We start from the raw sequence: 228,684 nt of genomic DNA, 5'->3' as shown, positions 1-228,684 counted from the left end.
GCAGGTATAAAAAAAGCCCTGAGTATTCACTCAGGGCTTCGAAGGAGAAGCCTGACGGTGTGCTACTCTCACATGGGAAACCCCACACTACCATCGCCGCTATTGTGTTTCACTTCTGAGTTCGAAATGGATCAGGTGGTTCCACAATGCTATCGCCGTCAGGCATAAACTGGTCACAATCTTGATTGTAGTTTTAAATTTGTTCGCTTTATTCTGTTTTTCGCTTTCGCTTCGAGTTTAACCCAATAAACATTTGGCGTTGTATGGTTAAGCCGCACGGGCAATTAGTATTGGTTAGCTCAATGCCTCACAGCACTTACACACCCAACCTATCAACCTTGTAGTCTACAAGGGCCCTACAGGACCTCTAGGGTCTGTGAAAACTCATCTTGGGGCTCGCTTCCCGCTTAGATGCTTTCAGCGGTTATCGATTCCGAACTTAGCTACCCGGCAATGCTCTTGGCAGAACAACCGGAACACCAGAGGTTCGTCCACTCCGGTCCTCTCGTACTAGGAGAAGCCCCCCTCAATTCTCAAACGCCCACGGCAGATAGGGACCGAACTGTCTCACGACGTTCTAAACCCAGCTCGCGTACCACTTTAAATGGCGAACAGCCATACCCTTGGGACCGACTTCAGCCCCAGGATGTGATGAGCCGACATCGAGGTGCCAAACACCGCCGTCGATATGAACTCTTGGGCGGTATCAGCCTGTTATCCCCGGAGTACCTTTTATCCGTTGAGCGATGGCCCTTCCATTCAGAACCACCGGATCACTATGACCTGCTTTCGCACCTGCTCGACGTGTCTGTCTCGCAGTTAAGCTGGCTTATGCCATTGCACTAACCGTACGATGTCCGACCGTACTTAGCCAACCTTCGTGCTCCTCCGTTACTATTTGGGAGGAGACCGCCCCAGTCAAACTACCCACCAGGCAGTGTCCCTGACCCAGATGATGGGCCGAGGTTAGAACATCAAACATACAAGGGTGGTATTTCAAGGATGGCTCCACAACATCTAGCGACGCTGATTCATAGCCTCCCACCTATCCTACACATGTAGGTTCAATGTTCACTGCCAAGCTGTAGTAAAGGTTCACGGGGTCTTTCCGTCTAGCCGCGGGTACACTGCATCTTCACAGCAAGTTCAATTTCACTGAGTCCCGGGTGGAGACAGCGTGGCCATGATTACACCATTCGTGCAGGTCGGAACTTACCCGACAAGGAATTTCGCTACCTTAGGACCGTTATAGTTACGGCCGCCGTTTACCGGGGCTTCGATCAAGAGCTTCTCCATATGGATAACCCCATCAATTAACCTTCCGGCACCGGGCAGGTGTCACACCCTATACGTCTTCTTTCGAATTAGCAGAGTGCTGTGTTTTTAATAAACAGTTCCAGCCACCTGGTTACTTCGACCACCTCTCGCTCCAGACGTTAAGCCTTTCACAATAACGTGGCGTACCTTCTCCCGAAGTTACGGTACTATTTTGCCTAGTTCCTTCACCCGGGTTCTCTCAAGCGCCTTAGTATTCTCTACCTGACCACCTGTGTCGGTTTGGGGTACGGTTTTTATTGACCTGAAGCTTAGAAGATTTTCCTGGAAGCCGGGCATCAACTGCTTCGTATCCGTAGATACTCGTCTCAGTTCTCAGTCTTAAGGGCCCGGATTTGCCTAAGCCCTCAACCTACAACTTTTCACTTGGACAACCATCGCCAAGCCAGTTTAGCCTTCTCCGTCTCTCCATCGCAGTCAATAAAAGTACGGGAATATTAACCCGTTTCCCATCGATTACGGCTTTCGCCCTCACCTTAGGGGCCGACTTACCCTGCCCTGATTAGCATGGGACAGGAAACCTTGGTCTTTCGGCGAGCGGGTTTTTCACCCGCTTTATCGTTACTCATGTCAGCATTCGCACTTCTGATATGTCCAGCATGCTTTACAACACACCTTCATCCACTTACAGAACGCTCCCCTACCACTTAATCTAAGATTAAATCCGCAGCTTCGGTTACCAATTTAGCCCCGTTACATCTTCCGCGCAGGCCGACTCGACTAGTGAGCTATTACGCTTTCTTTAAAGGGTGGCTGCTTCTAAGCCAACCTCCTAGCTGTCTAAGCCTTCCCACATCGTTTCCCACTTAATTGGTATTTGGGACCTTAGCTGGCGGTCTGGGTTGTTGCCCTCTTCACGACGGACGTTAGCACCCGCCGTGTGTCTCCCGGATAGTACTCACTGGTATTCGGAGTTTGCAAAGGGTTGGTAAGTCGGGATGACCCCCTAGCCTTAACAGTGCTCTACCCCCAGTGGTATTCGTCCGAGGCGCTACCTAAATAGCTTTCGGGGAGAACCAGCTATCTCCCGGCTTGATTAGCCTTTCACTCCGACCCACAAGTCATCTCCTAACTTTTCAACGTTAGTGAGTTCGGTCCTCCAGTTGATGTTACTCAACCTTCAACCTGCCCATGGGTAGATCGCCGGGTTTCGGGTCTATACCTTGCAACTAAGCGCCCAGTTAAGACTCGCTTTCGCTACGGCTTCCCTATTCGGTTAACCTCGCTACAAAATATAAGTCGCTGACCCATTATACAAAAGGTACGCAGTCACTCCGAAGAGCTCCCACTGCTTGTACGTACACGGTTTCAGGTTCTATTTCACTCCCCTCACAGGGGTTCTTTTCGCCTTTCCCTCACGGTACTGGTTCACTATCGGTCAATTGGGAGTATTTAGCCTTGGAGGATGGTCCCCCCATCTTCAGTCAGGATATCACGTGTCCCGACCTACTTAATATGTAAGCTTAAGTCTTTCGCATACAGGGCTGTCACCTGCTATGGCCAAACTTTCCAGAATGTTCTGCTGGACTTAATCTTATCGGCTGCACCGATTTCGCTCGCCGCTACTTTCGGTATCTCGGTTGATTTCTTTTCCTCGGGGTACTTAGATGTTTCAGTTCTCCCGGTTCGCTTCTTAATGCTATATATTCACATTAAGATACCCTAAAAGGGTGGGTTGCCCCATTCGGAAATCTATAACTCATGCGTCTTTTATCGACTCGTCATAGCTTATCGCAGATTAACACGTCCTTCATCGCCTCCAATTGCCAAGGCATCCACCGTGCACGCTTAGTCACTTAACCATACAACCCGAATGTTTATCAGGTTATACAATAAGCACCATCGTTTATTGAATACTTGGTCTTGCTTGATCAAACTCGTTTCAGTTTTAAATTGAACAAATTTAATTCTCTATTAGAGATATTTACTACAATCCAGATTGTTAAAGAGCAAAGGTTTTTATCTTTAGCGATAAAAAAACCAAACTGAACGCTTCTATCTAACAACTATAAAAGTTTTCGGTTTGGTTTTTTTGTAACTTCATGGATGTTTGCCAACATCTTCAGTTTATTCAAATAAAGTGGTGGAGCTAAGCAGGATCGAACTGCTGACCTCCTGCGTGCAAGGCAGGCGCTCTCCCAGCTGAGCTATAGCCCCACTTTGGAAACTGTGTCATTTTTTGGTAGGTCTGGGCAGACTTGAAATAACCAAGCCGACTCACCGCTCTTTTTTATCTGAGGGGTGCACTCTAACCAGAGCAAACCTTATGATTTGGTAGGTCTGGGCAGACTTGAACTGCCGACCTCACCCTTATCAGGGGTGCGCTCTAACCAGCTGAGCTACAGACCTATACTTCATGGTCTAATTGCATACACTAAGTCGGCATTCCAACCTCACCTCTAATTTAGAGATGCGGGGTGCTAACCAGTAAAGCGACAGACCTAAAATAACTAAAATGACTTTAGAAGTCTTAACCTTCAATTGGTAACCTTTTTATTTATCTGTGTGAACACTCAGCACTTTAAATAGCATCGTTAAGGAGGTGATCCAGCCCCAGGTTCCCCTAGGGCTACCTTGTTACGACTTCACCCCAGTCATGAACCACAAAGTGGTAAGCGCCCAATGTTAAGCTACCTACTTCTTTTGCAGCCCACTCCCATGGTGTGACGGGCGGTGTGTACAAGGCCCGGGAACGTATTCACCGCAGCATTCTGATCTGCGATTACTAGCGATTCCGACTTCATGGAGTCGAGTTGCAGACTCCAATCCGGACTACGAACAGCTTTAAGGGATCCGCTTACTCTCGCAAGTTCGCTTCCCTCTGTACTGTCCATTGTAGCACGTGTGTAGCCCATCCCGTAAGGGCCATGATGACTTGACGTCGTCCCCACCTTCCTCCGGTTTATCACCGGCAGTCTCCTTAGAGTCCCCAACTAAATGCTGGCAACTAAGGATAAGGGTTGCGCTCGTTGCGGGACTTAACCCAACATTTCACAACACGAGCTGACGACAGCCATGCAGCACCTGTCTCACAGTTCCCGAAGGCACAAGCATATCTCTACGCTCTCCTGTGGATGTCAAGGGATGGTAAGGTTCTTCGCGTTGCATCGAATTAAACCACATGCTCCACCGCTTGTGCGGGCCCCCGTCAATTCATTTGAGTTTTAACCTTGCGGCCGTACTCCCCAGGCGGTCTACTTATCGCGTTAGCTGCGCTACGCACGTCTTAAAGACACACACAGCAAGTAGACATCGTTTACGGCGTGGACTACCAGGGTATCTAATCCTGTTCGCTACCCACGCTTTCGCACCTCAGTGTCAGTAATGGGCCAGGGGGCCGCCTTCGCCACCGGTATTCCTTCAGATCTCTACGCATTTCACCGCTACACCTGAAATTCTACCCCCCTCTCCCTTACTCTAGACAGACAGTTCTGGATGCACGGCCGGAGTTGAGCTCCGGTTTTTCACAACCAGCTTATCTATCCACCTACGTGCGCTTTACGCCCAGTAATTCCGATTAACGCTCGCACCCTCCGTATTACCGCGGCTGCTGGCACGGAGTTAGCCGGTGCTTCTTCTGCAGTTAACGTCACAGATGATGGGTATTAACCAACACCCTTTCCTCACTGCTGAAAGTGCTTTACAACCCGAAGGCCTTCTTCACACACGCGGCATGGCTGCATCAGGCTTGCGCCCATTGTGCAATATTCCCCACTGCTGCCTCCCGTAGGAGTCTGGACCGTGTCTCAGTTCCAGTGTGGCTGATCATCCTCTCAAACCAGCTAGAGATCGTCGCCTTGGTGAGCCATTACCTCACCAACTAGCTAATCTCACTTGGGTTCATCTCGTCGCAAGAGCCTAAGCCCTCTTTAACCCGTAGGTATTATGCGGTATTAGCCATCGTTTCCAATGGTTATCCCCCACAACGAGGCAGATCCCCAAGCATTACTCACCCGTCCGCCGCTCGACGCCGAATAGCAAGCTATTCTCGTTTCCGCTCGACTTGCATGTGTTAGGCCTGCCGCCAGCGTTCAATCTGAGCCATGATCAAACTCTTCAAAAAAAGTTTTAATCTTTGCTTCAATCGTACTGAATTGACTGTTTAGTCACTCAATCAACTGAATAATTTTTTGTCTATTCAAATGATGCGAGTGCCCACACAGATAAATAAGGTTACCAAATTTTTAAAGAACATTTTGCTTGAGCGTTTGTTTTAAACTGCTCAAGTGAGGCGCGCATTTTACGCTTCTCAAGTTGCTTGTCAAGCCTTTATTTTCAATCGTTTAAAACTTTTTAGTTTGAGCCGATTGGGCTTAACTTGCGTCGCTTTGCTTCTCGGCGTTTGTTGCCGTGTCGCTGCGTTGTGGGGGCGCATTATAGAGAGATATTAAGTGCCGTCAATGCTTTTTTGTAGAAAAATTTCATTTTTATTGCGTTCGTGTAATTTTCCTACAAATTGCGCAAAAATACGGCTAGATCCGCTATATTTTAGCCATTACAATAAACTTTAATCGCAATTGCTATCATTAGGACACACACATGAGCATTAGATCCTTTAATAGAGTCAATCCAACCATAGCTAATACGGCATATATAGACGAGTCTTCTGTTTTAGTTGGCGATATTGTTATTGATCAGGATTCAAGTATTTGGCCGCTCGTTGCTGCCCGAGGGGATGTTAACTATATTAAAATAGGTCAGCGCTCGAATGTGCAAGACGGTTCAGTTTTACATGTGACTCGTCAGAGCCCAACTAATCCCGATGGTTTCCCTCTAATTATTGGAGATGATGTGACTGTTGGACATAAAGCTATGCTTCACGGTTGTTATATTGGCAACCGAGTTTTAGTTGGCATGGGCGCTATTATTCTGGATGGCGCTATTATTGCCGATGATGTCATGATTGCCGCGGGCGCTCTGGTCCCGCCTGGTAAAAAATTAGCTTCTGGTTATTTATATGTGGGTAGCCCAGCAAAACAGGCTAGAACTTTAACAGAGGCTGAAATAAAATTTTTAAAGCAATCTGCCGACAATTATGTTCAACTAAAAGATGAGTATATTAAACAAATGGCTCGCAGCGGCGAGCCGCTTAACCACGTAACATCTGAATCACTGGATTAATATCTGGCATTACACCATGCCAAACTTTATAGCTTTCGGCTGCTTGGCCAACCAACATACCCAAGCCGTCGAGCGCTTTAGCGGCACCTTGTTCAAGCGCCCATAGGTTAAATGATGTGGTCTCATCTTTATAGACCATATCATAAGCCAAACAACCCGGTTTAAAAACGCAGGCCGAAACTGCGGGCAACTCACCAGTTAGACTTGTTGAACTCGAGTTGACCACTATATCAAATTTAGTATTCAATTCAGCCATTGGTTTTGCAATAATATTTCCATACGCTGTAAAGTGTTCTGCTAGTTGCTGCGCTTTTGTGAACGTTCTGTTCACAATAACCAATTCAGCCGGGTTTTGGTCTAATATCGATTTAATAACCCCTCTAGCCGCACCACCAGAGCCTATTAATAAAACCTGTTTGTTTTTAAGCTGGGCACCATTAATTAGCAAATCATTAATCAACCCAGCACCATCGGTATTATCGCCGTACACTTTGCCGTCTTTAAAGGTTAAGGTATTTACTGCCTCAGCTAACTGCGCACGCAAACTTAACTCATCCGATAACTGGTAAGCATCTAATTTAAACGGCATAGTGACATTACAGCCTTTACCACCGGCTGCCTTAAAGTCAGCGATACTGGCGGCAAAACTTCCCACCGGCGCCAACAAAGCGGTATACTCTAAATTCAATCCTGTTTGCTGCGCAAAAGCCTGGTGAATAATAGGTGACTTGCTTTGTATAATTGGATTGCCAAATACCGCGTATTTATTCATGAAAAACCTTCAGAGTATTGTTAGTGTTTAATTTAAAAAATTTATTAAAAAAGAATCCAGAAAAACCCACCCCACCGCCGACGCCTTATCAGCAGATCGGTGGCGAGCAACAAGTCAGACGCCTAGCGGATCTTTTTTATGATTATATGGAAAATGACGCACACGTAAAACCGTTATTGGCGATTCATCCTAAACCAATGGATAGTATTCGTGAGCGTTTTTTTGAGTTTTTATCTGGATGGTTAGGGGGACCGCCTTTATTTGAAAAAAAATATGGGCACCCCAGGCTCAGAGCACGCCACTTACCTTATAAAATAGATAGTAAGCAGCGAGACATGTGGATGCTTTGCATGAATCAGGCATTAGATGATGTAGTTACCGACAAATTGCTAAAAAAACAATTGCAAGCCAGCTTTTATCAACTGGCCACCCATATGATTAATACTGATTAAGCCAATCTTGCGGCTTTAAATACTTCTGGTATAAAGCCGCTTCGGCGCTACCTGGCTCGGGTTGGTAATTATACTGCCAACGAGCCAACGGCGGCATCGACATTAAAATCGACTCGGTTCGGCCGCCACTTTGCAAACCAAACAAGGTGCCTCTGTCATAAACCAAATTAAATTCAACATAACGGCCACGGCGATATAATTGGAAGGTACGCTCGCGCTCACCATATTCAATGTTTTTACGTTTATTTACGATAGGCACATAGGCTTTAACATACCCTTCACCAACCGCCTTGATGTACTCAAAACATTGTTCAAAAGGCCATTCATTTAAATCATCAAAAAATAGCCCGCCCACTCCACGAGTTTCATCTCGGTGTTTTAGATAAAAATATTCATCACACCATTTTTTATGATCGGCATAAACCTGGTCACCAAAAGGCGCGCACAAATCGGCCGCAGTTTGGTGCCAATGTTTTATATCGTCATCAAATGGGTAAAACGGGGTTAAATCAAAACCACCGCCAAACCACCAAACTGGCGGCTCGCCTTCTTTTTCGGCAATAAAAAAGCGCACATTGGCATGTGAAGTTGGCGCATAAGGATTTTTTGGATGAATAACTAATGAAACACCACAAGCTTGCCAACTGCGGCCTTTCAGTTCTGGTCTGTGTGCTGTGGCCGAAACCGGCATAGACGCGCCACTCACATATGAAAAGTTCACTCCGCCCTGTTCAAACACAGCGCCATTTTCTAATACCCGAGTACGGCCGCCGCCGCCTTCTTCTCGTTGCCACGCATCTTCAACAAATTGAGCTTGACCATCGACCTGCTCCAAAGCTTGGCAGATCTGATCTTGTAACCGCTTTAAATATTCTATGACTTGCTGTATATCGGGCTGCTTCACGATCTAAATACCTCACCGGTTAATGGATTTAAAATTTTACTCGGTTTTGTTCGCTGCCCTATGGGTTGATCTAAAACATAATCGACTTGCTCAGCAAAAATATTTTTCACTTCCTGTGCACTAACCGCAGAAGGCTGTCCCGCTAGGTTTGCGCTGGTAGAAACCAATGCAGTATCGGCTTGCCGGCAAAGCTCGCGCGCAACCGGATGATTAGTCACTCGAACGGCTATGGTATCAAAATCACCTTTTAAATACCTTGCCGTATTTGGTTTAGCCGGCAGCAACAAGGTTACTGGGCCTGGCCAGTGAGAAAACACTTGGAAGCGTTTATCTTGGCTGATCGCACCGTCATCAACAAAGGGCAATAGCTGCGAATAATCATGCGCTATTAATATCAAACCTTTGCTGATATTTCTTTGTTTTAGCTCAAGGATTTTTAACACTGCGGCTTGATTATTCGGATCACAACCTAAACCAAAACAAGATTCTGTTGGATAAGCAACTACCCCGCCTTGCTCAATCGCCGCAATCGCAGGTGAATATAGAGAAGTTTCTGTCATTGTCTTGCTCGCACTACAAAAAGCAGCATTATAACTTTTGTTGTTTATGCTGACACTTTTTTTGCGGGCATTGCAAATATAGACCCGTTTTCGAATTACGTTCAACCATCACAGGCCACTGGCAGAGCTCACAAGTCACTGCCAGTGGTGGGTTGTTAACGGCATACTTACAACCTGGGTATCGTTCACATGGATAAAAATACTTTCCAAAACGATTTTGTTTGCGTTGCAGTTTACCTTTTTTACATTGGGGGCACTGCACCTCGGTCGTTGCTTCTTCCACTTGCTCTTTTTGTTCAGTGTAATGACAGATAGGAAACTGACTACAACCAATAAAGATACCAAACCGACCATGTTTAACAGATAAAGGTGCACTGCACTGCGGGCATTCAGAGCCATCAATAACTTTATCTAAACTGGAATCATGTTCAGCATGCAAGGGTTTGATATAACGACATTCCGGATAACCACTACAGCCTAAAAATGGTCCTGCTTTACCATTCCTGAACACCAACAGGCGTTGGCATTCAGGGCATTTAGGTTTTTCCTCAATAGAGTCAAATAGCTGTGCATCACTAGACATCAATGCAACAAACCGTCAGGCTCTTCAAATACCAGCCCTTCCATTTGGTTATAGGCGTTTTCATGACCAGGCACATTAAAGAGAACCATTAAAACGACCCATTTTAAGTCATCTAGGATAAACTCCGGTGTGTCTAATGCCATTACTCTGTCGATAACCATTTCCCGGGTTTCGCTATCGAGAACATTAATTTGTTCCAAAAACAGAATAAATCCCCGACATTCTAGATCCAGCCGCATCACTTCTTCTTCGGTATATATACGAACACTTTCAACCGAAGTTGATTTAGTTAAATAAGGAATGCTATCTGCATTTTGCAGATCGGCAAGCTTTTCTAGCCAATTAAGCGCTTTATAAATCTCATCCAGTTCAAAACCTGCTTTTAGCAATTCATCGGTTAGCTGGTCGTGATCAACCATTACCTCTGTTTCGCTATGAATATAGTTTTCGAACAGATACATGAGGATATCAAACATAATTTATTCCCTCCTCAATCGGATATAACCACCCGGAGCTGGTGCTACCAAACCCTGCAATTCAAGATCAAGTAACTGTGAAAGGACCTTATCAATAGGTTGCTCAGTCAGCGCAACCAATTCATCAACTGATACGACCTCATTTCCTAAGTTAACCAACAATTCTTGACTTGTGAAGTTTTCAACGTCATTTTTTTCATCTTTTTTATCATCAAAGGGAAAAAATGTCTGTTTTGGCTCTATTTGCAATTCATCAAGAATGTCTTTGGTCGTTTCAACTAACTTAGCGCCTTGTTTAATTAAACCATGGCACCCTTTACTACGAACTTCGTGAATACTGCCAGGGATCGCAAAGACCTCTCGGTTTTGTTCAGCGGCATAACGAGCTGTGATCAGGGAGCCACTTTTAGGCACCCCTTCTACCACAAGCACACCTTTACTTAAACCTGAGATAATTCGATTACGACGCGGAAAAAAGTATGACCTAACTTGAGTACCAGGTTCAAACTCAGACAATAATAGCCCTTCGTTTTTTATTGTATCGTATAAAGATTTATTACGCGGGGGGTAAACCCTATCAACGCCGGTACCCAACACAGCAATTGTGCTTGCAGCGCCAGCTAACGCGCCTCTATGCGCTGCGGCGTCTATTCCTATTGCCAGGCCACTGGTGACAGTAAGACCATTGTTTGACAAGTCCTGAGCAAAATTAAATGCGTTATCTAAACCATACCTTGACGCATTGCGACTGCCAACAATCCCCACTTGGGGCTGGTGCACCAAAGACCAATCACCACAACCATACAATACCAAGGGCGGATTAGATATTTGTTTTAATAATTCAGGATAGTCTGGGTCGTCAAAGCCAACCAAGTGATGAAGCGAGGATTTTTCCAGCCAGCTAAATTGTGAATCTAACCAGCGCTCATCTGGATTTAATAATTGAGTGCTTTGGGTTTTATCAAATCCAAGTTGAGCAAGTCTCTCTGGTGAACTTTCTAATAACAAATGAAGTGGCTCAAGCGCCAAGCGTTGCAACCATTCACTTACTTTAACACCGCTGAGCTGGCTTATAATAAGCCAACTGCGTATATTTTCCATCTTGTCACCCCATTAAAATATTAATGAGGCAGAGTTATTTCATCTCCTACTTTCAGATCGGTACTCGCATCTACAATCAAGGCATAACTCAGCCCCTGATAAACTTTAAATACCACCATAGAACCAATTTGCTCATATGGCATATCAAATTCCCGCACCAAGTCGAACTGATTAAAATATCGACTAAACCGCCCTGCATCTTCTGAAAACTGCGGTGTGTCTTCATCCATAACCACTTCAGGACTTTGTCTCTGCACTGCGAGCACATGCCCAGGTTGCAAACCATCTTGCTGGCCCGCATCGATTATCACTACTTCTAGTTTACTAAAATGCGAAACATTGCTTGATGCCGCTAAAATATTCGCATTGATTTTATTTTCTGGCTTGCGTAACGAAAACCGCGCCGGCAGTGACTTATCATCTGTCAAAGGGATCAACTTATCACCTAGACGAATTTCACGGCGACTAGACAGTACCGTTAGTTTAGCGGGATATTCAGGATCATTATCTGATCGTTTTATCACTCGTGCTGTGCCCACCAAAATCAACTCATGAGCTGTCCGGCCTGTTAATAACCCACCCATTTCGTACACTTTTTGCGGCCGATAAATACCATACATCTGCAATGTTTCTAGTGCACCCGAGCCATAAATGAGATCGCCCTGAACCTTATTTTTGGTATTAGTTTCACCGCCCATGACCATAGGCGCATCCCGATAATCCGCTTCATATAAAATAATTTCATGGCTTAAATAGGGCGCAATTAAGTGCAGCGGTAACGTATTGATGGCTTCGTAGTTTTTATATTCGATACGTTTACCGGGAGACAATTTGACTATTTTTTTGCCTTGCTCTTCTTCTCCAGTTGCGCCTAATGTTTGCCCACTACGTAATAACCTTGGCTGCCCATCGGGGCCATATTCTAGTTTTAAAACATCACCGGGATAAATAAGATGTGGATTTTCAATTTGCTCATTCATACCCCAAAGTTCAGGCCACTTCCAAGGCGACTGCAAATAAACCGACGAAATATCCCATAGAGTGTCGCCTTTTTTGACTACATAACGTTCGGGCGCATCATTTTTTAAACGCAACGTATCTGCGCTTACACTTGGTATCGCACAGATCACCATGTATAAAAAACCGCACAAATATTTATGCATAAGGTGTCCTTGTTGACTAATTATTATGAATCTTGGCCTGAAAAGGCTAAAATACAAATTAAATTGACAGAAATAAGTTACGAGCTTAATTCATTATAGTGAAAAATACATAAGATTATGGCAGTTTATCAAGTTTTAAAATACCCAGACGAAAGATTACGAAAAAACGCTCAACCTGTGGCAGAGGTTACCGATGAGGTAAAAGAGATCTGCAACAACATGTTAGAAACCATGTATCAAGCACAGGGCGTTGGTTTAGCATCCACACAAGTAGATGTTGCAGAGCGCATTTTTGTTGCTGATTGCAGCGAAAATCAAGACGAGCCACTGGTATTTATCAATCCAGAAATTGTTGCCGAGACAGGCCACAGAATTCACGAAGAAGGCTGTCTGTCATTTCCGGGCGTTTATGCCAAAGTAGAGCGTGCTGACGAAGTGACTGTAAAAGCGCTAAATATTGACGGTGAAAGTTTTACCTTAACCGCTGACGGTTTATTGGCTATATGCATTCAACACGAACTTGACCACCTAAACGGTAAATTATTTGTGGACTACCTGTCGCCGTTAAAACGCCAGATGATCCGCAAAAAATTAGAAAAAGAAGCCCGCTTAGCCAATCGCTAAACCAAGGAGTTAAATGCTTTGCCATTAAAAATTATCTTTGCTGGCACCCCAGAATTTGCCGCTGACCACCTAAGTGCGCTACTGGACTCTCAGCACCAGGTAGTCGCTGTATATACTCAGCCGGACCGCCCAGCCGGCCGTGGTAAAAAGTTACAGGCTTCAGCGGTTAAACAAACCGCATTGGCTGCAAACATTCCGGTTTATCAACCTGAAACATTAAAAACAGAAGTAGCACAAGCCGAATTAGCGGCGATTGACGCCGATATTATGGTCGTGGTTGCTTACGGTTTATTATTACCGCCGGCAGTTCTTAACACACCTAGATTAGGTTGTATTAATGTGCATGGCTCATTGCTGCCAAGATGGCGCGGTGCCGCGCCAATTCAGCGCGCTATCTGGGCGGGCGATAACACCACCGGCATTACTATTATGCAAATGGATCAAGGCTTAGACACAGGCGATATGCTACTTAAACACAGTGTCGATATCGAACCGACGGATACCTCAGCAAGCTTATATCAAAAACTTGCATCAGCAGGTCCGCAAGCTTTATTAACTTGCTTAAGTCAGATTGAAAACGGCAGCGCAGTTGCGGTTAAACAAAACGAAGCTGAAGCCAACTATGCTAAAAAGTTAACTAAAGCAGAAGCCTTAATCGATTGGAGCTTGAGCGCCGAGCAGCTTTCCCGCAACGTGCGAGCATTCAATCCATGGCCGATTGCATTTTTTACCATCAACGAGCACAAAATAAAATTACTGGCTGCAGTCGCTGAACCCAATCCCAAAAATCCTGCATCGGCAGGAACTATATTAGCAGCCGATAAAACTGGTATTCAGGTGCAAACAGGTGACGGTGTACTCAGGTTGCTCACATTACAACCAGCCGGAAAAAAGCCTCAGCAGGCTGCGGATATATTAAATGGCCGTGCTGAGTGGTTTGCCGAAGGAACACAATTATAATGAAAAACACCCGAGCCGTTGCGGCGCTGGCCATTCAAGCAGTGATCGATGACAAACAATCTCTTAGCCAAGCATTACCCCGACTGGCCGAAAATCTAGATGAGTCGGGTAAAGGTCAATGCCAAGATTTTATTTATGCCGTATTGCGGGCTTTCCCTAAATACAATTATTTTATCAACCAGTTAAGCCACACTAAACTCAAACCAGAATTAAATCTTATTCGCTATTTGATTGCTGTTGGCATGTATCAACTCGATAGTAAGAGAGTGGCCGAACATGCCGCCATTGCAGAAACAGTGGAAGCCAGTCGAGTGCTCAATAAAGATGGGTTAAGCGCCTTAGTCAATGCTCTATTACGCAACTACCAACGCGAAGCCAGTGCATTAAATCAGTACTTAACGGCTAACCCAAATACCATCCGCCAAACCTTGCCGGACTGGCTGCAAAAAATGTTGAAAGATGCCTATCCTAAAGGCGTAAAAAAAATTGCCAAAGCCAGTTTGCAAAAGCCACCAATGTGGCTCAGAATCAACCCCAGAGCCAATACAGCAGACGAATTTTGTCAGCAATTATCGCAAGCCGAGATCGCCTTTAAACAAGACCCTAAGCAGCGCGAATGTGTGCAAATTGATCCCCCCTGCAATGTTGATAAACTGCCTGGCTTTTTTGCCGGTAGCAGCTCAGTTCAAGACAAAGCAGCTCAGCAAGCTGCACGTTTATTGGAACTAAAAGACGGACAAACTATTTTAGATGCCTGTGCTGCACCGGGTGGCAAAACGGCTCATATTTTAGAGCTCAGTGAGGTGGCTAAGTTAGATGCGTTAGACATAGACGAGCAGAGACTAGCTCGTACCGAAAAAACACTAACACGACTAAAGCTAAAAGCTCGCTTAATTTCTGGTGATGCCAGCCAAACAACATGGTGGGATGGCACCCAGTATGATCGCATTTTATTAGATGCGCCCTGCTCCGCTACGGGCGTTATTCGCCGCCATCCAGATATTATGTATTTACGCCGAGCTGAAGATATTGCGCAACTGGTCGCACTGCAAAAACAGATCTTGCATAATCTCTGGGCCATGTTAAAACCAGGTGGTATTTTATTGTACGCTACTTGCTCTATTTTACCGCAAGAAAACAAGCAGCAGATTAGTGCGTTTTTACAGCGACAGGACAACGCCAGCTTGCTGCCGATATTTGCCACTGAAAGTCTCCAAGATCCAGGCTGGCAGATACTCCCGGGCAACCAAAATATGGATGGTTTTTATTATGCTCGTTTAATAAAAGCGTCCGACTAACAAAGAGCAAACAGGGTATGAAAATTATAATATTAGGTGCTGGTCAGGTTGGCGCTACTTTAGCCGAAAATCTGGTTGGCGAAAATAAAAATAAAAACGATATTACACTGGTCGACAATAACTCTATTCGGCTACGCGAACTACAGGACAAGCTGGATATCCAAGTGATTAACGGCCATGCCAGTCACCCAGATGTACTCAAACGCGCCGGGGCTGAAGATGCTGATTTATTGGTTGCTGTGACCAACAGCGACGAAACCAATATGGTGGCGTGCCAAGTTGCTTATACCCTGTTTCATACCCCAAATAAAATTGCCCGTATCCGTTCTCACCAGTACACCAAATACCGAACTCAGCTGTTTCATAACCATGATATGCCGGTCGATAATATTATTTCACCTGAGCAGCTAGTCACTAAGTACATAAAACGGCTCATTGACTACCCAGGCGCATTACAAGTAATGGGGTTCGCCGGCGGCAAAGCCAGCTTAGTCGCGGTTAAAGCTTATTATGGCGGTATGTTAGTGGGTCATGCGCTGTCTGCGCTACGTGAACATATGCCAAACGTAGATACCCGGGTGGCGGCTATTTATCGACGTGGCCGGCCCATTAAACCACTCGGAACGACAGTCATCGAAGCCGATGACGAAGTATTTTTTATTGCCGCCACTAAACATATACGCGCTGTCATGAGCGAGCTGCAAAAGTTAGAAGCCTCTTATAAACGCATTATGATTGCTGGAGGTGGTAACATAGGTGAAGGTTTAGCCCGACAATTAGAAACGACCCACAGAGTTAAACTTATTGAGCGCAACCCTGAACGTGCCGCCTATCTCTCCGAACATTTAGAAAACACCATAGTATTTTGCGGCGATGCCTCAGATCCTGAGCTGTTAAATGAAGAACATATAGAGCAAGTCGATGTTTTTATCGCCGTAACCAACGACGATGAAGCCAATATCATGGCCGCTATGTTAGCTAAACGACTAGGTGCACAAAAAACTATGGTTCTGATTCAACATTCCGCTTATGTTGATTTAGTTCAGGGCGGTGAAATAGATATAGCAATCTCGCCACAACAAGCCACCATTTCGGCGCTTTTAACCTATGTTCGTAAAGGCGACATTGTGAATGTTTACTCGTTACGACGCGGTGCCGCTGAAGCCATTGAAGCCATTGCCCACGGCGACAAAGAAACGTCTAAAGTAGTCGGCCGACAGATAAAAGATATTAGATTACCACCAGGCACTACAATTGGTGCAATTGTGCGCAAAGATGAAGTGATTATCGCCCACAACAATACTGTTATTGAATCAAATGACCATGTGGTTTTATTTTTAGTCGAAAAAAATCACATTAGCGACGTTGAAAAACTCTTCCAACCTTCGGCGATCTTCTTTTAAGAGCGCCAGAAAGTTGGTGTGAACAATACTAATAACGTAAATACCTCTAAGCGGCCAAACAACATTGCAATCACTAAAGTCAATTTGGCTGAAGACGGAATATCGGCATAATTACTAGCGACCTCGCCCAACCCTGGGCCTAAGTTATTTAAACAAGCTGCTGTTGCTGAAAACGCCGTGAGATCATCTAGACCACAGGCAATACAGGTGATCATTATCACTACAAAAACCAGCGCATAAGCTGAGAAAAATCCCCAAACTGCATCAACCACCCGATCAGGCAACGCGCGTCGTCCTAACTTAATTGAAAAAACGGCTTTAGGATGAACCAAACGGTTTAGTTCTCGTAGTCCTTGCAAATAAAGCAAAACAACCCGCACAACTTTTAAACCACCGCCAGTTGAGCCAGCGCAGCCGCCAATAAAACTAGAAAAGATTAATAAAATAGGTAAAAACAGCGGCCATGCAGAAGCATCTTCAGTCGCAAACCCGGCTGTAGATGCGTAAGAAACCGCCTGAAATGCGGCTTCGTTAAAGGCTTTTTCAGGGGTTGAATAAACACTTTGAGACCACAAAATAACAAAACAGATTAATAACACTAAACCCTGAATAGCCAAAAAAGCTTTAAACTCAGTATCTTTAAAATAATTTAAGATATTACGGCTTTTGATAACCCCGTAGTGCAGCGCAAAGTTAACACTCGAAATAATTAAAAATACGATGCAAATCCAACTGATCACCGGGTTATCAAAATACCCCATACTGGCATCATGGGTCGAAAACCCACCTATCGCAATGGTTGAAAATGCATGGCAAATGGCATCAAAAAAACTCATGCCCGCAGCCCAATAGGCTAAGGTACAGAGTACAGTGATAGATAAATAAATAAACCACAAATGTTTAGCTGTATCAGCAATACGAGGTGTCATTTTTGAATCTTTTACTGGGCCTGGAATTTCGGCTCTATACAACTGCAAACCACCAACGCCTAACATAGGCAAAATGGCCACCGCCAATACAATGATCCCCATACCACCGAACCACTGTAATTGCTGGCGATAAAAAAGTACCGCTTTAGGGTAAAAATCTAAACCGGTTAAAACGGTAGCCCCTGTAGTGGTTAAACCAGAAAAACTCTCAAATATTGCATCGGGTGTACTAATACTCGGCGAATCTAAAAATGCAAAAGGCAAAGCCCCGGCTAAGCCCAGCACGACCCAAAACAGCACCACAATTAAAAATCCTTCTCGTGCTTTTAATTCACTAACCTGTTTGCGGTTGGGATACCATAAAAACAAACCACAAATTAAACTCACGATAAAAGCCAAAATAAAAGCTAAACCACCGCCATCTTTATAAATTAACGACACTAAAGCGGGTGGCAGCATAGTAAAGCTGAATATACCCACCAAAATGCCTAATATTCTTATTATTGCGCGATATTTCATAAAAAGTTTAAGCGTCCGATGCCTGCAGCTGCAACTGCAGATCATTGAGTTTGTTTTGTAAATGATCATAACTAGCTTCACTTAACGCTAGCTTAATCACAAGTTTATCTGAGTACTCAGTATCTAAAATATGACCATCAAGTTCATTTAGCCAATATTCGATGCGATCTAAATGATGATACCCGCAAACCAGACGATAGTCATGCATAGGAACCATTTGCTCAGTTTTTAACTCAAGTAGACCCTTTTTTACACCACCGGCATATGCCTTAACCAAACCACCAGTACCCAGTTTAATGCCGCCAAAATAACGAATAGATATGGCCAGTACATGCCCCAGCCCTGCCCCTTGCAAAACAGCGAACATGGGTTTACCTGCCGTCCCGCCCGGCTCACCATCGTCTGAAAAACCGTATTGCGCTGAGTCACTTGGCGGGCCGGCGACAAACGCACTGCATACATGGCGCGCATCGGCATAAGTTTCTTTTTGTTGAGCGATGATCTGGCGAGCATGTTCTGCATCTGTCACCTTAAAGATTTGAGTAATAAAACGACTATTTTTAATTGTCTCTTCAACCTCGCAAAACTTTGCAGGTACTAAAAATGCTTGGCTAATATGCGCCCCCTTGTCATGACAATGTCATTAAACTTTTATTGTAACCCATGTCCAGATCATCGAAACTAGTATGGTTTTTTAATCACTAGAATACCTAAGATGAATCAAAAAAGCACAGCCAAAACTTTTAAACCAAACGGGACAGGCTTTTCGCGCGTTATAAATGCAGCCACTTGCTCATTTAAAGGCTTAAAAGCCGCTTTTAAACACGAAGCAGCATTCCGGCAAGAACTTATTTTGGTTTTAGTGTTAATACCACTGGCATTTTTTACCAGTGACTCACTGACTCGATTTGTTGCGCTTGTTTCGGTTTTAATTTTAGTTTTAATTGTGGAGTTACTAAATTCAGCCATTGAGGCGACGGTCGATCGCATTAGTTTAGAGCATCATAAACTCGCTGGTCGTGCCAAAGATATGGCATCTGCCGCTGTAGCATTAAGTTTATTAACGGCGATGATCGTCTGGGGTGGTCACCTTTATTTGCTGATCTTTATGGAATAAAGTTTGTTTTAGGTCAAATCCTGCTCGGATGTGCTTTCACCCGCACGTTAATTGTGTAAAATAGGGCAATATTTTATCTATAATAATTAGATAGCCTTTACAACAGATTTAAATAACACAAACGAGAATCACAGCCATGAAGAAAAGTGCAATTGCTTTAGCCATGTTTGTTGGCCTAAGTGCGACAAGCCAGGCCTCAACAATTGACGGAGACGCGCAGGCCGGAAAAACCAAATCAGTTACCTGTGCCGCTTGTCATAATGCCGACGGCAACAGCGTTATTCCTGCCAACCCTAAACTGGCGGGTCAAAGCCCTGAGTATCTTTACAAACAATTAAAAAACTTTAAAGCCGGCGCGACCGCTGAAGATGGACGCCCAAATGCGATTATGGCCGGTATGGTCGCTGGTTTAAATGACCAAGATATGAAAGACTTAGCTGTTTATTTTTCTGAGCAAAAAGGAACGCCAGGTTCGACACCAGAAGAATATGTTGCAGCAGGCCAAAAACTTTATCGCGCGGGTGATGCCAAACGCGGTTTGCCTGGATGTACTGCCTGTCATGGTCCTAATGGCCAAGGCATGGGCTTAGCCGGTTTCCCGAAATTATCTGGCCAACACCCAGACTATATTGCGAACCAATTAAAAGCCTTTAGAAGTGGTGAGCGCTACAATGACTTAAACGGCATGATGCGCGACATTGCGAGCAAGATGTCAGATAAAGATATTGAAGTGCTGTCACATTATATTAGCGGATTACACTAAAAAACTTGCAGAAACTTTATCTCAGGTATAAAGTTTCTGACACATTTGTTTAATACAAGTGTCAAACTAACTGTCTAGTATACTCGGCGTCAGGAAGATAAAGCCTAGGAAATCAATTTATTGGACAAATTGAAGTCATGGATGGACGAGTTAATAAGAATAATAAAAAATTACAACAATAATAAATATAACAAGGAAGAATCAACAAAAATAGGAACTCGGCTAGGGCAGCCACACTTCACAAGGATCGGGAATCAGCTATTATACTCTTTCAAAAAGCGGCATTCGCCGCTTATTTTCTTTTGCATCTATCGCTTACTGTTACCCAAGCGTGTTAAAATTCATTTTTTAATTATTGCCAGAGCTCTAATCACATGACGCGAATGAAAAAAAGCCGTAAACCCGGTGCAATCGGAGTTGCCAAATCAGATAAAGGCAAACCGTTAGATAAACAAGCCAAAAAAAGCCAACAACGCAAAGGCCAAAAATCAGGCTCACGCCATTCGGTCACACAAAATACAAATGCACAGGCAACTTCTGACAATAAAAAGGATCCTAGAGTTGGCAGTAAAAAACCTGTCCCTTTAACTGTACCTGTGGCTAAACCTGAACCAGAAAAAACTGAAGCACCTAAACCTCAGGCAAGTGTAAAAAAAGCCTCTAAAAAAGAGGACAAAAGCACTCAGTATTGGCAAGAGCTAGAGCAGATCGAAGCAGATCCCCGTTTACAAAGTATTCTAGATAAATTAGATAACGAAGAACAGCTTGATGCCCAAGCGCTAGCTTACTTTAATAAACAGCAGGATAGACATGCTTGGTTAACCGAAAAACTAGGTATTAGCGACGAAACATTAGACGAGGATGAAGCCCTATTAGACGCCTTTGAAAATAGTTACCCTAAGGAGTAAAGCATGTCGAGCACGCTTATTTTGTTAATTATTGCAGCCATTCTTATTTTAGCTGGATTAGCTTTTTACGCGGGTAAATTGTTGTTTCAATTAAAACAACAAAAACAAGCGGCAGAGCAAAAGGTCAACCAGCGAAATCAGCGATTAGAAGAAAGCATCCGCACCATTAGCAGCGCCATGAAAGAAGAACAGTGTGAAATTAGTGAAGGTGTTTTACGTTTAACCGTATTGTTAGACCACTTATCCGATGCTCAACAAGCTGACTATAGACAACAATACCCGTCGATTCATGCTTTGAACGATAAAATTAAACACCTTGCTATTTTGGATGAGCGAAAGCAGCTCGCCAAAAAAGACCGGATGCGACAAGATATGGAGCGTTGGCAACACGAAGCTGACTTTAAAGAACTTGTGTTAGACGAAGCTAATCGTTTAACTGATTTTAAAGCCCCTGTATATAAAGTGTGAAGCGGTCGGTGACATGATAAAACACTTAAGTGTACTATGCTTAAAACGTTATCTTAGTTGCCGCTGAACCCAGCGATTCTAACCTGCTCTAGCAAGGAGTCATTAAATGAGTAACTTTAGGAACAAGGTCATTGAATATGGGCTAAAATTGCAAACTCAGGGAGTGGCTGTCGAAAGCAACCACTTTGCGGAAGTATTTGAAGCCTCAGAGCTGCCCCTATGCCAGCAAATTTGGTCTCAATACCAAACAGGTTTAAATGCGGATGCTGAGCTTAAAACACTACAAAATATGTTAGAAAAAGACTTTGAGCATATCCGTAGTCAAATCTCTGCAAGCTGCACTCGTTTAGTACAAATTTATAAACAAGAAAGCGCCGATCTAAAACAAAAGATAGCCGTCATTGAGCACCAAGCTCAGCAAAAACAACAAAGTTTAGCGTCGCAACTGCAAGAGCAGCAAATAAAAAACCAAGAATTGGCACAAGTCTGTCAAAGCCTGGAGCAGCAAGTTAAACAAAGCAGCGAACAACAAAAACTTTTACAAAGCCAATTAAAATCTACCGAACAAAAAGTAAAAAGTTTAGAGTCAGATAAAAAGCTACATTTAGACGATTTAACCAATCAACTTAATTGGCGTCAGAACCAGCTGGACGAACGCTCGCAACTGGTTCAGGAGTTGGAAAGTGTAAAAAGCAAACTCGCTGATGAGAATGCCGCTTTAACGCGAGAACTCGCACGCAGCCAAAAAGAAAGCCAGTCTGCCTTTACTCGGCTGCAAGAAGAGTCATCATATCAACTGAACGAAGCGCGTAAGCAACAACTAAAACAAGAGCGTGAAATTAAAGTACTAAATCAAGAAATCAGTACATTACAGGCTCGGCTTTCTGAAGCAATCCAACAAGTTAGATTAACAGATGAAAAAGCTAAACAAAAAATGAGCAAACTAAGTTTAGAAAATAAAGATCTCAAAAAGCTCAATCAAAGCTTGCAAACACAACTGGATAAATTACAAAGCTAATGACAAACCAAACTCAACAAGCACTCGTATACCAGACAGACAACTCACTGCAAGCACACTGCATTAAAGGCCTTTTATTGCAGCATGGCATTACCGCTCAGCTAAGTGGTGAGTCGTTATTTGGCGCAATTGGTGAACTCCCAGCGAATATCCAAATAGAAATCACCGTTGAGCACTCTGAGCAAGCCCGTGCGCTTGAAATCATCGAAAAAGCAATGCATTCTCAGCAAGGCCAAGATTGGTTTTGTCCGCAGTGCGGAGAAAAAAACGCTGCCTCATTCGAAGTTTGCTGGCAGTGCCAAACCGAAAAACAAGAGAATAATAATGACTAAAAAACCTTCTACCTTTGCTCGAATTAGAGCGCTGTCTGCGGCAAAACAAATTGCATTTAACTTAATGCTTATCGAACGCATGTTGCCTAACTATCAACTTTATCAAGAAATTAGCGGTGAAGGTGATGTCAGCGTATTACAAAAGCTAAACGATTTATTATGGCAAAGCCTATACAATAAGCAGCTGAAAATTAACTTGGAAGTGCAGCAAGAAAAATTAGAAGCTGCGATCCCGCAAACCGCAGAATCAGAAAGCATTGGTTTATATGCTGCCATTGATGCCGCAGTTGCTTTACTGACCACCCTAAACCTGCTAGATAAAAACAACGAATACAAACACAAAGAAGTGACCCTACCGGCGGTGCTTTCGCAAGCAACTATAGAGCGCATGTTAATCATGAATGCCGAAGTTGAGCATAGCCAAGAAGCCTTGACTCATCCGCATATGCAATGGGAGATAGACACTCAAAATGAGTTTTTAGACAGCCTTGAGGCGCTAAAAAACATTAACAAAGAAAGCTGTGCCACGCTAAAAGCACAAGCACTTGCAGAAGGCGTGAGCAACCTAGGCGTTAGCCTAGACTAAATAAGAGAAGCCGCTGGCTTCTCTTATTTATATAAGTATTTTAAAAATCTACTTTTAAACCAAAACTTAGCACATCAGTACCATCGTACTGTTCATATTGGAACTCAACTGCGGCCTGAGAGCTAAAGTTATAGCCTAACCCACCACCAAGACCAAACTCCCAATCGTCTTCCGTTTCTGAAACGCCGCCACTACTCGCTGTAAATTCTGCATTGGCATACGAGGGCTCAACAAACAGATACAATTCTGGTGATGCCATATACTGACCTCTGACCGAAAATGCATAAAAAGAGTCCAGCTCCAGGTCAACACCAAATACAGTATCATCTGATATGCCAAAACCTGCTCTAAAGGTTGGTAAAATAGATAAGCCGTTTTCTTGCTCTACTTGGTACGAAATTGAACCTACTAAAGCGCCCACGCTGAGGTCTAAATCGTCTTCAGACATATTTACATAACTTAATCCACCAACCCAGTTTGCCATTGATGAAAATGATGAGGCAGCCAATACAGAAGCCAAAAGTACTTTTTTAAACATTATTAATCCTTTTCCATTTTAAGTAATAATATGCAATCAGGTCACATGCCATTAGCACTGCAACCTGATTAGCGTACTAACATAAATTGATAATTTGATGACAAATTAAGATTTTTAGCGGTTAAGTAAATTCAAGGTTGTACCGGCTTCTTGGCAAACCTTTTTTAACTCATCTTCAGAAAAAACCGGATGATAATTAACTGCTTCTTTACAATAACTGGCGCGAAAATACTCGATAGATTCTTTATCTTCTGATATTTCTTCAAGCGCCTCTGCGGCACCTTTAGACCACGAATCTAGCTGAGCAGAAAAGTGATAATACAAACGATCGGGTCCCAATTTACGAGTTTTTAATGTTGAATCCTCGGCCGTTTGCCAGACCTCTCCAACAATTTTATCGGTATATTTTTGGAACTCGGGTTGTTGGCTTGCGTACCATAATCCCCCGGCTAATAACACAACCACTATCAATGTTTTAGACATATTGATCCATCTCACTATCTAGTTAAATTTATAAAATTAACTGCCCGCTCATGCGGCAATTCACGTTATACTTAGTATCCATCTTAAAACCGTAAATGACGCCTCTCACATTATGACAGACAATATTAAGGTTAAATCAGATACAACGCCAGTCAAGATACAGCCAGCAAAATCCTCTAAAGATAAAGCGCGCAGCGGCAGTAATCAAATCTATGTGCGCGCTGTGCAAGGCATTTACCAAACCGTACGTAGGCGCATGGGTTTTGTCTTTATGGGGCTATTTATGCTGCTGCCCTGGCTTAGGTATGAAGGTCATCAAGCCATCTTATTAGACCTTGCCGAACAACAATTTACCATTTTTTCGGTCACTTTGTGGCCACAAGATCTCATGTTGCTCGCTTGGCTATTTATTATTTCTGCTTTTGCGTTATTTTTTGTGACCACCTTTTTAGGCCGGGTGTGGTGTGGTTATATGTGTCCGCAAACCGTTTGGACCTTTATTTTTATCTGGTTTGAAGAAAAAATTGAAGGCAGTCGCCACCAACGCATGAAGTTAGACCAACAACCCATGTCGGTAACAAAGTTTAGAAAAAAGTTTTTAAAACACTTTTTTTGGATTGCTTTTAGCTTACACACCAGCTTAACCTTTATTGGCTACTTTACTCCAATAGGTGATCTTTACCTCGACTTTTTTACTTTTTCAGCCGGCTTTTGGGTTAGCTTTTGGGTGATCTTTTTTACCTTTTGCACCTACGGAAACGCAGGTTATATGCGGGAAATTATGTGTACCCACATATGCCCGTACGCCAGATTCCAGTCTGCCATGTTCGACAAAGACACCTTTACCGTTTCTTATGACGCAGCTCGGGGCGAAAAACGCGGCCCTCGCTCACGCAAAGTCGATCCCAAAGAAAAAGGCTTAGGTGACTGTATTGACTGCAACCTCTGCGTGCAAGTGTGTCCAACCGGTATCGACATTCGTAACGGCCTGCAATACGAATGCATTAACTGTGGAGCCTGTATTGATGCCTGTAATGGGGTTATGGATAAAATGGGCTACCAACCCGATCTCATTAGTTACACCACAGAGCGTAAGCTAGAAGGCGGTAAAACCAAGCTGTTACGCCCTAAAATTATCGGCTATGGCATTGTTTTATTGGTGATGTTAACCCTATTTGCCAATGCGATGCTGCACTTGCAGTCGTTTGACGTGGATATTATTCGCGATCGTAACCAACTGTTTAGAGAAAACTTTGATGGCCGAATAGAAAACACCTTTACGCTAAAATTAATGAATAAGTCGCAACATGAAAGCACTTACTTATTAACCGCTACCGAGCTAGCCGATGAGTTTGAATGGGTTGGCCCGCAGCAAGTTAAGGTAAAAGCGGGTGATGTTGCGAGTGTTCCTATTAGCATTCGAGTGGCGCCTGAATATTTGGCTGAAGATATTAACGACTTTTATTTTGAAGTGAAATTTAAACAGCCCGGCCAAAAACCAGAAACTTTATACGAAGAAAGTCGATTTTTTAATCGCTTTTAAAACGGCTATTAAACGAGCTTAGCAAGGCGCTAAGCTCGTTTGTTTTAAACCACCATAAACCTAAATGCTTTATCTTTAGTAAGTTTGGTTTAGCGTATAAAACACCTTACCAGAAGAAACCTTGCGCCCTGATTGACTTTTAAGCTGAGCAAAATCAATCGCCATCACTTTACCAGCCGTTAGTGGCAGCTTGATCTGAACCGACTTGTTATCGCTTGCAAGTGAAACCGAAGCCACTTTAATATCTTTTAAGGCAACCTTGTCTGAGCCATATTTATTATGGTAATGATAATGCCACTGCTGCACCTTAAACTGAGCAGCATTGACACTTGCTGCGTCAAGTGCCTCGGTGAAAGACAATTTAAAACCGGTTTTAGTAAGCTTAATATCCAGCAGTTCAAATGGATTTGTGCCATCCCAAACTACTTTTTGCAAACCAAAAGGTTTATTGCCTTCGGCTCCCCACCCTCTCGCCGTTTGGCCAACCCACAATTGGCCTTGGGTATCAAACTCAGCACGAATATTGCCACTTTGAAAGCCATTCATAAAAGTAATAGCCGCACCCTGATACTGGCCATTAACCTTTTCTAACATCACCCGAAAAATATTCGACATAGTTAAATCTGGCATAAACATTTGCCCTTTAAAAGGCCCAAATGCACCGCCAGTAAAATCCCACTCTGGATTACCCGGTGATTTAGCAATTTCGCCATGGGGCAAAAGCACAACAGGGGTCTCGCGCATTTGGTCTAACTCAGCAACCGTATATTGATCTTGCCAGCGCCCTTTGGCGCCCGGCGCTTCATTTAAAGAATTTGGGGTACCGTAAAATTTACCTTCTTCTAATAAGTGAATTTTACTGGTGCCAACCCAGCTTCCCTGATTGTCAGAATAAAAAATATCTCCATTAGGGTGAATACCAATACCTGCAGGCGATCTTAAGCCCCATGAATAAGGCGTAAACTCTCCCGACGGGCTGACTTTATACGCAAAACCTCGATACCCGCCATAACCGCCTTGAAAGCCTAAATTTAGCGTACCATGCAAATAACCTTGTTTATCTTTAACTGGGCCAAAGTTAAATTCGTGATAATCGTTATGAAACTCCCAACCACTCGCCACGTGAATATAATCTTCTGCAATACCATCGTTATCTATGTCTACCAGACGCGTGAGCTGAGGTTTATGCGCCACTAAAATTGAGCCATCATCATCGACCAACAAGCCCGTTGGCTCATGTAGCCCAGATGCAAACTTAGACCATGTTTGCTGCCGGTAACGCCAAACGTCTCCGATTCGAGTGGCAACATATAAGTCCCCCTTGTTATCACTGTCTAACCCAGTGATATGAAAACGAATATTGGCGGGGGTTTGCACCGTTTGAATTTGATAACCGTCCGGTTTATATACTGACTTAGCAGCACCCACACCGGCTGGCCAAGTGAGTGCACAAACACAGATAAACGAAAATAAATTATTAAATTTTTTAGTAAACATAATGCAGCCCTACCACGCCATGTTAATTGAAAACTTTGCATGTTTATTAATATCAAACTGCAAACGCTCATTTGTTAAAACTGCCTCTTGGCTAGATACGGATAGCTTGTTGGCTTGAACTTTTGGTAACTCAAACGAAAGCTGAGTTACCTCTTGCGGGTTAGCTAATACAAAATAATTAAAAGTGATTTGCTCAGCAACTTGAGTATCAGCAACTAACTTGAGTTGCAGTCCATTAAGCGAGAAATAAAATTCGGGTGAACCTTGTAAGCGGTATTTAATAAACTGGCACACTTGCCCATCGGCAATTTTTGGCTGCAGCACTTGCGGTGAATGATATAACCAATCGCCAAGCGGAATACTGCCATCTTTACCGCGCCCGCCGATATTAGGCCCTATATTTAATAAATCGCCTAACCATAGCGCGTTAACAGCACAACTGCGGCTATTAAACGAAAAATTGACTTTTTGTGGCGCACCCACCGCAATTGAATAAGGGGGTAAATTTATAATTTTCTTTTGTTCAACCAGATAAGCTGATTCGGCTTTAACTTCAAAAGTGGCATCTTTGCTTTGGGCCAACGCCCGTAACGAAACAGGAAATAGCTTTATTTTATCTTTAGCATTGGTGACATAAACCGCAGGGTTACGTACCCATGCTTTCGCATGGTTTGAATAAAAGCGCAGTGTTAACGCTTGTTTGCCTGGTAACAGCGGCCAGCGTTGTACATCTGCATATTTGCTCACTTTAGCAGCTTTGCCGTTAACCAATAGCTCTAAGCGCACGCCTGCTGCTTTTTCCGCATATAAAAAACTCGGCTGATCTTTTGGTGCATGAAACTGTCCAGAAAACTCAATCATATAGTGTTTAATTTCAGGCAACTCAAAATCAAGATAGTTATTTTTTAACCGCCCCGAGGCTACTATATCTTTGCTTTCGATTTTATAATCATCATCGCTGTCTAGCTGATAAAGCTGATAGGTTAACTGCTCAAAACCTTCGCGTTTAGATAATATATAAGCAACTATCGCTTTTTGATCGGCTAAAGAGATCGCATTTTTAAATCCCGGCATACCCGCACTGCTAAACCCATTTTGTAAATTTCGCAAAATGTCAGTTGGCTTATCGCCATGGATCCATTCACCATCTTTTAAATTAAAACCAACAGCTCCGGACAGGTCTTTTTTATGACAGCCCGCGCAAAATGACAGATATAAGCTTTGACCTTTTTTATTAACATCAGGCTTTAAACTTAACGCATTGAGTTCTTCATCTGAGCTATGCGCAAACGCCGAACATACCAAAAAAATAGCCAAGCTGGCGATTAACCGAATCGAACATCTCAATTTACCCACCCCCAAAAAAATTTAAATTTAAAAAACACAATTCACATATTATAAACAAAATAATATGCAATACGAGATGTTTTGTATTCAAATGGTTTAAAAGAACCGGAGACTAGACTGGGAAAAGGATAAAAATTTGACTCAAAAATGGAGTAGTTAAACAGCTTTTAATGGCGTTTATCGTGTATATTATATTTCTATTTTTAAAAACTATTTTTCAAACTGTTCATACTCTTCAGCAGTAAGCTCACTCAATAGTTTTATTTCGTCTAGTACATTGTTTTGAAAAACCAAAACAACTGAATTTACAAAAATTGCACTAGATTTAACCTTAATTAAATTTGATGAAGTGTATGAATTTAATCTTGATAACACTTCATCCAGAGGTTGTCCTTTAGAAAAAATATTGCTTAATAATAATAATGTCTTAACAGCGCTATCTTTTTCCATATTTGCTTGTTTAGAATAATCATTACTCACACCATTATCTAAAGCGTTATAAAGCCAAAACGCGTTGGTCACAAATAAACATAAAACTAATATAAGTATAATTGATTTCATCACATCCCCGCTTTATTTGGCCTGCACTCTTTGTAACATTACCGGATCAGCAATGAGTTAACTCAGGTGTTATAAAGTAAATAATTGTTCCGCAACGAACCGAGAGTCGGATTTAAGTCCTAGTCTGTGCTCATTGTTAGTATGAATAGTTGCAACATTCAAATAAGCATCGTAGCTGTAATTCGTTATCTCATTTATCGCACCAACTGGCGTGAATAGACCGAGTAGTTCAAGTAAGAAGTTTAAAAATACCCGAAGCATAATTAATATTGAAAACCTCAGCCTAACCAGATCTTGAATTATTCTAAAACGTGCGTTCAAGTGAAAGACCTTCTGCGACTATTTTTGCTCCAGATGTGATAAAAAACTTTTCTCCTTTTTTGGGAAGAAAGTCTTCCATATCTTCAGATAGTGCTCGAATTTCCGCCTCAGTCGCATTTCTCGCGTCTCCATCAAAATTTACTAGTTCAACTACTATACTGAATAGATTATCAGCTTTATTTTCCCCAGTGTAGCCAGTACAGAAAAAGCGACTATCTTTTGGATATCTAAAGTCACTTTCAATAACCCAATTAAACTTAACTAGTGATTTATTCATTATCAACTCCTAGTTTTTAAACGCATTGCCCATCAGGACTCCAACATCAGCACTCGAGTTAAGCGCTTTTAACTGTTGGGCATCCACCGATCTCGCTGGCCCAATACCGTCTAAATTAGGCATTCTCATGAATGTATCTGCTTGTGATTTTGGAACTGTTACTCTTATAGTCCAAACAGGCTCTTTATCCCACTTAAAGAATTTTTTACCCCAAGCTGCGGCATCTTCTGCGCTTTCTGCAAACCACTTATTACCCATCGCATTGCTGCCCATTCGAAATCCATTCTCGGAAATATCTTTAAGTTCACCCTGAGATACCGCGCGATATAAAGTGGTTGTATCTCCTCCCCCCTTTGTAACATTTAATTTTCGGAGTCAGTAAAAATTTTTTTAACGATGCCGGCGCCTATCTTCTTACCTTCCCAAAGAGAGATTTCATCACCTTCACTTAGGTGGCTGAAAGCATTCTCTGGATTAAGAAACTTAACCGCTATTTCATATTCCTTGCCGAGCTCAAAAATCGTAACTCCATCTAAAACGAAACGACAATCAAAACCCTGAGTATCATCAATCATCAAAGGGCAACCATATCTATCGCTCTCAATCGGGGATTGGCGACCACCTTCTTCTGTAGTCAGAAAACGAACAAATATGGTTGCTTCTTTCTTCATCATTTTGGTATCGCCATTGAATTTAGAACTTCTGGTTTTAGCCCATTTAGGGATTGATTCGGTACAACATAAGCAGGAATGCCACCATCAACACTTACGGGTTTTGGTAATGAAGATGTTGGTACCTGAGTCTTAATCGTAGTGTAAGGTGGATCCTTAAATGCATTAACAGCCTGTTTGGCATAATCAGATGCATGCTCAGATGAAGTTGTAAAATACTTTCCTTCAGCAGAACCTCGATTAATTAACTTTCCTGTATCTTTGATGTCAGCCAATTCATCAGGACCGACGGCGCGATACAGAGTTGTCATTTCTTTGTTTATAACTTTAGCAGCTTTCAGTGGTGGCGCCAGCGTCGCTATGTTCCATAAAGCGCCTTTAGCATCTCCGTTTGCTGCGCACCCGTAGGCACCCACCACATTGCTAACAGGGCTTAATTCATAAAGAAAATTGGCGGTCGCTGCAGCTTGCTGAGCTTGTTCATTTGGTGAAAATGTTGAATCAAAATAATAGACCCCAGCAGTATTTGCCAATCCCGCTGGATCAACCAACATCACCGGGTTGCCGCTCACATACGCATAGGCGTTAATGCCACCGTCTAAGCCAACCGGATCACTTGAAACATATCGCCCAAGTTTTGCATCATAGTATCTGTGCCAGTTATACCATAAGCCTGACTCTTTATCATAATACTGGCCCGGAAAGCCAATATTCATCTCTCCAAAATTACTATTTTTATCACCACTTTGCGGTTAAATGCAAAGTTGCGGGCACGCCATACCGGTTGTGGGTTGGCATTGCCTAAGTCGGTCAGATTATAGATAACCTGAGGACGGCCTAAATGGTCACCGTAAACCATGTAAACTTGGCTGCCTTTGGCAATGGCCACCAATCTATCACCCAAATACAGGTACTCTTTGTCCAGTACACCATTTTTATATTCTGCTAATAGTTTTTCTGAGCCCGGTGCATAAATGTACTGATAGCTGGTGCCGCTGCCTGGGCCTTGGACTATCTGTTTCAATACACCATTCGAATCGATAAATTTTCACCATCAATCTGTCGATACGGCGAGGAAACAAGAATGTCGATATTACCATGGACTACAATAATTTATAAAATCAGACCACCGTCATCATTCCCATCTTATCTAAAATCAATCGACTTTTAATCTTTGCTGAGATCTCTTCCAGCTTAAGTAATTAATTAACGATAGCAATATAAATAAAAAGAATATTGATACCAATATATAAAGATTAATTTTTAACTTATCCATCGCCCCTAACAACATTTCACGATCCTTTTTATAAGTTGTTATTCTGTTATATAGGATTGGTTTAAAATCTTCGCAACCGAGCGATTCAATGTAACGAATATCATATAGTCTATCTTCATACTTACTAGATGCACCATATTTATCCTGTATGAAATTTAAGTACATAAACGACTTAGTTGATAGACTCGTTCCTGCAAAAAAAGCAAAGCAAGCAATAGCCATCAAAAACTTTTGTTTCATTTATCCCCCTTATATTGCAGGTGTAAATATTAGAATTCCACAAACAACTCCTCCTAACTCTGCTAAAGCCGAAGAAGAGGTTGCAGTACTAGGATCTAGACCTAAAGCCGCGATCCTAGTTTGATTTAATACTACATTTTTCCTAATTTTTTCTAGTTGTGCTCTCTTAACGGAGCTGTCATTGTCACAATCGTCGATATCAGATAACTGATAATCAATTAGTTCCAATAAAGGTTGCGACATATCGTCATCGCCTGCTTGCAGGCTTTCAAAGCTAGCCATAGTCAAGCTCAAATCCGTAAAAAATACGACGCCTGCACACACCAGCCCTGTCACTACTTCCAATCCATCCGGATCAACCAACATCACCGGGTTGCCGCTCACATACGCATAGGCGTTAATGCCACCGCCTAAGCCAACCGGATCATTTGAAACATATCGCCCAAATTTTGCATCATAATACTGGCCCGGAAAGCCAATATTCATCTCTCCAAAATTACTATTTTTATCACCACTTTGCGGTTAAATGCAAAGTTGCGGGCACGCCATACAGGTTGCGGGTTGGCATTGCCTAAGTCGGTCAGATTATAGATAACCTGAGGACGGCCTAAATGCACACTGATAGTAGGTGCCGCTGCCCGTGCCTTAGACTATCTGCTTAAATACACGCTATTTGCCCATATATCGTAGGCACAGAAAAGCCCCGATATTCGGGGCTCATTACAGTTCTAGTCTTTCCAGTATTGGTTTTATAGATGCCTCAGTAAGCTCAACCTTTTCAAGAATAGCTCTGACCGTCTCTGAATTTTTTTGCTTAACTGCTTCATCAAATTCTCCCATCAAACCACTTACATATAAACGTTCGTTTACCGTCATGCCTGCATATTTATTATCCATCAGTTTATCTCGCCTAAGGTTTGAGAACAGAAAAATCAGTCAGTTTTACGTTCTTGGGCTACTGGGACTAGGACAATATTGTTGCCACCTGATCCCTCTTATGAGAGTAGTGTTCCTTATCGACAAACCACATTTTTTTTAACTGGGGTATATCCAACAGTGGGGCCAGAATACCGTCTTCAATAATCGTGTCACCAACAAAAGTAATATTCTCAAGCAAGCGACAGCTAGCAAGCGGTTGTAATGATCTGATTTTCCCGCAGTCAGTTAGCACTAGATTTTTGATATTCTCTAGATCGCCAAGTAAAGATATATCATGTACTTTTTTACACCCCTCAAGCTCCACTGTTTCCAACTGTTGACACCTTTCCACTCCAGACAAGTTTTCCAACTTAGAACATTCTGCCAAGTCCAAAGTTGATAGTGACACCAGCTTTTCAATTCCCGATAGAGAAACGAGCTTTTTTGACGTTAATTGAAGCCGCTGTAAATCCTTCATACTTTCAATATCAGCTAAATCACCAGAAGGGTAATTAACTATATTAAGTAGACTCAAGCCACTACAAGCAAAAACAGTTTTCGCTTTCGGGCGCCATAACAGCTTACATATTTTCAAGCTTTTAAAATCAGAAAAATCCGGAGCCTTGCTAAACTCGCATTGCAACCCCAAATACTCCAGCCCTTTTAACGATTGCAAAGGGGTTAAGTCTTTAACTCCCCACGAATAAACCTCCACACCTCGGAGACTCGGCAACTCTTTTAAAAAGGATATATCATCCCCTTTCCATCCGGCCGACTGACTTAATCGTAGTACAGAAATATTTTCCTTTTCGATTATTGATTTAATACTATCCGACCAAGGCGCAGTTAGAACAAGACAGCGCCCCATATTATTTTCAGCATCATCGATAAAAAACTGATCATTCTTAGTCAAGTAAATAACTCCTATTAGGGCCGATGGGATCAACCTTATTAGATACTTTGTCAGAGAAACGAGCTGGCACACCGCCAGTTATTTCCTGAATACGTTTATGCTCTGCAATTTCACGTGCGGTTTTACCGCCTAGGACTTCGGTTGTTTGAACACTCTGATTAGCGTCTAACTTACCAGTCTTTTGATGCTGCTTAAGGCGATTGGGAATATTGCACGATTGACCACAATATTTTTTCCCAGAGGTATCAGTAAATTCATATATCCCTTCTTTGACTGTTTTCCCTGCACCCTTTGTAACATAAGAGGGAATTTACCTTGAAATGGCGTAACTACCCTATAAACAGCTTATCTACCAATGCTTCAAGTTTTTTACCGTTTTCGTTGAGCTTATAGTTCTCATCGTAACCACAAATATCCAACTTTTCGTTACACAAATCCCTCAATTCATCAGCTTGATCCTCATTTAACTCTCCGCCTTCCGCCGAAATCGCCTCCAATACCAGACGCAAATCGGGTGTTAACTTGAGTATCATGAGCAAATATAGAACTTCTTCTCGACTAAGAATCATTATTGAGAATTCTCCAACTGACGCATTAATCTCGCTGCTTTCTTAGACGAAGTTGGGTTAACAGATATGTTCTTTCCAGTTTGGGGGTTCACTACAACTTCACCCGTACCGCCTATAAATCTTTGGCTCGGTCTGCCAAGCTGGTCAGTCTTAATGTTACCAATCTTCAACGGATTTTTTAGTGCATCTAATATTCCTTGAGGGGAGACGCCTGCTCGATCAGCGTTATTACCAACTGCTCGTTGAACACCATGTCCTGTAAAACCTTCAATCTTAAGTCCGTTTTTTGCCTCTATCCCCTTTGTAACATTAGATTATCAATCAAGACCTAAAAGAACCCTCTGCCGACTTTCGTCCTTAGAAATATTACACAGAAAGAGTCCATAGTCAGAATCCTCATCATCAATAAAGGCTGTTGTGTCACCAATAGTCGTACCCCTAGATTGTATGGAGTATTCAACTGTTACTAACACAGCATTGTCCTTCTCAATAATGAGCAAGCGGTCACATGCTCCGCCTTTAACATTTATGACCAAGTCATCATCGAGCTGAAATGTTTTATCACCTATCCCAATAAATAGTTTCAGGTCAGCCTTAAAAAGCGCCACAAATATCCCCGCGAGAATTTCAAAAGAACCATCTAACATTTTTGGACAATCGGGAGAATTACGATCCAAAATCTCGAATTCGCCCGATTCCTCATCGTATTTGGCGACATCTTGAAAACGTTTTTTTGACTGTAACCATTGCATACATTTAACTCCTAAAACCCTAGATCCTTGCCACCACTACGAGATGCACTTTCGATAATTTGATCCCACGATTTACCTTTAACATTTCGTAAATAGTCGATTGAAGGGCCTAATTTATCGCCATACTTCTGGATGTTGCGGGTGTATATCTCCAGTCGTTTGTATCCGGGAGTTAACTCCTTGTACTTTACGCCGAGATTACGTCTTTCTGCATGTAGCGCTCTTGCAATATCTTCGCTGGATGAACCAGCCTTACGCATCTGAGCAGCTTTACTTGATAGCCCTGCCACTTCATCAACATAAGCCTGCCTCAGAGGATGAAGTGTTCCTGCTGCCTTTACAACTCCAAACCTAAAACTAAAAGGTAACTCCCCCGAAGACATTGAACCAGCCGTTAGTGCACAAGCGCATACTCCTGATGCATTGCACATCACCAAGCCAACAGGCCCTAGGCTTAATGCCGTGCCCATTAAAGCATCTTTCCCTGTCCACTGAGGCAAATGCCCGTGCTCCATTGCAATTACATTTGAAGTTGTTGCAAATGGTGAATTTCCATAGATAGGCTCTAATCCATCCGGATCAACCAACATCACCGGATTGCCGCTCACATACGCATAGGCGTTAATGCCACCATCTAAGCCAACCGGATCACTTGAAACATAGCGCCCAAGTTTTGCATCATAGTATCTGTGCCAGTTATACCATAAGTCTGACTCTTTATCATAACACTGGCCCGGAAAGCCAATATTCATCTCTCCAAAGTTACTATTTTGCGTCACCACTTTGCGGTTAAACGCAAAGTTGCGGGCACGCCATACATGTTGTGGGCTGGCATCTCCCAAATCGGTGAGATTATAGATAACCTGAGGACGGCCTAAATGGTCACCGTAAACCATGTAAACTTGGCTGCCTTTGGCAAAGATGGTTTAAGCTGCAAACCATCCTTGAAAGTTTGAGAGTTCTACTCAGACAAGACGGTTAAGTTCTAGACAAGCCGCGCGACCAGAGTTATCATTTATGATAACCTAAGTTAAGGATACCAATGAGCTGGAAGATCGACTTTTACGATGGCGTTAAGGATAAGATCCTCGATATGCCACCCAAAATACAAGCTCGCATGATTAAGCTTTTAGAGCTGATGGAAAAGCATGGTGCAAACTTGGGGCCTCCTCATACTAAGTCGATGGGCGATGGGTTATTTGAAATCCGTGCCAAAGCTCAAGTTTAGAGTGAATACGATAAGCTTGAGAGTGAATTTAGCTTTATTGACCAATTGCTTACCATGAGAACAAAGACTACTCTGACACAGGGGGCAGGGAGATAATTTAACAAAGTAGAAAGAAAAACGCCCTATGGAGCACCGCGTTTTAAAAGTTAAACAATAGTGATATTATTATTTGTTTTTACAGCACATAATATAGCTTTCACCGTCTAAAGCCCCCAGGATAATAGAGTCGAGTTTTCTAATTAAATCAGAAAGTTGAATTTCACTCATTGTTTTAAAATTAATTTCAAGAGGCTCATTTATTATGACACTTAGAAAATGCCAACTAACACTAGTCGCATAAATTAGAGATTTAATTTGCATAAAATCAACTAAATTTGCTTTAGCTAGAAAGTGCATAATATTTTCATCAAGCGTAAATGCTGTTGTATTCATTTTGTTAGCATCTATTTTAGATGCCATTACATCATCAAAAACAGCGATACATCCTCTTATTGATATTGATTTTCCTATATACTTAGCAACCCAATCGGTTGGCGTTTCTGCATCAAGAGAGGAACAAATATTATAACCCGAAGAATAATTACTGATTTTCTTTTCATCAAAGTTTTTTGGTAATAAAAGTTTAAATTCAAAATCACTACTAGTCCAAAATTTATTTATCAAGCGACATATTAAAGTATCAACAGACAATACTTCCTGGAAGTAATTAAATTCTTCATTATTTAACGATATTTCTTTCATAAAATTTAAACCCAAAGTTATTTTTTCGGTGTTACATTTCCATCCTGATCTATTCTCCACCCTGGAGATTTTCTATCATTAAAATCCCAATGTGGTCCTATTGGTTCTTCATGCTCTAAATCAGGGTGTAGACTGTTAGGTCCATTAGGATCTTTATATCCACCATATTTACCTCCTTGGGGTTGCTTACCTTTCCACTCCCACTAATAGTCGGTAGGCGAAACTGGTTGTTTTTACTTTGCCGTGTAATAAAAGTAAGTAAATCCGGTTATTACGACTGGCTGAATCGGCCTGCTCAGCTGATAGATATCAATACATTGAAGCTTTACCGGCGTGTCCGGGACTTGTTTAAAAAAGCCGAGGAAGCTTAGGCAACCGAGAAATGGTAAAGCGATTACGTAAAGAAGGCTATAAAGTTGGTCGGTATTTTGTGAGAAAAATTATGCACCGTTTGCGCCTTAAGGTGGCTCAGAGAGTTGCTTATAAGGTTACAACCAAACGCAAACATACTGATGCAGTCGCTGATAACCTTTTGAACATGAATTTCAATCCAACAGCTGCGAACCAGGTGTGGGCTGGAGATGTGAGCTATTTAAAAACCGGTGAAGGCTGGATGTATTTAGCCGTCGTTATGGACTTATATTCACGACGAATTGTCGGCTGGCACATAGACAAGCGTATGACCGTTGATCTAGTGTCTAAAGCCTTAAAAAAGGCGCATAACTTACGTCAACCACCTAAAGGGGTGGTTTTTCATAGTGATAGAGGCTCGCAATACACGAGCAAAGACTATCAAAAATTGTTGGGGCGCTATGGGATGCGGGCCAGCATGGGGGATGTAGGTGCGTGTTGGGATATGCAGTGGTTGAGCGATTCATCGGTAGTTTGAAGCATGATTGGATATTAAAGATCAACCAACCAACAAGGACGTTTATAAATCAGAATGTTGCTCTTTACATTAAGTATTACAACTTAGAAAGGCTACATTCAGCTAACGGCGACTTATCACCAATTGAGTTTGAAAATTCTAAACAAAAAGTGTCCGATATTGCTTGACCAGTACACTGTTATTTATTTATGACAATTAGGACATTTTCCTCTAATTAAAATATACGCTATTGGACTTCTAATCACTCCGTCACCTTTGCCTTGATAAGGTGGTTTGTTGCAAAACTGACATTTAAGCCGAATAAAATATATTATATATAGTATAAATAATGAAAATACAGGTAATGGCTGTAATTCCCTTAACGTAGAGTATTGCTCAGACAGTAAGGTTAATAGTATTAAGCATAAAAAAAGAATTAATAAAGATAGCCTTACTTTGCGAACTAAAGTCATAAATCCTCCTATCTGGTCGGGCATTGAAGTAAATGTTTAGGGCGACCACTATTTGGCCTCGGAGAATGTGGCGAATTTAATTTTCTATTCAGAAAATCTCGTATGCTATATGTCTCAGTATTATTAGCCGTAACTTTATATCCAGGAATACCTGTTACATCAATACCTAAACTAAAACCAGTCCATTCTTTAGTTTGAGGGTTTATATGGCTAGATATTGAAAGACCTAAAAAGTCACCTGTAGTAGAAATAGTTGTTCCATCAATATTTTCTCTTCCCCCTAATAAGAAAGTAGCATTAAAACCCGCTGAAATATCGAAGCCAGTACCGCCACCTCCATTAGCTAAAATACCCGCGTCTATATCTCCTTGATCTCCGCCTGATGTAAACCAAATTCCTAAGCCTCCGTCACCACCTCCACCGACAATTCCAGATGCACCACCATCTAAAAGAATAGATACTAATCCCGTCGGATCCACATTCATCACTGGATTGCCACCAACATAAGCATAGGTGTTAATGCCACCTGCAAGCTTAATTGGGTCACTGGAGATGTATTGCCCTAATGCTGGGTCATAGTATCGATGCCAGTTATACCATAAGTCTGACTCGCTATCATAATACTGGCCCGGAAAGCCAATATTCATCTCTCCAAAGTTACTATTTTGCATCACCACTTTGCGGTTAAACGCAAAGTTGCGGGCACGCCATACCGGTTGTGGGCTGGCATTGCCCAAATCGGTGAGATTATAGATAACCTGAGGACGGCCTAAATGGTCACCGTAAACCATGTAAACTCGGCTGCCTTTGGCAATGGCCACCAATCTATCACCCAAATACAAGTATTCTTTGTCCAATACACCATTTTTATATTCTGCTAATAGTTTTTCTGAGCCCGGTGCATAAATGTACTGATAGCTGGTGCCGCTGCCTGGGCCTTGGAGTATCTGTTTAAATACACCATTTACTTACCCTGTCGATCACCTTTAAAAAACGATACTGGCGCAGGCGCTTGGCGTAAAATTCCTTGGATTAATTTACGGGGCTTTTGGCTTGAGCAAGCCGGGTTTGAGATTGGGACGCCTTACACCATTGAGGTGTATGACAAGAAGTTGGTTTTTACTGTGGTTTAAGTAAAAACAGCGGCTAAGATTAAAACCTTGCCGCTGTTTTTTCATGAGAGATTAAAAAATATCAATTAAGCATCAACAACTAAAACATACCTGATATTCAAGCCATCAGCTTCTTTGTAATTCTGTAAATATTGAATGGCTTTTTCATGACTAAGGCGAACAAACTGAGATGATGGGAGATCATCTTTATTGCAATACCAATTGTCATAAGTTGGGCGAAAATATCCATCACTTTCAAGCTCATAAACATCGCCGCCCAATATACCCAACTCAGAATCAGATAGAAGCTCAACAGCCTTGAGAGCATCCGCTTTAGTCAAAGCTATCTCTCCACCCTCTGCCTCAGTTCTAGGCACTCCACAGCTTTTTATATATTCACTAAATTGCGAGTAACTCATATTATTTTTTCTTAAGCCTTTCAAATTGACGATGGTTAATTGTTTTATCGGGTTCAATTATCCAACTGAAATTCCCGTCTTTTCCATTGATACTGCCAGGAAGTTCAACCTTGGTTCGCTCAATCCCATCACCGCCAGTAATCTTTTTAACTGAGGCTGCATCGGCTTGCTTATCAACTAAGGTTGGGAAATTGTGATCAGTATCCTTACCGTTCATTTGCCGCTTAACTTTATCGGTAAACGTAGTTCCATCGAGAGGGTTTGCTTTCTTTGTAACCCTTCTAAGCTTATTTGCTGTACTAACTCCACCAGGAACAAATGGAAGAACAGCCGCACAAGCATCTACAACAGTACCAGCAGCACTAATAGCGCCCTCTAAATAATTTCCATTTTTAAAATCTGATACTGTTTGAGCTGCTCCCAACGCAACGTTAAACAGATCCCAAGGAGTTTCAACCGCCAATCCCGCTGGATCAACCAACATCACCGGATTGCCGCTCACATACGCATAGGCGTTAATGCCACCATCTAAGCCAACCGGATCACTTGAAACATAGCGCCCAAGTTTTGCATCATAGTATCTGTGCCAGTTATACCATAAATCCGACTCTTTATCATAATACTGGCCCGGAAAGCCAATATTCATTTCACCAAAGTTACTATTTTGCGTTACCACTTTGCGGTTAAATGCAAAATTTCGCGCACGCCATACCGGTTGTGGGCTGGCATTGCCCAAGTCGGTCAGATTATAGATAACCTGAGGACGGCCTAAATGGTCACCGTAAACCATGTAAACTTGGCTGCCTTTGGCAATGGCCACCAATCTATCACCCAAATACAAGTATTCTTTGTCCAGTACACCATTTTTATATTCTGCTAATAGTTTTTCTGAGCCCGGTGCATAAATGTACTGATAACTGGTGCCGCTGCCAGGGCCTTGGACTATCTGCTTAAATACACGCTGTTTGCTTGCATTGTAACCATAACGTACTTTGCCAATAATATTGCCGTTATTGTCTAGCTGACGGCTTTCGTATAGCTGGTCAAAGGCGTTAAAGGTTAAATTTGGCGTGACATTTGAGCCAGCCGCTGTGTCAATTGACAGGCTCCCTCGACCATCATTTTTAAATGATAAATCATAGGTAGATGCGTTCGCGCCGTTTGATTGATAGCTATCAATGTCTCCTAAGACACCAGCGTTGGTGTATTGGTAATTGTGCGTCCGGGTAAAGCCAGCAAAATTTTGTTCGGTATAATCGCGATTGTTGGCCCCATCATAATAGATATTAGCACTGCTATAGCCCTGTGGCGTTTGGTTATCCCCCGAATAGGCTTCATAGGTCAAACGATTCACCTCATCATAACCGTAGTCATGATGGTTGCCATGGGTACTGTCTGTTATATCGGTGATACTGCCATTGTTATCATAGGTATACCCTAAAGTAAGTTTGCCCGTGATACTGGTAAGCTGGTAGGCTTGGTTATATACAAAGTCAACAACTTGGTCGCTGCCTGGGTTGTTAATTTTATAATAACTCAGGGGCCCCATTGGCTCATATTCAATACCATAAATAATTTGCTGACCATTAAAAGTCAATGAGGTAATTTCCCCAGTTTGGCTATCTCTAGCGTACTCCAGCGCTCTGTTGGAAGGGTAAGTGAGTTTTGTTAATTCTGCCTCAGTATTGTATCTAAACCCTATTGTATAGTTGGTCCCATTGATACTTTGGGTATATGAACTCAGTAAGGCATGTTTGTTGTTGTATTGATAACTTGAGGATATCGATACAATTTGACCTGTCGCGCTTGTTTGCTGAAGCTGATGTTTACCCGTACCTGAGGTGTGATCTGTATAACTATAGCTTTGACTCGTTGGCCCAGTATATTCAGCTGGCGGATAGTTTAGAGTCGCCATATGTGTCTTTTGCTGGCCATAATTGCTTGAAGTCACCGTGTCGACTCTGGTTCCACTTAACCCAGGTGTCTGCTTGGTTATTGTTGTAGAATAGTGACTTGCACTAACTGCACTTTTGGTAGTTTGGTAGGTAAGTGGTGAAATCTGACCTATTTTATCTGTTGACGCTGTGCCAGCTTTATTCGAGTTAAACTCAAATAGCCCTTCGACCGCTCCACTGTCCATACCAATTTCTAATTTATCTAATGACTTTTGCCAATCAAATATCGACTCTTGATAGCTATTGTCTGGTAATAAAACCCGAGTTGCAGACTTGTCTTGGTTAATCGCGTAGTTATACTGAGTTAAATTATTTTCACCGTCAGTAATCGATTTAATTCGACCCATTTCTGTATATAGCACTGTGGTCGTATTACCCATGGCATCTGTTGTCGTTTCTAATTCTCCACGAGCGTTGTAGGCATACTCAACATGGTATTTTTCAATACCATTCTTTTTATAAGCTTTGCGCCACAATTTACCTCTGTTATTGTATTCATATGCTTCAATAACCCCATTTCCATAATCGATATAGTCAATTTTTTCATCAGGGGTATAAAAGTACTCAACCACTCTTCCTGTCGGTGAAGTAACTTTTTTTAACAGTCCGTGCATAGAATAGCTTGGATATTGATACTCATAGGACCAATCATAAATTCCCTGGAAAAAGCTACTTGGGGGTGAATAACCACTTGCAAAAAAGGTTTTGCCGGTCACGTTTCCATAGGCGTCGTACGATTGGTAAAGGTAAGAGCCATCAGCACTAACTGTCAGTTGAGGGTAGCCATTTGCATCAAAATCACTGTAGTTAACTTCTTTATTATTTATCCCTTGTTTAACCACACGCCCTTGACTATCAAACTCTGTATATTCGGTCATTGGGACTTTGCCCGACGTCCCGCCAGTTGGACCATAAATTGTTGTTCTTTTTAATAGACCATTACTATGGTGGGTATGGGTGTATTCATAATGTTCACTGTCGCCATCTGTGTAGTGTGTAACAGTGTGATCTATTAAACTAGGGTTACCCGTTTCGTAAACAAAATGGGTTGTGCCATCTGGCGTGGTTATGCTCAGGGGGAGTTTTTCACCCGTGTCTTTCCATATTGTTTCAGTGGTAACCCCATGGCTTGCGCCCTCTTTTTTAACAGTAACTCGTTCTGGCCAGCCGTACTGATTACGTGTTTCGAAATGTGTTTCTAAATATCCCCCATTTTCGTCATCTGATAATGTCTTTTTTACCAATGGGTAATTATGGCTGTCATAAGTAAAATGGGTTTCGCTTTGTAAACAAGCGCCTGATGGCTGCCCAATAACACTTTTTAATTGCCCGTCTTCAACCGTATAAACAGTATCAGCACCTTTTGTCACGGTAATTTGATCACCGCTACGGTTAAACGTTGCCAACGGGTATTGTTGGACTCCACTGGCTGTGTTTAGATAATGGTACGAGCCAATGCTTTTAAAGTTATCGTCGTAGGTCCATGTCGCATAAGGGGTGACCACTTCAGGGAAATCGCCATTTTCATATAAACGACTTGTGCCATTGCCTAAACCAACCGCACGTAGCGCAAAAGCGCGGGGTTTAACTTCACCATTTGCATCAAATGCGTTGTTATCTAGGTATTGATAATATTGAGACTTAATGATACTTCCAGAAGTATTACGGTGTACAACCGAAGTCAACGCATGAAAGTATGCATCCCCGCAGCCATAAGTTGAATACGGCCCACACACGTTGGTACCACTATTTATTAATGAAAAGTTATACTCTATTGTACTGCTGTCTGGTAAGGTGACAATGGTTTGTTTAACTGGCCCGCTTTTAGTATTTTCATCAAAAAAGGTTTTGTTAAAAACGAGCTGTGAGCCATCACTTCGCGTGATTGTTAGCTTTGTAACAATATTCGTCCACTGAGTAGTCACGTAATCTATGGTCTGCGTAATACCGGTTTTTAAATCTTCTCTTTTAACAAGTTGACCTATGTAATTATAATGATCAACAATGCCATTTTCGTTAGTATAAGCTGCCCCAAAGAACTCCTGGCCATCCGGCAGTTGATAATCATACCAAGATTCGCCTGTGTCGTAATACTCATGAAGTTTACGGTTTTTGTATCTTGTATAGCTTACTTCGATAGGTACAGTGATTTGAGTATTTTCACTGGTATATCTCGTTGCAACTTGCCCTAAACTCTCTCCATCCAAACGCTCCGAAATAACACCATAATCGGCTTCGCCATAATATTCCTCTTCCCAAGAATACCAAAAAGCATCTGAATAATCGAAAGATTCAGACTCTTGAATGCGCAACGAACCCGCAATTCCATGCATTAAGGTAGATACCTGAGATTGAAGGCTTCTCACCTTGTAGTACTTATCCCAGTTACTGCGCCATCCCAGCAACAAAAAACCTTCATCAGGCAGGTGTCTGGCACTCCAATCATTTGACTTTGATGCAGAGACCCATCGATTTAAATGATTGGAATAATAAAAAGCGCTAAACTCTCGCGGCTTATATAGACGTTGAATAGTTAAAGGAAGGATCTGATGAGCCGATGTATAGTCGGTAATTAACTGGGTTTTTTCACCGGATATAACATCAATCGGGTTGCCTTCTTTAGGTTTAGTTCCGCACTTATTTTTATCTAAAAATTTACGATTATTGCTTTTAGACTGTGTTTTAGGGTCGTTATCCGAACTGTATTGAAGGTTTCCATTCTCATCGCGCCCCCAATTACTCAAGTACGCCATCATGTTGTCAAGATCGGCTTGCAAACTTTGGAGCTCTGACTCATTTTGCGCAGCCTGAGCATTTTGCATATCTAAGATAAAGTCATCTATGTAAGCGTCCTGATCCCCGTGCTTGCCCGACTACCCCAATAGTCTCCATATCAACTTCATCAGCGCACACAAGTGCATTATAAATACACAGTGCTAATAAAAAATACTTATTCATCCTTTACCCTTATTTTTAACGCCTATCCAGATCTTTGTAACAACTTAAAAAGCGCATGCCGTTAATTACACAAAAACGCCAAACGCAGAAAACAACAAAAAAAAATAAATGATAAACAAAAAAACAATTTTGCAACAAAAAAGCCAGCATAAAGCTGGCTTTTTTATTTAACGAATGATTTATCTTATTGTATTAGTCTTGCTTGCGGCTTTTGCGGCTACGCCACCAGCTAATGCCTTTAAAAACAACGGCTGCAAAAACAATCCAAAATGCGGCGTGATAAAATGCGTGTGCATTGTCGCTTAAATGATGATCTGGGTGTGCCATTGCTTGAGTCGAAAAAAATGCGACTAGCATAAATAATACTGTTTTCATAAATTGCCCTCTAATTGTGCTAATTTGCTTAAGTTAACTGGCGGATACCGTAAGCATACCTTCTTCTTCAATAAATTTGATAATTTCTTTAAGCCCTTGCTGCGCTTTAATGTTGGTGAATAAAAATGGTTTATCACCACGCATTTTTTTGGCGTCTCTGTCCATCACTTCTAACGAAGCGCCAACATACTCTGCAATATCAATTTTATTAATAATTAATAGGTCTGATTTAGTAATACCTGGACCGCCTTTACGAGGTATTTTATCACCTGCCGACACATCAATCACATAAATTGTTAAATCAGACAGTTCTGGACTAAAAGTGGCGGATAAATTGTCGCCGCCGCTTTCAACCAAAACAAAATCGAGTTGGCCGTGGCGCTTTTGCAGTTCGTCAATCGCAGCTAAGTTCATTGAGGCATCTTCACGGATCGCGGTATGCGGGCAACCACCGGTTTCTACCCCTAAAATGCGATCAGGCTCTAACGCACTATGGCGAGTTAAAAACTCGGCATCTTCACGGGTATAAATGTCGTTGGTTACCACTGCCATATTGTATTTTTCACGCAGGGCTGCGCATAGTTCGCGCAATAACGCCGTTTTACCCGAGCCGACCGGGCCGCCGACACCAATTCGTAAAGTTTGTTTTTTCATTTGTACTCCAGTTAAAACGGTTAAGACCTAAACAGCCTTGAATATTGTTGTTCGTGTTTTGCTGCTGCCATAACTTGGTTAGGCATGCTGTCGCCCGCGTCTTGCAAAGCTATTGTTAAACTTTTTTCAACACAGGGCGAGATCTGATGCGACAACTCAAACAGTAAGTTTTGCGCTTGGGTTTGGCCTAACGGCACCAATTTGGTGGCGGCCGCGATTTGGTTTTCTAAAAATGTCCATAAAAAACCTGCCAGTGCGTTATTTAAACTAATTTGCCAGCGCTGTGCACACAGCGCAAACGCACAAGCAAAGCTGGCTTCATCGGCTTGTTGCAAATATTCCAGCCACCGGCAGTTAGCTTGCGGTTGGTTGTTTAATAAACGCAGCATGGCTTGGCCCATTGCCACTTCACCTAACTTTAATTCTTTGCTTTCTCGTAGGGCGATAGACAACTGATTTAAATAAATAAATTGTGCTTTATCGTCCGCTTCTATGGCTTTTATTGTTTCTCTAATTATAACCAGATCTGAGGCCACCACAGAGTTTTGCATCACGGCAAGTACCCAATCAGCACAGCTTTTATCATCCGTCACCCAAGCCGCATCAACTGCGTATTCTAGCCCCAACGAAAACGAAAAGCCCCCGACCGGCAGCGCTGGGCTGCACAGTTGTAACAAGCGGCTTAATTGTAATATATCAGCACTGCCATTAGTGGGCATGGCTATGCCCTTTATGACTGCCGTACGCGCCGCTTTCGGGCTCAAACACAGCCTCTTTGTCACTAATGGTTAAACCATACATTTCACATAGTTCAGTTAATACATGATCGGGTTTAAACCTTAACCAGCGCTCGCCCACTTGCAACACGGTATGACGGTTGCCAAGGTGATAACAAACTTTGCTAAACGTTAGCCAATCGTCACTGCTGGCCGTTATCACCGGCTCGGCGGCACCTTTTACTTCTATTAGCTGACCACATTCGGTTTTTAATACTTCGCCAACCTTTAACGGGTGCCCACGCTCAACAAAAATGCCAATTTCGTGGCCACTATCGGTACGACTTTTAATGCGTGCTTTTTGCCGCGTGCCATGGTCTAAAGTGATGCTATCGTTCACCGCTTGATGAACGTGCGAAAGTCTTTGATACGCTTGTAACATGCTGCTCTCTTTAAAATAAACTATATCTTTGTGCCAGCGGTAATTCGGTGGCGGGTTCACAGGTTAATAAAACACCGTCGGCGGTCACTTCATAAGTTTGTGGATCAACTTTAACCTCTGGCGTTTCGCCGTTGTGGATCATGTCTTTTTTGCCGATATTGCGGGTGTTTTTACACACGCCAATTAAACGTTTAATGCCAATTTTTTCTGGCACTTGTTTGTCCACCGCGGCTTGCGATAAAAAGGTCATGCATGTTTGCCCTGTCGCCTTGCCCAGCGAACCAAACATAGGTCGGTAATATACTGGCTGCGGCGTTGGAATAGAGGCATTTGCATCGCCCATTGGCGCGGCTGCAATAAATCCACTTTTTAGGATCATGGCAGGTTTAATACCAAAAAATGCCGGTTTCCATAACACTAAATCGGCTAGCTTACCTACTTCAATTGAGCCAACTTCGTGGCTAATACCATGGCTGATCGCCGGATTTATTGTATATTTGGCAACATAACGCTTAGCTCTAAAGTTATCATTTTCTTCGTTATCTGGTGCCAGTGGGCCACGTTGTACTTTCATTTTATGAGCGGTTTGCCAAGTACGGCAAATCATTTCGCCGACCCGACCCATGGCTTGTGAGTCGGACGCTATCATGCTAATCGCGCCAATATCGTGCATGATATCTTCAGCAGCGATACTTTCTTTACGAATACGCGAATCGGCAAAAGCGATGTCTTCAGGAATAGAGGGATCTAAATGATGGCAAACCATCAACATATCTAAATGCTCGTCTATCGTATTAATGGTGTACGGACGAGTAGGATTGGTTGAAGACGGCAACACATTTTCATGCCCGCACGCAACAATAATATCTGGCGAGTGACCACCACCCGCCCCTTCGGTATGGTAGGTATGAATGGTGCGGCCTTTAAATGCACCTAAGGTGTCTTCGACAAAACCAGATTCGTTTAAAGTATCGGTATGAATGGCTATTTGCACATCGTATTGCTCAGCAACATCTAAACAGTTATCTATTGCTTGCGGCGTAGTACCCCAATCTTCGTGCAATTTTAAGCCGCAAACGCCGGCTTCAATCTGCTCCACTAGCGCATCGGGTAAGCTGGCGTTGCCTTTACCTAAAAAGCCAAAATTCATTGGCAAGTCATCCGTCGCCTGCAGCATTTTATGAATATACCAAGGGCCCGAGGTACAAGTGGTTGCGTTGGTGCCGGTCGCAGGGCCTGTGCCACCGCCTATCATGGTGGTCACGCCAGACATCAGCGCTTCGTCTACCTGCTGAGGGCAAATAAAGTGAATGTGCGCATCTATGCCACCGGCGGTAATAATTTGGCCTTCGCCGGCAATAACTTCGGTGCCTGGACCCACTTCGATGTCGATATTGTCTTGAATATCTGGGTTGCCCGCTTTACCAATTTTAGCAATGCGGCCATCTTTAATGCCAATATCGGCTTTAACTATGCCCCAGTGATCTAAGATCAGCGCATTGGTGATCACTAAATCAACGGTTTCGGCACTGGTTGCTTGGCTTTGCCCCATGCCGTCACGGATCACTTTACCGCCACCAAATTTTACCTCTTCACCATAGGTGGTATAGTCTTTTTCTGGTGAAATCCATAGCTCGGTATCGCCTAAACGTACTTTATCACCCACAGTTGGGCCAAACATATGTGCATATGCGTGTTTATCAATTGAAGCCATTAGTCTAAATCTCCCATCACATCACCCCGAAAACCATATATTCTTCGGCGGCCCACGTATGCCACTAAAGTCACTTCGCGCTGCTGGCCCGGCTCAAAACGCACTGCGGTACCGGCGGTTATATCTAAGCGATAGCCTTTGGTTTTTTCGCGCTCAAATTTTAGCGCTGGATTCGTTTCGTAAAAATGATAGTGCGAGCCAACCTGAATAGGACGGTCACCTGCGTTAACCACCTCAACTGTTATTTTTTGGCGGCCAACGTTCAGCTCATGGTGCCCAGCCGGGCTTTTTATTTCTCCGGGGATCATAGCGCTTTCCTTATACAATTGGGTTGTGAACGGTCACTAACTTAGTGCCGTCGGGAAAAGTGGCCTCTACCTGCACTTCTGGGATCAACTCAGCAATCCCATCCATGACTTGGTCACGCGTTAACAAAGTGCGGCCATAATCCATTAATTCGGCTACAGTGCGGCCATCACGGGCACCTTCCATTATTTCCATTGTGATATATGCCATAGCTTCTGGGTAATTAAGTTTTACCCCACGCTTTAAGCGTCGCTCTGCTAACAGCGCCGCAGTAAAAATAAGCAGTTTGTCTTTTTCTTTGGGTAATAAATCCATAACGGTTTCCTTTTAGGTTAACCAGATACGAGGAGCGCTGGCTTCGCGCTGGCACAAAGTGGCTCTGGCAATATGCCATAATTGGCTAAAAACATCTTTGCAGTCTGAGGTTTTTGCACCTAAATAACGGACCAAAATAATCTCATCTAAACGCGTTAAACTAAACTGCTCAGCAAGCTCTAGTTGTTGTAAATGGTTGCACAAGTTTTCTTCTAACGCCAATACGTCATTTTGCTGAGCACTACTGGCAATCACAAAAGTGCCTAACACCGGCTGCTGATTTAAACCCGCCAGTTGCTGCATAATTTGGTTTTCTGGGTTTATATTTAATCTATCATGCAATTTTAGCTGACCATTAATATACACTTGAGTTTGCTGCACTAAACGACCGTCTGCAAAAGGTTTATCAACCACAGGTAAACCCAGTGACAGTACTTCCCAGCCTAAATAAATGCTGTTGGCCGCCAGTTTTACGGTTAACTGGTTAATTGCATCTGCATTGGGATAAATTAAAGTTTCTTGAGGTAAATACTCAAGTACTGCATCTTTGGCTAAATCAAAGTGGGTATGCTGCAATTGCTTGCGCGCATCATCATCGCTTAAGTCTCTTGCTTTATAAAACCGATTTGCGCCAGGCGTTGTTAATAATGCGTGTGCGCCCGCTTCCACTTGACCGGTAATATATAATTTATCACCCGACACTATGCCGGCAGGCGGGTGCAATAAATAAACATGGGCCACATCGGGCCCTTCAGGATAAAATGCTTTTTGTACCGACAGCGGACCGTCCCGTTTAACCTGAGCTAATCGGGTGCCCACTGGCGTTTTTTTAAAGCTGAGCTCAAGTTGAGCTAGCCAGTTTTTTGTCATACTTATACCGCTAAATATTGGCCAACCAGTTCGTCGGTTAGTTCTTGCATGGCGCCTGATGCTACCACCTCACCTTTTTCCATCAAGTGAAAATTTTCACCGACAGCGCGTGCAAAAGGCAATTTTTGCTCAACTAAGACTATGGTCATGCCCTGCTCTTTGTTGAGTTTTAATAAAACATCACGAATTAATTGCACCACATTTGGCTGTATACCTTCATTGGGTTCATCCAAAATTAAAATGTCTGGATTTACCACCAAAGCGCGGGCAATAGCGAGTTGCTGCTGTTGGCCGCCCGATAAATCGCCGCCGCGTCTGTGCAGCATTTCTTTAAGTACAGGAAACAACTCAAACACATGTTCTGGTATGGTTTTACTGGGTTGGCGTTTACAGTTTAAGCTCACTTTCAAGTTTTCTTCTACTGTTAGCTGGCCAAAAATGTGGCGGCCTTGCGGAACATAACCGACACCAATTTCAGGGCGGTTTTCAACTGATTTTTTAACCGCATCCACCCCATTAATCACCAAGCTGCCCGATTTTATCGGTAACATGCCCATAATACATTTTAAGAGTGTCGTTTTACCAACACCATTACGGCCCATAATACAGGTGCGCGAGCCTTTTTCTATGGTCATGTTAAGATCCCATAAGATCTGAGTACCACCATATTTTTGGTTTACATTTTTAAGCTCTATCATTACGCCCCCGTCTCTTCACCTAAATAAACCCGAACCACTTCAGGGTTTGATTGAATTTCTGACATGCTGCCTTCGGCTAATACACTGCCTTGGTGTAATACGGTGACCTTACGCGCAATTGAGCGCACAAAGGCCATATCGTGCTCAACCACAACCACCGAATGCTCGCCCGCTAGCGAGGTTAATAACTCGGCGGTGCGCTCGGTTTCTTGCCCAGTCATGCCAGCTACTGGTTCATCCACCAGTAATAATCTAGGCTCAGCGGCTAATAACATGCCAATTTCTAACCACTGTTTTTGACCGTGAGAGAGTGCACCCGCTTGTTGATAACACTCTTTTTTAAGCCCCACTGTGGTTAAAATTTTATCAATTTTATCTTTTTGCTCACCGGACAATTTATGAAATAAATTCGTCCATATGCCTTTATCACCTTTTAAGCTCAGCTCTAGGTTTTCAAAAACCGTTAGCATTTCAAACACAGTTGGTTTTTGAAATTTACGACCGATACCAGCGCGCGCAATTTCGGTTTCGTCCATCCCTAACAAATTCACTTGTTGACCAAAACTAACATTACCGACATCAGGTTTGGTTTTTCCGGTGATCACATCCATTAATGTGGTTTTACCGGCACCATTGGCGCCGATTAAACATCTAAGTTCACCGTCATTGATATACAGGCTTAGGTCATTCAGCGCTTTAAAGCCATCAAAACTCACACTCACATCTTCAACATATAGGATGACACCGTGACGTGTATCCGGGCTGATATTGTCTTCAGCCAACAAAGGAGAACCGGCTTTATTCATCATGACTGTACCTCCTGTGGTTTTTTATCTGTTTTATTTTGTTTATATTTTTCGATAAGTTGCGGCACGAAACCGGCTAAACCTTTAGGTAATAACAAGGTCACCAGCACAAACAAACCACCCAGCGCATATAACCAGGCTTCTGGCATGATTGCAGTAAATCGGGTTTTAGCGTAACTGACCACCAGCGCACCAATAATGGCACCGTATAAAGAGCCGCGTCCGCCAATAGCTACCCAAACAACAATTTCAATTGAGTTTAGGGGTGAAAATTCGCCTGGGTTAATAATACCTACCTGAGGTACATATAAGGCACCCGCTACCCCAGCTAACATCGCCGATACAACAAAAATCCAAACTTTATAATGCTCTGGCTTGTAACCGATAAAACGTACTCGATTTTCTGAGTCGCGAATGGCAGTGACCACGCGGCCCATTTTTGAGTTCACAATAAAGTGGCACAGCGCAAACCCTAACGCTAAAAAAGTCGCAGTGACCGCAAACAGCACTACCCGAGTGGTATCAGACTGCAAAGAAAACCCTAAAATGTCTTTAAAATCGGTTAAACCATTGTTGCCACCAAAACCCATCTCGTTGCGGAAAAAGGCCAATAATAGCGCGTAGGTCATCGCCTGCGTCATAATTGATAAATACACCCCACTGACTCGCGAGCGAAATGCCATAGAGCCAAAAATGTATGCCAATAAACCAGGCCCAGCTAATACTAAAAATAGGGTCCAGATAAAACTGTCAGTACCGGCCCAATACCAAGGCAAGCTATCCCAGTTTAAAAACACCATAAAGTCAGGCAGCTCAGGGTTACCATAAACGCCGCGATCACCTATCTGGCGCATTAAATACATGCCCATGGCGTAACCGCCCAAGGCAAAAAATGCACCATGACCCAAACTTAAAATACCGCAGTAACCCCAAACTAAATCAACGGCTAATGCTAACAAGGCGTAACACAAGTATTTACCAAACAAGGTAACCGTATACGTGCTTACATGCAGTGCAGAGCCTTCTGGGAAGGCCAGGTTACAGATAGCCACATAAAGGGTCGAGATAAATAAGCAGCCCACAACCACGGGTAAACTACCCAGCTTTTTTAATTTGTCTAACATCATTCTGCTGCTCTCCCTTTTTGTGGAAACAGACCTTTAGGGCGTTTTTGAATAAACAATACTAAGCCAACGAGCACTATGATAGTGGCCAACACAGATCCAGTGACGGGCTCTAAGAATTTATTAATAGTGCCGAGCGACATGGCCGCTACGAGCGTACCCCACAGGTTACCTACACCACCAAATACAACCACTAAGAATGAATCAATAATATAAGACTGACCTAAGTTAGGACCTACGTTGGTTAACTGGCTCAGTACCACACCCGCGATGCCTGCAATGCCCGAACCTAACCCAAAGGTGATGGCATCCACTCGGTCACTACGTACACTTAATGCGCGCGCCATTTCTCGGTTTTGCGCGACAGCGCGTACGTGCAAACCCAGTGAAGAGCGCTTCATAAACGCAAGCAATGCAAAAAATACCGCTAAAGCAAATAAAATAATGTACAACCTATTAAAGGTTAACGAAAAAATAGGGTTAATTTGCCACGATCCACTCATCCATTCAGGGGCAGCTACGGTGCGGTTTAACGGTGAAAATACGCTGCGTACAACTTGTTGTAAAATGAGGCTGATACCAAAGGTTGCTAATAAGGTTTCTAATGGACGACCTTTTAAAAAGCGGATAACGCCGCGTTCAATTAAAATACCCACGCTGCCAGATACAATAAAAGCAGCAGGAATGGCAATAAATAACGAATAGTCTATCCACTGCGGAAACATTTGCTGGATCACATAAGTGGTATAAGCACCCAACATGATCATCTCACCATGCGCCATGTTAATAACGCCCATCACCCCAAAGGTGATCGCCAAACCTATCGCGGCCAATAACAGTACCGAGCCTAAACTTAAACCAAAAAATAAGTTTTCGATAAACTCATAAAACTTACGCTTTTGTTTAATGCTGTCTACCGCACTGGTTAATGCTTTTTGTAGCGCGCGGTCATCTTTAGTTAATTCAGTTTTTTCTATTTCAGCTAAGCGGTTTAATTGCACCTGCATCGCATTACGAACTTCAGGCTGCAAACTTTCTTTAAGTGCTGTTACCGCTGCAATTTTTTCTTTAGCGGCCCCTTCATTTAGTTGATACAAAGCAACAGCGGTTGCCATTAATTCTTTAATCTCTGAATCCTGTTCGTTGCTTTGATGCTTTTTAATCAGCGCAACTGTATCTTCATCTATGTTTTCTAAAATTTCTTGTACCGCGGCTAAACGAACGGCTTTGCTATCGTGAGTTAGGTCGATTTGCGCTAACAAACCGCGGATATGGCTACGAATTCGATTACTCGTACGGATCTTTTTAATGCTAGGTTTGCCGTCCTGAGTTAATACACTTAGGCTAAGTACGTCAGTTAACTTATAGTCTCCAGAATCACTTTTGCGTACACTAACCACCTGTCTGTTTGATTTAAGGTAATAGAGGTCGCCATTTAAAATTTCGGTTAAAACAAAACGAACTTTTTCATCTTTGTGGCCGGCAATTTGATCCAATAGCGGAGTAATATTGCGGAGTGTTTTGTGCGGAAGCTGATTTATCAGGCTATCTACCTCGTCTGCTGCAAACGCAGGTCGGCACACTACCATCATCAGCAAAGTTAAAATAAAACAGAATCTGCGCACCATTGCGATATTCCTTCAACTTTGTGTTTTACATTGTTGGGAAGCATCTTGCCTGTGTACGTCTGAACTTAAACAGACAAGATACTATTTGGGAGTTTTTTAATTATTTATTTTTGTTTTGCTTAAAATTGCTGGCCAGAACATTTGGCAGTTTTAATGTCAAAGTTGCCGCAGTTAACTGGTTTGGTCCAATCTGAAATCAGGTTTTTAGAGCTATCTAAGTAGTCAGACCAAGCATCACCAATAACAGTACCAGCAGTTTCCCAAACCACTTCTAATTGACCATTGTCTTGAATCTCGCCAATTAATACCGGCTTAGATAAATGGTGGTTGCTATTCATCACTGCAGTACCGCCCGTTAAGTTAGGCACGGTAATACCTATCATGGCTTGCTCAACTTCATCTACGTTAGTTGTACCGGCTTTTTCAACTGCTTTGGCCCACATTTTAAAGCCGATATAAGTCGCTTCCATTGGGTCATTGGTTACACGTTTTTCGTCACCAATAAATTCGCGCCATGTGGCAATAAATTCTTCGTTGGCGTCGCTTTCAACACTTTGGAAGTAGTTCCAAGCGGCTAAGTGACCAACCAGTGGCGTTGTATCAAAACCAGAAAGCTCTTCTTCACCAACCGAAAATGCAACCACCGGAATATCTTCAGCAGAGATGCCCTGGTTACCTAACTCTTTGTAAAATGGTACGTTTGCATCACCGTTAATGGTTGAAACAACCGCTGTCTTTTTGCCTGCAGAGCCAAACTTTTTAACTTCTGAAACAATGCTTTGCCAATCTGAATGACCAAATGGGGTGTAGTTAATCATGATGTCTTTATCGGCAACCCCATTAGCTTTTAAATAAGCTTCTAAAATTTTGTTGGTAGTACGCGGATAAACATAGTCAGTACCTAACAATACCCAACGCTCTGCACCGATATCATTCATTAAATAATCAACCGCTGGAATGGCTTGCTGATTTGGCGCAGCACCTGTGTAAAATACGTTGCGCGAAGATTCTTCGCCTTCGTACTGAACGGGATAAAAGAGTAAACCGTTTAATTCTTCAACAACCGGCAAAACAGATTTACGAGAAACCGAAGTCCAACAACCAAAAATAACATCCACTTTATCTTTTGATAAAAGCTCTCGTGTTTTTTCAGCAAATAAAGGCCAGTTAGATGCTGGGTCAACAACCACAGGTTCTAATTTTTTACCTAATAAGCCGCCTTTTTTGTTTTGCTCTTCAATCATCATTAATACGGTATCTTTTAATGTGGTTTCAGAGATTGCCATAGTGCCTGATAACGAGTGCAATACGCCAACTTTAATGGTTTCGGCGGCGTACGTCATAGAAGTCATTAAACCACTTGCGACAATAGTGCCGGCTGCAATGAGTTTTTTCAGTTTCATCTGTCTATCCTTTTGTATTTGTTCAAAATTGGCACCCGCCATTGAGTGCCTATGATTGATTAAGCTGGTTTAAATTAAAAAGTGATTAAAGCCTCAACTGCGATAGTATCGCTATCGCCATTGGTATCGCTGTCGTCCATACGGTATTCAAATACCATTAATAAGTTTTCGCTCACGGTATAGCTTGGTGAGATGGTAATGGCGCTACCGTCGTCAACCACGTTGCCTGCTGCATCTTCAATTTCAAAATCGTGGTAACGCAACGTAATACCGGCATTATCAAAGGCATAGTTACCCATTAATAAATAACCAGAACCTTCACCACCGCCTGCGTAATCACCCAGGTTGTATTCAGCCGCCAAGGTTAATGGACCTTCAGAATAGGCCGCCCAGAAATTCGCGGTATTGGTATCGCCATCTTCTAAATAAAAACCTTTAACCGTGATTGAATCAGTGGGTGTTAGTGCCAACATAATTTCGTAGCCTGGGTTTTCGCTGTCACTGTCTTCTGGATTATAAGGACTGTTTACAATTGAAAGTGCGGCAGAAAATGTGTCTGTGCTATATAAACCAGAAACACCTTGTTGGTAATAACCATAAAAATAAGGGGCGTAACCAGTTCCTGAATACTGGAATAAACCGGTTGGCTCTTCAGTTTCCCAACCTGAATAACTTAAAAATCGACCGGCTTTTACCATAAATTCGTCAGTTAAGTCATAAGTGAAAAATGCTTGTTCTAAATCAACTGCGCCATAAGAATCTTTGTATTCAAGATCAACCTGAGCATTTAACTTGTCGCTAAAGCTATATAAGAGGTCAATTTCAAATTGGTCTAAGCTGGATGACGAAACCGAATCAGCACCGTCGAAATCGGTATAAACATACGACATATCAATAAAACCAGTTACCGCAAGCTTATCTGACAATTGAAAATCGTCTGCCGCTAACGCAGCTGGTGCTGCAACAGAGGTCGCCATCAGTACGGCTGTGGTCAAACTTTTAAGTTTTGCTACTTTCATGGTTGTCATCCTGTATTTGTTGTTTTTAAGTGTGTATCTGTGTTTTCAGCGAGACTTAGTATTGCGCTATTTGGCAAGGGTTAATATTCGTAAAACAGCTATAGGATCTACGTAGAATGACGTATAAATCATGTAAATTCATGATTTATATATATTTTAAGTTTTAAAAACCGATCTACGCATTTATACGCATATACAAAACCCAGTGTGAACGGTAAACTTGCGCGCGAGAAAAAAAATAGGTTTAAGCAATGCATTCCAACCCCAAAATTCGTTTTACCCGCCGCACTTACAATAAGCTTGTTGCAAACGAAATGATGGAAGACTTTGCCCTGCGCTTCACCGCTCGACGGGCTCGCCGTTGGTCACCGGGCTGGATTGCTACCACGGCATTAGGCACAGTGTCGTTTTTGGTGTTAGAAGCCATTGGCGGTGCAATCACGTTAAACTACGGTTTTGTTAATGCCGCGTGGGCCATTTTAGCCGTTGCCCTAGTGATATTTTTTAGTGGTTTACCCATTAGTTATTACGCTGCTCGTTATGGCGTAGACATAGATTTATTAAGCCGTGGTGCCGGGTTTGGCTACATAGGCTCAACCATAGCTTCGCTTATTTATGCTTCATTCACCTTTATCTTTTTTGCCCTCGAAGCTGCCATTATGTCAATGGCATTGCAGCTGCTTTTTGGCATCCCGCTTGCTGTGGGTTATGTTATCAGCGCGCTGGTTGTGATCCCCTTGGTCACGCACGGCATTACCAATATTAGCCGCTTTCAAGTCATTACCCAGCCGCTTTGGATCCTGTTACAGATAGTTCCGCTGATTTACGTTTTTAGTCATCCTGATAATCAATTTACCGAGTGGTTTAACTTTACTGGCGAAGCGGGTGCAAGCGGGCAAAGTTTTAACTTTTTGTTATTTGGTGCAGCCAGTGCTGTGCTATTAGCCATGGTCGCACAAATTGGTGAGCAAGTTGATTTTTTACGCTTTTTACCAGAAAAACCCAAAGAAAAAAAATTACAGTGGTGGTTCTCGTTAATTATTGCAGGTCCAGGTTGGATTTTTTTTGGTGCCGGTAAACTCTTTTTAGGCTCTTTCTTGGCTTGGCTTGCGCTAAAACAAGGATTACCGGCAAATGTCGCCGATGATCCAGCGCACATGTATATGGTCGCGTTTGGTTATGTGTTTAGTAACGAAACCTTGGCCATTGTATTAGCCGCCGCTTTTGTTGTGATATCGCAATTAAAAATCAATCTTGCCAATGCCTATGCGGGTTCACTGGCTTGGTCAAACTTTTTTTCCAGGGTCACCCATAGCCACCCTGGGCGGGTTGTCTGGATGTTATTTAATGTTGCGATCGCCTTATTACTAATGGAACTTGGTATTTACCAAACCATTGAAAGTATGCTGCAAGTTTATTCGGTGTTTGTTTTAGCTTGGTTAAGTTCGGTGACTGCCGATTTAGTAATTAACAAACCTTTAGGCATAAGCCCTAAGGGCATAGAGTTTAAGCGTTCTCATTTGTATGACGTTAACCCTGTTGGTGTCGGCTCTATGTTAATTGCGTCAGTTATCGGCTTTACCGCACATTTTGGCTGGTACGGTGAATATGCGCAAGCAGCGGCCTCTTATTTGGCGTTTTTTTTACCTTTTTTAACCGTGCCTGTGATCGGCTGGTGGACAAAAGGCCGTTATTATCTGGTCAAAAACAAACAGCAATACGACCTACATATTCAAGCCCATCATACTTGCCATATCTGTGAAAATGAATTTGATAGCGAAGACATGACTTTTTGTCCTGCTTATGGCCGTGCCATTTGCTCATTATGTTGTAGTTTGGATGTTAGATGTGGTGATGTTTGCCGCGAAGAGGCAACTTTATTTGCCCAAGCACAGCAGTTTTTTAAGCGCTTTTTAACCACTCGATTATTAAAAAAATTAAGCTCACCACCGGCCCAATTTATTGGTGTAACCTTATTATTAAGCCTTATTGGGGCTGCTATCTTGTTTTTAATTTACCTGCAAATACCCGCTTATGAACCCGATCTAAAACGCGTATTTGGGCTAACTCTGATTAAAATATTCTTTTTATTGCTGATCATCATTGGCATTGTCAGCTGGTTGTTTATTTTAGCACGCAGCAGTAACCGCTTAGCGTTAAAAGAGCTGCGGGTACAAACTCGTATCCTCGAAAGTGAAATTCAAGCGCACCAGAATACCTTTCAAGCACTGCAAAAAGCAAAAGAGGCGGCCGAGTCAGCCAACCAAGCAAAAAGCCGATATTTAACGGGTTTAAGCCATGAGTTAAGAACGCCGCTAAACGTTATTTTGGGTTATGCACAACTGTTAAACCAAGACAATGCAATTCCTAGCCGGCAACGTGAGTCTATTGCTATCATGAAGCGTAACGGCGAACATTTAGCTGATTTAATAGAAGGTTTGTTAGAGATATCTAAAATTGAAGCAGGTCGCATGCATTTGCAAAAAGATACGCTGCAAATACATACCTTTTTAGATCAACTAGTAGACATGTTTAGCATGCAGGCTCGCAATAAAGATATAGACTTTGAATACAAACCTTGTCAGCGTTTGCCAGAAACTGTCACCATAGACAAACAAAGGTTTCGCCAAATACTGATTAATTTATTATCTAATGCCATCAAGTTCACTGAACAAGGCAAAGTCACCTTAGAAGTTAATTACCGCAATGAAGTTGCGCACTTTATAATTAAAGACACTGGACTTGGCATCAGCGAGACAGATCAAAAAAATATTTTTAAACCCTTTGAACGTGTGCAGAGTGATAAAAACCGAGCGATTAAAGGCACAGGGTTAGGTTTAACTATTTCTAAGTCATTAGCTGAACTCATGGGCGGTGAAATTAGTTTACGCAGCCAATTAGGTCAAGGCAGCGCTTTTAAACTCAGTCTGATGTTGCCTGGGGTGTTTAATTTTACCAAAGAAAATGACTACCAACCGGCCCGTGCAATTGCCTATGATGGGGATCGCCGCAATATTTTGGTTGTTGACGATGATCCAAACCAGCGCAGGTTAATGGAAGATATTCTTTCCCCGTTGGGTTTTAATTTAAGTTTGGCGGCCGATCCTATGCAAGCACTTGATATAGTCGCCAAACAATCGGTTGATCTCATTTTAATGGATATCATGATGCCACAAATGAGTGGTTGGCAATTAGCCGAAAAAATTCGTCAAGATAAACACATAATGCCGATTATTATGATTTCGGCCAATGCACGAGAAACGCAAAACACTGAGCAAAATGCTCGCTATCACGACGATTATCTTGCAAAACCTATTAATCTAGATACCTTATTAATAAAAATTGGTCAGCAACTCAACTTAGAGTGGATGTATCAATACATTGAAGAAAATAAAAAAATCCAGCCGCCCGCAATGCCAGATAAACCTGAGCAGCGAGCGGTGGCTGAAAAGATGTTGAATGACGACTGGCAAAATTTATTGTCCCCTGCAGAGATTGGCTATTTATCAGGGTTTAGTGAAGCATTAGAAACATATGTTCAGGCAAATAAAATCTCAGAGGACGATCATCAGCAGTTATTAGAATTGAGCAAACGCTGTCATTTTCAAAAAATCTGTCAATTTATACACAATAAAATTGAAGCGAACAATGGATAATATAGTACTGGTTGTCGACGACTCGCCCGAATCTTTGGGTATGTTAAATGTAGCGCTTAACCAAGCAGGTTATACGGCGTTGGTGGCTTTAGATGGAACACAAGCCTTATCGATTGCAGAAAAAGTAACCCCTGAAATTGTTTTAATGGACGCGGTTATGCCCAATATGGATGGCTTTGAAACCTGCCGACAGTTTAAAAAAATGCTGCCCAATGTACCTGTGATTTTTATGACGGGGCTAACAGATTCAGACGATGTGGTCAGAGGCTTTAATGCCGGCGGCGTAGATTATGTCACTAAACCTATTGCGCCAGATGAAGTATTGGCCCGTATTAAAGCACATCTAAGCACTGCTCGTTTGGCTCGCAGTGCGCAAAATGCGCTAGATCATGCGGGTAAAAACGTATTTAGCGTAGACAAATCGGGCGAAATGGCCTGGGCAACGCCGCAAGTGTACGAACTCATCTCTAACTCTTTTGCACAACAAGCCGATATTTGGCAGCACTTAAAAACAGAGATAGATAGCTGGCTGCAAAGCGGCCATCAGCAGCCTCTGGTATTATCTAACAGCCAACCACAGCTCACCTTACACTATGAACGCCAAGAGCAAGATCATTTTTTATTGCGCTTAAGCAAACATAAACCAGCGCCGACCGCTGAGCTGCTGCAAGCCGCTTTGCCAATAACAAAACGCGAGGCGGAAGTTTTATTCTGGCTATCACATGCCAAAACAAATTGGGAAATCTCGCAAATATTGTCAATGAGCCCGCGAACGGTCAATAAACATTTAGAAATGGTATTTAAAAAGTTAGCTGTTGAAAACCGAACCGCTGCGGCGGCCGCTGCAATAAAAATATTAGACGCAGAATAAAAAAAACCGCCGAAGGAAACCAACGGCGGTGTACAAGGGAGATACAACAAGAACACATGTAAAACACATTAATAAAGACTCAAGCCATTGCACTTTAGTTCCTAATTATTTGCTATTTTTTTAAATTTTTTATTCGCGCTAACAATATAAACATGGGCTGGGTGTAATAGGCAAAAAAAAACCGCCGAAGGAAACCAACGGCGGTGTACAAGGGAGATACAACAGGAACACATAAAACACATTAATAAAGACCAGCAAGCATTCGCTTTAGTTCAAAATAATTTTTAATTTATTTAATATTTTTTTTGCCATTAAAAAAACGCAATAATAAAGTTAAACTTGAACCTCAATTGCATCCCAGTCGTAATCAGATAATATAATGGCTATACTTGCTGCCAGTCAGTTTAGAGAACAGAAGACAAATTATGATAAACCCCAAAAAACTTGAAGAAATTGCCAGACAAATCAATGAATCATTGCCGCCTGGTGTGCGCCAATTCGCCGATGATATGGAAAGCAAAACCAAACAAATTTTGCAAAATAAATTGTCTCAGCTTGATTTGGTGACTCGTGAAGAATTTGATGTGCAAACCAGAGTACTGATGCGTACCCGAGAAAAATTAGCCGATTTAGAACAAAAAATGTCTGATTTAGAAGCTCGCCTGCAAGACGAACCGACTGAAACAAAAAAATTAACTGAGCAGGAATAACACTGCTGATAAAACTGATCCATAATAAAGTAGCCCCTAACAAAGGAACTTACTTATGGATCAGCTGTTAAATTACATTATTAGCGTGCAGTTTGCGCTTTTTGTTTTGGTATTGGTGGTTTTAAAATCATCTATCAAATTTGTCCCACAAAACCGTGCTTGGATCATTGAACGATTTGGCAAATACCAGTCAACCCGTGAAGCAGGCATGAACTTTATTATCCCTTTTGTTGACCGTGTTGCAGCCGACCGCTCACTTAAAGAGCAGGCTTTTGATGTACCTAGCCAAGCTGCTATTACCAAAGACAATATCTCACTAACCGTTGATGGTGTGCTTTATTTTAGAGTGCTAGATCCATACAAAGCCACCTATGGTGTTGAAGATTATGTATTTGCCGTGACCCAATTAGCTCAAACCACCATGCGCTCCGAAATAGGTAAAATAGATTTAGACAAAACTTTTGAAGAGCGGGATATGCTGAATAGCAAAATTGTAGAATCCATTAACCAAGCATCCGAATCTTGGGGGGTGGCGGTACTCAGATACGAGATAAAAGATATCACACCCCCTGCTACTATTATGGATGCAATGGAATCCCAGATGAAAGCTGAACGCGAACGGCGCGCCAAAATTTTAGAATCAGAAGGTGAAAAACAAGCGGCAATCAATATTGCCGAAGGTCAAAAACAAGCCCGCGTATTGGCCGCTGAAGCCGAAAAACAAGAACAAGTACTGGCTGCACAAGGTGAAGCATCCGCGATTATGGCAGTTGCCGATGCACAAGCACAAGCATTAACTGTCGTAGGTAAAAGTGCTGCAACCGAAGAAGGCCAAAAAGCCGTGCAGCTCGATTTGGCCAGTAAAGCAATCGAAGCCAAACAAGCTATTGCAAAAGAGTCCAGCATAGTATTATTACCAGATAACGGCACTGAAGCAGCCAACATTGTTGCTCAAGCAACCAGCATCATTAATACGCTTAACCGGAAAACACCCACATGATAGAAAACCTATCTAACTACAGTGCCGAGGCGCTCATTGCGCTAGGCATCATCTTATTAGCAATTGAGGTTGGCATTTTAGGTTTTGCCACTTTTATTTTGTTTTTTATCGGCCTTGCGCTCATTATTAATGGCATTTTAATCTGGCTTACGATTGTGCCTGATCAGCTTAGCTGGATCTTATTGACCACAGCCCTGCTTAGTGCGGTGCTTGCGCTCGTATTATGGAAACCTTTACAGCGGTTACAAAACACAACTGAGCAGAAAAATGTTCATAGTGATTTTGTTGGCATCACCTTTTTTACCCAACACCCTATTGATAGACAAGGATTGAGCACCCATAGTTACTCTGGCATTCAATGGAAACTAAAAAGCGAACAACCCATTGCTGCTGGCAGCGAAGTGACTGTCGTTCGCGCCGAAGTTGGCACTTTTTGGGTCAAACCTGTCGTATAATCAGAGGATCTAGTGTTGGAAATACTTAGTTTTTTACCTACCGAAGGCTCGTTTTATCTCAGCTCACGCATTGGGGTATTATTAGCGGCCTTGCTGGTAATTTGTTTAATTACGTTCAAAATAATTTTGCCCATTATTCGTAAAGCGGTTACTAAAACCCGTATCGAATGGGATGATTTGCTGATTAAAAATCGCTTTTTTAGCCGGATTTTATGGATTATCCCTATTATTGCAGGCGATCGCTTAAGCCGCTTATTGTTTGATATTGATGGTGAGCACGTCATATTAAAGTCTACCGTGAGTATTGCGATCACCATGCTGGTAGCGGCGGTTATTTTAGCGCTTATTAATACCATTCGTGATGTGTTTGAAAAAACGCCGTCATTAAAATCTATCCCTTTCGACAATATCCGCCAATTGGCTGTGTTAGTTATATACTTAGTCGCAACCATATTTATTGTCTCTATTATTTTTGACAAATCACCACTGGCCCTGCTGACTGGTTTATCAGCAGCAATGGCTTTGGTTTTATTAATTTTTAAAGACGTTATTTTAGGATTTGTTGCGGGTGTCCAATTATCGCTAAACCGCTTAGTCAGGGTGGGCGACTGGATTGTATTTAACAAAGGCGGAGCAGATGGCACTGTTATTTCTGTCGGTTTAACCGTGGTCAAAGTACGTAACTTTGATAAAACCATTACTTCTATCCCTGTTTATGATCTCGTTTCTAACAGCTTTACGAACTGGCGCGGCATGCAAGAAACTGGCGCACGACGAATTAAACGAGCCATTTTTATCGATCAAAACTCTGTCACTTATTTAACCGAAGAGAAGTACCAGCGTTTTAAAGATCACCCTTTTATGAGCGCATATATTGAAGAAAAAATAGCCTCAGGCGCTTGCATTGCGAAACCGGATAAATTACCCGAGCAGCGCTGTTTGTCTAATTTAGGCACTTTTCGTGCTTACATAGAAAAGTACCTAGACAATAAAAAAGAAATACGTTCAGACATGTTAATTATGTGTCGCCAGCTTGCGCCAACTGAGCATGGGCTTCCTCTAGAAATTTATTGTTTTACCGAAGTCGATTGGAAGCGTTACGAAGGTATTCAGGCCGACATTTTAGACCATATTCTTTGTGCCGCTGATTATTTTGATTTACGGGTGCATCAGTTTGGTGACATCCAAAAAGATAGGCCTTAGCCGCCTATCTTTTGGTTTTAGCGTTATAAACTTTGATAAAGAGGTAACTTGTCTATCCGCTGATCGATTTTTTGTTCAACCTGCTGATACCTTGGATCTTGGCTACTACCAAAAAGCCGCTTAAATTCAGCTTCGCTGAACCCCTCTTGCAAACCCGATATTGATGGAAAAATATCAGCTTCTGTAATCTGTGCTGCTAACTTTTGCTGTGCTTTTATTGGTTTGTCTAAAACAAACATCGCAAACTTTAGTCCTGCTTTATCAGCCATCAGATCAACAAAACTAAAACCACTCCCCCCTTCATCACTGTCGATAATTTCTTTTAATTCACCAATTTTTAGGCCCATTTTTTCATCTAATAATCGCTGCAATAAAATCGAATATAAAAAGTGTTTGCTTAAATCTTGCCGCCCAGCCAGTTGAGTATTGATATTGTTAAAGGAGCGCACTAAGGATCGCGGCAAACCAATAAAATGACCAAACTTGTGATTACCAAAAGCAATAGTTAATGCCCACAAAGCAGCGTGATTTTCACCCGCGGCCGTTTCTGGTGTACTACGCAGTGCAGCAAAACTAAATACTCGGTTGAGGAAAAAAACTAAACTTTGTTGCTCGGGATTATCTGCTTTAAGCTGCTTAATATGCTGTAAATAAGTTTTAACAACATCTGGCTCAACGGCAACTTGCATTGGATTAAACAAATCACTGTAACGGCCAGACGCTTGTTGCAAGGCGGCGAGTACTTGCTCGCGCATTCCTTTTTTAATATTTAAACTGACCGCTAAGGTTTGTTTATTCACTGCAAATTCTTGCACTAAATGTTGTATGTCTAGCGCTAGCTCTTTATTAAACACTTTATACAAACCCGCCCTAAACAATAATTCAATTGCCCATGTTGGCAAATTGATATCACCCGCTGAGCATTGCTCTAATTTAATGGGAATTGGTTTTGCTTTTTCAGAAAACAAACATTCCACATTTAGGTAATTGCGGTCAATTGGCACATTTAATTGGTGGCTCATTTTTAGCGAAAGTCGCTCCGCACTAATATCTGCTTTGAACTGACTGGATGTTAATGCATATGACAAAACTTCAGTAATTTCATCAAGCTGAGTTTGACTAAATGTTAAATGAACCAAACCTGTGCTGTTATTTAACTTGCGGGCTAACTCAGATAGGGATCGACCTGCATTGTCGGCGCGCTCTGCGCTCACTTGGGGGTCTGTTGTGATATGAGCGGTATTTTGCAACGAAAAATAAAAAACAGCAGCTGCAGCAATCACCGCAACGGTAAACAAAATAAACAGTGTTTTAAACAAGCCAAATAAAACGCGCACTATACAGATAAACCTTATTAAAAATACCCATTGAGGTTGATTGGCAAATGATAAAACGCAAAAATACGACTTAATGCATATACCCCTACCGATGGAGATACGAAGTATGCCAAAATTATCAGATATTTGTAGCCTGTTTATGCAGTTTTTTAAACTGGGTCTGATAGCTTTTGGGGGGCCTGCCGCACATTTAGGTTTATTTAAAAAAACCTTTGTTGATGAAAAAAAATGGCTCACTGACAGTGAGTTTGCTCAAATCATGGCAATTTGTCAGTTTATGCCTGGCCCCGCCAGTAGTCAGGTAGGAATCAGTATTGGCATCAAACGCGCAGGTCAATTAGGCGGTTTTATTGCCTGGCTGGCATTTACGCTACCAACCGCGATTTTACTTGTACTCACTGCTTATGGCCTACTTAGCCTAACCGACGATAATTTAGCCGGCGCTATTAGTGGATTAAAACTGGCCGCGGCGGCTATAGTGCTGCATGCAACTGTCACTATGTTTAATAGCTTTTGCAATAGCTGGCTAAACCGGATATTAGCTGTGGTGGCTATGTTACTGATGTTATCTTTATCGTTTTGGTGGACTCAATTTATCATAATCATAGCGGCGGGTTTAATCAGTAGTCGTTTTAGTTCGCAAAATAACCAACAGATGCAAGCTTCGCAAGCCATTAAACTGCCGATCTCACGTGGGCAAAGCATCGTCAGTATTGTGCTGTTGATCAGCCTACTTTTTTTATTGCCTTTTGCCGCAGCTCAGACGGATTTAAATCAAGTGGACATGTTTAGCCGATTTTTTAGAATCGGCGCCAGTGTTTTTGGCGGCGGTCATGTCGTTTTACCTTTATTGCAGCAAGATATAGTGGCGGCAGGCTGGGTAAACAATGAAAACTTTTTAGCCGGTTATGGTATTACCCAAGCTATGCCGGGCCCTATATTCAGTTTTTCGGCTTTTTTAGGTGCGGTAAACGAAATTGGTATTCATCCAGTGCTAGCAGCAGTGATTTGTTTAGTCGCGATTTTTGCTCCGTCCTTTTTATTAATTAATGGTGTTTTTTATAGCTGGCATAAAATTGGTCACAATCGCCATTTAAAACGAGCTTTAAGTGGTATTAACGCGGCTGTGGTTGGGTTATTAGCAGCCGCTTTATGGGATCCTGTATTGTCCAGCAGTGTGACTAATTTATTTCAACTGGTGGTATTTATCGGTTTGTCTCTGCTCGTGTTCAGCCGCTTAGTACCTGTCTGGTTGGTTGTGATTGGCGCGGGTTGCTGTGGTTATTTTTGGCAATGACTGCAATAAACACTGGCACGCTGGCCAATAGATTTAACCTTGAGCAGAGTTTCGCAGCTCGGGCAAGGCTGACCAGCTTTACCATACACCTTTAATTGCAGAGCAAAATAACCAGGTTTACCATCCGCTTTGGTAAAGTCTTTTAAGGTTGTACCGCCCTGTTCAATAGCATGTGTTAAAATCTTGCGAATATTGTCAACTAACAGCTGGTAGCGCTGCAAACTCACTTTGCCAGCAGCCCGAGCGGGATGGATACCGGTTAAAAAGAGGGCTTCGGTCGCATATATATTGCCAACGCCAACCACCACAGAGTTGTCCATAATAAAAGCTTTAACAGGCGTTTTGCGGCTTCGTGACACCTGATACAGATAATCGGCATTAAAACTTGCATCAAAGGGTTCAGGCCCTAAGTTTTGCATGTGTTGGTTCAACTCAGCCTGTGAATGGAACAATAAAACTGCACCAAAGCGGCGCGGATCATTTAATCGCAAACTTTTACCCGACGCGAGTTCAATCGTAAAGTGGTCATGTTTAATCCTAGGTTGGTCTTTATCCACCACACAAAGCTTACCAGACATCCCTAAATGAATAAGCACAATGTAGCTTTGAGTTCGAATTAATAAATATTTTGCTCGCCGCTCAACTGAGCTAACTGTTTGTCCTTTGAGCTGATATAACTCAGTTGACAAAGGCCATCTTAATGTTTTGTGGAACAGATTAACCAACTCTATCTGTTGATTCAGTAACCAGGGTTCAACCCCCATGCGGGTCACTTCTACTTCGGGTAACTCTGGCATTTACAGGCCTTAAGTGTTAACAATTTTAGTACATGATACTTAAAAAGTTAGCCAAATCAAAGCAGCACAGCGCATCGCTTCGGTGCATAATTTTTTGCTTAGCTGTTTTTCTCACCAATCTTGTGCCTGATGTCTTTTTCACCGCACCAAAAAGATGCAAAAAAAATAAAAAAAGCAAACCTGCTAATGTAGTGCATTGATTTTAAAGATAAAAACAATATTGGCACAGCAATTGTAAGAAAGACTTTGCCAATTCAATAAAACTACTTAGGAGCACATTGCTATGAAACTGGTCAGTGCGATCATCAAACCATTCAAATTGGATGACGTTCGTGAAGCCATTTCTGAGATCGGTATCGAAGGACTTACCGTCACTGAAATTAAAGGCTTTGGTCGTCAAAAAGGTCATACCGAATTATACCGTGGTGCAGAGTATCAAGTCGACTTTCTGCCTAAAGTTAAACTAGAAATTGCAACGCAAGACGAAAATGTTGAGCGTTTAATTGAAGCCATCAGTGGTGCTGCCAAAACCGGCAAAATTGGTGACGGTAAAATCTTTGTATTTGATTTAGAGCAGTGTATCCGTATTCGTACCGGTGAAACCGGCGACTCGGCTATCTAATAAATAATTTAATAAATAAATTTTAGGAGACGACAATGGAAAACAATGTATTTCACTTGCAGTATGCAATGGATACCTTCTATTTCCTGGTCTGTGGCGCGCTAGTCATGTGGATGGCCGCAGGTTTTGCAATGCTGGAAGCGGGTTTAGTTCGCTCAAAAAACACCACCGAAATTTTAACTAAAAACGTCGCGTTATTTGCGATTTCTTGCACCATGTACTTAGTTTGCGGTTACGCTATCATGTACGGTGGAAACATCTTCCTAAGCGGCATCGCTGATGTTGACGTAGCTTCTACTTTAAGTGATTTTGCAGGTCGCGAAGACGGTTTTGAAGGGGGCTCTATTTATTCTGGTGCTTCTGACTTCTTCTTCCAAGTTGTTTTTGTTGCAACTGCAATGTCAATTGTTTCTGGTGCAGTTGCTGAGCGTATGAAACTGTGGGCGTTTTTAGCGTTTGCAGTGGTTATGACTGGTTTTATCTACCCATTAGAAGGTAGCTGGACTTGGGGTGGCCAAGAAGTATTTGGTTTATTCAGTTTAGGTGATTTTTCTGACTTTGCTGGTTCAGGTATTGTTCACATGGCAGGTGCTGCTGCAGCATTAGCGGGTGTATTATTACTAGGTGCTCGTAAAGGTAAATATTCTGCCGACGGTCGTGCCAATGCGATCCCAGGTGCGAACATGCCATTAGCTACTTTAGGTACTTTCATCTTATGGATGGGTTGGTTCGGCTTTAACGGTGGTTCTGTTTTAAAATTAGGCGATATCGCCAACGCGAACTCAGTTGCTATGGTATTTTTAAATACAAACGCAGCCGCAGCTGGTGGTGCCATTGCAGCCTTAATTACTGCCCGCATCTTATTCAAAAAAGCAGACTTAACCATGGCATTAAACGGTGCGTTAGCTGGTCTAGTTGCTATCACAGCTGAACCGTCAACACCTAGTGCTTTAGAAGCCACTATCTTCGGTGGTTTAGGTGGTATCTTAGTAGTGTTCTCAATCTTAACTTTAGACAAGTTAAAAATTGATGATCCAGTCGGTGCTATCTCAGTTCACGGTGTTGTTGGCTTATTAGGTTTATTATTAGTCCCTATTACTAACGATGGTGCTAACTTCGGTGACCAATTATTAGGCGCTGTAACTATCTTTGTATGGGTATTTGTTGCTAGCTTGGTTGTCTGGAGCATTCTGAAAGCCGTCATGGGTATCCGTGTCAGCGAAGAAGAAGAATATGAAGGTGTGGATATTGCTGAGTGTGGTATCGAAGCCTACCCTGAATTTGCTAAAAATAGCAAATAACCAAAAAACATGAGACGTTCCAAAACCGCGCTTCGGCGCGGTTTTTTTATTTTAGTGGTGGGTTATTAATCAATGATTGGAAGTGTGTATTGACCAAACTGGTTGCTAGACTTTTTAAATCCATGTTTGCTGGCATATATAAAAAATTATGAATAATGCCAGTAAAAAAAGCATGGTTATAACAAACCGCTGTTTTTATGTCTGTATTGGCAGGCAACTCACCACGCTCTACCGCATTTTTTAACGCTCTAAACAGACGCTTTTCTACCCGTAAAAACGACTCTTTGGCTCTTTCTTCTACCAATTCACTTTGCCCTGACATTTCAAAACGATACAACATTATTGTGAACACTCTTTGTTGCCGTTTATCAACCGCCAGTTTGTTTAAAAAATGCAATGAAAATTCGCGTAACCGCGCTAATGGCTGGGTTTCACTGTCTGCCGTTGATTCGTCAAAAATACTTTCAAGCGGCATTTTAACTCGCTCGACCATGGCCTCGAATAAATCAGATTTATTTTTAAAATGCCAATAAATCGCACCACGGGTCATACCGGCTTCATTAGCAACATCCATTAAGGTGGTGCTGGAAAAACCTTTGTTGTAAAACACGGTTTCTGCCGCATCTAATAATAGATTTTTTGTTTCTAACGCTTCTTCGCGTGTTTTTCGAACCACTTTTTTACCTACCTAAATAAAAAATAACAGGGGCCAATTGCAAGCTTAAGTAAATTTCGGGTATTATACAAAACATTCATGAATGTATGTATAAATTTTTAATTCACAATTAAGTTGTCATTAATTTTATTTATTGTATTAAAAATACAATTATTGGGGTTTTAGCATGAAAAAAACATTTAGGACGCTTTTTTTAGCTTTGTCCGTCAGCAGTTTAATGGCCGCCTGCAGCGATGGATCGGCTCAAGATGAGCAAGCACAACAACAGCAAAGACCACCACAAGCGGTAGATGTGGTTGAACTAAAAACCGAAGACCTTGTATTTAACCAAGAGTTGCCCGGCCGTGCAGTTGCAAAAGCGGTTGCTCAAGTTCGTCCACAAGTATCAGGTATTATTACTAAGCGTCACTTTACTGAAGGCAGCCAGGTTGAAGCTGGCCAAACCTTATACCAAATTGATGACACGCTGTATAAAGCAGACGTTAATACCGCTAAAGCACAAGTTCGCAGTATTCAAGTTCAATTAGAAAACGCTGAGCGCGATTTAAAACGATACAAAAACCTAATACAAAGCAAAGCCGTTAGTCAGCAACAATTAGATCAAACGCAGGCCAGTGTTGATGGTTTCAAAGCTCAGTTAGCCGTTGCTAAAGCCCAGTTAGAAAGTGCTGAAAAGCAATTAGAGTTTAGCAAAGTACTGGCGCCTATCAGCGGCCAGATTAGTAAATCTAGTGTCACTGAAGGGGCTTTGGTCAGCGCGGGACAAAGTCAAGTCTTAGCCACCATCACTCAGCTCAACCCTATCTATTTTGATGCTGTGATCCCAAGCAAAACCATGCAAGACATCAAAAGTCGTTTTAAATCAGGCGAGTTACAACAAAGTGGCCAAAAAGCCAAATTAATTCTTAATGATCAGACGGTTGCCAGCGACGGTGAAATTTTATTTAGTGAAGTTCAAGTGAGTAGTTTAGCAGATACGTTGACGGTTAGAGCCGAATTTGCGAACAAAGAGCAAGTGATTTTACCCGGCATGTTTGCCCGTGTCAGTTTAGATTTTGGAATTCGTAAAAACTCTATTTTGTTACCACAAAAAGCAGTCATGTTTACCCCTACAGGCGAAGCCAGTGTTTTTACTGTAAACAATGAGAATAAGGTGGCCCCTAAAGTGGTGCAACTAGACCGTGCAATGGGTCAAAACTGGCTGGTAAAAAGTGGTTTACAAGCGGGTGATAAAGTCATGGTGACAGGTTTACAAAAAGTTCAGCCACAAATGCAAGTTAACCCAAACGTTGTTGACCTGAATGGGCAAAAAGGACAATAAAAGCTATGGCTAAGAGTTTTATAGAACGCCCAGTACTCGCCTGGGTAATGGCAATTTTAATTATGCTGGGCGGCGCTTTGTCGATCACCGGCTTGCCAATTTCTCAGTATCCCAATGTTGCGCCACCCAGTGTAACGATTTCTGCAAACTATCCAGGTGCCGCAGCTAAAGTGGTTGAAGATACTGTAGTGCAGGTGATCGAGCAAAAACTAACAGGTATTGACGGTGTGCAGTACATATCTTCGACCAGTGATTCGTCTGGTAATGCCTCTATCACACTAACTTTTAATTCGGGCACAGACCCAGATATTGCTCAGGTTCAAGTGCAGAATAAACTACAAACAGCGATGCCTTTGTTGCCTTCCCAGGTTCAACAAAACGGTATTCAAGTGACTAAATCATCTTCTGGTTTTTTGATGGTTGTTGGTTTTTATTCTGAAGATGGTCGCTTTAGCCGAATCGATATCTCTGACTATATTGCCAGTAATGTGCAAGACCAAATCAGCCGCGTTAATGGCGTTGGTCAAATCAACTTTTTTGGTTCTCAGTATGCGATGCGGGTCTGGTTAAACCCCATTAAAATGAATCAATATCAAGTCACGACCAGCGAAATTATAGCTGCAATCCGAACCCAGAATGCACAAATCGCGGCTGGTGAGTTGGGTGGCATGCCAGCCGTTGAAGGCCAACAAATCAGTGCCAGCATTATTGTGCAAACCGGCTTAAATACGCCGCAAGAGTTTTCCAATATCATAATAAAAACCCAGCCTGATGGAGCGACCGTGCGAGTGGGTGATATTGCTCGGGTAGAACTCGGTGGAGAAAACTACCAAATTACGGGTGAATATAATGATATGCCGGCCGCAGGTTTAGGGATCTCACTCGCTTCCGGTGCTAACGCACTAGAAACAGCGGCGGCTGTACGAGAAAAAATTGCCGAGTTAGAACCTTTTTTTCCAGCCGGCATAAAAACAGTTTATCCATATGATACGACACCCTTTGTTAAGCTATCGATTGAAGGGGTCGTACAAACCTTAATCGAAGCCATTATTTTGGTGTTCTTGGTGATGTATTTATTTTTACAAAACTTTAGAGCAACCATCATTCCAACCATTGCAGTGCCCGTGGTGTTGTTAGGTACTTTTGGCATTATTTGGGCTTGTGGTTTTTCAATTAATACATTGACCATGTTTGGTATGGTATTGGCGATAGGTTTGCTGGTTGATGATGCTATCGTAGTTGTTGAAAATGTTGAGCGTGTCATGCATGAAGAGGGGCTTTCCCCGCGTGAGGCAACTCGTAAATCTATGCAACAGATCACTGGGGCACTGATTGGCATTGCTATGGTGTTATCAGCTGTTTTTGTGCCTATGGCGTTTTTCGGTGGCTCTACTGGGGTTATTTACCGTCAGTTCTCGATCACTATTGTTTCATCCATGGTATTGTCAGTGATCGTTGCATTGACCCTAACCCCTGCCCTTTGTGCCACGCTGCTTAAACCAGTGACCAATGAAGATAAACCGTCACGTGGCTTTTTTGCTTGGTTTAATCGTGTTTTTGATAGCTTAACAAAAGGTTATCAGGGGCGCTTAAATGGTATTTTAAAACGCACCATTCGCATGCTGCTATTATATCTTGCACTAGTGGGTGTGTTAGCATTTTTATTTACCCGTCTACCAACTTCATTTTTACCGGATGAAGACCAGGGCATTATGTTTACCCAAATGACCCTACCACAAGGGGCCAGCCAAGAACGCAGCTCAGAAGTAATGGAAGGCATAGAAAGCTTTTATTTAGAGCAGGAAAAAGCCAACGTAGAGTCTGTCTTTTCGGTTATCGGCTTTAGCTTTAGCGGTCGTGGTCAAAATAACGGTATCGTATTCGTACGGTTAAAAGATTGGGACGTGCGGACTGAACCGGAGCAACATGTTCAAGCACTTGCAGGGCGAGCTATGGGTTACTTTATGCAAATTAAAGAAGCTATGGTATTTGCTTTTGTGCCACCTGCAATTAGTGAACTCGGCAACGCTTCAGGTTTTGATTTTCAATTGCAGGATTTGGGCGGCCAAGGGCATGACAAGCTAATGCAGGCGCGTAATCAGCTATTAGGCATGGCTTCACAAGATCCTCGTTTAGCCGGTGTACGACCCAATGGCCAAAATGATGTTGCTCAATTTAAAATTGATATTGATCAACAAAAAGCCTTAGCGTTAGGTGTTTCTGTCAGCACGATTAACGAAACCATTAACACAGCTTGGGCATCTACTTATGTCAATGACTTTGTCGATGGTAGCCGTGTCAAACGAGTTTATGTGCAAGCGGATGCAAAATACCGCATGATGCCGGAAGACCTTGATCATTGGTATGTTAAAAACAATCAGGGTGAAATGGTGCCTATGAGTGCTTTTGCAAGCGGTCGCTGGATTTATGGTTCGCCGCGACTTGAGCGTTACAATGGGTTTTCATCTACTCAAATCATGGGGCAAGCCGCACCAGGGCTCAGTTCTGGTGATGCGATGCTGGCAATGACCGAATTAGCCGCAAAATTACCTGCAGGCTATGGGTTTGAATGGTCAGGTATTTCACGCCAAGAAAAAGAGTCTGGCGATCAAGCACCCTTTTTATATGCACTTTCTATTTTAGTGGTCTTTTTATGCTTAGCAGCTTTATACGAAAGTTGGAGTGTGCCTTTTGCTGTTATGATGGTGGTTCCCCTTGGTGTATTAGGCGCTGTAAGTTTTGCATTAGGTCGCGGCTTGTCTAACGACGTGTATTTTCAGGTTGGTTTATTAACGACAATCGGCCTTTCAGCTAAAAATGCTATTTTGATTGTCGAGTTTGCTAAAGCTTTACATGAAAAAGGCATGGGTGTTATTGAAGCAGCGATAGAAGCGGCAAGACTACGTCTACGCCCTATTATTATGACCTCAATGGCCTTTATGTTAGGGGTTACGCCGTTAGTCTTATCGTCTGGTGCTGGTTCTGGTAGCCAAAATGCAATAGGTACTGGGGTATTTGGGGGCATGTTCTCTGCAACCTTTTTAGCCATCTATTTTGTCCCTGTATTTTTTGTTGTGGTGTTTAAAATTATTGAGCGAAAAAAGAACCAAAGAGTGGAGAATGACGATGAATAAATTAAAACCTATTCTTGTTGCCTTATCTGCCGCTGGTTTGGCCGCTTGCTCTTTAGCACCGGACTACCAACGTCCTAGCAGCGTATTAGAAGATTCGGTCAGTGAGCAAATGGTTGTTAATATACCTGATTGGCAAGCGGTCTATACTGACCCTTTGCTGCAAAAGCTGATTGAACAAGCGCTGACCAATAACCGTGATATTCAAATTGCGCAGCTTCAGGTTGCGCAATTAAAACAAGCGTATCAAATAGAAGAAAGTGCTGATTGGCCAAAAGTCGCGGCTCAAGCCCAAACTATTCGTCAGCGTGTCGCACAGGATATTTCGAGTACTGGTAATGCTTATTACGGTACAACTCATCAGGTTAATGCGGTTTTAACTGCGTATGAAATTGACTTTTTTGGCCGACTCGACAATTTGCAAAACGCGGCATTAGCTGAATATTTGTCGAGCCAGGCGGCACAGGCAACCGTGCAGCAAAATGTGGTCGCCCTGGTTGCTAATGCCTACTTTAACCTGATCCAATTGAACAACTACTTGTCATTGCAAGAAGCCCTTACAGAAAGCCAGCAAACCAGTTATCAGATATACCAGAGCTTGGCCGAACAAGGGGTAGTTTCTGAAACTGATTTGTTGGTGATACGCAGCCAGATGCAAACGTCCAAGCGGCAATTATTTGTCGCCCAAGATTTGGCCAACCAAGCATATTGGCAACTGAATAAATTGCTGGCATTGCCAAAAGATAATCAACTTTTACAACAGGTGCGGCAACAAAAGCTCAGCACAGATCAGATGACTGCGCTGCCAAAAAACTTGCCGTCTGAATTGCTCCGAAATCGGCCAGATATTTATGCCGCAGAGCAAGATATGCTCGCGGCAAATGCAAATATTGGGGTGGCGAGAGCCGCGTTTTACCCATCGATTACCTTAACCTCGAGCATAGGGTTTGCAAGCACAGACTTAGATAACTTGTTCGAGTCTGAGTCTCATCGCTGGTCGTTTAGTCCGCAATTAAATCTGCCGATTTTTAATGCGGGGCAATTAGATGCTCAACTTGAAATTGCACGTTTACAAAAAGACTCATCGGTCGTCAAGTACCAACAAACGGTGGAAGCGGCATTTACAGAGTTTTACACCAGTTTAGAAACACAGAGACTTATACAGCAGCAACTTGAGTCTCAGCAAGCACTTACTAACGATAGCCTTCAGCAGGTAAAATTAAGCCAACAAAGACTCGCTCAAGGCGTTGAAAGCGAATTAGATTATCAGGTTCAATACCGGGTTTATTTAACGCAGCAACAAGCCTTACTGCAAGATCAGCTTAATTATTTGTTAAATCAAGTGACCCTATTTAAAACCATTGGGGGCCCAATATCTGTTTGACAAAGATAACGAATCAGCGAACACTATGCGACTGAAAATATTTTATATTAAGTGGCTTGAATGAAAGCTGTTCGTTATCTTCATAAAGCACCGGTACGTGTGATCCGAATGAATCGCCGTGCCAGCCGCTTGCGTTTGCGCCGCTCTATGCTGGCGCTAAAACGTGCGCTTGCTCAAGAGCGCGATGAAACCAAAGAAATGTTAGACATTTATTATCGCTACACTAGAGGTCATTCAAACAAAGAAGAATTAAAAATTGCGCACCGCCAATTTTTAGATGTTTTGCGTGGTCTTGGTTTAGGCGTGTTTGCAATTCTTCCTTTTGCCCCTATTACCATTCCTTTAATCGTTAAGTTGGGCCGTTTAGTCGGTGTTGAAGTGATGCCGAGTGCTTTTGTTGATAACAAATTGAAACAAAAAGTCTTCCCGCCAAATGAACCAAAAGATAGCTAAATCGTCTATATTGTTATCATGGTCGTTAATTTTTTTGCCGGAGATTGTTAATGCAAGCACAAAAATATCTACTCACAGCTATAACATGTATTCTGAGCTGGCAAGTGACCGCTGGCAATAGTGAAATAAAATGGGTTGAACCGGAAAAATATACAGATATTAAAGCGCCCGACTCATATACCCGAAAGGGCTATCAAGAATACGTATTTAGCAGTTTTGAACGCTATTTAGAACAGGCGAGTCGAAAATACCTACCAGATGATCAAACCATTAAACTGACAGTGACTGAGCTTGATTTAGCCGGCTGGGTACGCCCCTTTGGCAACAGCCTAGAATATCTTAGAGTCATTGAAGATGGTTTTATCCCCCGGATTAAATTTGATTATAAAATCATAGACGAGCAAGGCGCTGTGATCGATCAGGGTTCGGCCAACCTTAAAAATATGGCCATGTCAGAGGATGTGATAGTTCCCCCTGGATTGGACGACTTTAAACATGAATTTGCAATGATAAAACACTGGTTTAGAGATCGCCAAAAGAACCAAAAATAAAGCTTAATAACGCACTTTAAGTGCTGTTTTCAGTTGCGTGTTTAATCAACTCTTGCATCACACGCTTTTTGATATCCAGTTGTTGCTCGGCAGGAATACCATATTTTTCTGCCAATAACTGGTAATCATCGGCTGACAATGAGACTGTTAATCGGGGACGTTTTGGCCTTCTTGATAAGGGTAAATCCAATATTCGTCTTATTTGTTCACTAGGACCTAATCCTGCGTCTAGTGCTTCTTTACGAATGACATATTGAAGCTTTTCATCCATGTCAAAAGCGACTTGAACGGCTTTAATCGCTTTATGACTACTGGCCCATTTTTGCTTATCACTTTTATTCATCTAACTCCCCAGGCAATAAGTCGATTATGTCGTGCATAGGGCGGTGCAAGGTTAACAACACATCTGTCTCCCCATCTTGCCAAACCTCTAGCTCGACCGAATAGGCCTCATCGGCACTGGTTAAACAAAAATAGTCGAGTGGCAAACTGTTTTCATCTTCTTCTGCCGGTGGCTTCCCGGGCCGAAAATCCTGATTATAAAAATATCCACGCTCGCCCCAAGCAACTTGAAAATAAAGCGCGCTTAACCAGTTGGTAAAAGCTTCAGGTTCAGCTTTAAGCTCTAACTCAGTTTTGCTATCCGTTTCAAAAATATCTGCAAAACTTTCCATTTCAAAAATTTGCTCTACTTCGGCACGATTAATTTTTTGCGAAATATTTAATCTTTCTTCATCATCGGAGCTGTAGCTAAGATACACCTGTTTATCTGTCTGACCCAATAATACGTATTCAACACTGGTGTAATGCTCAAACTGATAAGTGTTCACTTTGCTTATTTCAAAGCTGGCTTGGCGTAATAGTTTAGGCAGTGCAAATGAATCCGAAAAAACCACCACGTCTTGGACTCGCAGGTCTTTGACATGAGACAACTGACGCATTTTTTTCCCTTTTTCACGCCCTAAAAGTTTATCGATAAAATTCATTTTACACTCCCTAATTTAAACCATCTCAAACAACTATTGTTTGGCTTTAATACGCGCTAAAACAGAACTGGCCGAACTATGTTCTTCACCGATACCTGCAGCTTTTAATTTAGCTTCAAGCGCGCCATCACCTTGCTCTGCCTGCAGCTGCTCAGCGGCTTGCATGCGATCTTGATAATTTTGCTGCTTTGCTTTAATACGTTCAAGTGATTCTTTTGCGTTGAGCAATTTACTATTACCCGAAACAAAGTTATCGGTAATCGCCGCTGTAGCTTTATGCACACTGTCGGTCGTTTTAACAACAGACAACTGGCGACGAAAATCAGCAACTTGGCGCTCTGACTTTTTAATTAAATCTTTTAACCGACTTACATTGGCATTTAAACTCTCCAAAGTTTGCTGCTGAGTACTGAACTCAGTTTCCAGGCTCGCGATTTTTTCAGCAATCTCTAACGCCAACGACTCATCACCTTTATCAAGCGCTTGGCTTGCATACCCTTCATGCGTCTCAATTTCTTCTTTTAAACGGCTGACTTCACGGCTGGTTTGCATTTGTTTAGCCATAACCTCGGTTAAATCACGCTTGGCTTTAGTCAGGTGATTTTCTGCGTCTCGGATCTCTTGCTCAAAAATCCTCGTTGCATTCGCATCAACTATGCTTTCACCGACTTCAGTGGCACCACCCCGGATGGCAGTAAAAATTTTCTTAAAAATACTCATTTGCTGCTCCTGATTTAAATTAAATACTCACTAAAGTCATCGATAACGTCTATTGAGTTATCGCTTAATACTGCCAGCTCATGCTCTATTTCTGACAAGCTTGAAGTAATAGCTAAGGCACCAAAAATGGCGTATTTATCGCCAATCTTGGCGAATGAAGATAGCGGCATCGGCATATTCATTTCTAACATCACTTCCATCATTTCAGCGCGACGCTCAGTACGTACTTCATCTTCACCCCAAAGGTAGGTAATACACAAAATTTGATCGTCCGTCACTGAAACAAAGATAGGTAGTTCTTCACGCCCTTCCAGGGTAATTTGCAATACCTCTACGTCACCGGCAATTGGCTGGCAATCAAAATAATGGCCAGTGACTGACGACTCTCCTAAGTCGTTTAAGTACTGCGCTATCGAATGTATGTTCATTGCTATCCTCGGTAATGTGTTTTTGATATAGACATATTATGTCTTGGTTAAAAATACCACTGCGACATAAAATGTCAACACCAGTTATAATTAATTTGTTTCTGGCAAAATCATGATACCCCGCTGCTGTCTCCACGCAAGGTCATGATAGTTAAATAAAACCTGACTACCTAGTCGATTAATCTTAACCTTATCTTGGTTGCTATAAAAGCTTTTTGAAAACGCAAAACTGGCGAACATCAGCTCTGGCGTTAACCAGTTTAAAGTGGTTGGTAATTCAGCCTGTTGCAAACGGTCACTCGGTGCTTGCCCTTGACGGGTCGCTAGACTCCAGCCCCACTGACCAAAACTAGGTACATTTTGCTGATACTGCTCAACTTGAGTAAAACCAGCGGCAGCTAAGGTTTTACCAATTGAAATAAACGCATTGCGGGCATGAAACGGTGAAGTCGACTGGACCACTATAGTACCGTCTGCCGACAATACTTGTTTAAGCCGTGCGTAAAAATAGTCTGTATACAGCTTATTTAAATCAGGATGATTCGGATCTGGCAAATCTACTATGATAACGTCAAAGTATTTTTGTTCGGCCACCAATTGATCAACATAGTTAAAAGCATCCGCAATATGTATCGTTAACCTTGTATCAGATAATGCATCCTGAGTAAGTTTATTAATTTGTGCTGCCAGACGTGGCGACAAATATTGGCTGGGATCTTTAAACAAAGCGATCATTTGCTTATCGAGTTCGACCAGCTCTACTTCTTTAACTGGCCATTTAAAAATTTCTCGCAAAGCCAAACCATCCCCTCCGCCAATCACTAAAACTTTTTGCTGGCGAGCACTGGCTGCCATGGCGGGATGCACTAAACTTTCATGGTAAATTTGTTCATCAGCCGAAGAAAATTGCAACCGTCCATTCAGATAGAGGTTAAGTACTGTATCTTGGTTATTTAAATGTCGTTCGCTTATAACAATTTGCTGATAACGGGTTTGCTGCTGAAATACGACTTTGTCACTGTATAACATATCGGTAAAGGTGTGCATCCAATGGTTGCCATACAGAGCTAAAAATAAGACCAGTAAGCCGCTCAAAACTTGCATGCTTAAGAGCGCAACTGGGCGCTTAATCTGCCGCCAGAAAGTAATTAAAATAAGGCAGCCAGCTGCTAAGTTAAGGGTTGCAGTATAAACAGCAGCTTGATTGACATCTAACGACATCATCCAGCTTATCCAAATAGCAGCCCCAGCCCCAGCACCCAAATAGTCTGCGCCATAAATTGTGCCCGCATTATGTGTAAGATGCTTTTGGTACAGGGTCTCGCGCACCCGTGCAATTAACGGAATTTCGATGCCTATTAAAAAACCCAAAAATGCAGCCGCAACATACGGCAAAAAGCGGGCGGCCTGATACAAGGCATCAACCAGACCTCCAGATGGCAACACATCAGCGGGTAAATTAAACGTACTGCTCAACAAACGTGGCAATTCGAAGCTGACTGCAATCGCGCCAGCAATGAGCAAAATACTGCTGGCACCGGTTAAGCCCAAAACTAACTCTAACCAAGCAAAACCGCTAAATGCATCTTTAATACGGCGGGCTGCAAAAGAGCCTAACCCCATAAAAACTATCATTAAGCCGATAGTGGTATAAATCGCATGCTCGACAGCACCTAAAACACGTCCGGCATAATGTGAGAGCAAATATTCGTATAACAAACCACAAGCGGCCAATACCGCCATGATCCCGATTAATAACGCATCGGTTAATGCTAATGACCAGCCGTGACGCGGTGTTATCATTTTTTAATTTAAGCCATTAAAGCCGACATGATCAGAGCAATTGCAACAATGACCGCAAACTCAACCGCAGCAACACCAATATTATCCTGTTGGTCGACTTCAACCGAGGTATCTACCCCCATTAAAATAATACGGCGAGCGACTTTATTTAATAAAAATATAAGTAGTGTCATGACAATAGAAATCACTAACCAGCCAACTAAATTTACAATAATCGCGGTGGGTTGATAAATTAAAAAATAACTCGCCGCTTTTAACGCTAATGCTGTGGCAACCATATGTCCAGCATGGCGAATGGCTAATGCAATTTGCCCATCTTTTAGTGCTTGTTGGAATGACGCATCCTGATTGTGACGTGCATAATGGTTTTCGCGCATTCTAGTCACCACTAGAAGCACAGTTTGTGAAACAGCAAAACCACTGACAACGGCAATTAAGGTATAAATATCTAACCCCTCGGCCCACAATAACACAGCTCGAATAACAATCGCGGTTGACACAACTGCCGCTGCATCAACAATAGCCACCGCCATATTTTCATTGCGAATGTACTCAGCTTTATTAATTTGATTGAGCGACAATTTGTCATGGATGAAACGGCCTACTTTAATCATTAATAAACCAACCAGGCCATAACTAATAACCCCTATTGCTTCGGTAACATAGCTGTTGGCCGACTCCCCGGTAACCGCACCAGTTAACACTATGCCCATTGCCAAAATACTGCCCGCCATGCTAATACCAAACGCAAAATTATCTTTTTGCGATAGTTCAGTCGTCGTATTTACACTCGCCCAAAAACCAGACAACAAGCGCATTGCCGAAAGCAAAATAATTGCTATTACCAGATCTATGGCTAAGATAGCCACCAACTCGGGTTGGATATATGTAAGCAAATCAAAATTATTCATTGTAGGTTCCTATCCCGTTATTTATTTACCACCAAAACCGCCACTACGAAAACCACTTGAACTACTTCTAAAACTTGAGGTAGACGAAGGTTTTTTAGCTGAACTCGATGTATTTTTTGTTGCATATTGGCTTTTAAACTGAGTTTTTTGTTTTTGGGCAGTGCGGCTGGCTGATGAGATTTGTGCTGCACCGGTGCGATTTTTTGCGTAAGCACTGGTGAAAGTACCGCCACGATAATTCTTTTTGGCTTTTTGCTCAATCTGATTTTGCTGACGCACTGTTTTAGGAGACGAATAACGGTAGCGGCCATAATCATGATAATAACTATAATTTCGGCCTCGCGCCCAATCGCCATAATAAACTCGACCGCGCCGACCACCAATGGCATCAGTAATATTTGAAATAAGCGCGTACATGCCATACCACTCCCAAAACGACATACCTGATGAATCCGTTGACCATTGACCATACGCTGGATTACCAATCAGTTGGCTACCCGCTCCGTAATTTTCGGCCTGATTAGACTGCAAGCTGGCCGCTTGGCTAATAGAGTTAACACGTGGCAAGAGGCCACCACTCAAGTCAGCTAGTACATTGAGCGGATCGGATAGCGCATCATTGTAAAGCTCTCGGCTGGCTGCTTGATAAATATTTTCTAACTCAACCAAGCGCTCTTGCGAGCTAGAAAACGCTTGAGGTTGTGATTTGGCTGTTTGCAAGCGATCTTTTAGGTTTAAAAACATAGGGCCACTGGTGCCCGCATCTTTTGCTAATTCTTGCACTAATACCCTTTGTTCAGGCATTTTTTCACTGAGCTGACGAGCATATTCTTTGATCAGATTTGCATTTCGGATTTGTCCTGCCTCTAATCCTTGTGCTAACTTTTCCATTTGAAGTTCAGCAAAATTTAGCTGATTTTCTATTTTAGCCTTCATTGGATCGCCACAAGCGACCAGAGTGAAGATAAATAACACAACCCAGAAGGGTTTAGTGATACGCATGATTTTGCAATCCTCTGCTCATTCTAAAAATTTGATATCAGGGCTCACTTTATGGCTTTTACGCAGTTAAATCAATTTGCACCTTTGCATTCTGACTTTTTATCTTTACCAGCGGACTTACAAAAAAAAGGGCAAGCCAGTTGGCAACAAGTTAGCTACCGCCATGACGACTATAATCAACTGCCAGATTCACAGCAAAACAACTTAAAATGGCAGTTTTCTATGAGTGACTTTATTCGTGATGTTGCGCAACAGCAAGCAAAAGATATTCAATATTTAGTCACAAGCAAACAGTCCGCCAAAGAGCAGCTATCCAGCGCCAGCGAAACTTTTATCAGCGGATTTAACAACATCACCACAGAGCCGGAACTGCATAAATATTTGCGCCAATTTAGAAACGCACAAATGGCACGTATCGCTTGGTTTGACTTTTCTGGAGAACTGCCGCTGGATGATGCATTAGCGGCTATTTCTAAAACCGCAGATGATATTATTAAATATACCACAGATTGGCTATACACAGAGCTGACTAACGGATTGGGTACACCAAGCAATCATGCCGGCGAAGCACAACCATTTTTTGTTTTAGGCATGGGAAAACTGGGTGGGCAAGAGCTTAATTTTTCGTCTGATATCGATTTGATATTTTGTTACCCAGATGCAGGTGAAACTAAAGGTGGCCGTAGATCATTGAGCAACCAAGAGTTTTTTACTCGTCTTGGACAAAGGTTAATCACTGCACTACATCAACAAACCTCAGATGGTTTTGTATATCGAGTTGATATGCGCTTACGCCCCTATGGAGATAGTGGACCTTTGGTGATGAACTTTAATATGCTCGAAAATTACTACGAAGAACAAGGCCGAGATTGGGAAAGATACGCCATGTTAAAAGCCCGTATCATTACCGCTGAACGCTGGGCTGAACATCCTGAGGTGAGTTATTTAAAAAGTCTGATCAGACCATTTGTTTACCGCCGTTATATCGACTTTTCGGCGATAGAATCTCTGCGCAAAATGAAGCGCTTGATCGCTCAAGAAAATCGCCGCAAAGGGCTTTACAATAATATTAAGTTGGGCGAAGGTGGCATCCGAGAAGTTGAATTTATTGTGCAAGCCTTTCAACTGATCCGTGGCGGTCGTGAACCTGAGCTTCGTACCCGTTCTACACGGGAGGCACTTAAAAAATTAGCCGCAACAGGTGAGTTAAGCGAACAGGATTTACAAATGCTCACCGATGGTTATTACTTTTTACGTAAAACCGAACATATCTTGCAACAAATTGCCGACAAACAAACCCAAACTCTGCCCGATGATACACTCGACCAATTGCGCCTCACAACCAGTATGGGATTTAACGACTGGCAGGCATTTATTGAGCAACTTCAACAACACACTCAGAATATTCACAACATTTTCATCGATATCGTCCGGGAAGAAAACGAAGACGATAGCGAAATAAGCTTTGATTATTGGATCAGCCCTTTGGAAAAAGAAGTTGCTATTCATCAGCTTAATGAAGATCACCCACAATTGGATGCTGACGCCTTTTGGCAGCAAATTTGTGAATGTCATGAGCAGGTGAATAAAAGAGCCGTCGGGCCCCGTGGTAACGAGATTATGAGTAAATTAATGCCACGGCTGATTGAACTCTGCTTGCACTCAGATGAACCAGTTGACAGCATTTTTAGGATCCGTGAGTTAATTACGGCGATTTGTACCCGTACCGCGTATTTAGAACTGCTATACGAAAACCAAGAAACCTGCCAGCAATTGCTTAACTTTATTCAAGCCAGTCCTTGGATCGCTCAACAGCTCAACAAACAAGCATTTTTATTAGACGAATTATTAGATCCCCGCCAACTATACCGCGAATTAGACGCATCTCAATACAAAGCAGATTTACGTGAGCGGCTACTCCGAATCGACGATCAGGATTTAGAAAGCGCAATGGATACTTTGCGTCAGTTCAAACATGCTTACCAGCTAAGAATAGCCGCCGCAGACCTTATGGGTTACTTGCCTCTAATGAAAGTGAGTGATCACTTAACCTGGCTCGCTGAAGCGATAGTTGAACAAGTTGTTAATTTAGCCTGGAGCCAAATGAGGGCTAAATACGGTAAACCAGAAAATTTAACTGGCAGCGATAAAGGGTTTGCAGTTTTAGCTTACGGCAAAATGGGTGGACTAGAATTTGGCTATGGCTCAGATTTAGATTTAGTATTTGTCCATAATCAAGATCCAAATTGCCATACCCAAGGGGAAAAACCGATTGGTATTACGCAATTTTATATTCGCCTCGCTCAGCGCATTATGCACCTTTTTTCTACTCAAACCCAAGCAGGCATTTTATACGAGTTAGATCTGCGGTTGCGTCCGTCGGGCAACTCTGGGTTATTAGTATCTCCAGTGCAAGGTTTTATCGACTATCAAAATAACACAGCATGGACATGGGAGCATCAGGCTCTGGTAAGATGCCGACCTGTTGTTGGCGATCCCGCCTTGCTTGATGAATTGGCTGATATACGCCAGCAGATCTTGCAGCAAAAACGTGACAAAAAAAGTTTAAAAGCAGATGTGATAAAAATGCGGGAAAAAATGCATTCGCATTTAAACCAAGGCAGTGAGTCTTGTTTTGATTTAAAACAAGATAGAGGCGGCATTACAGATATCGAATTTATTACCCAGTACATAGTGCTGTTACATAGCCACCAACACTCTGAGCTGACCAAATATTCAGATAATATTCGAATTTTAGGTGAAGCTGCCGCTGCTGGTGTTATTAGCCAAATCGAAGCCGAACAACTTATTGAAGCTTATAAACTCATGCGCAACCAAACCCACAAGCTAGCACTGGCTCAGAAAAAAGTCATTACCGACTTAGGGCCTTTTAAAACCTCACGAGACCATGTCAGTGCTATCTGGCAGCGCATTTTTGCCTAAACAGTTGATAGGCAGCCCGCTTATACGCGGGCTTTGCTAAGACGCATTTTAATTGCATCCACCTGCTTGTTTATTAAGGGGCAGGTGGATGTGACTCTGCCAATAAATCATCACTCGCCTGCTCAGGCAAAATATAATATTCGCCAAAAAAATCACCGCATTTTCTTGCATCATCATATAAGCAGACCTGCAGTCTGAGACGGGCTTTTTTGCCTTTGCGAAGCGGCGCTAACTCACCTTCGATATTATTTAAATGAACTTTAGCGATCGGATGTTTTGTAATGGCTTTTCGGTACGAAATTTCACCTTTACCTAACACAATACTGCCGCGTAAGCTGGTTTCTTTTAATAATAAATGCACCATCCCCCAGCCAGCTAAAGTAGCCATAGAATAAATAGACCCGGCAAACATGGTTTTATGCATATTAATATTGGCGTTTAAGGCGGCACGCACTTCAAATTGTGCCCCTGTATACTGAAACACCTTAATTCCCATGGCTTGAGTGATTGGTATTTTGTTTAACCAGGTTTCTTGCAGCTCTTTACACCAAAGTGGGTGACGTAATATGCCATCAAACTCAGACAGCTTTTTAACCATTTGCCTACGATTACTCGGCTGTCCGCCAGGAATATCAATAATTGGATTATCTATGACCTGATAACCGCAATGTTCAAAAAAGGCTACACTATCTGCGCGCGAAAAAGTAATCACCCTTTTTGCATTTTGGGCGCGTGCCACTTGCTCCAAGGTGGTCATAATAAGTGAACCTAACCCTTTGCCACGACAATTAGAACAAACCGCAACATGACGAATTTGTGCTTCGTCCTGGCTAACAAAGTGGACTCGACCAACCGCTAATACTCGGCCATCTGAGCCATAAACCATACGGTGTTCTGCTAAACTGTCGTATTCATCTTTCTCTGAGCCAGGCGGAAAACCAAAAGGCTCTTTTAGCATTTGCCAGCGCAAATGATAATATTTTTCCAGCTCTTGCTCGGTTTTCGGAGTAATTATTTGATACATAATATTTAAAACTGAGGTAGCATATTGAGAAATTAAAGTATCAGATTAACGGTAAATGCTTTGCTTGTCGATTTAAAACACAGTTTAGTGCAAGGTCAATTATTGACCTATTTAAAACAAAACAGTGTCTGCTGGCAAATTCAGCAAAATGAAAACTACCGCTGGCTGCTAATGGATGAAACCATTCAATCTGTCATGTCGCTTGAGCAAAGTAGCTTGCTGACGTTACCCCACCAGCAGCCATTAAAAGGGTTAGTAGACATATTACCACAACAACCGCGCGTGCTTGAACTTGGATTAGGCGGTGGCAGTAATGCAAGATATATCATCTCGCAAAGGCCCGAAGCAATCATAGATGTAGTTGAGTGCAGCCAAATTGTAATCGACTGGTTCGACCGTTATTTTAACCCCACCGCAATTACTTTACATTGTCATAAAGCGAACGCCGGCGATTTTTTACAACAACCCGCCGGCCAATTCGATTTGTTGATTAGTGATATTTTTAATCAACAATATTCTGTATTTAGTCAACTGCTAGAGACAGTCTTACCGCGCTTAGCCCGTGTTATAAAACCACACGGGTTTGCGTACCTAAACTTTATTCCCGATCGCGTTAGCGAAGGCCAACAGCTTAAACGGGCATTGCTGGATTCTGAGTTTAAACTGCTGTGGGGTGAACAAATTATAGGTTTTAAAAACTGGGTGTATTTAGTCGAAAGACGTTAACACACTAATCTTGTTTCCACTTAATACTGCAGCCAATAGACGGCGTTTGGTCTGGGTTAATTGGCTGATTGTTTAACAGTGCATCCATGGCCGCTGCTAAATCTTCACCGGTTGCTGGATTTTGACTAGAGTCATAATTTCCAGACGATATTCTATGCGGTCGTGTGCTGTCAAACTGTCCTCGATAAACTAATTTTTGCTGCTCATCAAATAGAAAGATATCCGGTGTACAAACCGCGTCATAAGCTTTTGCAACCGATTGTTCTGGGTCATATAAATAACTAAATGTGTACCCTTGTTTTTGTTTTTCTAGGTGCATGTTGGCAAAACTATCGGCCGGATATTGACTTGCATCATTGCTGTTAATAGCAACAAAGTCGATTCCTTTTTGCTGATATTCTGCGGCAAGTTTAGCTAATGCTGGCGCAATATGAATAACATACGGACAATGATTACAAATAAAGAGTACAACTAATCCTTTAGCAGATTGGTAATTTGCCAAGCTAATCCAGGTGCCATCGCTGGATTTTAAGTTAAAAGCCGGGGCTTGAGTGCCTAAAGCCATCATGCTAGATGCCAGTGTTGCCATATTCAAATGTGTCCTATGCTGGTTTACGAGTAGAGACTGCTGCTTTGCAGCAAAAACAGAGCGTACCCCAGAGTGTTTCAAATAACAAACTAAGTGCTATCGCGACCGAAAATCCCCAAGCCAACGCAGCCGTATTGAGCGGAACTAAATAGCTATATTCTTGCTGTGTTTGTGCCAAAACATCTGGCTGAGCATTGGTCACAACATGCCAAGCAACGAGCGGCTGTGACTGTTTAAATACTTCTTGTTCTTGCTCTAATGCCGCAACCCGACGAGCGATTTTTAATACACTTTGACTGTCATCCTGAATAACAGGATCTGAACTTTTTTCATAATGCTGAATAAGCTGGTCTAATTGACCATTAAAATACCTGTCGGCTGTTTGTTGAAAGCCAGATAAGTTTTGCTGAGCTTCGGCATACCTAGCAGTCGAAACCAACTGGTACTGTTGTAAAAAAGCAGGTACTTGCAGCCCCACTAATAGAAAAAAGGTAAATAAAATTAAACGAAAATATGTTTTCATAGGTTTTTGACCTGCTTTAGCTGCTGCAACCAATAATAGCTAAATAACAAGTTTAGACCCGCTAAAATGGCAAAATACACCAACAAAGATAAATTAAATACGGTTAACAACAAAATGGCCAGTGCAGCGCTAACAACCATGAAGAGTGCGTTAAATATATTGTTCGCAGCGACCATACTAGCACGCTCAGCTTGTGCCGCCGATAGCTGCAAAAGCGCATATAAAGGCACAACAAAAAAACCACCAAATAACCCCAATACAGCAAAGTTTGCCAATATCAGTTGGCCAGACAGTGACTGCATCAAATCAGCTGAGGTAACCAACCGTAAGCTATGCCCGTGTTGGCTGAGTAAATAAAAATTAAAACAACAAATAGATAAAATAAAAGCGCACAAGGGTAATTTGTTTAATTTTAAAGCCCCTTTACTCCAAATATTATACAGAATAGAACCTAACGCCAGCCCCAAAATAAACACAGCCAATATCACAGATACCCAAAACGGTTTGTCGGATACGTATTGCTCAACATATAAGGGAATTTGGGTTAATAAGCTCGCCCCTAAAAACCAAAACCAACTAATTAAAAAGATCACAGCCCGGCATTCTGCCTTTAACCACATAAGTTTAACCGTTGCAAAAAAGTTGGTTTGCGAATTTGAACGACCTTCTTCGCTTCCCGAGCTTTTTTTATTTTTGACAGGCGTAACACTTTGATTAGCTTTGAGCGCTAACGCTGAAATATAACCAATTAACGCAAAACCAATACAGCCAAAAGCCGCCACTGTTAATGCAAATTGCATAGACATAATAAGCCCCGCCAGCAAAGTCCCCGCAATAATCATGCTAAAGGTAGCCAACTCCACTAATCCCGTTGCAATTACTACCTGTTTACAACCTACCTGCTCGCTAATAATAGCGTATTTTAGTGGTCCAAAATAAGCTGACTGAGTTCCCATTAAAAATAACAACACAAGCATAAATTCAATTTGTAAACCCAATATAGCCATACTGGCAATTAACATTAAAACGAGCTCAAATAGCTTTAAACGTTTTAACATGTGCACTTTATCTTGCTGGTCGGCCAAACGTCCGGCATGTGCCGAAAACAAAAAAAAGGGTAAAATAAACAACGCAGCTGCTAAGTTAATATATAGACTAGCCGCCTCAGTGCTTTGGGGTAGATAAAAAGCTATAGCTAACAATATGATATTTTTATATAAATTATCATTGAATGCGCCAAGTGCTTGAGCAATAAAATAAGGCCCAAAACGTCGATCTTTAAGCAATGAAAAATGCTGCATAAAAAGTCTCAATTTAATTTAAATTTTTTTGAACTCATATAAGTTCCGCTAGTCTATTCAAGTGTGTTTTAAATGTGTTCCTGTTGTATCTCCCTTGTACCCGCCGCGGGATTTCCCGTTGGCGGTTTTTTTATCTAAGTTTTAACTTGAACTTAGCTGGCTATTGCTAATAAGATGCTACTAAATTTTTTTATTGAGCTTTACCCGTGCCCTTGCGTTTATTAATTGTTGAAGATTCGCCCCTTATTGCCCGAGTACAGAGTCATATTGGCCGGAAGCTGGGTTACACGGTTGATATTGCCCCAACCTTAAAACAAGCCAAAAACCTAATTGCCAGCAACCAGTACTTTTGTGCTGTCGTTGATTATACGTTACCTGATGCCCCATATGGTGAAGGTATCCCTGTTATCACAGAAGCCGGTATAGCAACAATAGTCATGACAGGCCGCCTCGATTTAGAAACCCGAAGAACTGTCGAAAAATATCCGTTAGTAGATTATATAACCAAAGAAAATAAACAAGCGTATTTATACCTAGAGAATCAACTCAAAAATCTGCCACGAAATTTAAACGTTAATATTTTAGTGGTAGATGATTCAGATACCATGCGTAAGCATATTGTTAGTTTATTAAATCGCCACAAATTTAATACCATCGAGGCGACAAACGGCTGGGATGCATATCAACAAATAGAAAAAAATCCAGCGATCAGTGTTGTGATCACAGATCACGAAATGCCGGTTATGAAAGGTGACGAATTATGCGCAAAAATACGTAACAAATACAGAAATGATGAAATGATCATCATAGGTATTTCACAAGTCGATGCCCATTATTTATCTTCTCGGTTTCTAAAAAATGGGGCAAACGATTATTTATGCAAACCTTTTATTGCAGAAGAGTTTTATTGTCGTATTAGTCAAAACCTAGATATGTTAGAGAACGTCGCAAAAATACGGCAGCAGGCCAATACAGACTATTTAACCGAACTACCTAACCGTCGGTTCTTTTTTGAACAGGGACGCAATAAAATTCAACTCGCGGAGCAAAATAAACAAAATGTCTGCTTGGCCATTGTTGACGTTGACCATTTTAAAAAGGTGAACGACACCCACGGCCATGATGCAGGTGATCTTGTTTTAAAAAGTTTAGCGGAGCGTTTAAAACAGCATTTTGCGCAGGATCTTGTTGCCCGTTTAGGGGGAGAAGAGTTTGTGATTTATATAGAAAACAAATCAACAGCCAGTGTTATCGGTCGGTTAGATTTAATCAGGTCAGAAATTGAACAACAGAGTGCTGCATTTAATTCACTCGGTGTTTGTTATACCTTGTCAATCGGTTTAGCTGCATCAAATTACCACCTTGAAACCTTGTTAAAACAAGCTGATATGCGCTTGTATAAAGCCAAACAAAGTGGCCGCAACAATCTAGTTTACAATGATTAAAACGGACCCGACCAAGTTTCTGATTGGGTCGATAAATATTTACACGCTATTTGAACAAATTTTTGCGTTTAATAAAGTTAGGCCAATCTTGAATGGGTCTAATTTTAATATCAGTGAAAAAAGCTTCCGCACCTTCTGACTGTATTTGAATTTGACCTTGATTTAATAATCGACCCGCCTGATCTTTTGAGTCTTGAATAGCCATCACTATGGTGTCGTTAACAACAAATACGGCTTTATCGTTCAGGGTAAACAACTCTACTTGATTCCATCGTCCACGTTCAAAATCGGGTTCAGATTGTGCATGTGTATAACCAGTTGCCAAATGAAGTTGTGTGTCTGCTTCATTAAAGGTTAAATACTTATCACCCACCCAATGACCTCGAACTTTAGCCGTTGGCCCAGCAAGTGGAATATAGTCACCAAAATCAGATTCTTGAATTTGCAGCTCGTGACAAGCTTTCCAAACTTTCCAAAATGCACCATGTGGCCCATAACAGTGAAATAATAAACCAGAATCTCGTTTGGCATTAAGTCTGGGTGCCCATTTTTTAGTGCCCCACTTTACTTTTAAGCTTAAGTGATAGTTTTTAAAAGACTTTTTAGACGTTAAACCACCATAAACTTCACCGGTAATATGTAAAGCTGGCTGACCCATTTCGGTATAAGAATTAAAAACCGCTTTAGGATCTTGATCCAACCCTATTGCATCCGCCGGATCGCCGTGCTGGTTTAAGTTGTCAGCTTTGAAGGTATTTGCTGGTAAATCAGTCACACTGGAATGCGGCACTCCCATCCAGATTTCCCATTGAGATAACTCTTTATCTAACAAATAGCGCCATTCATTAGCATGACTATTGGTAGTTAAAAACAACAAACAAATTAAAAAAAATTTTTGCATAAATGCCCCTTTATTTTATGCATGCAATAATAACTTCATATAAACAAATGTAAATAAAAGCCTGAAAAACGAACGATCTTTTGTCATGATAAAAGCGTAAATTGAAGTCTAACAATGATCAGGGAACCTTTTATGAACAAGCGATTCGCAGCAATGGCATGCCTACTGACAGTTTGTACCACAGCACACGGCAAAACAATGCCACAACAACAAATGTTTGGTTGGACATACGGTGTCGGTATTGGCATTAATCAAGAACTCTATAAAGGGTATGAAAGGCGTGTTATACCTATCCCTATGATTGGTTATCGCGGTGAAAAGTTTGATCTGTATGGCCCCTTTATGAGCTACAAAGCCTATCAAGCCGATGATTTTGCGATAAAACTAACGTTATCACCACGATTTGCAGGGTTTGATGAATCAGACAGTGATGTGTTTATTGGCATGGATGAACGAGAGTTCTCTTTTGATGCCGGACTTTCGCTGGAATATAACCCTAAACCTTGGAAAACCCGCTGGGCAGTTAAACAAGATATACTAGGTAAGTCTAACGGCACAGAGAGTCAATTAAGTATTAGCAAAAGCTACCGTTTTGGTCCCTTAGTTGTCTCACCGCAGGCCCAAATAGAATATCAAAGCCAAAATATGGTGGATTATTATTATGGCGTGAAAGCGCATGAAGCCACCGCAGAAAGACCCGAATATCAGCCCGACGCTGCCTATAATCCCAGCATAGGTACAGGTTTTATGATGCCAGGCTTAGGCGGCATGTTTAATGCTAATGTACGTTATACTTGGTATGACGATCAAATAGCCGATAGCCCATTAACTGAAAAAGACAGTAGTTTTTCATTTATGCTGGTCTATTCAAGATTTTTTTAACCTCTTATTTAACTCGATAAAAAATTTGGCTGCTTAGTCAATAAATCTGATAAAGACCAGACCAAGCAGTCAACAAAGTCTCCCCTATCTCTTATTTATAAAATTATTAGACGAGCATATTTAATATTTAAAATAAAAATTCACACTTGGTTATGTAAAACAAATTGCAAATGAAAGTTGTTTTCATTAAGATCCGCACCGAATAAAAATTAACAAGACTCAGCGGAACCTATAATGAAACTTAATGCGCTCTATTTAGCCCTCTTTACAACAGCGACTGCAGCCAATGCTGCGAGTACAAATAAACCAATGGAAACAATTGAAGTACAAGGCAGTTATTTTAATGACTATAAAGTTGACAATGCATCTGGCGCTATGCGCACATCAGCTTCATTATTAGAAACCTCTCAGTCTGTTTCTGTTATTCCAGAAACCATTGTTAACGAACAGCTTGCAACCACTTTAGGTGAAGTACTGACCAATGATGCCAGCTTAACCGCAGGCTCTCAGCAGCGTAACCGAGAAGTTTTTAATTTACGTGGTTTTGAATTAAGTTCATCAACTGGTTATTTACGAGACGGCCATCAGCATTGGTCGCATTACCAGCAGCCAATTGAAATTTTGCAGCAAGTAGAAGTGATCAAAGGCCCATCGAGTATTTTGTATGGTCAGTCTGGACCTGGTGGTTTGGTCAACATGGTCACCAAAAAACCCACAGCTAAACCCCTTTTAAACATAGGCGCAGACGTTGACCAGCACGGTTCAACCAGATTTATGTTAGATGCCAGCGGCGCATTAACTGACGATGAAAGCGTTAGAGCACGTAGTATTTTAGTAAAACAAGACGTTGATTATTGGCGTGAGTATCAAAATGGTGAAAACCGCGAACGTGACCGCTTTTTAGGCGCCTTAATTGTAGACTTTGATCTTTCTGACAATGCTTTAGTTCGCTTTCATTACGACCGTACCGATGATGAAGCCGGTTTAGATACAGGTGCTTGGATTGATGAAAATGCCAACATTTTAGGCGGTGATAAAACCATTCGTGATATGTCTTGGGCATTTACCGACATTACAGTTGAAAACTTAGGTATTGATTTAAAAATATTTTTAACTGATAACTGGCAAGTAAAATTAGGTTATAACGAGCAAACATTTGAGCGTCAGCGTTTTGAATCTGCACCGCGTAAACCAACCCCATTTAGCGAAGGTGATAGTTACGAATCACGTCCTTATGACCGTTTTGATGATTGGCAATTTAAAACTGCCTTTATCGACTTTATTGGCGAATTTGAAACTTTTGGCGTACAGCACCAGTTTTTAGTGGGTGCAAACTCATTAGATTATTATTATGGCCAACTACGCACCGCAGCCGACGAGTATGTTTATTATTCAGCCGGCCAGCCTGAGCCGGCCCGTCCAAACATTAGTTACAAAAGCGATGATAGTCTTGCTAAAACCGAATATGATTATTACGGATTTTACGTGCAAGACTTAATCACACTTTCTCCTGAGTGGCAGGTGTCTTTGGGTGGTCGCTTTGACAAGCAAAATCGAGAAGGTGCCGATAACGAATCTAGCTTACCAAAGTTTGGCGTTTTATATCACCCGAATGCATCAGCAACATTTTATGCCAGCTATTCTGAAGGTTTTGAACCGCAAAGCAGCGAAGTGTTAGACAATGAAACTGATTTGAATCATGGCATGAAGCTAGATGCGGTCACCTCTGAGCAACAAGAGATTGGGGTTAAATGGCAATTATTTGATGATAGGTTAATGTTAAGTGGTGCATTGTTTGATATTAGCAAAACAGGCACTTTAGTCACCGAACAGCTCGAAGTACCACAAGGTGAATTTACCTCAATTACAATGCAAGTCGGTGAACAGCGTCATAAAGGTTTTGAGATGGCTGCCCAAGGCGCTGCAACCGACCGTTTATTCGTTATGCTATCGACTATGTATTTAGATGCTAACTATGAACGTGACAATACACTGGAAGGCAAACGTCCAACCGATGCACCTAAATGGTCGGCTTCGTTATGGACCCGCTACGAATTAAATGAGGCAATTGCTTTTAATGCGGGCGCTTTTTATGAAGGCGAACGTTTTGCCGACAGCCAAAACACCATAATAAAAGATGCATATACCCGAGTGGATGTAGGTGCTACTTACAAGTTTGCTTACAACAATACAGATATCAACCTAAGGTTAAATATTGAAAACCTGTTTGATAAAAAATACCTTGGCGGTGGCGGCACCAATAATGTGACTATTGGCGAAGGTACCAACATGCGTATTGCCGCTCAATTTAACTTCTAACTCGACAAGCGTCAGTTAACTTTTGAGCCGATTAAAAAGCCTGCTTTTGCAGGCTTTTCGTTTTTTGTTGGATAAATGTTTAAGATCAATGAGGTAAAGCTAGATAGTGGTCGGCAGACCACTTAGATTAGCGGCAAAACAAACTGCATACAGAGGTTGGCCGAAATACACATTTGGTAAACAAGGAAAAGCTATATGAAAATTGATCAAGAAAGCTTGAAAATTGTTTTTATCCAACGCCGAGCTAGCAACTGTGACTAGCTCGGTTATGCCCCATTCCAATTTAGAGTTAATACCTATCACAGCCCTGATAATGTACGTTTGACTAAATTTTTATAATAAATCAATATGCCCTTGATTGAGTAATGTAAGATTGTTTTGGGGTTGCTCAGTAACCGTCCATATCATACATTATGTAAGTAAAACTAATGTACTTAGGCCGATAGGGGTAATAGGTGGGGGCCTGACAAGCCTCATGATGATTGTTGGCTCTGTAGCCCTTTTGTTGTTTGTGTTGCGTTACGTAAGTATTAGATTGGTTCCATCGGATCAAGACAGCATTAAGGAGGTGTCTATGGATAAAACATTAAAAGCTCGCACTCGTATTTTTTAAGCTCGGTTTTTGAAAGTATATGGGCTACAGGAGTCGGGGTCATTGCAGGACACCTATCCGCCTAAGTACATTATTTATTACAGTGCGCATCAATTGCCCCCGTACTGTGCTTAGCGTTATAAATTGCAGTAGTTTGAAGGCTTTCTAATATGTCGATTTTAGAATTAAGTAAAACGGCAATGTATCAGGGAGAGTTTACTGACCGTAAACAAGAGTTCTCTGACGCATGCAAATGGTTATCCCAAGAGATGGGCTTCCCTTACAAGAGTAGTAGGATGGGCGACTACGAGCGGTTGCTAAAAACGTTTGTTAACCCCGGAGCTAAAGCTCCTACTGATCGCGACCTGATTGATGATTTTTATAATTTCATGCAAGCAGCGACCGAGGCGTGCCAGATAATCCGTCTATGGAATACTTTTAAAGATGGTCAGCATGAGGGGTTAAAAGATCGTATTAAGCATGTTATGTCTGGTAAGAGCATACGTGCTGAAGCAATCAAAAAGAACAAAAAGGGGCAAAATGATGATCCTGCACGAGACTTTGCGTTTGAGCTGAATATTGCATCTAGGTTTATTAAGGGTGGCTATGATGTTGACTTAACTGATAATTGCGATGTAGTTGTTACTATTGGAAAAGACAAACTATACGTAGAGTGCAAACGTATAAAATCTATGAAAAAATTGGCCTCTCGCATTAAAGAAGCATCAAGTCAGATTGATACACGCATTGGCGCAAATCGTAAAAATAAGTATGGCATGATAGCGTTGGATGTGACAGATGTACTTTTGCCTGAGGGGACCGTGACAGCAACTAGCGATGTGCGCTTGTATGATATGGAAATACAAAAAGCAATTACAGACTTCGCTAAAGAGCAGCAAGAAGTATCATTCAAAAACACAGGTCGTAATGTAGCAGGTGTTCTATTTGAGTTTAGTTCGAGCGCATTCTTTTCTCATGAGGAGAAAGAACCTGCATTGGGATTTGGGCGAGCTGCATGCATGTATAGGCAGGCTAGCCAAAATAAAAAGTCGTTTGCTCTAGTTTCCGGCTTTATGAACAAAATAGCCAACCAAAATCTATAAAGTTCTAATTTATAATGTGATACTTCCACCTAAGAACAGATAGGGATCTGCCCCATTATGAGTTAAGGCAGATATTCTAAAGATCTGTTTTTAGAGATAACCACACATTGAAGTTGGCTTAAAATAAGAGTTAATTGATTTCCGAACTGTGTAGTTCGCGCATATTTTCAAGAAAATGAGCGTCGAGCGCATTTTCTTGAAAATCTTTAGCACCAATAAAAAATTTATAGTTGGCAATGCATTACGTTATTTGTTAAAAGTAAACTTATTAAGTACATGTACGTGACATCGGCAGAAAGAAGCGCGCACTATAAAATTGCTGGGGCACACAAGAATTCGAGGATTAGTCTATGCAATTGGCATTGGTCAATGAAAAAAAGTTAGAGGCATTTCCAAAAGGAAGAGGGTTTTGTCCTATTTGTGGCGCAGAAACTATAGCCAAGTGCGGCCCGAGAGTTGTGCATCACTGGGCACACCTCAGAAAAAGGGATTGTGATCCCTGGTGGGAGAATGAGACTCTTTGGCATCGAGAGTGGAAGAATAGATTTCCATTGGAATGCAGGGAGATATCTCATGTTGCTGAAGATGGAGAAATTCACAGGGCAGATATAAAGACTCCAACAGGGATCGTTATTGAAGTTCAGCATTCATCAATGACTGATGCGGAAAGAATATCTAGAGAAAAGTTTTATAAAAATCTTGTTTGGGTAATTGATGGCTCCGCTTTCAAAGACAACTTTGATATTTATCACATGCTGCCCGATCCGCGATCTGAGTTGGCTCAAGATTTAGTGTGGAGCAAGTCCAAAAGACATATGCATGGAGCCAACACTGGAATATTTTTCCGGCTCTCTGAGGCCATTGAAGTAGACCCAGAGGTTACGAAAGCAACTCTCAGGGGAGGTTGGATACATGAAATATATGAAATTGAGAATCAAATAAAAGAATCATATAACGGCTACCAGCAATATGATTGGGTACGACCAAGAAAAACTTGGCTAGATGCAAATTGCCCGGTTTATATTGATTTTGGTGACGAATACCTTGTCAAACTAGAAATATATGATGAGTCCGGCCTTAAATGTATACGTTTAGTTTCAAAGCTAAAATTTGTGCATGATGCGATGACAGAATCAGAAGCGCAAAATATTGCTACTAGATTTTATCCGATTAACAAAGAACAGCCCTAACAAAGTGCTGCTAGGGACAAACCTACGCTGCGCTTCGGTTTGCTCCAGCGAACGACGCTAGCTGTTCCTCAAATATGGATGTTTATGACTGGTATTTTTTATCTAGATACATCAGGTTTAAATTTCTTTGCTGATAATGTAAAGGACTTTGATGGATTCTCGTTGCTAAAAAAACATCTAGGCTTCGAACTATATTTATCACCTATAACGTTATGGGAAGTGCTTTTAAACTCTAATGAATCAAGAAGAGATTATTTAGTATATTGGGCGCAGTTTAACTGTGGTCCCGAACTCCTTAAATCACCCTCTGAAATAATTATTCAATATATCTTGGCACTAATCGGGTTCACGGTATCTCGATGGGTTACTCAAACGCATTTGTGTCCAAAAATGAGTTAGATCGAACATCCCCGTTAATCCCCCTTCTCGCTCATAGCTGTCGGTCAGATAAAGTCCAATTTCATTCATCAGCAACCGTAGATCAAATATGAACCATATTAAAGTATAACCATTTAAAATCAGTTATCTATGCGGTATCCCTAGATAATTTTTTCGTTCCTTTCCAATACCGCTTTAAATAGTAAATTTAATGATTCAAATTGGGCATTTCTTACTTTATAACTTGCCGTATAGCTTTCATGACGAGTTAATTCAGATTCGATAAACTCGTTTATTACAGGCACCGCCGGCACGTACTCTTTTTCTAAACTTACTTTTTTGCGAGCTAATAAATCAGATATAGCCTCATCTAAGGGTTTATTATCGGCAACTAACTTGCGCAGTTCCTCAAATTCAATAGGTGCTGGTTTGTCATATTTTTCTAACCACATGATGGCAAGCAAAGGTCTTAGCACATAAAAATACTTTTTCAAAGGCACCAAATCCTTCTTTAGATATTCTCGAAAGTTACCTCTAGCCATGTGTAAATAGTGATAGATCGCTTTGTGCGAAGAAGCGATTGTCGGCATTAATGCCCTGGCTTTTTGAGCAAAATAGCCGTCATCTAGGTATATAATTGGGGACTGTAACCACTCGATAAATGCAGGGTTTGACTTCCAAAATAGTTTTAACGTTTTACGCAGATCCCAGCCATTGATATCTATTTCGTCAACTATTGGATATTCGATAACATCGCGTTTATCTTCAAAATCGACCGATAGATACCAGTCTTTTTTATGTACATAGATAAAGCGCACATCAAAATCACTGTTCGGGCTGGCAAAACCCCATGCCCGACTGCCTGACTCAACCGCATACAGCACTTTAACGTCATGTGCTTTTTCAGCATTCTCTATTCGGCGCAGTATCTCTGCGCGGACGTCGACCTCAATCGCAGCTTCAAAACTTGGATTTAGTTCTTTATCTTCCATTTTTCACTCACCTTTATAGGCCAACGCCACACCAGTATGGCAGCAATTCGAGGATTATTTAATGTGAGCCGAACAAAAAAGCCGCTTAATAGCGGCTTTCTAAAATATTTTTCAACATTTTTATTTTTGTCTTAGGTCAAAACGGAATATCGTCGTCAAAATCGATATTTGGTTCACTCGGCGGCGCAGCTTTAGGGGCTGGCGCAGGCGCTGGACGGCCCTGACCACCTTGTGCCGGTGGCGCTTGATTATATTGCTGCGGCGCGTTCGGCTGCTGATAGTTACCTTGCGGTTGTTGGTTGTTATAACCACCTTGGTTATAGCCACCTTGTTGACCGCCTTGGTTGTCAGAGCGACGATCTAACATTTGCATGGTACCCGTCATGTCGACAACAACTTCTGTGGTATATCTGTCTTGGCCGTTTTGATCTTGCCATTTACGCGTTTGCAGTTTGCCTTCAAAATAAACTTGCGAGCCTTTACGCAGGTATTCACCAGCGATTTCGGCTAGTTTGCCAAAAATTACCACTCGATGCCATTCTGTTTTTTCTTGCATTTGACCGCTGTTTCTATCTTTCCAAGATTCAGAGGTCGCCAGAGTCAGGTTTGCTACTGCATTGCCATTTGGCATAAAACGCACATCTGGGTCTTGCCCCAGATTACCAACCAAGATCACTTTATTTATGCCGCGAGACGCCATAATCTTCTCCTAAATTTTAACTGTTCGTTTTCAGGCAGTTTTGCAATGCCCGTTCATCTAATTGTTTGGGCAGAACTTTTAAATAAGCCTGCTGTTCTTCGGCGATCACTACCGCTTCTTCTACTCCGGTGACTTGCAATAATGCCTCTGCTACCTGCTCAGCCGTGTTGTTTTGGTCAATCGTGACACTAACCACCCGAGGGCGTGTTCTTTTAGGTAGCTGTAGCGAGTAGCTTATCAATATCCAAGGTAAACACAAAGTGGCGGCAAAAATTAAAACGCCATCAACTGAAGTCGTTTGCAATAACACACCACCTAAGCTGCCACCGGCAAACGCACCAGCAAACTGGCTGCTGCTAAACATTCCCATTGCCGATCCTTTTTGACCGGCCGGTGCAATGCGACTTACCCAAGCAGGTAAATTGGCTTCTAAATAATTAAACGCAGCAAAAAATAACACGAGCGCAGCTAAAATAGTATAGTTGTTGTTTTGACCAAGCCAAATAAACAGCATAGCGCCGGCCAATGCAGCAATAGCGGCAATAAATACGGCTTTTTCTTTATTTTTTTTCATTGCCCATAACAGCACAGGGGTCATAACGACAAAAGACGCTAGCAAGGCAGGAAAGTACAACATCCAATGACTTTGCGATTCAAAACCTGCTTTCACTAAAATCCCTGGCACTACGACAAACAAACAGGTCAGTTGTAAGTGTAAAAAGAATACGCCAAAACTCAGCTTTTGCAGTTGTTTATTTTTAACGAGCTGTTTTAATTGCTGTGGCACAGCCACCGCATCACGGTTCGTTTTATGACTGGTTTGTTTGGGAATGGTCAAAAGCACTAAAATAATGCCTAATACCGCAAATACAGCGGTTAATAAAAATAAGCCATCTAAACCAATTTTTTGTGCCAAAAGCGGCCCTAAAACCATGGCAGCGGCAAAGGATAAACCTATGCTCATGCCAATTATTGCCATCACTTTTGACCTTTGCTCTTCGCGGGTCAGGTCTGCAGCCAAGGCTAATACGGCGCTAGCAATCGCCCCCATGCCTTGCAAAAAACGACCTAGCGTCACCCAATAGACGTGATCTGCGGTCGCGGCAATTAAACTACCAATGGCGAATAAAGTAAGACCTAAAATAATCACAGGCCGGCGGCCTATTTTGTCGGATAACAACCCCATCGGAATTTGTAATAGGGCTTGGGTTAACCCATAAGCACCTATAATCAAACCAATCCATAACGGGGAGATCCCTTGCAATGATTGTCCATAAACGGCTATCACGGGCATTATCATAAATAAGCCCAACATACGCAGGCTAAAGACACCTGCCAGAACAGCCGCTATTTTTTTTTCGGTACCGGTTAGCGCGTTCGACATATCAATATATAAAAAATCAAAATTTGAAAGCGACAGAGTATAACATGCAGGGCAATAAAGGTACTGTATAATTAACCAGATTTTTAACGCTAACTGCTAAATTTGTGATACTTTGAGCGACTAAAGCCGTATAGCAAAATAAATAAATTTCTGTCAGGTTAAGTATGGACAAAATAGAAATCCGTGGCGCACGCACGCACAATTTAAAAAATATCGATTTAACTTTACCACGCGACAAGCTCATCGTGATTACTGGACTGTCTGGTTCGGGTAAATCTTCATTAGCTTTTGATACTTTATACGCTGAAGGTCAACGTCGCTATGTCGAGTCATTGTCGGCCTATGCTCGCCAATTTTTATCTCTGATGGAAAAACCAGATGTTGATCATATCGAAGGTTTGTCACCGGCTATTTCTATCGAGCAAAAATCAACGTCGCACAACCCAAGATCTACCGTTGGAACGATAACCGAAGTTTATGATTACCTTCGTTTGTTATTTGCTCGCACCGGTGAGCCAAGATGCCCTACGCATAAAGAGCCACTAGCGGCGCAAACCGTTAGTCAAATGGTTGATCAAGTATTAGCAATGCCTGAAGGCGAAAAGCTTATGTTGCTAGCCCCTGTGATTAAAAACCGCAAAGGCGAGCACATTAAGGTATTCGAAAACTTATCGGCTCAAGGTTTTATCCGTGCTCGTGTTGATGGCGAAATTTGTGATTTAAGTGATCCACCCACTTTAGAACTACACAAAAAGCACACGATAGAGGCCGTGGTTGACCGTTTTAAAGTTCGCAAAGATTTACAAACTAGGTTGGCTGAATCGTTTGAAACTGCGCTAGAGCTGAGTAACGGAGTTGCCGTTATCGCCTATATGGATGATGACAATGCAGACGAAATTGTTTTTTCAGCAAATTTTAGTTGTACCCAGTGCGGATACAGCATGCAAGAAGTCGAGCCAAGATTATTTTCGTTTAACAGCCCGTCGGGCGCTTGCGCAACTTGTGACGGTCTGGGGGTTAAACAATATTTTGACCCTAAAATTATCGTGCAAAACCCTGAATTGAGTCTGTCTGGCGGTGCAATTAAAGGCTGGGATAAACGCAGTTATTATTATTTTCAAATGCTTAAAACGATTGCGGAGCATTATGGATTTGACGTAGAGCAGCCTTGGCAAAACTTAAATAGCGAACAGCAAAACGTCGTTTTATATGGCTCTGGTAGCACTAAGTTAAATTTTGCGTATATGAATGATCGCGGCGATGTGATTAACCGCAGTCATACGTTTGAAGGCGTGATCCCAAATATGGAGCGCCGCTACCGCGAAACTGAGTCTAACTCGGTGCGCGAAGATATGACTAAATATTTGAATAATCAGCCCTGCCCTAGCTGTCATGGTGCCCGTTTGCGCGAAGAAGCGCGCAATGTATTTATTGCCGATACTAATTTGCCGCAAGTGGCTGATATGTCGATTGAAGGCGCGGCCGAATTTTTTAAACAATTAGAGTTTAGCGGTCAAAGAGCGCAAATTGCCGATAAAATTTTAAAAGAAATTAACGACCGCTTGGGCTTTTTGGTCAATGTTGGTTTAAATTATTTAACCTTGTCACGCAGCGCTGAAACCTTATCCGGGGGTGAAGCCCAACGTATTCGTTTAGCCAGCCAAATTGGTGCAGGTTTAGTTGGCGTTATGTATGTATTGGATGAACCTTCAATTGGTTTACACCAAAGAGATAACGAACGTTTATTAAAAACGCTCAATCATTTGCGCGATTTAGGCAACACTGTCATCGTTGTAGAGCACGACGAAGATGCCATTCGCAGTGCTGATTATATTTTAGATATAGGGCCAGGGGCTGGTGTACATGGCGGCCACATTGTTGCGCGTGGAGCGCTTGAGCAGATCACAGAAAACCCTGAATCACTCACTGGGCAATATCTATCAGGTAAACGACAAATTGCAGTGCCCGAAAAACGCCATCCAGCGGGTGAGCAATGGCTGCAACTAAAAGGCGCCAGTGGCAATAACTTAAAATCGGTTGATTTAGATATTCCAATTGGTCTGCTGACTTGCATCACCGGCGTTTCTGGCTCAGGTAAATCAACACTGATCAACGAAACCTTATTCCCGCTTGCGCAGTCTGCGCTGAATAAAGCCAATAATACCAGTGCCCCTTATCAGTCGATCGATGGCTTAGAGCACTTAGATAAGGTGGTAGATATTGACCAGAGCCCCATTGGCCGCACACCTCGCTCTAACCCAGCCACCTATACTGGCATTTTTACCCCTGTGCGTGAATTATTTGCCGCCACACAAGAAGCAAGATCACGCGGTTATAAACCCGGCCGCTTTAGTTTTAATGTGAAAGGTGGTCGCTGTGAAGCTTGCCAAGGTGATGGTGTCATCAAAGTAGAAATGCACTTTTTACCCGATGTATATGTCCCTTGCGATGTTTGTAAAGGTAAACGCTATAACCGGGAAACACTCGAAATTAGATACAAAGGCAAAACCATTGATGAGGTCTTACAGCTCACGGTTGAAGATGCTCGCGAATATTTTGATGCCGTGCCTGCAATTGCTCGCAAGCTGCAAACGCTCATTGATGTGGGTTTAAGCTATATCCGTTTAGGCCAGGCTGCCACAACCCTTTCGGGTGGTGAAGCTCAGCGTGTTAAATTAGCCCGAGAGTTGTCTAAACGCGATACTGGTAAAACCCTTTATATTTTAGACGAACCAACCACAGGCCTGCATTTTTACGACATTGAGCAATTATTGGCTGTGATCCATCGTTTGCGAGATCATGGCAATACGGTCGTTGTGATTGAGCATAACCTAGATGTGATTAAAACAGCAGACTGGATCGTTGATTTAGGCCCTGAAGGTGGCAGTGGGGGGGGTGAGATTTTATTTTCTGGCACCCCAGAAGACTTATGTAAACACAAAAGCTCACACACAGCTCGCTTTTTAAAAGACATGTTGTAAAACCAAGCTGAGGTAGCATGAGGGCGATTAACTGCCCTCTGCTGCATCCGACTCAGCTAAAAACCCTCAACCCATCTGTTATTGATTATTTTACGCTAGCAAGCTCGGTGCGCATCTCATCTATCGCAACTTTATAATCGTCGGCGCCAAATATTGCAGTTCCGGCTACAAACATATCAGCCCCGGCGGCAGCCACTTCGGCAATATTATTCGCTTTAACACCGCCATCAACTTCAATCCGGGTTGTTAATCCTAGCTCGTTAATGCGCGCTCTTAGCTGCTTTATTTTATCCAAGGTATAAGGAATAAATGATTGCCCACCAAAACCCGGGTTAACCGACATAAATAAAACAAAGTCTAACTGAGGCAATACATAGTCTAATACAGATAACGAAGTGGCTGGGTTTAATACTAATCCCGCTTTAATGTCACGTGATTTAATTAACTGAATTGAGCGGTCTACGTGGCGGCTCGCTTCTGGGTGAAAACTAATATAAGACGCCCCTGCATCGGCAAACTGAGTAATTAAGTCATCTACTGGCTCAACCATTAGGTGAACATCAAACTCGGCTTTAATGCCATAGTTTTTTAACGCCTCTAAAACGGCTGGGCCAAAAGTTAAGTTTGGAACATAGTGATTATCCATTACATCAAAATGAATAATGTCCGCACCAGCATCGCTCACTTTTTGCACTTCTTCGCCTAACCGAGCCAAATCAGCCGCTAAAATAGACGGCGCTATAAAATAAGGGTTCATACCAAAATCACCTAATTAGTTCATAAGTTTAAATTTATTTTACACGGCCAGCAGCTAGGCGCAAAGCAGACAAGCGATATTCACCACCTTGGTGCATAATTGTTTAATGCACTTATATCGTGCACAGTTTTTAACCAGCCGAAAAAGCTTTTACAGGTACATTCGTTAACGCAATTTTAAAAAACGTCGCGCGAGCGCCCTAAATCCGGCCCTTTATAATTTATTTTTAGTTAATTTTAAAAATAGGCACAGCGGTTGCAATACCCTTATCAGCACATTAGCAATACTAAATTATGCATATTTGGGAGAATCCAGCATGAAAAAAACACTATTAGTTGCTTCAATTTTAGCCGCGTCTTTTACCTCAACTTCTGCTTTGGCAGGTGACGTTTCAGCAAATGTTGCTGCAACCTCTAACTACTTATGGCGTGGTCAAGAACAAACAGGCGGTGACGCTGCCATTTCTGGTGGTATCGACTACGCTGACGAATCAGGTTTTTATGCAGGCACTTGGGTTTCAAATGCTTCTTGGGCAGATGAAATGACTTACGAGATGGACTTTTACGCTGGTTTTGGTGGCGATCTCAGCGAAGGCGTTAGCTACGATGTAGGTTACGTTTATTATGCATATCCTGATGCATCCAGCGAGTCTGATTCAGATTTTTCTGAAATCTATGGTAGCGTAAGCATGGAAGGCTTTACTTTAGGTGTGGCCGTATTAGCGACTTCAGCTGCTGACGGTGACGGCACTGACTTTGGTGATTCTTTATATATCTCTGCAGATTATGGTTTTGCCGTGGGTAGCAATGGCACAGAAGTCACTTTACATGCTGGTCACTACTCAGGTGACTTTGTAGGTGACGACGACATTATTGATTTTGGTGTCTCTGTTTCTAAAGATGGTTTCACTTTTGGTTTATCTGACACCGATATGGACGGCTCAGACATGAAAGCTTATGTTTCTTACGCGGTTGATTTTGACCTGTAAAAAACAAACATATTATAACAATTAATAAAAAACTCCATTGCTATATTTAGCCCACTATTAGTGGGCTTTTTTTATTCTTGCGTCTATCCTTTAAGCATGTCTATAAAGCGCTATTTTAAAGCCGTTGGCAGCGCATTATTCGGTGTGCAAAGCCAAACCAATCGGCAACAAGATTTTAAGCAAAACTCGCCGCTGGGATATATTCTGGTGGGGATTATTATGGTTGCGTTATTTGTCGTGTTATTAGTGAGCCTGGCGCGCTTTATCGCCAGCTAAACTAGCTAATCACTTCACCACGCTGTTGCACTTTATATAAAGCTAATACTTCTTTCACCGCTTTGCGACTAGAGGTTTGACGGCTAATTAAACGAGCGACTTTAGTCGACTTAATATTGGCCTCTTGATAAAGACTGCGGCTTACTGGGGTGTCGTGGTTACTCACCAAAACAGAGTTTTTACCGGTTTGCGCCAGTTGATGAGCTGTTTTTGCCAGCCTTTGCTGATCTTTTAAATTAAAGCTGTTTTTGGCATAACTGGTAAACTTTGCTGTATCGCTTAAACTCAGATACGGGGGATCACAATATATTGCCGCACCCTGAGGTGCATTTTTCATACAGGTTTCAAAGTCTAACCGAGTAAACACTGCGCGCTGTGCCTTGCGGGCAAAAAAATACATTTCTCGCTCAGGAAAATATGGTCTAACATATCGCCCAAATGGCACATTATACTGACCAGATAAGTTATAGCGACATAAGCCATTGTAACCATGGCGATTTAAATAGGTAAATAACACCGCACGCCGAAAGCTATCTTTTTCCTGATTAAACTCACTTCGAATGCCATAATATGCATCTTCGTTATTATATTTAGTTTGATATAGTTCCGCACAACTATTGATAAGGTGTTCAGGCTGATCCCTTAAATGTTGATAAAGTGAAATTAAATCAGGATTAATGTCGTTAAGCACATAAAACTTATAGTCGGTATTTAAAAATACAGATCCAGCCCCAACAAAAGGCTCAACCAGGGTATCACAGCGTTTAGGTAACAAGGCGGTTATTGTGTCGACCAGCTTGAATTTGCCACCCGCCCACTTTAAAAAAGCTCTGTTTTTAGTTATCTTTTCTTTTTTCACGGATCGTATTTTGTATGCTGGCAACGGATTTGGCAAACGCACCCGCCGCTTTTAAATGTTCCGGCAATTTTTGTAACTCGCTCTGAGCCTGCTGCCAACTCGAATAAACACCGGTCGTAATGCCATAACCCTGCTGTCCATGATAAATTTTGACAATGCCTGTTAGCTGATGTTTATTAATATATGCTTGTAAATAATCTGTTTTTTTGTGCAAACTGACCTGAATAACATAACGATCTTTGCTCTGCTTTAAAAACCAGTCGTTATCAAAATCAGTTTTGTTTGCCAAGTCTGCAGGCTCTAGTTTATCTTCTTCTGCTTCACTTGTCTGTGGCTGAGTCGCAATTTTAACGTCAACATCACTTACATTACTTTTATTTTGCTCTGTTTGCTCTGTTTGCTCTGTTTGCTCTGTTTGCTCTGTTTGCTCTGTTTGCTCTGTTTGCTCTGTTTGCTCTGTTTGCTCTGTTTGCTCAAGAGATTCTTTCACAGTATCAAAAACTTGTTCATCATTTTGCAATTGAGGTTGCTGTTTTTTTTCAGCAAAATATTCAGCGGCTGTCATCTCTCTGCTACTCTGAGTGATAGGATCTTGCGGAGCTTCGGGCTCACTTTGCGTTTTTTTAATAACTTGTTGATCGCTAACAGGCGAGCTTTTTTTATCTTCTACCGAGTCGTTGCTTTGGTATAACCAATACAGGATCCCTACCGTGAGCAAAACAGAAATCGCCAAAATAAACAATAACAACCATCGGCTTTTATGGTTGCCAGCCGGTGGGATATCTTTGTCTGCTATTGGTGTTAAATTTTCGGCTGTTGGTCCAATAAGCGTGCAAGGACATGCTATTTTTTCTAATAAAGAAAGCGCATTAAAAGCATCTTTATTGGCCAGCTCTAGCACTACTTTAAAGCGGCTGTTAAAAACCCGCATACAAGCAAGGATCTCTAACATAAAAACACTGGGTGGCATCCCCTTAAAAATTAACAACCAAGGCCGCTGATCGCTACTGCTTTGGTGTTGGTTTAATTGTTCTACCAGAGGGGTGTCGGGCGTGGCGCTTGGCAAGCCCACTAATTGCCGCAAGATGGTATTTCTAAGCTGATTCAGGTCGCTTTGAGCAACCTGATAGCTGATATTAAATTGGGTCTGCAATTGTTCTAGCTGCCGAACCAAAGGTTGATTAACTGAGCTGTAGATCACAATTGCATCGACATACAGCAGGTTATGCAATAGCCGATCGGATGTCTCCGACATTTTGGCTACTCCTTATTTAAGGACGTTTGCAAGCTCTGCTTCGGTCACATCATCTAAAATATCGCAGTGGCCGATTTTAGTTGGAATAATAAAACGCATTACACTATTGTGAACCTTTTTGTCGCGTTTCATATGTTTGATAAAATCATCCACTTGCATAGATTCAGGCTTTACCACCGGCAGATCATAACTTGCTATAGTTTGTTTAACTTCAAGGTAATCTTGTTCACTGATATAACCACGTAGTTCGGCTACTTTTGCAGCTAAAACCATACCAGTCGCTACGGCTTCGCCGTGCAACCAGTTACCATAACCCATTTCTGCTTCTATCGCGTGACCAAAGGTGTGACCTAAATTTAATAGTGCACGTTTGCCCTGCTCAGTTTCATCTGCTGCAACAATTTCAGCTTTAATTTGGCAACAACGTTTAATTACGTCCGCTAATAAGTCACTCTCTAGTGCACAGATTTGAGCTTGTTTAATAATTAATTCGTTCCAAAACTGGCGGTCAAATACAATGCCATACTTAAGCACTTCGGCCATACCTGCGGCAAACTCGCGGGGTGGTAAAGTGTTTAAGGTATTAATATCAATAATCACTGCTTGGGGTTGTTTAAAAGCCCCAATCATATTTTTGCCCAGCGGGTGGTTAACTGCGGTTTTTCCCCCAACGGATGAATCGACTTGAGCTAATAATGTCGTCGGTATTTGTACAAATTTAACCCCTCGTTGATAACAAGCAGCTACAAATCCAACCAAGTCACCAATAACACCACCGCCTAAAGCGACTAATGTAATATCACGGCCACAATTATTTTCTAACAAAAAGCTGTTCAGCTTATCGAATGATTCGAGTGATTTATAGGCTTCGCCATCTGGTAATTCGTAACTTAAAATCTGGCAGTGCTGCAAGCTTTGTTTTAAGGTTTGCATATACAAAGGTGCAACTGTGGTATTACTCACTATTACCACTCGTCCCGTGAGGTGTTGTTTTAACACCTCAGGGTTATTAATTAAGTCTTTACCAATTAAAATATCATAGCTGCGATCACCCAGCTCGACTCTAATATCTGAACGCTTCATTTAAGATTAAAATCCCAGCTTATCAATGATTTGACGGGCGACTACTTTTGCACTCTGGTCGTCTGTTTTAACCACAAGATCAGCAATCTCTTCGTACATTGGATTACGCTCTTGTGCAAGCTCAACCAAAACTTCTTTTGGTTTATCTGTTTGCAACAAAGGTCTGCGCTTATCTCTCGCCGTGCGTGCAACTTGCTTTTCGATAGTCGTTTCTAGGTAAACAACAAAACCTCGTGCAGACAGGCGGTTACGGGTATCTTTACTTAAAATAGAACCACCACCGGTTGCCAACACAATGCCTTGTTTTTCTGTAAGGTCAAAAATAACCTTTTCTTCACGCACACGAAAGCCCGCTTCGCCTTCAACATCAAATACCCAAGCGATGTCGGCACCTGTTCTGCGCTCTATTTCAGAGTCAGAATCGTAAAAATCAAGGTGCAGTTCCTGTGCAAGTTGTCGACCTATCGTACTTTTTCCGGCCCCCATAGGGCCAATCAGGAATATATTTCTTTTCTCAGCCATTTTAATCTTTACACATCTATTTAGTTAAATTGCTCCGAAAGTTCACTCGTTCTTTTAAAAAGAGCCGCGATTATCCCAATATTCGACGCCTAAAAGCAAGTAATCAAAACAAAATAAACGCCTTACAGCGCTTTTAAAGCAGGTTTAATAAACATTTAAGACATCGGAGGGCTGCAAAGGAAGTTTTCTTCCTCTGCAGTATAGTGGTTTAAAGCTTTTCTGTAACGATTTTTGGTGTTACAAAAATTAATAATTCTTTTTTCTCGTTAAATTCGTTCGTTGTTTTAAACAAACGTCCCAAATACGGGATATCCCCTAATAAAGGCACTTTCTTTTCACTTGAGACTAATTGCTGTTGATAAATACCGCCCAAAACTATGGTTTCACCGTTGTCGACCAACACTTGAGTGCCGATTTCTTGCGTATCAATTGCTACAGCAGAGCCCGTGGCTGTTTGCACTGTATCACCACGCGTATCTTGAGTGATAACCAAGTCTAAAATAATTTTATTATCCGGGGTGATCTGAGGTGTTACTTCTAAACTCAAAACTGCTTTTTTAAAGGTCACCGCAGTGGCTCCACTGGATGAAGCTTGCACAAATGGGATTTCAGTCCCCTGCTCTATATAAGCGGTTTTTTGGTTAGCGGTTGTGATCCTTGGGCTAGCAATAATTTCACCTTGGTTTTCAGACTCTAACGCACTTAACTCAAGGTCTAATATGGTTCCGTCTGCTAGGCGAGCGATACTAAAGCCTATGCTACCGGCGGCCGATGATGAGCTGACCGGTAAATTAACGTTCAAACGGTCTGACATGCTAGGAATAGTGCCGCCACCAATGGTTTCTGCACCGCTAAGCGTACCTGAAACACCATCAGCACCGTCTTGATCACTAAAGCCCCAACGAATGCCAAATTCTTCGGTTAGGTTATCGTTAACGGTCACAATACGCGACTCTATGGTTACCTGTTTGACTGGAATATCTAAAATCTCAACAAGTTTACGAATGTTTTTTAAACTATCTTCGGTATCTCGCATTAACAAAGTATTGGTTCTTTGATCAACTGAAACGCGTCCCCGATCTGATAACATATTGGTTTCTTGATTGCGTAGCATCTCTGCGATATCAGAGGCTTTTGCGTAATTAACTTGAAAATATTCAGAATATAAGGGGGCTAGCTTTTCAACCTGATTTTTTGCTTCTAGCTCTTTAGCTTCTCGTGCGGCTATTTCTTCACTGGGTGCAACCAGTAAAATAGAGCCTTCCATGCGTTTATCTAAGCCTTTTACTTTTAGAATAATATCAAGCGCCTGATCCCAAGGTACCCCATCTAAACGCAAGGTGACTTGGCCACTGACCGAGTCACTGGTAACTAGGTTAAACCCATTGTAGTCTGCGATAATTTGCAGAACTGTTCTAACATCTATGTCTTGAAAGTTAAGTGAAATCGGCGAGCCTTCGTATTTTTTTTCGCTCGACATAGCGCCTTTTTCTTCGTCTTTAATGAGATCAATGGTAAAAATATTATCTAGTTGCTGATATTGGTAAGCATACAAATCACTGGTTTTGATTTCGATTCTTGTTTGCCCTTTTTCTCGAAAGGTTTCAATGGAGTCGACGATAGTTGCAAAGTCTGTGACATCCATTTGATAAAGCAAGTCAGGTACTATATCTGTATTGTGAAAAACCAGCGAGAGTGATTTTTGTTTTTCTTGCACGTCAACCGCTGCCATGCTGTTTTCTAAAAAGACTAAAACTCGACCCCCCTTGTCTTCATTGGTTCTAAAATCCAGCGCTTCAATTTGGTTTACAAATTCTTTTTTATCTTGAACTTTGCTAAATCCACTGTTGTCGGAAACGTGCAGTTCAAGCGTATTGCCATTCACTTTAGATTTATAAACCTTAAGAGAATCCATTAATAGTTCAATTTGAATGTCTTCACTTTTTTGCTCAACGGTTATATTTTCGACACCAGCAGAGTCAACTTTGGTATTGGCCAAAAATTGTTCAAAAGTCGCTTCTGGTAATTTGACCCGAATGCGCGCTGGGTTATTAATCACTTGTATGTCTGGTGTGCCAGCAATTGGCTGATCAAACACAAACTCAAATCGGGTTTCACCAGCAACAACCGGGTTGTACTTGATGTCATACATTCGGTTTTGTGCTTGTGCAGGTTTGAGACCCAGCAAGCTCAGCATGAGCATACTGGTAAACAAACTTAAGTATTTAACGCTAAGTATTTTTCTGAGTGTCATTTTATTAATTTCCCGCACCTGTATCTGCATCCCAAAGTGGTATTTCTGCTTTTCTTAATTCCCAGCACCCAGTTCCATCAGGCACCATTTCTTCTAATAGAATAAATTGATTATTAATTTCTACGATGCGGCCATGAAACAGCCCCATGTAATTTCCCTGCTTAACTTGATACAAGGTACCATCAGCTGTTGAAGCAAGCGCTGTTAAGTCGTTTATTCGCCCCATGGTGCCGCGGATTCTGATATTGTCCAATGCGTATTTTTCTAGCGGATCTCTACGACGCGAATAGTTTGGCTGTAAACAATCTAATTTAGTTTGTTCATCACTTTGCAATAACTCAGGTTTTGGCTCTATGAAAGGACTTCGTAAACCACTGGCTTTGTATTCAAAATGCTCAAATTCTTCAACTTTAGGAATAGGGTCTATATCAGAAGTTGTTTGCTCACGGGTTTGCTCAACAAAAATCTGTAAATCACTGGTATCTTTATTACAACCAGATAAGGCAATAATAAACATCAAGCAATAGCAGTATCTACTTATCATTCTGCTCTCCCTGATCAATATTATAGCGATAAGTTTTTGCTAACAGGTTAAGCTCTAACTGATCACCTTGTTTACCAACAATTGTAAAATTATGCAGGGTCACAATTCTCGGCAGTGCGGCAACTCGGCCTAAAAATTCACCAAACTCATGATACCCCCCTACCACTTGCAGACGTAACGGCAACTCAGTATAAATTTCTCGTTTAACTTCCCGTTCCCAATTTATTTTTTTAAAGGTTAACCCGCTCGTTGTACCCACATAGGTAATATCGTCAAGTAGTCCCGGTGTTTCTGTTTGAGTGGGTAGTTTTTTAAGTAGTTCTGAAAAATCTTTCTCCATTTCAGCCATTTGCAATTTGTAAGCGTCTGCGTTTTTGGCCAGTTGATATTTGGCTGCAAATTGAATTTTTAAACTTTCTTCTAAATTTTGCACATTTTTATAATGTTTAATTTTGTCCGATACAAACAGATTAAAGCTTAAATAGCCCACTAAAAGAGCCACTAATATCGCAATAAAAACCTTAACGGGTTTAGGCCAACTGCCCATGTTGTTAACATCAAGTTCAATTTCGTTGAGGCTTTGCAGATCGATATTTTTCCAATCCATTATTTCGACTCCTTACGCTCACGATCTTTTTTCTCAGTGTAGATTTCTGCAACCATACTAAAATCACTTAACACTCGAGCTTGGTCTGTATTGTTGGCCGCGATAATGGCATTTAACACTGGGTCATGTAATAAATATGAGCTTTCAATTTGCCGCATCATGGTAGAAACACGGTTGTTTGATTCAGTTTTGCCTTGCAGCACCACCTTATCATCTGTTTTTTCTAATTTAATGAGGTAAATACCTGGAGGAACAACCTTTACGAGTTCATCCATGATTTGAGCCCCTAGATTGCGGTTACGCTGCAGATCAACAATCAACTGCATTCGCTGTTCTAAACTGGTTCTAATATCTTTTAGGGTTTGAATTTCTTTAATTTTTGAGTCTAAAACAGAAATTTCTGATTGCAAGAACTGGTTCCGAGCCTGTTGATTTTCAATCAGTGTAGAATAATATGCATTGATACCATAAACGACAAATAGGGCAAAGAGCGCACACCCCCCCAGAACCGCTATATATTGTTTTTGCTTACGCGCTTTTTGCTGCTGTCGCCAAGGGAGTAGATTTATATGTGGCATGCGTTAAAGCTCCTCATAGCCAAACCACAAGCAATCATAAAAGACGCACTTTCAGCAGTGTATTTTTTACGCTCATGCGCTGACATATCAGCTGTGGTGAAATCTAACTTGCCTAAAGGATGAGCAACAACACAATGTATGCCTAATTCATCTTCAATCACTTCTTTTAACCCTTCTACCACGGCGGTTCCGCCAGAGAGAATTAAGTAGTCGATGCGGTCTTCAGCGGTTGAGGTTGTAAAAATCTGCACCGAACGCCGTACTTGCTGAATCACTGACGTTTGAAACGGAGCTAAAACTTCGTACTCATAATTTGGTGGTAAATCTGATGTTAATTTAGCCAGTTCGGCTTCTTCGTAACTTTTATTATAAAAACTAATAATATTTTTGGTGTATATGTCGCCGCCAAAGGTTTGATCTCGGGTAAATAATACCTGCCCGTTTTTAATGGCGCACATTAAAGTAATTTGTGCACCCAAGTCTATCACCCCCACTACTTTATCTTGATAATCGTCGGGTAATTGGTAGTGGCAAAGCTGTAACGCGCGAGCTAATGCATAAGTTTCTACGTCGACCACTTTAGCCTGAAGGCCCGCCAGATCGCACGCAGAAACACGCGCTTCAACACTCTCTGTTCGAGCTGCGCTCAACAATACATTGACTTTGCTTGGATCTGAGGCATTCGTTTCAAGACGTTCAAAATCAATGCTGACTTCTTCGATTGGGTATGGGATTAAGCTATCGGCTTCGATTTCAATTTGTGTCGCTAACTCTTCGTCATTAAAATTAACATCCATATAAACTGTTTTTGTGATCACGGTTGAACCAGACACTGCAATAGCGACTTTTTTGTGCTGTTTCGGAAATTTTTTTCGTAAGCGGGAAAGTACTTTACCGACCGCTTCGATATCCTGCAAATCTCGCTCATTCATTGCACTTTTTGGCATACTCTCCGTTGCACAATGAAGTACACGAATATCTTCTTCAACTTTTTCCAGTAAAACTGCTTTCACTGCATAGGAGCCGATATCAATACCAATTAGCAATGCGTTTGTGTTTTCAAAGAGTTCCTTAAGCATAACATGACCACATACTTGTTATTATTTACTCCACATTGCAATATTAATGTTCGAGTTTCTAACTCATTTATCATTATATTGTCTCTATTTACTGATAATATCTACTATCTAAGCTAACTGCCAGAAGTTTTATTACTTGGTGACCTTTGTGAAGAAAATTTTAGTTACATTATTTATATTAATTATATTAGGCGCTATTGGCGCTTGCGCCACCATTTATGTGGTTTATTTAAACGTAAAAGACGAATTACCGCCAGTTGAAACTTTAAAAGACGTTGAGTTTCAGACGCCTATGCAAGTTTATTCCGCTGATGGAAAATTGATTTCTCAGTTTGGAGAAAAACGCCGCATACCGTTAAGTTATCAAGATATTCCAAAGTCTTTAATAGATACTTTATTAGCCACCGAAGATGCTCGTTTTTTTTCTCATAATGGGGTTGATGTTATTGGTATCTTTCGCGCGGCTTTCACCGTTTTACTCAGTGGAGAAAAAAAACAAGGCGCCAGTACCATTACTATGCAAGTGGCCCGAGGTTTCTTTTTAACTCGTGACAAAACTTATATTCGTAAAATCAAAGAAATTTTTATTGCTTTGCATATGGAACAGGTCCTCAGCAAAGAAGAAATATTAACGCTCTACATTAATAAAGTGGAATTAGGCTATCGGGCATTTGGATTCGGTGCGGCAGCTCAGGTTTATTATGGCAAACCATTAGCAGAACTCAGTATTGAACAAATGGCTATGTTAACTGGTCTGCTAAAAGCCCCTACTGCCTATAATCCGCTGCGCAACCCAGAACGCGCTTTATTTCGTCGCAACACTGTTTTATGGCGCTTAAAAGACACTGGGGTTATCAATGATAAAGAATATCAAGTTGCGATAAAAACCCCTTTATCGGCCAAATACCATGGCGCACAAATTGAACTAGACAGCCCTTATGTTGCTGAAATGGCTCGTCAAAAGCTCGTTGAGTTATATGGGGAAGAGTTGGCTTATACTAAAGGTTTTCAGGTATATACCACTATTAATGCTAAGGCTCAAAATGCAGCCACTCAAGCATTGCGCAACAACTTGCACAACTATGACGAGCGTCATGGTTATCGCGGCCCAGTTAAGCAGCTTTGGCAAGCCAATGAAACGCCATGGCAAACAGAAAAAATACTCGATATGTTGTCTGCTTACGAAGACTATGGTTTAGTCCAAAGAGCAGTCGTGTTAACCACAGATACAGAAAAAAACCAATTCACGGCAATCACACGTGATGGTGCGACCGTGAGTATTGATTGGGATGGCATGAAGTGGGCCCGAAAATATATTCATGATGAAGCTCAAGGGCCTGCACCAAAAACAGTTGCAGATATATTGCAACCAGGTGCACTTGTAAGTATTCGTAAAAATGATGGGTACTGGCAATTAACCCAATTGCCTGATGCCTCAGCAGCGCTGGTAGCACTTAACCCAAATGATGGAAGTATCATCGCACTCACCGGTGGATATGATTTTCATCAAAGTGAATTTAATCGAGTCACTCAAGCTAAACGCCAGGTTGGTTCTAACATCAAACCATTGATCTATTCAGCCGCGCTAGAACATGGTTTTACGCTGGCAAGTATTGTTAATGATGCGCCAATTAACCAATGGGATCGCAGCCAAGGGACCGTCTGGCGTCCACGAAATTCACCGGCGATTTACGATGGCCCTATTCGAGTGCGCAAAGCTTTAGCAAAATCTAAAAACGTGGTTTCGGTTCGTTTATTAAGAGCTGTGGGTTTAAATAATATTATTGAGCATTTGGCTAAATTTGGCATTAATCCGCACGATCTGCCGCGCAATGAATCACTCGCGTTAGGCTCGGCATCATTAACGCCCATAGAAATGGCGACCGCCTATACTGTTTTTACAAATGGTGGTTATTTAGTTGAACCTTATGTCGTTGATAGGATCCTGACACCAGATGGTGAGCAGGTTTACAAAGCAACCGTTAAAGTTGCCTGCGACGACTGCGCTGCACTTGAACAAGTAAATGCCCAACAGGCTCCACGTGCAATCTCAGCGCAAAATGCATTTTTAGTAGCAGACGCAATGCAAAGCACGATTTGGGGCGGCGGCAACTGGGGTAAAGGTACCGGCTGGAATGGCACTGGCTGGCGAGCTCAAGCCCTAAAACGACAAGACATTGGAGGTAAAACTGGTACCACCAACGAAGCAAAAGATACTTGGTTTAGTGGTTATGGCCCTGATGTGGTTGTCACCAGCTGGGTCGGTTTTGATGACCACAGTCGGGCTTTAGGTGCGACTTCAGCAAACCCTAACCTACCAAGTGATCAAGTTTATGGGCGTGAGTTTGGTGCTCAAACCGCGCTACCAGCTTGGATAGATTTTTTAGATGACTATTTAGCGGATAAACCCCAGCAAAATTTACATATGCCAGATGGTGTGGTGACAGTGCGTATAGATAGTGAAACCGGCCAATTAAGCCGGCGAAATGATCATACTTCACTCTTTGAATACTTTGTCAAAGGCACTTCACCAACGACTTATCAGGAATCGGGGGATCGCTTTAGCCAACAAAATGGTCGCTCACTGAGTACCAGCGACGAAGATAATTTGCAGGAGATATTTTAAACAGAGGGCTCTTTGCCCTCATCATCGGCTTGGTACCACTGGTTAAGTTTGTTTTCTAGCTGCTTGATGCCAAGCCCTTTCAGCGATGAAAAAAGTTCAATTGTCACATCGCCACAAAACGCTAAACTTGCTTCTCTGATCTCTTTTAACACCTTGCTACGTGCGCCCTGCTTTAACTTATCAGCTTTAGTTAACAACACTAACACAGGAAGCTGACTGTCGACTGCCCAGTAAATAAGATCTTGGTCAAGATCTTTCATTGGGTGTCGAATATCCATTAATACCACTAAACCGGCTAAACATTCACGTTTTTGGAGATACTCACCAAGAGATTTTTGCCATTTTTCTTTAACGGCCAGTGGCACTTTAGCAAAACCATACCCAGGTAAATCGATCAAACGTCTTTCATCATCTAACGAAAATACATTAATCAGTTGCGTGCGACCGGGGGTTTTACTGGTTCTGGCCAAATTTTTTTGCCCTGTTAACGTATTTAACGCACTGGATTTACCGGCGTTGGAACGACCAGCGAATGCGACCTCAAAGCCAGTATCTTCGGGTAATTCTTGTATATTGGGGGCGCTTGTTACAAATTTTGCGGTATGGTAATTAATCACGACTGACTCCTGTTATTTTGCCGCGCTAGTCTACACTCGCCGCGCTTATTTTGCGACTTGTAATTGTGCTAATGCGTTTATCAGCTCGTAATAATAGTGTTGTGCCGTATCTTGCTGTTTTAATTTTAACGCCGCATTAAGTGCTTGTGCCGTACGGCCAATCGTTTGTAAGCCGAAATTACCGGCACTGCCTTTAATTTTATGAGCAATTAACTCAATTTGATGCCAGTCCTGCTGCCAAAAACAAGCTATAAGCTGCTGTTTGTCTCGCAATAACGAGTTTATATAGTCAGCTTGTAAGCTTTTAAATAGCTCGCTATCTGGTGCTATTAAATAATCTTCGTCTTGCCAACCGTCTGCATCTTCTGATTGATCAAGCTCGGCTTGAATTAAAGCTAATAATTGTTTAGCAGAAAGTTCAGAGCTAAATTCGATAACGGGTATATTGGTTGTATTTAATTCGCCTATCCGACATTCACTTTGGCTGTTCAACAATATTAAATCAAATCTGTGTAGCCCAAACAATTTATTCAATTGATTTTGAAAGGCCGCATCTATCACTGTGAGCCCCTGCTCAATCAGTGTGTTTATCAAATCGTCATTTTGCCCAATTTGCGCTTCTATAAAGAGTATTTTTTGGCCATTAAATGTTTGCATTATCGCTGTCAATGCTCCCCTGTTCGTTGCCAAAATTCTTCATCTACCACTGCTACAAGCTGTTTATTTCTTATCTGCCTAGAATACCCTAACAAATTGTTTTTAATATTTTTATTAAGATTTTTTATGATGGTTTCGTCAATAGATAATAAGTGCTCGTGGCGAGCGGCGAGGTACAATAAATAGTCTACAAAAGCTAAATCATTCGACCCGGTCAACCAGTGCAACCAATATTCTTTATGCAGCCAGCGCAGACAAACATCTGTTGACGATGCCACTTCGATGACCATAAGCGCACTCATACTTTGCAAACGCGTTAAACGTTCGTCTAACAACTCAGAACTTAGTGTTAAAGTATGACTTTGTGTGTACATTTTAAAAACGACATTAGCCAAAATCACTCTATCACTAACAATCAACTCGGATAGTTTGTTAAACCAATTTTCGTCGGCCAGTAAATTTAGCTCTAACGGAAAATAGATTTTTTCGACCACTTTTTTCTGGCATTTAAGATAGTGCAATAAACTTTGTAAATGTAAAAAAACCAACTCCCATTGAAGTGTTGAGTTATAAGGTTTAAATTCGGGCAGTTCGCGATACTTTTGCTCATTTTGGTGATACCAATACAACCTAGACTCTTGGATCAGCGGTGTCTCATTTTCTAATCGACTAATAGGAATAAATTTAAGGCAAAAATTAACCTTATCGTCCAGATCAATAGTTAGCGCCTGAAGCTGCCGACATTCACTTTGGTTTGATGCAAGTTGATGTTCAGAAAACATTAAACAGAGGCTGAGGCGGTTTGCTGAGTCTGTTGCCGCGCGCTGAGCATTTTCTATCAACTCACTGATTTCTCTGCCATGATCAGGATATTGGCTAACTCCAATACTAACTGCTACATCAATTTTAATTTTTTCAACGATAATTGGTGAACTAAAAATAAAGCTAATTTCACGGCACAAACGCTTATAATCATGCTGTTTACCTCTCAGGCCAACAATAAAACGACCATTTTGATAATAACCTACTTTTTGCGCTTCTAAATCAATCACATCCAAGGTAACGGCTCTGCGATTATTTTTGCTCCATGCGGTTAATTTTTGACTAATTATTCGTAATAAGGCATTGGTGACCGCATAACCATAATTTTGTTCGAACAAACGCATATGTTTAAGTTGAATAACGTAAACCACAAACCCTTTATAAGCTTTGGCATTTTCTAGCGAAATATCAACTAAGTTGCGGTTTGGTAAAAGTGTCACTGGGTCGTGAGTCGTGTAACGATTTTTTTGGTTTTGTTCGTATCTAAGCTTATCGGCCAATGCGAGCGACATCAAAAACACTTCTAATATAATAGCGTAATGAATTAAGGTAACCGCAAATTGATTGCTTGGGATGACTTTCCACACGGTAAGTTGAACGATTACAACACCTACGATTAAGGGTAGCCAAGATAGCAGATAAAATTTTGCCGCTCGAACCCCTTTTATAAATGCCCAAAACGCCGATATAACACAAAGCGGAACACATAAAATTAAACCTATGGCGATTAATGTAATAGACGCCTGACTTGATAATGCAGGAGAAATTAACGCACTGCCACCGATAAACCAACACATCAAATACATGATTTTGTCTAATCGATAAGACAATTTTGCTGTGCCTAAAAAATGCATGCAAAATAACAAAGCGAATAGCATATCAAGCAATACTAAGGGCTCTGTTATATAAATCTGCGCTGGGTAATGCGGTATGCCAATAAAATTGGCATACCCTAAAATAGAGCCACGCCAGATAATCAAGGCTAAAATATACAATGCATACCAAATATAAGCTTGCTGGCGAACGGCAAAATAAATCACCAAGTTATATACAGCCAAACAAATCAATATGCCAAAAAATATGCCCGTCAGGGTGAGGATTGACCAACTCTGATAAATATATTCATGGCTATCCCACAGCACTGGTTTAAACACGCCAACACTATGGTCCATTTTTATTAAAATATAAGCGATTTGAGGTTGTGGGCTATCCAGTATAAAAACTGGATTATGGTTATACGGGTTGAGCTCTGGTAGCTGCTTAATTTTACCATTTGTTTCAATTGAATAAGCTGAAATTTCGCGAGCTTTGCCTCGCGCTAGCTCTAACAAATAATCTTTTTGTTTAATTAACTGCGGGATCTCCATTAAAACCCAAGTAACAATATCCTGATGCCCAGGATTTATATATTCGGCTTTATAATAGGGGATTTCGGTGTTTTTAAAATGTTGGTACACCTGCTGCGGTGTCATCTCATTTTGGCTGGCAAAAACTCGACTATCAAATGCTAAATTAACTTTTGGTGTTATGGCATATCCGGTTTGTGTGCCGATTATCAGCCACAACACCAATCCACATAGACTTCTAATCAAGTTTTTATCCATAAAATATGATCTAGTGTAAAACTAAATCAATCTGCGTTAACAACTCTCGTTTACGAAAGGGTTTTTGAATAATAGGGATGTCAGACAAACGTTCATTTATCTCCATTTTATCATCAACATACCCGCTCATAAATATAATTGCAGTGTCTGGTTTTTGTTGTAACACTGCATTGGCAAACTGAGCCCCGTTCAACTCTCCAGGCATCACTAAATCACTAAGGATCAGATCATAAGGTTGCTCTGCCGCCAACTCTAATCCCCGCTGTCCCGATTCGGCCATGCTGACATCACAGCCAAAAAAATTAAAGACTTCACCTAAAAATTGCAGTAAGGGTAAATCATCATCAACCACCAAAATCTTTTTACCTGCGAGCTTTGTAGAACTATCCATACTCCCTGCCCCTATTAATTACCTAAATTTAATCGTCGATAAATGCAAACGCATCTGCAAACATATTTGCTTTTTGAAGACCGCGCTCAACAAATTGTTTACGAGCTTTGCCCACCATAGCAAATGGTCCTGCACTATAAATATGATAGTCATGAAGTGACGTAAAATCATTTAATACAGCATCAATGACCAATCCGGTGCGGCCAGACCAAGTAGCCTGCGCATTTTCAATAACGGGAATAAATTTAAAGTTTGCATGCTGTTGTTCTGCTTGATACCAGTGCTCTAGTTCATACACAGCATCTTCACTTCTTAATCCCCAATATAAAAATACAGGCTGAGAAAAATTTTGTGCTAATAAAGTTTCAGCTATAGACTTCACATAGCTAAACCCAGTTCCACCAGCCAATAAAATTATTGGACAGTGTTCCTGTTTTTGCAAAAAAGCATTGCCATTTGGGCCTTTTAATAAAACTTTGTCGTTATCTTTGATATGTTGCATCGCAGCCGAACTAAACTCGTCTTTTTGCGCTGCACCAATATGCAGTTCTATATAGTCATTTTGCAACGGGCTGTTTGCGATCGAAAAAGGACGTTTATCGTTCTCACTCAGCACAACTTCTATGTATTGCCCCGCTTGAAATTGAATCTGTGTGGCGGGTTTCAAAATGACTTTATTCACAAACTCGGTCAAGGGCTCAATAGAGCTGACTGAGCATTCAAACTGACTCATAACTAATCCTGGTTTAATAAACTTATTTTTAAATCGGTTAACGGGTACGCAATGCAGGCAATCACAAGTTGCTGTGCTATTTCTTCATCGGTAAAAATATACGCACTATCCCCATAGCTTACCCGTCCGGCTTCTAACTTACAAATACAGCGCCGACAACTCCCGTACAAACATTCGTATGGCAAATTAACTTTATTACGGATCGCTGCATCAACAATCGTTTCAAGTGGTTCAGCTTCAAAACGGACACCGTCAGGGACAATTTCGATTTGCACATTGTTCATTATGCTACAAACCTAGCGTTGGCCATAACTCATCTATTTTTTGTTTGACTGTCTCATCCATTTTTATTTCCCGTCCCCATTCTCTATCTGTTTCGCCGGGCCATTTGTTAGTTGCATCCATGCCCATTTTTGATCCTAGGCCTGATACTGGAGAAGCAAAATCAAGGTAGTCAATTGGGGTGTTTTCAACCAAGGTGGTATCACGAGCCGGATCCATCCTTGTGGTAATGGCCCAAATAACATCTTTCCAATCGCGGGCATTAATATCATGATCGCAGACTATGACAAATTTGGTATACATAAATTGCCGCAAAAATGACCATACCCCCATCATTACACGCTTAGCATGACCTGGATATTGTTTGCGCATGGTAACCACTGCCATTCGATATGAACAGCCTTCAGGTGGTAGGTAAAAGTCTTCTATTTCGGGAAACTGCTTTTTTAAAATAGGGACAAAAACTTCATTTAATGCAACCCCTAAAATCGCCGGTTCGTCAGGTGGTCGCCCCGTATGTGTGCTGTGGTAAATAGGATCTTTGCGCTGAGTGATATGAGTGACAGTAAATACCGGAAAATAGTCGGTTTCGTTATAATAACCAGTGTGATCACCGTACGGCCCTTCTTCAGCAGTTTCGTCCGGATCTATGTAACCTTCTAAAACAATCTCTGCACTCGCGGGCACCTGTAACTCATTGCTGATACATTTAACCACTTCTGTATTTGCGCCTCTTAACAAACCTGCAAATGCATATTCTGACAAGGTATCTGGTACTGGCGTTACTGCACCCAAAATAGTCGCTGGATCGGCACCTAAGGCCACAGATACCGGAAATTTTTCACCTGGATGCTGTTTTTTAAATTCTTGAAAGTCTAACGCACCACCACGATGTGATAGCCAACGCATAATAACTTTATTTTTACCAAGCAATTGTTGCCTATAAATACCTAAATTCTGGCGCTTTTTAAAAGGACCTTTAGTAACAGTTAAACCCCAGGTGATTAAAGGCGCTACATCTTCTGGCCAGCAATGTTGGATTGGCAGTTTCGTTAAATCGATATTTTCGTCTTCTAAAACAACCTCCTGACAAGGTGCCTTTTTGACTTTTTTAGGTGCCATATTCAGCACTTGTTTATAAACCGGAAGTTTGGCAAATGCATCTTTAAATCCTTGTGGCGGTTCTGGCTCTTTTAACATCGCCAGTAGTTGGCCCACTTCTCTTAACGCACTAACAGAAGTTTGTCCCATCGCCATAGCGACCCGCTCTGGTGTGCCAAACAAATTACATAGTACCGGCACGTTAAATCCCTCGGGGTTCTCAAATAATAAAGCCGGCCCTTGTGCTCTTAATACACGATCGCTGATTTCTGTCATTTCTAAATGAGTTGAGATCGGTTGGCTAATACGTTTTAATTCACCCATCTTTTCTAGTTGCTGAATAAAATCTCGCAAGTCTTTATATTGCATTTTGCCTCGGCCCAATTTTAAAATTCGCGTTAATAGTAACATTTATTCGACCACCTGAAACTGTAAATCCTGATTGGCATTTAGGTTTTAAACGGGTAAAATAAAATATATCATTATGATATAAACCAAAATACCAAATGACATCTCAATACGATATAAACCAAATTGAACAATTGCTTAAGCCATATCAGGGCACTGACTATGATAAAGCGAGCGCACTTTGCCAGTTAATCTCAAATGCGCTTATACCGATCGCGGATGAAGCAAGTCTAATCACAGCGCTGGAGCTTGCAGAGCAATTAAGTGAAGTAGATCTGGCCGATAATCAACTTTTGGCTGCTATGCTGGACGCGTTAATCAATAACATTGAAAGTTATGAGTCTAACTCTGAAAAAACCCCAAATCAGGTATTAGCTGACTTGATGAAAAAACATTCAACACGGCAAAAAGACTTAAACCATATTGTGCCTCAGAGTATTATTTCTGAGTTGGTTAATCACAAACGTCAATTAACGATTCGCCATATGCAGGCATTTGCAGATTATTTTAACGTGCCTGTCAGTCTTTTTATCAGCGCCAGAAAATCTTAATTCAGGAGTTATTTTGCAGCCCACTGCACTCAATACTTTAAAGTCAGTTTTTGGTTACGAAAGTTTCCGTCAAGGCCAAGCTGAAATCATAGATTCAATTTTAAATAAGACAGATTGTTTGGCGGTACTTCCAACAGGTTCTGGTAAGTCAATTTGTTATCAAATACCTGCGCTTGTTAATTCAGGTTTTGCCTTGGTGATCTCCCCCCTTATCGCGTTAATGCAGGATCAAGTTGATCAATTAAACCAGTTTGGTGTTTCGGCTGCCTGTTTAAATTCGACATTAGATTTTGCTGCACAAGACGATTTGTATAATCAGTTGTCACATGACCAAATTAAAATTTTATATATAGCGCCGGAAAAATTATTACAGCCCCACACTCTCAATCGTTTGTTACATTTTAATATTAATTTAATCGCAATCGACGAAGCGCATTGTGTTTCACAATGGGGGCATGACTTTAGACCTGATTACGCGCAACTTGGAACCTTAAAAAGCTATTTTCCTCGCACTCCTATTATGGCCTTAACAGCAACTGCAGATGATACAACTCAAGAAGACATTATCAATCTTCTTAACCTGCAAAATTGTTATAAGTATATCGCCAGTTTTGACCGGCCCAACATTCGCTATATCCAACAAGAAAAATTTAGTGCACTCACGCAACTTAAAGACTATATCCAAAAACATGCAAAACAATCTGGCATTGTTTACTGTAGCTCGCGTAAACGTGTTGAAGAGGTACAAGCGTTTTTATCTCGCCACCAAATTAAAGCCACTGCTTATCATGCAGGATTCACGCTTGAGCAACGTAAGCAAGCACAAACTAATTGGTTGAGAGACAACGTGGAAGTGATGGTTGCAACCGTCGCTTTTGGCATGGGAATAAATAAACCCGATGTAAGATATGTTGTGCATTATGACATTCCCCGCTCTATTGAAGGCTATTATCAAGAAACTGGCCGAGCAGGAAGGGATGGCCTTGATAGTGAGGCTTTACTATTGTTTGATGAATCAGATATTGAAAGAGTGCGCTGGATGATTTCTCAAAACCCAAATGCCGACAGAGCAGAACTGGAAGAAAATAAATTCTCTTCGATGGTCTCACTTGCGCATAGCCAAACCTGTCGACGTATGGTGCTATTAAATTATTTTGGCGAAGCGATTAATCAAGCCTGCGGTAACTGTGATATCTGTTTAAACCCACCTCAGCAGTACGATGGTTTAGAAGATGCACAAAAAGCGTTATCTTGTATTTATCGAACGGGCCAAGCTTCTGGTTTTAACTATATTGTTGAAGTATTACGGGGCGCTAAAAATCAGCGGGTAAGAGAGCATCAACACAATAAACTTAGCGTGCATGGCATAGGCAAAGATAAAAGCCCAGAATACTGGTTAAGTATTCTGCGTCAGTTAGTTCATTGTGGTCTAGTTAGAATTGATATAACCGACAACGCTCATTTAAAGCTTACCGAACGCGCTCGCCCTATCTTGCGTGGTGAAGTTGAATTAAAACTGGCACTGCCACAAATAGACAAAGCCGCTGTCATCTCTCAAAAAGAAAAACCTTGGCTTAAACAAAACTACGATAAACGTTTATTTGAACGACTCAGACAGCTAAGAAAACAAATCGCTGACGAATACGATCTACCCAGTTATATTATTTTTAATGATGCAACCTTAGTAGACATGTGTATCAAAGTACCGGATAGTCGCCAAGCAATGTTAAAAGTAAATGGGGTCGGAAAACAAAAGTTAGAAAAGTATGGTGACTTGTTTTTACAAGAAATTGCCAGCTATCAGCATAGATTTGATTAATAGTGTTTCGGTTCAGTGCGTTTAGTCGAATCCCCTAAACGCATCACGAGTTTTATTTATTTGAAAAAGTTTGACCTATACTACTAATTTGCTCTGTCATTTTAAGCAAACTTTCAGCCCCCTGTTCTTGGCTATTAACCCTTTCAAGATCACTTTCTGAAAGCATATTCAGTTGTTGAATATTGCGGTTAATTTCTTCTGAAACCACTTCTTGCTCTTCGGCCGCCGTTGCTATTTGACGTGCCAAATCAGAGATCTGATCAACCATGCCAGTGACTTCTCCAACCATATTGCTGGCTTGTGAAACTGACTCATTGCAAGCAATAGCAGAATGGTAATTTTGATTCATGCTTACTTGCCATTTATCAATCCCTAAATACATGGCATCAATATTATTTTTAATGGTTTTCGCTGATTCTTGACTACGGGCAGAAAGCGCTCTGACCTCGTCAGCGACTACCGAGAACCCTCGGCCATGTTCACCTGCACGGGCAGCTTCAATAGCAGCATTTAAAGCTAATAAATTAGTTTGATCCGCAATACCATCAATTTCATCCATAACTATTTTTACTTTTTCTGCTAAAGATTTTAATTCGTCAGCTGAACTTGACGCTTCTTCTACTTGCTGAGCTAACCTACGCATGGCTTCAGACGTTTGCACAAAGTTCTCCGATAATGATGCACACGCCGTATTAGTATTGTCGACTTGATCCGAAGTTTGCACTGTATTGTGCGCAATTTCTTTAGCCGTGCTCGACATTTCGTTGACCGCAGCTGCTACTTGTGAAAGCTCTTCTTGCGCTTTTCGTCGATTATTTGCCGAGACACTAATGTTTTCACTTAGCCCTCCCGAAACAAAATTTAGTTCGTCAGTTAAAGCGGTAAAACGACCAATAACGGTTCTGTTTTTGGCATCTTGTAACGCCAATGCGTATCGAATCACTGCAGGCTCTTTATTACCAAACGTTATTGTACGGGTAATGCTTTTATATTTTTGGTCAAGTTCTGCCAATAGATTAGGGGTTTCAAAAATTGAGACCCGATAAGATAAATAAAAAGCCAAAGTCATTAATACAGGAATGAGACAAGATTGCCAGCCAAAGCTATACAATTGCATTATTATTAAGGTGAGTAACGAGCTTATCGCAACAATATGTTTAGTATTAAAATTGACTTGGTGACTTACCGTTTTGTTATTTTGTAGCTTTTGGTATATCAGCTCGGCTTTGTGTTTATCTTGATCTCTGGCTTTAATTCTTACCGATTGATAACCGACAACTCTATGGTTTTGAATAATGGGCGTTACATATGCGTCGACCCAGTAATAACTGCCATTTTTACAGCGATTTTTCACTAATCCTCGCCAAGATTTATTGTCTTTTAAATGCCCCCACAATTCAGAAAATGCATGTTTAGGCATGTCAGGATGGCGAATTATATTATGGTTTTTTCCTATGAGTTCTTCTTTACTATACCCGCTTACAGCACAAAACGCTTCGTTTACGTAAGTGATCACACCTCGTAAATCTGTTGTTGATACTAACTCCTGACCATCTGCTATTTGAACTTCTTGGTTATTTAGTGCAGCTTCTTGCATTCTACAACTTCCTAAATGACTGCTAAACTTTTTTCACCCCCTACTATAAAACCCTTTTGCTTACATTACATTATTCTAGATCAAAAAAGCCGACAAATTGTCGGCTTTTGAAAAACTTAAATATTGTTCGTTTACACGTCTAGGTTCACGACATTTAATGCGTTTGTTTCAATAAACTCTCGACGAGGTTCAACTTGGTCACCCATTAAGGTTGAGAACAACTGGTCGGCACCGATAGCATCTTCAATGGTGACTTTAAGCATACGGCGACTACCTGGGTCCATTGTGGTTTCCCAAAGTTGGTCTGCGTTCATCTCACCTAGCCCTTTATAGCGCTGGATATATAAGCCTTTTTTAGACTCCTTCATTAACCAGTTCAAACCTTCATCAAAAGTTTGGATTGGGTAAACACGCTCACCGCGTTTAATATAAGCACCCTCTTCAACTAATTCAGATATCATCTGGCCAGTTTTACAAATGGTTTTATAATCGGCCGAATTGATAAAATCTAAATCCAAGTTATAAACATGATCAACACCATGGGTTCTTACATTAAAGCGTGGTATATAGAGTTGCACTTCTGGGTCTAAAATAACTTCATGATTAAAGATTGAACTACCATCTTTGCTTGATTCCAGCTTTGCTGCAATCTGATTTGCCCAGTTTTCGACATACTCTTTGTCTTTTAGTGAGCTTTCCGTTAATTGTTCTGCCGTCTTAAATTCGTTAACTAAATAACTATTCAGCGTTCTAGAGAGTCGCTCAACAATGTGCTCACAAACTTGATAGTCTTTTACGATCTGCTCTAATGCTTGGCCTGAAATAGCAGGCGCATCGGCATTAACATACAATTCAGCACCATCTAAAGCTAGGTTTGTTAAATAAGCTTCGTAGGCCGCTTCATCTTTAATATATTGCTCTTGTTTGCCTTTTTTAACTTTAAATAAAGGTGGCTGAGCAATAAAAATATGACCGCGCTCTATAATCTCTGGCATTTGGCGATAAAAGAAAGTCAGCAATAAAGTACGAATGTGTGAACCATCAACATCAGCATCCGTCATTAAAATAATTGAATGATATCTTAATTTATCAGGATCATACTCATCACGCCCAATACCACAGCCCAGTGCAGTGATTAACGTACCTACTTCTTGTGAAGAAAGCATCTTATCAAAACGTGCTTTTTCAACATTTAATATTTTACCTTTTAGTGGCAATATCGCTTGGTTTTTACGGTTACGACCTTGTTTTGCTGAACCACCCGCAGAGTCACCCTCCACTATATAAAGTTCAGAAAGCGCTGGATCTTTTTCTTGGCAATCGGCTAGTTTGCCAGGTAAACCAGCAATGTCTAACGCACCTTTTCGGCGAGTCATTTCACGAGCTTTTCGGGCAGCTTCACGCGCTCTAGCTGCGTCCATAATTTTACTAACGATCGATTTAACATCCGCTGGGTTTTCTAATAAAAAGTCATTTAACTTTTCACCCATGGCCTGTTCAACGGCACTTTTAACTTCGGATGATACGAGTTTGTCTTTAGTCTGAGATGAGAATTTAGGATCAGGCACTTTAACAGAAACAACAGCAGTTAAACCTTCTCGCGAATCATCACCTGTTGTAGCAACTTTTGCTTTTTTCGACAATCCCTCTTTCTCCATGAAAGAGTTTAAAGTCCGTGTCAATGCAGAACGGAATCCCGCTAAGTGAGTACCGCCATCTCGTTGTGGAATATTATTCGTAAAACAAAAAATGTTTTCTTGGAAACTATCATTCCATTGACAGCTTACTTCTACTGTTATGCCGTCTTCACGCTCAGTAATAAAATGAAAAACACTTTTATGGATAGGTGTTTTTTTACGGTTTAAGTATTCTACAAAAGCTTGAATGCCACCTTCGTATTTAAAGTGATCATTTTTTCCATCTCTTTCGTCAGTTAATTTAATAGATACGCCCGAGTTTAAAAAACTCAATTCACGAAGGCGTTTTGCCAGTATGTCATAATGAAAGACAGTATCAGTAAAAATTTCGTGCGAAGGCCAAAAACGAATTTCTGTGCCCGAATCTTCTGTTTCACCAATGACAGCAAGTGGGTTTTCTGGTTCACCTAAATGATATTTTTGCTGATGGACTTTACCTTGACGGCGAATTGTTAATTGCAGTTTTTCAGAAAGTGCATTTACAACCGAAACACCAACGCCGTGCAAACCGCCGGACACTTTATAAGAGTTATCATCAAATTTACCACCTGCGTGCAAAACTGTCATTATGACTTGCGCCGCTGATACGCCTTCTTCTGAGTGAATTTCTGTTGGAATACCCCGTCCATCATCTCGTACAGAAACCGAACCGTCTGAATGAATGGTAACTAAAATATCCTTACAGTGACCTGCAAGGGCCTCATCTATACTGTTATCAACAACCTCAAACACCATGTGATGTAAACCGGTGCCGTCATCGGTATCACCAATATACATACCTGGTCTTTTTCTAACAGCATCTAAGCCTTTTAAGACTTTTATCGATGACGAATCATATTCTGACATTTGCTGACCCTACTCTAATAATTGTCCATGTTTCACGTGAAACACAGAATAAAAATTGTTTCTTGTTACTACTTGTTTTATTAAATCTAAATCTTTTTCAATACAACTAAAAAACATCTGATTGTCTAAATCTGCAACCAGCTCAAATGTTTTTTTAATGGAATCGAAATCAAGCTCTGCGCATATATCGTCAAAGAGCCAAATACAGTTTTTATCGGTCATTTTAAAAATTAACCGTTCTGCGGCTAACAATAGAGCTAAAACAAAACGCTTGCTTTCTCCTCGAGATAAAAGATGTTTTATATTTCTATCATCTATTAAAAATAATACATCATCTCTGTGCACCCCATAGCTAGTGGTTTTTCGTTTTAAGTCCTGAGCTAGGGTGTCTGCTATTATATCAGAATATGATTGTGAGGTATTCCATCCCGCTTTGTAAATTAATTTAACATCTGAGTTTAAAAATTTATCATCCAAGCTTTTAAATTGTTGATTAAATTCGTCGTTAAGTTGAGCAACCATTTGTTGGCGATAGGAATGAATGTTCGCGTTTAACTTAATCAATTGCTGGTCAAAACTTTTAACTAATTCTATTTTATGATGCCTTAGTGCTGAGTTACGTTGTTCTAGTACACGAGCATAATCTCGATAAACAGCAGAGCAATTTGTTGATTGTTCCACGTGAAACACTAACCAATCAATTAATCGTCTACGAAAACTTGGACTTCCTTCAATCAAATCTAAGCTATCGTTCGTGAAGCTAATAATAGGAAAATAACTGGATAATTCGCTCAGTCTCGCGACCTTTTGCCCTTTTACCCGAATCTGATTATCCCCATTTTTAAACTTACTAATCCCGAACGATTGTTTTACAGTATCGGACTTTTTAAAACGAGCAGCAGCGTGAACCGTCAATTGAGTTTCGGAAAAATTAATCAGTTCACTGTTTTTTGATTTTCGAAATGAACGACCAAAACCTAATAAGTGGATAGATTCTAAAAACGACGTTTTACCACTGCCGTTTTCACCCACTATAACATTAAACTTGTCGTTTAAAGAAATGTCTAGATGACTGACATTGCGAACGTTTTGTATCACAAGCCGAGAAATATACATATATAAAATGAGGTTAAATTATAACCTCATTGGCATAACAACATAGACAGCTGATTCATCATTATTGTCTTCAATTAAACCACTGCTATTTGAATCGCCCAATGTAATTTTAACTTGATCGGATTCAAGTGCATTTAACACATCTAGGATATATGCAACGTTAAACCCTATTTCTAATTCTTCACCTTGGTAATTAACTTCTACCATTTCTTCGGCTAGTTCTTGTTCTGGGTTTGTGGCTGTAATCATTAATTGGTTGTTAGAAAGATTTAACCGAACCCCTCTAAACTTTTCATTAGATAAAATCGCAGCACGAGCAAACGCTTGTTTTAAAACACTTTTATCAGCAATTATTTCTTTATCACCGCCTTTAGGCAATACTCGTCGATAATCTGGGAAACGTCCGTCAACCAATTTACTGGTAAAGGTAAAACTCGACGAGCTAACGCGGATATGATTGCTACCCAAAGAGATATAAATATTGTCGTCATTATCTTCAATCAAACGACTAATTTCCGTCACGCCTTTTCGTGGAATAATAACCTGGCTTTCGTCTAAATTTTCGTCTGCCAATTTAAAGCGGGCCAACGCTAAACGGTGACCATCGGTTGTCACGCATCTTAATTCGTTTCCTTGAGTTTCCATTGACATCCCATTTAAATAATATCGGACATCTTGGTTGGCCATTGAAAACGAGGTGCTATTAATTAAGTGTTTAAGATCATTTTGATGGATTGCAAAATTAATTTCACTCTTCCACTCTTCTAAATTAGGAAAATCTTTGGCTGGCAGAGTAGACAATGAATAACGACTTTTACCAGATTTAACTTTAAGTTTGTTATCCTCTAATTTAAATTCAATAAGGGATGCATCACTTAAACCACGACAAATATCAAATAATTTACGTGCAGGTACAGTCACCTGACCATCTTCAGACGCCTGAACCAGCTCCACAGAAGAAACTAACTCGACCTCTAAGTCGGTACCTGTAATGGCCAACACCCCATCACTTATATCTAACAGTACATTAGACAATATAGGTAAGGTATGTCGTTTTTCGACTGTTCCGGTAGCAAGTTGAAGCGGCTTGAGTATATCTTCTCGGCTAACTGAAAATTTCATATTTTTATTATCCAATATTTACGACGATAAAGTGCGGACCAAATTTGAATAGTCCTCTTTAACATCGTGATTATTTTCACGTAAATCATTTACCTTTCGACATGCGTGTAACACTGTTGTGTGATCGCGCCCACCGAATGCAGCACCTATTTCTGGCAAACTATGGTTGGTTAATTCTTTTGAAAGAGCCATTGCTATTTGTCGAGGTCGTGCAACACTTCGGCTACGACTTTTAGACGACATATCAACCAACTTAATTTTATAATATTCCGCAACTGTTTTCTGTATGTTCTCTATTGTAACGAGTTTTTCTTGTAATGCGAGCATATCGCGCAAGGCATCTTTGGCAAAATCAATCGTCATAGGACGGCCGGTAAAATTGGCATTTGCTATAACCCTGTTCAGTGCACCTTCTAGATCTCGCACATTAGATCGCAGACGTTTTGCAATAAAAAATGCCACTTCATTTGGCAAAACAAAATTAGATTCTTGCGCTTTTTTCATTAAAATCGCAACACGCGTTTCTAGCTCAGGTGGCTCAATAATTATAGTTAATCCCCACCCAAAACGAGACTTTAAACGATCAGCAACATTTTCAATTTCTTTGGGATAACGGTCACTGGTTAAAATAACCTGGTGATTACCCTCTAATAACGCGTTAAAGGTGTGGAAAAATTCTTCTTGAGATCGTTCTTTACCAGAAAAAAACTGGATATCATCAATCAACAAAGCGTCAACCGAACGATAATGTCGCTTCCACTCTTCAATCGAATTGGTTTGCAGCGCTTTGACCATATCTTGCACAAAACGTTCTGAATGCATATAAACAACTTTCGCATCTGGATTGCGCTGTCTAATTTCGTTGCCGACAGCATGCATTAAGTGCGTTTTACCTAACCCAGTACTACCGTATAAAAAGAGCGGGTTGTATGCTGTACCCGGGTTGTCGGCAACCTGTGTCGCCGCAGCGCGCGCTAATTGGTTTGATTTACCTTCAACAAAATTATCAAAGGTATAGTTTTCCCTTAAATTTGACCGAATACTTGGAGGTGTTTGCCCTACCTGAGCTGCATTGATACTAAATCCAGGATTGTTTGTACTCGTCGGACGATGCACTTGATGAGCACGCTCTCCTTGCCCGTTACCAAGCTCTAGTTTAGGGTTATTCACAGGCGCCGCTGGACGCGAGCCAACTTCAAGCTTTAATACCGGCGGATTCGCGCCAGAAAATTCAATAATAAGCTCGTTAATTCGATCTGAATACTTGTCCCGCACCCAATCTAAAACAAATTTATTAGGTGCATAGAGTGTAATTTCATTGGCCTGCGCTAAAACCTGCAGCGGGCGAACCCACATATTGTATTGTTGCGAAGGTAATTCCCGTTGCAGCGAATCTAAACAATTCTGCCAAAGTGAGTCACTCAAGGTACTCGATCTCCAAATACTAAAAAGACAGTGATTTCACCAGAAATTATCCACAAGTTCAATATTGACAAATCAGTTATTTAGAATTCGCTTAAAAAATAAATGTAAAGTGTTGATTTTATTGCTTTTAATATTTATTAAAATCACACAAATCTGGTTCGATATGAGCTTAGAAGCCATTTGTTTAAGAACTAAATATGTGGATAAAACTCTATATTTAGAATACTTATACATAAGCATTTGACGGTGTTGTTTTTTACTCAACTATTTGATATTATTCGCGCCCCTTTAAAGGTCCCGTGCTGATAAGCACACAACGATTAACCGGAATTATTGCAATGAAACGTACATTTCAACCAAGCAACATCAAGCGTAAACGCAACCACGGTTTCCGTGCGCGTATGGCTACTAAAAGCGGTCGTCAAATTTTAGCTCGTCGTCGTGCTAAAGGACGCAAGGTTTTAAGTGCCTAATTGTCTCCTGTGAAGACTTACGCTTATAAGCGGGAGTTACGCTTACTAACTCCCGCCGATTTTCAATCGGTATTTGATGCCCGTCCTAAAAAGTTCTCCTGCCGCTATTATACAATCCTCGCTGCAAAATCTAACTTTGATAAACCTCGTTTAGGTTTTACCATATCTAAAAAGAAAGCCCGTTTTGCGGTTCAACGAAACAAAATTAAAAGAGTCGCACGCGATTCATTTCGTTTGCAGCAGCATGAACTACCTAATGTTGATATGGTATTTATTGCTAAACAGGGGATTGCATTAGCAAGCAATGAAACATTGCGGCATGAACTGGAATACACATGGAAAAAAATAAAGCGCCACATGAAAAGTTAATGGCGGCTTTGTTAATAGGTTTAATAAAAATCTATCAAACATTGTTAAGCCCCCTACTCGGCCAGCGCTGCCGATTTTATCCAAGTTGTTCAAATTACGCTTTAGAAGCAATTAAATGCCATAGATTTGGCTTTGCCTGTTGGTTAACGGCCAAACGCGTTATAAAATGTCATCCATTTTCGTCCGGTGGTTACGACCCCGTGCCTAAATCTACCAATAAAGAGAACTAACATTCTATGGAATCGCAAAGAAGTTTATTACTAATCGGTTTAGCCCTGGTTACTTTTTTGCTGTGGCAACAATGGCAGCTAGATAACGCGCCACAGCCGCAACAAACAACAGTCGCCACTCAAAGCCAATCAAACACCAATTCAACTGCTGGACAAGGTGACGTACCTACAGGTTCAAGCTCAGATTTTCAAGCGACTCAATCAAGTGCGAGTACAATTGAAATTACTACAGACACGGTTAAAGCAGTTATTGATTTGGTCGGCGGTGATATCATTCAGCTAGACCTGTTAAATTACGCCAAAGAAAAAGACAGCAATGAACCTTATGAGTTATTGGTTCCTGCTGGTGGTCACTTATTTCATGCTCAGAGTGGCTTAACAGGTGTTGATGGCCCAGATGCCAGCAGCGAAGGGCGTCCGGTTTACCAAAGTGAAAAAACCGAATATGTGATGACTGGGGATATTTTAGAAGTACCGGTTAAATACGCCAATAAAGAAGGTTTAGTTGTAACTAAAACTTTTATCTTCAAACGGGGTGAACACACAGTTGATATCAACTTTAATGTGCAAAACAATGCACCAACCGTTAAATACGTGCAACTATTTGCTCAATTAAAACAGCACATGGGACAAGCACAAAGTTCAATGATGATGCCAACCTATCATGGTGCGGCCTACTCAACCCAAGATGAATCTTACGAAAAAGTTAGCTTTGATGACATTAGTGAAAAGTCATTAAACAAAAGTAGCACAGGTGGCTGGGTTGCCATGATTGAGCATTATTTTGTAACTGCTTTTATTCCCTCTCCGGATGCTCAAATTGATATTTCAACCAAAGCCTTATCTGGCGGTACTGCGCTTGTTCGCTACAAAGGCGAGTTAGTTAAAATTGCACCAGGTTCACAAACTGAATTATCAACCACCTTATATTCAGGCCCTAAAGACCAAGATAAGCTCGCTGAGCTGGCTAAAAACCTCGAGCTAACAGTAGACTATGGTATTTTGTGGTTTATCTCGCAACCGTTATTCCACTTACTTAAATTTTTGCACAGCTTAGTGGGTAACTGGGGTGTGGCCATCATTTTAATTACCATCATCGTAAAAGGTTTGATGTATGGCTTAACCAAAAAGCAATACACCTCAATGGCCAAGTTGCGTAAGTTACAGCCAAAGTTAAATGATCTCAAAGCTCGTTACGGCGAAGATAGACAAAAGTTTTCACAAGCTATGATGGAGCTGTACCGTAAAGAAAAGGTCAACCCAATGGGTGGCTGTTTACCAATATTACTGCAAATGCCTATCTTTTTAGCTTTGTATTGGGTATTTGTTGAAAGTGTCGAGCTGCGCCATGCTGAATTTATTTTATGGATCCATGACTTATCTCAACAGGACCCATATTATGTTTTACCAATCTTAATGGGTGCTAGCATGTTTATTATGCAAAAACTGCAGCCAACGCCGATGCAAGATCCTGTTCAGCAAAAAATCTTCCAGTATATGCCGGTGATGTTTACCTTTTTCTTCTTATGGTTCCCATCAGGTTTAGTTTTATACTGGTTGGTCAGTAATATTATTTCTATCGTTCAAATGCTGATGATCAATAAATCGATTGAAAAGTCAGGTTTAAAATAACTTAACCGACACATCTCAATCACAATAAGCGGGTCTCAGGCCCGCTTTTTTAGTTAGGGGGTAAAAAATGTTAAATCAAGAAACTATCGCAGCGATTGCTACCGCACCAGGTCGTGGCGGTGTAGGTATAGTTCGTGTCTCAGGCCAAAAAGCACAACAAATTGCTGAGACCATATTGCATAAAAGCTTACCCCCACGAAAAGCTGAATATTTAAAATTTTATGATTTAGATGGCGCTGTTATTGATCAAGGCATTGCCATTTATTTTAAGGGGCCAAACTCCTTTACCGGTGAAGATATCATAGAATTTCAAGGCCATGGTGGGCCTGTTATATTAGACCTTTTATTACAGCAAATTGCCTCTATCCCTGATGTGCGTCTTGCGCGACCCGGTGAGTTTTCTGAACGAGCTTATCTCAACGATAAACTGGACTTGGCACAAGCTGAAGCCATTGCCGATTTAATTGAATCATCCAGCGAACAAGCAGCTCGCTGCGCCCTGCAAACCTTACAAGGTGAGTTTTCTAAACAGGTTCACCAGCTTACTGAAGCCATTATACACTTACGTATTTATGTTGAGGCGGCGATCGACTTTCCAGAAGAAGAAGTGGACTTCCTCTCTGACGGAAAAATAGAAAAAGATCTTTTGGCTATTCTAGATAACACAGAGCAGGTGTTACAAAAAGCTCAGCAAGGTGCGTTATTAAAAGACGGTATGAGTGTGGTGATAGCCGGTAAACCTAATGCCGGCAAATCCAGTTTATTAAACGCACTTGCCGGACGTGAAACCGCGATTGTAACCAATATTGCCGGCACCACTCGAGATGTTCTGCGTGAGCATATCCATCTTGATGGTATGCCATTACATATTATAGATACCGCAGGCTTACGTGATAGCCCAGATGAAGTTGAGCAAATTGGGATTGAGCGTGCCTGGCAAGAAATAGAAAAAGCCGATCGTATTTTATTAATGGTAGATAGCACAGAAAACAATCATGCGGTTGAGCAAGATTGGCCTGAGTTTTTTCAGCGCTTAGGTGATAACTCAGTTGGAGTCACTGTGATCCGTAACAAAGCGGATCAAAGTGGTGAAGCTATTGGTTTTGAAGATGCTAGCCCCTACCCTGTGATCCGTTTATCAGCAAAAACTGGCCAAGGTGTTCATCATCTAACAGATCATTTAAAAACCATTATGGGCTATCAAGCCTCTACCGAAGGACAATTTTTAGCACGTCGCAGGCACATAGACTCACTCAATAGAGCGCTTGAACAGCTAGAAAATGGAAAATACCAGCTACAAGTTATGCAGGCTGGTGAATTACTGGCAGAAGAGCTCAGACTAGCACAACAGCATTTAAATGAAATCACCGGTGAATTTACCAGTGACGATCTACTTGGCCGAATATTTAGCAGCTTTTGTATTGGCAAATAGGTTAAAATGTCTTATTTTTTAATCATATTTGCGAAGCAAGTCAATAAGTGCTCTTGGTGATCTTAATTATCAAGAGTACAGTACAACTGTATATTAACTTTTACCTGCTAATTTAAATAGATATGTTGATAAACCCAGAACAAATCGGCCAGACCTCTGTTAACTTTTTACGCCAACAGCGTGCGTATACAAACGAGTATTCGGCACACGTTTTTACTTTTATTGCAGATGAATGTGCCTTTAATAGTGATAGTGCAGAGGAAATCATTGCTAAAGTCAGTGTGCAATTTGCATTGTTAACAGGTATTTCTGAACAGCAATGGCAACGGCTTTTACAACAAATTGAGATATCAGATAATCTTGATTTAGACGATCCTGGCGTTTTTTTTAACTGCTAAGTAAAACAAACACATTAGCTGATAAATAACCAACTACCGACGGCTAACATAAGTGCACCGGATATTCGGTTTACCCAGCGTAACTTATTTGCATTACCAAGCATATGTTTAAGTCCTTTGCCGCCGCTTGCGTATAGGCTCATACAAATAAACTCCAATACTAATATGGTACCGACTAATATCAGCAATTGAGGTGCTATGGCTTGCTCACCGTTAATAAAAGGTGGCAGTAAAGCTACCATAAATGCCCAGCCTTTAGGATTAGCAACAGCGGTAACAAATCCCTGTCCTATTAATGCCGATCGACTTTGTGTAGGCACTGTCGCTTGGGCGTCAAGTTTGATCGCTAACTTACTTTTTGATTGCCATAAACAAATACCTAAATAAATTAAGTAACCACCACCGACACACTTTAACAATACAAATAGCCACGGATAATTCAGCATAATGGAGGCTATGCCCAACACAGCTGATATCGCCACCAAAGCGACACCTGCAAGCTCTCCGAGCATCATCCACAATGCTCGTCGATAGCCAACACTCATTCCTAAGCTCATGGCTAAGGTCATACACATACCTGGTGTTAGCGAAACAAAAAAGAAAGTAGATATAAAAACGCTAAGCAAAGCTAAATTCATTTTGCTTAACCTTCGTTAATTTTTACACCAACGCCTGTGATCTCACCATCTTGCATCGTTTTTACTATCACAGTAATAGTATCAAAGCGGAACATATCACCAACAACCGGCTTATTATGAAACTTTTTGCGTAAAAATCCAGCCACTGTTAATTCAAGTTCCCCTTCGTTTAATTCAATACCATAAACACTTTGCAAATCTTGCATCAGAGATTCAGGTGATATTTCGAAAATACCATAAAATAAAGATTCTATTTTTAATGACTCATCTTTATGGCCAGAAAATAGCTTATTCATTTGCACAACATTGCCCTCACCTGCAACAAATAAAAGCTGATCATTTTCTTGCACTCGTTCATCTAACAGGTCTGTCAGCAATTTATTATCACGGATTAAACCAACGGCTTGACTCTGGCACTGTTCGTTTAATAACGGCACTATACGCCCCACGGCTAAGCAATCTCCCATTGCTTGATATATATATAAAGTACGCTCTATTCCTGGCAACTGCATTTCAACGTGCTTAGGGTCATAGCTAGGTGGTATTTCAATATTTAACCAGCGCGCCAGCGGTGCTATCGTCCAACCTTGTACCAACAAAGACATAAAAACAACAAAAAATGCCACCTCAAAATACATGATTGAATGCTCAAGCCCTGCCAGCAGCGGAAATAATGCCAAGATAATAGGCACAGCCCCGCGCAAACCACACCAACTTATAAACACTTTTTCTCGCCAAGGAAAATGAAATGGAGCAAGCGACAGTAAAACAGCAAGCGGTCTGGCAATAAAAATCAGCACAGCCGATAGAATAAGCGCAGGCACAGCAATATCTAACAAACTTGACGGGGTAACAAGCAAACCCAACATGACAAACATGCCAATTTGACTCAACCAAGCAATGCCATCATGAAACTTTTGAATATCGTCAATATAAGGCACCTTAGAATTACCCAAAATGGCACCAGCAATATAGATAGCTAAAAACCCACTCCCACCCCAAATGTTTGTTAGGCCGAATATGCCAAGCGCCCCCGCAAGTGCAAATAATGGGTATAAAGACGAAGGGACCACCATTTTGGTTGATGTAGTTTTTAATAAATATCCCCCTGCAAATCCGATAACTAAACCTAACCCCATTTGCTGAATAAATTTAAAAATAAACGCAAGACCGGCAGAGTCGTCAGCTGCAGACATAATTTCAACTAACGCTATGGTTAAAAATATCGCCATTGGGTCATTGGTACCGGATTCCATCTCTAACGTGCTACTGGTACGCTCTTTCAGCCTTAATTTTGCGGTTTTTAATAAACCGAATACAGCTGCTGCGTCTGTAGAACCAACAATAGCACCAATTAAAAATGATTCAGTAATAGACAATTCAAATACATAAAACGCTGCTAAACCTGTCACCGCTGAGGTCACAAATACACCCAATGTCGAGAGTGATAAAGCAGGTCCTAAACTCACCCTAAAGCTCTTTTTGTCTGTACCTAAACCGCCATCAAAAATAATCACAGCCAATGCTAAATTGCCAAATAAAAATGCTAAATCAAAACTATTAAAAGCAATCCCGCCAGGCCCATCCTCGCCCGCTAACATACCTAAAACTAAAAAAGCCAATAATAAAGGAGCACCAAATTTATGCGACAAAATGCTGGCAAAGATGCATAAAATAAGCAACACAGCCGCTATTAAAATTAAAATATTGGTTAATTCAATCATTCCGTGCCCTTAATACTGTATTAGGAATATGCCTCTTGCCGGCTAAGATCATAAAAATTAGTCTTATATATATGGGTAAGTATATGTTTTTCAACGGCTAAAATAATATCTTATTGATATATATCTTTACGATATAATCCAGCAGCAGGCTTAAGCTGCGCTGACGGTTTTGTGAAAAAAATTGAACTAATTTTTATCCGCCATTGATTCGCTCTTAATTAAAGCGGTAGCCAATTGCTCACTTTTTTCACTATTATATAAATTTAAGGTCCAGCCACTAAGGTTATCTTTTACCAAACTAGCAAGCGCCTCAATATGCTCATCATCACTATTAAGGGCATCTATATACTGATAAGATTCCCCGCCAGCGTTTAAAAAAACGTCTTTATTTTCGATACCCATTTCTTCAATCGTTTCTAAACAATCAGCAGAAAAACCAGGGCATACAACTTGAACTGATTTTATACCTTGGTTAGGTAATGCTTCGAGTGTTTTATCAGCATAAGGCTGCAGCCATTCTTCACGGCCAAAACGACTTTGAAAACAGGTAATATACTCGTTCTCAGATAATTGCAATTGTTCTGCCACCAAACGACTCGTTTTATGGCATTCACAAAAATAGGGATCGCCTTTTAATAAGTACTTTTTCGGTACACCATGATAAGAAAACATCAATTTTTCAGCTCTCCCATGTTGCGACCAAAACGATTCAATTTTATTTGCTAACGCTTTAATATAGGCTGGATAATCGTGATAATGCGAAACAAATCTAAAATCTGGCAACCACCGACGCTGAACAAAGTCTTTCGCGATCGCATCAAAAGTAGAGGCTGTTGTTGCACCACTATATTGGGGATACATAGGCAATACCAATAATTTTCGGACCCCTTTTGCCATCATATCATCAAGTTTTTTTGAAATCGAAGGATTGCCGTAACGCATAGCAAAATCAACAATGATATCGCCCCCGTGGTCTTTTTTAAGTCTACATAATAATTTATCAGCTTGAGCCTGAGTATGTATTAGCAGAGGCGAACCTTGCTCAGTCCAAACCGTTTGATACGCTTTAGCACTGCGACCCGGACGAATGTTTAAAATCACACCGTTTAAAATAAACCACCAAACAGCTCTGGGTACTTCAACAACTCTAGGATCAGCCAAAAACTCTTTTAAATAACGTCGCAACGATGCCTTATCGGGTGCATCAGGTGTCCCCAAATTGATAAGTAGTACCCCCATTTTAGCTGTGCTTTGGTGGCTAAAGTTTTGGTTATTTTTATACATATAAATCTCCGGCAGCAAGATGAACACCAAATTATATCTGTTGTGAACAAAATAATCTGGTATATAGAAAAATCATCTATAAAAAGATCAAAAAATAAAAAAAACACACTGGTTAAAAATCAGTCAGTATTGCTATACAATAGGCAAATGCTCAAAAAACATACACGATCAACAAAGTCAATAAAATCAAGGCTGATCACTAGTTGATCAAAGATTGATCAGTGCTTGATCAAAGCTTGATCACAAACTATCCACATTAACATAGGAATAAGATTTCCTTTGTGGATAATTACTGTATATTATGCTGTTAACTTATGATTAATTCAGGGATAAGATCGAGTGACTTTTTGGGCTGTGGATAAAGCGAGCATTTATGCTCAGATTGATCAAACCTTGATCAAATCATGATCACTTATTGTTCTTCGCATAAAAACATGATCATTAACGATTTTTTATGCTTACTCACAGAAAAAGTGATCATTAATAGTAATAACAATAAGATCTATATATAAATATATATATTTTTATTAAATCAATTTCCAAAATCGGAGCGAAGCTATAAAATGGCCGCCCTTTTTACCAGATGAAAAATTCAGGCAGGTGTATATGCATACTTACCAAGAAAAATTTGATGTGATCGTTGTCGGTGGAGGACATGCAGGCACAGAAGCCGCTATGGCAGCAGCCAGAATGGGATCAAGTACGTTATTATTAACCCACAATATCGAAACCTTAGGACAAATGTCGTGTAATCCGGCTATTGGTGGTATAGGTAAAGGTCATCTGGTGAAAGAAGTTGATGCTTTAGGTGGTTTAATGGCTCGCGCGACCGATAAAGGCGGTATTCAGTTTAGAACACTAAATTCCAGCAAAGGTCCAGCGGTACGCGCAACCCGCGCTCAAGCCGACCGTCAACTTTACAAAGCCGCTGTTCGGTCAGCTTTAGAAAACCAGCCAAACTTAAAAATATTTCAGCAAGCGTGCGATGATCTGATCGTTGAAAATGATCAAGTGATCGGTGTGATCACTCAAATGGGATTAAAATTTTATGCACCTGCAGTTGTTTTAACAACTGGAACCTTTTTAGGTGGTCAAATTCACATTGGTTTACAAAATTATTCTGGCGGCCGAGCTGGCGATCCCCCATCAATAGCATTGGCTGATCGATTGCGTGAATTACCTTTCCGTGTTGGCCGATTAAAAACTGGTACTCCACCACGCATAGATGCACGCTCAGTTGATTTTGCACAAATGCAAGAGCAACCAGGTGATAACCCAGCGCCCGTTTTTTCGTTTATGGGAAAACAAAGTGATCATCCAACTCAGATCCCTTGTTATATCACTCATACTAACGAAAAAACCCATGAAGTTATCCGTGGTGGTTTAGATCGCTCACCCATGTATTCAGGTGTGATAGAAGGCATAGGTCCAAGATATTGCCCATCTATCGAAGATAAGATCATGCGTTTTGCTGATAAAAATTCACACCAAATTTTTATCGAGCCGGAAGGTTTAACTACCCATGAATTATATCCAAATGGTATCTCGACCAGCTTGCCATTTGATGTTCAAATAAATCTTGTTCGATCAATTAAAGGCATGGAAAATGCGCATATTACGCGTCCTGGTTATGCGATCGAGTATGACTTTTTTGATCCCCGTGATCTAAAACAATCATTAGAAACCAAATTTATTAATGGTTTATTTTTTGCAGGCCAAATTAACGGTACCACAGGGTACGAAGAAGCCGCAGCACAAGGCTTATTGGCGGGTGCTAATGCTTCACGTTATGCAAAAGATCAAGAAGCATTTGTCATTCGTCGCGATCAAGCGTATCTTGGCGTGCTGATAGACGACTTAACAACCTTAGGGACCAAAGAACCCTATCGCATGTTTACCAGCCGTGCTGAATATAGACTCCTGTTACGGGAAGATAATGCGGATTTAAGATTGACAGAACTTGGCCACCAAATTGGTTTGATCAAATCTGATCAATGGGCGGCGTATAATCAAAAATTAGAAAGCATTGAACAGGAAAAACAACGTCTTAAGTCCACTTGGGTTCATAAAACGCATGCTGGTTTAGAGGCAGTAAACCAGTTGACAAAAAGCCCGTTACAACGCGAGCACAGCTTAGAAGAATTATTGCGCAGACCAGAAATCACCTATCAAAGTTTGATGAAAATCGAATCGTTAGGCCCAGGGTTAACGGATCAAGCGGCTGGAGAGCAAGTTGAAATTCAAGTTAAGTACGCCGGTTACATTGAACGGCAAAAAGATGAAATTGAACGAACACTAAGACATGAAAATACCAAGCTACCCGCTGAATTTGATTACAGTCAGGTATCTGGTCTGTCGAATGAAGTGATTGCCAAATTAAAAGAGTTTAAGCCAGAAACCATTGGTCAAGCTTCACGTATCTCTGGCATCACCCCAGCAGCTGTGTCTTTGTTACTGGTTAGCTTGAAAAAACAAGGTTTGTTAAGGAAATCCGCTTAATGGGAAATTTGCACCATCAACTGCAAAAGATACTCAACGAATTAGAGTTAGACGCGACAGAACAACAAAAAACTCAATTGGTTGAGTTAGTTGAGCAATTACACAAATGGAATAAAGCGTATAACTTAACGTCTGTGCGTGATCCGTCCGAGATGATGATCCGGCACATTGCTGACTCATTATCTTTGGTAAAACATTTAGCAGGCCATCAAAGTTTTATTGATGTAGGCACAGGCCCAGGTTTACCCGGCTTACCGTTAGCGATAATGCTACCAGAGAGTCAATTTGTATTGTTAGACAGCTTGGGTAAACGCATACGTTTCATTCAGCAAACTCAATTTAAACTTGGTTTAAATAACGTAAAAGCAGTGCAATCTCGAGTTGAAGAGTATCCTGCTGGAGAGGGTTTTGATGGTGTGTTAAGCCGTGCTTTTGCTTCATTGGACGACATGCTGAGCTGGTGTCATCATTTACCAAAAAAGCAAACGGGTCATTTTTTTGCGATGAAAGGCGTTTATCCTGACGCAGAAATTGATAAACTGGGCGCTGAATTTAAGCTTGAGCGGTCAATTAAATTAGCAGTGCCGGGATTAAGCGAAGAAAGACATTTAATCGATATTACAAAAGTAACTAATTAAGCGAGGCGGTCATGGGTAAAACTATTGCTATTGCCAATCAAAAAGGTGGCGTTGGTAAAACGACAACGGCGGTCAATTTAGCGGCATCTATGGCGGCAACAAAACGCAAAGTGCTTTTGATTGATTTAGATCCGCAAGGCAACGCGACTATGGGCAGCGGCATTGACAAATACGAAGTGAATGCCAGTGCCTACGAACTATTAATCGACGGCACTCCGCTCGATCAAGTGGTACAAAAAGATACCAGCGGTAATTTTGATTTAGTGGCTGCCAATTCAGACGTAACCGCGGCTGAAATAAAGTTAATGGAGTGTTTTGCCCGCGAAGTTAAACTCAAAAATGCGCTAGCTCCGTTTAAATCTGATTACGATTTTATTATTATTGACTGTCCGCCTTCGTTAAACATGTTAACGGTAAATGCCATGTCGGCAGCAGATTCAGTGTTGGTGCCAATGCAATGCGAATATTACGCATTAGAAGGGTTAACTGCGTTAATGGATACCATTAGCAAACTAGCCGAAGTCGTCAACCCAGATTTAGCCATCGAAGGCATTTTAAGAACCATGTTCGATCCTCGTAATCGGTTAGCAAACGATGTGTCGGAGCAGTTAAAAAATCACTTCGGCGAAAAAGTTTATCGCACTGTGATCCCTCGTAACGTCAGGCTAGCCGAAGCCCCGAGTTTTGGCACGCCAGTTATGTATTATGATAAATCATCTGCTGGTGCGCGCGCCTATTTGGCATTAGCGGGCGAAATGATACGTCGAGCAGAAAAAGAAAAATCGAAACAAGTAGCTTAACAATCAGGTATTTTGAATGTCGGTAAAAAAACGTGGTTTAGGACGAGGATTAGACGCGCTGTTGGCCAACAATAGCGCCAGCCCAAAACAACAAACAGCACAAGCCCCGGGTGAGGTAGATGTTGAGCCTAATATGGCGGTAAAAGGCGAATTACGAAAAATTCCAGTCGAATGTTTACAACCAGGTAAATATCAACCACGCAAAGACATGTCTCCAGAAGCGCTTGACGAACTCGCTAGCTCAATCAAAGCGCAGGGCATTATACAGCCGATAGTGGTACGCGAGATTGCATCAGACAGTTATGAAATCATAGCCGGTGAACGACGCTGGCGGGCTGCACAGTTAGCTCAACTAGAACTAATTCCCTGTTTAGTAAAAGATATTCCAGACGAAGCCGCCGTTGCAATTGCATTGATCGAAAATATTCAACGCGAAGATCTAAACGCAATGGAAGAAGCTGTCGCACTGAATCGTTTGATGAATGAATTTTCACTCACCCACCAACAAGTAGCAGATGCGGTCGGTAAATCACGTACAGCTATTTCTAATCTGCTGCGCCTAAACAGCCTTCAAGCAGATGTAAAAACCTTACTTGAGCACGGTGACATTGAAATGGGGCATGCTCGCTGTTTGTTAGCGCTAGAGGGCGAGCAGCAAATTGAAACTGCACGTTTAGTTGCAGCCAAAGGGTTAAGTGTTCGCGATACTGAAAAGTTAGTAAACAAAATATTACAGGGTCCAAAAAGCAAAAATGAACAAAAAGTAGACCCAGATATCGAAAAATTGCAAACTGAGTTGAGCGAAAAAATAGGTTCACAAGTGTCTATTAGCCATAATCGGGCTGGCAAAGGAAAAATGGTGATTAACTTTGCTAATTTAGACGCGTTAGAAGGAATTATTGAGCAGTTAAAACTTCAGCGTGATTATTAGAAGAAAAAAAATCAAATGTACGAAAAAATTTTGCTCAATTAGGCTGAATATCAGGGCTACAAGCGTAGAGATATATTGAAAACCCGATATAAATCTGTATACTCTGCGCAAAAATTTGCATCAGATTTGTGCTTAATGTGACAAATTTGCGCATGAATATTTAATTAACAGAGTCGTTTCATTGAACAAACTGGCGTTAAAAGGTTTTTCAACAGCAATAAAAATAATAAGTTTTCAGGCTCTGTTAAGTTTGTTGTTTGTAATAATTTGCGGACTTGTCTGGAATAAACAAGTCGCTGTGTCATTGTTAGTTGGTTCTGGGTGTGCAATCTTACCCAATTTTATATTGGCTTGCTTTTTGTTTTCGTCAGCCGGTGCAACCCAGTTAAAAACAACAATGAACAGATTTTACCGTGGTGCAACTGTTAAGCTGGTTTTAACCAGTGTCATTTTGGCTATTATTTTAAAATCGCAAATGTTTTTACCCGCATTTGTCTTCAGCGGTTTTTTAATAGCATTGATTGCCCACGTATTAGCACCGAATTCTTTTCATTAACTTTAAAATTTGGGAAACAACAATGGCAGCAAATGGTGATACTCTGACTTCTCAGGGCTATATCCAGCACCACTTGACCAACGCCTCTATCGGCGAAGGCTTTTGGACCTGGCATATAGATACACTCGGCTGGTCTATTTTTCTTGGGCTGGTCTTTATCATGGTTTTCCGCAGTGCCGCTAAAAAAGCAACTGTCGGTGTACCGGGAAAATTTCAATGTTTAATTGAAATGATAATCGAATTCGTGGGCAATAGTGTTAAAGACACCTTTCACGGCCGCAACCCGGTTATTGCCCCTCTTGCTTTAACCATTTTTGTTTGGGTTTTATTAATGAACGCAATGGACTGGGTACCAGTTGACTGGATCCCGACTGCTGCGTCTTTAATAGCCGGCGAATCATGGGATACTATCGCTTCTGGTAACTCTCACGTTTATATTAAATCAGTGCCAACTACCGACCTTAATATGACTTTTGGTCTGTCGCTAGGCGTGTTTGCATTGATGCTGTATTATTCGATTAAAATCAAAGGTCTGGGCGGATTTTTAAAAGAGCTATACGCACACCCGTTTAATACACCTTGGTTGTATTGGTTCAACATCATCTTAGAAACCATTGCTTTAGTCGCTAAACCTGTTTCATTAGCGTTGCGACTGTTTGGTAACTTGTACGCGGGTGAATTGATATTTATTCTGATCGCTATGATTGGTGTGTGGCAGCTGCCTATCCACTTTGTTTGGGCTGCGTTCCACTTACTGGTTATACCGCTTCAGGCCTTTATTTTCATGATGCTGACGATTGTTTATCTAAGCATGGCTCATGAAGATCATTAATTTTTAAGCGTTTTATTTTTTAACTTTAACTTTACTTTTAATCATTTGGAGAAAACACAATGTTATACATCGCTGTTGCTTTGTTAATCGGTTTAGGCGCTCTGGGTACTGCTATTGGCTTCGGTCTGTTAGGTGGTAAATTCCTAGAATCAGCAGCTCGTCAACCTGAGCTTGCACCTCAACTACAAGTTAAAATGTTCGTTGTTGCGGGTCTTATCGATGCGATCGCTATGATCGGTGTTGGTATCGCTCTTTACTTGTTGTTCGCGGTTGGCGCTTAATTTTAAGCCATCTTTAAACAATTATTTATTGCGAACATTAGTAACTTAAGGGGGCCGTTGTGAATCTCAACGCAACTCTGATTGGCGAATCTATTGCATTTTTTGTCTTTGTTGTTTTTACAATGAAGTTCGTTTGGCCACAGCTAAACGGTGCGATTGAAGCTCGTCAGAAAAAAATTGCAGATGGTCTGGAAGCCTCAGAGAAAGCTGAAAAAGACTTAGAGCTGGCACGTAAAGAAGCCGCAGACAAGTTAAAAGAAGCTAAATCTCAGGCTGCAGCCATCATTGAACAAGCTAAAAAACGCGAAGCTCAGATTGTTGACGAAGCCGCTGACAAAGCGCGTGCTGAAAGCGACAAAATTCTGGCTCAAGGTAAAGCCGATTTAGAAGCTGAAATTAACCGTGCTCGTGAAGACCTGCGTAAGCAAGTGTCTATACTAGCGGTTTCTGGTGCTGAAAAAATCTTGGCTCGCTCAATTGATGCTAAAGCACATGCAGATATACTCGACAAATTGGTTGAGGAACTATAAGGGGTAATTTTTATGTCTGAATTGACAACCGTTGCCCGACCATATGCTAAAGCAGCTTTTGATTACGCTGTTGAAAACAACAAAGTTGAAGCATGGCTGAACATGCTGACGTTTGCGGGTGAAGTCGCCAACAATGAATCTGTCCAAGATTTATTACACGGCACAGCCTCAGCAGACCAGCTGTCGGAAATCTTTATCAAAGTTTGTGATGAGCAGTTAGATGATCATGGCCAGAACCTAATTAAGGTAATGGCTGACAACAAACGATTGAGCGCTTTACCAGAAGTAGCCCGCTTGTTTGCTGAATTTAAAGCAGAGTACGACAAACAAATAGACGTTTCTGTTACTTCAGCAGTAGAGCTTGATGCTAAACAAAAAGAAAGTTTAGCCAAGTCTTTAGAAGAGCGTCTGGCAAAAAAAGTTAAGCTGAATTGTCGTGTAGATGAGAGCATTGTTGGTGGCTTATTAATTCAAGCTGGTGACATGGTGATCGATAGCACGGTTCGCGGAAAATTGGATCGACTGGCCACAGTGCTACAGTCGTAGGGGAATAAGAGCATGCAACTGAATTCCACTGAAATTGCAGAACTGATCAAAAAACGTATTGAGAAGTTCGAAATCGTCAGTGAAGCTCGTAACGAAGGTACAATTGTATCTGTTACTGACGGTATCATTCGCATCCACGGTCTAGCTGACGTGATGCAAGGTGAAATGATTGAGCTTCCAGGTAGTCGTTACGCAATCGCATTGAACCTTGAAAGAGATTCTGTTGGTGCGGTTGTAATGGGTCCTTATGCAGATTTGCAAGAAGGCACCAAAGTTAAAGGTACTGGCCGAATCTTAGAAGTTCCGGTAGGTCCTGGTTTGTTAGGTCGTGTTGTAAATACACTGGGTGAACCAATTGATGGTAAAGGTCCAGTTGAAGCAGCCGGTTTTGAGCCTGTAGAAAAAATTGCACCAGGTGTTATCGACCGTAAATCGGTAGATGAGCCATTGCAAACAGGTTATAAAGCGATTGACTCTATGGTTCCAATCGGTCGTGGTCAGCGTGAGCTTATCATTGGTGACCGTCAGATTGGTAAATCAGCCGTTGCTATCGATGCGATCATCAACCAAAAAGATACAGGCGTTAAATGTATCTATGTTGCGATTGGTCAAAAAGCCTCTACTCTAGCGAACGTAGTTCGTAAATTAGAAGAGCACGGTGCATTAGATCACACCATCATCGTTGCTGCCAACGCTTCTGAATCAGCCGCATTACAGTACTTAGCGCCTTATGCTGGTTGTACTATGGGTGAATTTTTCCGTGACCGTGGTCAAGACGCATTAATCGTATACGATGACTTGTCTAAGCAAGCTGTTGCTTATCGTCAGGTTTCATTGTTATTACGTCGTCCACCAGGTCGTGAAGCATACCCAGGTGACGTTTTCTATCTTCACTCACGTTTGCTTGAGCGTGCTGCTCGCGTTAACGAAGATTATGTTGAAAACTTCACTAAAGGCGAAGTTAAAGGTAAAACAGGTTCATTAACAGCCTTACCTATTATCGAAACTCAAGCCGGTGACGTATCTGCATTCGTACCTACTAACGTAATTTCGATTACCGATGGTCAGATCTTCTTAGAAACAGGTCTGTTCAACTCAGGTATCCGTCCTGCAATTAACGCAGGTATCTCGGTATCTCGTGTTGGTGGTGCTGCACAAACTAAAATTATCAAAAAGCTAGGTGGTGGTATTCGTCTAGCGTTAGCTCAGTATCGTGAACTTGCAGCGTTTGCTCAGTTTGCATCTGACTTGGATGAAGCAACCCGAGCTCAATTAGAGCACGGTCAAGCTGTAACTGAACTGATGAAGCAAAAACAATTCAGCCCGTTAAGTGTTGGTCTGATGGCTGTTTCTCTGTTTGCAGCTGACAAAGGTTATTTAAAAGGCATTGAGCTGGACAAAATCCTTGATTTTGAAGCAGCCCTTCACTCTTATATGAGTTCTGAGCACGCTGATCTGATTGCTAAAATCAATGAGTCTGGTAAATACGACGACGAGATTGAAGCAGCCTTAAAAGCGGCAGTAGACAATTTTAAAGCGACTCAAACCTGGTAAGCCAGACTGAGTCAATCGATTAATTAAAATCGGAGTGAAGAATCATGGCCGGCGCTAAAGAGATAAAAGGTAAAATTGGGAGCGTTAAAAACACCCAAAAGATTACCAGCGCTATGGAACTGGTTGCAGCAAGCAAAATGCGCAAAGCGCAAGAACGCATGGCTGAATCCCGTCCATACGCAACTAATATGCGCAAGATGATCGGTCATATTGCGCTTGGCAGCCTCGAATATAAGCACCCTTATATGGAAGAGCGTGATGTCAAGCGTGTTGGTTACATTGTGATTTCTACTGACCGTGGTCTTTGTGGTGGTTTAAACATGAACATGTTTAAACAAGTCCTTAAAGACTGCAGCAGCTGGAGCAAAAAAGGCGTTGAGATCGACTATGCCATTATTGGTAATAAAGCGACTGCGTTTTTTAATAGCTTTGGTGGTAGAGTGGTTTCGCAAACGTCAGGGTTTGGTGACAAGCCTTCTGTAACTGACATTGTAGGCTCTGTAAAAGTCATGTTAGACAAATACGATGCAGGCGAAATTGACCGCCTCTTCGTTGTTTACAACAAATTTGTAAATACCATGACACAGACGCCTAAGATCGATCAGCTTTTACCTTTGCCTAAAGCAGAGGATGAAACCGAACTAAAACACAAGTGGGATTACATCTACGAGCCAGATCCAAAAGAAATTTTGGAACAATTATTGGTTCGCTATGTTGAATCTCAGGTATATCAGGCTGTAGTAGAAAATGTTGCCTCTGAAATGGCAGCGCGTATGGTTGCAATGAAAGCCGCAACCGATAATGCAGGTAACCTGATTAACGAACTGCAATTGGTTTACAACAAAGCGCGTCAAGCAGCGATTACTCAAGAGTTGAGTGAAATTGTTGCCGGTGCGTCTGCGGTGTAAATAGTGCACGAAACGATTTAGAGGAAAGACTATGAGTTCAGGTCAAGTCGTTCAAGTCATCGGTGCGGTTGTTGACGTAGAGTTTCCGCAAGGTTCTGTACCTCAAGTATACGATGCGCTGAAAATTGAAGAAGGTGATATTGCTGGTCTGACGATCGAAGTTCAGCAGCAGTTAGGCGGTGGCGTTGTTCGCGGTATCGCAATGGGTTCGTCTGACGGTTTACGTCGCGGCCTTAAAGTAGTAAATACAGGGGAAGCCGTTAAAGTTCCAGTAGGTACAGCCACCTTAGGCCGTATCATGGACGTTTTAGGTAACCCAATTGATGAAGCGGGTCCAATTGGCGAAGAAGAGCGTTGGTCAATCCACCGTGAAGCACCAAGCTATGAAGATCAAGCTGCATCAAACGACTTATTAGAAACGGGTATCAAAGTTATCGACTTAGTATGTCCGTTTGCTAAAGGTGGTAAAGTTGGTCTGTTCGGTGGTGCCGGTGTTGGTAAAACTGTAAACATGATGGAACTTATCCGTAACATCGCAATCGAGCACAGCGGTTATTCTGTATTCGCCGGTGTTGGTGAGCGTACTCGTGAAGGTAACGATTTCTATCACGAGATGAACGATTCAAACGTATTGGATAAAGTTGCCCTGGTATACGGTCAGATGAATGAGCCACCGGGAAACCGTTTACGTGTTGCTTTAACAGGTCTGACTATTGCGGAAAAATTCCGTGATGAAGGTCGTGATGTATTATTCTTCGTAGATAACATCTACCGTTATACATTGGCCGGTACTGAGGTATCAGCTCTGTTAGGTCGTATGCCATCAGCTGTAGGTTATCAGCCTACCTTGGCTGAAGAAATGGGTGTACTGCAAGAGCGTATTACTTCAACTAAAACAGGTTCAATCACTTCAATCCAAGCGGTATACGTACCAGCGGATGACTTGACTGACCCATCGCCAGCGACAACGTTCTCTCACTTAGATGCAACTGTTGTATTGTCTCGTAACATCGCTGCTTTAGGTATCTACCCTGCGATTGACCCATTGGATTCAACTTCTCGTCAGTTAGATCCATTAGTGGTTGGCCAAGAGCACTATGAAATTGCTCGTGGCGTGCAAACTGTTTTACAGCGCTATAAAGAGCTGAAAGACATCATTGCTATCTTAGGTATGGACGAATTATCTGAAGAAGATAAATTAGTTGTTGCTCGTGCTCGTAAGATCCAACGTTTCTTATCACAACCGTTCTTCGTAGCGGAAGTATTTAACAGCGTTCCAGGTCGTTACGTACCACTTAAAGATACAATTTCAGGCTTTAAAGCAATTCTGGCTGGTGAATATGATCACTTACCAGAGCAGGCTTTCTACATGGTAGGTGCCATCGAAGAAGCTGTTGAAAAAGCTAAAGATCTCTAATTCAGGCGGAGGTGAGGAATGGCAGCTATGACAACTCAGCTAGATGTGGTCAGCGCCGAAGATAAAATCTTCTCCGGTCTGGTAGAATCTATCCGTATTACGGGTTTTGAAGGTGAGCTAGGTATTCAACCTGGCCACGCACCTTTAATTACTCCGATTAAGCCGGGTATGGTTCGTCTGGTCAAACAATTTGGCGAAGAAGAGCTGGTATACTTGTCTGGTGGTATTTTAGAAGTACAACCAACAGGTGTTATCGTTCTGGCCGACGTAGCCGTTCGTGCTGAAGATCTGGACGAACAAGCTGCAATTGAAGCTAAAAAGCAAGCAGAAGCACATATCAAAGATCCAAACTCGGATTTAGATTATGCAGAAGCTGCAATGGAATTAGCCAAAGCGGTCGCTCAGATTCAAGTCATTGAAGATCTGCGTCGTATACGCAAATAAGTTCTTTTTGGCCAAGATGATTTAAAAGGCACCTTAGGGTGCCTTTTTTGTTTGCTGAGCGAGAATAGAACCCCGATGCATACACACTTAAGAACTTTATATGCAGTAATACCTTCAAACCACCACACCGGGCCATCAAACTTAAGGTCATTACGCCTAAATAAATACTATAAAAAAATTTAAAAAATATTTCCGGTTTTTTAAAACAATCTTGTCTAATGTAAAGGATATTTTAAGGATTAGACTGATTGGATACTGGTATAGAGAGTTTTTGTGTAGTTGCAAAATTAAATCAAGTCACGGTTGAACCGGAACAAATTAAACAAAATTATATAAAGGACGGCCAATTATCGACATTAAATGATTTATTAAGAGCAGCAAGAAGTGTTGGTTTTAAGTCTAAATTAATTAATGTTTTCTCTAAAGGAAAAACGGAATTTAATACAAAAATATTGCCCCTCGTAGCTGAAACTAATGATGGAAAATTTGTTGTCATTGTAAAAATGACAGAACCGCCTGAAATTATTGATCCCAATTATGGGGTTCGATATTTAATTCATAATCCAAGCGAACAAAAATTATTAAACTTATCGAAATCAGAATTAGTTAGTCTGCTCTCTGGAAGCGCGATTTTGTTTTCTAAAAGAGAGGGACTGTTCAACAAACTTTCAAATTATGGTGAGTTTAATATCCAGTGGTTTGTTCCAGCATTTAAAAAATACAAAAAGCTATTCTATGACGTATTATTAGCATCTTGTTTCTTGCAAATTTTTGCTTTGGTTACACCACTATTTTTTCAAGTGGTGATGGATAAAGTTGTTGTCCACAAAGGTCTAAGTACTTTAGATGTGCTAGCAATAGGCTTTTTAGCGATTGCTGTATTTGTTGCTGTATTAGGTGGCATTCGTAATTATGTATTTAGCCATACCGGCGCTAAGCAAATGGCAATGGGATAAAAAACACTTTAATGAATTGCCCACAGGTAAAAAATTCCGCGTGAAACTTATTAAACAAAGCCATTCCTTAAATACTGGCCGTTTGAGTACACTTGAGTTTGATGACTCATTTCAACCATAACGAATTACGTACTACACATATGAAAAGTGCTTTCTCAAAAATTTATACTCGATACAAACAAACGTCTATTTGGACTCAATTCTTTTTTAAAATTAGTTGAGTAAGCATAGTGCTGCCAATTTTTAGTGTTGGAGTATTGCTCAGAAGTGCGAGCGATCTAGAAAATAAGATCTATTACTGCGGAGAGTCAGGTGATTTAAAAATTTGTCGAGATAGGTACCAGAAAGACATATGCTTGGAGGTCACTCAGGGTGATAAAAAAACATATTTTGATATTGGAAATCGGGGCGCCAGTTTTGACGAGCTTGATGCTTGGGCGATACGAGCTAAAGGCAAAAATGTTTGTGCAATATCAGCACCTGCGTTTCCCTACTCATATTTATTAAACATTTGTATCAAAGATACAGGCGATTGCATATGGTCGCAGAAAACTAAGGAGGAGGGGTACACGAGCTCTCGAATAACCTCAAGGGCTATCTATCTTGCAGCAATCAACTTATTTTTTTGGTTGCTTTTTTTGTATTTTTATATAGAGATTTTAAAAAATGACACAAACTGCACAAGAGTTCTATTGGGAAATAGCAGATCGAATTGTTACTGGGAATAAAACACCGCTTGATGCGTATAAAACAGTAGAAAATGCAACAAAGGATCCTGAGAGACCACTTGACTCTCTTTTGAATCCAATTTCGGCAGTTACATCGCTAGGTAATACTATTAATGATTTTGCAACATTTGTTGCGGGTGCTGATGCTCTTGGTAAAACAGGTAGCCGTTTAGCTTTAGCTGATATAGCGGTTAGTTTAGTTTGATTCATCAAATTCTGCCTAATGCGAAAATCATAGATGTACGCAGAAATCCTATGTCAGTCGGCCTAAGTGTATTTAGGCAAAATTTTCCCAAAGGTTTAAGTTTTAGCAACAACTTGGGAGATTTTGCTCATTTCTATAATGCATATTTGGACTTAATGCGGTATTGGGATGAAGTATTACCAGGCAAGATATATCACCTGTCTTATGAATCTTTAGTTCAATCACCGGAAGCGGAAATCACTAAATTACTTGAGTATTGCGAATTGCCTTTTGAACAAGCGTGTGTGGACTTTCATCAAACAGAAAGAGCTGTAAAAACACCCAGTGCAGAGCAGGTAAGACAACCTATTTATAGCGATGGACTTGAGCAGTGGAAAAACTATCAAGAAGAATTAATGCCACTTTCACAATTTTTACAAGTGGAAAACTCTTGATCAACCTTTAGTTTGAAAACGTGGGTCGTCACAACTAACTTCACCTTCCAGGTTAATTTTGGAATGTTATCTTTGATAATTAGAGCGTTTTTAATGTATAAAAAAATATTATGTGTGTTGGTGGCTATCACTAACTTTGATTTACATAGTCAAAAAATGACTTGGTACGAAAGAGAATTAGCAAGTAACTATGAAGATAGATGGCAATGGAATCCGGATAAAAGAGTAGCTTATCAACACGATCCTTATGTGTGGCGGTACAGCAAAAGGTTTGCTGAAAATTATGGAATGCCAGTTAAGTGGATCAGTACAGGTATCGTTGGCGCAGATGCGCTAGCAATAAGTTTTATAGATAAAAATTCACAGCACTGTCGCCTGCAAGATGATGGACAAGTTGAATGTAAAGCTGCGTTTGAATGTAAAATGGACTTGTATATTGACAAGGCAATTAATTTGCCATGGCTGTTAAAAGAACAAATGCAAGGTATTTCACCGTTAAATTGGGATAGTTCGATTCGTGCGATTACCTCACAATTTAATCGACAAATAAGTTCATTTAAAGTCGACTTTTTAAGTGTTCAGTTTTCTATTGATTCAACTAAAGAAAAGGTTAAGGTCGTTCCAGCTTTGGTTGCCAAATATGATAAACAGAGATTAAAAAATTATAGTTTGGTTAAGTTGGTTGGTTGTGACACGTTTGAAAATTATGTAGGTGGTACTGTTAATCTGGATATTTTTTCGGCAGATCCTAGATCAGAAACGACAGAGGAAAGTGCTCACAAAATTATAATTGATGAATCAGTATTTAAAAATTTAAAAGATGTTTTTCAAAAGCAGTATCAAGAGTTCGCTGCAGATAACAGGCAATTAATAAAGCTTAATTATCAGGATTATGTTTTAAGTAGCAACAGCCCGTTGAGTAATACATTTGAACCAAAAGAGGCAGACAGTCGGTATGATTCAGCGTTTGAGTATTCGTGGGTTTATAACAAACAATTTGCCAATACATTCAACTTGCCAAATAACGCACTTGCAAATGATTTAGTTGGCGTTAATGCCATTGCATATAGAAAAATACGCGATGAATACTTTATGTGCGGTTTAGGTCGTGCTCCAACCAATTGTGCTCGTTTTAAAAATTGTCAAATCGATTTGTATATAGATAAAGGAGGGGATATTCCTTGGCTAGATCCGTCTCAACTGCAAGGTTTTCATGCGCTTCCTGATTTATCGCAATATTATTTAATGCCCCAAATATTGGAGGAGTTAGCTAAGTATAATCCTAACGAAGAAGCCTTCAATGGTGGAGTCCCTAGGCACTCGGTATATTCAATTGCCTCCGAGCATGGAAGAAGTATCGCGAGTTCGTTTGGAGCTATTGTTTATCATGATAGGCTTAGTTTGGATAAGTATGACGTCATTAGTATTAAAGGTTGTTACGCCATCCCTTCTTCTAAGTATTTGTCAAAGCACCAACCTTTAAAACTTAATTTTCTGCCAAAACCGCATAACATACATGCGCCTTTTTTAAAGGTGGAAGGGCAAGTTGATTGGTTGAAAGACATACGTTATCAAATTCAAATCGGTGCTGAAACCATCGAACAAATTTCTCGAAAGGTCAAATAATAGAGAATCAGCAAGTGAAAATCAAAATTTTCATTACAACTAACGATAATAGAGGAAAAAATTATGGCTTGTGAAAATACAAATGGAGCTTTGTTAGCTCAGGTATATGAAAAGGAACAAAGCAATAGAACTGGTGTTGGGGACTTCAAAGAAATTAATTTTTTTAATGACGAAGATAAAAGTGGTTTGTTTATTAGCGTTTATCAAGACATAAATACTCAAGAGGTTATATTTGCAATTCGCGGAACTAATGATTTGATGGGGGATCTTAGTGCGGATAGTGACTTTGTTACAGGTGGTTTTCATGACCAATTTGAAAAGGCATTAGATTTTGCTAAAGGTGAAATGGACACTCACGGTTGGGATGCTTCAAATGTGAGTGTTGTCGGGCATTCGCTTGGTGGAGGTCATGCTCAAATACTATCTCATACCTTTGGTTTTTCTGGTACCACCTACGACCCAGCTGCTGCAAGTCAAGTTATAGGGTCTTCAGAATATCAGTCATGGCTCAATAACAATAATGTAACTGCAGTTGGCTCTCCTAGTACGTTTAACAACTATGTAGAAAGCGGAAGCATCGTAGGACAAGGTACCGATGTACTTGGTGATCATATTGGTGGCAATACATACTTAGTAGATTTACGCAGTAATGAAGGTAATTATTTTGCTGCAGCTGTTGCTTAAACTAACCCTGTCGTAGGTATTGCTTTATTTGGATTAGAAGTGGCTAATCAGCATTCATCCGGTAACTTTTCTACGCCGTCATCTAGTGGGACTTGTTTCGATCCCAATAAGCAAGCGGATGGGAACTTTATTTCAGATGGCCTGACATATTTAGCTAATTTGGTTTCAGGGGCATTTGACATTATTGTCGACAATATTGGTCAGCTAGTAGATTATGTTACAAATGCTATATCGGAAGTTTGGATCGATGTCGTTGAATGGGCAAGTGAAACTTGGGACGAAGTTTCAGAGTGGGCATCGGGAGTTTGGGATGATGTAACCGACTGGGCGTCAGATGTATGGAATGACTTTAGTGATTGGGCAAGTGAAACATGGAACGATATAACGGATTGGGTAAGTGATAGTTGGAATGATTTTGTTAGTTGGATCAGTGACACTTGGGACGATTTTACCAGTTGGGTCAGTGATGTTTGGGATGATTGGTTTAGCTCTTCTTCTGGTGGTTACGGCAGCTCAAGTAGTACTAGTTATATGTCAAGCTGGTCTTATGACCCAATGGTCATTGATTTAGATGGCGATGGTATCGAGCTTACGGGCTTAGAAAATAGTAATACTTACTTTGATCTTACTGGCGATGGTTTTGCAATAAATACATCATGGGTGAGTGCTGATGATGGCCTATTGGTAATTGATAGAGATCGAGACGGTAAAATCAGTGATATTAAAGAGTTATTTGGCAGTCCGAATGCACCGGGGTTTACGGAATTAGCTGAACTTGATTCGAATCAGGATGGGCTTATTGATTCTGCAGATGAGCAATTCTCTGAGATTCAAATTTGGCAAGACAACAATGGCAACGGTATAACAGATGATGGTGAACTCCATCAACTTTCTGACTTTAATATTGCAAGCCTTAACCTTAACTACAATTGGATTGTGTGGGTGTGTTGGATTATCGACAAGCGGATATGAATTTCCCAAGAATTTTAAAAATTCAAAATTTGAATCTGTTTTAAATAAAGGACGTTCGAATAATATTCGACTTGTATCTTGGAATGAAGACTATTCTCAATTTGATAATGGGGGGGACAAACAGAAAGTGATTGATTCAATGTTCGAAATTTACCCGTTGGGAACTTCACCTGCTGTTATTGAAGAAGAATTGACAAAAAGTGGGTTTGTTTGCGCTAGAACATTAGATTTGGAATGCAGTATAAAAATAGATTTATCGATTCATGATGGGTTTGTTTTTTTTCGAAAATGCATATCTAAAACCAGTACTTTATTTAAGTTTAAATTTATTGGTATAAACCAACTAAAAACTATATCTGTAGAGCGAGAAGATATTATTCTGACATGCAAGGCCAGCTAAAATTTTGCAAAGATATCAGGTAATAGAGTTATGGAGCGAAAAAATGAAATATTGCATTTTTTAAATTAGTCATAATGAGTTTAACCACTCGATATTATTGTTCTTTAGTTTTTAGATGCATATCTTTATCCATTATAGAACGATGTAAATCATTTCATCAAAACTAGTAAATTTAAAGGATTTTGTATGAAGAAAATTATATTTGTATTAGGAGTTATATTTATGGTTGTAGGATGTGTCGATGAAGATAATTTAACTTCTGAGATAATTTATGTGGGGAAAAACAACACAAAAATAGGCACAACTGACATTACTAGCATGTATGAAAAGTATCTGGTTGTTGGTATGACTAAAGAACAGTCCATAGATGTTGTTAGCAAATATGATTTTACATTATTGAATCAAAACATATCACGTCCTACATTCATCGAAAGATATCCCGAATTTGAAAATAAGGAGGTCTTAATTTTTAAAAGAGAATTAAAACAAAGTTTTTCTTCAGATCATGCCACTCTTATCCACCTCGGATTTGAAGGTGATAAGCTTGTTGCATTTAAAGGTTTTTATTCAATTACTTGGAAATTACCATAAATTTTTGTAAAAAAAGGAATAACTATGACTTGTGAATATATTGATCCAAATCTGGGTAATGAGCCGATTGACCCAGAACGTAAGGAAACCATTCAAGTTGGGTACTTATCATTAGGTGAAGTAAATGGAACCACATTCTACCATCAGTTTTTGATTTAAACTGATGCTGATGGCAACCAGTATGCTACAAGAGGCGGCCCATCATCTACTGATGTAAGTTTTTTTGCTTCGAATTCTAGCTCTGACGGCGATGAAGCACAAATTGTCACTAATGTAGGGGTCTATGATGATACTTTTCAAGACCACCCTAACTGGATAAACCCAGATGACCCATCACAAAATAATGCTAGTAGAGCCTATTACTTTGAAGTAATAGCCGAAGGCAAAGACTTGTCTTCTGAGTGGCTTAGCACTACTTCCGCAATGAACTCTATAGAACAGGAAGGGCATATTTATAACCCTTTGATTCAGAATTCAAATACTGTGGTCGGTGATGCTTTACAACGTGCGGGATTACCTCAACCAAAATCTGATGATTGGGGGGAGCACTGGTCTCCTGGCGCGAATAATGTTGATTGTCCCAAAAGAAGATTTCTTGACTGTTGAAGTTGAGCTTGAAAATAGAGATATTGGTTTTGTAAGAGTTGGTCAGTTGGCTGAGATAAAGGTAGAGACTTTTGATTTTACTTTATACGACGTTATTGATGCAGAGGTTGTGTTAATTACTGCAGATGCAATTGAAGACGAACAGAGAGGTTTACTGTACAAGATTCAGTTAAAGCTAGAACAAGACCAAATGTGGGTTGAGGGCAGCTTGATTGAATTGATACCAGGTATGAGTGTTACCGCTGAAATTAAAACAGCAAAACGCAAGATAATTGATTTCTTTTAAACCCCAATACAAAGAAGTGTTGATAGCAGTTTAGGTGAACGTTAATTACGGCTTGCCAAACTTCAATTCCATTTACCGATCATTTTATTTAGGAATTAATCTTTTGAAAAATATAATGTTATTAATCGCTTTGTTGTTAAGCGCATGTAGCTCTGGACCCAAAATCGCTTTTGATGCCAACTCTGTTACTCCCTATCAAAACAACATTTTAAAAGTGCCTGTGCGTTTGCACTTATTTCGCTTAAAGCATGAGCCAAATTTGAATGCAAACATGACGAATCAACAGCTAGAAAAGCTGTTTGCAGAAGTTAATTTAATCTGGCGATCTGCTGGCATTGAGTTTTATGTAGAGTCAGCTTATGAAAAGCCGCTAAGATATGAGCAAGATTATTTAGATGCGATTCACAACCAAGATGATTACTCAGATAGAGAACTCTTTGAAGAGATACGAAGAGCCTGTGATATACCCCGTCAAAATAACAAGGTATTAAACTTATGTATCCCCAAACGAATGACAATTAATATCGGCGGTTTATTTTTACCGGGAAACAACCCAAAAGTCGTTTGGCCAATAGCAATGCACAAGGGTAAAAAACCGTTTAATCCTGCAACTTTAGCTCATGAAATAGGTCATTTTTTAGGCTTGACACATAGCAGAGAAGAAGAGATTTTTTTAATGAGAGGGCGAGGAAATAATATCAAGAGGCATGGTAAATATGACCAAATTAAGTTATTAGATAGCGAAATTTTAATTGCTCGCAATCAAGCTCGTCAGTTTACTACTTTAAAAAAGTAAAGCGTATTCGCTGTATGAGCAAGATAATAACGAAGAGCCGGTGCGGTATTACCGCACGTCCGGATCTGTATGGGCCTACTCAGCAATGGGTGTTTTACCACAACTTCAAACCACCACACCGGGCCATCAAACTTAAGATCATTTTTTATTCATCAAGTGATAAAACAAGCCAGCGCAAAAAACAAAAATAAAATTAGCAATAAATGACCAAGTATTGTGCACCCAAACACCATCCTTGGCGAATAAAGTAATTAACAAACCTTTTATTCCCAGAAAGAAATAAAAAAATAATGACTTGGATCCCGCCGGCTTGTTTTATCTGCACTTAAAGAATATTGCATAGCTCAACCAAAATGTGACCTACCCAGAAGTATAGTTTTATTTATTTGTCTAAAACACTTTACTAGTTGTTAATTGTTAACTATTGTTTATGTTTAATTTATAAAATTGTTTTTTTAATGGGCGTTATTTAAATGTTATTTAGAAAGGAAGCTGTAGAAAATCAACTTGATAAGCTGCATGGTGATGTCGTTATAGTGCCAAAAGTCTCTGTGGCAATTATTACCCTAGTACTAGTCATTTGGGTGTTTTTGGCTGGAGTTTGGCTATATTCAGCAAATTACGCAAGAAAAGAAACCGTTTTAGGTTGGTTAGAACCGTCAAATGGGATCCACCGTGTTTTTGCCGACAAAAATGCCGGTACTATCGAAAAAGTTAACATTGAAGTAGGGCAAAAGGTTAAGCGAGGTGATGAGCTTTTTGTTATCTCAAACATCAAAGCTTTGGAAAGTGGTCAAGAGCTAGAATTTGAACTCTTGGGCGAATATAAAGCACAGCAGCAAGCACTTTCGCAGCGTATAACACGCGAAAAGCAAATTAATACATTAGAAATTCAGCAAAATAATTTACGGGTTAAAAACTTAGTACAGGAAATACATCAGGCTGATATGCAAATAACCATATTAACTGAAATGTTAGCAGTGGTTAAGCAGCGAGAAGCGAACTATAAGACTCTACAAACCACAGGATATGTACCCAAAGATCAATATATGTCTGTTAAAGAGCAAAAGCTCAGTATTCAATCCGAATATCAAACCGCGGTAAGAGGTCAACTTACACTTAAGCACTCGTTATCAGAGCTTATGTACCAACAAAAAATATTGCCTCAGCAACATAAAAATGAAATTACCCAGCTTGAAAGACAATTGAGCGAATTGAACCAGCATATATTGCAATTAACTGGTCAGCAAAAATATGTTGTTAAAGCAAAAGTGGATGGTGTTATTGGAAATTTACAGATGCAGCAAGGGGATGTTGTGTCGTCACAGGACCTACTTGCCACAATAAACCCGTTAGATGGGGTGTTTATCGCCAATATGCTAATCCCTGTTCGTGCAGCTGGTTTTTTGCAGCCAGATCAGAGCTTAAAGATTCGCTATGATGCTTTTCCCTATCAAAAATTTGGTTTATTTGATGGGAAAATAACGACGATTTCACAAAGCATTATATTACCCAACGAAGTTATGCATGCTCATATCGCTGTGCAAGAGCCTGTCTATTTAGTTCAAGCTCAGATAAAGCAAAATAATATTCATGCCTATAACCAGCAAATCGCCTTAAAGTCGGGCATGACACTTTCCGCTGACGTTGTGTTAGATAATAGAAATCTTTTCGAGTGGTTACTAGAACCTATATTCAGTGTACAAGGACGTTTGTAATGACATCAGCCACCGCTTCACTAGACAATCTGCTTACCCATTTCAGTCCCAACAAGTTACCGGTTATTATACAAACCGAAGCGTCAGAGTGTGGGTTGGCATGCTTGGCGATGATAGCCTGCTACTATGGTTACGAAACGGACCTTATATCTCTTCGACGCAAGTTTTCAATATCGTCTCGCGGGGCAACACTTAAACAACTGATGGGCATCGGTAGCGAAATTGAGTTATCCAGCCGCGCTTTACGGTTGGAAGTAGAACAAGCGCCTCAATTACAAATGCCCTGTATCCTACATTGGGATTTAAATCACTTTGTGGTATTAAAAAAAATAAATGGCGATAAATATACAATTCACGACCCAGCGTACGGTGAACGAGTATTATCTGGCAGTGACTTTTCAAAAAGTTTCACCGGTGTTGCCCTAGAATTAACTCCAACACCCGAATTTGAACAAAAGGAAGAAAAAAGCCGGCTGACATTATCGCATTTCTGGTCACGCATTTTCGGTTTAAAGCGCACACTAATATATATTTTTGTCCTGTCGCTGTTACTTCAGCTGTTTTCACTGATAACCCCATACTACATGCAAACCGTGGTAGACGATGTATTGCTTCGCAACGACCGAGACTTACTTGTCGCACTCGCGTTTGGGTTTGCATTACTGTTAATCATCAATACCTTAACCACGCTATTTCGAGAGCTGGTGATATTAAATTTATCCAGCAAACTGAACGTACAAATGGCGCTGAATGTGTTTCGGCACCTTATCCGCTTGCCGATGGAATACTTTTCAAAGCGTCATATGGGAGATATTGTCTCGCGGTTCTCATCGCTGGGACAAATCAGAGAGCTCCTGACTACTGGGTTAATTGCCGCATTATTAGATGGTTTGATGGCTATAATCACCTTAGTGATGATGTTTATTTATAGCAGCCAGTTATCCTTTATTGTCTTATTTTCGGTCGTTATTTATGGCGTGTTGCGTGCGATTTTATACAGACCGATTCGTATCTTAACAGAAGAAAGTATCACAACAGCGGCCAAAGACAGCAGCCACTTTATGGAAAGTGTACGCGCCATACAAACCATCAAGTTATTCCAAAAAGAAAATGACAGACAAAGCCAGTGGCTAAATAAACTAGCCAACACCATTAACAAAGGCATTCGCTTAAAAAAATGGAATATTGGCTTCGCCAGCGCCAATCAAATTTTATTTGGTGTAGAAAACATCGTTGTGATTTATTTCGCGGCAATATTGGTGATGGACAACTTAATGACAGTGGGGATGTTGTTTGCGTTTATGAGCTATAAAGGCCGTTTTGTCAGTTCGATGCAAAATCTAATCGAAAAGTTTATCGAATTTAGAATGATTGGCCTGCACTTTGAGCGCCTCGCAGATATTGTTTATCAGCAGCAAGATCGCATGATCCCCAAAGTCCACAATTCCATCAATACATTGAAACAACAAACAGACCGTCACGTAGGCCGCATTTGTGTTAAATCCATTTACTACAAATACGACGAGAGTGAACCATACGTATTTGAAAATCTAAGTTTTGAAATCGCGGCAGGTGAATGTATTGCGATAGTCGGTCCCAGTGGATGTGGAAAATCAACCTTATTGAAATGTTTAATGGGCTTAACTCCCATCAATCGTGGCGAAATAATGGTAGACGGCCAGCCTTTAAACAAAGCAACAGAATATAGAACACAAATAGCAGCGGTAATGCAAGATGATCAATTATTAAGCGGCAGTATTATGGAAAATATCGCCTGTTTTGAAGAAAAAATTGATATGAATAGAGTGGTGATTTGCGCTCAAGTCGCATGCATTCACAATGATATTTTAAGCTTACCAATGCAGTACAACACTCTTATTGGTGACATGGGGTCCAATCTGAGTGGAGGTCAAAAACAACGTGTCATTTTGTCTAGAGCCTTATATCGAAATCCCAAGATACTTTTTTTAGATGAAGCGACCAGTCATTTAGATAAAGACAATGAAGCTCAAGTGAACGAAAACATCAAACAGCTAGGCATTACGCGTGTAATGGTCGCCCACAGGCCAGAGACAATCGCGATGGCTGATAGAGTAATTGAACTTAAATAAGGAGGTTTATTGTGGAAAATAGTGAAAAGATGTCTCAATTATCAGCCAGAGAGAAAGAAGTATTGAAATGTATTATTCAAGGTCTGACAAACAGTGCTATCGCGAAAGAGCTATATGTAACTGAGAATACAGTGAAGTTCCATTGCAAAAATATATATTTAAAGCTAAGTGTGAAAAATAGAGTTGAGTTAATTTGCACAGCTAGAGATCCGGAATAATTCGCATGGAAAGTGCAATATTTAATAGGCTTAAATATCAGTGAAACACACTCAAGTAGAAGAAAACACGAAAATCTCTAGGCAAGAAAAACTTTGTTTTTCATCTGGATTAATTGCCGATCACTACGCATCACAAAGTATCATTTATTTGGCAATCCCAATCTATAATATATTGTTTGCTGTCAATCCTGCCGCTGTAGGCTTTATTTTAGGGTTGTGTCGGTTTTGGGATGCTATATCAGATCCCATAGCTGGTAGTATTACCGATAACTTGAGAACCCGAACTGGTAGGCGAAAACCAGCCATATTGGCGGGCGCTATTTTGACTGGCGGGTTATTTCCACTGCTGTGGGCTGTTGATTTAAGTTGGTCAGAAAACACAAAAATAATGTATTTTACAGTGGCCATGTTGCTTTACTACACAGCCTATACCGTGTTTTCAATTTCTTACAATTCACTTTCAGTCGAAATGACTCCGTGTTATTCAGAAAGAACAAAATTATACGCCTTTAGAAATTTATTTGCTCAACCTATAACAATGGGCATTTTTTGGTTAATGGCATTTATTTACTCAGATACTTTTTCCTCGCCAATTCAAGGGGCTCATGTTGTAACCACTTTGGTTGGTGTACTTATTATCGTGTGTGGTGTGTTGACTGCATGTTTTTGTAAAGAGCGCTATTACAAACTGGCACAAAATCAACAGAACATAAGCTTCTGGAAATCAATTAAAGAGTTAAAGCAACATACAGCAATATGGATACTTGTGACTTTAATGGTTATTGAGCTGCTGTCCAGTGCATTTGTTGGCACCTTGGGTTTTTATCTTACAACCTATTACATGTTTGCTGGTGATATTCAAAGCGCTACCGAATTTAGTGCTTATTTAGGAACCGCATCAGTTATTGCGGGTATGTGCGCTTCTTGGTTGGTTTATAAACTTTCTGACGTTGTATCCAAAGAAAAAACAATCCTGTTGGGCCTTGTTATAAGTCTTTTGGCGTCGGTCTCTAAAGAATGGACATTGTCACAGTCGTCACCAAATTTACTATTTATCAGCGTAGTATTGTTAGCATTTTCATCTTCAGCATTTTGGATATCTATTATCTCTATGATTGCTGACTTTTGTGACTGGGATGAATATAAATCCGGTGTTCGGCGTGAAGGCAGCGTTTCTTCAATTGTTAGCTGGTTTAATAAAGCCGCTATGGCTTTGGGTGTTATGTTGGCGGGGGCTACTTTATCTTACTTAGGCTTTGAAGGTGATATCTCAACACCTTCAATGGAAAGCTTACTTGAAATGAAACAATTGTGTATTTGGCTTCCCATCGCGTTATATAGCATAAGTATTGTGGCAATTTTACTGTACCCATTAACTAAAGATACAGTACTTGAATTAAGAGCAAAGCTTGAATCGATCAGAGGAAGCGTTGTTTAGACCCTAAATATTATTGTGCGTTTTGTTCTTTTTTAGTTGTAGAAAATTGGTTCTTCCAGAGCTATTCAATGTGGCTGATAATTTGTGTTGGCGAAATTTTGATTAGTCGCTGTGGGTGAGCTATGTCGGGCTGTCAGCTAATTATAAAAACTATACCAACGGGTAGTTATAATTCGACAAATGACAATGTACTATCTTGCTTATATTGTATGCCTAAGTTCCTTTAGTACTGCCTGTGGATGTTTAAACTTTAAAGTTGCATATAGTGATGGATTATTCTCGTATTAATTTTAGTGTTGATAGATTTGACGAAATTATCAACTTTAAACATGTTCCTACTATCAGACGCTTTGCCTTGAAAACAGGGGCGTCACTTGAACAAAGCAATGAATGTTTTGTTGACTTGATGCGTTGGTTTATTTTGATTTATGAAAGTAAGCGAGCAGGCGTAGATTTTATTCCGACTATTTATAGTCCAATGACAAATATTGACCATATGTGGCACTGTTTTATATTACACACAGGAGCATATATGCACTTTTGTCATGAGTTTTTTAATGATTACATACACCATAACCCAATACAGCATACAGAGGCTGATATTGCAGATGTTAACAATTCTACCATCAATGCTCGAGCACAATGTGAGTTGGTCTACAGGCTTTTTGGTTCAGACGTTGTTAAGAGTTGGTTTTTAGGTGAAGCAAAATTTTGACCAAGCACGTGAAACAAAAAGAGGAAACATAGTATGGAAAAACTATTAGAAGTAAAAACTAAAGACATTAATGAAAGTAAAATAGAGGAGTTGTTGGACGACGCGGTTAGTGCATGTGTTGGTGGTGCTTTGACGACTACGATTTGCAACTATGGCCAGTGTGATAATACAAATTTGTATAGTTAATTAGCATAGTTCACTAATTTAAATTCAAACTATAGTGCTTGGTTAAAAACGAAATATCCTATGGAAAAGTTGGTCAATACAACAGTTAAAGATATTCAACATTTATATGAATTACAATTAGACATTGCTCGTGATAATGATTTTATGCTCTATACATATGAAGAACTAATTAATAACAAAGTAAATAATATTTTGATGTTAGAGAGGTTTTTATCGTCTGAAACTAATGTTGCTTTACATTTTGTTTCAAAAGGCAAAATAGTTGGTTATGCTCAAGCTTCTATTCATAAAGTGTTTAAATATGCTCATGTCGCAAAGGTGGTGGTTGCAATTCAAAAATCATTTAGGAGGAAGGGAATTGCAACACAGCTACTTGTTAAGTTAGAGGGCGAATGCTTAATGCGGGGGGTGCGTAAACTTGAACTTAGCTTAGTAGATACAAATATTTCAGCCTTAATGTTGTACAATAGTTTGGGGTTTGAAATCGAAGGTATTAAAAGGGGGTCGCTGAAAATAAACAATAACTTTCACAATGAAATAATAATGGCAAAGTGTTTGAGTTTGAGTCGCCCAAGAAGCTGACATTTTTACTTTCTATCTCAAGGAATGGAGGGCGTTCGAAAATCTGTGTCAGCCTAGTTTAAATTTAAATATCTAACTTACTGTCCAATCGCCCTTCGAAGTGAATTGCAAATTGCGACAATGCCAAACTCCAATTATTCACTGGCATTGTCCATTTTTCAGTCGCGTTCAATATGCCAGCATAAAGCAATTTAAGCAAACTGTTCTCGTTTGGAAAGGCACCTTTGGATTTAGTCAACTTTCTGAACTGGCGATGAACAGCTTCGACAGCGTTTGTCGTATAAATCGCTTTTCTTATGCTTTCAGGGTATTGAAAATAAAGCGATAAGTTATCCCATTTTTTGCGCCATGATGTGATTACAATAGGGTATTGAGTTCCCCATTTAGCCTCAAGCTCATCAAGTGCAACTTCAGCCTCTAGCTTGGTTGCGGCGCGATAAACAGGCTTTAAATCTGCCATAAACGCTTTTTGGTGCTTGGATGCGACATACTTCATTGAATTTCGAATTTGATGAATCACGCACAACTGAGTTTCGGTTTGAGGGTAAATTGACGCAATCGCTTCAGGAAAGCCTGTTAATCCATCAACGCAAGCAATTAAGATGTCTTTAACACCTCGATTATGCAAATCAGTGAGTACAGATAACCAATAGTTCGCACCTTCATTTTCTGAAATATACAGCCCAAGTAGTTCTTTTTGCCCCTCTAAATCTAGGCCTAGAATGGTATAAATGGCCTTGCTAACGTACCGACCTGATTCTTTCACTTTGTAATGAATCGCATCCAGCCAAACAATTGGGTAAACCTCTGCCAAAGGGCGACAGCGCCACTCATTGAGTTGAGGAATTAATTTGTCTGTTATAGCGGTTAGTGAGGCGTCTGACAGTTCTATCGCGTATATATCCGCAATGTGTTTTCTAATGTCGCGATAACTCATGCCATGTGAATACATGGACAGAATTTTTTAGTCAATTTCATCTGAAAACTTGGTTTGATTTTTCTTGATTAATTGCGGTTCAAATGTACCCGCTCTGTCCCTTGGGGTCTCGAGTTCAAACTCACCATGAGTTGATTTAATCGTCTTTATAGTGGTTCCGTTTTTACGATTAGGTTCAGATTCGCTTGCTATGTGCTGTTCAACTTCAGCTTTTAGAGCAGCTTCGGTGAGCTGTTTAATGAGAGGTGTCAGTACACCGTCTGCACCTGTCAGTTTTTTACCTGATTGAAGTTGTTCTAAAGCTTTGTTGAAATCGAATTCTTGAGACATGTGTCACTACTGTTTGAATTAACAATTGTAATTGAGTGACACAGATTTCTAAACACTACCCCCAGTTCGATTATCGCTACTTTTGTTTTTTGTATTCAGCATAAATAGCTATGCTAGCCATGACAAGCATAATAATAAATGGGATTTCAGATTTTACTCCATAAAATTCTTCTGCTCTGCCAAGCAGAAATGAGGTCACCATTCCAGGTAAGATAGCCATTTGTACTCTAGTCATAACAAAACTCTTTTTTAGTTACAGAATTGAGCGTCAAGAGCCATTCCCATCATTCCAAATCCACCAAACACTAATGATACGCCGCCACCTATTGGCCCACCATACAGCGCCGCCCCAAATGAGATACTCCCCATAGTGTTGTTGAAAGTAGACAAATTGCTGCATGACTCTTCTGACCAGCCCCCGTTGTTTACATGATATCCTTCTCCCATGCCGCGCCCCCCAACTACACATTCGATTTCACTTGCGTCTAATGATCTAATTTCTAACATAAATAAAATTTCCTTTTGAATTGTTGATCAGAACTGATTTTAAAGTCGCATAAAAACTTAAACAACTACTCTAAAGAGTAGTTTTCTGTTTGTTGCTGTAGCGGCTATTCGCAAGCAAACACTACACTTTGGTATAGGTTTAAGTGTTTATTATTTGTTGTACTATGTAGTGGCGTATGTTGCGCTAACTAATTGTAAGGAGAAGGAACACATGAACGAAATTAGAGAATTTACATTTGAAGAAATTGAAGTTGTAACTGGGAATGGTTTCGGTGATTATTTTGCAACTGGTTCGGCTATAGGGGCAACTGCTGGAGTTGGATATGCAGGATCTTTCGCAGGTGCAAGTGCTAGCTCTATTGTGGCATATGGTACTGCTGGCGGAATGGTTGGTGGGGCATTAGGTGTATCCTTTGGAGCTGGCTATGCCATTGGGTCTGGCATAAATTCAATGTATGGCGCTGCAAGTAGTTATCTCGGTGGCAGCGGTAGCCTTGGCGGTGACATTTATAGCCTATTAAATTAATTTTGGATTAGTTAGAAATAAAAGCAATATATTACTTTTATTTCTAACTCTTTTGGGGGATTTATGTTTTCAATTACAGTGATTTTTCGTTCATGTTTTTCAGTAGCTTTACTTTATGGTATATACCTTATTTATACGAAAAATTGGGGTGGCTCATTAGGCTACTTTAGTTTAGCCTTTGCGTGTTTAGCAATTAGCCTCACTCCATCTTCATTGAAGGTAGATATACGCGACATTGTTCAAATTGAAAATCGCGGGTGGCTTGTTTTTACAGGAATTAGTGCCGCACTAGCATTTGCTGCCATAGTATACCGGTTAATTTAAATTGTTTTCATTAAGATCCCTTATGGACACACGAATTATAGCCTATTTACCCAAAATGCTGTCAATTAGCGTCGTTCTTTATTCAGTAGCAGTGTTTTATTCCGGTATATCTTTAGCCGTTACCTTAATAGGACTACTTTGGGGAGGTGTGATTGCTGTGATTTATCCAATACTAATTACCAAAGGTTATCGCGTGCTCTCACAAGTGCTCTTAATACTAAGCCCAATTATTTTTTCCCGCTTCAAATCTTTGAATATCACTGGAATGGAGCCCTTAGAATTCATCCTTGCTGGTTTTGTTTCAATATGTGTCTGCTGGTTGCTCATGAAAAACACATTGAAAATGTATATTAAAGAAGAATGCTAATGGCTTAGTTAAGCCTTTTCATAAGGATTGCATTTGATTCATTTTTATACCCTACGTTGATTAATGAAAACACATCATATAATGAATCAGTGCGAAAAAAACTACACCTAAGAATAGGATTTCATCAGATGAAGTCCTTTTTATTCAGGAAGAGTCATTTTTATGACCAGCTGTCTTGAAATGAAATAATTGTGTATTTGGCTACCGTTGTAATTGCAATTAATTTGTTTGTTGAAACTAGGAAAAATAGTGATCGTCCACTCAAATCAACCTATTTGGCTTTGTAGTCCTATCCAGAATAAAGATTGAATATTCGTAAAACAACCCTAAAAACTATACTTTGGGGTAGGTTTGATTGTTAACTGTGTGTTGTAATATTCTGATGGCGTGTATTACGCGAATGACCTATTAAGGAGGTGGAGCATGAACGAAATTAGAGAATTGACAATTTGAAGAAATTGAAAGTGTCAATGGAGCTGTAGATTGGACTTCTGGAGGAATGATGGTTTTGGGAATATCTGGGTACAGTCCTGTTACTGCGGCTTTTGGTGTCCCCATTGGATTGTCAATGTTAGCAATTGGGTACTTTTAAACATGAACAAAAATGTAAATACAGCGATTAAAGAGTTAAGTCTCGAAGAGATAGAGCAAGTTGTTGGTGGAAATCGCTGGTATGAGGGAGCTGTGACTGTTGTCGCAATTTCATCATATAGTCCTGTTACTGCCGCATTTGGAATGCCTATTGCTGCAGCAATGTTTACTATTGGCTATTTTTAAAATTTGGTGGGCTGGTGCTTGATACTAGCCCTTTCATTGAAGGGGATTGGTGAGATGAACAAAAAAAATACAGACTATGCTTGGGTTAAAGTATGCTTTATATCCTACTGTGTGAGTGTTGTTGTGTTTTCATGGTTTAGTGGCGAGTTTGATTCACAATTTATATTTCTGGTTTTTATAATGCTTTCAAATGTTTTTATTATTTCGTTATGTATGTTTTTGGTTAGGCGTTTGCAGCACTTAGAAAGTAATATTGAACAAGTTAAGGCTCAAAGTAAGTTATGACTAGAACCCAGACCGCAATATTACCTGGGATGCTAACAGCATTTTGGCTGGGTAAAACAGGTAGCAGTTTTGGGATCGACAACATAATTTTGTTATTGTTGCTGATTTGTGTAATTGCAATTAATTTGTTTTTTGAGACTAGAAAAAAGAGTTAGCATCCGCTCTAGCCAGTCACGTAGGCTTTGGCATCTCCACCTTCAATGTAAGCGATCTTAAATCATCCCTTTAAGCCGATTTTGGCATATTCCAAGGCAATAGTGCTTCTAATTTTTCGGCTGTGTTTGCTTGAGCGATATTTTCAAGTACGTATTTTATGTAGCTTGAGGGTTCAACTCCGTTGGCTTTAGCCGTTTCTATCAGTGAGTAACAAGTTGCACTGGCCTTTGCACCGCGTGCTGAGTCTGCAAACAACCAGTTTCGCCGACCGACAGCGAATGGCCGAATGGCGTTTTCTGCTAAGGCATTACTGATGTTTACATAGCCATAGTTACAATAGCCAATCAGCTCATCCCATTGGTTGAGCATATAAGAAATAGCCTTGTGCGTCAGAGAGTCTTTTAACACCCTGCTCAGGTTATGCTCTAGCCAACTTTTAAGTGTCTTGAGAATCGAAGTTAACGGAGCATTTTTAGTTAACGCTATTTCGGGCTACTATGGGTGGCGGGATCGGCATGGCTGGCGCTGGTTTAGGTTATGAAATAGACCAGTTTTAGTTAATTAAATTGACATGAAATTCAAGCATGAATGCCTTTAGAGCTTGAATTTCATTTTGCCCTAGAAACTATTGATACAGCTTTGAGGTTTTTTCGAGTGAGTAGATCTCTATACCTTCAGCTAATAGAGGTCGATTATGATTGGTTCTCTTGCTCAGCATAGGTTCACTCCCTTAAACCATAACTCTTTAACAATAGCTTGCCGGTTGATTGAATTTGAAAAGAACTGTATTTCTGCAATTCGACCATTAATTTCAGAAAGCTACGAATTTTCGCCCCATAAACCGAAGTTGCTAGCCGGATTATTCCGTAAAATTCAGTTATGTTTCATATTTTTTTAGTAGTTGATTCATTTTTATAGCTCCTGCTGCTGAACAAATGCTAATAAATGTAGTTTTTAAAGTAACATCGCTATTTTCAAGTAAATAAAATATTGCATTAATTACAGCTGTTGCAATAATCGATGATGTTAATACGGATATAAAATTTATATATCTTTGTTTCATAGTGCGGCCTCGTTAGCGTCACTGATAGATACCCAAACTACTTGAAGTTAGCGAGGGTCAAAACTAAAAATCAATATCTTCAAGTACTTGGGTATAATTTTATTTAGTTAAAAAAAGCTAGATGCCCAGCCACCCGCTGCTGCGCCAGCATAGCCCGCAGCAGGTGTAAATCCACCAGCACCATACATCGCTCCACCTACCGCAGCGCCTATAAACCCGGAACCTGACATATTACCACTAGCTGCACCACCAATAGCAATAAGTAGCCATAGCCCCTGCTGCACCTACAATTCCCATACCAATATTAGCTAATATTGCACCGTTTATTTCCTTTACTTCTTCTAGCGTCAATTCTCTTATTTCAAATGAGAGCATTTGATTCATTTCTATACCCTACGTTGATTAATGAAAACACATCATATAATGAATCAGTGCGAAAAAAACTACACCTAAGAATAGGATTTCATCAGATGAAGTCCTTTTTATTCAGGAAGAGTCATTTTAATGACCCTCTTCAATGAACAGCTGCCTTGAAATGAAATAATTGTGTATTTGTGTACCGTTGTAATTGCAATTAATTCGTTGGTTGACACTAGAAAAAAGAGTCGGCGTCCACACTAGTCTGTCACTTAGTCTTTTACACCCCTACCTTCAATTAATAATTTAGCATTGGAAAAAAACAAAAAAACTATACTTTAGGGTAGGTTTAATTGTTAACTGTGCGTTGTAGTATGCTGGTGGCGTGTGTTACGCGAATTACCTATTAAGGAGATGGAACATGAACGAAATTAAAGAGTTGACATTTGAAGAAATTGAAGGGGTGGTCGGTGGGTATGGTGTCGCTGGTATTGTCGGTGGTGTTGCAGTATCGTTTTTTGGAGCATATCTTTATGACGCGGCGGGAGGTTATGATGGTATAAATGAAGGTCTAAATACCGCAGTTGATACGGTGGGGGATTTTTTTAGTGATGCTTGGTACAACGATCCAGTTAATCAAGCATTATTTTATGGCGAAGATGCTTTGTTTTAATTTGTAGAATTCCAAAGGGGCTAATAAATTCAATGCTTTGTTTTCGAAAAAAATATTTTTATTTGGGGTTACTAGCCTTTATTTCTTGCTTGCTTGCAGATGGTTTATACAGGGATTGGATTATTCGAAACGACTTTAATGATTACGGATTATCTGGGTTCTTACCTAGTGTAACAGGGACAGTTGCTGCCATTTTTTTATATCTTGGGTTATTTCAAAATAATAATGCGCAATTGCTTCATTCGGCTGTAGGACTTTGGATTGGCTGCTTAATTTATGAGGTTTTACAACCTACTGTGGGAACCGGTGTTTTTGATATTGCGGATCTGATCGCAATTTTTATCACTGGTATTGTATCTTGTTTATTCGTTTATAATAGGTAAAAGTGTCCGGTTGAGCTTGATCACTGCAGTTTGTTGTTGAGACTAGAATAAAAGAGTCGGGGTCCTCTCTAGTCAATCACTTAGTCTTTTACACCCCTCCCTTCAATGAATATTTAGTATTGGTAAAACAAAAAACTATACTTTAGGGTAGGTTTAATTGTTGACTGTATTTTGTATTATTTGGTGGTGCGGTATGTTGCACAAATTACTAATAAATGGAAATAACTAACGATAAATTGAAAATTTTTCTTTGCTTTATAGTTGTATATTTTTTGGGTGTAAATACCACTGCACTTTATGTCAGTTATATCAACCATGGAATTAATTTAACAACGAGTTTATTAGGCATTAGCTTTGGGATCTTGTTGTTAATTATAAGTTTAGCCTCTCCAAATAAATGAAATTATCCTCATTATAGAAGGTTGGGAATCATTAACCGCTAGAAAAACTGCAGAAAATAGGAAGTTACGTGCATATAGACTCAACATTAATAAAAACCATAAAAGGTCGCTTTCAATTTTTAACAAATACTTCGTTAGTTTGGTATAAAAGCCACCAGATAAAATCTACGGACAATCGTAAATTAGAGCGAAAACAGATCTTCCTTGAGCAGTTTTCATACGCAGATGCAACCAACGCAAGTTTCATAGATTGCCCATTTGATACAAGCAAAAACATCGAGTTAAATGGTGAACATTACGGTGGCCAAGGCATTGGCACGAATGGCGGAGGCGTGCGTTGTGGCAATTTAGGCGAGTATCAAATAAAAGGTATTGGTACCAACTTACTTGTTGGCAGAAATACACCAAAAGATCACGCGTATGGCGGGCTTGATCTCGAGGGTGCTATTGTCGAAACAATTTACACTAACGCAATAAACAAAGCATTGCCTGTTGGCGCGGTTGATGTTGAAGGATTAATTTACACCGGAGGCAACACCGGTTATGCGAGTCGTGATAAAGGTACGGCAGTACCCGGCGCTTTATTAGTCAGAAAATCCTGTATCCGCCCAGCACATTTTGTCCAAGCACACAACTTTCAACCGACAGATGCATACAAGCAACAATATTATTCAGATGTGCATCGCACCAAAACAGTCAACCAATCTTTAAAAAAACACTTTGAAAAAGATATCGACTACATCAAGTTTTTAGGTCAGTTTTTATCTAATTGTGCCAATCAGTTTGCTTTTGCTAGGGTTCTAGGCATCGCACATGGCACTGTTTCACCTTCTAATATTAGTTTTGATGGTAAATGGTTAGATGTTCCACAGGCTTCGTTTGTTGGTGGTGGGCTCAATTACAATAGCCAAATTCCGCTTTATCAAGAGCCTAGTTTGGTACTTGGAATTATTGACGAACTGACTTATACCTATTCTAAATTCAACAAAACTGGGCTCAATGCACAGCCATTGGTTAATTATTATCAATCGCAACTGGATGCTTATTATAGCCATTATCTTGCGGTTTATCTGGGCTTGCCTTTGGATATTGATAAAGCCGAAATCAAGGCCGATTGGGCAATATTAGTCGAGTTTATTAGCCTGTTTATTGTGAAAAAAACCATTATCTATGAGCAAAAGTATGCCAGACAGTGTCAGGCTCCTATGCATAGATTGATATTGTTGTTATTTAAATCACTGTTTAACAAAACTATTGCGCTTGTAGAACTACAAGCTGAATTTTCGATGCAAAATACAAGTCAAGTGAATTCGGTTATAGATGCATTTTTTCATATTTATCAACATGCTTTTAAATTACAAACCGGGGCTCTTGAATATAAACACTTTATAACCGCTAGCTTAATAAAAGCCATAAAACTTAGTGGGTTTATTCGATTTTTTAACCAGGACAATGGCATAGCACAACACGCGATGCAACTGGCCAATGATATTGAAATTGACCAAATAAATAGGCTTATTTGCGACTATAAACAAGCCGCTGATTGGATTTTCGATTACTCGGCTAATACACCTATTTGCGTTTTTCATTCGCATTCAATAGAAATTATATACGATCAAAAAGACGGCTTATTCAAAGTTCACCAGCTTGATGATGAGGCGAGTTTCTACAATATAAATGATTTTATGTTGTGGCTAGATGCCGTGGATAACCAACAATTGTCATTATGGGGATACTCGTTTAAAGAAGACTTGCTCGATTTAGCAATTGTTTGTGCAACCACAGATCAGCATCAGGGGTATGTAAATGGATAAAATAGAGCAACTCACTTCAAAAGAATTTTGCGCGGCAATGAGTATTCGCGCCAATAGCGGTTTAAGCACATCGGCTGCGCATGCGCAATTGTTACTTTATTTAGCAAACCGAGGGCAAATGCATATTTTTCAAGATAATTATTTTCGTCCGATTGGTTACGTGGCTTGGTCTAAGGTGACCAAAGATACACTAAATTTAATACCTGCGTTGCAAGGCAACATTAAATATCCATATGAAAGAACCAGTGGTTATTTGTACTGGATAGATGATTTAGTGATTGAACCTAGGTACAGGGTTGATGGCCGTAAGCGCTGGCTTTGTTTTTTCAAAAATAGACGTTTTATCGCATATGCCAAAAACCAGCGTTTGTATACATATATCCGTAGGTTGAATAAACACCACATCGCTCAATTCTCTTTGCAAATAGCACAAAAGGATAAAGTATGAGTTGTTCAATTGTTACCGCATGCATGAATAGAAATGCTGGTCTAGTCAAAGGCTTGCGCTCTTGGCTTAAACTAAAAGTAGATGAAATTATCGTCGTTGATTGGTCATCAATAGATGCAGTGACGGACACCCTTGAGCTCAAGGGCATTAATGACGAAAGAATCAAAATTATCAGAGTTGAATCGGAATCATTTTGGGATTTAACACGAGCTTTTAATTTGGGGTTTAGTTTTGTTACATCAGAGAAGATCATAAAAGTAGACGCCGAAGTTACAATTTCACCAGACTTTTTAGATAAGCACCAGTTGCAAAATGGTATGTATTATCGGGGGGATTGGGAGAAAGTTGCATGCCAAACACAAATTTACGTAAATGGATTCTTTTTTTTATATACAGCAGATTTACGAGCAATAAACGGTTTTAACGAATACATAGATTTGTACGGCTATGATGATTTAGATATTTATCAAAGATTAGAAGGTGGCGTTTTAAATTTAATGCCCAAGCAAGTCACTGAGCAATATATTTTTCATATTGAGCATGATGACATTGAGCGGGTGGTGAATGTCGCAAGCAACCCAGACTATGCATGTATACCGGCTGTTTTAAAAGCTATACCTGGGTTTCTAGTCATGTTTAATGAGCTGCTTGTTAAAATGTTACCGTCGTGGGGGCCTCATTCGCTACCTGCGGAATATTTTACTACGCAGGTTAATGGCAATTATTATACGGCAGAACTCAAACAAATCTCTAAGCCCCCACACTTTGAAAAGTCTAAAGCTGATGCGGCATATTATGCCGTATTAAAATATTTATCGTGGTTTGTTTCACCCAAAATATATGAAGTGAATTATTTGGATGTTGTGGGTTATTTAAAGACTAATGAACACAACTTGTCTTGGGATGATATGGGCCATGCGTTTAATCTAATAGATGAACAACAATGTACCTAAGCTCCCATCCAATAATTGACAATGGCGCGATTGAAGGGGAGCTTCACCCGTCCAATGCAGCCGCATTTGGGTTTGTGATAATGCACGAGCAATTAACGACCCATGCAGACATTGTTGTTGACCAAGGACAATCTGTACAGGCTTATAATTTCGAACAATTTGGAATTCGCGTGAGGGTAAACGCACACAGTGAGTATTTTCTAGTTACAGCTAATTTCTACAGGATCACGTATGAATCTTAAATCATTTAAATATATCGCCATCGCAGGGCTAATTGCTCTTGTTGGCTGTACACAAACAAAAGAAAGCGCCGTTGAACCTTTTCCTGAGTTTGTATCGGAAGCAAACATTATCACAAGTCCTACAGATAGCAGGCAATACCGTTTTATTACGTTAGCGAACAACATGCGGGTATTGTTGGTATCCGACCCTACAACTAAAACTGCAGCTGTCTCGTTAGATGTGCGGGTGGGCAGTTTAAACAATCCTGCCAGTCAGCCTGGTTTGGCGCATTATTTAGAGCATATGCTGTTTTTAGGCACTAAAAATTATCCTGAGCCTGATGGGTTTAATAAATTTTTAAGTGAAAACGGTGGTATGCGCAATGCTTATACCGCGGGCTCAAATACCAATTATTATTACCAGGTGGTGGATGGCAAACTAGATGAATCATTGGCTCGATTTAGCGAGTTTTTTACTGCGCCACTGTTTGATAAAAGTTATAGCAAAAAAGAATTGAGTGCGATTGATAACGAATGGTCGATGCGTAAATCGGATGACCAATTTGCAAGAATGTTAATTAACAACCGCACCAGCGCAGCAGATCATCCTATTCATACTTTCAGCGTGGGCAATAAACAAACGTTATCGGATAAACCAAACTCAGAGCTTTATGCTCAAATGCGCGAGTTCTATCAAAGCTACTATTCAGCTAATTTAATGAACTTAGTGATAGTTAGCCAAGCCGATCTGGATGAGATAGAGATCTTGGCCAAACGGCATTTTGAGGTAATTAAAAACCATAATACACCAGAGCCTTTGGTTACAGCGAAAGGGTTAACTAAAAATGAGCTAAATCAACATATCTACCAAAAAACCATCAATGACATTAAACAGTTGATTTTGCAGTTTCCGTATAAAATCGACAATGACCATTGGCAAGATAAACCCTTTGCTTATGTTCATAAGTTATTTAACAGCAAAGACGAAAATACCCTGTACGATTATCTAAATAAACAAGGGTTAATAAATGGTGCGGGCATTGGCATGGACCATAGCTATTATGGCAACAATGGCTACATTGAAATAAGCTACTCACTCACGGATAAAGGCAAAAACAATAAAGATCAAATAATTGCTGCGACCCAAGCCTATTTTAAGCTAATGCAAAACCAAGGTATTCAACAAAATTATTTTGCTGAGCTAAAACAAGTTATGCGCAATAATTTTAATAACTTTAATATGCCTTCCGCATTGCGTTTAGCCACGCATTTATCACCTATACTGCACACCCAGCCAGCCCAATACATAATCAAAGGATTATTTGATGTTGGTGAGTTTTCCGCACCGAGAATTAAACAATTGTTAAGCCAAATTGACTTTAAGAAAATGCGCGTTTGGCATAGAGGCAACGACATTAGCGCCGCGCAGAAACTCATTTATGCGGATGGACAATTTGATACTCAAGCGATTACCCAAGCAGAGATGAAACTGTGGCAACAACAAGCAGCGGAAATTAACTTATCTTTGCCAGGCAAAAATGAACTATTAAAAATAGCAGATGCAACAAAATCTGATATACAGACCAGCTCTGAAGCAGCAGAAAAATTACTAAAACCCACAGCCATCGTAAATAAAAAAGGTGTATATGCTTGGTTGGCACATAGTCAGCATTTTGAACAAAATCAAGGCTATATCGAGCTAACGTTAAATTCTGATTTGGCTGCGTCAAATATTAAACAGTATATGGCTGCCGATATCCTTAAACATTTATGGACAGAAGCGTCGCAGGCTCAAACCAATGCGGCGCAGCAGGCTGGCATTAAAGTATCTGTTGGTGAAGGCATGGTTAAAAACTTAAAAGTGTCGTTATCTGGGCCAACTGATCAGCATTTAAAGTTAATGGCGAGTTTAGTTAAAATTTTAGTTGAATTAAAAGTTGATGAAACTATTTTTAACAAGAAAAAAGACGAAGCACTTGCTTGGTTAACCAATCGTGACAACGATCCATTAACCGCTCAAGCACAAAAAGAAATGGCGGCTTTACTCACCGCAACGGGTTGGCGTTACCACGAACAAGCGAATGCACTTAAACAATTAACCTACCAAGATGTGGTTGAATATCACAATAAACTACTCGTAAAAAACGCTCTGAGTATATTTGCTTTCGGTCATTATCAAAAAGCAGACATTTCGATAGCGGCGGACAACCTACTGTCAATGTTGCCAGAAGGTCGCCAAGCGGCAGATTTGTATTATCCTGAAGAAGTAAAATTGAAAGCAGCACAAAGTACATTGACTACAGATCATACGGACGTCGTTGTATTGCAGCAATTCTGGTTGCCGGAAAAATCGCTGAAAAAGTTTAGCCAAATTCTAACTTTGAATGCTTTGTACCAACCTATGTTTTTCAAAACACTTAGAACAGATAAAGAGATAGGCTATGTGGTGGGTAGTTCCCCCATTCAATTAGATCAGTTTCCAGCTTGGGGGTTTATGGTGCAAAGTAAGTCGCACTCGGGCGAGCAAATCGTCGAGCAAATTAACCTGTTTAACCAGCAGTTTGCCGCTCAATTAAAAATGCTGCCAGCGGCCGTGGTGAATAATTTAACCGCCAGTATTATTCAACAAATTAACCAACCGCCTAAAAATATATATCAAGAAATGCGTGCGTTTTTAGCTGACTTTAATCAAGGTAATTTTGAATTTGATTCACGTGAAACATTATTAGCCAATTTACAACAAGTCACTTTATCTGATGTTAAAGAGGTATTTTCTGAAGTGACAGACCCTAATAAACACCAGTTGTATAGGGTTGAAGTAGTGGGGAGTCAGTTTAAGCCTGTTGCGGGGCAATAGCTTGGATTATTTTGCATTGACTTGAATGGGGTGGTCGCATCCACCCCGTCTAAATTGCCAATTAACACCTTCTAAACTGCGTAGTAGGGAGCTAGCCCTATTGGCCCACCATACAGTGCCGTCCCAAATGAGATACTCCCCATAGTGTTGTTAAAAGTAGATAAATTGCTGCATGACTCTTCTGACCAACCCCGTTGTTTACATGATATCCTTCATCCATGCCGCGTCCCCCAACTACAGATTCGATTTCACTAGCGTCTAAAGATCTAATTTCTAACAGAAATAAAATTTCCTTTTGCACTGTTAACCAGGGTTCATTTTAAAGTTGCATAAAAATTTAAACAACTACTCCAAAGAGTAGTTTTCTGTTTGCTACGGCCTGGATTGTATGAACTAGATTTGTTCAAAATAATAATGGTTAGTGGCTACTCATACTCATAAACAAAACTATACTTTGGGGTAAGTGAAGCTTTTATCTTGTTATGTAAAACTGATTAGTGCAAAACACTGCACGGAACTAATTGATGTGGTCAAATCAAGTCAATACTTAAACGAAGTGAAACAAGCTCTGGGCAGTAGCCCTGAAGCTGCTCACGATGTGGAGTTAATAAATGATCCGCAATCTGAACTTCCGTGTGCGTATTAACATCATGCCGATCACTCAAATAACTAGGAAGGCGTGTATACGCCTTCTTTTTCATGCTGGATAAAGAAAATGGATATACATATGAAAAAAAGAGATAAGTGCTTTTTTACATTCTATGTGGCGTGCGCATCGCTAATAATTTTCCTGTGTTACGTTTTTTTCAATCTGCGCATAGAAAGCCTAGGGGGTGCGGTTATAATGACTTGTGCTCTTTTACTAGTCGGCTTTTTCGTCCGCATCTGGTTTAACCAAACATGGGCAGTTTGGGAAAAAGAAGACAATCAGAATAAATTGTAATCTTTGTTTAGTTTTTTCGATTAAAACACTCAAGACTTAGCAAACCCTAAAACCTGTCTAAAATGTAAGCTGTTTTAAACTTCATCTCCTAAAAGGTAGCCGTCAAGGCGTTTGGTCAATTGCAGTCAGTGGGAATTGGCGAGTAACTTTTGAGTTTATAGATGGAAATGCTTACATACTTAATTATGAGGATTATCACTAATGACTATGCTTAATCCACCGCATCCGGGTGAATTTATTTCCGATGTATATATGGAGCCATTTGGTTACAGCTGCAGGTTTGTTGCAAAGAAACTTGATGTCTCAGCATCAACGTTAAACCGCATCTTAAAAGGTAAAAGCTCTATAACTCCAGAAATGGCTTTGCGTCTTTCAAAGGCTCTTGGTAGAACACCTGAAAGTTGGCTGTTAATGCAAGATAATTACGACCTATGGCAGGCCAAGCAAAACGTGAATCTCGCTAAAGTTCATCCGATAGATTTCGTAATGGCGTGAACGGAACCGAGTAGCCGAGGGTTTCTAACCCTCAGCTCCACAAGCTCCTATGGCACATTATGGCCATTTGACGCAACCCAAATGCGGTACCATTGTTCATTGCTTAAGTTGATATTGGCAGCGGCCACTGCACTTTTAACGCGCTCTATATTGCCCGAACCAATAATTGGCATTGGATTGCATGGCAGCTTTAATACAAACGCATAAATGAGCTGATCGATCGCCGCATGTGTTTCTTTACTTATTTCAGTGAGCACTGCCCTAACCCGTTTAGCTTTTGCTGAGTCTTCATTAAAAATACGTCCACCGGCTAAGCAAGACCAAATCATAGGGGCGATCCTGTGCATTTGTAGATGCTCAAAAGTGCCATCGGCCGAGGTTTGCATATTCATCGGATTAAATTCAACTTGGTTAGTCACCAATTTAAAGTCTAACCGGCTTTGCAATAAATCAAATTGCTGTGGGCTATAATTAGAAACACCAAAGTGACGTACTTTGCCTTCTTGTTTTAATGCGCTAAATGTTTCTGCCACTTGATCTGCGTGCATTAAAACATCGGGCCTGTGTAGCAATAAGGTATCTAGATAATCGGTATGTAAATTTTTCAGCGATTGCTCAACGCTGGCACGAATATGTTCAGCGCTGTTGTCATATAGTGGAATGCTCTGCGTTAAAAACTTTTCGCTTGGCAATTTAATTCCGCATTTACTCACTATTTCTAACTGCTGACGCAATTCAGGTTGTAACGCCAAGGCTTGCCCAAAAATAGCTTCGCACTGATACAAACCATAAATATCCGCGTGGTCAACTGTGGTGATGCCCAAGTCGAGATGCTGCATAATAAAAGTTAATAAGTCCTGCTTACGCATGTCCCATTCGTCTAAACGCCAGTAGCCTTGGATAAACTGAGAAAAACTAAGTTGTTCGGTTAATTGCACTCTTTTCATGGTTAAATTTCTTATCTTAATGGATTAAGTTGTCGTCATCTTAAAGTTTCAAATTTGTTTAAGCAAGCCTCACTCAAGCCCGTTAAAGCGTTGACTATTTAAATGAGAAAAAGCCATTAACACATCTTGGGCATAGTGAATACGTGGATGACTCAGCGCGCCTTTGCGCCAGACCAAATAAATGAGGTTTTCTGGTCCCGCCCCACCGAGTGCCGCTAAATTGCCATTTTTAATCGCTTCATGGCATAAATAGTCTGGCAATACAGTATAGCCCAGCCCAGCTTGTACTAAACCAGCTAATGCACGAATGTCAGGGCAAATAGCCGCCACTTGAGATTCGCATTCACTGGCAAAAACCTGATTGAAATAATCTCTAATTAAAGGTTTTTGGCTGTCATAACTCACTACGGGAAACTCGTTAAGTGTTTGTGCGCTCAGTCCTTGTCGCAGTATGTTTTTTGCGACAAAGGGGTTAGCCACCAAGATGAGTTTTTCGCTGTCTAAAATTTTATATTCAAAGCGCTCAGGATCAGGGCGAGATGCCGTAATGGCTAAATCTGCTTCGCCATTATCTAAGCGCTGATAAATTTGCTGGCGATTACCTGGGTAGATATTTACATTCACCTCGCCAGCTTGCAGCAAGTTTGCCAGCTGAGCCGAAGCCACATAACTGATATATTCTGCTGGCCCTGCAATATGGATGGTACCCTCAATTTGACGGTTTTTTTTGTGCACAGACGCGAGTTTACGCTCTATCGCATCAAAGTGTACAGAGACCTGCTGAGCGAGCTCTTGTGCGGCCGGCGTTGCAACCACGCCTCTGGGTTTGCGGATAAATAATTTTTGCCCTGCCAATTGCTCAAGCGACTGAATATGCGCAGAGGCGGCGGGTTGCGATAAATTGAGATGGTTGGCCGCGCGCGAAATACTGCCGCTGCGGTAAACTTCAACAAAGGTTCTAAGCTGGGCTAAATAAGACATAAGTTTTAGGTATCAGAAAACTGATAGGTGGTGTTAGATTAACTGAATTTTAATTATAGATAAAGCGCGTTAACCTAGCGTCACTGTTTAATCAAAAGCAAGCTATTACAGCTTACGGAGACGAATATGAACAATTTTAATTTTAAAAATCCAACTGAAATTTTGTTTGGCAAAGGTCAGATAGCTGAAGTTCGCACACGATTACCTGAAAACGCTAAGGTATTATTTTTGTATGGTGGCGGCTCAATTAAAAAAAATGGCATCTATGAGCAGGTTATAGACGTGTTAGAAGGCATTGATGCCGTTGAGTTTTCAGGTGTAGAACCAAACCCAAGCTACGAAACTTTAAGTAAAGCGGTTGCTGTTGTTAAAGCGCAAAATATTAACTTTATTCTAGCAGTGGGCGGTGGCAGCGTGATCGACGGCGCAAAATATATTGCGGCAGCAGCTAATTATAATGGCGATGGCTGGGATATTTTACAAGGCACTCAAGTGACCTCTGCACTGCCAGTTGGCGCGGTATTAACCTTGCCAGCAACGGGCTCAGAGAGTAACGGTAATTCTGTGGTCACTAAAAAATCAACGCAGCAAAAATTACCTTTTTCTTCACCTTTGTTGCAACCACAATTTGCGGTGCTTGATCCAGAATATACATTTTCACTGCCGAGCAAGCAGATTAGTAATGGGGTCGTGGATGCTTTTGTTCACGTCATGGAGCAGTATTTAACCTATCCGGTGAATACACCCCTACAAGACAGGTTTGCAGAAGGCATAGTGCAAACCCTGATTGAAGAAGGCCCTAAAGCGCTTAAAAACCCACAAGACTATGATACCCGCGCGAATCTAATGTGGTCGGCTACTATGGCGTTAAATGGTTTAATCGGGCAGGGCGTTGTACAAGATTGGTCGACTCATATGATAGGGCACGAATTAACGGCTTTATATGGATTAGATCATGCGCAAACACTGGCAATTGTACTACCACCACTGATGTATGTGCAGCGCGAGCAGAAGCAAGAAAAAATAGTTCAGTTAGGGCAGCGAGTGTTTGGTTTAGAAGCGGAGAACCAAGCGCAACTAATTGATGCAACCATTAATGCGGTGCAAAGCTTTTTTGAGCAGATGCAGGTTAAAACCCGTTTAGCAGATTACGACTTAGACGATAGCATTATTGATGAAGTGATTGCCAATTTAGAAAAAAATGGCATGACCCAGTTGGGTGAGCATCAAGATATAGATTTAGCAAAAGCTAAACAAATTTTAACCTTAGCGTTATAAAATAAGCGCACCTGCTAGTGGCAGGTGCTTTATTGCAACGCCAGTTGTTTGATCTCTTCCTCGTTTAATGCCCGTGAGAGCAAAATAAGCTCTGCCATAGCGCCGTTGAGGTTACGTAAAGGATCACCGGATGCATTGTTCTGACTATCCCAGTTACCAATTAGCGCTGTGCCTAGTTGGTAATATTGGCTTGGGTGTTTTAAATAGTGCTCGGCTACTTGCTGACCATTAATATAATGGCGCACAAGACGGGCATTTTGATCAACTGTGGTACTTAAGTGATACCAGCGACCTGAATCAGCCCGAGTAAAAAAAGGTTTATAGTTATAATTACGCCCTTGCCCGTTGTGGGCTCGCAATCCTAACACGATAGTGCCAGAGGTATTGTTATTAAAGTTTCCTAGCTGCCAGTGAAATTCACCTGCTTGGTAGCCATCGGTTAATAATAAGCTGCTGTAAGTTCTGTCTAAGCTATCAATTTTTACCCAGCTAGCCACGGTAAAAGACTCAAATTTGTTATTAATTTCGACTCGCACCCGATCGCCAGGGCGTTTAAATTCTAACGCCGATTTACCCGGCCAAGGACCTGAGCTCCAATTAGCGCCAACGATAGCGCCATTGGTTGCTTGTGGATTATCGGCGAGGTTTTTTAACAGCCTAGGTTTATTGCGATCTTGCTGAAAGTCATAATAAACCAACAAATCTGGGTCATTGAGCAGCTGTTGCTGTAAGTTTTGCCAACGATTTTGCAATTGATTAATTTTGTCGCCAGTTAAATCAGCAATTGCTGAAAATTCGGCAAACGCTTGGCTCTGCGCACTTTCGGGTTGAGCATTTTGCTGAGACAAGTTAAGTGCACTGCCTTTTGCCAGTTTAAGGCTTTGTCCGTCTTTGTTTTTAACTTCAATTAACCCATCAAACACATGCACTTTAGATTTGCCCTCGGGACTCACCTCTAAACCTATGGCTGTGCCTAAATCTATGACCTCTGAATCCGGCGTGTCTATGGTAAAGCCTATCGCAACTTCGGGCACATCTGTCATCACCTTACCTGCAATTAAACGGACTCTTTGCTCATTTATAATTTCTAGCTCTGCAGGTGCGGCAATTTTTAATTGGGCGCCATGATAAAATTCTAGTTCTAAAAACCCTTCATCTACTTTTAACAAACCGGGCGCTACCGAATCACCGGTTTGAAACTGGCTGTTAGGTCCAGTGACATTGGCTATAACAGCGACCCCAATATCTTTAACTTCGGCAAATGCTTGTTCATTAGAGGAGGGATACTGAAGATCCTCAGGTGCCCAAAATAACAGCACAGCCATGATAATGCTGGCGGCCATGCTAACCGCTGTGAGTACCCAAGGGGTAGGCGGGCGTTTGTCGATTTGACTAATTACTTTATGTTCAAAGTTTAAATCTTTATGTTGCGACACTGGCAGTTGTTCGCTTAAGTTTTCAACAAAATGGTCATTGCTATTTTGACTGGCCGCGTACTGTTGCAACAGCTCATCCATTGCCAGTTGGGTTTGCAGTTGTGCGGCCAGTTTTGGGTCTTGTTTAAGTCGATTTAACAACTCGGCAATCTCTGTTTTTGATGCCTCGCCACTTAATACGCGCTCGGTTAAATAATCAATCGATTTAGCCATTTTGATACCCTAACTGCTGAGTGATGCAATCTTTTAACTGGTTTCTAATTCGCATTAACGCAATTCGCACTGCCGTTTCTGTCATTGAGTTTTGCTCTGCAAGCAAAGCGTTATGATGCTCTTGCTGATATTTGCCAGCAACCAGCTGACGGCTTTTTTCTGGCAGTTTATTAATACAGTGTGCCAAAGCCTGAACTTCATCAACGTCTTGCTCTGGCGTTTGGTACTCAAGGGTTAACTCATTTAATAAAAAGTCGGTTAAACCCGCATCTAAAATTCGGCTTTGACGAGTACTTTTGGCTAATTCGTTGCGAATTAGATTACGCGCAATGCCTCGCAGCCAATACCCAAAATCTTCGTTTGCATCAAACTTATGCATTTGTTTATAGGCCACTAAAAAGGTTTCTTGCGCCATGTCATCCACACTGGCGCTTTGGATCCCTAAACTGCGAATGTAGGCGCGTAAGCCGGCTTGGTACTGGCGAACAAAAGCAATAAATAATGTTTGTTCGGTATTTTTCATATTAGCTAAATATCTTGGCAAAGCCGTTAGTGTGCTCGTTGCTATCGGCAAAGTGCTCGGTAGCTACTCCGGCGGCCCTTAATTGCTGCACAAAGAGATTACTCAGTGGGGTTTTATCATCAAAGTTAACAAACTGTCCATGTTTTAGCCCCATATTTTTCCCACCGGCTAAAATCAGTGGGTAATTTCGTGCATTGTGGGTGCTACTACAGGCGCTGCCGTATAAAATTTGGGTATTGTCCAATAAACTGCCAAACTCATCTTGGGTGTTTTTCATTTGCTCTAAAAAGTAGCTAAAATGGCCAGCTAACCAGCGGTCGTATTGACCCCACTCGGTCCAATGTCCGTCGGTTTTGTCGTGACTAATGCCATGATGGCCTTTTTTAAAGCCCAGTGCCAGCTTAGGATAAGCATCTCCCACACCCATGCCATCTTCGCGTGATACCATGTAGCTGACGACCTCGGTTAAATCCAGCTGGTAAGCCAGTACAATCAGATCATACATGGTTCTAATATAAGATTCGGGATCGATTTTAGCATCAACCGCAAGGTCTAAATGATCGGCATTAAAAGGTTTTAATGGTATTTCTAACCAAGCTTCATTGCGCTCTATTTGTTCTTCTAACCGATATAAGCTGGCTAAGTGGGCTTCTAATCTTTGTTTATCTTCAGTGCCCAGCTTTTTTTGTAGTTTTTTTGCATCATCAAGCAGCAGATCAACCATTTTTTGCTGGCGCAATAAACTTGCTCGGCGCTCAGGTGACGGACCATTGCCCACGGCAGAAAAATAGCGTTCAAATATGGCCCTGTGATTATGTTCGCTGGGCAGTGCTTCACCACGAGCATCATATGAAAGGGTAGAGGCTCTAGATTTAAAACCCACACCGCCGTCTGCTGATAAGGTCAGCGATGGATAGCGGGTGGCATCCTTTTTTATTTGAGCTGCAAATTGATCAACAGAGATACTATTTTTGTAATCACCGCGCAGATCGCCAGCGGTTAAAAATGTATCACCGGCTATATGTCCTAATAATTTGCGTGATTTGGGATGGCTTAAACCGCCAATAACAGTGAGATCCTGTTTATGGGGGTTAAGTGACTCAAGCACCTTGGTAAATTGAAAGTTTTTCCCTTCACCTTTTGGAAACCAGTGCCAATCTGCGTATTCAGAGTCTAAGCCGGGCATAGAAACGCCATTAGGTACATAGACATACGCCATACGTTTTGGCGGCGAGTGGCGAACACCCACACTGGATTGAGTGAGCGTATTCGCCATGCATTCCAGCCAAGGTAGTGCAGAGACAACCCCTGCGCCTTTAATAAAACTGCGACGGTTTAGGCTAAATGGTTTTAATAGTTTCATCTGTTGCGCTCCTTACACCTGAATAAACGATGGACTTTGCACTATGGCTTTAATAAGGCTTTGCATTTGGTAATTGTCGTCTTTTACTTTTTGATAAATGGCTTCTAGTTCATCACTGTCATGAAAGCTGACATCTTTACCCAACGCGTAGCTGTATAAATGTTTGATAAGTGATTTAACAACTTGCTCTTGGTTTTGTGTTAAATAATTTTTTAAATCTGTGACACCGGTGAGCTCAGTGCCATCGGGCATCACAGAAAAAGTATCTATCGCTTTGCCTTTAAATTCAGTGCGGGTACGACCCACGCCATCAAAGCCTTCAAATACCACACCATAAGGGTCTATTTTAGCGTGGCAGTCACGGCATGAATCTTTGTCTCTGTGTAGTTCTAACTGCTGCTTTAATGTCAGCTCTGCAAACCCAGGTGTGTCTGGATCTATTTCTGGCACATTTGGCGGCGGTGGTGGCGGCTCATCGCCCATGATTTTGCTTTTTAGCCATACGGCCCGTTTAACTGGATGGCTATGAATACCGTCGCCATGGCCTGTTAAAAAGGCACCTTGGGTAATTAATCCGCCGCGTACCGAATCTTGGCCTTTAGGCACTGGTCTAAAGGCATTTCCTTGTACACCTGAGATACCATAAAATTCTGCCAAGTTTTGGTTGAGCATTAAAAAGTCACTGTCGATGATATTTAAAATGCTTTTGTTCTCAGTGAGCAAATACGCAAAAAATGCTTGTGTTTGTTGTTGCATATCGGCTTTAACAAAGCGGGTATAGTCGGGGTAAGTTTGCACGTCGACATTTTGCATTTGCTGGCGGTCTAAGCGCAGCCATTCATATACAAATTGATTAACAAAACGGCTTGTTTTATCACCTTGGTCAAGCATACGGTCGACTTCTTGTGATAAGTTAGCCACAAGATTGCCGTCCTTGGCACGTGCTAATAACCCCTCATCGGGTGAGGAATTCCATAAAAAATAAGATAATCGGCTGGCAAGCGAATAATCATCCACTAAAGGTTTGTTTTGCTCGGCATGGGCAAAGTTAATTCCTAAAATTTGCTGTAATTTTTGTAGCCAAGCTGGCGGTGTCTGTTTTGCAATTTGGGTTTCAGGCTCGGCTAAATATAAAAATCTCGGTGAGCACAATATAGCCACTAAAGCCTCTTTAATGCTGTCTTCAAACCTTAGGAATTGCTCGCTGTATAGCTGCCATAGTTGGTAAAAACGATCTGTCTCTTGAGCCTTAAGTGGTCGTCTAAACGCGCGCTCAGCAAATTGGTGGATCACTCGTTTGGCGTAATCTGGTTCAGATTCACCGGCTTTTTTGTTTGCAAAAATTTGCCGGTGGCTGGGCATTGGCCATTGGGGGTAATAGGGCGCTTCAAATTCAATATACTCCACTTTGATTGCAGAGCCTGCTTGGTTTGATGATTTCACTAAGTCTTGGTTCCAAACTCCGACTTTTAAACTGCTTGAAGTAATGCGGTCACCGACGGTTCCATGCATTGGAATTGGCATATTTTCCATGCGGCCAATAAAGGTATAGATCTCGCTTTCTGGTTGGCTTGGGTTTAGCACAGTGGCGGGGGCAAAATGTTTATAGTCGACGCCATCATCTGTGCGTGTACCCATATACGGGATTAAAGCGGGTTTACGTTGTTGTGAAATTGGCTTAGTTAATACATCTGGCTGTAAATTATTGGCAATGACTTGCTCTTGCGTTAACGGTGTTAACACTAGATGGCTTAACCCCGGAAAGTTTTTATTGGCCGTTAATGTGACTGTTTGCCGACCCTGATGCAAATACAAGATGCCTAAGCTAGTGACTTGGCGGCCATTTTGGCGCACCGCTTGGGTATTTAATTGGGTTTTTATTTTTTTCAGTGAACCCACTTTCACTTCGATGGGATAGTTTTTACCGCTTTGACCTGCACTATGCACTAAATCGAGTTGGTAAAACTGCGCTCTTTGTTTATGTGAATGAACAAAAAATGCTGCTTCATTTTTTGCTTTCCCATCTGGGATTAAGACACTTTTTTGCTTGTCAGAAAATTTAAAACCTACTTTTTTATTTGCTTTAGCGGCCTCGACGACTGTTGTTTTATCGGGCCCTTTTAATGGCTCGCCTTGGCTGTCTAGCTGCACCTGAGGCGTTCCTGACCAAGCAAGGGCAGTTGGTTTTGCTTTACTCATATGTAACACAGGCTGTGCTTTTACGCGTACGGCGAAATCTCCCTGCATAGGATATTGATCTTTAATTTGCACAGAAAGGTTAGGGGAAGGCGCATTCCAAGCACCCGGACGGCCTGCAATTGCCGCTTCAACATGAGGTTTAGCAGAAAATAGTACTATCCCGTCCTCTTCTACTACAAAGTCATTACGTGAGGATCCGCGCAGACTCACACTAAAATATTTTAAAATTTTAGCGGCTTGTTCGCCTTCTAATGGCGTGCCATTGCCGTTACGGTCGAACATTTCTACTTTAAAGTCATCGACCGGAATAGTGACATCTAAATAACCCACTGATTTAGTGTGCTTTTGCCCTGCACCTATGTTTTTACCAAAGGATACTCGATAATGATGCACATCAGGTTTGGCCGCCGGCGCTATCGCTTTATCTAATGCTTCACGGGCAATTTTTTCGAATGTTTGCAGGTGTAATACAGAGCTTTGCAATAACTCACCGTTGTTGCTAAACCCAAGCTCAGACAGGGGATCGTCTGGTAAGTCTTTGTCAAATTCAACATTTACATTGAGCAGATCTTGCAAGCTGTATTTGTATTGGCTCTTGCTTAAACGACGTAGCCGAGTGTTGTAATCGTCTTTTTTGTTTTGTTTGGCAATTTCAATCCCTTGAGTCATCCAATCAACCAATAAGCGGCGATCTTCCGTGCTTAATGGGGCTTTTTTCTTGGGCGGCATTTCACCCGAATTAATCATGTCTAGCGCGGCATGCCAATGCGGCGCATCATGACCATTTACAAAATCGGGATCTAAAATATCCAGCTGGACTCCGGCTTTTTGGTTATCTGGGCCATGACAATCAAAGCAGTTTTGCTGTAAAATTGGGCGAATTTTTTCTAAATAGTGACTATCGTCTACTTGGTTTAATGCCAAAACTTCAGTGGGCGGCTCTAACCAGCTTCTTACGGGTTCTGGGGCAAAGCGAGTTAGGTAAGTTTCGCCATGAACTAGGTTGCCTCCTGCGTGGGCGGCAATAAATATAACTAAGGTTAAGCTGGTACTTGCACCTGCATAAGCGATCTTTTTTAACCGTGTATTGAGTGAGCTGGTGGCTAATGCGGTACATAAAAAAGCAAGCAAAGCAACACTGATACCACCGAGCATATGGCTGCGCACTTCATCTATTGCATAACCTTCGTTGGCGGCAAGCAATAAACCCATAGTGACAGTGATAAACACAGCCCCAGATCCTAACCACCAAATTAGCGGCACGGTTGGCCGTAGAGATTTAAATTTTTCTAACCGAGCCAGAAGCGCTAGCGCCGGCGCCAGCAATAACAGGGTGACAGGAAAATGCAGTACAAGCACATGAAAACGGCCAATAAACCGACTTAAACCCGCGCCGTCTTGGCCATCAATAGGGACATTAAAAGCAAATACTACGAGGGCTAAAGCTAACAGGCTTAGAATTATTAGGCGAACGGTTTGGGTCATTCTCAAGTGGCTCCAATGATATAATTTTTTTACTTATATCAATACATTGTTGCCAGCTTGTAATTTGTTTCAGATTTTTTTAATTTTTATTTATTTGTTTGTTTCTTCGGCTTTAAACTGATTACTACAAACATTGTAGTGATAGCCGCTGGCTGAAAGCTTATCTAGAAGTTCGGGTTGTTCAATTTCGTAATAGCTACATAGGCTATCGATTGAGTCAAATTCGTTTCTAAGTTTCATGTTTACTATGCTCAGTAGCATATTTGTATCCATGCTTTTAAAGTTGGATAGTTGCATGGTTTAGCTCCCATTTAAAAGCAACCAGAGAAACTGGTTGCTGATATTTAAGGTAAACGTTTAGAGCGCTACTAGCAGCTTACCTTTATTTTGGCCTTTTAAAAATAAGTTTAGGCCATCTTTGGCACTTTCTAAACCTTCAAGGACATGGCTGCGATATTTTATTTGTCCTGCTTTTACGTATGGCAGTAATTGCTGTTGCAACTCGGCACTTTTGTGTAAATGATCTGGCATGGTAAAGCCCTGTATCATCAACCTTTTTTTAATTACTCGTAACCAGCTAGGGCCGGGGGCTGGTTGCTCACTGGTGTAATCTGCAATAAGACCACAGACGATGATACGACCATGAGCATTCATGCGATCAAATATATGATGCTGAATTTCTCCGCCGGTATTTTCAAAAAACAAATCAATACCGTCTGGGGTGAGTGATTCTAAACGTTCAGCAAGGTCATGGTTTTTGTAGTTTATGGCACCATCAAACCCCAATTCCTGTGTTATCCATTGAGCTTTTTCATCTGAGCCGACGACGCCTACCACAGTGAGCCCTTCGGCTTTAGCTATCTGACCAACTATTGAGCCGACAGAGCCTGCCGCGCCGGTCACCACTAAGGTTTGTTCTGCTTTCGGCTGAGCTATATTTAACAAGCCCTGAGTGGCTGTTAAGCCGGGCAGTGCGAGTACGCAAAGCAAGGTTTCTGGATTTAGCTCTGGATCGACTTTATTAAAACCTTGGCCATCACTGACAAGGTATTCAGTCCAGCCAGTCATACCCATTACTCTATCGCCTTTAGAGAAGTTTTTATGCTTAGATTCAACGACGGTCGCGATGCCACTTGAACGCATGACGGAATTTAATGGCACTGGCTCTATATAACTATCGGGATCATCACTCATCCAACCTATCATGGCAGGGTCGAGCGACATGTGAGTTTGTTTTAATAAAATTTCGCCGTCTTCGATTGATGGCATTTCGCGTTCGACAGTTTCGAATAAATGCGCACCAATTTGTCCATTTTTAGGTCGTTGTTTAAGTAAAATTTGTTGATAGCTTGGCATTATGCCTCCGTTTAATTTTTTGCTTAGTTTATGCTTAATAAGCTAATTTAAACGATTTAGATCAGCTTTTATCGTAGGATTAAAAAACTAATGCTAAAGGGCTGAAGTTGTGAGTTTAGGGGTAACCTTGGAAAATCTGATAGCTGTACTTTGCCTTTTTTAAAACGTGCTTTTTCACCATTGATATAGGCACGTTTAGCATCTATTTTATTTGCCGATAATACGACCTTTTGGCTTAATTCGCCAAAACCTTCAAGGTTAAAGTTAACTTTAAAGTTAGCTAAGTTGACCAGCATTAGGGTTTTATGTTGTTGATCTGGGTGTTGGTGGCAGTAAGCTTTTACCCTTGGGTGAGTGCTGTTAACGGCATAAACGGCTTGCCCCATTAAACGCCGCCATAACCAGCTTACCCAAAAGTCTGGTCTGGGTTTTAAAGTTAAACGGTTGATCATGCCATAATCACCGCCAATTAAGCTCTGACGTATCATTACTTTTTGTCTTTGCAGCGCGCCATTACCGAGCTGTTCGGCCCACCAAAAACAAGAAACAAAGCGGTCAGATAAGTCAGGCTCACCACCACATTGCGCCGAGCCGGTTTCGCCAGTCCAAAACTCAGCTTTGGGTTGATATAAATTTATCCATAAGCGCAGTCGCTGACTATAGTTTTTAAAGTCGTGATACGATTTAGGGCTTAAAAAAGTACGCAAGGTTGCGGTGCGAGTGCGCACCGGAGAGCGGGTGCTTTGAAACGGATAATAGTGCCAACTGACAATATCAATATCAAACTCAAGGTTTTGTAAAAAGCGTTTGGTTAAACTCGGTAATACACGAACGCTCTCGCCAAGTTTGGGCCAGTACGCACTCCCTGGACCCATTACTTTAGTGTCTGGGAAATAGCTTTTTACAATTTCATTAAAGGTTGCATAGTCTGCAGCCAAATTTTTACCACCTGGCTGCGCCCTGATGCCATGGAATGCCCAATAGGCATTGAGCTCATTGCCAAGCTCACAAATATCAATTCGGTAGCCTTTTTGCTGGCTGTAATCGAGTAATTTTTTTATTTCAGAACCTTGCCAAAAACCGTGCTGGCTACGCTCAAACAGACCATATTTAAAGGTAAATACAAGTTTAAGTTGATTGCGTTGGATAAAGGCGTGCAGTTTATCCCACATCTCGCTGGTTAAAACGAGCGCATCAGGTTCGTTATCTGGGCGAGTTAAATAATGAATTTTATCTGCCTCAGAGCCCCCAATACGTAAATAAGCGGGCCCCAAAGCCTGCACTAAGCGATCCAGTTTTTTGGTCGTTAAATCAATTGGTGGTACTCGCAATGTGCCTAACCCACGGCGAACACCTTGACTACCTTCCCACCAATAGCCGCCAACAACCACCGAAATATCAATCGAAAAAGACAGATATTCAGGAGCAACGTGATGAATGGGCTGCGTATGCAACAGGCTCAAGGTGACTTCTTGGTTTTTTAATTGTCGATCGGATAAATGCGTTAACCTAAAAAGTCGAGAGGTGATGGTTTTTATTAGTTTGGGTGCGTGCATAAATCCTGGCAAGGGTCAGAGTTTAACCACTAGTGTAAGCACGAATGTATTGAAAAAATATGACAAATAAACACATTATTGATTTCGGACTAATCTTAAGCCCATAAATTGCCACCTTTCATGTGGATGAAAAAAATTTCGATAGGTGACTCTGGCATGGCCGGGTGAGGTGGCAATTGAGGCACCTCTAAGCACCATTTGGTTAACCATAAATTTGCCATTATATTCGCCGATGGCACCTGGCAGCTTTTTAAAACCAGGGTAGGGAAGGTATGCGCTATTGGTCCACTCCCAGCGTTGCCCCCAGTTTAGTTGCTCTGATGCCACTTCCCATTGAGCTTCAGTGGGGAGCGATAGCCCTTTCCATTGTGCGTAGGCGCTTGCTTCATAATAACTAATATGATTAACCGCTTGGTTTAAGGCGATCTGAGTGAGACCTTGGGTATTGTAATAACGCCACTCGCCATTAACATAATGCCAATATAAAGGGGCTGTGATTTTGTTTTGTTGTACCCAATCCCAACCGGCTGAGTGCCAATATTCAAAGTTTTGATAGCCACCTGCTTTTATAAATTGTAAAAACTCAACATTGCTAACTGGGTGTTTTTGAATTTGAAAAGGGTTTAAATACACCTTGTGTTGGCACAATTCATTATCAAAACAAAAACCTTGTCCAGAATGGCCAATAGTGTATAGGCCCGAATTTATCGTCAGCCAAGTATTACTGCTTGGTAGCTCGCTATCTGTTAATAAAGTACATGGCGGAAGTAGCGGGTTGTGGCCCAAAATATACTTGATATCAGTAATTAATAGTTCTTGATGCTGCTGCTCGTGTTGCAACCCAAGCGTGATGAGTTTAACCAGCTTAGCGTCTGTCCCCTGGTTTAGAATTAACTTTTGCATGGCTTGATTAACATGCGCGCGATAGGCGTAAATTTCTTTTACTGTTGGGCGACTTAAGTTGCCTCTGTCGGTACGCACAACACGTTTTCCGACCGTTTCGTAATAACTATTAAAAATATAGTTAAACTGGTCATTAAACACTTGATAGTCTGGTTGGTAGTCGGCAAGCACAAAGGTTTCAAAAAACCAGCTGGTATGCCCTAGGTGCCATTTAGGAGGACTGACCTCTGCGACGGGTTGAACAACATAATCTTCGGTTTGCAATGGCGCGCATATTTCTTCACTGCGTGCCCGCACTTGTTGATAATATTTTAATAAATGATTTGGCATAAAAGACTAAATAACCTTCCAGATGGCATCCATATACCACTTTTTATGATCATAACAGTGAGATACCGTTTTGAAACCACTTCGCTCTGCAAGTTCGTCTATATCTTCGGGAGAGTATTTTTGTGAAACCTCCATATAAATAGCTTCGTCTTTTGCAAAATAAAAATCTCTACCAGCAATGGTAACGGTTTGTTCTGTTAAGCTGACTAAAAAGCTGCGGCAAGCACCTGTTAATGGGTCGTAGTTTTGATAGTGCTCAAATTGCTTAAGATCAAAATTACCATCGAGATCTCTGTTGATTCGGTGCAATAAGTTTAAGTTAAACTCGCTGGTAACACCCTCGTCATCGTCATACGCTTTTAAAATGGTTTTGGGGTTCTTTTTTAAATCAAATCCAACAATTGCAAAATCACCAGGGTTTAAATGGTGTGCCATTTGCTGGCAAAATGATTCCGACTCGTCCAATTGCATATTGCCAATATTAGAACCCAAAAATAAAACTATTTTACGTCGATTAGAGGTTTGGCAGATGCGATCAAGCGCTTGAAAATAATCGCCTTCGCACGGCGCTACTTTAAGGTTTGGTAACTGCTGACTTAAGTTATCTTCCAACACATCTAAGATGTGGCCGGAAATATCTATTGGTTTGTAAACAAAGTCAGCGTTCGATTTTAGTAAATGTTTTAATAAAAAATAAGTTTTTGAGGCATCTCCAGCACCTAACTCGATTAAATCGAATGGAGTACCAGGGGCGGTAATCGGAAACGCGAGTTCGGCGGTTTTATTTTTTAAAATGTCCATTTCGCAGCGTGTTAAATAATAGTCAGAACAGTCCATTATTTTTTGAAAAATAACATCACCGTTTTCATCATAAAAATATTTAGACTCAAGATATTTTTGTTTGCTACTTAAACCTTGCCAAACGTCTTGTAAAAACTGATTAGACTCCTGCTGCGCTAATGTGGCTGGTGAATCAAACATGCTTTTTGCTCCTTTTATTATCGGTTTGCTCAGTGACAACACCAAAATGGAATCTAACGCCTGACTACATCCATTTTTAACTACCTGTAAAAATTAAGTTTAATAACACTTTGTGTAAGATCAATGTCAGTTGTGATCTTTTCGCACTGGTTAACAAAAATACGGGATGAGGTTTATTTTTGATCAGGGGGAGAGTGAGGGGTGTATAGAAAATTTTACAAATGAGGTGAATTTATATACTTAAAATTTAATATAGAAGATGACTATTTTCAAAGTGATGCTATATAAATTCATATAAAACATAATCTTAGATAACCTTTTAACTAAGGGGATATCTTGAGCTATAACCATCAACTGCACGCATAACTTTGGTCGAAGTGTAGGTAATTAATCGGCTTGAGTTACTAATTAAATATTGTTTATTGATTTATTCGAGCAAAGGAAATTCAGCTATGAAAACTTTTGTTTTGTGCAGTTTGCTACTCCGACTAGGGTGTGTCTTTTTTGTTTCAAATCTCTTCGCAATGTCAGTTGACTTCGAGCAGAGCTTAGCTCCTTTTTCAAACACAGGGGAGTACCAATTTAAGCGCTACAGTGGTTCGACGCCCTCTGGTCATACAGGACCTTCCTTTGGTGCGAGGGGCACTAAATCTTATATCTATTTGGAAACATCTAAGGGGTCTGCACATACCGCATCCGATCAGGCGGTTTTATATCTCAATAAATTTAGGCCGAAAAATTTGAGCTTTTATTATCACATGTTTGGTACTGATATGGGGACGCTTTCCGTTGAAGTTTATTCAGATGGAATCTGGTATGAGATTTTCAGCGTATCAGGGCAGCAACACACGAGCAGTACTGAAGACTGGAAAAAAGCGTCTTTTTCTTTACAAAAATTTGTAGATGAGGTGCGTATTCGGTTTGTAGGCACGGCGGCCGGTGGATATCGAGGTGATATGGCCTTGGATGAGATTGTGATCACTGAACGAGAATATCAAGTGATTGATTTTGAAAAAGGGATGGGGCAAACAGTAAATACTGGTGATTTTTTGTTCCGGCATCACTCGGGAAAAACTCCTTCAGGAAATACTGGGCCAAACATTAGAAGGGCATATTATGGACGCAGCAATATCAACTGCAGTTGAAGATGCAGTCGACAACCCTGAATTAGTGGTTGAAGGAGCTAAAATTTTAGGTGATACAATTAAAGACAAGGTGACACCAAAAACTGTGGGTCATATGATTGGCAGAACTGTGACAGGTATTCTATTATCTCCGTTGGGAGGTTTAGCGTTAGTTGGAGATACGACTAAATCCATAGAAACGAACGTCGAAAAAGGTGCAGCTAAGTTAAATGAGGTTGTAATAGAGGCACTGTATGGCGAAGAGTAAACTAATACTTTTATTTTTTTCTATAGTCTTTGGGGTGGCTATCGGGGTTATTTCATCAATATATAACCCATTACCATTATTTATTTTTAGTACTTTTACAGTAATCATACTATTATCGGGAATCCCGACTGAACGGCATAGTAATTCTAGAATTATAGCTTTTTATATGTCGTTGCTATTTTTACCGTCTGCATGGATATTTTACTTAAGTTTATAATTCATTACCCTGAACAATAATTAGAGTTCTGAATTCTTTAATTTAATTATTTGATAAAATAAAAGGGGTCGGCGACACTTGAGAGTTATTATCATTTAAGTTTTGACTTACCCCTTATTTGTAGATCATCACGTACTTGTCGTATAAATTACCCCGTTATTTATCATGAGATTTGACTAAAATAATGTAGTTTCCCACGCTCGTGACCTTACGGTAAGCTAGCGCAAATAATTAAAAAACATCCGGCATACTTGATTGCAACCTAAACAAATTAGAGCAATCAATGAATACCTCAACCTCTTTAGAGCAAATTAAAGCACAATTTGACCGCTGGCGTCACAACAAAGACACGTTAGGCTCTTTAACACCGGTTGAATTGCGCAGGCAAGCCGTTGGCCTTTGCTGTTTCAATCATACTGTAGAGAATGGCGCTAGCGTTGGCACCACTTTTTGTTTGGCTAAACAGCCAGATGTGGTAAGGCCTGACTTCTCTAGACACCTTCTATCTGTTTAAAATATTTACGCTCGAAATCGTTCGGTGACATTCTACCATTTTTCGTGTGACGTCGGGTCGGATTGTAAACCATTTCAATATAATGAAAAACAGCCCGCTTTGCTTCGGCGCGATTTGGATAAATACGGCGGCGTATTTTTTACTTTTTCAAATTGCTGAAAAAGCTCTCAGCGACAGCGTTATCGTGACAGTTACCACAGCGACTCATACTCGGCTTTATATTATACATATCAAGTAGCTTTCTGAATTGCCGACTGGAATACTGAGAGTGAGAGCCTTGATCCGAATGCAGATTGATTTGGTGCTTAGGTTTTTTGCGCCAATATGCCGCAGTGACCGCCTGCATTGCCAGATCTTCGGTCATTCTGTCGCTCATTGACCAGCCAACGATATTTCTTGCGTACAAATCCATAACAACGGCTAGAAAAAGAAATCCCTCATGCGTCTTGATATAGGTGGTATCTGTTACCCACCCCCGGTTTAGATGCTTAACATTAAATTCTCGATTAAGCTCGTTGTTAGCCACAATGCCTACCGTGCTCGTGTAATGACTACCTTGATCGCTATGGAACATTACTCCTTTTGGGCAACCCCGTAATTCATAAGCCATAGTTAGAGCCTTTACTGTTAACTCACTGTCTGGTGAATTAGACATTGCCCAACCAATTGGTTTACGTGCAAATAAGTCGATGACAACTGCTAAATATGACCAGCGACTTCCAGTCCAAACATAGGTCACATCACCACACCATACTTGATTTGGCGCTGCAACATCAAATTGTCGAGCCAATAAATTTGGAATAGCGACATGCTCTTTCGCTGCTTTTTTATAAGCATGTTGCGGTAATTGGCAACTTACTAAACCAAGGTTTTTCATCAACTTACTGGCTCGGTAGCGACTTAAGGTTATATCACTTTCATCTTGAGTAATTATGTCACTAATCGTCCGAGCCCCAGCCGAGCCGCAGCTTAATTCGTGAGCTTCCCTGACTTTTTCTTGTAATACGAGTTGTTCTGTTGAGGGTAAATTATCTCGTACTAACCAATACTTATAACTGCTTCGGTGAACGCCAAAAACTTCACATAGCATCTTAACTGGATATCGATTTTTATGGCTCTGATTGAGTTTTTCGATTATTTCGAATTATTCAGTGAGTCCGACATCAACAGAGCCGTAGCCTTTTTTAGAATTTCCTTCTCTAATTCAATACGTTCAATTCGCTTTTTAAGTTCTCTGATTTCTATTTGCTCTGGCGTCATCGGTGTTGCTTTTGGTGCTTTACCTTGCCGTTCTTCTTTTAATTGTTTAACCCATTTTCCAATAGTTGAATATCCAACATTCATTGCGTTAGCGGCTTCCTCATGTGTGTAACCATGGTCTAGTACTAATTGCGCTGTTTCTAATCTAAATTCTGGGCTGAAATTTTTACGTGATTTCTTTGCCATTTTTTGTCACCTAATTCTGCTATGAATTAATCATAACATCCTCTAATTAGGTGGCCAAAATCACTCTACCACTACAGTTTTATTCGAATGATCCGGTTGGGTATACTGCTGCAAACCCTGTAATGTCGTTTAACCGGTATTTATATACAAATAATAATCCATATAAATATACTGACCCAGATAGACAATTTTTGCATTCTGTAGTAGGAGGGTTGGTTGGTGGAACTGTGGGTTTGACTCTAGATTTGATTTCATCTGGCGGGAATATGAGTTGGCAACAAGCGGTAGGTTCATTTTCAGGGGGCGCAATTACAGGGGCTCTTGTGGCAAATGGAGTACCGCTTCCAGCTGCAAACGGTATAGGGTCGGCTTCTGGCGAAGCAATCACGCAGGGTGCAAATGCTGCGTCTGGTAAAGATGCTAGTTTTGGTAAGGTCGTCACTTCAGGTCTTGTAGGGGTCGCTGTTGGTAAAGTACCAAGCATTAAGGCACCTGGTGTCACCAGTGGAAGAGGCAATAATGCAAGTGCTTTTAAGGGACAATTAACGAAAATGGCAAATGGACAAACTAAAAATATAACAAATAAAACATTAGGCTAGGTAACGGAGTCAAGTCTGGACTTGTTGGCGGTCTTGGGCAACAAGCAATTAAAGAAGCGATTAACAAAGGTGCTGCTAATAATACCGCGAAAGCTATTGATGACCGTATGGGCAAGTGCCTTCCTGCTAATCCACACTGTTGAAATAAGTTATGACGAAGAACGAATTACTTTTTTACTGTTTAGATGCTCCACAATGCTTTAAAGATAGTTTTATTAGAACCTTAGTTTTCTCTGGTGCATTTTCCGTATTGAATTTTTTGGATAAATTTATATTTGGTAATACTTTTGCTGACTCAGTAAATAGTTCGGTTGAATTTTTTGTTTCAGTTTTTTTACCTTTATTTTTTATCTTTTTTACGATGACTTTTATCTTAAGATTGTCTTCGAGGACTAAATTTTTGAAAAAAGAAATAGTGAAGGTTAACGGGTCAAGCGACCCCAAAGCGCTACAAGAAAAGTGGAATAAACAGTCGTAACTATATTTATAAGGGCATGAAAACTAGCAGCAGTTGCGTCTACGATTATATTGCTATTAGTTTTATATAAAATGTTTACTACTGAAATTGCTGGGCCGGGAAAAGCAACCGTTTCTGCGACTAAAGGAAAGCTCGGTGTCATCAGTAAAATCGCAGGTGTGAAAACTGCTACAGTTAACACTGGAATGACAGCATTAGACAAAACCATAACAGAGACTGGTAAAGGATGGTTAAAACTGCTGAGGGTGTAGCAGCGAGCAAAATCAATTATGAACTTAAGGAAAATAATTAGTGAAAAAAACTACAGCTAATGCTGCTTTTCTTAAGGGGCTTAGGTATATGTTCTGGTTCGCCCTTGCGGTGTTGTCAGCTTTATTTATTTTTAGTGTGAGCATTAGTGCTGACGAGAAATTGAAACTTACAAATGTCTTACTCGGATATATTGGAGTCGTAATAACTTCTTTAGTAATTGCTTTTTTAGTCGCTTATACGGGGGTCAAAAAAGGTATTGAAGAAGGGGAATCTTCTGACACTGATATTTTTAGAAAAAATGGGAAGTTAAATTTGAATTTTTTTAAACGAGAGTAATCGTTTTTATTCGAATGATCCAGATATCCAAGTAGGACGCGCAATTAGTAAATTTGCGGAATTTGCTAAGGATACCTTTGGTGCTATGGGTAATCAGGCTGGAGATGTTGCTACTCAGCTTACATCTAATGTGGCTGGTAAGGCAGTTGATAAACAACTAGATGATAAAAGGCAAAATTAATTCTGGAACAGAAAAGCATATTTAAAAGGGCAATAAAGTTTGCGGCGGTATCTTCAGGGATAATTATTTTGATAGTTCTTTATCGAATGTTGACCTCTGAAGTGGTTGGGACAACTGAGGAAGCTCTTATTAGATTTTTTATTACCGTAGTCGGAGTTTTTTCTTCGATGTACGTAATTTTTGTTTTGTATTTATATTTTAACCCTGAAGCAGATAGACCCAGAGAAAGAAAAGGATTGAAATAGAGCATTTTGAACCCAAAGCCTCGCCCTGTGCTTACTTGAAGTTATGCACTCGCGGGGCTTTTTACTTTCAAAAGGGTGATTCCGTTTTGAATTATCGATACTAATTAATAGGTTTAATTACTTCGAGCAAGAGAGTTAATATGTAACCGTTGGTTAAACCACACTTGGCTTTTTATATTCCAAGGTAATAAATGTCAATGTCACAATCAGGCTTGCAGATTTCGGCAAAGTTTCCGCTAACATAATCGTAAAATGTGACGCCGTTAGCTTTAGCGGTTTCGATGATATTGAACAATATTACGCTGGCGTTAGCGCCGTTTATAGTTTGGTTAAACAGCCAGATTTACGCTGGAAAAGCAGGCTACTAGCTCGGGTTGAAAGCAAAGGCAGTAAAGCAGACATAAAAACACGACCTTTTAATATGATTATGCCTGCATCACCTGAAGCTTTGCTAGCAGACCGCAGCTATTATTTACCGTTTGGAAAGCAGTTAAATGGTCAACCGGCGAAAAACAATTCAATTGGCTATACTGGACATGTGGAAGATAGCTCAGGTTTAGTGAATATGCAGGCACGATCTTATGACCCAGTCATAGGGCGTTTTTATTCGAATGATCCTGTTGGTTATACGTCTTCAAACCCAGTCATGTCCTTTAACCGTTATTTGTACGTTAACAACAATCCATATAAGTACAGAGATCCAAATGGCGAGTTCCTTGATCCGCTGACTGTTTTTGGTGGTGTCGTTGGAGCCGTTGTGAATGTTGGCATATCAGTAATGTCCGGAAACACATCACCAGAACAATTATTGAATAATGTCTCTAATGCACAACAGGAGATTGGCAATGTTGTAGATCAGTCCGCAATGAAAGCAGCATGCAGTGCTTTAGTTGCAAAGTGCTAAAGGAAATATATTATGAATATTGCTAAGGTTATCATTCTGTTTAAATTTTACGTTGTTCTGGATCTTCCATTTTTGATGAAAGAACTGTTTGTTCGAGGAGGCGCTCTTGTGCTGTTTATGATGTCATTTGAATTCATTAGTGCTCTGGTTGGTGAACATGGAATTGAGACAGCTATGGATTGGGCATTAGCTATCATGTGGCCAACAATTAAAGTCTCTTTTTTGGTTATTGTTGCGTTGACTTTAGTTGTTCGGGGGATTTCAAAGAGAAAATTTTTAGTTCTTAACCCTTTGGTTGAAGGTGCAAATCTAAAAGACCATTATAAATCGTGGGAAGAAAGCGAGTTATCTGGTAAGTGAAGCGCACGCGAAAATGAATCTCAACGATATTTATTCATGCTTGTTTAGGTAGCCGCCTTCGACTGCTAAATCTGAGCGGAAAGTTTGCAGATTTTAAACGGAAGCATAGGTCTTGGTATTAAAGCTGTATTCGATCCTCCTGGTGCAGGTAGCTTTGACGCTGGGGCTGAAGCGACAGTGTCGTCAGTCATGTCAAACGACGTATCTCAACAAGGGATAGAGGTCAACGCAGAAGCAGGCATTAAATTAAATGCCGGCGCAGTTAGTATAAGTGGCCAAGCCGGTAAGTATACAGAATTAATAATGCCAGCTGGTGGCACAAGCACAGTTACAGCTAGTGAAGGTTCTAAACCTTTAAAAGTAGATTTACAAGGTGGCGGCGTTTCATTAACTAGCGATGATAAAATGAAAACTGGTGCAACAATAGGTGTAATTAAGGTTGAGCTAGGAGTTGATTTAAAAAAATTAGAGCAGGAATATCAGTGATAGAACTAAAAATTTGGAAATCTTTAAATATAATTTGGTTCCCTTTAGTAGTAATAATTACTACCTTTGATCCAAGGAACTTTGACGACCAGCTTTGGGGGGATATTCACTTTCTGCTAGCAAACTTTACAACGGTCGTGTTATTTTTGCTCTGGTGGTTTCCGCTTTGGGCTATCTACAAGTCACGAGCAAAAAAAAAACAAGCAAATTTATGGAGGGGTGGCTACAGTTCTTTGCCCCGTCGTTGGAGGCAGTTTAATGTACTTCTTTTTCAAAAAAGATTTAGGTAACCCATAAGGCGGCAAGAACGAAGCAGAGGGCGTTCAACTGAAGAATATAACAAAGAATTTTCTAGTAACTACGGGGACTGTGTATGAGATCGTTGTGGAAGACGCTTATTCTTTTTTTTCGTGATAGCCATCATTGTCGTGATGACTCCTAGTAGTTTAATTTCTGGTTTTATTTATTACTTGCATTTAGCTCTATCTATAGCTTTGGTTGTTAATATTGTTGTTCTAATTCTCTTGCCATTATTAACCCTTTATCGCTATAAGAATAAATATGGGACTTTTAAAGTAATCATTTCTTTAGTCATATTGCTAGTATTTAATGTCGTAGGCAGTTTAATATTATATTTTTATCTTGATACCGAACACAGCCAGTAAGTTCAGCATAAGACAAAGTAAGCAAAAGATTGGAATTAAATCCCTGTTGGAGGGGCACTTTACGCGGTCAATGATAAATACAAAACATTAAGACTGTTTCACTTGTTAATTGGTTTACTTATTTGTCTATTGGCTTCGCTAGCTAGTTTGAATTCAAACCCTAGCCTAAGCCGCCAAAACACAGATATTTGGTTTCTAGATATTCCTCAATGCCCTCGCTACCCCCTTCACGGCCAATGCCTGAATGTTTCACCCCACCAAAAGGCGCAACAGGGTTTGAAATAAGGCCTTCGTTAATACCGACCATGCCGTATTCAAGTGCCTGTGCAACTTTCCAAATTTTGTTAATGTCTCTGCTATAAAAATAACTAGCTAGGCCGTATTGGGTATCATTACACCAATCGATAATTTCGTCTGGGTCGTTAAAACGACAAATAGGGGCAATTGGTGCAAAAATCTCATCCGTCATTATGGGATTGTCGTGTGCGACTTCGGTTAATACAGTCGCTGCAAAACACTGTGGATGATCGGTATCACGCTGCCCGCCAAGTTTAAGTTTTGCACCATGTTTGACCGCTGTATTTACTTTTTCCTCGGCAGCATCCAGCGCTTGCTCATTTATCAACGGCCCTATATCAACCTTCTCTTGGCTACCATCACCAATGGTTAGCTCGGCCACTTGGTCTATAAATTTTTGTACAAACGCCTCGTAAATATTGTCGTGCACATAAAAACGATTGGCACATATACAGGTTTGCCCAGCGTTGCGGAATTTACAGGCGATAGCGCCTTTAACCGCCGCATCTAAGTCGGCGTCATCAAAAACGACAAAAGGCGCATTGCCACCCAACTCTAAAGATACTTTTTGCATTTGCTCTGCTGCTTGTGCCATTAATTGTTGGCCGACCTGGGTAGAGCCAGTAAAAGATATTTTTTTAATGCTTGGGTGGCTGGTAAAGAGTTTACCGATTGCTTTGGCATCATCGCTGGTGACAACTTGAAAGAGGCTTTTGGGGATCCCAGCTTGGTAGGCGAGCTCTGCTATCGCTAGCGCGGATAAAGGCGTTTGTGAGGCTGGTCTAGCAATAAAAGCACAACCAGCCGCAAGCGCGGGGGCAGCCTTGCGCGTGATCATAGCGATTGGAAAATTCCATGGTGTAATGGCTGCGGCAACACCTACCGGCTGTTTAATAGTCACAATTTGCTGACCGTTTTTAGGTGCAGGAATATGTTTGCCGTAAGTGCGTTTACCTTCTTCAGCAAACCATTTTATAAAAGAAGCGCCATATTCAACTTCGCCAGCAGATTCTTGCAAAGGTTTGCCTTGCTCTAGCGTCATAATTTTAGCGAGGTCGTCTTTGGCAGCAATCACCTTATCAAACCAGCTCATTAGTCGCTCAGCGCGCTCTGTGGCTGACTTTTTCGCCCACTCTGGCTGTGCAGTTTGTGCGGCGCTGATACTGTGCTTTATTTGCTCAACAGATAAATTGGCAACCGAGCAGAGGGCTTTATTTGTATACGGATTAAATACTTGGTAGCTGGCCTGATCTTTATTAATAGAGCAGGCATCTAGCAAGAGATCTGGTGAGTTTAAGGTTTTTATCCAGTTCATACAAAGCCTCCGGTCGCCAAAAAATAGCTGTTTAAATAATGTCGTGGCGGCGATTTGTTTCACGTGGAACCGCCGCTGTTGGGGTTATTGATGCATACCCCGTATCGGGTAATTGTTTTCTGGTTTACGTATCCAGGTTAAACCGTTTACCAGGGTTTCTATATCGGGTCTAACAAAAGGGTTATTAGAGATATCAACGACTTGGATCTTACCCTCTTGATTTATAACAAATAAGCCAGGTTCAGCAAACACATGGTCGGTTTCTTTTTCGGATCTTGGGTCTGACAAATACAAACCAAGCTGCTTCATGTGCTCTATCGTTAAACCATAAGCAATTGGGTAGCTTATTTCTAAAGATTCATCTAAATAGCTCTGTAATTGGGACTGACTGTCTGCCGATACCGCTATTACATCGACCCCAATCTCTTTTAAAGGTTTAATAAAAGATTCTAGCTTGTTCAGGTATTTTGTGCACATAGGGCAGTGCTGGCCTCGGTAAACCACGACCAGCTTCCAATCACAGTCATTTTCAGGCTTAGCTAAATTAACTGTGTTGCCTGCTAACGTTTTGGCTTGAATGTTGGGGAATAAACTACCTGCGTTAAGCTTTTGGCTATAATTAACAGTCTGATTCATAGTGCCTCCTATCATTAAATGAGCCCAGAGTTATGTTCAACTTTATGATCGAGTTGTCGTTAATCATGCTAGACATGTTCTGGGCGCGTAAAAGATTAACCAGATTATAATCTTGTTACCTTTGGAGAGGGGATTTAGATCGGATTATTTGTCTAAAAAAGAAGTTGATACTTTTATTTGCCTCTCCGACAGGTGTTGGAGAGGCATGCATAGCAAGGGGTGTAGGACGGTTTTGTCTATTTGTAGGCACCCGCTGCATAATGTAGCTCATAACTATGGCTATAAATTTCTAAGATGTTGCCAAACGGGTCTTCCATGTAAATCATGCGATAAGGTTTTTCGCCCGGATAATAGTATCTAGGCGCCTTCATGCGCTTTTTACCACCAGCAGCAACAATTTTTTCGGCAAGTTCTTCAACATTTGGATCTTGAACACAAAAATGAAAAACGCCGGTTTTCCAATATTCGAAGTTATCTTCAGGGTTTTGCTGATTTTTAAACTCAAACAATTCAACCCCAACGCGATCGCCTGTGGATAAATGTGCGATGCGAAATTTATCCCAGCCTTGGCCAAATACATCGGTGCACATTTCACCGATGGCTGAATCATCTTCAACAATTTCGGTTGGCTCCATAATCAGGTACCAACCCAAAACTTCAGTATAAAATTTAACTGCGGCTTCTAAATCGGGTACCGAAATACCAATATGCGAAAAACTGCGTGGATACGTATTTGTCATTTTTGCCTCTGTTTGTTTAATTTGGGAATTCTTAAAACACAGATTATCTTGAGCTAATCCTTTTTAAAAATTATCATTTAACATTGTTTTGATAATAAAATTTTATAGGTTCTTAAAATGATCAATCCTGTTTGGTTAAATACCTTTAAAACCTTGGTTGAAACTGGCAGTTTTACAAAAGCGGCTGAAAAACTATTTATGACTCAACCAGGGGTGAGTCAGCATGTGCAAAAATTGGAACTCGCTTGCAAGCACCTGTTGTTAAAACGAATCAATAAAAGCTTTGAGCTCACAGAACAAGGTGAACTCGTTTATCAGTACGCGATTCAAGCGGCACAAAATGAGGCGACGTTTTTAGATACATTAAACGAAAATAAAGAGTATAAAGGGGTTTGCCGGCTCGGCTGCTCAGGGGCACTGGCATTGGTTTTGTATCCACAACTATTGCGACTACAGCAAAAACATCCGGAGTTAGTCATTCATTTAGAAGCGGCTCCAAATCGCAATATTTTAACAGCGATCAAAAGCTCAGTTTTAGATCTGGCGGTGGTAACCAATTACCCGGAAAATGGTCAATTTTATGCTGAAGCTGTTGGTGAAGAAGTTTTATCTTTGATTGTTCCTAAAACTACGCATAGGTTTAAATCCCCCATACAGCAGCTGAATCAGCTGGGTTTAATTCGCCACCCAGATGTTGATCACTATTTATCTTTATATTTTACTCACTCTGGCGTAAAGGAACTCGTTGATAAAAACACTGAGAGTTTTAAGACGGCCGGCTACGTGAATCAAATTAATCAGATTTTAGCACCTGTTGCTGCAGGTTTAGGCTTTACCGTATTACCCAAATCAACGTTAAAAAACTTCGCTGAGCGAGAACGTTTAGCGGTTTTTGAAGCGCCTAATGCCGTTACAGAGCCATTGTTTTTAGTCCGTAAGCGGCACCGCCAAATGCCAAAACGCTTCGAAACAATTAGCACACTAATTCGGCAAAGCCTTACCCTTTAACAGCCAATTTATTAACCAAAACAGAATATTCTCCTGTTTCGGCTTGTTAAACAGTGGCTGGTGTTAATGCCATCAAAACACTAATAAAACTTTTAACAGACTCTATTGTCGCTGTTTCATTCATTGTGTGGTAGCCCGTTGTTGGTATCTGAATCGTTGTGCCTGTAACTCTACCACTGGATGCCGCGATAATACGACCTAGCTCTGTACTGCCGTATGATTGTAGCTCGCTGCCAGCGCGTGCAGCTTCCTCGTTTTTTAAACGCACAAATTCGTCTTTAAAAATAACGCTGACACCAAGCGATTGGCAGATACTGGCAACTTTTTCAGTAGCTAGTTCTGAAAATTGAGCATTAGCGTCTTTGTTTCGCAAAACCAGTTGCTGAGCTTCTGCAGAAGCTTGATCGGGAAATGGAGAAGTATCCACAACAAAAAGCTGGTTACTTTCGGTGCCAAAACGTCTAAACCACTCTAATAAGTAGCGCCAGCTTTTACCTGCTTCTTCTTGTGCAGTAAAAAACGCAGTGCCTTTAAAGCCAAGGCTAAATAGGTGTACTAACACGGCGGCAGAAATAACGTTATCCAACTGCGCGGATAGATACTTGTCATCTATTTTTAGTTGATCGGTAAATGCAATGGGTGTGCCGGCAACCAAGTGAGATAACCCTGACAATTCAAAAATTAAATTGTTTCTATTTTCGCAGGTATAACTGCCGGTAATTTCGCCGGCTCCCCGGTACGCGCCAGACCAAGGTTCGTAAGCGTATACTTTGTGCTGATTAAAACGCCCGGCTACTTTTTTTATCAACGCTTCAGAAACAGAATTGCCAAGTAGATCTGAGCGACTACCAGCAACAAACGCGGCAAATTGGAATTCATCCGGACCCGTGCAAATTAAACCATGGCGGTCGATATGGGCTGAAAAATAACCCGATTGCGGCTGCTCACCTTGCGCAACTAACAATCCTTCGTACCAAGTAACTTTGGCACCACGACTTTCAAGCTCGCGCTGTAAAACACGATAAAAAGCATGTTCGGAACCAACCACACAGGGCTCGCGAACCAGTACCTTTAACAGGTCGATAAAATCAGTAAAATGCAGTTTCATTTGATTGCCTTAGCGGATAAAAACAGTTTGCCTTATACCGCTCTTTGTTAAAAACGCCAAGCTTTTTTGATGTATTTATATCCACTTTTTTAAGTGGCTTAGTTTACTGAGTTTGAGCTGGGAAAATGGCACTTCATATAACACGATTTTTGCATCGTGCAAGGCCTCTTACATATAATTATGATATGTTATATCATAATAAAATATTTGCGCATCTGGTTAGATGTGGCTGTTTTCCCAACTTTATAAGAGACAAAAGATGCAAAAAGAAGTACTTATTGCAGACTCCCTTAGTGTTAGTTTTAATCATCAAACAGTTTTAGATGAGGTGAGTTTTAGCGTAGCCAAAGGTGAAGTATTTGCTTTACTTGGCGGTAATGGCGCTGGTAAATCAACCACATTAAAAACTTTTTTAGGCACAGTCTCACCGCACAGCGGCATTGCAAAGGTGATGGGCCTAAATGTCACTAGCGAGATAGATAAAATTCGCGCTAAGGTCGCTTATTTACCAGAATCCGTTACTTTATACGGCCATTTAACCGGTGTTGAAAACATACAATATTTTTTAGCTTTGGCGCAGGTTAATTGCACGGATGCTGATATAGAGCAGGCGCTTAAGCGCGTTGCTTTACAGCAAAATGCTTGGCATAAAAAAATGTCTTTTTATTCAAAAGGTATGAGGCAAAAAACAGCCATTGCTTTAGCGCTACTTAGAAACGCCCCCGTTCTATTTTTAGATGAACCCACCTCAGGTTTAGATCCAAATGCCATTGATGAATTTAATCAGCTTATTGCTAATTTAGCGACCGAGGGCACCACTGTGTTTATGGTCACACACGACGTGTATGGTGCTTGCCATATTGCCCACCGAATAGGTTTATTAGATCAAGGTAAAATTGTTGGTATGTTTGAACGTGGCGGGCAAACTAACATAGATACCGAAGCGGTTCATGCTGCCTTTTCAGCGAGAAACCGCCCATGATCAGCAAAATTAGTTACGACGAATGGCGCTTTTGGCATCGAAGCAAGCTGGCAGCCAGTATTTTAATTATAGGCACTGTGCTTACCCTATTGTCTGCCATCGTTAACTCGGTAAAAATGCAACAAACCGCACACGAGCGTGAACACTTGCAGCACGCAGCCGAAAGCCGATTTTTAGAGCAACCAGACCGACACCCACACCGTATGGTGCATTATGGCCACTATGTTTTTCGCACACCTTCACCGTTAAGTATTATCGAGCCAGGTGTGGATGCCTTTACTGGCACTTCAATTTTTTTAGAAGGGCACAGACAAAACAGCGCTATGTTTGCCGAGCAGCAGCAAGCTTCTGGTATGACCCGGTTTAGTAGCTTAACGCCAAGCTTTTTGTTGCAAGTCATAGTGCCACTATTTTTAATTTTAATTGGTTATGCCAGTGTGACCCGAGAAAAAGAAGCAGGCACCTTAAATATCATGATCACCCAAGGCGTTAGCATATGGCATTTGCTAACGGGCAAGTATCTTGCGGTGCTGGCAAGTGGCGTTATTATGCTGCTGCCGTTAATTATTGCCGCGGCATGGGCCAGTTTGACAGGCGAAGCCTTGATAAGCACTGGGACCTTTGTTGTTGGTTATTTGCTGTATATTTTTATCTGGAGCGGCATTGTTGTGGTTGTTTCGGCGCTTAGTAAAAAAAGCAGCGCTAGCTTTGCTGCTTTGTTGGCGCTGTGGGTACTGTTTAGCATTTTAGTCCCACGTATTGGCAGCTCTAGTGCCGCAGCCCTTGCGCCTTCTGCTGGTAAGTTAGAAGCCGATTATGCGGTGCTGGCTGAGCTTCGCAAATTAGGTGATGGTCATAACGCTCAAGATCCCGCTTTTGTGCAATTAAAAAATAATTTATTGGCGCAATATAAGGTAGATAAAGTAGAAGACTTACCAATAAACTTCCGTGGGGCAGTGGCGCAGTATAGTGAAGCCAAATTAAGCAAGGTGCTTAATGAGTTTTCTGAGCGGCGCATGCAACAAGAATTGGCCCAAGCAAAAATTTCACGGCAATTTGGCTGGTTAAGTCCAACAGCGGCTATTCGTGCTTTTTCCATGATGATTGCAGGCACCAGCTTAGAAACTCACCACAGGTTTTTACGTGAAGCCGAAAAGCTAAGATATGACTTTGTGCAATCACTTAATAAAGTCCATCAAGAGCGTTTGAGCTACGACTTGGATATCAATCGATATAAAGAAGGTGTGGTAGCCCGTGTAGATTCAGCTAACTGGCAAGTATTATCCGAGTTTACCTTTACCCCAGATAGTGCGACGACCCGGGTGACTCGTAGTTTGCCTTATATCTTGCAATTGTTGTTTTGGAGTTTAGTGATTGCTGTATTATTGCGTGTTGCGGTACGGAGAATTAGCTAATGAGTATTTTTTCTAATTTTTCCAGAGAAGCCAAGTTTTTATTTAAGCAAAAGCACTTATGGGCCTTTTATGCGGTGGTTGTATGCTTGTCTGCTTTTGCTGTGTATTCTGGTATTAGCGAGGCTAATCACCAACAAGCAACGATAGAGCGCTTACTTGAAAAAGAAGCAATCGACAGAGAAAACGTCATTGCAAAACAAAAAGACTATGGCAGCGCGGCTTATTATACTTTTCATTTAACTTATTCTGAGCCATCTGCAATGGCGTTTGCGGCCATGGGGCAAAGAGATATTTACCCATGGAAGCACAGAATACGCATGTTGGCACTTGAAGGGCAAATATACGAAACAGATGCCGATAACCCAGAGTTGTCGTTTTTAGGGCGCTTTGACTTTGCATTTTTAGTCAGCATTTTATTGCCATTATTTGTGATCTTGTTGCTGCACGATTTACGCGCATCTGAAAGATCAGCTGGACGTTATGATTTACTGGTAGTCACTGCAAAAAACCAACATAGTTTATGGCTTTCAAGGGCGGTGATTTTATCTTTAAGCCTAGCGGCTGCTTTGCTTATTCCTTTTGTTGTGGGCGCCATTGTCAGCCAGGCACCATTTGCTGATGTTGTTTTGATGGTGCTGGTGGTTTTGGCGCATTTGCTGTTTTGGATGGTGATAAGCCTCGTTTTTGTCACCAGTAAAAAAGCAATTAAACAAAGTTCTGCGCAAATTGCGTCGGTTTTATTATCCGTATGGTTGTTGGTCACTGTTTTAGTGCCAGTGGTCAGCGATTTAGTGATTAATAAAATGGTCACTGGGCCCTCGGGCGGTGAGATCATGCTCACTCAACGCGAAGCGGTGAACGATGCTTGGGATTTGCCGGCGGAAGATACATGGACTGAGTTTTTAAAAACGCACCCGCAATGGCAAGGTAAAACCACTATGGACTCACCGTTTTTTGAATGGAAATGGTACTACGCCTTCCAGCAAGTCGGCGATCAAAAAGCCAGTGCGCTAGCGACAGCTTATCGAGATGCCATTATTAAAAAAGATCAATTGGCTGGACAGTTTGCGTTGCTTTCACCCCCCATGCTAACACAGCGTATTTTATCGGCTATTGCAACAACCGATACACAAGCAGCCTTGGTTTATCAGCAGCAGATCCGACAGTTTCATAAAAGCTTACGCGAATTTTATTATCCGCTGATGTTTAATAAAGCGGAATTTAGTTTAGAGACTCTTAAAGCCCAGCCACAATATAGTACCTATGAGCGGGCGCATAAAAAACACATGGAAAACAATTAAAATGAACCTTTTTAAGTTATCACTCTTTAAAAAGTCAGCGGCCGCAGTGGCGATTGCGCTATCAACGCCTGCTATGCTGCAAGCTGCTGAAAACCAATCCGAAGTCGACAAACAACTTGAAGTTATCGAAGTTAAAAGCTTACGGCAAGCCTACCGAGGCAACGTAAAAGCAAAAGATTTACCGCAAGCCATTGCCACTATCTCTAGCGAAAAACTATCGTTAACTGGCATAAATACCTTACAAGACTCTTTAGAGTTAGTCAGTGGGGTGACTCGGCAAAACGATTTTGGTGGCCTGTGGGATATGTTTGCAATTCGAGGTTTTGCTGGTGACGAAAACCTTCCGTCGGCTTATTTAATTAATGGCTTTAGTGCTGGCAGAGGTTTTAGTGGTAACAGGGATACTTCAAACGTACAAACAATTGAAGTGCTCAAAGGACCAGGTTCGGCTTTGTATGGTCGTGGTGAGCCGGGCGGAACCGTTAATATCATTACTAAAAAACCTCAGTTCAGTGAACAAGGATACGTTAAATTGAGTGTGGGTCGTTTTGATAATTACCGTTTAGAGGCTGATTACACAAATGGGGTCAATGATGAATTGGCGATTAGAATAAATGGTGCATACGAAGATAATAAAAGTTATCGCGATACTGTTGAAAAACAGAAAACAGCATTGGCCCCTTCATTTTTATACAAGGTAAACTCAGACACCCTGATAAGCTACGAACTCGAATATCTAGATCAAAAAGCGGATATGGATCGCGGCGTTGTTGTGGTTGATGGCAAACCTTTTTCGTATTCAAATTTTTATGGTGAGCCTGCTGACGGGCCTGTGCAAATAGACGCATTAGGTCACCAGGTAAACATTCAGCATCATTTAAACGGTGATTGGGTATTAACCGCTGGTTTAAGTGCACGCGTTTCATCGTTTGAAGGTAATGTCAGTGAACCTAGGTGGTACAACGCAGACAATAACTATATTGTTCGCCAGCGCCGTTATCGGGATTTTGATGCTGACGATCTGAGCGGCCGTTTTGAGTTTAGTGGTTCGGTCGAATTTATGGGGCTTAACCACAACTTATTAATTGGTGGTGATGCTTATAAATATGAGCTTGAGCGTCTTATCCTTCGTTACCGCCATGGCTCAGGAAACGAAGCGGATTTTGCAATCGATTTTGATAATCCGGTTTACCGAGATGATCTTCCTGAGATGGGCCCTAATACCGAGGATTTAGAATCGCAGAATGGCCAGGGTATTTATTTTCAAGATCAAATGGATTTGAGCGACAACTGGAAAGCTATGGTAGGGGTGCGTTTTGATCAGTTTGAACAAGAGATCACTAACCGATTAAACGATAATAGTAAAACCAGTGTTGATAAATTTTATTCAAATCCGAGATTTGGTTTGGTTTATGAGCTATCACAAGTTGCTAGGCTGTATACCAGCTACTCAGAGGGCGCGCGGCCTAACTCGGGTGTTGACGCTAATGGTAATGGCCATGACCCAGAAGAGAGTCAATCGTACGAGATTGGCCTTAAGTGGAATGATGCGCAAGCTGGCTTTAATGGCACAGCGGCAATTTTTACCACTAAAAAGCAAAACATCCTAGCCAGCAGCCCAAACGGTGATGGTAGCACAGCCGCTATTGGTTCTGCCAAAAGCCGTGGGTTTGAGTTAGATATGTCTTATGAGTTAACAGCGGATACCTTAGTGACAGTGTCTTATGCTTATATTGATGCTGAAAATGCAACAAAAATTACGCTTTGGGATTATTACGAGATTGCCGAAGGCGCACCACTCGCTAATGTGCCTGAGCACAGCGGTAGTTTAATGTTTAGGCAATTTGCCGAACTTGCAGGGTACCAAGGCAGTGCTGGTTTTGTTGTTCAATATGTTGGTACTCAACTAGGGGATTTTTTAGAGCAAGACTTTGAGTTGCCCGCTTATACTTTGCTTAACTTGTTTGCGAATGTGAGCTTGTCTGACAATTTAGAGATGAACTTAAATGTTGATAATTTGCTCGACGAAGCCTATTACGCAAACTCATACATGGACGAGTGGACTATGCCGGGGGCACCACGTACGTTTACCGCCAGCATTAAATATAGTTTTGAATAATTTTTAAACTTGGTTTCCCGCCTAGCCTTGTTAGGCTGAGGCGGGCCCTTATTAAAGTGAGTAACGCCACTATGCAAAGATATTTTGCAAAACCCCTTTTACGCCAAAAAAAGAAGTGATTAGCGAAAAGATAAAAATAGCGGCCAATGCTAAGTTCGCAAACCAACCATTTTTGTGGTTTTTCATTAAGTCGTGGCGGTTACTCAAATAAAAGATACAGCCAACGGTAATGGGTAATATCACCGCATTAAATGCCTGCGAAATGATCATCACAAATACAGGTCGGGCTTCAAAAATGGGCACAACCAAACCCAGTAGCGAAATAACAAAAACCATTATTCGGTATTTGGGTAATGTCATATCGCGTTTAACCCCTTTATAGTCACATAATAACCAAGGCAGCATTAAAATATTTGGAAACTGCGACGAAACACCGGCAGCAATCAGCCCAAAAGCAAAAATAGATGTGGCTAAACTACCGGCCAGCGGTTCTAAAATGCTGATCATCTGTGACGCATTATCCAGTTGAATACCTTCTACATGCAGTGTGCCTGCTGACGCCGCCATAATAGAGGCGCTGATGATAAACATTAAAAATACCGAAAAAATAGCGTCGTTGCGCTGTTTTTTGTAATCATTTAAGGTCCAACCGGCTTCTTTGACTAAGGTGGTGCGAATGATAAACAATCCCGAAAATACCGTGGTCCCTATCATAGAGGCGATAACCAAAAATGGGCCTTTATCTGTAGCTGCGGTGGTGGCAGGGATATTCGGAATAAGGCCTTTTATTATTTCTACCGGTGGCGGCATCATAATAAAAAAGTTAATTAAAAAACAAGCCGACATCACAGCGACAATTACCGCTAAACAGCGTTCAAAAAACTGTGTTTTACCATTCCAAAAAATAAAATAAACTAAGCTGACAAAAAATGCGGCAAAATAAACTTGTGAGATGCCGCCTTCAATAAAAGATTTAGACCATTCATAGCAGATATCGGCAACTATGCCCATAACGCCCATTACACTACCGCAGACCCCAAACGTAAGAGCGACTAAAAAAAACATGGCAACAGCAGGGTGAATGTGTTTTTTAAACGCCTCTAGCGCTGTTTCACCAGTAACTAGGGTATAGCGGCCATAGAGGTTGATCATAAACAAGGTACACAGACAAGAAGCGATAATGGTCCACAATAATGTCATGCCATAATCGGCTCCGGCTTTTGCCATTGCTGTGACACTGCCTGTTCCTATGTTAAAACCCAATAAAAAAATACCGGGTAAAAAAAGCGCAAGGGTTTTGGCAAATTTTTGTTTTAGCGAATTATTATCGTTTGGTGTTGAAGTAGATGACATTAGCTTTGCTCCGTTTGCTGGCGGCCTGGGTAACATTCTAAAATGGTCATTTCTGTGTCGCTCTGATACTCAAATTGGGTCACGCCTGCGGGGCAGAAAAAACGCTCCCACTGTTTTAATTCAACGGTTTGCCCGTCAACAATGAGACGACCCGCCCCCTGAGTGACAACGCCGTAAAAAAAATCTTCTTCAATACGTTTAAATTGACTGGTCACTGTTGCTCTTTTAACAATAAAGCAGTCTGTTTTGTCATCACCAATCAGCTCTTCTACTTGGTTACCTTGCTCATCATTTATCAATACCCTGGGTAAACAACGAAACTCTTGATCAATTGCCTCCGGTGGCACAGGTGAAAAATTAAAAGAGTCTAACGCGGTTTCTATACCTCGATCCATAAATCTGGCTTTTTCGGGGATCACATAACCACAGCGTTCAAATTCAAAGCGAACCGCCAAATCTGATGGTTCCATAATTTCTAACATTAAAATACCTTCACCGAGCGCGTGTGGGCGGCCGCCGGGTAATAAAAATACATCACCAGGTTTTACCGGAATGCGGTCAAAACATTTTTCTATTGATTCAATGTCTTGTGCTTCTATCCAAGCTTTTAATTGGGCCCGATCGGGTGAACGCTGAAAACCGGCATAAATATAAGGGTCAGTGACTTCGTCACGGATCTCTAAAATAACGTAAGCTTCGGTTTTGCCTCTTGGTAAACCTAATCTTTGCTGCGCAAACTGCCGTGTTGGATGAGCTTGAAAATGCAAGCGGGTGGCGCTGTCTAAATATTTTACCAACGGAATATCATCTAATGAGCGCGGTTGGCCAGACGCTTCAGTACCTAAATAATAAAGAATGTTCGATTTAAGAATATCTCTAAAAGGCACAGTTTGACCGGATTCATTTTGTACCATAGCTAAGCCTTCTTTAATGTGTTCACGGCCTATGTTACGGGCTTCAACGGTAGAACCAATCCAATCTTCTGGAAAGCTAGAGTCCTGCGGATTGCTTTTACCTTCTATGATATCTAGTTGTTTGCCACCTTGGTATGTTCGCCAAACTCGGTTCTCGGTAAATTTAATAATTGTATTCATAGCTGATTATTTGACTCCTCTGAATTAACCTCATTTTGGCAAAAATTGATAAAGATACTAAAATTGTATTAATTTTGTTAATTGTAAAGCCAAAATATATAAGTAAAACTACAATTGGTCAATCATTGTTTGGTTGGTGAGTTTTTCTATCTATATGGTTTTGTTATAAGGAAGCGTAGCATTTCCCTCTTCGGCGCTTCGAATGAGTAAAACAACCTATCAGTTGAAAATTGATATAAATAGATTGTCAGAATCAGTTAAGTATACATAAATCATAAGGTTTAAATTTAATTTAGTGATTTATAAAACTTTATTGATTGCGTTTTCGTACACTTTAACCGTAAAACTTTTTTATTCGAATCTATCAGACTATCGGTGCTAATAGGTGTTTCCTGACAGCTCTATCGGCTAAAAAACAACATTGTGTATTACCAATTTAATAAAAAGTTTAAAAATTAATCTTACAAAAGGTTGATCTTTTCAAAAGTCGTTGTTAATCTGAAGTTGTTATTTTGTAATTCGGTTTGCTGTTTTGTTTGTATAACCAGCAGATCTGTCGTTTTAAGCACTTTTTTTAGTCAGTGACTAAAACGGTTTTGTCACTTATGTGTAACAAGACCTTGCGTTAAACTAACACATATATAGGAACACGCTATGGAACACAAATTATCAAAAATTACGCTGGCGATGTTATCTGCAGCCACGTTAAGCATCGTTTCACCCGCGCAAGCTCAAGAAACGCAAGCAGCGGAAGAAGATATAGAACAAATTAAAGTTGTTGGTATTCGTAGCTCATTAACGAGTGCATTAGCCGATAAACGCCACTCAGATAATTTAGTTGAAGTGATTCAATCTGAGGACATAGGTAAGCTGCCAGATCAAAACTTGGCTGAGGTATTAGAAAACGTAACCGGTATTCAGATTACACGTACTGCAGGTGTTGGTACGGGTGTTCAAATTCGTGGTACTAACTCAAACCGTACCGAAATTAACGGTGTTTCAACGGTTGGCTCTGGTGTTGGCCGTAGCGGTATTAGTTTTGAAGACGTTTCGGCGGGTATTATCGCCGGTGTTGAAGTGACTAAATCACCTGAAGCTAAAACGATAGAAGGTTCAGTGGGTGGTACCGTTAACCTTAAAACCATTCGTCCATTACAACTAAACGATACTTTGATTTCATTGCGTATCCAGGGCGAAAACAGCAGTTTATCAACAGACAGTACCTTAACGCCTCGTATTTCTGGTACTTTTGGTGATGCTTGGTACACAGATTTTGGTGAAGTGGGCGCTGTGCTTAGCTTAAACTACGCTGAACAAGACGTGACCGCATTTAGACCTCGTACTGACCGTGATAACTTTGTTCCTGCTGGTACAGGCGCTGGAAATGAAAGTTTTGACTTTTTACCAATTCAGTTTTTTGTGCAAGATTACGATAACTACGAATATGAAACAGTTAACGTAGCAGGTACGCTTGAGTGGCGACCACAAGACAACATGAAACTGTTTTTTGATACCATTATTAATGACCAAGAGCGTCGCCAAGAAAGTTCACGTATTCAAGCTTCAGGTATTAGTGGGTTAAAAAATATCTCTATCCCATCTCAATACGAAACGGTTGATTTTGGCTCACTGGGTGGTTATGACTTAGGTTCGATTCAAGCTGCCGTGAAAGGGGAAATACCGATTGATGCTGATGGCTCTGACGGTAACTTACGTTTTTCGGGTGATACCAATTCTCGTTTAACCAAAACCGAAATTTATCGCTTTGGTGGTGAATGGCAAGGTGACAAATTAAAAGCCAGCGTTGAATTGTCTGCATCTAGTTCAGATACCACAACCCCTAGCTTTAATACCACGTTGAACTTTATCAACCCGAATTCGCCAATGGATGCCGAGCAATTGTTGGCGAACCATTATGCGAACGAAGCAAATGGCAATGAAGACCTGTACGATTCAAACGAAAACGGTACTCCCTTTGTTTATGACTTAACGGGCGGTTCATTAACCTTTGGTATTGGTGGTGATAATTCGCCGACTTCGGCTCAATTGTTAGATCCAGCAAACGTGGTATTGCGGGATGTTCAAATTGGTCAAGACAGAGTCGAAAACAAAGAAAACGCTATTCGCACCGACTTTACTTATTACACAGATGCTGACTTTGTGACCTCTATCGATTTTGGTTACCGTTTAAGTAAAGTGCAAAGTACCAGTGACGAAATTACGTCAAACACTAGCTTGCGTGAGTTTGCTGATAGCCCAACGGGTGATATGTTCGATGAGCTATTAGTGGCTGGCCCAAGTAACTTTAACGAAGCTGATGGTCGAGAGCTATATGTTAAAGACTTTTTATTAATTGATGCCGAGCGAGTGGCAGCAGACCCTGATGGTGTAATTGATATTTTAAATAATGCGATCACCGAAAATAATGCTCAAACTGGTGGTAGTGGCTCGTTAATCGGCTCACCAACTTCTAGCTCAGCAGGCTATTTTGACGTGCAAGAAAAAACCCATGCTCTTTATGCCCAAGCTAACTTTGAGTATGACATAGTGCGCGGTAACTTTGGTGTTCGTTATTTGCAAACCGACGTAACATCACGCGGTAACTCAATTACTGAAGTTGATGGTGGCGACGATATAGTGACTGCCGTTGTCACTAAAAGTGATTATGACTTTGTTTTACCTCGTTTAAATTTAGTGGCTGACGTACACGAGGATGTGGTTGTACGTGCGGGTTGGGGTAAAGATATTCGTCGCCCAGATTTTAGCGACTTATCAACTTCTTATACTTTCAGCACCAGTCCTAACCCAGCGGTTGCATTAGGTAACCCAGGTTTATCGCCAGAGGAAGTGACCTCTTTCGATTTGGCGGCTGAGTGGTATTTTGCTGAAGCCAGTATGTTAAGTGTTGGTATTTTCCATAAAACCCGTACTGATTTACACGTGACTCAGCAATCAGACCCGTATGAAGATCCAAATACTGGCTACCGTGATACCACAGATCCTTGTGAGCAGGGCGGTATCTTTAACCCGATTGCCGATATCAACGTATTTGGTCCAACCACAGGGGTTGGGGTTTGTGTACCAACTTCTCAAAAAATTAATGACCCAGGTGAAACCACACAAAAAGGTATTGAGCTGGCCGTGCAGTACGACTTAGCTGGTTTTGAAAAAGACCTAGGCTGGGCATCTGGTTTTGGTGTAATGGCTAACTATACGCTACAAGAGTTTTCTGGCGGTCAAGCAGAAAACGAAGCCACTAGCCGTGCAAATACTGTTTTTGGTTTATCAACGGGTAACCCAGACATTAATGTTAGAGCGGTTCAGGGTTTATTAGATTTATCTGAAAACGCATATAACTTTACCTTGTATTACGAAAAATATGGTTTGTCAACCCGTTTACGTTATACCTGGCGTGAAGCTTATCGTTCAGAAGACTTTGGTAGTACGTCAAGCTACCCATGGGGCTTCCCTGTGGTTCAAGAAGATCGTGGTCAGTTAAACGCAAGTATCAGTTACGACATCAACGAGCAATTTAACATTGGTCTTGAAGCGGTAAACATCACAGAGTCTGAAGTTGAGCAAAGCTGTATCAACGAAGGTGCTCTATTGTGTTACCAAGGCTTAACTGACCGTCGTATGACGATTGGTTTGAGCTACAAATATTAATTTGTAAGCCATTGGTATCAAATAGGGTTGTTTAAAGCCAGTTTGATACAAATAAAAGCAAGCCGCTACGGCTTGCTTTTTTTGCGTTTAAAAGGGGAATCTAAAAATATGCAATTTATAAAAGTGATCACTTTACTGTTAGCGACTTTAATTGGCGTTAATGCAGTAAATGCACAAGAACATCCTAAATTAATCTTAACCCAAGAAGGGGTTAAAAAAATTCGTGCCGAATTAGGCAATGTACCCTTATACGACGCTAGTTTGCAGCGTGTGAAAGAAGAAGTCGATGCCGAGATCGAATTAGGCATAGATACGCCCATTCCGAAAGATTTTTCTGGTGGTTATACCCACGAACGTCACAAACGTAATTTTTATGTAGCGCAAAAAGCGGGCGTTTTATACCAGGTTTTAGAAGACGACAAATATGCCCAGTATGTAAAAGATATGCTCTTTCAATATGAAGCTATGTATAAAAACCTGCCGCCACACCCGAAAGAAAGATCCTATGCGCGTGGTAAATTATTTTGGCAGTGCTTAAACGACAGTAACTGGCTGGTATACATGAGCCAAGCGTATGACACCATTTACAACTATCTAACAGCTGACGAACGTGAGATTTTAGAAAACAATTTATTCCGCCCGTTTGCGGATTATATCTCAATTGAAAACCCGCAATTTTTTAACCGTATTCACAACCATAGCACCTGGGGTAATGCAGCCGTTGGTATGATTGCTTTAGTGATGGATGATAAAGAGCTATTAGACAGAGCTTTATACGGCATCGAAGATGATGGTCTTGAGTTAGGTGCAAAAGATAATGATGGCGGCTTTATTAAAGTAGCCGGCCAAAAAGCAGGCTTTTTAGCTAATTTAGAAGACCCGTTTTCACCTGAAGGTTATTACACCGAAGGCCCTTATTATCAACGCTATGCCATGTATCCGTTTTTAATTTTTGCGTTAGCAATGGAAAACGCCAAACCAGAAATGGGCGTTTTAGAATACAAAGATAATGTGTTATTAAAAGGGGTGAATACTCTGCTTAATTTGGCAGATGCCGATGGCGAGTTTTTCCCGTTAAATGATGGTCAAAAAGGCATGTCAATTTACACAGCATCTTTGGTAACAGCCGTTGATGTTGCTTACCATTATGGCGATAAAAATCCGCAACTATTAAGCATTGCCGAACGTCAAAACAAAGTGCTACTTGATCAGGCAGGCCTATCAGTAGCAATTGGTATTAGAGATGGCAAAGCTAAACCCTTTGTTAAACATTCTATAAACCTAAGCGATGGTCAAAATGGTGATCAAGGTGGTTTAGGCATTTTACGTTATGGCAACGAAGAATTGACCTTAGTATTTAAATACACCGCACAAGGCTTGAGCCATGGCCACTACGATAAATTATCCTTTTCGTTATATGAAAAAGGTGACGAAGTTTTACAAGATTATGGTTTAGTGCGATTTGTAAACATTGAGCAGAAGGGCGGTGGTAACTATTTAAAAGAAAACACCACTTGGGCTAAATCAACAATAGCGCATAACACCCTATCGGTTAATCAAACAAAGCACTTTAATGGTATTTATGAAGTGGGCAGCAAACACCACTCTGAACTGCATTTTTACGATGACAGCAATAAAAATGTTCAGGTTGTTAGTGCCAGTGAATCTAATGCGTATCCGGGAACCACTATGCTAAGAACCATGGCAGTGATTAAAAACCCGAATTTTGAAAAGCCATTTTTATTGGATATTTTAAAGGTTGATTCAGAAACAACTAATCAATATGACTTGCCGTTTTATTATTTGGGTCACGTGTTAGAGGTTAATTTTGATTACCAGTCACCGGTCAATTTAAAGCCTTTAGGTGAAAAAAATGGTTATCAACATTTGTATTTAGAAGGTAAAGGACAAGC

Annotated in this window: 218 protein-coding genes, 2 tRNA genes, 3 rRNA genes and 6 pseudogenes (1 of these 229 only partly in view); 109 read left to right on the top strand and 120 right to left on the bottom strand. The window is 41.0% G+C overall.

The features are described from left to right. Positions 1-49 precede the first annotated feature (49 nt). From rrf to C727_RS0103400, 5 genes are all read right to left on the bottom strand, one after another. Positions 50-163 (bottom strand): 5S ribosomal RNA (rrf, locus tag C727_RS0103420). A gap of 100 nt (positions 164-263) precedes the next feature. After that, positions 264-3,137: ribosomal RNA gene (locus C727_RS0103415) — 23S ribosomal RNA — on the bottom strand. A gap of 279 nt (positions 3,138-3,416) precedes the next feature. Next, positions 3,417-3,492: transfer RNA gene (locus C727_RS0103410), tRNA-Ala, on the bottom strand. A 115-nt stretch (positions 3,493-3,607) separates the two neighbouring features. Further along, positions 3,608-3,684 (bottom strand) — tRNA-Ile (locus C727_RS0103405). 186 nt (positions 3,685-3,870) lie between these two features. Then, positions 3,871-5,398: ribosomal RNA gene (locus C727_RS0103400) — 16S ribosomal RNA — on the bottom strand. Together the 16S, 23S and 5S rRNA genes with 2 tRNA genes alongside form the textbook arrangement of a ribosomal RNA operon. Positions 5,399-5,874: 476 nt before the next feature. On the opposite strand from C727_RS0103400, the gene C727_RS0103395 reads away from it, so the two are divergent. After that, positions 5,875-6,456 (top strand): gamma carbonic anhydrase family protein, encoded by a 582-nt coding sequence (locus tag C727_RS0103395; protein ID WP_017444225.1) that lies wholly within the window; start codon positions 5,875-5,877, stop codon positions 6,454-6,456. Here the strand turns inward: C727_RS0103395 and aroE are convergent. Further along, positions 6,425-7,228, bottom strand: a complete 804-nt coding sequence (gene aroE, locus C727_RS0103390; RefSeq protein ID WP_017444224.1) for a shikimate dehydrogenase — start codon at positions 7,226-7,228, stop codon at positions 6,425-6,427. The genes C727_RS0103395 and aroE overlap by 32 nt on opposite strands. Positions 7,229-7,251: 23 nt before the next feature. Here aroE and C727_RS0103385 point away from each other — a divergent pair, with 23 nt between their 5' ends. After that, a complete protein-coding gene (locus tag C727_RS0103385) occupies positions 7,252-7,680 on the top strand; it encodes a group II truncated hemoglobin (protein WP_017444223.1) in 429 nt (142 codons plus the stop codon). Here the strand turns inward: C727_RS0103385 and hemF are convergent. Genes hemF through C727_RS0103355 form a run of 6 tightly spaced genes read right to left on the bottom strand, consistent with a single transcriptional unit; the run spans position 7,667 to position 12,467 of the window. Then, complete coding sequence (gene hemF, locus C727_RS0103380; protein WP_017444222.1) at positions 7,667-8,584, bottom strand: oxygen-dependent coproporphyrinogen oxidase; 918 nt, start codon at positions 8,582-8,584, stop codon at positions 7,667-7,669. The genes C727_RS0103385 and hemF overlap by 14 nt on opposite strands. Continuing rightward, on the bottom strand, positions 8,581-9,144 hold the full coding sequence (gene tsaC, locus C727_RS0103375; protein WP_017444221.1) for an L-threonylcarbamoyladenylate synthase type 1 TsaC: 564 nt from the start codon (positions 9,142-9,144) through the stop codon (positions 8,581-8,583). Before tsaC ends, hemF begins: the two co-directional genes overlap by 4 nt. A 28-nt stretch (positions 9,145-9,172) precedes the next feature. Beyond that, complete coding sequence (locus C727_RS0103370) at positions 9,173-9,727, bottom strand: DNA topoisomerase family protein (protein ID WP_017444220.1); 555 nt, start codon at positions 9,725-9,727, stop codon at positions 9,173-9,175. Continuing rightward, a complete protein-coding gene (locus tag C727_RS0103365; RefSeq protein WP_017444219.1) occupies positions 9,727-10,203 on the bottom strand; it encodes a DUF494 family protein in 477 nt (158 codons plus the stop codon). The genes C727_RS0103370 and C727_RS0103365 overlap by 1 nt, the downstream gene beginning before the upstream one ends. A gap of 3 nt (positions 10,204-10,206) precedes the next feature. Further along, positions 10,207-11,304 (bottom strand): DNA-processing protein DprA, encoded by a 1,098-nt coding sequence (gene dprA, locus C727_RS0103360; RefSeq protein WP_017444218.1) that lies wholly within the window; start codon positions 11,302-11,304, stop codon positions 10,207-10,209. Between the two features lie 20 nt (positions 11,305-11,324). Further along, the gene (locus C727_RS0103355; protein WP_017444217.1) at positions 11,325-12,467 is read right to left on the bottom strand and encodes a LysM peptidoglycan-binding domain-containing protein; all 1,143 of its coding nucleotides are present in this window, start codon (positions 12,465-12,467) and stop codon (positions 11,325-11,327) included. A gap of 117 nt (positions 12,468-12,584) precedes the next feature. On the opposite strand from C727_RS0103355, the gene def reads away from it, so the two are divergent. From def to trkA, 4 genes are read left to right on the top strand one after another with little or no spacing between them, the layout of a single operon-like run. Next, positions 12,585-13,091 carry a peptide deformylase gene (gene def, locus C727_RS0103350; RefSeq protein WP_017444216.1) on the top strand — a complete coding sequence of 169 codons (507 nt, stop codon included), beginning with the start codon at positions 12,585-12,587 and terminating at the stop codon, positions 13,089-13,091. 18 nt (positions 13,092-13,109) lie between these two features. Continuing rightward, positions 13,110-14,051 (top strand): methionyl-tRNA formyltransferase, encoded by a 942-nt coding sequence (fmt, locus tag C727_RS0103345; protein ID WP_017444215.1) that lies wholly within the window; start codon positions 13,110-13,112, stop codon positions 14,049-14,051. After that, positions 14,051-15,349 carry a 16S rRNA (cytosine(967)-C(5))-methyltransferase RsmB gene (gene rsmB / locus C727_RS0103340; protein WP_017444214.1) on the top strand — a complete coding sequence of 433 codons (1,299 nt, stop codon included), beginning with the start codon at positions 14,051-14,053 and terminating at the stop codon, positions 15,347-15,349. Before fmt ends, rsmB begins: the two co-directional genes overlap by 1 nt. A 17-nt stretch (positions 15,350-15,366) precedes the next feature. Further along, positions 15,367-16,752, top strand: coding sequence for a Trk system potassium transporter TrkA (trkA, locus tag C727_RS0103335; RefSeq protein ID WP_017444213.1), 1,386 nt, complete (start codon positions 15,367-15,369; stop codon positions 16,750-16,752). Here trkA and C727_RS0103330 read toward each other — a convergent pair. Further along, a complete protein-coding gene (locus C727_RS0103330) occupies positions 16,749-18,200 on the bottom strand; it encodes a TrkH family potassium uptake protein (protein WP_026052535.1) in 1,452 nt (483 codons plus the stop codon). The genes trkA and C727_RS0103330 overlap by 4 nt on opposite strands. Before the next feature lie 7 nt (positions 18,201-18,207). Continuing rightward, positions 18,208-18,816 (bottom strand): YigZ family protein, encoded by a 609-nt coding sequence (locus tag C727_RS0103325; RefSeq protein WP_026052534.1) that lies wholly within the window; start codon positions 18,814-18,816, stop codon positions 18,208-18,210. Between the two features lie 99 nt (positions 18,817-18,915). Between C727_RS0103325 and C727_RS0103320 the strand changes: the two genes are divergently transcribed. The 7 genes from C727_RS0103320 (at position 18,916) to C727_RS0103285 (ending at position 23,392) form a co-directional block, all read left to right on the top strand. After that, positions 18,916-19,317: a diacylglycerol kinase gene (locus C727_RS0103320; protein WP_017444210.1), complete on the top strand. Its 402-nt coding sequence runs from the start codon at positions 18,916-18,918 to the stop codon at positions 19,315-19,317. 136 nt (positions 19,318-19,453) lie between these two features. Further along, positions 19,454-20,080 carry a c-type cytochrome gene (locus C727_RS0103315; protein WP_017444209.1) on the top strand — a complete coding sequence of 209 codons (627 nt, stop codon included), beginning with the start codon at positions 19,454-19,456 and terminating at the stop codon, positions 20,078-20,080. A gap of 383 nt (positions 20,081-20,463) precedes the next feature. Continuing rightward, positions 20,464-20,988, top strand: coding sequence for a Der GTPase-activating protein YihI (gene yihI / locus C727_RS17885; protein WP_017444208.1), 525 nt, complete (start codon positions 20,464-20,466; stop codon positions 20,986-20,988). A 3-nt stretch (positions 20,989-20,991) separates the two neighbouring features. Further along, on the top strand, positions 20,992-21,456 hold the full coding sequence (locus tag C727_RS0103300; RefSeq protein WP_017444207.1) for a DUF2489 domain-containing protein: 465 nt from the start codon (positions 20,992-20,994) through the stop codon (positions 21,454-21,456). A gap of 106 nt (positions 21,457-21,562) precedes the next feature. Continuing rightward, positions 21,563-22,474 (top strand): coiled-coil domain-containing protein, encoded by a 912-nt coding sequence (locus C727_RS0103295; RefSeq protein ID WP_017444206.1) that lies wholly within the window; start codon positions 21,563-21,565, stop codon positions 22,472-22,474. Continuing rightward, a complete protein-coding gene (locus C727_RS0103290) occupies positions 22,474-22,806 on the top strand; it encodes a putative signal transducing protein (RefSeq protein ID WP_017444205.1) in 333 nt (110 codons plus the stop codon). The genes C727_RS0103295 and C727_RS0103290 overlap by 1 nt, the downstream gene beginning before the upstream one ends. After that, the gene (locus C727_RS0103285; protein ID WP_017444204.1) at positions 22,799-23,392 is read left to right on the top strand and encodes a YjaG family protein; all 594 of its coding nucleotides are present in this window, start codon (positions 22,799-22,801) and stop codon (positions 23,390-23,392) included. The genes C727_RS0103290 and C727_RS0103285 overlap by 8 nt, the downstream gene beginning before the upstream one ends. Before the next feature lie 40 nt (positions 23,393-23,432). Here C727_RS0103285 and C727_RS0103280 read toward each other — a convergent pair whose 3' ends face one another. After that, positions 23,433-23,930, bottom strand: coding sequence for an outer membrane beta-barrel protein (locus C727_RS0103280; RefSeq protein WP_017444203.1), 498 nt, complete (start codon positions 23,928-23,930; stop codon positions 23,433-23,435). Between the two features lie 114 nt (positions 23,931-24,044). After that, entirely contained in the window at positions 24,045-24,413 is a 369-nt protein-coding gene (locus C727_RS0103275; RefSeq protein WP_017444202.1) for a hypothetical protein, read from the bottom strand. A gap of 112 nt (positions 24,414-24,525) precedes the next feature. Here C727_RS0103275 and ccoG point away from each other — a divergent pair, with 112 nt between their 5' ends. Further along, positions 24,526-25,956, top strand: a complete 1,431-nt coding sequence (gene ccoG, locus C727_RS0103270; protein WP_017444201.1) for a cytochrome c oxidase accessory protein CcoG — start codon at positions 24,526-24,528, stop codon at positions 25,954-25,956. Between the two features lie 75 nt (positions 25,957-26,031). Here the strand turns inward: ccoG and C727_RS0103265 are convergent, their stop codons facing one another. The 16 genes from C727_RS0103265 to C727_RS19700 all read right to left on the bottom strand — a co-directional run bounded on the left by C727_RS0103265 (position 26,032) and on the right by C727_RS19700 (position 36,194). Beyond that, positions 26,032-27,453 carry a PQQ-dependent sugar dehydrogenase family protein gene (locus tag C727_RS0103265; RefSeq protein ID WP_017444200.1) on the bottom strand — a complete coding sequence of 474 codons (1,422 nt, stop codon included), beginning with the start codon at positions 27,451-27,453 and terminating at the stop codon, positions 26,032-26,034. Positions 27,454-27,462: 9 nt separating this feature from the next. Continuing rightward, the gene (locus tag C727_RS18955; protein ID WP_017444199.1) at positions 27,463-28,800 is read right to left on the bottom strand and encodes a c-type cytochrome; all 1,338 of its coding nucleotides are present in this window, start codon (positions 28,798-28,800) and stop codon (positions 27,463-27,465) included. Between the two features lie 210 nt (positions 28,801-29,010). After that, on the bottom strand, positions 29,011-29,361 hold the full coding sequence (locus C727_RS0103255) for a hypothetical protein (RefSeq protein ID WP_017444198.1): 351 nt from the start codon (positions 29,359-29,361) through the stop codon (positions 29,011-29,013). Between the two features lie 304 nt (positions 29,362-29,665). After that, complete coding sequence (locus tag C727_RS0103250) at positions 29,666-29,959, bottom strand: hypothetical protein (RefSeq protein ID WP_017444197.1); 294 nt, start codon at positions 29,957-29,959, stop codon at positions 29,666-29,668. 9 nt (positions 29,960-29,968) lie between these two features. Then, the gene (locus C727_RS0103245) at positions 29,969-30,232 is read right to left on the bottom strand and encodes a hypothetical protein (protein ID WP_017444196.1); all 264 of its coding nucleotides are present in this window, start codon (positions 30,230-30,232) and stop codon (positions 29,969-29,971) included. Between the two features lie 89 nt (positions 30,233-30,321). After that, entirely contained in the window at positions 30,322-30,633 is a 312-nt protein-coding gene (locus C727_RS0103240) for a hypothetical protein (RefSeq protein ID WP_017444195.1), read from the bottom strand. After that, positions 30,630-31,346 (bottom strand): RHS repeat-associated core domain-containing protein, encoded by a 717-nt coding sequence (locus tag C727_RS19875; protein WP_017444194.1) that lies wholly within the window; start codon positions 31,344-31,346, stop codon positions 30,630-30,632. The genes C727_RS0103240 and C727_RS19875 overlap by 4 nt, the downstream gene beginning before the upstream one ends. Further along, positions 31,343-31,654, bottom strand: a complete 312-nt coding sequence (locus C727_RS0103230) for a hypothetical protein (protein ID WP_017444193.1) — start codon at positions 31,652-31,654, stop codon at positions 31,343-31,345. The genes C727_RS19875 and C727_RS0103230 overlap by 4 nt, the downstream gene beginning before the upstream one ends. A gap of 132 nt (positions 31,655-31,786) precedes the next feature. Further along, a complete protein-coding gene (locus tag C727_RS0103225) occupies positions 31,787-32,146 on the bottom strand; it encodes a hypothetical protein (protein WP_017444192.1) in 360 nt (119 codons plus the stop codon). 9 nt (positions 32,147-32,155) lie between these two features. Beyond that, on the bottom strand, positions 32,156-32,632 hold the full coding sequence (locus C727_RS0103220; protein WP_017444191.1) for an RHS repeat-associated core domain-containing protein: 477 nt from the start codon (positions 32,630-32,632) through the stop codon (positions 32,156-32,158). A gap of 234 nt (positions 32,633-32,866) precedes the next feature. Continuing rightward, positions 32,867-33,043 carry a hypothetical protein gene (locus tag C727_RS19680; protein WP_017444189.1) on the bottom strand — a complete coding sequence of 59 codons (177 nt, stop codon included), beginning with the start codon at positions 33,041-33,043 and terminating at the stop codon, positions 32,867-32,869. 67 nt (positions 33,044-33,110) lie between these two features. Next, a complete protein-coding gene (locus C727_RS0103205) occupies positions 33,111-33,977 on the bottom strand; it encodes a leucine-rich repeat domain-containing protein (RefSeq protein ID WP_017444188.1) in 867 nt (288 codons plus the stop codon). After that, on the bottom strand, positions 33,970-34,239 hold the full coding sequence (locus C727_RS19960) for a GIY-YIG nuclease family protein (protein ID WP_420196315.1): 270 nt from the start codon (positions 34,237-34,239) through the stop codon (positions 33,970-33,972). Before C727_RS19960 ends, C727_RS0103205 begins: the two co-directional genes overlap by 8 nt. A gap of 67 nt (positions 34,240-34,306) precedes the next feature. Further along, complete coding sequence (locus C727_RS17875; RefSeq protein ID WP_017444187.1) at positions 34,307-34,546, bottom strand: hypothetical protein; 240 nt, start codon at positions 34,544-34,546, stop codon at positions 34,307-34,309. Between the two features lie 317 nt (positions 34,547-34,863). After that, positions 34,864-35,298 carry a hypothetical protein gene (locus tag C727_RS0103190; RefSeq protein WP_017444186.1) on the bottom strand — a complete coding sequence of 145 codons (435 nt, stop codon included), beginning with the start codon at positions 35,296-35,298 and terminating at the stop codon, positions 34,864-34,866. A gap of 11 nt (positions 35,299-35,309) precedes the next feature. After that, positions 35,310-36,194, bottom strand: a complete 885-nt coding sequence (locus C727_RS19700; protein WP_017444185.1) for an RHS repeat-associated core domain-containing protein — start codon at positions 36,192-36,194, stop codon at positions 35,310-35,312. 146 nt (positions 36,195-36,340) lie between these two features. Between C727_RS19700 and C727_RS17870 the strand changes: the two genes are divergently transcribed. Next, positions 36,341-36,526: a type II toxin-antitoxin system RelE/ParE family toxin gene (locus tag C727_RS17870; protein WP_017444184.1), complete on the top strand. Its 186-nt coding sequence runs from the start codon at positions 36,341-36,343 to the stop codon at positions 36,524-36,526. Between the two features lie 165 nt (positions 36,527-36,691). On the opposite strand, the gene C727_RS0103175 is transcribed toward C727_RS17870, so the two are convergent. Next, positions 36,692-37,267 carry a hypothetical protein gene (locus C727_RS0103175; protein WP_017444183.1) on the bottom strand — a complete coding sequence of 192 codons (576 nt, stop codon included), beginning with the start codon at positions 37,265-37,267 and terminating at the stop codon, positions 36,692-36,694. A 233-nt stretch (positions 37,268-37,500) separates the two neighbouring features. Between C727_RS0103175 and C727_RS17865 the strand changes: the two are divergent. Beyond that, positions 37,501-38,323 (top strand): annotated as a pseudogene (locus C727_RS17865) (IS3 family transposase); the annotation flags it as partial. Positions 38,324-38,616: 293 nt separating this feature from the next. Here the strand turns inward: C727_RS17865 and C727_RS19870 are convergent. Further along, positions 38,617-39,429, bottom strand: a complete 813-nt coding sequence (locus C727_RS19870; protein WP_155949155.1) for an RHS repeat-associated core domain-containing protein — start codon at positions 39,427-39,429, stop codon at positions 38,617-38,619. A 117-nt stretch (positions 39,430-39,546) separates the two neighbouring features. Here C727_RS19870 and C727_RS19955 point away from each other — a divergent pair, with 117 nt between their 5' ends. After that, on the top strand, positions 39,547-39,741 hold the full coding sequence (locus tag C727_RS19955; protein WP_017444181.1) for a SymE family type I addiction module toxin: 195 nt from the start codon (positions 39,547-39,549) through the stop codon (positions 39,739-39,741). Between the two features lie 65 nt (positions 39,742-39,806). On the opposite strand, the gene imm40 is transcribed toward C727_RS19955, so the two are convergent. The 16 genes from imm40 to C727_RS0103075 all read right to left on the bottom strand — a co-directional run bounded on the left by imm40 (position 39,807) and on the right by C727_RS0103075 (position 57,122). After that, complete coding sequence (gene imm40, locus C727_RS18950; protein ID WP_051008715.1) at positions 39,807-40,139, bottom strand: Imm40 family immunity protein; 333 nt, start codon at positions 40,137-40,139, stop codon at positions 39,807-39,809. Between the two features lies 1 nt (position 40,140). Then, complete coding sequence (locus C727_RS0103150) at positions 40,141-44,916, bottom strand: RHS repeat-associated core domain-containing protein (RefSeq protein ID WP_017444179.1); 4,776 nt, start codon at positions 44,914-44,916, stop codon at positions 40,141-40,143. A 328-nt stretch (positions 44,917-45,244) separates the two neighbouring features. Beyond that, entirely contained in the window at positions 45,245-45,427 is a 183-nt protein-coding gene (locus C727_RS0103140) for a hypothetical protein (RefSeq protein ID WP_017444177.1), read from the bottom strand. Positions 45,428-45,460: 33 nt separating this feature from the next. Beyond that, the gene (ureG, locus tag C727_RS0103135) at positions 45,461-46,081 is read right to left on the bottom strand and encodes an urease accessory protein UreG (protein WP_017444176.1); all 621 of its coding nucleotides are present in this window, start codon (positions 46,079-46,081) and stop codon (positions 45,461-45,463) included. 20 nt (positions 46,082-46,101) lie between these two features. Further along, positions 46,102-46,845, bottom strand: coding sequence for an urease accessory protein UreF (locus C727_RS0103130; RefSeq protein WP_237742281.1), 744 nt, complete (start codon positions 46,843-46,845; stop codon positions 46,102-46,104). Continuing rightward, positions 46,790-47,239 carry an urease accessory protein UreE gene (gene ureE, locus C727_RS0103125; protein WP_017444174.1) on the bottom strand — a complete coding sequence of 150 codons (450 nt, stop codon included), beginning with the start codon at positions 47,237-47,239 and terminating at the stop codon, positions 46,790-46,792. Before ureE ends, C727_RS0103130 begins: the two co-directional genes overlap by 56 nt. Before the next feature lie 10 nt (positions 47,240-47,249). Continuing rightward, complete coding sequence (gene ureC / locus C727_RS0103120; RefSeq protein WP_017444173.1) at positions 47,250-48,953, bottom strand: urease subunit alpha; 1,704 nt, start codon at positions 48,951-48,953, stop codon at positions 47,250-47,252. Beyond that, complete coding sequence (locus C727_RS0103115) at positions 48,953-49,261, bottom strand: urease subunit beta (protein WP_017444172.1); 309 nt, start codon at positions 49,259-49,261, stop codon at positions 48,953-48,955. The genes ureC and C727_RS0103115 overlap by 1 nt, the downstream gene beginning before the upstream one ends. A 10-nt stretch (positions 49,262-49,271) precedes the next feature. After that, positions 49,272-49,574, bottom strand: a complete 303-nt coding sequence (ureA, locus tag C727_RS0103110) for an urease subunit gamma (RefSeq protein ID WP_017444171.1) — start codon at positions 49,572-49,574, stop codon at positions 49,272-49,274. Positions 49,575-49,586: 12 nt separating this feature from the next. Then, positions 49,587-50,444, bottom strand: a complete 858-nt coding sequence (locus C727_RS0103105; RefSeq protein WP_017444170.1) for an urease accessory protein UreD — start codon at positions 50,442-50,444, stop codon at positions 49,587-49,589. Between the two features lie 2 nt (positions 50,445-50,446). Further along, a complete protein-coding gene (gene urtE, locus C727_RS0103100) occupies positions 50,447-51,142 on the bottom strand; it encodes an urea ABC transporter ATP-binding subunit UrtE (RefSeq protein ID WP_017444169.1) in 696 nt (231 codons plus the stop codon). Beyond that, positions 51,142-51,951, bottom strand: a complete 810-nt coding sequence (gene urtD, locus C727_RS0103095; RefSeq protein ID WP_017444168.1) for an urea ABC transporter ATP-binding protein UrtD — start codon at positions 51,949-51,951, stop codon at positions 51,142-51,144. Before urtD ends, urtE begins: the two co-directional genes overlap by 1 nt. Further along, the gene (gene urtC, locus C727_RS17855) at positions 51,948-53,072 is read right to left on the bottom strand and encodes an urea ABC transporter permease subunit UrtC (RefSeq protein ID WP_017444167.1); all 1,125 of its coding nucleotides are present in this window, start codon (positions 53,070-53,072) and stop codon (positions 51,948-51,950) included. The genes urtD and urtC overlap by 4 nt, the downstream gene beginning before the upstream one ends. After that, positions 53,072-54,700: an urea ABC transporter permease subunit UrtB gene (gene urtB, locus C727_RS0103085; protein WP_017444166.1), complete on the bottom strand. Its 1,629-nt coding sequence runs from the start codon at positions 54,698-54,700 to the stop codon at positions 53,072-53,074. The genes urtC and urtB overlap by 1 nt, the downstream gene beginning before the upstream one ends. Positions 54,701-54,819: 119 nt before the next feature. Beyond that, positions 54,820-56,103, bottom strand: coding sequence for an urea ABC transporter substrate-binding protein (gene urtA, locus C727_RS0103080; RefSeq protein ID WP_026052528.1), 1,284 nt, complete (start codon positions 56,101-56,103; stop codon positions 54,820-54,822). Between the two features lie 74 nt (positions 56,104-56,177). Next, positions 56,178-57,122 carry an outer membrane beta-barrel protein gene (locus C727_RS0103075; RefSeq protein WP_017444164.1) on the bottom strand — a complete coding sequence of 315 codons (945 nt, stop codon included), beginning with the start codon at positions 57,120-57,122 and terminating at the stop codon, positions 56,178-56,180. Between the two features lie 251 nt (positions 57,123-57,373). Here C727_RS0103075 and C727_RS0103070 point away from each other — a divergent pair, with 251 nt between their 5' ends. From C727_RS0103070 to C727_RS0103045, 6 genes are all read left to right on the top strand, one after another. Beyond that, a complete protein-coding gene (locus tag C727_RS0103070; RefSeq protein ID WP_017444163.1) occupies positions 57,374-60,778 on the top strand; it encodes a hybrid sensor histidine kinase/response regulator in 3,405 nt (1,134 codons plus the stop codon). Then, positions 60,771-61,649, top strand: a complete 879-nt coding sequence (locus tag C727_RS0103065; RefSeq protein ID WP_017444162.1) for a DNA-binding response regulator — start codon at positions 60,771-60,773, stop codon at positions 61,647-61,649. The genes C727_RS0103070 and C727_RS0103065 overlap by 8 nt, the downstream gene beginning before the upstream one ends. A gap of 425 nt (positions 61,650-62,074) precedes the next feature. Continuing rightward, positions 62,075-62,359: a ubiquinone biosynthesis accessory factor UbiK gene (gene ubiK / locus C727_RS0103060; RefSeq protein WP_017444161.1), complete on the top strand. Its 285-nt coding sequence runs from the start codon at positions 62,075-62,077 to the stop codon at positions 62,357-62,359. A 55-nt stretch (positions 62,360-62,414) separates the two neighbouring features. Next, positions 62,415-63,359, top strand: coding sequence for an SPFH domain-containing protein (locus C727_RS0103055; protein ID WP_017444160.1), 945 nt, complete (start codon positions 62,415-62,417; stop codon positions 63,357-63,359). Beyond that, positions 63,356-63,814: an NfeD family protein gene (locus C727_RS0103050; RefSeq protein ID WP_017444159.1), complete on the top strand. Its 459-nt coding sequence runs from the start codon at positions 63,356-63,358 to the stop codon at positions 63,812-63,814. Before C727_RS0103055 ends, C727_RS0103050 begins: the two co-directional genes overlap by 4 nt. A 12-nt stretch (positions 63,815-63,826) precedes the next feature. Continuing rightward, a complete protein-coding gene (locus C727_RS0103045; protein ID WP_155949154.1) occupies positions 63,827-65,017 on the top strand; it encodes a mechanosensitive ion channel family protein in 1,191 nt (396 codons plus the stop codon). 23 nt (positions 65,018-65,040) lie between these two features. Here the strand turns inward: C727_RS0103045 and C727_RS0103040 are convergent, their stop codons facing one another. Then, the gene (locus C727_RS0103040) at positions 65,041-66,354 is read right to left on the bottom strand and encodes a hypothetical protein (RefSeq protein ID WP_017444157.1); all 1,314 of its coding nucleotides are present in this window, start codon (positions 66,352-66,354) and stop codon (positions 65,041-65,043) included. 106 nt (positions 66,355-66,460) lie between these two features. Here C727_RS0103040 and chrA point away from each other — a divergent pair, with 106 nt between their 5' ends. After that, positions 66,461-67,651 carry a chromate efflux transporter gene (gene chrA, locus C727_RS0103035; RefSeq protein ID WP_017444156.1) on the top strand — a complete coding sequence of 397 codons (1,191 nt, stop codon included), beginning with the start codon at positions 66,461-66,463 and terminating at the stop codon, positions 67,649-67,651. Here chrA and mutM read toward each other — a convergent pair. Then, positions 67,636-68,448: a bifunctional DNA-formamidopyrimidine glycosylase/DNA-(apurinic or apyrimidinic site) lyase gene (gene mutM, locus C727_RS0103030; RefSeq protein ID WP_017444155.1), complete on the bottom strand. Its 813-nt coding sequence runs from the start codon at positions 68,446-68,448 to the stop codon at positions 67,636-67,638. The two genes, chrA and mutM, sit on opposite strands and share 16 nt — an antisense overlap. Before the next feature lie 283 nt (positions 68,449-68,731). On the opposite strand from mutM, the gene glnK reads away from it, so the two are divergent. Then, positions 68,732-69,070, top strand: coding sequence for a P-II family nitrogen regulator (gene glnK, locus C727_RS0103025; protein WP_017444154.1), 339 nt, complete (start codon positions 68,732-68,734; stop codon positions 69,068-69,070). Positions 69,071-69,105: 35 nt separating this feature from the next. Continuing rightward, a complete protein-coding gene (locus C727_RS0103020; RefSeq protein ID WP_017444153.1) occupies positions 69,106-70,371 on the top strand; it encodes an ammonium transporter in 1,266 nt (421 codons plus the stop codon). 46 nt (positions 70,372-70,417) lie between these two features. Here C727_RS0103020 and C727_RS0103015 read toward each other — a convergent pair whose 3' ends face one another. Beyond that, complete coding sequence (locus C727_RS0103015) at positions 70,418-71,047, bottom strand: TetR family transcriptional regulator (RefSeq protein WP_017444152.1); 630 nt, start codon at positions 71,045-71,047, stop codon at positions 70,418-70,420. 166 nt (positions 71,048-71,213) lie between these two features. On the opposite strand from C727_RS0103015, the gene C727_RS0103010 reads away from it, so the two are divergent. Genes C727_RS0103010 through C727_RS0102990 form a run of 5 tightly spaced genes read left to right on the top strand, consistent with a single transcriptional unit; the run spans position 71,214 to position 77,887 of the window. Continuing rightward, positions 71,214-72,368 carry an efflux RND transporter periplasmic adaptor subunit gene (locus C727_RS0103010; protein WP_017444151.1) on the top strand — a complete coding sequence of 385 codons (1,155 nt, stop codon included), beginning with the start codon at positions 71,214-71,216 and terminating at the stop codon, positions 72,366-72,368. A gap of 5 nt (positions 72,369-72,373) precedes the next feature. Continuing rightward, positions 72,374-75,502, top strand: a complete 3,129-nt coding sequence (locus tag C727_RS0103005) for an efflux RND transporter permease subunit (protein ID WP_017444150.1) — start codon at positions 72,374-72,376, stop codon at positions 75,500-75,502. Then, positions 75,495-76,883: an efflux transporter outer membrane subunit gene (locus tag C727_RS0103000; RefSeq protein ID WP_017444149.1), complete on the top strand. Its 1,389-nt coding sequence runs from the start codon at positions 75,495-75,497 to the stop codon at positions 76,881-76,883. Before C727_RS0103005 ends, C727_RS0103000 begins: the two co-directional genes overlap by 8 nt. A gap of 60 nt (positions 76,884-76,943) precedes the next feature. Then, positions 76,944-77,336 (top strand): hypothetical protein, encoded by a 393-nt coding sequence (locus C727_RS0102995; protein WP_017444148.1) that lies wholly within the window; start codon positions 76,944-76,946, stop codon positions 77,334-77,336. A gap of 50 nt (positions 77,337-77,386) precedes the next feature. Beyond that, positions 77,387-77,887 carry a DUF3016 domain-containing protein gene (locus tag C727_RS0102990; RefSeq protein ID WP_017444147.1) on the top strand — a complete coding sequence of 167 codons (501 nt, stop codon included), beginning with the start codon at positions 77,387-77,389 and terminating at the stop codon, positions 77,885-77,887. A 16-nt stretch (positions 77,888-77,903) separates the two neighbouring features. On the opposite strand, the gene C727_RS0102985 is transcribed toward C727_RS0102990, so the two are convergent. The 7 genes from C727_RS0102985 to C727_RS0102955 form a co-directional block, all read right to left on the bottom strand. Next, positions 77,904-78,230 carry a hypothetical protein gene (locus C727_RS0102985; RefSeq protein ID WP_017444146.1) on the bottom strand — a complete coding sequence of 109 codons (327 nt, stop codon included), beginning with the start codon at positions 78,228-78,230 and terminating at the stop codon, positions 77,904-77,906. After that, entirely contained in the window at positions 78,223-78,873 is a 651-nt protein-coding gene (locus tag C727_RS0102980; protein WP_017444145.1) for a hypothetical protein, read from the bottom strand. Before C727_RS0102980 ends, C727_RS0102985 begins: the two co-directional genes overlap by 8 nt. Before the next feature lie 33 nt (positions 78,874-78,906). Continuing rightward, positions 78,907-79,593 carry a PspA/IM30 family protein gene (locus C727_RS0102975; RefSeq protein ID WP_017444144.1) on the bottom strand — a complete coding sequence of 229 codons (687 nt, stop codon included), beginning with the start codon at positions 79,591-79,593 and terminating at the stop codon, positions 78,907-78,909. 14 nt (positions 79,594-79,607) lie between these two features. Next, the gene (locus tag C727_RS0102970) at positions 79,608-80,021 is read right to left on the bottom strand and encodes a YjfI family protein (RefSeq protein ID WP_017444143.1); all 414 of its coding nucleotides are present in this window, start codon (positions 80,019-80,021) and stop codon (positions 79,608-79,610) included. 90 nt (positions 80,022-80,111) lie between these two features. Then, entirely contained in the window at positions 80,112-81,824 is a 1,713-nt protein-coding gene (locus C727_RS17850; protein WP_017444142.1) for a polyamine aminopropyltransferase, read from the bottom strand. A gap of 8 nt (positions 81,825-81,832) precedes the next feature. Beyond that, a complete protein-coding gene (locus C727_RS0102960; RefSeq protein WP_017444141.1) occupies positions 81,833-82,735 on the bottom strand; it encodes a DUF350 domain-containing protein in 903 nt (300 codons plus the stop codon). A 21-nt stretch (positions 82,736-82,756) separates the two neighbouring features. Continuing rightward, complete coding sequence (locus tag C727_RS0102955; protein WP_026052526.1) at positions 82,757-83,737, bottom strand: hypothetical protein; 981 nt, start codon at positions 83,735-83,737, stop codon at positions 82,757-82,759. A 51-nt stretch (positions 83,738-83,788) separates the two neighbouring features. Here C727_RS0102955 and glnE point away from each other — a divergent pair, with 51 nt between their 5' ends. After that, entirely contained in the window at positions 83,789-86,680 is a 2,892-nt protein-coding gene (gene glnE / locus C727_RS0102950; RefSeq protein WP_017444139.1) for a bifunctional [glutamate--ammonia ligase]-adenylyl-L-tyrosine phosphorylase/[glutamate--ammonia-ligase] adenylyltransferase, read from the top strand. A 73-nt stretch (positions 86,681-86,753) separates the two neighbouring features. Here the strand turns inward: glnE and C727_RS0102945 are convergent, their stop codons facing one another. Beyond that, on the bottom strand, positions 86,754-87,704 hold the full coding sequence (locus tag C727_RS0102945; protein ID WP_017444138.1) for a bifunctional GNAT family N-acetyltransferase/hotdog fold thioesterase: 951 nt from the start codon (positions 87,702-87,704) through the stop codon (positions 86,754-86,756). A gap of 60 nt (positions 87,705-87,764) precedes the next feature. On the opposite strand from C727_RS0102945, the gene C727_RS0102940 reads away from it, so the two are divergent. Then, the gene (locus C727_RS0102940) at positions 87,765-88,430 is read left to right on the top strand and encodes a spermidine synthase (RefSeq protein ID WP_017444137.1); all 666 of its coding nucleotides are present in this window, start codon (positions 87,765-87,767) and stop codon (positions 88,428-88,430) included. A 4-nt stretch (positions 88,431-88,434) separates the two neighbouring features. Here C727_RS0102940 and C727_RS0102935 read toward each other — a convergent pair whose 3' ends face one another. Genes C727_RS0102935 through C727_RS17845 form a run of 3 tightly spaced genes read right to left on the bottom strand, consistent with a single transcriptional unit; the run spans position 88,435 to position 90,843 of the window. Continuing rightward, entirely contained in the window at positions 88,435-89,019 is a 585-nt protein-coding gene (locus C727_RS0102935; protein ID WP_017444136.1) for a thioredoxin family protein, read from the bottom strand. Between the two features lie 13 nt (positions 89,020-89,032). Beyond that, positions 89,033-89,542 (bottom strand): DUF2937 family protein, encoded by a 510-nt coding sequence (locus C727_RS0102930; RefSeq protein WP_017444135.1) that lies wholly within the window; start codon positions 89,540-89,542, stop codon positions 89,033-89,035. Continuing rightward, entirely contained in the window at positions 89,539-90,843 is a 1,305-nt protein-coding gene (locus C727_RS17845) for an MFS transporter (protein WP_017444134.1), read from the bottom strand. The genes C727_RS0102930 and C727_RS17845 overlap by 4 nt, the downstream gene beginning before the upstream one ends. 206 nt (positions 90,844-91,049) lie before the next feature. Here C727_RS17845 and C727_RS0102920 point away from each other — a divergent pair, with 206 nt between their 5' ends. Further along, positions 91,050-92,288: a GGDEF domain-containing response regulator gene (locus C727_RS0102920; protein ID WP_017444133.1), complete on the top strand. Its 1,239-nt coding sequence runs from the start codon at positions 91,050-91,052 to the stop codon at positions 92,286-92,288. A 46-nt stretch (positions 92,289-92,334) separates the two neighbouring features. Here C727_RS0102920 and C727_RS0102915 read toward each other — a convergent pair whose 3' ends face one another. Continuing rightward, positions 92,335-93,189, bottom strand: coding sequence for a 3-keto-disaccharide hydrolase (locus C727_RS0102915; RefSeq protein ID WP_017444132.1), 855 nt, complete (start codon positions 93,187-93,189; stop codon positions 92,335-92,337). Between the two features lie 132 nt (positions 93,190-93,321). On the opposite strand from C727_RS0102915, the gene C727_RS0102910 reads away from it, so the two are divergent. From C727_RS0102910 to C727_RS0102895, 4 genes are all read left to right on the top strand, one after another. Beyond that, entirely contained in the window at positions 93,322-94,071 is a 750-nt protein-coding gene (locus C727_RS0102910) for a MipA/OmpV family protein (RefSeq protein WP_017444131.1), read from the top strand. 234 nt (positions 94,072-94,305) lie between these two features. Next, positions 94,306-96,390, top strand: a complete 2,085-nt coding sequence (locus C727_RS0102905; protein WP_017444130.1) for a TonB-dependent siderophore receptor — start codon at positions 94,306-94,308, stop codon at positions 96,388-96,390. Positions 96,391-97,152: 762 nt separating this feature from the next. Continuing rightward, entirely contained in the window at positions 97,153-98,085 is a 933-nt protein-coding gene (locus C727_RS0102900) for a hypothetical protein (RefSeq protein WP_017444129.1), read from the top strand. 350 nt (positions 98,086-98,435) lie between these two features. Further along, entirely contained in the window at positions 98,436-99,275 is an 840-nt protein-coding gene (locus C727_RS0102895) for a competence protein CoiA (protein ID WP_017444128.1), read from the top strand. A gap of 539 nt (positions 99,276-99,814) precedes the next feature. On the opposite strand, the gene C727_RS0102885 is transcribed toward C727_RS0102895, so the two are convergent. The 3 genes from C727_RS0102885 to C727_RS0102875 all read right to left on the bottom strand — a co-directional run bounded on the left by C727_RS0102885 (position 99,815) and on the right by C727_RS0102875 (position 102,729). Beyond that, the gene (locus tag C727_RS0102885) at positions 99,815-100,645 is read right to left on the bottom strand and encodes a nucleotidyltransferase domain-containing protein (protein ID WP_017444126.1); all 831 of its coding nucleotides are present in this window, start codon (positions 100,643-100,645) and stop codon (positions 99,815-99,817) included. 136 nt (positions 100,646-100,781) lie between these two features. After that, positions 100,782-101,345, bottom strand: coding sequence for a single-stranded DNA-binding protein (locus tag C727_RS0102880; RefSeq protein WP_017444125.1), 564 nt, complete (start codon positions 101,343-101,345; stop codon positions 100,782-100,784). 16 nt (positions 101,346-101,361) lie between these two features. Beyond that, positions 101,362-102,729 (bottom strand): MFS transporter, encoded by a 1,368-nt coding sequence (locus tag C727_RS0102875; RefSeq protein WP_017444124.1) that lies wholly within the window; start codon positions 102,727-102,729, stop codon positions 101,362-101,364. A 164-nt stretch (positions 102,730-102,893) separates the two neighbouring features. Between C727_RS0102875 and uvrA the strand changes: the two genes are divergently transcribed. Next, positions 102,894-105,710, top strand: coding sequence for an excinuclease ABC subunit UvrA (gene uvrA / locus C727_RS0102870; RefSeq protein WP_017444123.1), 2,817 nt, complete (start codon positions 102,894-102,896; stop codon positions 105,708-105,710). 85 nt (positions 105,711-105,795) lie between these two features. Here the strand turns inward: uvrA and rpe are convergent, their stop codons facing one another. Next, complete coding sequence (gene rpe, locus C727_RS0102865) at positions 105,796-106,467, bottom strand: ribulose-phosphate 3-epimerase (protein ID WP_017444122.1); 672 nt, start codon at positions 106,465-106,467, stop codon at positions 105,796-105,798. Positions 106,468-106,783: 316 nt separating this feature from the next. Here rpe and C727_RS0102860 point away from each other — a divergent pair, with 316 nt between their 5' ends. After that, entirely contained in the window at positions 106,784-107,455 is a 672-nt protein-coding gene (locus C727_RS0102860) for a TorF family putative porin (protein ID WP_017444121.1), read from the top strand. A 60-nt stretch (positions 107,456-107,515) separates the two neighbouring features. Beyond that, positions 107,516-107,731 (top strand): DUF2970 domain-containing protein, encoded by a 216-nt coding sequence (locus C727_RS0102855; protein ID WP_237742279.1) that lies wholly within the window; start codon positions 107,516-107,518, stop codon positions 107,729-107,731. Position 107,732: 1 nt separating this feature from the next. Here the strand turns inward: C727_RS0102855 and C727_RS0102850 are convergent, their stop codons facing one another. The 9 genes from C727_RS0102850 to C727_RS0102810 all read right to left on the bottom strand — a co-directional run bounded on the left by C727_RS0102850 (position 107,733) and on the right by C727_RS0102810 (position 116,512). Beyond that, positions 107,733-108,590: a Dam family site-specific DNA-(adenine-N6)-methyltransferase gene (locus tag C727_RS0102850; protein ID WP_017444119.1), complete on the bottom strand. Its 858-nt coding sequence runs from the start codon at positions 108,588-108,590 to the stop codon at positions 107,733-107,735. Then, complete coding sequence (locus C727_RS18945) at positions 108,568-109,845, bottom strand: hypothetical protein (RefSeq protein ID WP_017444118.1); 1,278 nt, start codon at positions 109,843-109,845, stop codon at positions 108,568-108,570. Before C727_RS18945 ends, C727_RS0102850 begins: the two co-directional genes overlap by 23 nt. A 12-nt stretch (positions 109,846-109,857) precedes the next feature. After that, positions 109,858-110,928: a 3-dehydroquinate synthase gene (gene aroB, locus C727_RS0102840; protein WP_017444117.1), complete on the bottom strand. Its 1,071-nt coding sequence runs from the start codon at positions 110,926-110,928 to the stop codon at positions 109,858-109,860. Positions 110,929-110,934: 6 nt separating this feature from the next. Next, positions 110,935-111,450: a shikimate kinase AroK gene (aroK, locus tag C727_RS0102835; RefSeq protein ID WP_017444116.1), complete on the bottom strand. Its 516-nt coding sequence runs from the start codon at positions 111,448-111,450 to the stop codon at positions 110,935-110,937. Positions 111,451-111,658: 208 nt separating this feature from the next. Beyond that, entirely contained in the window at positions 111,659-113,704 is a 2,046-nt protein-coding gene (locus C727_RS0102830) for a type IV pilus secretin PilQ (RefSeq protein ID WP_155949153.1), read from the bottom strand. A gap of 4 nt (positions 113,705-113,708) precedes the next feature. Then, the gene (locus C727_RS0102825) at positions 113,709-114,248 is read right to left on the bottom strand and encodes a pilus assembly protein PilP (RefSeq protein WP_026052523.1); all 540 of its coding nucleotides are present in this window, start codon (positions 114,246-114,248) and stop codon (positions 113,709-113,711) included. Beyond that, positions 114,238-114,855, bottom strand: a complete 618-nt coding sequence (locus C727_RS0102820) for a type IV pilus inner membrane component PilO (RefSeq protein ID WP_017444113.1) — start codon at positions 114,853-114,855, stop codon at positions 114,238-114,240. The genes C727_RS0102825 and C727_RS0102820 overlap by 11 nt, the downstream gene beginning before the upstream one ends. Further along, positions 114,855-115,433 carry a PilN domain-containing protein gene (locus C727_RS0102815; RefSeq protein ID WP_017444112.1) on the bottom strand — a complete coding sequence of 193 codons (579 nt, stop codon included), beginning with the start codon at positions 115,431-115,433 and terminating at the stop codon, positions 114,855-114,857. Before C727_RS0102815 ends, C727_RS0102820 begins: the two co-directional genes overlap by 1 nt. Next, positions 115,421-116,512: a pilus assembly protein PilM gene (locus tag C727_RS0102810; RefSeq protein ID WP_017444111.1), complete on the bottom strand. Its 1,092-nt coding sequence runs from the start codon at positions 116,510-116,512 to the stop codon at positions 115,421-115,423. Before C727_RS0102810 ends, C727_RS0102815 begins: the two co-directional genes overlap by 13 nt. 139 nt (positions 116,513-116,651) lie before the next feature. Here C727_RS0102810 and C727_RS0102805 point away from each other — a divergent pair, with 139 nt between their 5' ends. After that, complete coding sequence (locus C727_RS0102805; RefSeq protein ID WP_026052522.1) at positions 116,652-119,138, top strand: penicillin-binding protein 1A; 2,487 nt, start codon at positions 116,652-116,654, stop codon at positions 119,136-119,138. Here the strand turns inward: C727_RS0102805 and yihA are convergent. Genes yihA through ubiD form a run of 7 tightly spaced genes read right to left on the bottom strand, consistent with a single transcriptional unit; the run spans position 119,135 to position 125,714 of the window. Beyond that, positions 119,135-119,752, bottom strand: coding sequence for a ribosome biogenesis GTP-binding protein YihA/YsxC (gene yihA / locus C727_RS0102800; RefSeq protein WP_026052521.1), 618 nt, complete (start codon positions 119,750-119,752; stop codon positions 119,135-119,137). The two genes, C727_RS0102805 and yihA, sit on opposite strands and share 4 nt — an antisense overlap. Positions 119,753-119,800: 48 nt before the next feature. Continuing rightward, positions 119,801-120,412: an Hpt domain-containing protein gene (locus C727_RS0102795; RefSeq protein WP_155949152.1), complete on the bottom strand. Its 612-nt coding sequence runs from the start codon at positions 120,410-120,412 to the stop codon at positions 119,801-119,803. Positions 120,413-120,420: 8 nt separating this feature from the next. Continuing rightward, positions 120,421-122,838, bottom strand: a complete 2,418-nt coding sequence (locus C727_RS0102790; RefSeq protein WP_081579165.1) for a sensor domain-containing diguanylate cyclase — start codon at positions 122,836-122,838, stop codon at positions 120,421-120,423. Positions 122,839-122,848: 10 nt separating this feature from the next. Then, positions 122,849-123,229 carry a response regulator gene (locus C727_RS17835; protein ID WP_017444106.1) on the bottom strand — a complete coding sequence of 127 codons (381 nt, stop codon included), beginning with the start codon at positions 123,227-123,229 and terminating at the stop codon, positions 122,849-122,851. 28 nt (positions 123,230-123,257) lie between these two features. Then, positions 123,258-123,962, bottom strand: coding sequence for an NAD(P)H-flavin reductase (gene fre, locus C727_RS0102780; protein ID WP_017444105.1), 705 nt, complete (start codon positions 123,960-123,962; stop codon positions 123,258-123,260). Positions 123,963-123,964: 2 nt separating this feature from the next. Further along, positions 123,965-124,246: a 2Fe-2S iron-sulfur cluster-binding protein gene (locus tag C727_RS0102775; RefSeq protein WP_017444104.1), complete on the bottom strand. Its 282-nt coding sequence runs from the start codon at positions 124,244-124,246 to the stop codon at positions 123,965-123,967. Positions 124,247-124,250: 4 nt separating this feature from the next. Next, a complete protein-coding gene (gene ubiD / locus C727_RS0102770; RefSeq protein WP_026052520.1) occupies positions 124,251-125,714 on the bottom strand; it encodes a 4-hydroxy-3-polyprenylbenzoate decarboxylase in 1,464 nt (487 codons plus the stop codon). Between the two features lie 137 nt (positions 125,715-125,851). On the opposite strand from ubiD, the gene C727_RS0102765 reads away from it, so the two are divergent. Together C727_RS0102765 and recQ are read left to right on the top strand one after the other, a co-directional pair. Further along, positions 125,852-126,304, top strand: coding sequence for a helix-turn-helix domain-containing protein (locus tag C727_RS0102765; RefSeq protein ID WP_017444102.1), 453 nt, complete (start codon positions 125,852-125,854; stop codon positions 126,302-126,304). Between the two features lie 13 nt (positions 126,305-126,317). Further along, complete coding sequence (gene recQ / locus C727_RS0102760; protein ID WP_017444101.1) at positions 126,318-128,123, top strand: DNA helicase RecQ; 1,806 nt, start codon at positions 126,318-126,320, stop codon at positions 128,121-128,123. A gap of 52 nt (positions 128,124-128,175) precedes the next feature. On the opposite strand, the gene C727_RS0102755 is transcribed toward recQ, so the two are convergent. The 5 genes from C727_RS0102755 to dnaA form a co-directional block, all read right to left on the bottom strand. Continuing rightward, positions 128,176-129,720: a methyl-accepting chemotaxis protein gene (locus C727_RS0102755; protein WP_017444100.1), complete on the bottom strand. Its 1,545-nt coding sequence runs from the start codon at positions 129,718-129,720 to the stop codon at positions 128,176-128,178. A 131-nt stretch (positions 129,721-129,851) separates the two neighbouring features. After that, the gene (gene gyrB, locus C727_RS0102750) at positions 129,852-132,263 is read right to left on the bottom strand and encodes a DNA topoisomerase (ATP-hydrolyzing) subunit B (RefSeq protein ID WP_017444099.1); all 2,412 of its coding nucleotides are present in this window, start codon (positions 132,261-132,263) and stop codon (positions 129,852-129,854) included. A 9-nt stretch (positions 132,264-132,272) separates the two neighbouring features. Continuing rightward, positions 132,273-133,379 (bottom strand): DNA replication/repair protein RecF, encoded by a 1,107-nt coding sequence (recF, locus tag C727_RS0102745; protein ID WP_017444098.1) that lies wholly within the window; start codon positions 133,377-133,379, stop codon positions 132,273-132,275. A gap of 18 nt (positions 133,380-133,397) precedes the next feature. After that, on the bottom strand, positions 133,398-134,501 hold the full coding sequence (gene dnaN, locus C727_RS0102740) for a DNA polymerase III subunit beta (protein WP_017444097.1): 1,104 nt from the start codon (positions 134,499-134,501) through the stop codon (positions 133,398-133,400). An 18-nt stretch (positions 134,502-134,519) separates the two neighbouring features. Next, positions 134,520-135,926, bottom strand: coding sequence for a chromosomal replication initiator protein DnaA (gene dnaA, locus C727_RS0102735; protein ID WP_017444096.1), 1,407 nt, complete (start codon positions 135,924-135,926; stop codon positions 134,520-134,522). Positions 135,927-136,264: 338 nt separating this feature from the next. Here dnaA and rpmH point away from each other — a divergent pair, with 338 nt between their 5' ends. The 6 genes from rpmH to C727_RS0102705 all read left to right on the top strand — a co-directional run bounded on the left by rpmH (position 136,265) and on the right by C727_RS0102705 (position 140,460). Beyond that, positions 136,265-136,399, top strand: coding sequence for a 50S ribosomal protein L34 (rpmH, locus tag C727_RS0102730; RefSeq protein WP_017444095.1), 135 nt, complete (start codon positions 136,265-136,267; stop codon positions 136,397-136,399). A 9-nt stretch (positions 136,400-136,408) separates the two neighbouring features. Next, positions 136,409-136,768 carry a ribonuclease P protein component gene (gene rnpA / locus C727_RS0102725; RefSeq protein WP_040459114.1) on the top strand — a complete coding sequence of 120 codons (360 nt, stop codon included), beginning with the start codon at positions 136,409-136,411 and terminating at the stop codon, positions 136,766-136,768. Next, complete coding sequence (gene yidD, locus C727_RS0102720; protein WP_017444093.1) at positions 136,735-136,998, top strand: membrane protein insertion efficiency factor YidD; 264 nt, start codon at positions 136,735-136,737, stop codon at positions 136,996-136,998. The genes rnpA and yidD overlap by 34 nt, the downstream gene beginning before the upstream one ends. Before the next feature lie 6 nt (positions 136,999-137,004). Then, positions 137,005-138,630 carry a membrane protein insertase YidC gene (yidC, locus tag C727_RS0102715; RefSeq protein WP_017444092.1) on the top strand — a complete coding sequence of 542 codons (1,626 nt, stop codon included), beginning with the start codon at positions 137,005-137,007 and terminating at the stop codon, positions 138,628-138,630. Between the two features lie 67 nt (positions 138,631-138,697). Next, positions 138,698-140,062, top strand: coding sequence for a tRNA uridine-5-carboxymethylaminomethyl(34) synthesis GTPase MnmE (gene mnmE, locus C727_RS0102710; protein ID WP_017444091.1), 1,365 nt, complete (start codon positions 138,698-138,700; stop codon positions 140,060-140,062). Between the two features lie 122 nt (positions 140,063-140,184). Further along, the gene (locus tag C727_RS0102705) at positions 140,185-140,460 is read left to right on the top strand and encodes a hypothetical protein (protein WP_017444090.1); all 276 of its coding nucleotides are present in this window, start codon (positions 140,185-140,187) and stop codon (positions 140,458-140,460) included. Positions 140,461-140,474: 14 nt separating this feature from the next. Here the strand turns inward: C727_RS0102705 and C727_RS0102700 are convergent, their stop codons facing one another. The 3 genes from C727_RS0102700 to hemH all read right to left on the bottom strand — a co-directional run bounded on the left by C727_RS0102700 (position 140,475) and on the right by hemH (position 144,106). Next, positions 140,475-141,098: a LysE family translocator gene (locus C727_RS0102700; protein WP_017444089.1), complete on the bottom strand. Its 624-nt coding sequence runs from the start codon at positions 141,096-141,098 to the stop codon at positions 140,475-140,477. Positions 141,099-141,103: 5 nt separating this feature from the next. Beyond that, positions 141,104-142,822, bottom strand: a complete 1,719-nt coding sequence (locus C727_RS0102695) for a potassium/proton antiporter (protein WP_017444088.1) — start codon at positions 142,820-142,822, stop codon at positions 141,104-141,106. Between the two features lie 186 nt (positions 142,823-143,008). Then, a complete protein-coding gene (gene hemH, locus C727_RS0102690) occupies positions 143,009-144,106 on the bottom strand; it encodes a ferrochelatase (protein WP_017444087.1) in 1,098 nt (365 codons plus the stop codon). A gap of 606 nt (positions 144,107-144,712) precedes the next feature. On the opposite strand from hemH, the gene mnmG reads away from it, so the two are divergent. The 31 genes from mnmG to C727_RS18940 all read left to right on the top strand — a co-directional run bounded on the left by mnmG (position 144,713) and on the right by C727_RS18940 (position 171,294). Then, positions 144,713-146,605, top strand: coding sequence for a tRNA uridine-5-carboxymethylaminomethyl(34) synthesis enzyme MnmG (mnmG, locus tag C727_RS0102685; RefSeq protein WP_017444086.1), 1,893 nt, complete (start codon positions 144,713-144,715; stop codon positions 146,603-146,605). Then, entirely contained in the window at positions 146,605-147,243 is a 639-nt protein-coding gene (rsmG, locus tag C727_RS0102680) for a 16S rRNA (guanine(527)-N(7))-methyltransferase RsmG (RefSeq protein ID WP_017444085.1), read from the top strand. Before mnmG ends, rsmG begins: the two co-directional genes overlap by 1 nt. An 11-nt stretch (positions 147,244-147,254) precedes the next feature. After that, positions 147,255-148,043, top strand: coding sequence for a ParA family protein (locus C727_RS0102675; protein WP_017444084.1), 789 nt, complete (start codon positions 147,255-147,257; stop codon positions 148,041-148,043). A gap of 16 nt (positions 148,044-148,059) precedes the next feature. Then, the gene (locus C727_RS0102670) at positions 148,060-148,974 is read left to right on the top strand and encodes a ParB/RepB/Spo0J family partition protein (protein WP_017444083.1); all 915 of its coding nucleotides are present in this window, start codon (positions 148,060-148,062) and stop codon (positions 148,972-148,974) included. Between the two features lie 181 nt (positions 148,975-149,155). Further along, a complete protein-coding gene (locus tag C727_RS0102665; protein ID WP_017444082.1) occupies positions 149,156-149,530 on the top strand; it encodes an ATP synthase subunit I in 375 nt (124 codons plus the stop codon). 22 nt (positions 149,531-149,552) lie between these two features. Next, positions 149,553-150,362: a F0F1 ATP synthase subunit A gene (gene atpB, locus C727_RS0102660; protein ID WP_017444081.1), complete on the top strand. Its 810-nt coding sequence runs from the start codon at positions 149,553-149,555 to the stop codon at positions 150,360-150,362. 59 nt (positions 150,363-150,421) lie between these two features. Further along, a complete protein-coding gene (gene atpE, locus C727_RS0102655) occupies positions 150,422-150,643 on the top strand; it encodes a F0F1 ATP synthase subunit C (RefSeq protein WP_017444080.1) in 222 nt (73 codons plus the stop codon). Between the two features lie 59 nt (positions 150,644-150,702). After that, a complete protein-coding gene (gene atpF / locus C727_RS0102650) occupies positions 150,703-151,173 on the top strand; it encodes a F0F1 ATP synthase subunit B (RefSeq protein WP_017444079.1) in 471 nt (156 codons plus the stop codon). Between the two features lie 12 nt (positions 151,174-151,185). Continuing rightward, positions 151,186-151,719, top strand: a complete 534-nt coding sequence (gene atpH / locus C727_RS0102645; protein WP_017444078.1) for a F0F1 ATP synthase subunit delta — start codon at positions 151,186-151,188, stop codon at positions 151,717-151,719. Between the two features lie 12 nt (positions 151,720-151,731). After that, complete coding sequence (gene atpA, locus C727_RS0102640; RefSeq protein ID WP_017444077.1) at positions 151,732-153,273, top strand: F0F1 ATP synthase subunit alpha; 1,542 nt, start codon at positions 151,732-151,734, stop codon at positions 153,271-153,273. A 44-nt stretch (positions 153,274-153,317) separates the two neighbouring features. Next, positions 153,318-154,181 (top strand): F0F1 ATP synthase subunit gamma, encoded by an 864-nt coding sequence (atpG, locus tag C727_RS0102635; protein WP_017444076.1) that lies wholly within the window; start codon positions 153,318-153,320, stop codon positions 154,179-154,181. 31 nt (positions 154,182-154,212) lie between these two features. Next, a complete protein-coding gene (gene atpD / locus C727_RS0102630) occupies positions 154,213-155,598 on the top strand; it encodes a F0F1 ATP synthase subunit beta (protein ID WP_017444075.1) in 1,386 nt (461 codons plus the stop codon). Positions 155,599-155,616: 18 nt separating this feature from the next. After that, positions 155,617-156,042 (top strand): F0F1 ATP synthase subunit epsilon, encoded by a 426-nt coding sequence (locus C727_RS0102625; RefSeq protein WP_017444074.1) that lies wholly within the window; start codon positions 155,617-155,619, stop codon positions 156,040-156,042. 248 nt (positions 156,043-156,290) lie between these two features. After that, entirely contained in the window at positions 156,291-156,998 is a 708-nt protein-coding gene (locus C727_RS19735) for an ABC transporter transmembrane domain-containing protein (RefSeq protein WP_017444073.1), read from the top strand. A gap of 666 nt (positions 156,999-157,664) precedes the next feature. Then, on the top strand, positions 157,665-157,931 hold the full coding sequence (locus C727_RS0102615; RefSeq protein ID WP_017444072.1) for a hypothetical protein: 267 nt from the start codon (positions 157,665-157,667) through the stop codon (positions 157,929-157,931). Beyond that, positions 157,928-158,365, top strand: a complete 438-nt coding sequence (locus C727_RS0102610) for a sulfotransferase family protein (protein ID WP_081579164.1) — start codon at positions 157,928-157,930, stop codon at positions 158,363-158,365. Before C727_RS0102615 ends, C727_RS0102610 begins: the two co-directional genes overlap by 4 nt. Positions 158,366-158,458: 93 nt before the next feature. Further along, positions 158,459-159,991 (top strand): hypothetical protein, encoded by a 1,533-nt coding sequence (locus C727_RS0102605; protein WP_155949151.1) that lies wholly within the window; start codon positions 158,459-158,461, stop codon positions 159,989-159,991. A gap of 63 nt (positions 159,992-160,054) precedes the next feature. Then, positions 160,055-160,675: a Tle-like phospholipase domain-containing protein gene (locus C727_RS0102600; protein WP_017444069.1), complete on the top strand. Its 621-nt coding sequence runs from the start codon at positions 160,055-160,057 to the stop codon at positions 160,673-160,675. 39 nt (positions 160,676-160,714) lie between these two features. After that, a complete protein-coding gene (locus tag C727_RS0102595; RefSeq protein WP_017444068.1) occupies positions 160,715-161,647 on the top strand; it encodes a phage tail protein in 933 nt (310 codons plus the stop codon). After that, positions 161,580-162,047 carry a hypothetical protein gene (locus C727_RS19490; RefSeq protein ID WP_155949150.1) on the top strand — a complete coding sequence of 156 codons (468 nt, stop codon included), beginning with the start codon at positions 161,580-161,582 and terminating at the stop codon, positions 162,045-162,047. Before C727_RS0102595 ends, C727_RS19490 begins: the two co-directional genes overlap by 68 nt. A 186-nt stretch (positions 162,048-162,233) precedes the next feature. Beyond that, entirely contained in the window at positions 162,234-162,638 is a 405-nt protein-coding gene (locus C727_RS0102585) for a hypothetical protein (protein WP_017444066.1), read from the top strand. Between the two features lie 24 nt (positions 162,639-162,662). Beyond that, positions 162,663-162,797 carry a hypothetical protein gene (locus C727_RS19865; protein ID WP_017444065.1) on the top strand — a complete coding sequence of 45 codons (135 nt, stop codon included), beginning with the start codon at positions 162,663-162,665 and terminating at the stop codon, positions 162,795-162,797. Between the two features lie 409 nt (positions 162,798-163,206). Next, positions 163,207-163,530, top strand: coding sequence for a beta-barrel domain-containing protein (locus C727_RS0102575; RefSeq protein ID WP_017444064.1), 324 nt, complete (start codon positions 163,207-163,209; stop codon positions 163,528-163,530). Between the two features lie 34 nt (positions 163,531-163,564). Then, the gene (locus C727_RS0102570; RefSeq protein ID WP_237742278.1) at positions 163,565-164,326 is read left to right on the top strand and encodes a zinc metalloprotease; all 762 of its coding nucleotides are present in this window, start codon (positions 163,565-163,567) and stop codon (positions 164,324-164,326) included. A gap of 473 nt (positions 164,327-164,799) precedes the next feature. Further along, positions 164,800-166,044 (top strand): beta-barrel domain-containing protein, encoded by a 1,245-nt coding sequence (locus C727_RS0102560; RefSeq protein ID WP_017444061.1) that lies wholly within the window; start codon positions 164,800-164,802, stop codon positions 166,042-166,044. Further along, positions 166,044-168,155, top strand: coding sequence for a peptidase domain-containing ABC transporter (locus C727_RS0102555; RefSeq protein ID WP_017444060.1), 2,112 nt, complete (start codon positions 166,044-166,046; stop codon positions 168,153-168,155). The genes C727_RS0102560 and C727_RS0102555 overlap by 1 nt, the downstream gene beginning before the upstream one ends. A gap of 11 nt (positions 168,156-168,166) precedes the next feature. After that, positions 168,167-168,373 carry a response regulator transcription factor gene (locus C727_RS0102550; RefSeq protein ID WP_017444059.1) on the top strand — a complete coding sequence of 69 codons (207 nt, stop codon included), beginning with the start codon at positions 168,167-168,169 and terminating at the stop codon, positions 168,371-168,373. Positions 168,374-168,413: 40 nt separating this feature from the next. Continuing rightward, positions 168,414-169,811, top strand: a complete 1,398-nt coding sequence (locus C727_RS0102545; RefSeq protein WP_017444058.1) for an MFS transporter — start codon at positions 168,414-168,416, stop codon at positions 169,809-169,811. Between the two features lie 268 nt (positions 169,812-170,079). Beyond that, positions 170,080-170,526 carry a glycine-rich domain-containing protein gene (locus tag C727_RS0102540; RefSeq protein WP_017444057.1) on the top strand — a complete coding sequence of 149 codons (447 nt, stop codon included), beginning with the start codon at positions 170,080-170,082 and terminating at the stop codon, positions 170,524-170,526. A 33-nt stretch (positions 170,527-170,559) separates the two neighbouring features. Then, complete coding sequence (locus C727_RS19650; protein ID WP_017444056.1) at positions 170,560-170,712, top strand: hypothetical protein; 153 nt, start codon at positions 170,560-170,562, stop codon at positions 170,710-170,712. A 60-nt stretch (positions 170,713-170,772) separates the two neighbouring features. Next, positions 170,773-171,294, top strand: a complete 522-nt coding sequence (locus C727_RS18940) for a GNAT family N-acetyltransferase (RefSeq protein WP_017444055.1) — start codon at positions 170,773-170,775, stop codon at positions 171,292-171,294. Positions 171,295-171,358: 64 nt separating this feature from the next. Here the strand turns inward: C727_RS18940 and C727_RS17825 are convergent. The 3 genes and pseudogenes from C727_RS17825 to C727_RS0102515 form a co-directional block, all read right to left on the bottom strand. After that, a pseudogene (locus C727_RS17825) lies at positions 171,359-172,561 on the bottom strand (IS256 family transposase). Positions 172,562-172,637: 76 nt separating this feature from the next. Then, complete coding sequence (locus C727_RS19485; protein ID WP_017444052.1) at positions 172,638-172,796, bottom strand: hypothetical protein; 159 nt, start codon at positions 172,794-172,796, stop codon at positions 172,638-172,640. Between the two features lie 14 nt (positions 172,797-172,810). Beyond that, complete coding sequence (locus C727_RS0102515) at positions 172,811-173,068, bottom strand: hypothetical protein (protein ID WP_017444051.1); 258 nt, start codon at positions 173,066-173,068, stop codon at positions 172,811-172,813. Between the two features lie 211 nt (positions 173,069-173,279). Here C727_RS0102515 and C727_RS0102510 point away from each other — a divergent pair, with 211 nt between their 5' ends. The 3 genes from C727_RS0102510 (at position 173,280) to C727_RS19480 (ending at position 175,062) form a co-directional block, all read left to right on the top strand. Continuing rightward, complete coding sequence (locus tag C727_RS0102510) at positions 173,280-173,594, top strand: hypothetical protein (protein WP_017444050.1); 315 nt, start codon at positions 173,280-173,282, stop codon at positions 173,592-173,594. Positions 173,595-173,940: 346 nt separating this feature from the next. After that, on the top strand, positions 173,941-174,285 hold the full coding sequence (locus tag C727_RS19285) for a hypothetical protein (RefSeq protein ID WP_017444048.1): 345 nt from the start codon (positions 173,941-173,943) through the stop codon (positions 174,283-174,285). A 594-nt stretch (positions 174,286-174,879) separates the two neighbouring features. Then, positions 174,880-175,062 carry a hypothetical protein gene (locus C727_RS19480; RefSeq protein WP_017444047.1) on the top strand — a complete coding sequence of 61 codons (183 nt, stop codon included), beginning with the start codon at positions 174,880-174,882 and terminating at the stop codon, positions 175,060-175,062. A gap of 510 nt (positions 175,063-175,572) precedes the next feature. Here C727_RS19480 and C727_RS0102480 read toward each other — a convergent pair. From C727_RS0102480 to C727_RS19475, 4 genes and pseudogenes are all read right to left on the bottom strand, one after another. Continuing rightward, positions 175,573-175,980, bottom strand: a pseudogene (locus tag C727_RS0102480) (IS66 family transposase); the annotation flags it as partial. Positions 175,981-176,380: 400 nt separating this feature from the next. Beyond that, a complete protein-coding gene (locus C727_RS0102475) occupies positions 176,381-176,566 on the bottom strand; it encodes a hypothetical protein (RefSeq protein WP_017444043.1) in 186 nt (61 codons plus the stop codon). A 107-nt stretch (positions 176,567-176,673) separates the two neighbouring features. Continuing rightward, positions 176,674-176,796, bottom strand: coding sequence for a hypothetical protein (locus tag C727_RS19860; protein WP_272943723.1), 123 nt, complete (start codon positions 176,794-176,796; stop codon positions 176,674-176,676). Positions 176,797-176,803: 7 nt separating this feature from the next. Then, positions 176,804-176,950 carry a hypothetical protein gene (locus C727_RS19475; protein ID WP_155949148.1) on the bottom strand — a complete coding sequence of 49 codons (147 nt, stop codon included), beginning with the start codon at positions 176,948-176,950 and terminating at the stop codon, positions 176,804-176,806. A 394-nt stretch (positions 176,951-177,344) separates the two neighbouring features. On the opposite strand from C727_RS19475, the gene C727_RS0102465 reads away from it, so the two are divergent. From C727_RS0102465 to C727_RS0102410, 8 genes and pseudogenes are all read left to right on the top strand, one after another. Beyond that, entirely contained in the window at positions 177,345-177,596 is a 252-nt protein-coding gene (locus tag C727_RS0102465; RefSeq protein ID WP_017444041.1) for a hypothetical protein, read from the top strand. 32 nt (positions 177,597-177,628) lie between these two features. After that, a complete protein-coding gene (locus C727_RS0102460; RefSeq protein ID WP_017444040.1) occupies positions 177,629-177,979 on the top strand; it encodes a hypothetical protein in 351 nt (116 codons plus the stop codon). 469 nt (positions 177,980-178,448) lie between these two features. Beyond that, entirely contained in the window at positions 178,449-180,194 is a 1,746-nt protein-coding gene (locus tag C727_RS0102450; RefSeq protein WP_017444038.1) for a hypothetical protein, read from the top strand. Beyond that, on the top strand, positions 180,187-180,642 hold the full coding sequence (locus tag C727_RS0102445; protein WP_017444037.1) for a toxin-activating lysine-acyltransferase: 456 nt from the start codon (positions 180,187-180,189) through the stop codon (positions 180,640-180,642). The genes C727_RS0102450 and C727_RS0102445 overlap by 8 nt, the downstream gene beginning before the upstream one ends. After that, positions 180,639-181,595, top strand: a complete 957-nt coding sequence (locus tag C727_RS0102440; protein WP_017444036.1) for a glycosyltransferase family 2 protein — start codon at positions 180,639-180,641, stop codon at positions 181,593-181,595. Before C727_RS0102445 ends, C727_RS0102440 begins: the two co-directional genes overlap by 4 nt. A 231-nt stretch (positions 181,596-181,826) precedes the next feature. After that, a complete protein-coding gene (locus C727_RS0102430; protein ID WP_017444034.1) occupies positions 181,827-184,673 on the top strand; it encodes an insulinase family protein in 2,847 nt (948 codons plus the stop codon). Between the two features lie 1,016 nt (positions 184,674-185,689). Then, positions 185,690-185,818: pseudogene (locus C727_RS19910) on the top strand (type II toxin-antitoxin system RelE/ParE family toxin); the annotation flags it as partial. Then, complete coding sequence (locus C727_RS0102410; RefSeq protein WP_017444030.1) at positions 185,818-186,111, top strand: HigA family addiction module antitoxin; 294 nt, start codon at positions 185,818-185,820, stop codon at positions 186,109-186,111. The pseudogene C727_RS19910 and the gene C727_RS0102410, both read left to right, overlap by 1 nt. 47 nt (positions 186,112-186,158) lie before the next feature. On the opposite strand, the gene C727_RS0102405 is transcribed toward C727_RS0102410, so the two are convergent. Further along, positions 186,159-187,058, bottom strand: a complete 900-nt coding sequence (locus C727_RS0102405) for an aldo/keto reductase (protein WP_017444029.1) — start codon at positions 187,056-187,058, stop codon at positions 186,159-186,161. Between the two features lie 69 nt (positions 187,059-187,127). Continuing rightward, the gene (locus tag C727_RS0102400; protein WP_017444028.1) at positions 187,128-188,039 is read right to left on the bottom strand and encodes a LysR family transcriptional regulator; all 912 of its coding nucleotides are present in this window, start codon (positions 188,037-188,039) and stop codon (positions 187,128-187,130) included. Between the two features lie 126 nt (positions 188,040-188,165). Here C727_RS0102400 and C727_RS0102395 point away from each other — a divergent pair, with 126 nt between their 5' ends. Next, positions 188,166-189,317, top strand: a complete 1,152-nt coding sequence (locus C727_RS0102395; RefSeq protein ID WP_017444027.1) for an iron-containing alcohol dehydrogenase — start codon at positions 188,166-188,168, stop codon at positions 189,315-189,317. Between the two features lie 29 nt (positions 189,318-189,346). Here C727_RS0102395 and C727_RS0102390 read toward each other — a convergent pair whose 3' ends face one another. The 9 genes from C727_RS0102390 to C727_RS0102350 form a co-directional block, all read right to left on the bottom strand. Next, on the bottom strand, positions 189,347-190,966 hold the full coding sequence (locus C727_RS0102390; RefSeq protein WP_017444026.1) for a LamG-like jellyroll fold domain-containing protein: 1,620 nt from the start codon (positions 190,964-190,966) through the stop codon (positions 189,347-189,349). Next, positions 190,959-191,489: a sigma-70 family RNA polymerase sigma factor gene (locus C727_RS0102385; protein ID WP_017444025.1), complete on the bottom strand. Its 531-nt coding sequence runs from the start codon at positions 191,487-191,489 to the stop codon at positions 190,959-190,961. The genes C727_RS0102390 and C727_RS0102385 overlap by 8 nt, the downstream gene beginning before the upstream one ends. Before the next feature lies 1 nt (position 191,490). Next, the gene (locus tag C727_RS0102380; protein ID WP_017444024.1) at positions 191,491-192,852 is read right to left on the bottom strand and encodes a DUF1552 domain-containing protein; all 1,362 of its coding nucleotides are present in this window, start codon (positions 192,850-192,852) and stop codon (positions 191,491-191,493) included. 12 nt (positions 192,853-192,864) lie between these two features. Continuing rightward, positions 192,865-196,536: a DUF1592 domain-containing protein gene (locus tag C727_RS0102375; protein WP_017444023.1), complete on the bottom strand. Its 3,672-nt coding sequence runs from the start codon at positions 196,534-196,536 to the stop codon at positions 192,865-192,867. A gap of 90 nt (positions 196,537-196,626) precedes the next feature. Next, positions 196,627-196,833, bottom strand: a complete 207-nt coding sequence (locus C727_RS0102370; RefSeq protein ID WP_017444022.1) for a DUF4250 domain-containing protein — start codon at positions 196,831-196,833, stop codon at positions 196,627-196,629. Positions 196,834-196,893: 60 nt separating this feature from the next. Continuing rightward, positions 196,894-197,892 carry an NADP-dependent oxidoreductase gene (locus C727_RS0102365; protein WP_017444021.1) on the bottom strand — a complete coding sequence of 333 codons (999 nt, stop codon included), beginning with the start codon at positions 197,890-197,892 and terminating at the stop codon, positions 196,894-196,896. A 68-nt stretch (positions 197,893-197,960) separates the two neighbouring features. Next, a complete protein-coding gene (locus C727_RS0102360; RefSeq protein WP_017444020.1) occupies positions 197,961-199,448 on the bottom strand; it encodes a glycosyl hydrolase family 79 N-terminal domain-containing protein in 1,488 nt (495 codons plus the stop codon). 75 nt (positions 199,449-199,523) lie between these two features. After that, positions 199,524-200,681, bottom strand: coding sequence for an ergothioneine biosynthesis protein EgtB (gene egtB, locus C727_RS0102355; RefSeq protein WP_017444019.1), 1,158 nt, complete (start codon positions 200,679-200,681; stop codon positions 199,524-199,526). Between the two features lie 6 nt (positions 200,682-200,687). Beyond that, positions 200,688-201,662, bottom strand: coding sequence for an L-histidine N(alpha)-methyltransferase (locus C727_RS0102350; protein WP_017444018.1), 975 nt, complete (start codon positions 201,660-201,662; stop codon positions 200,688-200,690). 452 nt (positions 201,663-202,114) lie between these two features. On the opposite strand from C727_RS0102350, the gene C727_RS0102345 reads away from it, so the two are divergent. The 3 genes from C727_RS0102345 to C727_RS19645 all read left to right on the top strand — a co-directional run bounded on the left by C727_RS0102345 (position 202,115) and on the right by C727_RS19645 (position 203,785). After that, a complete protein-coding gene (locus C727_RS0102345) occupies positions 202,115-202,807 on the top strand; it encodes a hypothetical protein (RefSeq protein WP_017444017.1) in 693 nt (230 codons plus the stop codon). Beyond that, positions 202,779-203,054, top strand: coding sequence for a hypothetical protein (locus tag C727_RS0102340; RefSeq protein WP_017444016.1), 276 nt, complete (start codon positions 202,779-202,781; stop codon positions 203,052-203,054). Before C727_RS0102345 ends, C727_RS0102340 begins: the two co-directional genes overlap by 29 nt. A gap of 500 nt (positions 203,055-203,554) precedes the next feature. Further along, a complete protein-coding gene (locus tag C727_RS19645; RefSeq protein WP_017444015.1) occupies positions 203,555-203,785 on the top strand; it encodes a hypothetical protein in 231 nt (76 codons plus the stop codon). Here the strand turns inward: C727_RS19645 and C727_RS19950 are convergent. The 3 genes and pseudogenes from C727_RS19950 to C727_RS19725 form a co-directional block, all read right to left on the bottom strand. Next, entirely contained in the window at positions 203,763-203,909 is a 147-nt protein-coding gene (locus C727_RS19950; RefSeq protein WP_420196314.1) for an IS3 family transposase, read from the bottom strand. The two genes, C727_RS19645 and C727_RS19950, sit on opposite strands and share 23 nt — an antisense overlap. Before the next feature lie 15 nt (positions 203,910-203,924). Then, positions 203,925-204,299 (bottom strand): annotated as a pseudogene (locus tag C727_RS19730) (DDE-type integrase/transposase/recombinase); the annotation flags it as partial. A gap of 24 nt (positions 204,300-204,323) precedes the next feature. Then, positions 204,324-205,231: pseudogene (locus tag C727_RS19725) on the bottom strand (IS3 family transposase); the annotation flags it as partial. Positions 205,232-205,353: 122 nt separating this feature from the next. Between C727_RS19725 and C727_RS0102320 the strand changes: the two are divergent. The 6 genes from C727_RS0102320 (at position 205,354) to C727_RS0102285 (ending at position 209,072) form a co-directional block, all read left to right on the top strand. Beyond that, positions 205,354-205,830: an RHS repeat-associated core domain-containing protein gene (locus tag C727_RS0102320; RefSeq protein WP_017444013.1), complete on the top strand. Its 477-nt coding sequence runs from the start codon at positions 205,354-205,356 to the stop codon at positions 205,828-205,830. Positions 205,831-206,379: 549 nt separating this feature from the next. Beyond that, positions 206,380-206,559: a hypothetical protein gene (locus C727_RS19720; RefSeq protein ID WP_017444011.1), complete on the top strand. Its 180-nt coding sequence runs from the start codon at positions 206,380-206,382 to the stop codon at positions 206,557-206,559. A 40-nt stretch (positions 206,560-206,599) separates the two neighbouring features. Continuing rightward, positions 206,600-206,896: a hypothetical protein gene (locus C727_RS0102305; protein WP_017444010.1), complete on the top strand. Its 297-nt coding sequence runs from the start codon at positions 206,600-206,602 to the stop codon at positions 206,894-206,896. Between the two features lie 751 nt (positions 206,897-207,647). Beyond that, positions 207,648-208,226: an RHS repeat-associated core domain-containing protein gene (locus C727_RS17810; protein ID WP_017444008.1), complete on the top strand. Its 579-nt coding sequence runs from the start codon at positions 207,648-207,650 to the stop codon at positions 208,224-208,226. Between the two features lie 12 nt (positions 208,227-208,238). Further along, positions 208,239-208,586 carry a hypothetical protein gene (locus tag C727_RS0102290; protein WP_017444007.1) on the top strand — a complete coding sequence of 116 codons (348 nt, stop codon included), beginning with the start codon at positions 208,239-208,241 and terminating at the stop codon, positions 208,584-208,586. Between the two features lie 84 nt (positions 208,587-208,670). Then, positions 208,671-209,072: a hypothetical protein gene (locus C727_RS0102285; RefSeq protein ID WP_017444006.1), complete on the top strand. Its 402-nt coding sequence runs from the start codon at positions 208,671-208,673 to the stop codon at positions 209,070-209,072. An 825-nt stretch (positions 209,073-209,897) separates the two neighbouring features. Here C727_RS0102285 and C727_RS0102275 read toward each other — a convergent pair. The 3 genes from C727_RS0102275 to C727_RS0102265 form a co-directional block, all read right to left on the bottom strand. Beyond that, complete coding sequence (locus tag C727_RS0102275) at positions 209,898-211,349, bottom strand: NAD-dependent succinate-semialdehyde dehydrogenase (RefSeq protein WP_017444004.1); 1,452 nt, start codon at positions 211,347-211,349, stop codon at positions 209,898-209,900. Between the two features lie 84 nt (positions 211,350-211,433). Next, positions 211,434-211,985 carry a peroxiredoxin family protein gene (locus tag C727_RS0102270; protein WP_017444003.1) on the bottom strand — a complete coding sequence of 184 codons (552 nt, stop codon included), beginning with the start codon at positions 211,983-211,985 and terminating at the stop codon, positions 211,434-211,436. Between the two features lie 236 nt (positions 211,986-212,221). Further along, positions 212,222-212,725 carry a lactoylglutathione lyase family protein gene (locus tag C727_RS0102265; RefSeq protein ID WP_017444002.1) on the bottom strand — a complete coding sequence of 168 codons (504 nt, stop codon included), beginning with the start codon at positions 212,723-212,725 and terminating at the stop codon, positions 212,222-212,224. Between the two features lie 117 nt (positions 212,726-212,842). Between C727_RS0102265 and C727_RS0102260 the strand changes: the two genes are divergently transcribed. After that, the gene (locus C727_RS0102260; protein WP_017444001.1) at positions 212,843-213,733 is read left to right on the top strand and encodes a LysR family transcriptional regulator; all 891 of its coding nucleotides are present in this window, start codon (positions 212,843-212,845) and stop codon (positions 213,731-213,733) included. Positions 213,734-213,779: 46 nt separating this feature from the next. On the opposite strand, the gene C727_RS0102255 is transcribed toward C727_RS0102260, so the two are convergent. After that, positions 213,780-214,841, bottom strand: a complete 1,062-nt coding sequence (locus tag C727_RS0102255; protein ID WP_017444000.1) for a zinc-binding metallopeptidase family protein — start codon at positions 214,839-214,841, stop codon at positions 213,780-213,782. Between the two features lie 259 nt (positions 214,842-215,100). Between C727_RS0102255 and C727_RS0102250 the strand changes: the two genes are divergently transcribed. Genes C727_RS0102250 through C727_RS0102235 form a run of 4 tightly spaced genes read left to right on the top strand, consistent with a single transcriptional unit; the run spans position 215,101 to position 220,658 of the window. Next, the gene (locus C727_RS0102250; RefSeq protein WP_017443999.1) at positions 215,101-215,823 is read left to right on the top strand and encodes an ABC transporter ATP-binding protein; all 723 of its coding nucleotides are present in this window, start codon (positions 215,101-215,103) and stop codon (positions 215,821-215,823) included. After that, positions 215,820-217,238: an ABC transporter permease gene (locus C727_RS0102245; protein ID WP_017443998.1), complete on the top strand. Its 1,419-nt coding sequence runs from the start codon at positions 215,820-215,822 to the stop codon at positions 217,236-217,238. Before C727_RS0102250 ends, C727_RS0102245 begins: the two co-directional genes overlap by 4 nt. Beyond that, positions 217,238-218,539, top strand: a complete 1,302-nt coding sequence (locus C727_RS0102240; protein ID WP_017443997.1) for a DUF3526 domain-containing protein — start codon at positions 217,238-217,240, stop codon at positions 218,537-218,539. Before C727_RS0102245 ends, C727_RS0102240 begins: the two co-directional genes overlap by 1 nt. A 1-nt stretch (position 218,540) precedes the next feature. Further along, positions 218,541-220,658: a TonB-dependent siderophore receptor gene (locus C727_RS0102235; RefSeq protein WP_017443996.1), complete on the top strand. Its 2,118-nt coding sequence runs from the start codon at positions 218,541-218,543 to the stop codon at positions 220,656-220,658. Positions 220,659-220,727: 69 nt separating this feature from the next. Here C727_RS0102235 and C727_RS0102230 read toward each other — a convergent pair whose 3' ends face one another. Beyond that, on the bottom strand, positions 220,728-222,011 hold the full coding sequence (locus C727_RS0102230; RefSeq protein WP_017443995.1) for an Nramp family divalent metal transporter: 1,284 nt from the start codon (positions 222,009-222,011) through the stop codon (positions 220,728-220,730). Further along, entirely contained in the window at positions 222,011-223,105 is a 1,095-nt protein-coding gene (locus C727_RS0102225) for a class I mannose-6-phosphate isomerase (protein ID WP_017443994.1), read from the bottom strand. The genes C727_RS0102230 and C727_RS0102225 overlap by 1 nt, the downstream gene beginning before the upstream one ends. Before the next feature lie 654 nt (positions 223,106-223,759). Between C727_RS0102225 and C727_RS0102215 the strand changes: the two genes are divergently transcribed. After that, a complete protein-coding gene (locus C727_RS0102215; protein WP_017443993.1) occupies positions 223,760-226,771 on the top strand; it encodes a TonB-dependent receptor in 3,012 nt (1,003 codons plus the stop codon). A 108-nt stretch (positions 226,772-226,879) separates the two neighbouring features. Then, positions 226,880-228,684, top strand: the 5' portion of a protein-coding gene (locus tag C727_RS0102210) for an alginate lyase family protein (RefSeq protein WP_026052516.1). It continues 430 nt past the right edge of the window; 1,805 of the gene's 2,235 nt are visible here — the first part of the coding sequence; it begins with the start codon at positions 226,880-226,882; its stop codon lies off the right edge, out of view.

It is taken from the genome of Gayadomonas joobiniege G7, assembly GCF_000300815.1.
In the GTDB taxonomy this organism is placed as follows: Bacteria; Pseudomonadota; Gammaproteobacteria; order Enterobacterales; family Alteromonadaceae; genus Catenovulum; species Catenovulum joobiniege.
The sequence above is the reverse complement of the archived record's forward strand: the minus strand, read 5'-3'. Positions and strand labels throughout refer to the sequence as shown.

Bases quoted from the DNA above. Each gene is read 5' to 3' on its own strand.
- C727_RS0103395 (WP_017444225.1), top strand. From the start codon at position 5,875: ATGAGCATTAGATCCTTTAATAGAGTCAATCCAACCATAGCTAATACG.
- aroE (WP_017444224.1), bottom strand. From the start codon at position 7,228: ATGAATAAATACGCGGTATTTGGCAATCCAATTATACAAAGCAAGTCA.
- tsaC (WP_017444221.1), bottom strand. From the start codon at position 9,144: ATGACAGAAACTTCTCTATATTCACCTGCGATTGCGGCGATTGAGCAA.
- C727_RS0103370 (WP_017444220.1), bottom strand. From the start codon at position 9,727: ATGTCTAGTGATGCACAGCTATTTGACTCTATTGAGGAAAAACCTAAA.
- C727_RS0103365 (WP_017444219.1), bottom strand. From the start codon at position 10,203: ATGTTTGATATCCTCATGTATCTGTTCGAAAACTATATTCATAGCGAA.
- dprA (WP_017444218.1), bottom strand. From the start codon at position 11,304: ATGGAAAATATACGCAGTTGGCTTATTATAAGCCAGCTCAGCGGTGTT.
- C727_RS0103355 (WP_017444217.1), bottom strand. From the start codon at position 12,467: ATGCATAAATATTTGTGCGGTTTTTTATACATGGTGATCTGTGCGATA.
- def (WP_017444216.1), top strand. From the start codon at position 12,585: ATGGCAGTTTATCAAGTTTTAAAATACCCAGACGAAAGATTACGAAAA.
- rsmB (WP_017444214.1), top strand. From the start codon at position 14,051: ATGAAAAACACCCGAGCCGTTGCGGCGCTGGCCATTCAAGCAGTGATC.
- trkA (WP_017444213.1), top strand. From the start codon at position 15,367: ATGAAAATTATAATATTAGGTGCTGGTCAGGTTGGCGCTACTTTAGCC.
- C727_RS0103330 (WP_026052535.1), bottom strand. From the start codon at position 18,200: ATGAAATATCGCGCAATAATAAGAATATTAGGCATTTTGGTGGGTATA.
- C727_RS0103320 (WP_017444210.1), top strand. From the start codon at position 18,916: ATGAATCAAAAAAGCACAGCCAAAACTTTTAAACCAAACGGGACAGGC.
- C727_RS0103315 (WP_017444209.1), top strand. From the start codon at position 19,454: ATGAAGAAAAGTGCAATTGCTTTAGCCATGTTTGTTGGCCTAAGTGCG.
- yihI (WP_017444208.1), top strand. From the start codon at position 20,464: ATGAAAAAAAGCCGTAAACCCGGTGCAATCGGAGTTGCCAAATCAGAT.
- C727_RS0103300 (WP_017444207.1), top strand. From the start codon at position 20,992: ATGTCGAGCACGCTTATTTTGTTAATTATTGCAGCCATTCTTATTTTA.
- C727_RS0103295 (WP_017444206.1), top strand. From the start codon at position 21,563: ATGAGTAACTTTAGGAACAAGGTCATTGAATATGGGCTAAAATTGCAA.
- C727_RS0103290 (WP_017444205.1), top strand. From the start codon at position 22,474: ATGACAAACCAAACTCAACAAGCACTCGTATACCAGACAGACAACTCA.
- C727_RS0103285 (WP_017444204.1), top strand. From the start codon at position 22,799: ATGACTAAAAAACCTTCTACCTTTGCTCGAATTAGAGCGCTGTCTGCG.
- C727_RS0103280 (WP_017444203.1), bottom strand. From the start codon at position 23,930: ATGTTTAAAAAAGTACTTTTGGCTTCTGTATTGGCTGCCTCATCATTT.
- C727_RS0103275 (WP_017444202.1), bottom strand. From the start codon at position 24,413: ATGTCTAAAACATTGATAGTGGTTGTGTTATTAGCCGGGGGATTATGG.
- ccoG (WP_017444201.1), top strand. From the start codon at position 24,526: ATGACAGACAATATTAAGGTTAAATCAGATACAACGCCAGTCAAGATA.
- C727_RS0103265 (WP_017444200.1), bottom strand. From the start codon at position 27,453: ATGTTTACTAAAAAATTTAATAATTTATTTTCGTTTATCTGTGTTTGT.
- C727_RS0103255 (WP_017444198.1), bottom strand. From the start codon at position 29,361: ATGAAATCAATTATACTTATATTAGTTTTATGTTTATTTGTGACCAAC.
- C727_RS0103250 (WP_017444197.1), bottom strand. From the start codon at position 29,959: ATGAATAAATCACTAGTTAAGTTTAATTGGGTTATTGAAAGTGACTTT.
- C727_RS0103245 (WP_017444196.1), bottom strand. From the start codon at position 30,232: ATGGGCAGCAATGCGATGGGTAATAAGTGGTTTGCAGAAAGCGCAGAA.
- C727_RS0103240 (WP_017444195.1), bottom strand. From the start codon at position 30,633: ATGATGAAGAAAGAAGCAACCATATTTGTTCGTTTTCTGACTACAGAA.
- C727_RS19875 (WP_017444194.1), bottom strand. From the start codon at position 31,346: ATGAATATTGGCTTTCCGGGCCAGTATTATGATAAAGAGTCAGGCTTA.
- C727_RS0103225 (WP_017444192.1), bottom strand. From the start codon at position 32,146: ATGAAACAAAAGTTTTTGATGGCTATTGCTTGCTTTGCTTTTTTTGCA.
- C727_RS0103220 (WP_017444191.1), bottom strand. From the start codon at position 32,632: ATGAATATTGGCTTTCCGGGCCAGTATTATGATGCAAAATTTGGGCGA.
- C727_RS19680 (WP_017444189.1), bottom strand. From the start codon at position 33,043: ATGGATAATAAATATGCAGGCATGACGGTAAACGAACGTTTATATGTA.
- C727_RS17875 (WP_017444187.1), bottom strand. From the start codon at position 34,546: ATGATTCTTAGTCGAGAAGAAGTTCTATATTTGCTCATGATACTCAAG.
- C727_RS0103190 (WP_017444186.1), bottom strand. From the start codon at position 35,298: ATGCAATGGTTACAGTCAAAAAAACGTTTTCAAGATGTCGCCAAATAC.
- C727_RS19700 (WP_017444185.1), bottom strand. From the start codon at position 36,194: ATGGTTTACGGTGACCATTTAGGCCGTCCTCAGGTTATCTATAATCTC.
- C727_RS17870 (WP_017444184.1), top strand. From the start codon at position 36,341: ATGAGCTGGAAGATCGACTTTTACGATGGCGTTAAGGATAAGATCCTC.
- C727_RS0103175 (WP_017444183.1), bottom strand. From the start codon at position 37,267: ATGAAAGAAATATCGTTAAATAATGAAGAATTTAATTACTTCCAGGAA.
- imm40 (WP_051008715.1), bottom strand. From the start codon at position 40,139: ATGAGTTACTCGCAATTTAGTGAATATATAAAAAGCTGTGGAGTGCCT.
- C727_RS0103150 (WP_017444179.1), bottom strand. From the start codon at position 44,916: ATGCAAAATGCTCAGGCTGCGCAAAATGAGTCAGAGCTCCAAAGTTTG.
- C727_RS0103140 (WP_017444177.1), bottom strand. From the start codon at position 45,427: ATGAAAACAGTATTATTTATGCTAGTCGCATTTTTTTCGACTCAAGCA.
- ureG (WP_017444176.1), bottom strand. From the start codon at position 46,081: ATGAAAAAACAAACTTTACGAATTGGTGTCGGCGGCCCGGTCGGCTCG.
- ureE (WP_017444174.1), bottom strand. From the start codon at position 47,239: ATGTTACAAGCGTATCAAAGACTTTCGCACGTTCATCAAGCGGTGAAC.
- ureC (WP_017444173.1), bottom strand. From the start codon at position 48,953: ATGGCTTCAATTGATAAACACGCATATGCACATATGTTTGGCCCAACT.
- C727_RS0103115 (WP_017444172.1), bottom strand. From the start codon at position 49,261: ATGATCCCCGGAGAAATAAAAAGCCCGGCTGGGCACCATGAGCTGAAC.
- ureA (WP_017444171.1), bottom strand. From the start codon at position 49,574: ATGGATTTATTACCCAAAGAAAAAGACAAACTGCTTATTTTTACTGCG.
- C727_RS0103105 (WP_017444170.1), bottom strand. From the start codon at position 50,444: ATGACAAAAAACTGGCTAGCTCAACTTGAGCTCAGCTTTAAAAAAACG.
- urtE (WP_017444169.1), bottom strand. From the start codon at position 51,142: ATGATAGAGCTTAAAAATGTAAACCAAAAATATGGTGGTACTCAGATC.
- urtD (WP_017444168.1), bottom strand. From the start codon at position 51,951: ATGATGAATAAAGCCGGTTCTCCTTTGTTGGCTGAAGACAATATCAGC.
- urtC (WP_017444167.1), bottom strand. From the start codon at position 53,072: ATGTTAGACAAATTAAAAAAGCTGGGTAGTTTACCCGTGGTTGTGGGC.
- urtB (WP_017444166.1), bottom strand. From the start codon at position 54,700: ATGGTGCGCAGATTCTGTTTTATTTTAACTTTGCTGATGATGGTAGTG.
- urtA (WP_026052528.1), bottom strand. From the start codon at position 56,103: ATGAAACTGAAAAAACTCATTGCAGCCGGCACTATTGTCGCAAGTGGT.
- C727_RS0103075 (WP_017444164.1), bottom strand. From the start codon at position 57,122: ATGAAAGTAGCAAAACTTAAAAGTTTGACCACAGCCGTACTGATGGCG.
- C727_RS0103070 (WP_017444163.1), top strand. From the start codon at position 57,374: ATGCATTCCAACCCCAAAATTCGTTTTACCCGCCGCACTTACAATAAG.
- C727_RS0103065 (WP_017444162.1), top strand. From the start codon at position 60,771: ATGGATAATATAGTACTGGTTGTCGACGACTCGCCCGAATCTTTGGGT.
- ubiK (WP_017444161.1), top strand. From the start codon at position 62,075: ATGATAAACCCCAAAAAACTTGAAGAAATTGCCAGACAAATCAATGAA.
- C727_RS0103055 (WP_017444160.1), top strand. From the start codon at position 62,415: ATGGATCAGCTGTTAAATTACATTATTAGCGTGCAGTTTGCGCTTTTT.
- C727_RS0103050 (WP_017444159.1), top strand. From the start codon at position 63,356: ATGATAGAAAACCTATCTAACTACAGTGCCGAGGCGCTCATTGCGCTA.
- chrA (WP_017444156.1), top strand. From the start codon at position 66,461: ATGCCAAAATTATCAGATATTTGTAGCCTGTTTATGCAGTTTTTTAAA.
- mutM (WP_017444155.1), bottom strand. From the start codon at position 68,448: ATGCCAGAGTTACCCGAAGTAGAAGTGACCCGCATGGGGGTTGAACCC.
- glnK (WP_017444154.1), top strand. From the start codon at position 68,732: ATGAAACTGGTCAGTGCGATCATCAAACCATTCAAATTGGATGACGTT.
- C727_RS0103020 (WP_017444153.1), top strand. From the start codon at position 69,106: ATGGAAAACAATGTATTTCACTTGCAGTATGCAATGGATACCTTCTAT.
- C727_RS0103010 (WP_017444151.1), top strand. From the start codon at position 71,214: ATGAAAAAAACATTTAGGACGCTTTTTTTAGCTTTGTCCGTCAGCAGT.
- C727_RS0103005 (WP_017444150.1), top strand. From the start codon at position 72,374: ATGGCTAAGAGTTTTATAGAACGCCCAGTACTCGCCTGGGTAATGGCA.
- C727_RS0103000 (WP_017444149.1), top strand. From the start codon at position 75,495: ATGAATAAATTAAAACCTATTCTTGTTGCCTTATCTGCCGCTGGTTTG.
- C727_RS0102995 (WP_017444148.1), top strand. From the start codon at position 76,944: ATGAAAGCTGTTCGTTATCTTCATAAAGCACCGGTACGTGTGATCCGA.
- C727_RS0102990 (WP_017444147.1), top strand. From the start codon at position 77,387: ATGCAAGCACAAAAATATCTACTCACAGCTATAACATGTATTCTGAGC.
- C727_RS0102985 (WP_017444146.1), bottom strand. From the start codon at position 78,230: ATGAATAAAAGTGATAAGCAAAAATGGGCCAGTAGTCATAAAGCGATT.
- C727_RS0102980 (WP_017444145.1), bottom strand. From the start codon at position 78,873: ATGAATTTTATCGATAAACTTTTAGGGCGTGAAAAAGGGAAAAAAATG.
- C727_RS0102975 (WP_017444144.1), bottom strand. From the start codon at position 79,593: ATGAGTATTTTTAAGAAAATTTTTACTGCCATCCGGGGTGGTGCCACT.
- C727_RS0102970 (WP_017444143.1), bottom strand. From the start codon at position 80,021: ATGAACATACATTCGATAGCGCAGTACTTAAACGACTTAGGAGAGTCG.
- C727_RS17850 (WP_017444142.1), bottom strand. From the start codon at position 81,824: ATGATAACACCGCGTCACGGCTGGTCATTAGCATTAACCGATGCGTTA.
- C727_RS0102960 (WP_017444141.1), bottom strand. From the start codon at position 82,735: ATGAATAATTTTGATTTGCTTACATATATCCAACCCGAGTTGGTGGCT.
- C727_RS0102955 (WP_026052526.1), bottom strand. From the start codon at position 83,737: ATGCGTATCACTAAACCCTTCTGGGTTGTGTTATTTATCTTCACTCTG.
- glnE (WP_017444139.1), top strand. From the start codon at position 83,789: ATGGCTTTTACGCAGTTAAATCAATTTGCACCTTTGCATTCTGACTTT.
- C727_RS0102945 (WP_017444138.1), bottom strand. From the start codon at position 87,704: ATGTATCAAATAATTACTCCGAAAACCGAGCAAGAGCTGGAAAAATAT.
- C727_RS0102935 (WP_017444136.1), bottom strand. From the start codon at position 89,019: ATGGCAACACTGGCATCTAGCATGATGGCTTTAGGCACTCAAGCCCCG.
- C727_RS0102930 (WP_017444135.1), bottom strand. From the start codon at position 89,542: ATGAAAACATATTTTCGTTTAATTTTATTTACCTTTTTTCTATTAGTG.
- C727_RS17845 (WP_017444134.1), bottom strand. From the start codon at position 90,843: ATGCAGCATTTTTCATTGCTTAAAGATCGACGTTTTGGGCCTTATTTT.
- C727_RS0102915 (WP_017444132.1), bottom strand. From the start codon at position 93,189: ATGCAAAAATTTTTTTTAATTTGTTTGTTGTTTTTAACTACCAATAGT.
- C727_RS0102910 (WP_017444131.1), top strand. From the start codon at position 93,322: ATGAACAAGCGATTCGCAGCAATGGCATGCCTACTGACAGTTTGTACC.
- C727_RS0102905 (WP_017444130.1), top strand. From the start codon at position 94,306: ATGAAACTTAATGCGCTCTATTTAGCCCTCTTTACAACAGCGACTGCA.
- C727_RS0102900 (WP_017444129.1), top strand. From the start codon at position 97,153: ATGTCGATTTTAGAATTAAGTAAAACGGCAATGTATCAGGGAGAGTTT.
- C727_RS0102895 (WP_017444128.1), top strand. From the start codon at position 98,436: ATGCAATTGGCATTGGTCAATGAAAAAAAGTTAGAGGCATTTCCAAAA.
- C727_RS0102885 (WP_017444126.1), bottom strand. From the start codon at position 100,645: ATGGAAGATAAAGAACTAAATCCAAGTTTTGAAGCTGCGATTGAGGTC.
- C727_RS0102880 (WP_017444125.1), bottom strand. From the start codon at position 101,345: ATGGCGTCTCGCGGCATAAATAAAGTGATCTTGGTTGGTAATCTGGGG.
- C727_RS0102875 (WP_017444124.1), bottom strand. From the start codon at position 102,729: ATGTCGAACGCGCTAACCGGTACCGAAAAAAAAATAGCGGCTGTTCTG.
- uvrA (WP_017444123.1), top strand. From the start codon at position 102,894: ATGGACAAAATAGAAATCCGTGGCGCACGCACGCACAATTTAAAAAAT.
- rpe (WP_017444122.1), bottom strand. From the start codon at position 106,467: ATGAACCCTTATTTTATAGCGCCGTCTATTTTAGCGGCTGATTTGGCT.
- C727_RS0102860 (WP_017444121.1), top strand. From the start codon at position 106,784: ATGAAAAAAACACTATTAGTTGCTTCAATTTTAGCCGCGTCTTTTACC.
- C727_RS18945 (WP_017444118.1), bottom strand. From the start codon at position 109,845: ATGTCGGAGACATCCGATCGGCTATTGCATAACCTGCTGTATGTCGAT.
- aroB (WP_017444117.1), bottom strand. From the start codon at position 110,928: ATGAAGCGTTCAGATATTAGAGTCGAGCTGGGTGATCGCAGCTATGAT.
- aroK (WP_017444116.1), bottom strand. From the start codon at position 111,450: ATGGCTGAGAAAAGAAATATATTCCTGATTGGCCCTATGGGGGCCGGA.
- C727_RS0102830 (WP_155949153.1), bottom strand. From the start codon at position 113,704: ATGACACTCAGAAAAATACTTAGCGTTAAATACTTAAGTTTGTTTACC.
- C727_RS0102825 (WP_026052523.1), bottom strand. From the start codon at position 114,248: ATGATAAGTAGATACTGCTATTGCTTGATGTTTATTATTGCCTTATCT.
- C727_RS0102820 (WP_017444113.1), bottom strand. From the start codon at position 114,855: ATGGATTGGAAAAATATCGATCTGCAAAGCCTCAACGAAATTGAACTT.
- C727_RS0102815 (WP_017444112.1), bottom strand. From the start codon at position 115,433: ATGCCACATATAAATCTACTCCCTTGGCGACAGCAGCAAAAAGCGCGT.
- C727_RS0102810 (WP_017444111.1), bottom strand. From the start codon at position 116,512: ATGCTTAAGGAACTCTTTGAAAACACAAACGCATTGCTAATTGGTATT.
- C727_RS0102795 (WP_155949152.1), bottom strand. From the start codon at position 120,412: ATGCAAACATTTAATGGCCAAAAAATACTCTTTATAGAAGCGCAAATT.
- C727_RS0102790 (WP_081579165.1), bottom strand. From the start codon at position 122,838: ATGGATAAAAACTTGATTAGAAGTCTATGTGGATTGGTGTTGTGGCTG.
- C727_RS17835 (WP_017444106.1), bottom strand. From the start codon at position 123,229: ATGGATAGTTCTACAAAGCTCGCAGGTAAAAAGATTTTGGTGGTTGAT.
- fre (WP_017444105.1), bottom strand. From the start codon at position 123,962: ATGAGTCAGTTTGAATGCTCAGTCAGCTCTATTGAGCCCTTGACCGAG.
- C727_RS0102775 (WP_017444104.1), bottom strand. From the start codon at position 124,246: ATGAACAATGTGCAAATCGAAATTGTCCCTGACGGTGTCCGTTTTGAA.
- ubiD (WP_026052520.1), bottom strand. From the start codon at position 125,714: ATGCAATATAAAGACTTGCGAGATTTTATTCAGCAACTAGAAAAGATG.
- C727_RS0102765 (WP_017444102.1), top strand. From the start codon at position 125,852: ATGACATCTCAATACGATATAAACCAAATTGAACAATTGCTTAAGCCA.
- C727_RS0102755 (WP_017444100.1), bottom strand. From the start codon at position 129,720: ATGCAAGAAGCTGCACTAAATAACCAAGAAGTTCAAATAGCAGATGGT.
- gyrB (WP_017444099.1), bottom strand. From the start codon at position 132,263: ATGTCAGAATATGATTCGTCATCGATAAAAGTCTTAAAAGGCTTAGAT.
- recF (WP_017444098.1), bottom strand. From the start codon at position 133,379: ATGTATATTTCTCGGCTTGTGATACAAAACGTTCGCAATGTCAGTCAT.
- dnaN (WP_017444097.1), bottom strand. From the start codon at position 134,501: ATGAAATTTTCAGTTAGCCGAGAAGATATACTCAAGCCGCTTCAACTT.
- rpmH (WP_017444095.1), top strand. From the start codon at position 136,265: ATGAAACGTACATTTCAACCAAGCAACATCAAGCGTAAACGCAACCAC.
- yidD (WP_017444093.1), top strand. From the start codon at position 136,735: ATGGAAAAAAATAAAGCGCCACATGAAAAGTTAATGGCGGCTTTGTTA.
- yidC (WP_017444092.1), top strand. From the start codon at position 137,005: ATGGAATCGCAAAGAAGTTTATTACTAATCGGTTTAGCCCTGGTTACT.
- mnmE (WP_017444091.1), top strand. From the start codon at position 138,698: ATGTTAAATCAAGAAACTATCGCAGCGATTGCTACCGCACCAGGTCGT.
- C727_RS0102705 (WP_017444090.1), top strand. From the start codon at position 140,185: ATGTTGATAAACCCAGAACAAATCGGCCAGACCTCTGTTAACTTTTTA.
- C727_RS0102700 (WP_017444089.1), bottom strand. From the start codon at position 141,098: ATGAATTTAGCTTTGCTTAGCGTTTTTATATCTACTTTCTTTTTTGTT.
- C727_RS0102695 (WP_017444088.1), bottom strand. From the start codon at position 142,822: ATGATTGAATTAACCAATATTTTAATTTTAATAGCGGCTGTGTTGCTT.
- hemH (WP_017444087.1), bottom strand. From the start codon at position 144,106: ATGTATAAAAATAACCAAAACTTTAGCCACCAAAGCACAGCTAAAATG.
- mnmG (WP_017444086.1), top strand. From the start codon at position 144,713: ATGCATACTTACCAAGAAAAATTTGATGTGATCGTTGTCGGTGGAGGA.
- rsmG (WP_017444085.1), top strand. From the start codon at position 146,605: ATGGGAAATTTGCACCATCAACTGCAAAAGATACTCAACGAATTAGAG.
- C727_RS0102675 (WP_017444084.1), top strand. From the start codon at position 147,255: ATGGGTAAAACTATTGCTATTGCCAATCAAAAAGGTGGCGTTGGTAAA.
- C727_RS0102670 (WP_017444083.1), top strand. From the start codon at position 148,060: ATGTCGGTAAAAAAACGTGGTTTAGGACGAGGATTAGACGCGCTGTTG.
- atpB (WP_017444081.1), top strand. From the start codon at position 149,553: ATGGCAGCAAATGGTGATACTCTGACTTCTCAGGGCTATATCCAGCAC.
- atpE (WP_017444080.1), top strand. From the start codon at position 150,422: ATGTTATACATCGCTGTTGCTTTGTTAATCGGTTTAGGCGCTCTGGGT.
- atpH (WP_017444078.1), top strand. From the start codon at position 151,186: ATGTCTGAATTGACAACCGTTGCCCGACCATATGCTAAAGCAGCTTTT.
- atpA (WP_017444077.1), top strand. From the start codon at position 151,732: ATGCAACTGAATTCCACTGAAATTGCAGAACTGATCAAAAAACGTATT.
- atpG (WP_017444076.1), top strand. From the start codon at position 153,318: ATGGCCGGCGCTAAAGAGATAAAAGGTAAAATTGGGAGCGTTAAAAAC.
- atpD (WP_017444075.1), top strand. From the start codon at position 154,213: ATGAGTTCAGGTCAAGTCGTTCAAGTCATCGGTGCGGTTGTTGACGTA.
- C727_RS0102625 (WP_017444074.1), top strand. From the start codon at position 155,617: ATGGCAGCTATGACAACTCAGCTAGATGTGGTCAGCGCCGAAGATAAA.
- C727_RS0102615 (WP_017444072.1), top strand. From the start codon at position 157,665: ATGACACAAACTGCACAAGAGTTCTATTGGGAAATAGCAGATCGAATT.
- C727_RS0102605 (WP_155949151.1), top strand. From the start codon at position 158,459: ATGTATAAAAAAATATTATGTGTGTTGGTGGCTATCACTAACTTTGAT.
- C727_RS0102600 (WP_017444069.1), top strand. From the start codon at position 160,055: ATGGCTTGTGAAAATACAAATGGAGCTTTGTTAGCTCAGGTATATGAA.
- C727_RS0102585 (WP_017444066.1), top strand. From the start codon at position 162,234: ATGAAGAAAATTATATTTGTATTAGGAGTTATATTTATGGTTGTAGGA.
- C727_RS19865 (WP_017444065.1), top strand. From the start codon at position 162,663: ATGACTTGTGAATATATTGATCCAAATCTGGGTAATGAGCCGATTGAC.
- C727_RS0102575 (WP_017444064.1), top strand. From the start codon at position 163,207: ATGTTGATTGTCCCAAAAGAAGATTTCTTGACTGTTGAAGTTGAGCTT.
- C727_RS0102560 (WP_017444061.1), top strand. From the start codon at position 164,800: ATGTTATTTAGAAAGGAAGCTGTAGAAAATCAACTTGATAAGCTGCAT.
- C727_RS0102555 (WP_017444060.1), top strand. From the start codon at position 166,044: ATGACATCAGCCACCGCTTCACTAGACAATCTGCTTACCCATTTCAGT.
- C727_RS0102540 (WP_017444057.1), top strand. From the start codon at position 170,080: ATGGATTATTCTCGTATTAATTTTAGTGTTGATAGATTTGACGAAATT.
- C727_RS19650 (WP_017444056.1), top strand. From the start codon at position 170,560: ATGGAAAAACTATTAGAAGTAAAAACTAAAGACATTAATGAAAGTAAA.
- C727_RS18940 (WP_017444055.1), top strand. From the start codon at position 170,773: ATGGAAAAGTTGGTCAATACAACAGTTAAAGATATTCAACATTTATAT.
- C727_RS19485 (WP_017444052.1), bottom strand. From the start codon at position 172,796: ATGACTAGAGTACAAATGGCTATCTTACCTGGAATGGTGACCTCATTT.
- C727_RS0102515 (WP_017444051.1), bottom strand. From the start codon at position 173,068: ATGTTAGAAATTAGATCATTAGACGCAAGTGAAATCGAATGTGTAGTT.
- C727_RS0102510 (WP_017444050.1), top strand. From the start codon at position 173,280: ATGAACGAAATTAGAGAATTTACATTTGAAGAAATTGAAGTTGTAACT.
- C727_RS19285 (WP_017444048.1), top strand. From the start codon at position 173,941: ATGGACACACGAATTATAGCCTATTTACCCAAAATGCTGTCAATTAGC.
- C727_RS19480 (WP_017444047.1), top strand. From the start codon at position 174,880: ATGAACAAAAATGTAAATACAGCGATTAAAGAGTTAAGTCTCGAAGAG.
- C727_RS0102475 (WP_017444043.1), bottom strand. From the start codon at position 176,566: ATGAAACAAAGATATATAAATTTTATATCCGTATTAACATCATCGATT.
- C727_RS19860 (WP_272943723.1), bottom strand. From the start codon at position 176,796: ATGTCAGGTTCCGGGTTTATAGGCGCTGCGGTAGGTGGAGCGATGTAT.
- C727_RS19475 (WP_155949148.1), bottom strand. From the start codon at position 176,950: ATGAATCAAATGCTCTCATTTGAAATAAGAGAATTGACGCTAGAAGAA.
- C727_RS0102465 (WP_017444041.1), top strand. From the start codon at position 177,345: ATGAACGAAATTAAAGAGTTGACATTTGAAGAAATTGAAGGGGTGGTC.
- C727_RS0102460 (WP_017444040.1), top strand. From the start codon at position 177,629: ATGCTTTGTTTTCGAAAAAAATATTTTTATTTGGGGTTACTAGCCTTT.
- C727_RS0102445 (WP_017444037.1), top strand. From the start codon at position 180,187: ATGGATAAAATAGAGCAACTCACTTCAAAAGAATTTTGCGCGGCAATG.
- C727_RS0102440 (WP_017444036.1), top strand. From the start codon at position 180,639: ATGAGTTGTTCAATTGTTACCGCATGCATGAATAGAAATGCTGGTCTA.
- C727_RS0102430 (WP_017444034.1), top strand. From the start codon at position 181,827: ATGAATCTTAAATCATTTAAATATATCGCCATCGCAGGGCTAATTGCT.
- C727_RS0102410 (WP_017444030.1), top strand. From the start codon at position 185,818: ATGACTATGCTTAATCCACCGCATCCGGGTGAATTTATTTCCGATGTA.
- C727_RS0102405 (WP_017444029.1), bottom strand. From the start codon at position 187,058: ATGAAAAGAGTGCAATTAACCGAACAACTTAGTTTTTCTCAGTTTATC.
- C727_RS0102400 (WP_017444028.1), bottom strand. From the start codon at position 188,039: ATGTCTTATTTAGCCCAGCTTAGAACCTTTGTTGAAGTTTACCGCAGC.
- C727_RS0102395 (WP_017444027.1), top strand. From the start codon at position 188,166: ATGAACAATTTTAATTTTAAAAATCCAACTGAAATTTTGTTTGGCAAA.
- C727_RS0102390 (WP_017444026.1), bottom strand. From the start codon at position 190,966: ATGGCTAAATCGATTGATTATTTAACCGAGCGCGTATTAAGTGGCGAG.
- C727_RS0102385 (WP_017444025.1), bottom strand. From the start codon at position 191,489: ATGAAAAATACCGAACAAACATTATTTATTGCTTTTGTTCGCCAGTAC.
- C727_RS0102380 (WP_017444024.1), bottom strand. From the start codon at position 192,852: ATGAAACTATTAAAACCATTTAGCCTAAACCGTCGCAGTTTTATTAAA.
- C727_RS0102375 (WP_017444023.1), bottom strand. From the start codon at position 196,536: ATGACCCAAACCGTTCGCCTAATAATTCTAAGCCTGTTAGCTTTAGCC.
- C727_RS0102370 (WP_017444022.1), bottom strand. From the start codon at position 196,833: ATGCAACTATCCAACTTTAAAAGCATGGATACAAATATGCTACTGAGC.
- C727_RS0102365 (WP_017444021.1), bottom strand. From the start codon at position 197,892: ATGCCAAGCTATCAACAAATTTTACTTAAACAACGACCTAAAAATGGA.
- C727_RS0102360 (WP_017444020.1), bottom strand. From the start codon at position 199,448: ATGCACGCACCCAAACTAATAAAAACCATCACCTCTCGACTTTTTAGG.
- egtB (WP_017444019.1), bottom strand. From the start codon at position 200,681: ATGCCAAATCATTTATTAAAATATTATCAACAAGTGCGGGCACGCAGT.
- C727_RS0102350 (WP_017444018.1), bottom strand. From the start codon at position 201,662: ATGTTTGATTCACCAGCCACATTAGCGCAGCAGGAGTCTAATCAGTTT.
- C727_RS0102345 (WP_017444017.1), top strand. From the start codon at position 202,115: ATGAAAACTTTTGTTTTGTGCAGTTTGCTACTCCGACTAGGGTGTGTC.
- C727_RS0102340 (WP_017444016.1), top strand. From the start codon at position 202,779: ATGGACGCAGCAATATCAACTGCAGTTGAAGATGCAGTCGACAACCCT.
- C727_RS19645 (WP_017444015.1), top strand. From the start codon at position 203,555: ATGAATACCTCAACCTCTTTAGAGCAAATTAAAGCACAATTTGACCGC.
- C727_RS0102320 (WP_017444013.1), top strand. From the start codon at position 205,354: ATGTCGTTTAACCGGTATTTATATACAAATAATAATCCATATAAATAT.
- C727_RS19720 (WP_017444011.1), top strand. From the start codon at position 206,380: ATGTTTACTACTGAAATTGCTGGGCCGGGAAAAGCAACCGTTTCTGCG.
- C727_RS0102290 (WP_017444007.1), top strand. From the start codon at position 208,239: ATGAATATTGCTAAGGTTATCATTCTGTTTAAATTTTACGTTGTTCTG.
- C727_RS0102275 (WP_017444004.1), bottom strand. From the start codon at position 211,349: ATGAACTGGATAAAAACCTTAAACTCACCAGATCTCTTGCTAGATGCC.
- C727_RS0102270 (WP_017444003.1), bottom strand. From the start codon at position 211,985: ATGAATCAGACTGTTAATTATAGCCAAAAGCTTAACGCAGGTAGTTTA.
- C727_RS0102265 (WP_017444002.1), bottom strand. From the start codon at position 212,725: ATGACAAATACGTATCCACGCAGTTTTTCGCATATTGGTATTTCGGTA.
- C727_RS0102260 (WP_017444001.1), top strand. From the start codon at position 212,843: ATGATCAATCCTGTTTGGTTAAATACCTTTAAAACCTTGGTTGAAACT.
- C727_RS0102255 (WP_017444000.1), bottom strand. From the start codon at position 214,841: ATGAAACTGCATTTTACTGATTTTATCGACCTGTTAAAGGTACTGGTT.
- C727_RS0102250 (WP_017443999.1), top strand. From the start codon at position 215,101: ATGCAAAAAGAAGTACTTATTGCAGACTCCCTTAGTGTTAGTTTTAAT.
- C727_RS0102245 (WP_017443998.1), top strand. From the start codon at position 215,820: ATGATCAGCAAAATTAGTTACGACGAATGGCGCTTTTGGCATCGAAGC.
- C727_RS0102240 (WP_017443997.1), top strand. From the start codon at position 217,238: ATGAGTATTTTTTCTAATTTTTCCAGAGAAGCCAAGTTTTTATTTAAG.
- C727_RS0102235 (WP_017443996.1), top strand. From the start codon at position 218,541: ATGAACCTTTTTAAGTTATCACTCTTTAAAAAGTCAGCGGCCGCAGTG.
- C727_RS0102230 (WP_017443995.1), bottom strand. From the start codon at position 222,011: ATGTCATCTACTTCAACACCAAACGATAATAATTCGCTAAAACAAAAA.
- C727_RS0102225 (WP_017443994.1), bottom strand. From the start codon at position 223,105: ATGAATACAATTATTAAATTTACCGAGAACCGAGTTTGGCGAACATAC.
- C727_RS0102215 (WP_017443993.1), top strand. From the start codon at position 223,760: ATGGAACACAAATTATCAAAAATTACGCTGGCGATGTTATCTGCAGCC.